Source organism: Rhizobium sp. PL01, from assembly GCF_033447125.1.
Lineage (GTDB): Bacteria > Pseudomonadota > Alphaproteobacteria > Rhizobiales > Rhizobiaceae > Pararhizobium.
The window spans coordinates 1-230,686 of record NZ_JAWQUM010000004.1 but is presented as its reverse complement, the minus strand read 5'-3'; the positions used below and the strand labels follow the sequence as shown (position 1 = coordinate 230,686).

Below are 230,686 nucleotides of genomic sequence, written 5' to 3'. Positions count from 1 at the left end.
GCGGAATAGCCCTCTGTCCGTGACCCAACCACCCAGCTACTTACGCGCGGACACCAAGAGGAACATCGGCCGCTCGCGCTCCTCCGCCCATTCCGGATGGGCAGCCACCTGCTCAAGCGACGGCCCCCATTCCTCGACGTGCAGCAAGGTAAAGCCAAGACCAATCAGGATATTGATCAACGTGCCCATCGTCCGGTGCTGCTTGACCACGCCCTTGGCCAGCCAATCCGTCGTACGCGGGCCTTCGTCGAGGTAGCCGTTCACCGGCCACGTCGCACGCCCGTCGATATCCTTCGCCCAGCCGGGATGGGCCGGTGCCATATAGATCGGATGCTCGATCGAAAAGACCAGCCGGCCGCCAGTCACGAGCGCCGCGTGGACACGCGCCAGCAGCGCGTTGAGGTCCTCGATATAGTGGAAGGCCAGCGAACTGTAGACAAGATCGAAGGACGCTCCCTGCAGTTCCAACACCTCCAGATCGGCCTTCGCATAGCCGATCGCCGGATCCGACGTCGCCCGCGCGCGGGCCAGCATATTTTCGGACACGTCGAAGCCGAGCACACTCGAAGCACCTTCGTCGCGGGCAAAGCGGCAGAACCAGCCAAAGCCGCAACCGAGATCGACAATCCGCTTGCCCTCCAAATCGGGCAACATCCCCCGGATCGATGCCCATTCTGCAGCCCCGTCCAGCCCTTCGACCGCTCGGCCAAGCTGGCTGTAGCCTTCAAAGAATTCGGGATTGTCGTAGACGTTCTGGGTCATGGTCCGCCATCGTGTATTTGCGCAGGGAGGCCAACTGTCTACACCTTTTGCCCGCTTACCGTCATCCCCTTGCGCAAACACCGAAAAAGGGCGCCAACCGAAGTGGACGCCCTTTTCGTAAAACGCTGCCTTACCGGAACATCATCAACCGGCCGCCTGCGGCTCCATATAGGCCAGTTCCCAGACATGACCATCGGGATCCTGAAAACTGCAGCCGTACATGAACCCGTAGTCCATGACCGGACGCCATGCCTTGCCACCCAACGACAATGCCTTGGCCAGCGTCTCATCGACCTCCTGGCGGCTACCGGCGGAGAGGGCGGTCAGCACTTCCGTCACCTTGCTGGTATCGCTGATCTCGTCGATAATGAATTCCTTGAAGCGCGCCTCGTGCATCAACATGACGAAGATATTCTCCTCAACGACCATGCAGAGCGTGTCTTCATTGGAATAATCGGGGTTGAAACTGAAGCCGAGCCCGCCGAAAAATACCTTGGAAAGCGAAACGTCCTTTACCGGCAGGTTCACAAAAATCATCCTCATTTACAGTCTCCTCTATGGTTATGGGATTGTTCTTCCCTCAATCGGGCAGGATGCTGGATATTCAGGCAAGCATCATGAGGTCAGATCGCAACCGGTCCGGACGCCCCTCGCCGAGCGCGTCATCGACGTCGGCATGCGTGCTTTTCCAGATCGGCACCGCCATTGACAGCAGCGCATGGCCCTCTGCGGTAAGCTTCATCCGCCGCAGGCGGCGATCCTTGTCATCGGTCATGGTGACCAGCAGTCCGCGCTTCTCCAGCGGCTTCAAAGCCGCCGTCAATGTGGTACGATCCATGGCGAGCAGATGAGCAACCGGCCCCATGCCCGCAGGCTCTGGGCGATTGAGCGCCATCAGCAAGGAAAACTGTCCATTGGTCAGGTCGAGCGGCCGCAATGCCTCGTCGAATTTTCGCGCCAAAGCCCGCGCCGCGCGCTGAACATGAAGACACAGGCATGTGTCACGAACAAGAAGGGTGGTTTCGTAGGGAATCACGATGGGCTTTGACATGCATTAATAATGTTGATATCAACCTATTTAGTCAAGCGGAACGAAACGCGATTTTCTGAGGAGGAATGAACGATGTTGAGAAATCCGGTTGTATCTCGCGAGGAATGGCTCGAAGCCCGCAAGGCGCTGCTCGCCACCGAAAAGGAAGAAACGAAACTGCGCGACAAGATCCGCGCCGAACGCCAGAACATGCCGTGGGTCAAGGTCGATAAGACCTACACATTCGATACGCCCGCCGGCAAAAAGACGCTGGCCGACCTGTTCGACGGCCGCAGCCAGCTGATGATCTATCATTTCATGTTCGGCCCCGACTGGGAGGCCGGCTGCCCGGGCTGCTCTTTCCTGTCCGATCATATCGACGGCACGCTTCCCCATCTCAACAATCACGATGTCAGCTATGTCACCGTCTCCCGCGCGCCGCTCGGCAAGATCGAAGCCTACAAGCAGCGCATGGGCTGGAAATTCCCCTGGGTGTCGTCCTTCGGCAGCGATTTCAATTTCGACTACCACGTTTCCTTCACCAAGGAGGAACTGGAGAGCGGCAAGGTCTTCTACAATTTCCGCGAAACATCCGGCGACGATGCCAATGATGAACTGCCCGGCATGAGCGCTTTCATCCGCGACGAAGCCGGCAATGTCTACCATACCTATTCGGACTACGCTCGCGGCGGCGAAGAAATCCTGACGACCCTGATGATCCTCGATCGGGCACCAAAAGGCCGCAATGAAACGTCAACGTTGAGCTTCGTGAAGCGGCATGACGAATATGACGCGGAACCCAAGGCCCATTCCTGCTGCGCCTGACATGACAGACTGGCAATCGCGCTTGGGCGAGGACACCCGCAATTTTTCGTCCCGCATCCGCAGTCCCGGCGGCACGTGGAAACCGATCGCGTGGTGTGACTGCTGCCATATTCGAGCACTGTGACGACCTACACTTCCCGCCAGATGTCCAAACTATATCAACCAAGCAACATCAAAGAGGAGGACTACAATGAGCGATAAACACGGCGCGTTCGTCTGGTACGAACTGATGACCACCGATACCAAGGCAGCCGAAGCTTTCTACGACGACGTGGTCGGCTGGACCTCTGTCGATTCCGGCATGCCCGATGCAAACTACACGCTGTTCAAGACCAATGACGTGCGCGTGGCCGGCCTGATGACAATGCCGGAAAGCGCCCTGAAGATGAACATTCCGCCCGCCTGGCTCGGCTATGTCGGCGTCGATGATGTCGATGCGGCAGCCAAAAAACTCGCCAAGCTCGGCGGCACGGTGCATCGCCAGCCGGAAGATATTCCCGGCGTTGGCCGCTTCGCTGTGGTCGCCGATCCGCACGGCGCGGTTTTTTCGCTCTTCCGCGGTGACGGTGACGTGCCTGAAATCTCGCAGATGGCCAACGGCAATGTTGGCTGGCACGAACTGATGGCCGGCGATCTCGCCACCGATCTCCCCTTCTATCAGGAGATGTTCGGCTGGAAGAAGGATGAGGGTATCGATATGGGCGATATGGGCACCTACCAGCTCTTCGCCCACAATGGCGCGCAGATCGGCGGCATGATGACCAAACCCGCCACCATCCCGGCGCCGCCCTATTGGGGCTTCTACTTCAACGTCGAAACCCTCGATGCCGCGATCGCGCGGTCAACTGCCAAGGGTGGCAAGGTCGTCAATGGGCCGATGGAAGTCCCCGGTGGCGCCTGGGTGGTCAATTGCGTTGACCCCCAGGGCGCCCATTTCAACCTTGTGGCAATGAAGCGGTAATCCACTCCTCTCTCGGCAAGGCACCGGCTTGGAACCGCCGGAGCCTTGTCCGGGCTATTCCTGGAAATCCCATGAAGCTTGACGCAATCGAAGTCATCACCCTGTTCGTCGACGATATCGACGAAACGCGGTCGTTCTACCAGACAGTCTTTACGCCCGAAGTCATCTACGAGGACGCGGTGTCCGCAGTGCTGAAATTCTCGGGCGTGATAGTCAATCTGCTCAAAGCAACCGAAGCCCCCGAGTTGGTAACACCTCTGGCTGTTGCCGGGCCATCATCCGGATCCCGCATCCTCCTGACGATCAAGGTCGATGACGCAGATGCCGTCTGCGCCGAGTTGCGCCGCCGCGGCGTAACGCTGCTCAACGGCCCGGTCGACCGCCCGTGGGGCCGCCGCACCGCAGCCTTCGCCGATCCTTCCGGCCATGTCTGGGAGATCGCCCAGGAGCTCAGCTGACGGCGCGGGTTCCGTTCGTTCGGCGGCAGATGCCGCCTGCCGCACCACCTCCAAACGGGGCATTTCTGCAACCTCTAAAATATGATAGGCATTGCCCACCAGTCGGGGGCAAGCCTCATGTCCAATTCACTGCTAGACGCACTGACCGCTGCTGAACTTCACTGTCCGGTGATCGTTGCGGGTCATCCGGACTACGATCGCTATCGCCGGATCTGGAACGGCATCGCCGACCGCCGGCCTCTCGCGATCGTTCGCCCGCAAGATGTCGAGGATGTTCAAAAAGCCGTCTGTGCGGCCGCCTTATGCGGTGCCTTGCTCGCAGTGCGCGGTGGCGGCCATAGTCTGCCTGGCTTGTCCACCTGCAATGACGGGCTGGTGATTGACCTGTCCTTGATCCGTTCCGTCGTCATCGACAACCACGCCCAAACCGTCGATGTCGGCGGCGGAGCTCTGCTTGGCGATCTTGATCGCGCAACGATTCCGAAAGGCTACATTGTCCCGGCGGGGGTGATTTCGCATACGGGGATCGGGGGGCTGACGCTGGGCGGCGGCATGGGCTGGGCAAGCCGGAAATATGGTCTGACGATCGACAGCCTGCTTGGAGCCGAGATCGTCCTCGCCTCCGGAGATGTCACCTGGACGAGCCCGACCTGGAACCCGGAGCTCTTCTGGGCCATCCGCGGTGGCGGCGGTAATTTCGGCGTCGTCACCCGCTTCAGGTTCCAGCTGCACCCGTTCAGCGGGATCGTCGCCGGCCAATGGATCTACCCGATGGAACAGGCCCGGAAGGTCCTGTCTGCATTGCGCGATCTGGCGCGAGGACAATCCCGCGATTTCACCGTTTCCTTCACAGCATCACAGTCCGGCATCAACGTCACAGCCGTCTGGTCTGGCGATACCGGGCTCGCCAGTGCTGCACTGTCACCCTTCGGAGCTCTGGCGGACGGCGCCAGGGGCGGCCTTGAAAACCTGTCCTATCTGACCCTGCAGAGCCGCAATGACGTGGCGTTCGCGTGGTCGCGCCGTTATTATGCCAAGGGCGGTTTCTGGTCCGATATCAGCGACCAGGCAATCGAACACATTATCGGGGCGATGGCCCACGCACCAACGTTTGACTGCGAAATCTATGCCATCCAGCTCGGCGGAGCCGTCGGCGACATGGCGGACGATGCAACGGCCTATACCGGAAGAGACGCAGGTTTTTACTGGTTGTCCGAGCCCATTTGGGACGATATCGCCGATGATGACAGATGCATCGAATGGGGTCGCACGACTGGTCGGCTGCTGTCCGACCCTTCGATCGCCGGCAACTATGTCAACGAGCAGGGCGACACCGGCTCAAACATCGCCCGCGATGCCTATGGTCCCGAAAAATACCAGCGCCTTGCACGGCTGAAGGCACGGCTTGACCCGGCCAACCTCTTCCGCCTCAATCAGAATATCGAGCCGCAGGAATAGCACTTATCAAGCATGTGCTGATCTTCCTCACGGGAAATGAATCTTCCCGCCGGGAATTGCGCCTTGCAATCTCTCTTCGCATTGCACAAAATCCCTTCAATGGCGGCATAGACCTGTCATCAAGGGGATAAAAATCCGCATGGCGATCAAAGCAAGCATCTATCACCTGACGCATTACAAGTATGACAAGCCAGTACGGCTCGGCCCGCAGATTATCCGGTTGAAGCCAGCGGCCCACTCCAAGACCAAGGTCATCAGTCACTCGCTCAAGGTCACGCCGGAAAACCACTTCGTCACACTGCAACAGGATCCCTACGGCAACTACCTCTCGCGCTATGTTTTTCCCGACCCCGTCACCGAGTTCAAGATCGAGGTCGATCTCGTCGCCGACATGACGGTCTACAATCCGTTCGACTTCTTCATCGAGGAAGAGGCCGAGACTTTCCCCTTCGCCTATCCGGAAGACATCCGCGACGACCTGAAAATCTACATGCAGCCGGAGCCGATGAGCCCGGCGCTTGAAACCTATATCGACGGCATCGATCTCACTCCGATGCGCACCATCGATTTCATCGTCGGCCTCAACGCCCGCCTGCAGCAGAAGGTCAACTACGTCATCCGTATGGAACCCGGCGTGCAGACGCCGGAAGAGACCCTGCAACTGGCGCTGGGATCCTGCCGCGATTCCAGCTGGCTTCTGGTGCAGATCCTGCGCAATCTCGGGCTGGCCGCCCGCTTCGTCTCCGGTTATCTGATCCAGCTCGCCCCGGACCTGAAGGCCCTTGATGGCCCCTCCGGTACCGAGGTCGATTTCACCGACCTGCATGCCTGGTGTGAAGTCTATATCCCCGGCGCCGGCTGGGTTGGGCTTGACCCGACCTCCGGACTCCTGACCGGCGAAAGCCATATTCCGCTCGCCGCGACACCGCACTACCGCAACGCCGCCCCCATCTCAGGCGGCCTCTATGGCGATGCCAACACCACTTTCGATTTTGCCATGACGGTTAGCCGCGTCGCCGAACATCCGCGCATTACCAAGCCGTTTTCCGAGGAAAGCTGGCAGGCGCTGAATGCGCTCGGTGAACATGTCGATACAGTGCTGAACGGCGCCGATGTGCGCCTGACCATGGGCGGCGAGCCGACCTTCGTCTCCATCGACGATTTCGAATCCGAGGAATGGAACACCGGCGCCGTCGGCCCGACCAAGCGCGACAAGGCCGACGAACTGATCCGCCGCCTGCGCGAGCGTTTCGCGCCGGGTGGCTTCCTGCACTATGGCCAAGGCAAGTGGTACCCCGGCGAAAGCCTGCCGCGCTGGACCTTCTCGCTCTACTGGCGCAAGGACGGATTGCCGATCTGGCACAATCCCGATCTGATCGCCGCCGAAGGCAAGGATACCAAGGTCACCGCCAGGGAAGCGGAAGCGCTGATCACAGGCATCGCCGCAGCACTTGATATCGAGCAGGAGATGGTGATTCCGGCCTTTGAGGATCCTGCCGAATGGATCATCAAGGAAGGCAGCCTGCCGGAAAACGTCGATCCGGAGAACTCAAAGCTGGAAAGTCCGGAAGAGCGCGCCCGCATCGCCAAGGTTTTCGAACGTGGTCTGACGACGCCGACGGGCTACATCCTGCCAGTGCAGGCATGGAACTCTAAAGCCGAGGGTCAAAAATGGATTTCCGAGAAATGGCGCACCCGCCGCGGCAAGATTTTCCTGATGCCGGGCGATTCACCGATCGGCTTTCGCATGCCGCTCGGCACCCTGCCCTATGTGCCGCCGTCACAATATCCGTATATCCACCCGGAAGATCCGTCGATCGATCGCCAGCCTCTTCCAGATTACGGAACGCCGGCCAGAGCATTGGCCGAAGCCTCCCGTAAGGCTGCCACAGACGCCAGGCAGAAGCGCATCGAACAGGTGCTGGAAGTGGCAAATGCCGATATCCGGGGTGCGGTGCGCACCGCCATGAGCGTCGAGCCGCGCGATGGCCGTCTCTGTGTCTTCATGCCGCCGGTCGAACGCATCGAGGATTACCTGGAATTGATTGCAGCGGCTGAAAAAGCTGCATCCGATCTCGGCCTGCCGATCCATATCGAGGGCTATTCACCGCCGCAGGACGAGCGCATCAATGTCATGCGCGTCGCGCCCGATCCCGGTGTCATCGAGGTCAACATCCACCCGGCCTCAAACTGGGCAGATTGCGTGGCGATCACCACAGCGATCTACGAGGAAGCCCGCCTTACACGTTTGGGTGCTGACAAGTTCATGATCGACGGCCGCCACACCGGCACCGGCGGCGGCAACCATGTGGTCGTGGGCGGCAACAACCCCAACAACAGCCCCTTCCTGCGCCGCCCGGACCTCCTGAAAAGCCTCGTGCTGCACTGGCAGCGTCATCCGTCGATGTCCTACCTGTTTTCCGGCATGTTCATCGGCCCGACCAGCCAGGCGCCGCGTGTCGATGAGGCCCGGCACGACACGCTGTACGAGCTGGAAATCGCCATGGCGCAGGTGCCCTTGCCCGGCATGGCGCAACAACCCTTGCCCTGGGTAGTCGACCGCCTGTTCCGCAATCTCCTGACCGATGTCACCGGCAACACCCATCGCGCCGAAATCTGCATCGACAAAATGTTCTCTCCGGATGGCCCGACCGGCCGACTGGGCCTCGTCGAGTTCCGCGGCTTCGAAATGCCGCCGAATGCCCGCATGAGCCTTGCCCAGCAATTGATGGTGCGATCGCTGATCGCGCGCTACTGGCAAAACCCGGCCGAAGGCAAGCTGGTACGCTGGGGCACGACCCTGCACGACCGCTTCATGCTGCCGCATTATGTCTGGCAGGATTTCCTCGATGTCCTCAATGACCTGCGGGCCAACGGTTTCAACATCCGTCCGGAATGGTTCGAAGCCCAGCTTGAGTTCCGCTTCCCGTTCTGTGGCGAGGTCGAATATGAAGGCGCAAAGCTGGAATTGCGCCAGGCGTTGGAACCCTGGCATGTGATGGGCGAGGAAGGTGCGCCCGGCGGCACCGTGCGCTACGTCGACAGCTCCGTCGAACGCCTGCAGGTAAAACTCGAAACCGCCAATCCCGAACGCTACACCGTTGCCTGCAACGGCCGTGCGCTGCCGCTGACCAAGACCGGTTTCAATGGCGTCTCTGTTGCCGGGGTACGTTACAAGGCCTGGCAGCCATCGTCGGGTTTGCACCCGAACTTGCCGGTTAACACGCCACTTACATTCGATATTTATGATACATGGTCGAAGCGTTCGATCGGCGGCTGCATCTATCATGTTGCCCATCCGGGCGGGCGCAGTTACGACACGTTTCCGGTCAACGGCAACGAAGCTGAAGCCCGCAGGCTCGCCCGTTTCGAACCGTGGGGACATACCGCTGGTGCTTACGCGCTGGCCCCGGAAAGCCCATCGGCAGAATTTCCCCTGACGCTCGATTTGCGGCGTCCGGCAGGCATGTAGGACTTTGATGTCAAAGAAACAGACGGCAAATGCGACGCGCAACCAGGACCGGATCGGCAACGATCCGGTCTTCGGTTATCGTGCGCTCCCCGGCATTGCCGATGAAATGCTTGATACGCAGGGCAATGTTCGCCAGGTCTGGCAGCATTTTCTCGCCTCCATCGGCCGCATGGACGAGACCGAGCTTGCCAATCGCTTCGCCCGCGCCGACCGCTATCTGCGCGATGCCGGCGTGTTCTACCGCGCCTATGGCACGAAGGAGAATTCGGAGCGCAACTGGCCGCTCTCGCACGTACCCGTGCTGATCGACGACACCGAATGGCAGGCTGTTTCGAAAGGCCTCGTCCAGCGCGCCGAACTGCTGGAGCGGATCGCCGCCGATATCTACGGCCCGAACCGTCTCGTCGCCGAAGGTTTTCTGCCGCCGTCACTGGTAGCCGGAAACCCGGAATTCCTGCGCCCGATGGTCGGCGTACTTCCGGCCGACGGTCATTTCCTGCATTTCTGTTCCTTCGAAATCGGCCGCGGCCCGGATGGCAACTGGTGGGTCTTGTCTGATCGCACCGAAGCCCCGTCCGGCGCCGGTTTCGCGCTGGAAAACCGCGTCGCCACCACCCGCGCCTTCTCCGATCTCTATGCCGAAACCCATGTGCGCCGCCTCGCCGGCTTCTTCGGCGCCTTCCGCGACGAGTTGCAATCGCGCAAGAAACATCCCGACGACCGTATCGCGGTTTTGACACCGGGCGTCGCCAATGAAACCTATTTCGAACACGCCTATATCGCCCGCTATCTCGGCTTCATGCTGCTGGAAGGCGAAGACCTGACAGTCATCGACGGCCGCGTCATGGTTCGCACTGTGGCGGGCCTCAAGCCCGTCGGCGTGCTCTGGCGCCGCCTCGATGCCGCCTTTGCCGATCCGCTGGAACTGAACCAGAGTTCGCATATCGGTACCCCCGGCATCGTTGAGGCGCTACGCTCCGGCTCTGTGTCGATCGTCAATTCGCTCGGCTCCGGCATTCTCGAAACCCGTGCTTTCCTCGCTTTCATGCCGACCATCTGCCGTCATCTTCTCGGCGAAGACCCGGTCCTGCCGAGCATCGCCACCTGGTGGTGCGGCCAGCAGCCGGAACGCGATCAGGTGGCAGGCAATATCGAAAAAATGGTCATCGGCCCGGCCTATTCCACCCGGCCCTTCTTTGACGACAACGGCCAGTCCGTTCTCGGCTCGTCGCTGCGCGATACCGCAAAGACATCCGTCGCCGAATGGCTGCAAACGGACGGCCCGAAACTGGTCGGGCAGGAAGTCGTCACCCTCTCCACCACGCCCGCCTGGATCAACGGCAAGCTGACACCACGGCCGATGAGCCTGCGCGTCTATGTCGCCCGCACCCGCGATGGCTGGCAGGTCATGCCGGGCGGCTTTGCCCGGATCGGCTCCGGCGCCGATGCCGCCGCTATTGCCATGCAGGCAGGCGGCTCGGCCGCCGACGTCTGGATCGTCAGCCAGAAACCCGTCGAGCAGATGACGCTCCTACCTGCCGAGGAAAGCTTCATCCGCATCATGCCCGGCAGCCTGCCAAGCCGTGCGGCTGACAATCTCTTCTGGCTCGGCCGCTATATCGAGCGGGCCGAAGGTGCGCTGCGCATCCTGCGCGCCTGGCACGGCCGTTTTGCCGAAACCGCCAATACCGAAATGCCGCTGTTGAAGGATATCACCGACTATCTGGCCGGGCTCGATATCGATACCAAGCAGCCGGTTCCAGACAGCCTCATGGCCAATCTCAACAGCGCCCTTTTCAGCGCCAGCAATATCCGCGACCGTTTCTCCGCCGATGGTTGGCTGGCGCTCAACGATCTCGCCAAGACCGCCCGCAAATTCCAGTCGACGGTCCAAGCAGGTGATGACGCCACCCATGCAATGACTGTGCTCTTGCGCAAGCTTGCGGGCTTTGCCGGCCTGGTCCATGAAAACATGTACCGCTTCACCGGCTGGCGCTTCCTGTCGATCGGCCGCTATCTCGAACGCGGCCTGCACATGACCCGCCTGCTCGGCCACATGTCCGGCGAGGATGCCCCCGATGGCGCCTATGACATGCTGCTGGAAATCGGCGACAGCGTCATGACCCACCGCCGCCGCTACAACGTCAACACCGCAGCGCTGACCGTCACCGATCTTCTGGCACTCGACCCGCTCAACCCGCGCTCGATCCTCTACCAGCTGAACGAGATCAAGACTGAGGTCGAACAATTGCCGAACGCTTTCAGCAATGGCCAGATGTCCCCATTCTACCGCGAAGCCATGAAACTCCACGCAGGCCTAGCCGTCATGACGCCCGAAGCGATGAACACTGACGTCTACAACAATCTGGAACAGGAACTCGGCCGCTTCTCCAACATCCTCGCGCAAACCTATCTCGCATAGGATATGACAGACCTCTTGCGCAAGATTTGAGACCCCATGCTCTACGATATCAATCTGCGGATCACTTACACCTACGAAGTCCCGGTTTCCGGCGGACGGCATGTCGTACGCGTCCTTCCGCTGTCGCTTCCCGACCGCCAGCGCCTCGTCGCCGGCACCGTCACCTGCACGCCTCCACCGGAAGAGCGCAGGGACAGCATCGATTTCTTCGCCAATCCCTCGACCTCGATCCTGTTTCGCAAACAGCATGAAAAGCTGGTGATCCGCATGCAGGCCCGGGTCCAGCTTGAGCAGCAGCCCCTCGCTGCCGATTTTTCGCCCGACCTCTCGCGCTTCCCAGCCGAGATCGCCAATGTCTGGTCTCTCGACGCCAATTCACCGCATCATTTCTTGGGCGCCAGTCCGCGCCTACCCGAAGATGCAGCAATATCAGCCTATGCGCGCGGCATCGCCAAGCCCGGCATGACCATCCGCCAGATCGCCACGGCCATTTGCGCTGAGATCCACATGGACTTCGCCTACGATCCGAAGGCGACCACCGTCGATACGACACCGCGCGAAGCCTTCAAGCTGAAGCGCGGCGTCTGCCAGGATTTCACCCATGTGATGATCACGGCTCTACGCAGCCTCGGCATTCCCGCCGGCTATGTCAGCGGCTTCCTCAGAACCATCCCGCCACCGGGCAAGGAGCGCCTCGAAGGCGCCGATGCCATGCATGCCTGGGTGCGGGTCTGGTGCGGAACCACCACCGGCTGGCTCGAACTTGATCCGACCAACAATATTTTTGCCGGACTGGATCACATCGTCGTCGGCCATGGCCGCGATTACAGCGACGTCGCACCGGTCATCGGTGTCCTGAAAAGCTACGGATCGCACAAAACCGAACAGGCGGTCGACGTCATTCCCCTGCAATGACCCGAAACGGGAATCCCCGCCGTCTTGTTTTCGCACACCGTAGATGGGCTGAAACACCTGCATTCTAAGGACAATTAAAATTGTATTCAATTGCAACCCAGCAGTTGAACAGGATCGTAATACTTACGGGATAGAAGTCGTTTCATCAAAAGAGGCAACGTCTATTCCGAGTGGGGAAAATGGTAAAGCGATCGAAATTTCTTCAGTCCTGTTCAGCTCTCATCAGCGACCGTGGCGGTAATTTTGCCCTGATGGCCGCATTGATCATTCCGGTACTGTTCGCCGGGGGCGGCGTTGCCATGGATATGGCGAATATGATGATGGCCAAGAACCAGTTGCAAGATGCAGCCGACACGGCCGCCCTTGCCGCATCGTCCGCGCTCATCAATGAAGGAATGAGCATCCCAAACGCCAAGAAGCTCGCAAATGATTTCCTTATCGCTGGTATAAGCGCCCAGGAAGGCGTCGTTCTCGATGAGGCCTTTTCTAAAAACACCAAGATCAATATTGTTGAGCAGCTGGCGACGAATACCGTCGGCAACAGCAAGACATACACCGTGGACATATCCTCGAGTTACAATCTCCCCCTCAATCCCTTGACCCGGCTTCTCGGCAAGCAGACCGCCACAATCAGCGCGGCCAGCAAGTCCTTGAGTTCATCGGAAACGAAGAATGCCTTGTCGATGTTCCTGGTGCTCGACCGTTCCGGCTCCATGGCTGAAGATACGGCGACGATTAATAAAGACAACCCGAAGAAGGTCGAGAGCTACTCCTGCGGCACGAAAAACAACCCGAAGACCTGCAAGCGGGATGTTGACAACTTTATCACCAAGATCGAGGCCCTGAAAACGGCGACGGAAAACCTCACCACATATCTGAAAACCGCTGACCCGACCGGTTCTCTGGTTAGAACTGGAGCCGTATCCTACAACGCTTCCATGCAGAAGCAGACCGACTTGACCTGGGGTACCGATAGCGCTGTGGCCTATGTCAAAGCGCTATCAGCAACGGGCGGGACGGATTCCGGTGACGCATTCGCGACCGCTTATGGAAAGCTCATGCTGAAGAAAAACAACGTGTTGGTCGAAGACGACGCCCATTTTGTCAAGAACAAGCAGGCCCCGACAAAATACATCGTCTTCATGACCGACGGGGATAACAACTATACCTCGGCCGACACCGAGACGAAAAAATGGTGCGACAAGGCCAAGGCGGACAACATTCAGGTCTTCACGGTTGCTTTCATGGCCCCGACGCGCGGCCAAACACTGCTGAATTCCTGCGCAACCACCAGCGCCCACTATTTCAAAGCCGAGAATGCAGAACAGTTGAACGAGGCTTTCAAATATATCGGCGAAAAAGCCTCGGCGATGACCGTTCGCCTGACGCAATAACCGCTTTACCGCTGCAATTAAAAGCCCGTCCCGAAATAGTCGGGGCGGGCTTTTTCGCGTTATCCGTTAAATCGTAAGCCGTTTCGAACTGACCGTCTTCTACAATTTTCATCTTATTGAAAACGCTATTGCAAGCGCTTCGTATCGGTGCATAAATCGCTCATATGCCCCGTTGGTGTTCGCCTCCGGTCTCCCAAACCGCACGCAGAGGGTAACCCTTTTTCATGATCGATCGTTTGTCCAACGAGAAAATTCCGAGCGCCGCACCTCGCGCTTCAAGTTCCGAGGTCCTTGCCCAGGAAATCATCGAGCGCCTGACCTACCGTATCGGCAAGGACCCGAAGGTCGCCAAGCCACATGACTGGCTGACAGCCGCTATTCTGGTGGTGCGTGACCGGATCACCGACAACTGGATGGAATCGACGCGCAAGACCTACGCCACCGATGCCAAGCGCGTCTATTACATGTCGCTTGAATTCCTGATCGGCCGCCTGATGCGCGATGCCGTCACCAATATCGGCCTGATGGACGAGTTGCGCGAGGCGCTGGCCTCGTTCGGTGTCGACATCGACGTCATCGCTGCCCTTGAGCCCGACGCAGCGCTCGGCAATGGCGGTCTTGGCCGTCTGGCTGCCTGTTTCATGGAGAGCATGGCGACCGTCGATATTCCGGCCTATGGCTACGGCATCCGCTACGTCCACGGCCTGTTCCGCCAGCAGATGGCCGATGGTTGGCAGGTGGAACTGCCGGAAACCTGGCTTGCCCATGGCAATCCATGGGAATTCGAGCGCCGCGAAAGCTCCTACGAAATTGGCTTTGGCGGCTCGGTCGAAACCGTCAATGTCGACGAGGAAGTCACCCGCTACGTCTGGAAACCAGCCGAGCGCGTGATTGCTACGGCCTGCGATACGCCAGTCGTTGGCTGGCGCGCCAAGCGCGTCAACACGCTGCGCCTGTGGACCGCCCACCCGATCGACCCGATCCTGCTCGATGCCTTCAATGCCGGCGACCACATCGGCGCCCTCAGAGAAAGCAACAAGGCGGAAAGCCTTGCCCGCGTGCTTTATCCAGCCGATGCGACGCCTGCCGGTCAGGAGCTGCGCCTGCGCCAGGAGTTCTTCTTCTCGTCCGCCTCGCTACAAGACATCCTGCGCCGCCACCTGCAGCAATATCCGGATTTCACCTCCCTGCCCGACAAGGTGGCCATCCAGCTCAATGATACCCATCCAGCGGTCTCCGTCGCTGAACTCGTGCGTCTGTTGACGGACGTTCACGGCATGGATTTCGAGGCCGCCTGGGATATCGCCCGCCACACCTTCTCCTACACCAACCACACGCTTTTGCCGGAAGCGCTGGAAACATGGCCGGTGCCGCTGTTCGAGCGGCTTTTGCCGCGTCACATGCAGATCGTCTATGCGATCAATGCCAAGATCCTGCTCGAGGCCCGCAAGCAGAAGACCCATACCGATCAGGAGGTCCGCAATATCTCGCTGATCGACGAGAGCGGCGACCGGCGCGTGCGCATGGGCAACCTCGCCTTTGTCGGCTCGCACTCGATCAACGGCGTTTCCGCCCTCCATACCGAGTTGATGAAGGAAACGGTGTTTGCCGATCTGCACCGGCTCTATCCGGAACGCATCAACAACAAGACCAACGGCATCACACCGCGCCGCTGGCTGATGCAGTGCAATCCCGAGCTCGTCACACTGATACGCGATGCGATCGGCGATGAGTTCATGGACAATACCGAAGCCCTGCAGGCACTCGATCCCTTCGCCGACAAGCCGGATTTCCAGGAAAAGTTTGCGAAGATCAAGCGCGCCAACAAGGTCAAACTTGCCCAGTTGGTGCAGAGCCGCATGGGGATCCGCATTGATCCGTCGGCGATGTTCGACATCCAGATCAAGCGCATCCACGAATACAAGCGCCAGCTTCTGAACATTATCGAGGCGATTTCGCTTTACGACCAGATCCGCTCGCATCCCGAACTCGACTGGGTGCCGCGTGTCAAACTGTTCGCCGGCAAGGCGGCGCCGAGCTATCACAACGCCAAGCTGATCATCAAGCTGGCCAATGATGTGGCCAAAGTCATCAACAACGACCCGTCGGTGCGCGGCCTGCTCAAGATCGTCTTTATTCCCAATTACAACGTCTCGCTTGCCGAGATCATGGTGCCTTCGGCCGACCTGTCCGAACAAATATCGACCGCCGGCATGGAAGCCTCTGGAACCGGGAACATGAAGTTCGCGTTAAACGGTGCGCTGACCATTGGAACGCTGGATGGCGCCAATGTGGAAATGCGTGACTGGGTCGGTGAGGAAAACATCAAGATCTTCGGGATGACAGCAGATGAAGTCGCCAAGGTGCGCGCCGAGGGTCACAATCCCCGCGCCATCATCGAGCAATCGCGCGAGCTGTCACAGGCGCTGTTCGCGATCTCGTCCGGCGTCTTTTCCCCCGATGATCGCAATCGCTTCACTGGCCTGATCGACGGCATCTACAATCACGACTGGTTCATGGTGGCGGCCGATTTCGACGCCTACACCAAGGCGCAGCGCGAGGTGGACGCCATCTGGACGGATACGGCCAGCTGGTATTCCAAGACCATCCGCAACACTGCGCGCATGGGCTGGTTTTCCTCTGACCGCACAATCCGGCAATATGCCGGAGAAATTTGGAGAGCCGGATGACATCAGTGCCAAAAGACGCCACGCCTACCGTTCCGTCAGCCAGTCTGCCGGCGGAAGAGATTGCGGCGATCCTCGCTGGCACTCATACAAATCCGTTCGCTGCTCTCGGCGTCCATCCGGCAGGCCCGGCGGGCAAGGAGTTCATCGCTCGCTGTTTCATTCCCGGTGCCGAAACGGCGACCGCAGAAACACTGGCCGGCAAGGAGATCGGCACGTTGACACGGCGTGACGATGCGGGCTTCTTCGAGGGTATCATTGCTGTCAAAAAGGCTCAGCCGGTCCGCTACCGCGCCCGCAATGGCGGCGGCGAGTGGACTGTAACGGATCCCTACAGCTTCGGTCCGGTTCTCGGGCCGATGGATGATTATTACATCCGCGAGGGCTCGCATCTGCGGCTGTTCGACAAGATGGGCGCGCATCCGATCAAGCATGACGGCGCCGATGGTTTTCATTTCGCCGTCTGGGCGCCGAACGCCAGGCGCGTATCGGTCGTTGGCGATTTCAACGAGTGGGATGGCCGCCGCCACGTCATGCGGCTGCGCCAGGACACCGGCATCTGGGAAATCTTCATTCCCGACGTCCCGTCAGGCGCGATCTATAAATACGAGATCGTTGGCAAGAATGGCGAACTGCTGCCGTTGAAGGCCGATCCCTTCGCGCGTCGCTCGGAACTACGCCCGAACAATGCGTCGATGACCACAGGCGAGATCGAGCAGGTCTGGCAGGATGAGGCACACCGGGCGCATTGGGCCAATGTCGATGCCCGGCGTCAGCCGATTTCGATTTACGAGGTTCATGCGGCATCCTGGCAACGCCGCGACAATGGCGACATGCTGACCTGGGACGAGATGGCCGAGCGTCTGATCCCTTACTGTGTCGATATGGGCTTCACCCATATCGAATTCCTGCCGATCACCGAGTATCCCTATGATCCGTCCTGGGGGTATCAGACCACCGGCCTCTATTCGCCAACCGCCCGCTTCGGCGAACCGGAAGGTTTTGCCCGCTTCGTCAACGGCGCTCACAAGGTCGGCGTCGGCGTCATCCTCGACTGGGTCCCTGCGCATTTCCCGACCGATGCCCACGGCCTTCGCTGGTTCGACGGCACAGCACTTTACGAGCATGAGGACCCGCGTCAGGGCTATCACCCCGATTGGAACACCGCGATCTACAATTTCGGCCGCGCCGAAGTGTTCTCCTACCTGGTCAACAACGCGCTCTACTGGGCCGAAAAATTCCACCTGGACGGTTTGCGCGTCGATGCGGTCGCCTCGATGCTTTATCTCGACTATTCGCGCAAGCATGGCGAATGGGTGCCGAACGAATACGGCGGCAACGAGAACCTCGATACCGTTCGCTTCCTGCAGACCATGAACAAGGAAGTCTACGGCAGCCATCCCGGCATCATCACCATTGCCGAGGAATCCACCTCCTGGCCGAAGGTTTCCGCTCCGGTCCATGCTGGCGGCCTGGGCTTCGGCTTCAAGTGGAACATGGGCTTCATGCACGACACGCTGCAATATCTGCAGCGCGAGCCGATCCACCGCAAGCACCATCACAACGACCTGACCTTCGGTCTGCTTTATGCCTTCAGCGAAAATTTCGTGCTGCCGCTCAGCCATGACGAAGTGGTGCACGGCAAGGGCTCGCTGATCGCCAAGATGGCGGGCGACGACTGGCAGAAGTTCGCCAATCTCAGAGCTTATTACGGCTTCATGTGGGGCTATCCCGGCAAGAAGCTGCTGTTCATGGGCCAGGAATTCGCCCAATGGCAGGAATGGGCGGAAGATCGCGCGCTCGACTGGAACCTCCTTGAATACCCCTTGCACGAAGGTATGCGCCGGTTGGTCCGCGACCTGAACGGCACCTATCGCAACAAGGCGGCGCTGCATGCGCGCGACTGCGAAGGCGAAGGTTTCGAATGGCTGATTGCCGACGACCGCGAGAATTCGGTCTTTGCCTGGCTGCGCAAGGCGCCCGGTGAAAAGACCATCGCCGTGATCAGCAATTTCACCCCGGTCTACCGGGAGAATTATACGATACCGCTGCCTGTGGAGGGGCGGTGGAAGGAAATTCTCAACAGCGACGCCGAGATTTACGGCGGTAGCGGCAAAGGCAACGGAGGAGCCGTCCAGGCAACGAAAAACAGTGCAGGCGTCATGACGGCCACCATCACCTTGCCGCCCTTGGCGACATTGATGCTGGAGCAGGAATAGCGCGCGGCAAGATGGGCTCCCAAGACCCGTCGATGTCGTGGACGAGAATAATATTTGGAGAGGACGCAGTTCCAGGAGCGGCAAAGCCGCCCGGGAACCATACTATCGGGAGGAAATTCAATGGAAAAACGGATACAGCCCCTCGCCCGTGACGCAATGGCCTATGTCCTTGCCGGCGGCCGCGGAAGCCGCCTCAAGGAACTGACCGACCGTCGCGCCAAGCCGGCCGTCTATTTTGGCGGCAAGGCCCGCATTATTGACTTCGCGCTGTCGAACGCGATGAATTCCGGTATCCGCCGCATCGGCGTCGCGACGCAGTACAAGGCGCATTCGCTGATCCGACACTTGCAGAACGGCTGGAACTTCTTCCGCCCCGAGCGAAACGAAAGCTTCGACATCCTGCCCGCCTCCCAGCGCGTCTCCGAAACGCAATGGTACGAAGGCACGGCCGACGCCGTCTATCAAAACATCGACATCATCGAGGATCACGGTGTCGAGTACATGGTCATCCTGGCTGGCGACCATATCTACAAGATGGACTACGAGCTCATGCTGCAGCAGCATGTCGATTCCGGTGCTGATGTCACCATCGGCTGCCTGGAAGTGCCGCGTATGGAAGCAACCGGCTTCGGTGTCATGCATGTCGATGAAAAAGACCAGATCATCGACTTCGTCGAAAAGCCCGCCGATCCGCCGGGCATTCCCGGCAATCCGGAAATGGCGCTGGCCTCGATGGGCATCTATGTCTTCCACACCAAGTTCCTGATGGACGTGCTGCGCCGCGACGCCGCCGATCCATCGTCCAGCCGCGATTTCGGCAAGGACATCATCCCCTACATCGTCCAGCACGGCAAAGCCGTCGCCCACCGCTTCAACCAGTCCTGCGTCCGCTCCGATTTCGAACGCGAAGCCTATTGGCGCGATGTCGGCACGATCGATGCCTACTGGCAGGCCAATATCGACCTCACCCATGTCACCCCGGAACTCGACATCTACGACGGCACCTGGCCGATCTGGACATTCGCCGAGATCAAGCCGCCAGCAAAGTTCGTCCATGACGATGAAAACCGCCGTGGATCCGCGACCTCGTCGCTCGTCTCCGGCGACTGCATCATCTCCGGTGCCTCGCTCAACCGTTCCATGCTGTTTACCGGCGTCCGGGTGAACTCCTTCTCCCGCCTCGATGGGGCAGTCATCCTGCCGAACGTCAAGATCGGCCGGCATACGCAGCTCAGCAATGTCGTCATCGACAGCCGTGTCGTCATCCCGGAAGGTCTCGTCGTCGGCGAGGATCCGGAATTCGACGCCAAGCGTTTCCGCCGCTCGGAAAATGGCATCTGCCTGATCACCCAGGCGATGATCGACAAGCTGGATATGTGAGCATGGAAGTTCTGTCCGTCGCATCGGAAGTCTTTCCGCTGATCAAGACAGGGGGCCTCGCCGACGTGGCGGGCGCCCTGCCGGCGGCGATGAAACCGCACGGCGTGCGCATGCGCACGCTGATGCCCGGTTATCCGGTGGTGATGCAAAAAATCAAGAAGCCGCAAAAGATCGGCGGCTTCGACAACCTGTTCGGCAACCCGGCCTCGATCCTCGCAGTCGATCACGACGGTCTCGATCTCCTCGTGCTCGACGCACCGGAACTGTTCGACCGTGACGGCGGGCCTTATGTCGATACGGCCGGACGCGATTATGCCGACAACTTTCGCCGCTTCGCCGCTCTTTCGCTGACGGCAGCCGAGATCGCCGGCGGCCTTTTGCCGAGCTGGAAGCCGGACCTCGTCCATGTGCATGATTGGCAGGCGGCGTTGACACCGGTCTACATGCGTTTCGGACCTGCGCATGCGATGCCGGTGGTGCTGACGATCCACAACATCGCCTTCCAGGGCCAGTTCGGACCGGATGTCTTTGCCGAACTGGCATTGCCACCGGAAGCCTTTTCGATGAGTTACGTCGAATATTTCGGCGATGTCGGCTTCCTCAAGGGCGGCCTGCAGACGGCCAATGCCATCACGACCGTCAGCCCGTCCTATGCCCAGGAAATCCTGACGCCGGAATTCGGCATGGGCTTTGAAGGCCTGTTGACCGCCCGCCTGTCCAGCCTCTCCGGCATCGTCAACGGCATCGACACCAACGTCTGGGATCCGCAGACGGACAAGAATATCGCCGAGACCTACGGCCCAACCTCGCTGAAGAAGCGCGAGGCCAACCGCAAGGCGCTGTCGGCGCAGTTCGGTTTCGACAATGCCCCCGGCCCGATCTTCTGCGTCGTCAGCCGGTTGACCTGGCAGAAGGGCATGGACGTGCTCGCCGAAGTCATCGATGATATCGTCGACAATGGCGGCAAGCTTGCGGTGCTCGGCTCTGGCGACCCGGCGCTTGAAAGTGCCTTTATTTCTGCCGCAGCACGCCATCCCGGCCGCGTCGGCATGGTGATCGGCTACAACGAGCCACTGTCGCACTTGATGCAGGCTGGCAGCGACGCCATTCTCATCCCCTCGCGCTTCGAGCCCTGTGGCCTCACCCAGCTTTACGGGCTGCGCTACGGCTGCGTGCCGATCGTTGCCCATACCGGCGGCCTTGCGGATACGATCATCGACGCCAACGAAGCGGCGCTTGCCGCGAAAGTTGCGACCGGCTTCCAATTCTCGCCTGTTTCTGCTGCGAGTTTGCGACAGGCGATTCGGCGGGCGTTTACCGCCTACCGGCAACCGAAAGTCTGGGCTCGTCTCCAGGCTCAGGGTATGAAATCAGACGTATCCTGGGATATGAGCGCGCATCGGTATGCCGACCTCTATTCCAGTCTTCTTGCGAAAGGCTAAGACCATGATCAGAACCGTTCAGACCACACCTTATTTGGACCAGAAACCCGGGACCTCCGGCCTGCGCAAGAAGGTGCCGGTCTTCCAGCAGAAGAATTATGCCGAGAACTTCATCCAGTCGATTTTCAACAGCCTGGATGGGTTCAAGGGCGAAACGCTGGTGATCGGCGGCGACGGCCGCTATTACAACCGCGAAGTCATCCAGATCGCCATCAAGATGGCCGCTGCCAACGGTTTTGGCCGTATTCTCGTCGGCCGGGGCGGCATCCTGTCGACGCCGGCCGCCTCCAACGTCATCCGCAAATACAAGGCCTTCGGCGGCATCGTGCTGTCGGCCAGCCACAATCCCGGTGGCCCGACCGAGGATTTCGGCATCAAGTACAATATCGGCAATGGCGGCCCGGCCCCTGAAAAGGTCACCGACGCCATCTATGCCGGTACCCGCACGATCGAGACCTACAAGATTGCCGAGGCTGCCGACATCAACATCGACGCCGAAGGCAGCCAGGACGTCGCCGGCATGGAAGTCGTGGTCATCGACCCGGTCGCCGACTATGCCGAACTGATGGAAAAGCTGTTCGACTTCCCGGCTATCCGCAACATGATCGGTGGTGGCTTCCGCCTCCTCTTCGACGCTATGAGCGCCGTCACTGGTCCCTATGCCAAGGAAATCCTCGAAAACCGGCTGGGCGCCGCCAAGGGCTCGGTGCTGAATTTCATCCCGCTGCCCGATTTCGGCGGTCACCATCCAGACCCGAACCTCGTCCACGCCCGCGCCCTCTACGAGGAAATGATGAGCGAAGACGCGCCGGACTTCGGCGCCGCATCCGACGGCGACGGCGACCGTAACCTGATCATCGGCAAGGGCATTTTCATCACCCCATCCGATAGCCTTGCCATGCTCGCCGCCAATGCCAGCCTTGCGCCCGGCTACTCCAAAGGCCTTGCCGGTATCGCCCGCTCGATGCCGACCAGTGCAGCCGCCGACCGCGTCGCTGAAAAGCTCGGCATCGGCATGTTCGAGACCCCGACCGGCTGGAAATTCTTCGGCAACCTGATGGATGCCGGCCTTGTGACCATCTGCGGCGAGGAAAGTGCCGGCACCGGCTCCAGCCACGTCCGCGAAAAAGACGGCCTCTGGGCAGTGCTGCTCTGGCTCAATATTCTGGCCGTGCGTATGGAAAGCGTCCAGGATATCGCCCGCCAGCATTGGACCACCTACGGCCGTAACTACTATTCGCGCCACGATTACGAGGAAGTGGATTCGGATGCGGCCAACGGCCTGATGACGGCGTTGCGCGACCAGCTCGCCACCCTGCCCGGCAAGAGCTTCGGCAAGCTGAAAGTCGCCACTGCGGACGACTTTTCCTACAATGACCCGATCGACAAGTCGGTCAGCAACAACCAGGGTATCCGCATCCTGTTCGAAGGCGGCTCCCGCGTCGTCTTCCGCCTGTCGGGCACCGGCACCTCCGGCGCCACCTTGCGCGTCTATATTGAACGCTACGAGCCCGACGCCTCCAAGCACGATACCGAAACCCAGGAGGCCCTTGCCGACCTGATCACCGTCGCTGACGAGATTGCCGGTATCAAGACACGCACCGGCCGCACGGAACCGACTGTCATTACCTGACCGGATGGTCTAAGGGAGGGCGCAGCGCTCGCTGCGCCCTCCCGATCCGGCATAATCTTTGCCAGAGGCACACAAGGAATTGCGACAATGACCGACAACGATCTTGTCGCCCTCTACAAGGCCGGTAAATTCAAGGAAGCACTGGCCGCCGCCATCGGCGAAAACGGCAAGTCCAAATCCACACCGACGCGCCTCGTCATGGACAAGCAGGCCGGCAAGTTGCGCTGCTATCGCGGCAACAAGCGCGTCGAGAAGGACGCCAACGGCGAATGGCAGCTGGTGAAGCTGCTCTGAACCCAGCCGGGCATGCCCTCAGCTCTTCACGCTACCGGCCGGCCGCTCGCTACTTCCAGAACCTCAAACCAGTCCTGCAGATCAAGCTCAACCCCTGCGGCCCCTGCCAGCGCCTTCACCCGCGCCGGATCGGTCGAGCCGATGATCGGCAGCGGTTTCGACGGCAAGCGCAGCAGCCAGGCAAGTGCGACCGTGCCCGCACCCTGCACGCCATATTTGTCGGCAAGACCGGTCAGAAGATCGACAAGCTGCGGATTGCCTTTCTCCCGGTCGAACAGGCGGCCACCGCCCAGCGGTGACCACGCCATCGGCGCGATCCCCAGACGCTGGCAATCATCCAACGTACCATCATAAAGTGGCGTGGTATGGCTGACCGACAGTTCGATCTGGTTTGCCACCAGCGGAATGTTGAGTTTCGATTGCAGAAGCGCGATTTGCGACGGCGTATAGTTGGAAACACCCACTGCCCGCGTCTTGCCTTCCGCAACCAGCGCTTCCAGCACCTCAGCCACTTCGGTGGCATCCATCAGCGGGTCGGGCCTGTGCAACAGCAACAGATCGACATGATCGGTCTTCAGATTGCGCAGCGAGTTTTCCAGCGACCGGCGGATATGGTCCGCCGTGCTGTTATAATGCTTGACGCGATGCTCCGGCCGCGCCGGTCCCGTCAGCGCAATGCCGCATTTGGTCACCAGCTCGATCCGGTTGCGCAGCTCCGGGCGGGTGGCCAGCATCTCGCCAAACAGCGCCTCGACGCGGTAGCCGCCATAGATATCCGCATGGTCGATGGTGGTGATCCCGGCATCCAGGCACGTATCGACGGTACGGGCGATCGAGGCGATCCCGCTCGTCTCCGGATTGTCGGCAATACGAAAGGCGCCCCAGACCAGCCGCGAAAATTCCGGGCCGTCACGATGAAGCTTGATACGGGATGACATGATTGGGGGCGCTCACTCAGCGGTTTATGAAACGGGCGATCACCTGCTCGCGGCTACGGTCGCCAACATATAGAGGCCTGACAAACCGGGCACAACGATAGGCGCGGAACCGTCCGTCAAAAAAATTTCATCCCCGTTCATCCCCGCCCATAAAACCTGTGCCATCATCATTGCCGTCCTGTCATTGGCGAGACTGCTAGGCGTAGCGGTGAGACAGGGCCGGTGCCGGGTGGAGGACAGACGTAAGCCTTTGTCCGGTGGATGGTCAGAAAGTGGTTTCCCTCCCGTCTGCAAAATGGCGGGGCGTGCCTGTGAGGCACACATGAGGACCGGCGACGGGTATGTCGAAAGACAGGCCTTTCGCGGCGAGACGGCAAACAGCCGTAAACGCCGCCCCGTATCAAAAGGGCGCCGCCATCCCCGCAGAGAAACCGGAGTTGCCCATCGGCGAACACTGAACGGTGCGCTGGAAGGCGTCATATAAATAAACTTTGTCCCGGCACTTTCCAGCGCCCCGGCCAAGTCAGCATGAAGAAAACCCACGGCGGATTTTCCGGGCGTGGTTACAGGTGTTGAGGGGACCGCACACTTCTTCTTCTGCCCATCGGGAAGAAGAAGAAGTACCCCCAAGGGGAGGGTAAACTTACCGCTTGCAACATCCGCCAAAGCAGAGACAAATCACTGTCAAACCAGTCTGATACGAAACGGCCCAATCCTCCACATCATCCCAAGGTGCCCTCGATGCCGAACCTGCCAGCTTCCCTTCTCGGCGCCACCCTGAGCAGCAGCGGCACGGCCTTTGCGGTCCGCTCCAGCACCGCCTCCGGCATCGAGCTTTGCCTCTACGACACAACCGGCAACCACGAACTGCGCCGCCTGCCGATGCAGCGCGGCGCAGATGATGTTCACAGCCTGACCGTCCCGGATGCCCCCGCCGGCACCCGCTACGGTTTTCGCGCTTCAGGAACCTACGATCCGGACAACGGCCTCTGGTTCGATCCCGCCAAACTGTTGGTCGATCCCTATGCCCGCGAACTCGATCGCCCGTTCCGCTACGATCCCCGCCTGTCGGCCTTCGGCGACGACACCACCGATCTCGTGCCGAAGGCAATCGTGACGGAACCGCAGAGCGCGCCATGGCAGGCCCCGCTGTTCCAGACCGGCGGCCTGATCTACGAAGTCGCCGTCCGTCCCTTCACCATGCTGCATCCGGACGTGCCGGACCATCAGCGCGGCACCGTCGCAGCGCTTGCGCACCCTTCTATCATCGCCCATCTAAAGCGCATCGGCGTCTCGGCCATCGAGCTGATGCCCATTACTGCCTGGATCGACGAGCGCCACCTGCCGCCGCTCGGCCTTTCCAACGGTTGGGGTTACAACCCCATCGCCTTCATGGCGCTCGATCCGCGCCTCGTGCCGGGCGGAATGGCCGAACTGCGCGAGACCGTCGCAGCGCTTCATGCCGAAGGTATCGGCACCATTCTCGATCTGGTCTTCAACCATTCCGGCGAAAGTGACCGCTGGGGTGCGACGCTCTCCATGCGCGGCCTCGACAATCACATCTACTATCGCCACGCCACGGACCGGCCTGGTGAATTGATCAACGATACGGGCACGGGCAACACCATCGCCTGCGATCACCCCGTCGTGCGCGCGCTTATCCTCGATAGCTTGCGTCACTTCGTTCTTTCCGCCGGCATCGACGGCTTCCGCTTTGACCTGGGCTCAATCCTCGGCCGCGACATCAATGGTTTCAGCAGTGATGCCGCCCTCCTCGCTGACATGGCCGCCGATCCAGTGCTGAAAGATCGCGTACTGATCGCCGAACCCTGGGATATCGGCCCCGGCGGTTACCAGCTCGGCAACTTCCGCCCTCCGTTTCTGGAATGGAACGATCGGGCCCGCGACGACCTGCGCCGCACCTGGCGCGGCGACAGCCACACGATCGGCGATCTGGCGACGGCGCTTGCTGGTTCATCCAATATCTTTTCCCGCAATGGCGGCATGCAGACCCGCAGTGTCAATTTCATCGCCGCCCATGACGGCTTCACGTTGATGGATCTCGTCTCCTATGCCGGCAAGCACAATGAGGCCAATGGCGAAGACAACCGCGACGGCCACAACGACAACCAGTCCTGGAACAATGGCGTCGAAGGCGAAACGGCAGATCCCGAGATTCAGGCGTTCCGCCGCCGCGACGTCATGGCCCTGCTGTCTACCCTGTTTGCCACCCGCGGTGCGATCATGCTGACCGCCGGCGACGAGGGCGGCCGCACCCAGCACGGCAACAACAACGCCTATTGCCAGGACAACGCCATCACCTGGGTCGATTGGACAAGTCTCGACGACACACTGATCGCCCATACTGCAGCCTTGTCGCAAATCCGCGGCCGCTTCGATGTCTTCCACGACACCACGTTCTTCACCGGAAACGGTGATGTCGAATGGTTGCGGTTCGACGGCCAGCCGATGGCGACGGGCGATTGGGAAGGCGCCACGACCGACCATCTGGTCATGCTGCTGTCCACCGGCGATATGGTACAGAACAGACGCACCCGGCTTGCCGTCGTCATCAATCGCAGCCATGCGCCGCATCCGGTCCAGCTGCCGGTCCGGCAGGGGTCCGGCTGGCAAAGTCTTTTGCCTTCAGCCACTGCAGGCATCGGCATGGTCGCGGCGCGAAGTGTCGGTTTCCACGTCGAAATTTTATAGGCCCACACTGCTCCCCCCGATTGCCGTTTTTCGAAAGAGCGGCATATAGAGAAACGGGGGGATGTTTTTGATCGGAAAAGAGAATGCCTCAAGAAATTACGCTGTCTGACGTCAAGAACCTTGTGGGCACGGAAGTCGGCATCTCCGACTGGATCACGGTCACGCAAAACACCATCGACAGTTTTGCCAATGCCACCGACGATCACCAGTTCATCCATACGGACCCGGTTCGCGCCGCGGCGGAAACGCCCTTCGGCGGCACCATCGCGCACGGGTTCCTGTCGCTGTCACTGTTGTCGGCAATGAACTTCAATTGCCTGCCGCGCGTGCGCGAACAGACGATGGGCATCAATTACGGATTCGACAAGGTGCGCTTCATGACGCCGGTGAAAAGCGGCGCCAAGGTGCGCGGCCGCTTCACTATGGCCGAGGCCCGCTTTCGCGGCGCCGGCATGCTGATGGTCACCTATGACGTCACCGTCGATATCGAAGGCGAACGCAAGCCGGCACTGACCGCCAACTGGCTGACGATCATCCAGTTCGACCCGAAAGATCGGCCGGAGGATGCCTGACCCAAAAACGATAGAGGAGGCCGTCCGTCTCGCTTTCGTCAGGCAGGCGAGTGCCTGCAGCGATCTCGGTTCACCATTCACGGCAAGGCTTTGCACGCTCGCTTCCGCGCGGCTGACAGCCGATCATCCAGCCGGCGCGAAAATCCTGTCCTGGGAAGGCGACCCTTCGCCGGGCGGTGATTCCGTGCCGTTGCGGTTGGCTGGCGCGCTGCACGCGCTGGTGCTGTCCGGTATCGATCACGATCTGGCCGCCGTCTATCCGCCACATGCAATCGACCATGACAACAATTTCTGGAGCGCCGTCGAGAATGCCCTGCGTGTGCATTCCGATTTCATCCTCGACCGGCTGAAATCGGCGCCTCAGACCAATGAGGTGCGCCGGTCTGGCGCTCTGCTCCCCGGCTTCCTGACGATCTCCAGCCTGTTCAACAAACCGCTCATGCTGTCGGAAATCGGTGCCAGCGCCGGGCTCAACCTGCAATGGGACCGCTACGATTACAGGCTGGATGACATGATCTGGGCCTTGCAGCCCTCGCCGGTATTGATTGCACCGGAATGGCGTGGGGCAAAACCGCCCAGTGCGCCGATCCACGTTGCCAGCCGCGCCGGCTGTGATCTCAATCCGCTGAACCCGGCCAACGGGGACGACGCCCAACGTCTGCTCTCCTACCTCTGGGCCGACCAGCAGGACCGGCTGGAACGCACCCGCTTTGCGCTTGCCATCGCGGCAGCCAACCGCCAGACCGTCGATCGCGCCGATGCGGTGGATTGGCTAGAACAGCGCCTGCAAGAAGCTCATGACGATCAGGTACACGTGATCTACCACACCATCGCCTGGCAATACCTGCCCGCATCATCAAAGGAAAAAGGCGAAGCCCTGATCGCGGCGGCCGGAGCGCGCGCAACGCAGAAAGCGCCGCTAACCCGCCTGCAAATGGAGGCGGATGATCAGAAGAATAGCGGCGCGGCCCTGACCCTGCAAATCTGGCCATCCGCCGAAAAACACCTGATCGGCCGTGCCGATTTTCATGGCCGCTGGGTGGAATGGTTTGGATGGCCCGGCCTGCATTGAGCCTCGTTGACTTCGAATGCACGACAAAGCCCCTCACCCTAGCCCTCTCCCCGCAAGCAGGGAGAGGGGACGATCGAGTTTGCCGCCCGTTCCTTCTCCCCGTCACGACGGGGAGAAGGTGCCCGACAGGGCGGATGAGGGGCTACAAGCGCACGATCAGTTCCCCGCATCCTCGGCAGCTTCAGCCAGAAGCGTCGAGACATAAGGCGAAAACGAGCGCCAGCATTCGACCCGGAACGTATCCTCGGCAGTGCGCAACAGCACGATTTCCGCCTTGGCCAGAACCGTGCGCGAGCAGGCGCCGACCGGGAATGCGGCGAGCGACAGATCCTGCGGGCAGCCGCCATTGACCGCGACCGCAGCACCACGGCCCTTGACGAGGATGGCCGTGTTGCGATGGGAAATATCCGTCGCCGAATGCAGCACATTGCTTGATCCGGCAAGCGCCATCAGGTCAGCTTCGTTCTCGTCGATGACAAGCCACTCGTCCGGTCCGAGCGAGAGTGCATGGCGGCCATTCACCGAAACCGAAGTCTTGGCCCTGGTTGGCAGCGAAAGGCCGAGCGCGCCGGAGAGCGCCGAAACGGCATCAGACTTGGCCCGCAGCGACATCCGGGTTGCGGGTGCTGCAACGGAAAGTACCGCGGCAGCCGAGCCGCCATGAAAGCCGGAAAGCGGCAGAGTACGCGTAGCCAAATCAGCCCCAATCAAATCAGCCATTGATACGGCCTCCTTCCTTGTCAAAGAACACCATGTCGCTCACCTCGACGGCAATCGTCTTGTCGGGCATCGGGACATAGAGCGTCTGGCCGATCTTCGCCTTGCCGCCGGCAACCAGTGCCAGCGCAATCGAGCGGCCGCAATTTTCCGACCAGTAGGCCGAGGTCACATGGCCGATCATCGTCATCGGCAGCGGCTGGTTCGGATCGGCAACGATCTGCGCGCCCTCTTCCAGAACAACCTTCGGGTCCTTGGTCAAAAGCCCGACAAGCTGCTTGCGGCCATCGGCAATCAGATCAGGACGTCGCAGGCCGCGAATGCCGACGAAATCCGGTTTCTTCTTGCCGACAGCCCAGGTCAGCGACGCATCGTCCGGGGTCACGGTTCCATCCGTATCCTGACCGACGATGATGTAGCCCTTTTCGGCACGCAGGATGTGCATCGCCTCGGTGCCATAGGCGCAAGCACCCAACGCTTCCGCCCGCTCATGGAGCGCACCCCAGACGGCCGGGCCGAAGTCGGCGGGAACATTGACTTCGAAGCCGGTTTCGCCGGTGAACGACATGCGGAATAGCCGCGTCGGCACGCCGCAGATCTTGCCTTCGCGAACGCTCATATGCGGGAAGGCTTCGTTCGATAGATCGATGCCCTCGACCAGCGGCGCGATGATCTCGCGCGCCTTCGGACCCTGAACCGCGATGACGGCCCATTGTTCGGTGGCAGAGGTCAGCCAGACGTTCAGATGCGGGAACTCGGTCTGCAGATAGTCTTCCATGTGGTTCATGACACGGGCAGCGCCGCCCGTCGTCGTGGTCACGTGGAAACGGTCCTCCGCCATGCGGCCGACGACGCCGTCGTCATAGACGAAGCCATCCTCGCGCAGCATGATGCCATAGCGGCAGCGGCCGGGCTTCAGCGTATCCCAGCTGTTGGTGTAGATCAGGTTGAGGAACTGCGCCGCATCCGGGCCGACCACCTCGATCTTGCCGAGCGTCGAGGCATCGAAAATACCGGCGACATCGCGCACGGTCTTGCACTCGCGGTTGACAGCCTGATGCATGTCTTCGCCAGCGCGCGGATAGTACCAGGCGCGCTTCCACTGGCCGACGTCCTCAGACACCGCGCCTTGTGCTTCTTCAAGCGCATGCATTGGCGTCTTGCGGGTCGGGTCGAACAGCTCGCCGCGCGAATGGTTGATCAGTGTGCCGAACGTCACAGGCGTATACGGCGCACGGAACGTCGTCAGACCGACCTTAGGGATCTCGCGGCCAAGCGTTTCAGCAGCAATCGCCAGACCGTGGATGTTGGAGAGCTTGCCCTGATCGGTCGCCATGCCGTTGGTGGTAAAGCGCTTGATATGCTCGATAGAATGCATGCCCTCGCGCACCGCAAGGCGGATATCCTTGGCGCAGACGTCGTTCTGGAAGTCGATGAAGGCCTTCACCGTCGTATCCGGTCCGGCCCCCTCGGCAGCACCGGCCATCCCACCGGTCCAGTCAAAGGCATTGACGCCCTGAAGCGCCAGCTTTTCCGAAGCCGTAAACCCGGATGCGTTCGACATCAGCTCACCAGCCGCCAGCGATTCCTCGATGGTCGCCTGAAGGTCGTTGGTGCCATTGCAGGCGCCGACGGACAGGCAATCCTGCGCGTAGGTTCCGGGCAGGAAGCGCTGGCTGTCGAAGTCGTAGGCCACCTTGCCCCGCGACTGCGAAAACATGTGCACCGAGGGCGTCCATCCGGCCGACATCAACAGTGCATCGATAGCGATCTTGCGCGACGCACCACCGCCATTGCGGGCAACAGACATGGAAGAGACCCGCAACTTGCCGCCGGTATCGACGACGCCATGGCCAGCCAGAACCTCGATGCCGAGGGTACGGGCTTCTGCAAGCACACCCTCGCCCGGCTGTTCGCGGCTATCGACAATAGCTGCAATGGTGATACCGGCACGCTTCAAATCGAAGGCAGCCTCGTAGGCTGAATCGTTGGCGGTATAGACACCGACCTTCTTGCCGACGGCGACGCCGAAATGGTTGAGGAAGGTACGGGCCGCCGAGGCCAGCATGATCCCGGGGCGATCGTTATTGGCGAATACCATGTGGCGCTCGATGGCACCCGTGGCGATGATGACGCGCTTGGCGCGCACCTGCCAGAGGCGTTCGCGCGGCAGCTTCCTGTCGGGCTTGGCCAGATGTTCCGTCACGCGCTCGTTGAGACCGACGAAATTCTGGGCGTAGTAGCCGAACGCCGTGGTGCGCGGCAGGACGGTAACGTTCTCCATCTTCGCCAGGTTGGCTGCCGTCGCCTGCGCCCAGCTGAACCCGTCGAGACCGTCGATGGTGACGCTCCTGTCGTAATGCAGCGCGCCGCCGACTTCCGGCTGCTCATCGCAGATGATCACACGGGCACCGGTCTTGGCAGCGGCGAGCGCTGCCGAAAGACCGGCAACACCGGCGCCAATCACCAGCACGTCGCAATGGGCGTAACGGCTGGAATAGTGGTCGGTATCGTCCTCTGTCGGCGAAACGCCGAGACCGGCGGCCGCGCGGATCTGCGGCTCATAGACGTGCTTCCACGCCTGCTTCGGCCACATGAAGGTCTTGTAGTAGAAACCGGCGGCAAAGAATGGCGCCAGCAGGTTGTTGACCGCGCCGACGTCGAAGGCGAGCGACGGCCAGCGGTTCTGCGAGATCACCTTCATGCCGTCGAAGACATCCTGCACGGTGGCGCGGACGTTTGGCTGCTTGCGGGATGCATCGCGCTCGACGCCGATCAACGCATTCGGCTCTTCTACACCGGCCGAGACGATGCCGCGCGGGCGATGGTACTTGAACGACCGGCCGACAAGATGAACGCCGTTTGCCAGCAGCGCCGAGGCGACGGTATCGCCTTCAAGCGCGGCGTAGCTTTTGCCGTCGAAGAAGAAACGGGCGGTTTTTGCAGGGGTGAGACGGCCTGCACCGGGGATACGATTGGCGCCGCTCATTTCGCGTCCGACTCCGTGGCTTCATAGGTTTCAACAGGCGCCGAAGTGCCGGGGCGCAGCGTACTGACATCCGGGCGCGGCAAGCCGGCCTTGTAAGTCACCAGGAACTTGTCGCTGACAGTGTCGCGGGCCGCATTGAAGAAACGGCCGCAACCGTTCAGATGCCGCCAGCGCTCGAAGGTCAGACCCTTGACGTTGTCGCGTAGGAAGAAGAAGGCCTCGAATTCCTCGTCGGTCATCTCGGTCATGTTGGCCGGACGCGCAATATGCGCGTCGCCGGCCTGGCGGAATTCGAGCTCGGAACGCTCTTCCTCGCAATAGGGGCAATAGATCAGAAGCATGGTGTTTTCCCCTTAATGCGCGACAGCAGCCGCGGCCGCTTCGTCGATCAGGCGGCCCGAGCGGAAGCGTTCCAGCGTGAAGGGCGCGTTGATCTTGTGCGGCGCGTCGTTGGCGATGGTGTGGGCGAAGACATTGGCCGAACCCGGCGTTGCCTTGAAGCCACCGGTGCCCCAGCCACAGTTGACGTAAAGACCGGAAACCGGGGTCTTGGCCAGGATCGGCGAACGATCCGGCGTCACATCAACGATACCGCCCCAGGAGCGCATCATCTTCATGCGACGGAAGATCGGGAACAGTTCACAGATTGCGTCGAGCGTATGAGTGATGATCTGCAGGCCGCCGGTCTGCGAATAGGACGAATACTGGTCGGTGCCTGCGCCGATCACAAGCTCGCCCTTGTCCGACTGCGAGATATAGGCGTGAACGGTGTTCGACATGACAACGCAAGGGAAGATCGGCTTGATCGGCTCGGAAACCAACGCTTGCAGTGGATAGCTGACCAGCGGCATACGAACGCCGGCCATTTCCATTAACACAGACGTATGACCGGCAGCAACGACGCCAACCTTCTTGGCATTGATCTGGCCGCGATTGGTATCGACACCGGCGACGGAACCATCCGGATTGCGGCGGATGCCGGTGACTTCGCAGTTCTGGATGATATGGACGCCGCGATCGGCGGCCGCACGGGCATAGCCCCAGGCAACAGCGTCATGGCGCGCGGTTCCGCCGCGGCGCTGCAAGGCGGCACCGTTGATCGGATAGCGGGCGTTGCGGGAAATATCGAGCGGCGGGCAGAATTCCTGCGCCTGCTCCGGCGTCAGCCATTCATTGTCGATGCCGTTCAGCCTGTTGGCATGGATATGGCGCTTGAACACCTGCTGATCATGGACGTTGTGCGACAGCATCATCACGCCGCGCGCCGAATACATGACGTTGTAGTTGAGATCCTGGCTAAGGCCATCCCAGAGCTTCAGCGCGTGGTCGTAGATTCCGGCGCTTTCGTCATAGAGATAGTTGGAGCGGATGATCGTTGTGTTGCGGCCAGTATTGCCACCACCGAGCCAGCCCTTTTCGAGCACCGCGATATTGGTGATGCCGTGTTCCTTGGCGAGGTAATAGGCGGTGCCGAGGCCATGGCCGCCGGCGCCGATGATGATGACATCATATTCCTTACGCGACTCTGGTGAGGTCCACTGTGCCTCCCATCCCCTGTGGCCGCGCATCGCTTCGCGAGCGACAGCAAAAACCGAATATTTGCGCATCCGCCTTCACACTCCGTAGTCCTGCCAAAAGGCCGGTGAATTTCTTGTGGTCGATCCTAGAAATCGCAAATCCCGGCCTTCCGCAACGTTTCTTTTGCGACGCGAGACGGCGCTTGTTGCGCGAGTTGCGACATACCGCATCCCGGGCGCAATATAAGGCAGAACACATATGAGAGAGGAACATCCAACAGAGCTGATACAGCAATGTCTCATCGCAATTCCCGCAACCAAACCCTTGAAACCAAGGTTTTCCGGCACTTTCGGGCGTGAAAACCAACTCGAAGCTGGACTTTGAGCAACCGATCTGGTATCCGCTCTCTCAATCGTAAAGCTTTCGGGCTCCGCGAACCATATTTTTTTGCCTCGTTGACCTGACTTCATGAGGCGATCACTCCAAACTGAAGGAACGGGATTCACGTGCAGGTACTAGTCCGCGACAACAATGTCGATCAAGCGCTTCGCGCACTCAAGAAGAAGATGCAGCGCGAAGGCATTTTCCGCGAAATGAAGATGCGTGAGGCCTACGAAAAGCCATCCCAGAAGCGCGCCCGCGAAAAAGCTGAAGGCGTTCGTCGCATTCGCAAGCTGGCCCGCAAGCGTTTGCAGCGCGAAATGGGTATCGTTACACCCCGCCCTGCTGCGGCGGCTGCAGCACGCTGATTAGCGTTTACAGCGTATCTGACGCGTAAATCGGGCGGGGGCGATATGATCGCCACCGCTCTTTCTGTTTCAGTCGCATGCCGCCGGAGGTAAATCCGGACACAGACGACCAGCGCGCAGAGCGTGCTAACTGTCTTCGGGCACGGAACCGCATCCACGACGGTGCATCTGATGGGTCCAGGACTTTGAAATGTGCATGCTGGCCCGATCCGCCGCTTGAGGCTCGGGACATGCCGAGACGCTTCGCTTAATCGAGGGAATCAATCTTGACATCGACTGCCAGGACTGCGGATTTTTCCGACCATACCGGCCGTGCCGGGCGCTCTAATCGGCGCGGTTTCGCCCTCGCTTCCATGCTAGCTGTGACCGGAGTGCTGATGCTGTCAGGCTGCACGACCGCCGACACGTCGAACGATGTGATGCGCGTCGAGCGGGCTCAGGGAAGCAACGAAAACATTGCCTCTCTGTCTGCCGTGATCTCAGCCAACCCGAGCGATCCGGAAGGCTACAACGTCCGTGGCTCCGCATACGGCCGCGCCGGCGAATTTCGCCGGGCTCTCGCCGATTTCAACAAGGCGGTCGAACTCAACCCGCGCTTCTATCAGGCCTATGCCAACCGCGCCCTTGTCGAGCGCAACATGGGCGATCAGTCGGCGGCGCAGTCCGACTACAACATGGCCCTGCAGCTTAATCCACGTTATGACGTCGCGTTCATCGGCCGGGGCAATCTCTACCGCCAGGCAGGCAAGCTCGATCAGGCTTTCGCCGATTTCAACAAGGCGATCGAACTCGACACTACAGACCCCCGCGCCTACCACAATCGCGGCCTGATCTATCAGGCCCGCAAACAGCACGCGCAGGCGATCGAGGATTTCTCCACCGCCATATCGCTGTCGCCAAATTCGCCGGAGCCCTATAACGGCCGCGGTATTTCCTACGTCGCAACCAACGACGACGACAATGCGTTCGCAGATTTCAACACCGCGATCACGCTGAACGGCAAGATCGCGGAATCCTGGGCCAACCAGGCGCTGGTCTATGAGCGTCGCGGCGACAAGGCAAAGGCAGCGAAGTCCTATGGCCACGCTCTATCGCTCGACCCCAAGTACGAACCGGCGCGTGCCGGACTTGCCCGCGTGAAAACAGCCGGCTAACGAGAGAAGGGCGCGGCAGGTTTCCTCATGCCGGTCATGCGACAGCAGCCACGGGCAGCCGGCGCTCGACAGACGTGCGATTGCGCCCCTCCCGTTTGGCCTCGTAAAGCAACTGGTCCGCTCGATCGAGAGCGGACCATGCCGTTTCCTGCGGTTGCAACAGGACACCTCCGATACTGACGGTCACGAAAGCGCAGGTATCTGAAGGGGCATGATCGATACGGAGGGCCCGCACGTCCGCGCAAAGTTCATCCGCACGGTCCTTCAGCGACGCGGCTCCGCAATCGTACAGGACAAGCGCGAACTCCTCGCCGCCCATCCGGCAGGCCATATCGAGTGGACGGCGCGCAAAGGCGTCCAAACGCGCCGCCAGGCGCTGTAGTGCCAGATCGCCGGCCTGATGCCCGTAGCGATCGTTATAGCGCTTGAAAAAATCGACATCGAGCAACAGCAGGCCGACCGGTACATTTTCCCGCCGGGCTTGCTGGCGAACCGCCTCAAGCTGCTCGTCAAGGCCACGCCGATTGGCAAGCCCCGTCAGCGGATCGCGCGATGCCTGTTCCTTGAGAATACCACGCAAGAGAAATTGCTCTCGATGCGCACGCTCCCGGAGATACCCGCCGACGGCCGAGAAGATCAACGTCAAAAGCAGCATGGCGTTGAATTGCTGCCCGTGCAGCTCCGTCGGCAGCAGCCAGTATCGCAGCAAAAAAGTCGTGACGACAACGCCAGCCGCCAGCACAAGACTGTGACGGAAGCGGAGCCCCAGCGGGGAGAACGCCCCCATGATAAACAGAAGTTGGGCGAATTCGGCATCGCCGAGATGGTTGCGCTTGTAAAGGCAGACCGACACCGCCCCACACACCGTAAGGGTCATCACCACAGCTATGGACAAAGGCGCCGCCCGCGACGCCCCGCGCTGTCGATGGCAAATATACAGGCAGCCAAGCAGAAACAGGACTGCCACCCACCGGCTGGCCAGAATGCCCCACATATCGGCGGTAAGATTGGGAAAATGATCCACCAGCGGGAGCCGTACAAAATCGGACACCCCGAATAGAATGATGAAGACCAGAGAGAAAACCGCACTCACCATAGCAGGGCGACGCTCATCCCTGTCGATCTGCAGCGCATATTCGCGCTCCATCTCGCCTTGAAACCGTAACCGACCGATCCCCGCGTCAAGCTGCCGGGCGTAATGCCCTATCCGGGCGTAACCGAATTGCGAAGGTGAGCTCATGGTCCTCTTTCGTAACACCGGCGCCAATTGTTGCGGCTGGCAACCAACGATATGCGAGGACAGTTGAATTTCGATTAAATGCCGGGAGGAAGAATGCAAGGGGCCAAAGCAAAGCAATGCAGTGCCGCTTGGATCAGCGGCACTGCATGCTCAGGGGTTTATCGCTTTAGTGATTCATGGCCTTGACGATATCATCGGTCATCTTCTTGGCGTCGCCAAGCAGCATCATGGTGCCTTCCTTGTAGAACAGCGTGTTGTCGATACCGGCATAGCCGGAGCCGAGCGAGCGCTTGACGAACAGGCAGGTCTTGGCCTTGTCGACATCGAGGATCGGCATGCCGTAGATCGGCGATGTCTTGTCGTCGCGCGCTGCCGGGTTGGTGACGTCATTGGCCCCGATGACATAGGCAACGTCAGCCTGCGCGAACTCGGAGTTGATGTCCTCGAGCTCGAACACCTCGTCATAGGGAACATTGGCTTCGGCCAGCAGCACGTTCATGTGGCCGGGCATGCGGCCCGCAACCGGATGAATGGCATATTTCACCTCGACACCGTTCTTCTTCAGCGCATCCGCAAGCTCGCGCACCGCATGCTGGGCCTGGGCGACCGCCATGCCGTAGCCGGGCACGATGATCACCTTGGAGGCATTGGCCATCAGGAAGGCGGCATCGTCGGCCGAGCCCTGCTTGACCGTACGTTGCACCCCATCGTCGCTGGCAGCCGCTGCGGTATCACCGCCGAAACCGCCCAGAATGACCGAGATGAAGGAACGGTTCATGCCCTTGCACATGATGTAGGACAGGATTGCACCCGACGAACCAACCAGCGCGCCGGTGATGATCAGCGCCAGATTACCGAGCGTAAAGCCAATACCTGCGGCCGCCCAACCGGAATAGGAATTGAGCATCGAGACGACCACCGGCATGTCGGCGCCGCCGATCGGCACGATCAGGAGAACGCCGAGTGCCAGCGACAGAACGACGATCGCCCAGAAATCGAAATGGCTTTCGGATGCGGCAAGACTGATGATGAAGAAGACGATCAGCAGCAAAAGCACGCTGTTGATCACATGGCGGAACGGCAGCATGATCGGCTTGCCGGACATGCGGCCATCAAGCTTCAGGAAGGCGATGATCGAGCCGGTAAAGGTGATGGCGCCGATGGCAACGCCAAGCGCCATTTCAACCAGAGCCTGGGCATGGATCCCGCCGATTTCGCCGATACCGAAGGACGACGGCGTATAGAGCGCCGAGGCCGCGACCAGAACGGCGGCAAGACCGACCAGCGAATGGAAGCCGGCAACCAGTTGCGGCATCGAGGTCATCGGGATCGAGCGGGCGATATAAGCACCGGCACCACCGCCAATGGCGAGACCGAGCACGATCAGCACCAAACCACCAAAGGACGGGGTGGCGAGCAACAGCGTAGTGACGATGGCGATACCCATGCCGACCATGCCGAGGATATTGCCCCGGCGCGAGGTGGTCGGATGCGACAGGCCACGCAGCGCCATGATGAACAGGACGCCGGAAACCAGATAGAGGAAGGCTGCAATATTGGGTGACATCAGTGCGGCCTCACTTCTCTTTTTTCTTGTACATGGCCAGCATGCGCTGGGTGACGAGGAAGCCGCCGAAGATATTGACCGAGGCCAGCACCAGCGCCACGAAGCCGAAACCGGTGGCAAGCCCGGACGCCGAGATGCCGACCGCAAGCAGCGCACCGACGACGATGACGGAGGAAATCGCATTGGTGACCGCCATCAGCGGCGTATGCAGTGCCGGCGTGACCGACCAGACGACGTAATAGCCGACGAAGATCGACAGCACGAAAATCGCCAGCTGGAACACGAACGGATCGATGGCGCCGCCACTCAATCCATGAACAACATTGCCGGCGGCATCCGGCACATATTCGGCGGCGGTGCGCACCGCTTCGACCGCCCGGTCGAGGTCGCCGATCGCCTTGTCGAGCATCTCATTGGCCATACCATTTCTCCCTTGGGCAGCCGCACTTCTCCCCGAAGCACCAGTGCTGCCCTCTCCAGTTCTTAAGCAGTTGCTGAGGCAATCACAGGTGCTGCGGCGAAGTTCGGATGCACCACGGCACCGCCATGCGTCAGCATCGTCGCCTTGACGAGTTCGTCCTCGACATTGAGAGCCAGCGCCTTGGTTTCCTTGCCAACCATGGTCTCAAGGAAGGTCACCAGGTTCTTGGCATAGAGTGCCGAAGCCGAAGCCGCGATACGGCCCGGCATATTGGTATACCCGACGACCTTGACGCCCTCGACCTCGACCACCTGATCGGCAACCGCACCCTCGACATTGCCGCCGCGCTCGACAGCGAGGTCGATAGCGATCGAGCCGGGCTTCATGGCCTTCAGCATCTCGCGGGTGATCAGCCGTGGTGCCGGACGGCCGGGGATCAACGCCGTGGTGATGACGATATCCTGCTTGGCCAGATGCTCGGCGGTCAGCACCGCCTGCTTGGCCTTGTATTCCGCCGACATTTCCTTGGCATAGCCGCCGGATGTCTCGGCCGCCTTGAACTCGTCATCCTCGACCGCGATGAACTTGGCGCCGAGCGAGGCGACCTGTTCCTTTGAGGCGGGACGAACATCGGTAGCGGAGACCACAGCGCCGAGGCGCCGCGCTGTGGCGATCGCCTGCAGGCCGGCAACGCCGGCACCCATGACGAAAACCTTGGCCGCAGGAACTGTACCCGCAGCCGTCATCATCATCGGCATGGCCCGGTCATATTCGGACGCCGCCTCGATCACGGCCTGGTAACCGGCAAGATTGGCCTGCGACGACAGAACGTCCATAGACTGCGCCCGGGTGATGCGCGGCATCAGCTCCATCGCGAATGCCGAAACACCGGCCTTGGCCATATCCGCCAATGCCTGATCATTGCCATAGGGATCCATGATCGCCAGCACGATGGCACCGGACTTATAGCCGGAAACCTCGACCGCCGTCGGACGGCGCACTTTCAGCACCACATCAGCGCTCGCGGCATCTGCAGCCGAGCCGATCACAGCACCGGCCTTCTCGAACTCACTATCGGGAATGCGTGACAAAAGACCGGCACCGGCCTGAACGACAACCTCGAAACCGAGGGTCTTGAGCTTCTTCACACTTTCAGGTGACGCCGCAATACGGCCCTCGCCCGGAAATGTTTCCAACGGTATGAATACGATCTCTGCCACAGGTTCCTCCCTGAGACGGGCGGGAACACGGCGGGCCGCGATTTCCACTCTCCCGTTCACTCGATAATCGCGCCTTGGTCCACCCTGCGCGCATGTCTCTCCCGGCCCGGCAATCACCGGGCCATGGAAAAGCCGGCACCTCACTCCCAAGTGCCGATTTCGTCAAAACTTTGGAAAACCGGTCAGCGCAGAAGCACGAAGCCGGCGATATTGAGGAGAATGAACAGGACGAAAGCTGTGAAGAAACCGGCGCTGGTGAAGAAACCGGCAGCCATGGCGATCAGCAGCGCAACGCAGAAGATCGTGACGATTTTCGAGCCTTCGAGGAAGAATTTGTAGGTCTTCTCGTGTTCGGCATAATCCATCGGTGCGCCCAGTTCGGCCGGTCCGGAATGATGTTCAGCCATCGTCCATATCTCCCTGAAATTCAGCTGCGCCCTACCCTACCCTTGGCGGCGAGCGCGGCATCTCGTCTCTATTCCATTCTATACGCATCCAGAGTGCCCGAAAGCAACGATCACGCATAGGTGGCCTTACACAAAGCCACAGTCAAACGCAACGAAAACTGCAGGCGCAACATGCGGCATAACGGTTCGGCAAGCGGGCATTCCAGCCCTCTGAAAATCCGATCAGCCCTGGCTGCGCGCGCGGCTCTGCATCGTCAACGCCAGACGCGCGGTCGGCAGGACCGTCAGCGGCGCATATTGGGCCTCCCGATCGTCACCGAACATCATGCGCCGCTCGAATGGCTCTGAATCGAAGAATGGGAACCGGGTATAGAGCCAAGGGCGTATTTCGCGGACGCGGGCAGCGAGCAATGTCAGGTCGATGTTGTAGTTGCCGCAATTCTTCTGCGGAGAGACGATCGTGTCGGCATCGAATACCCGTTTATAGAAGGCGGCATGCTGCGGCTTGACCAGAGACAGACAGCGGTCGACGTCGAAATGCTCGGACGCCATCGTCGCAACACGCAAGGTGAGATAGGGGATGGCCGGCATTTCCCGCAGGATTTCCGGATCGGCGGCGAGGCGGACGGGATCGATCAACGTCAGGCCGGCATCCAGAAAACTGTCGATCTCCGCTCCGAAGACGGAACCGGACGAGCTGATCCGATGCTCGGGCGTTACATGATGCACCCGCACGGTGCTGATCAGCCGCTCTTCGAAATAGATCCCGAAAACATAGGCGTGGCTGTCGAAATCGATGTCATCGATGAGCATCGTGCCGGACAAGGGCAATATGTCGGCCATCTTGTAGGCTTTGAAACGGATGCGGGCGACATCTTCCATGTCCTCCCCCGACAAGACCCGGCGATACTCGACACGATCCAACAGGTCCAGCAGTCGCTCTGAAAACCTGTTCTGCTGCTCCGCTTTCATTTCATCAAACGCCCCCGTTGAAGGGGGCATTCATCTTCTAAACGGAGGCACCTCACAATATTTTAATAGATTATTAAGCATAAACCATTTGTTAAGGTTAACAGACAGTTAATGCTAAATTACTAATGCGCTTTTTGATCGCTTAACATCGTGAAACAGGCGGTAAATCCGGTGTCCCGAACCTTCGCAGGATTGGGTCACGAACAAACACGGAGAAAGGCTGGAAATCTACGCGGTGCGCCGATTGCGCCGTTTTGGCACGGAAAGCTTCTTCAGCAGTGTATCCGACAGGCTTTCGATCGCCAGCGACGGCATGGGGGCAGCAAAGACATACCCCTGGATCAGGTCGGCACATTTGTACTGATTGATCAGCGCCAGCTGGTCGTTGGTCTCGACCCCTTCGATGACGATTTTCAATCCAAGCTCGCGCGACAGGTTGACCATGCCGCGCAGAAGTTTGAAGCGACGCGCGTCCTCGCGGATATTGCGCACGAAGGAGCGATCGATCTTGATGATATCCAGCGGCAGCGCATCGAGATAACTGAGGCTCGAATATCCGGTCCCAAAATCATCGATGGCGATGGTAATGCCGCGGGCGCGCAATTCCTGGAGGATTGTCTGCACCTTGGCCGCCTCTTCCATCAGGCAACTCTCCGTCACCTCAAGGTGAAGCCGGGATGGATCCAGTCCGGTTTCGGATAGAATATCCGTGACGATCGGGATGATTTCGCCATTGCGCAGATCAAGAACGGAGAGATTGACGGAAACGGCAATGTGGCTGGGCCATTTCAGGCAATCGAGACAGGCCTGGCGCAGCATGAATTTGGTAATACTGGAAACGACGCCGATTTCTTCGGCCAACTGAATGAAGACGTCCGGTGGAACCGGACCGCGCTCGGGATGGATCCAGCGCGCGAGCGCCTCGCAGCATTCGATACGCGATCCGTCGGCGAGGAACATCGGCTGATAGGCAACCGATAGCCCTCCCGTGTCAATTGCCTCGCGAAGATCGGTCTTCAGTTTCTGCCGGTCGAGATAGTTCGCATCCATTTCCGCTTCGAATGCGGTACAGCTTCCTTTCTCGCGGTTCTTGCTCTCGAACAGCGCAAGGTCGGCCTTGATCTGCATGTCTTCGAGACGGAAGTCGGAACTATCGGCAATCACATAGCCGGCGCTCATCGAAATATTGAAGGTAAAGCCGCTGGCGAGATAGGCACCGCGCATCTGCGCGTGCACCGCCCGCATACGCTCTTCCAGAAGACGCCGGTTGCTTTCGCCCGAAAAGAACAAGACGAATTCGTCGCCCATCAGGCGTGCAGCAATTGCCTTGTCTCCCGTTACCTTCTTCAATCTTTCGGAGATCGCACACAACAGTCTGTCGCCGACTACATGGCCGCGCGTGTCGTTGACATGCTTGAACTCGGCGACATCGAGAACCATGAAACCGGTCAGCCCAGTGCGGTTTTGATCGGCAAGCGCATTGCTGACCAGTTCGGCGAAGTAGTCGCGATTGGGCAGGCCCGTCAGCGTATCGAACCGCACCATTTGCAGGATCTTCTTCTCCGCCCGCACACGCGCTGTCACGTCTTCGAAGATCAGCACGACACCGCCACTGGCTCGCCGGCTCGCAGAAAATTCGAGGAACAGATCATCAGAAAAAGGGATGAGCGCGCGCGACTGCATGCCCTGCATCAACTGGTCCAGCTGCTTCAGGACCTGCTTGGCCTGATCCTGCTCCAGGAATGTATGACGGACACCATAGCGCAGCACCGCATCGAGATGGCAATCCTTGAGGCGTTCCCGGTCGCCGAGATTGAGAAGCTCGCAGGCCCGCCGGTTGGCGACCAGGATACGGTTGTCGGCATCAAGCATGAACAGGCCATGCGGCATATTGTTCAGGGCGAGGTCGAACCGCCCGGCAATCGTCGATATTTCACGGGCAGCCAGCACATTCCTGTGCAAGGTTTCGCGCACGCCGCGCGCCATCGACCAGGTCGTGAGAATGAACGGCACGATCAAGACGGCAAGCAGCGCCATGAACCCGTCCATCAGGCCAAGCAGGCCGAGGATGATCGGACCGCAAGCCGACAGGGACATGACGACGACCGCACGGGCAGAACCGTAATTGCGGCCGACGAGGGAAACCATGGTGGCGAGCGTCACGGAAATGCAGGCGAGCTCTGCAAATGGGTCGCGGCTGACAAGAATGGCATAGCCGCAGGCCGTGCCGAGCGTAATAGTGGCGCAGACACCACCGGCATTATAGCGGTTTTCCCAGAGGCGAATGCCTTCAAAATCCAGCGACGCGAGATTCGCGCGGTCGAACCGGCGCATGTCAATGCCGCGCACGAACCAGATCAGCACAATCGCGATTGCACAGCCGATGAAAAAGGGGTCGTAGGTTTTTGCAAAAACCAGCAGAAATGTCACGACATGCGACAGCATGCCGATCAACAATGTCTGACGGTAATCGTAGAGCGAGCTTACGAACGAAAGGTACACATCGGTCGGAAGAGCGCTCTGTTCATTTGACTTCATGAACCCCCTGCTCCGGTTTGGCGAAGTGTTATTCCCGAGGGTTTAACGAAAGATTTCGCACGCTTACCGGAAAAAATCTTCCCATATATTACAGGCCATGGTCCAGATGCTGCGTTATTGAAATATTTCAACCCAGTATTGCAGCCACACCTAAAGACTATCGATTTTTCGCAACCCTGCATGGATTCGGCCGCCAGCGGGTTACCCGGCGTCCTCCGCCCGGAAATTTCTTGAGGCTGGGTTCGCTCTTTTATCTGCAGGAATGGTTACTCCAGTTCTAAAGGATATGGCCAAATCTTGCCCGTTCAACCAACGTCAACAGCGGTTGGCAATTTTCTTCAACGGAGTTGACTTTATTGCGTGGCTGACCGCAATGGCTTGACTGGACAGATACACAGGTGGAGACCCGCAATGCCTAAACCCGTTGTTGCCATACCCGCTGATTTCAGATCCTTCGATGGCAACGTCTGGCATGCCACGCCGCATCAATATGTGCGCGCTGCCGTCGAAGGCTCCGGCGTGATGACATTCCTCGTTCCGGCCCTCGAGACCGGCAATGATGCCGACGAAATCCTCGACCGGGTGGATGGCGTTCTTGTCAGTGGATCGCGTACCAATGTGCATCCCTCACTGTATGGACAGGATGCGACAGAAGCCGACGGCCCCTTCGATCCGGGCCGCGACGCGACGAGCCTGCCGCTGATCCGCCGCGCGCTGGAACGCGGCGTCCCGTTGCTCGCCATCTGCCGTGGCATACAGGAATTGAACGTTGCGCTGGGCGGCACGCTGGCAAATGAAATTCAGGACATGCCGGGCATTTCAGATCACCGCAAGCCAGACGTACCCGAACTCGACGTCGCCTACGGCATTCGCCAGTCCGTCATCGTCAAGGAAGGCAGCTGTCTTGCCTCGGTGCTCGGCGCCGGCGAAGTTCAGGTGAACTCGCTGCACCGGCAGGCAATCTCGAAGGCCGCGCCGCGCCTTGCCGTTGAAGCCGTTGCCGAGGATGGCACGATCGAGGCCGTCTCCGTCATCGATGCCAAAGCCTTTGCCGTTGGCGTACAATGGCATCCGGAATACTGGGTCGGCAAGGACGCTCCGTCCTCGACCCTGTTTCAGGCATTCGGCGACGCGGTTCGCGCCTATGCGGCGGCGAAGAAAAAAGCCTGACGGCCTTTAGGCCGTCTTCCGCTTGAATGGTGTCTCTGCAACCGGCGTCAATGCGGCTCCGGTCTCGAACCACGCAACGAGATTGTCCACGACCAGATCGGCCATGGCATTGCGCGTAGCCTGCGATGCGGAGCCGACATGCGGCAGCAGCGAGGCATTCGGCAGCGCCAGAAGAGCCTCGGGGACATGCGGTTCGTTCTCAAAGACATCCAGACCGGCAGCAGCGATCACGCCGCGCTGGAGGGCATCGGCGAGGGCCGCCTCGTCCACAGTCGTGCCGCGCCCGACATTGATCAGCACACCTTGCGGCCCCAAGGCTTGCAGAACCTCAGCATTGACTGTCTTGCGCGTGCTATCTGTTCCGGGCACGATCACGATGATCGTATCGACCGCTTCCGCCATGCCTTTGAGCGTCGGATAATGGGTGTAGGCTAGGCCTTCGCGCGGCGTGCGGGTGTGATAGGCGATGGAGACGCCAAAAGCTTCCAGACGCTTGGCGATCGCCAGTCCGATACGGCCGAGGCCGTAAAGGCCGACCGTGCGGCCGCGCAGCGTCAAAGGCGAAAGCGCAAAGGCGCCATCCTTGGCCCAACGTCCCTGCCGCAGCCATTGTTCGGCCGCCGGAAAACGCCGCAACGTATTGAGCAGCAAACCGATTGCCGTATCGGCCACCTCTTCCGTCAGCACGTCAGGCGTGTTGGTGACAACGACTCCACGCTTGGCCGCATGTCCGGCATCAACACCATCGTAGCCGACGCCAAAGTTGGCGATGATTTCGAGGTTGGGAAATGCGTCGATGAAACCGGCTGGAATTTTGCCCTGGACGGCGATACCGGAGATACCGGACGCAAGGTCAGCCGTCACCAATTCGGGATCAGCGGCTGCAACGAAGACAGGGTCGAACGTCTTCGGCAAACGATCGAGCACACGCTGGCTCATCTTTCCGGGCACGAGAATACGCGGGCGGCCATTGGACATGGTTTGCTCCTTGCGGAATGGGATCGGATTACTCGGTGGGATTGGGGCGAAGCGGCCCGGTCGACTGGCGGATCCGCATTTCGGGCTTGATCAGATGAATACCGTCCGGCTCGTGGCTGCCGTTCAGCTTGTCGAGCAGCGCGCGGGCCGCACTGCGGCCGACATCGGACTGGCCATTCCAGACAGTCGTCAGCGCCGGTGTCGAGATCGACGCTTCTTCAAGATCGTCGTAACCGGTGACCGACACATCGCGGCCGGGAACGAGACCGGCGCGGGCAATGCCGTTCATCATGCCGATGGCGACAAGATCGTTCCAGCAGACGACGGCCGTCGGCTTTTGCGGCAGGGAAAGCAGATGAACAGCGGCCTCGAAGCCGCCTTGCATCGAGCGGGGACCGGGAATGCGCAGGTCCGGATCGACATCGATATTGGCCTTGCGCAACGCGTTGACGTAACCCTGATACCGGTCACGGCCTGTCGAGGTCTGGTCCGTACCGCCAACCATGGCAATGACGCGGTGACCGAGGCTGATCAGGTGGTTGGTGGCAAGCGAGATGCCATAGGCGTCGTCGCCCCTGAAGATCGGTACATCGAGGCCCTCGATCGAGCGGGCAATCAGGATCGCCGGCATGCCATTGTCTTCGGCAAGCTGGATATCCTCCGGCGGCGTACCGATAGCCGGCGACATGATGACACCGTCGCCACCGAGCTGCAGCAGGGTTTCGATAAAGGCGCGTTGCTTTTCGACGGAATCATAATGGTTGGACAGAATGAAAGTCTGCCGGTCGCGGTCGAGTTCGGCCTCGATGGCTTTCAGAATCTCGCCGTAGAACGGGTTCATGATGTCGTGCACGACGACACCGATAATGCCGGAGCGGGAGGTTCGAAGGCTGGCGGCGCGGCGATTGTAGATATAGCCGAGCGCGCGGGCCTGTTCCTTGATCTTGTCGCGGGTCATGGCGGCGACGAGAGGACTGTCGCGCAATGCCAGGGAAACGGTCGCCGTGGACACACCAAGCGTTTCCGCAATGGTGGAGAGCTTGATCTTCTGCGCCACGTTTCCCCCTCAAGTGTACCGGCTCAATACCGCTATTTTTAAATCCTCTTTAAACTGTTTAAATTGCCGCCGCAATCGCCAATTAAGGCAGGATTAGGAGAAGGCGTTAGTCGGCCGCAGCCGTACCCTGAAGATTGCCATCGACCGCGCGCAACAATTTCATCAGGGTCTTGATCTGTTTTTCGCTCAGGCCCTTGGTTGCCGTCTCCTCGGACGTCTTGCCCGCTTCAGCAATGGTCTGGAGACGATCACGGCCGTTGGTGGTGAGATAGACCTTGGTCAGCCGGGCATCCTCGTCGTCGGCCCTGCGCTCCAGAAACCCTTGGGCTTCCATGCGGCCAACGGTACGGGTCATGGTCGGCGCCTTGACGCCGAGCTTCATCGCCAGAACCCCGGCGGTCAGCCCGTCGGTTTCGGCCAGCGCCAGCATGACGCCGTCCTGTCCGGCATAGAGGCCGCTTTCGAGGAGATTGCGTGACAGCACAGTGCGCATCGAGCGCGCCGCCTGCACCAGCACCGATGCGAGGTCCTGCGCGTGGACTTCGACGTCGTGATGTTTTTTCTTGCCGCCCTTGGCTTTCTTTTCGGCCTTGCTCTTCTTTCCCATCGGTCCTCCACCAAATTTCTTGCACGGCCATCCGTCACCTGTATGACTCGAATGACCGCCATACCGCAAGTACAACCGAAAGGCTCTCAGGAGCATGACAGTCCCCGCACCGCGTTGGAAAGACAATGATTCCGATCTTCCGCCTGCAGCGAGAGCAGACTGGATTGCCGTGCTGCCGCTCGGCGCCCATGAACAGCACGGACCGCACCTGCCATTCGAAACCGATGCGCTGATCGCCGAGGGTTTTGCTGAACGGATCATCGCCCGTCTGCCGCCTGCCCTGCCCGTCACGTTTCTGCCGACCGAACCATTTGGGTATTCGATCGAACATCTGGATATCGAAGGCACGCGTTCGCTGGGATATGAAGAGGCGGTGACACGCTGGCTTGGCATCGCGCAGGACCTGAACGGCAAGGGCATCGGCAAATTCGTCATGCTGAACGCACACGGCGGCAATTCTCCGCTCATGACCATTGTCGCGACGGAAGCGCGGGTCCGGTTCAATATGCTGGCGGTGGCGACGAGTTGGACACGGTTCGGGCAGCCGGACGGCTGGATAAGGCCGGAAGACAAGGCGATCGATATCCATGGCGGTGATATCGAGACGTCGGTAATGCTGGCGATGTATCCGGACAGGGTGGATATGTCGAAGGCGCAGCGCTTCACGTCTCACCAGTCCGATTTCACCCATCGTTTCAAGCATCTGCGCGCCTATGGCCCGCACGCTTTCGGCTGGAAGATGTCGGACCTGAACGAGCAAGGCGTTGCCGGTAACGCGTCGGCGGCAACAGCCGAGCGCGGCGAACAGTTGATTGCCCATGCCGCGAGCGGCATTGTCGAATTGCTGGAGGACGTTGCAGCGTTCGATCTGACGACCCTCCGCTAGAAGCGGGTAACGTCGGAAGCAACCCGCTCAGTACGCATAAAAACGGCGCGAAGATTGCGCCTGCATTTGCGCTGGCGCTTTCCATCTCCTATATCAGCGATAACCCCATGCCCGAAGGCATCCCGATTTTTCCGAGGTTCCCATGACCGAAGCAACCACAGCTGCCGCCAAGCCCATTCCCGTCACCGTGCTCACCGGATATCTCGGCGCCGGCAAGACGACGCTCTTGAACCGCATCCTGACGGAAGCCCACGGCAAGAAATACGCCGTCATCGTCAACGAATTCGGCGAGATCGGCATCGACAACGATTTGATCGTCGAATCCGACGAAGAGATCTACGAAATGAACAATGGCTGCGTCTGCTGCACGGTGCGCGGCGACCTGATCCGCGTCGTCGAGGGCCTGATGCGCCGTCCGGGCCGTTTCGACGGCATCATCGTCGAGACCACTGGCCTTGCCGATCCAGTGCCGGTCGCCCAGACTTTCTTCATGGATGACGACGTGCGCGCCAAGACCGAGCTCGATGCCGTCATTGCGCTTGTCGATGCCAAGCACCTGCCGCTACGCCTGAAGGATTCGCGCGAGGCCGAAGACCAGATCGCCTTCGCTGACGTCGTCCTCTTGAACAAGACGGATCTCGTCACGCCGGAAGAGCTGGCAAAGATCGAAGCGACCGTACGCGCCATCAACCCGTCGGCCCGCATCCATCGCACAGAGCGCTCCAATATCGACCTGACCAAGGTGCTCGATCAGGGCGCCTTCAGCCTGGAACGGGCACTGGAAAACGAACCGCATTTCCTCGACCACGATGATCATCATGACCACGATCATGCCTGCGGCCCGGATTGTGGCCACGATCACCACCATCATGATCACGACCACCATCACCACGATCATGAGCATCACGGCCATGACCACCACGATCACGCCCCATCGCCAATCCACGACGTGACCGTACAATCGGTTTCCCTGCGTGGCGGCGAGATGAACGCAGACCGGTTCTTCCCCTGGATCCAGAAGATCACCCAGACGGAAGGCCCCAACATCCTGCGCCTCAAGGGCATCATCGCCTTCAAGGACGATCCGGAGCGTTACGTGGTTCAGGGCGTTCACATGATCATCGAAGGTGACCACCAGCGCGCCTGGAAGGATGGCGAAAAGCACGAGAGCCGTCTGGTCTTCATCGGCCGCGAACTGGACCGTGAAAAGCTCGAACGCACGTTCAAGGCTTGCGAGGCCGTTCCCGCTGAGGCCGCAGCTCACTGATGCCGACAGTTGCTCCTCTCGACCTTCAAGGTCACGTCGCCGGCGTGGCCTTTCTCGGCGACACCCCGTTCTTTGCCGAATCCTCCGGCCTCATCCACAGCCTCGATCACGGCCACAAAACCGTCGAAGCGCATGAGGGTCTGCTCTCGTGCATTCGCGACGAAGCCACTGACACACTGCTGACCGGCGGCGAGGATGGCAAGGTGCTGCGGATCAAGGCGGATGGCACTACGAGCGAACTCGCCAACGTCCCGCGCAAATGGATTTCGCAGGTTGCCGCCGGACCTCAAGGCGCGGTCGCCTATTCCTACGGCAAGACGGCCCATGTCCGGCTGGCCGATGGTACCGTCAAGGATTTTACCGAGGAGCGGACCGTTGAAGGCATCGCTTTCGCGCCAAAAGGCTTGCGCATTGCGCTTGCCCGCTACAATGGCGTCTCGCTGCATTGGGTGGCAATAGCAGGCCAGCCGGTCGATCTGGAATGGAAGGGTGCCCATACCGGCGTCACCTTCTCGCCGGATGGCCGTTTCGTCGTCACCTCGATGCAGGAAAACGCCCTGCACGGCTGGAAGCTCGACACCAAGCCAGGTGCCGAAACCCGCCATATGCGAATGACCGGCTATCCGGCCAAGATCAAATCCGTCTCCTGGTCCGCAAAGGGAAAATGGCTCGCCTCCTCCGGCGCACCGGCCGCCATCGTCTGGCCTTTCCAGGCCAAGGACGGCCCGATGGGCAAGGCACCGCTGGAACTCGGCACCCGCGCCAACATCATGGTGACGCAGGTCTGCTGCCATCCCGTCGAGGAAATCGCGGCGATCGGCTATGCCGATGGCATGATCATGGTGGTGCGCTTCACCGACAGCAAGGAAGTGCTGCTGCGCCGCCCCGGCAAGGGCGCGATATCAGCCATGGCCTGGAACAAGAACGGCCGGCAGCTTGCCTTCGGTTCGGAAGCGGGCGATTGCGGCGTGGTCGATATCGCCGGGTGACACCCGGCCTGGAACTTCGGCGGCAGGCTTGACGATCAGGACCTGCCGCGCGAAAATCGCTCATGCTCTTCAAGAATGATGTGCTCGCGGGGATCGCGAGAGGTGGCGTCACGCTGGCGTTTCGGCGCTGGCAGAAGCCGACCGTGCGGACCGGCGGCACTTTGCGCACGGCAGTCGGCGTGCTCGCCATCGATGCGATCGACGTCGTGGATGCGAGCGACGTCACCAATGAGGATGCCGCTCGGTCCGGCCATTCGTCGCTGGACAGGCTGCTTGCCGATATCGAGGGCCAACGCGCGGGTACCCTTTATCGGATCGCTTTTCATCTGGCAGGCACCGACCCGCGGCTGGAATTGCGGAACCTTACCGAGCTTGGGCCAACCGAACGCGAAGATCTTCGACGCCGCTTGACCGCACTCGATCGCGATGTTGCCTGGACATTGCAAACGCTTCGGCTGATCACTTCACACGAAGGCATCACTGCCGCAGAGCTTGCTGGAAATACCGGCTTTGAAAAAGCTGCGCTCAAGCAGAAAATCCGCAAGCTGAAAGAACTCGGCCTGACGGAAAGTCTGCAGAGCGGCTATCGCATCTCGCCGCGAGGGCGCGCATTCCTCGACAAAGTCTGAATGGCCGTCACCACGCCAATTCCACCTGCGGCCGACCGTTCGAGGTTTTCTCCACCGTTCTCCCGGTTTCATCGATCGTGCAGTGGACGCGCTTTCGAAACGCCGAGAAGCTGTCGAAAGTGACGACATCGACCGGTTCGTCGAAATCCAGCGTCAGCCGGTAGCGGCCGGGCTGGGCTGTTACCGCCTGCACGCCAAGGATTGTCGCTTCGAACGGCTGGCCGAGATAATGGCCCTTGACCCGCGAACCGAGCATCCACGGATTGAGTGGCGGCCGGTTTCCGGCCACGGCATGCAGCGTGTTCCAATCGCGAAAGCCGTATTGCGCGGCCAGAAGCTCCAGCGATTTCGAGTGAGTGATGTCCTGACCATCGGCGGCAAGACTGGCGCGCAGCCGTTTCGCCTGGTCTTTCAGGGCATCCAGTGAGGGAAGCGGGATCGATCCACGCATCGTTCAGTCTCCAACATGGAGCGTGCAGTCATTCGGAGGGAGCCCGCCTTGCCACCGTTCGCACGCCACAATCATGGACGACCGAAGAGGAACGAGAGACTTCACCAAAAGCTTTGAGCTTGCGGACGGCCGGGGCTCTCACCCGTTGGCGCGGCATGTAATCCATTGCGCAGATCCTGTCAAATACGGGCTCAACGAAAAACGGCGGACGTTACCATCAGGTATCGACCACCGTTGTCATGCAAGCCCGACCGGCCGCAGGGAGAGGAGGGGCTGGTGCCTCTCCCTGCGTCTCAAGTGTTAGCGGCGCTTTTTACCGCCATCACCAGAGAGAACACCGATGCCAAGAATACCGGTGTTGTTGCCGGAGAGGACGCCACTAAGAATGCCGTTTCCGCTGCCATTCAAGACGTTGTTGAGAACGTTGTTGCCGGAAAGGACGTCACCAACGTCCACAGCTGGCGCGATAACGATGCCGCCATTGGCGACGCCATTGCCCTTGCCATTGAACAGGCCAAGCGAGAGGCCACCGGCCGAAGCAGGAGAAACCGTCGCTGCAACAGCTGCGAGAGAGGCGAATGCGATGAATGCGGATTTGAAGTTCATGGTCGTTACCTCCGTTGTTCGTGCATCCCTTATGCACAACCCAGAGGATATGCTTGAAATTGGGACACTCAAGCAGATAAGGAATTCATAATAAATTGTTAAGCATAATAAATACAACTTTAACATTCATTACTAAATCATAACTTTCTCATATTTTTCTACCCGCAACAGCATTCGACGCCCTGCCCGCAGTCAACCATAGGAGTTATTTAACCATCTAACCCCAGAGTGTACTTAAGAAACCTTGCGTTGAGGAAATCACGATGCGCGCCTTGCTTATACCCGTGATGGCCACAGCATACCTGCTGTTGGCAACGGTGGCGCGGAGTGAGACAACTGTCGAATATTGGACCAGACAGGGTTATTCAAGCAACCTTTTGGAAAGCCCGGAGCCACTTTCTGGACCATTCTGGCAAGGCTCCCTCAGGCTGAGGGGAACAATCGGCCAGGATGACGCAAAGCTCAGCTACACGATCTATCAGGAAGAACTGCGCACAGGTGCCTACCGGTTTGGTGACACGCATGAAACAGGATTCAACCTTGGATATGCACAACAGCTCGGCAAGGAAACCATTGTCGAGCTTGAGGGTTCCTACATTCGCAACAGCTCCGGAGACGTCTTCCTGCAACTTCCGGAAAACATCATCGGATATAGGGCCGTGGATCGCGCGATTCAGATCGGCGGAAAAATTACAACCACTGCGTTTGGCGACAAATCGGCTTTCACAGCCAAGATAAGCCAATTGCTCAAAGGTGACGCGCACTTCACGACCAACTTGCTGAGACCGGCCAAGCTGGATCCCGATGTCGGGCTTCTGACCCTTGGCGCCAGCCGTTTCATCGCGGCCAAAGGCGGGGAACTCTGTCTCTGCCTCGAGTATAATCAATCGATGATCGACAGGGACGAGCAGGCCGTCTACGCCCGCTTCCCAGCCTCGACCTTGCGCGGCTCCCTCGCCTACGGCAAGGAGTTCACAAGCAGCCTCTCATTGATCGCGGAAGCCGGTATCATCGTGCTGTCCAGCGATGACCTCAGCCATGGAGGACGACAGAGCCGGCCCTATCTGCGCGGCGAGGCGAAATGGAAAGCTCCGGCCGGGCTCGAATTCGCTGCCGCCTACAAGCATGACGTCGCCATTGGCGACATTGACGACGCGCTGGCGGAAATTGTTGACAGCTACAAGATTTCGGTCTCACGCCAACTCAACCCATGGGCAAAGCTTACGCTCGCCTACGATCGCAGCGAAAGTGAATATGTCTATTATATCTATGACAGAACGACACGGAACGTCTCGGTCAAGCTGACGCTCGGGGAGGAGAAGAAGCCGAAGCTCGAACTCGGCTATGCCTATGTCAGGCAGACAGAGGCGGACCCCGCCAACAATTACAAGGGCAGCGAGGTCACGGCGCGTGTCAGTGGCTCCTTCTAGAGAAGGATTCCGCTGGCAAGTGCCACCGTACCCAAGAGCACGGTATCTGCTTGCATCAAGCCGCCCGGCGCATCCGCGGCATGGCAAGCTTGCGGCCACTGGCGACCAGCATGCCGGCAGCGCCCTCCAGCCAGCCATCTTTCAGTTCGATCGCCAGAAAACGGCTGCGCTCGAACGGACCGGGCATGACGAGGTGCTGCGCCTTTTCGGCGAAAAAGCCGAAGCGCTCGTAATATGGCGCATCGCCAACCAGCAGGATGGCACCGTGACCACGGGACTTCGCCTCGCCGATCGCCGCACGCATCAGCGCGCCGCCGATGCCTTTGCCCTCATGGGCACAATCAACAGCCAGCGGACCAAGCATGAGCGCATCAACGGGCATGCCTTCATGGCTAACGCCGGCTTCAACATTCCACAGGCGAACAGTACCGATGACATGACCATCCGGGTCGCGGGCAACCAGCGCCAAGCCTTCGGCCGGCACGCGGCCGCGGCGCAGCGTCTCGGACGACTTGCGGCGGCGGTTCGGACCCATGGTCAGGTCAAGCAGGTTTTCGCGCGCGACGACGTCGCCCGGATTTTCCATGTCGATGGTGAAGGCATTCTGCGCAAAGAAAGCGCGGACAGAATCAAGAACAGCGGCCATCTGGGCCTCCCGTACTCAAAACCGATTCAAACGGTATCGAAAACTAATTGTGAAGGTGCTGCCCCGGCTTGACCCGGAGCAGGCTTTTTAGAGGACGCCAATCAGATGACGTAGGACTTCAGCGGATCGAAACCGTTGAACGCCACGGCAGAATAGGTCGTCGTGTAGGCACCGGTGCCTTCGATCAGAACCTCGTCACCGATCGAAAGCGTGATCGGCAGCGGATACATGTTCTTCTCGTACAGCACGTCGGCCGAATCGCAGGTCGGGCCAGCCAGGACGCAAGGCTCCATTTCGTCGGCATCATGGATGGTGCGGATCGGGTAACGGATCGCTTCGTCCATGGTTTCGGCGAGACCGCCGAACTTGCCGATGTCGAGGAACACCCAGCGGTGGTTGTCATTATCCGACTTCTTCGAGATCAGGACGACTTCCGCCTTGATCACGCCGGCATTGCCAACCATGCCGCGGCCCGGCTCGATGATGGTTTCCGGGATGTTGTTGCCGAAGTGCTTGCGCAGCGAACCGAAGATCGCCTGGCCGTAGGCTTCAGCCGACGGCACGTCGCGCAGGTACTTGGTCGGAAAGCCGCCGCCCATGTTGACCATCTTGAGCTCGATGCCCTGCTTTGCCAGCTGCACGAAGACGCGCTTGGCGTCGGCGAGTGCCGAATCCCAGGCATCGACCTTGGTCATCTGCGAACCGACATGGAACGAGACGCCATGCGAGACGAGGCCCAGCTGATGAGCGTAGACGAGAACGTCGACAGCCATCTGCGGAACGCACCCAAACTTGCGCGACAACGGCCATTCGGCACCTTCGCCATCCGTGAGGACGCGGCAGAATACGCGGGCGCCGGGAGCGGCACGGGAGATCTTTTCGACTTCCTCATGGCTATCGACAGCAAACAGCGAAACGCCGAGCGCATGCGCCTTGGCGACATCGCGTTCCTTCTTGATGGTGTTGCCGAAGGAAACACGCGACGCAGTCGCACCGGCATCGAGCGCCATTTCGATTTCAGCGACGGACGCGCAATCGAAGTTGGAGCCCATGGAAGCGAGCAGGCGCAGGATTTCCGGCGACGGGTTTGCCTTGACGGCATAGTAGATCGAGCTATCCGGCAGAGCGTGACGGAAAGCCTTGAAATTGTCGCGCACGACATCGAGGTCAACCACAAGGCAAGGACCTTCGGGACGTCGGGTGTTCAGGAAGTCGATGATACGTGCAGTGGTCATAATTCTATCCAATCAGATACGCTCCACGAAGACGTGGAGGACAAAGGACATACGTGAACACGCCCCGGAACCAGCCGGTGGAGACCCCGGATCCAGACATGCGCACGATGCGCGAATGATGGAACAACGCCCTGCCAAGAGCTTTGATCCGCTTTGTCTGCCATTGATTGGAAGGATGACCCTACCGCACTTCCGGCAATGAAGGTGTGCCTCTTCAGTAACCCCCGCTGATGGAAAGCAGGGAGAGAACAAAAAGGCCCGCACCGTCGTTGCTTCAGATGTCCTCGCATTTTCCGGTTGGCCGGAGGAGCGACTGGAGGGGTTAATTCCAGGTACCTTACCGATTTCCTCACCAAATTCGAGGGTCGGCGGACACCCATGGGCACGTGCGACTTTGGGCTGAAACGGAGATAAGAAAAAACCTTGTCGTAATCAAGACTTTTTTCAAATTGGCTGTTGATTTTTTATGCGCGACAAAAGCCGTTAAGATGTTCACATTTCCTGAACAATCTCCGTGACGCCATCGCGAAAACCAAAGCCTTGTTTTAAGATCACTTTTAGGACGCTGCACCGAGGCTTGGCAAAATGCCAAACGTTAACATACGCAGCAGTCCTTCGACTTTCAGTGACGCCGGTCTATCGTCGCAATGACCCAAAAAAGCGAATCACGAATGGGGCATCAGCCCGAACAGGCAGGAAAAGCAGCCCGATGGATACATTGACCCGCATTCGCGCCTTCATCGATGTCGTCGATGCCGAGGGGTTTTCGGCAGCCGCAAGGCGCGTCGGGCGCTCGAAGGCGCTTTTGTCGAAATACGTGCGCGAACTGGAGGACGAGCTCGGCGCCCTGTTGCTCAACCGCACGACCCGGCAATTCTCCCTTACCGAGGCCGGCCATACCTATTACCGGACAGCATCGGAAATCCTGAAGGAAATCGACAACCTTGCCGATCTCGTCCGCGCCAGCAATTCCGACCTCAAGGGCCGCCTGCGTATTTCCGCGCCGCGCACGTTCGTCGATGCGGAAATCGGCCAGTCGCTGATCGATTTCGGCAAGGCGCATCCGGAACTGTCGTTGGAGATCATCTCCGACGACCGTTTCGTCGATCTGGTCGAGGAAGGTTTTGACGTGGCGATCCGTATCACCAAGCTGGAGGATTCGACGCTGATCGCCCGCAAGCTTGATGATTTCCAGGTTCTGTACTGCGCGACACCGGCCTTCCTTGAAGAATTCGGCCCGATCAACCACCCGTCCGAACTGTCGCGGCAGCCCTGCATCATCGACACCAACGGCAGATCCTACAGCAATTGGCGTTTCGTCGAGCCCGACGGCACCGGGTTCAGCGTTCCGGTTGGCGGCCCGATCGAGGTCAACAGCCCGCTCGCCGCCGTCCGCGCGGCTGAGTCCGGCATGGGTATTGCCGGCGTTCCCGATTTCATCGCCCGGCCAAAGGTCGTAGCCGGCACGCTGGTTTCCATTTTCGAAGATTACATCCCGAAGGACCGCGGCATCTACGCGATCTATCCGCACCGGCGCTATCTGCCGACCAAAGTGCGCACCTTCGTCGACTTCCTGCACGCCTGGTTTCGCCAGAACACGGGAAATTGACGGGTTCGCAACGGACCAAAAGTCCCAATTCCGTCCCATTTAACATACATTGCATGGAAGTTGGCTTTGCGCCGAAACAGCCAAAGGAATCATGACAGCATGAAACGATCGTTCCTGCTCCTCACGGCAGCGGCAGTGCTTGCTCCCTGCGCAGCCCTCGCCCACCCCCATATTTTCGCAGAAGCCCGGCTAGAGATCGTTGCCGACAGCACGAACCAGATTACCGAGCTGCGCAATGTCTGGCGCTTCGACGAGCTGTTTTCTGCCAGTGTCGTGATGGATTTCGACAAGAATTCCAATGCGCAGCTCGATCCCGACGAGTTGCAGGAGGTCGGCCAGACCGTTCTCGATTCTCTGCAAGAATACAATTATTACACGACGATCACCGACAACGGCAAAACCATCAAGGTCAACAAGCCGAGCGAAATTACCGCCGACTACAAGGACGGCCAGCTGCTTTTGATGTTTGCTGTCAAGCCGGCCGAGGCGATCCCACTGAAGGGCAACATGTCGTTCGGTGTCTATGACCCCACCATGTACACGGCGATGGATTTTCCAACGGACGGTGACCTCGTTGCGGTCGGCGACCAGCTGAACGCCTGCGAACACAAGGTGGTTCGCCCGGACCCGGATGAAGTGCTTTCGCAGAATCAGGCCAGCCTGACCGACGCCTTCTTCAACGACCCGACCGGAACCGACATGTCGAAGATGTTTGCCACACGAATCGAGTTCAAATGCTGATGGCGCGTCGTCCTGCGCGCCTGATCGGTCTGGCGCTGATCCTTGCAGCCGCTTCCATCAGTATTGCTCACGCGCAGTCGCCGCTTGGCATCGGCACTGCCGAACCATCCTTCAACACCAGTGGTATTTTCGGCGGTTTCTTCGCCTGGATAAACATGGAGCAGCAGCGCTTCTACCATACGCTGACCGAAGCCATCAAAGCCATGCGGGACGACCCTTGGCACCTCTGGTCGCTGATCGGGCTGTCCTTTGCCTATGGCGTCTTCCATGCGGCTGGTCCCGGCCATGGCAAGGCGGTCATTTCCTCCTACATGATCGCCAACGAGACCGAACTGAAGCGCGGCGTGCTCCTGTCGTTCCTGTCATCGATGATGCAAGGCGGCGTTGCCATTCTTCTCGTCGGCGCCGCCTATCTGGTCTTGCGCGGTTCATCAATCTCGATGACACAGGCGACCCATTTCCTCGAAGTGGTCAGCTACGCATTGATCGCGGCTTTTGGCGGATGGCTGCTGTTTCGCAAGCTGCGGGGCATGAGGCAGCGCAGTCTCGCGCCCGCAATGGCGCACGCCAGTCATCACGATCATGGTCATCATACCCACGACCATTCCCATCATCATGGCCATAGCCATGGACCAGGTGAGGTCTGCGACAGCTGCGGCCATGCACATGCTCCCGATCCCTCAATGCTCAAGGGCGACCGGTTCGCGCTCCGCGAGGCTTGGTCAGCGATTATTGCAGTGGGTCTGCGGCCCTGCTCCGGTGCGCTGATCGTGCTCAGCTTCGCGCTTCTGAACGGGCTCTATCTCGGCGGCGTGCTTTCCGTGTTTGCCATGTCGATCGGCACGGCGATCACCGTCTCGGCACTGGCGACACTCGCCGTCACCGCCAAGGACCTCGCCTTGCGTTACGCCTCCAGCGGATCATCCGCCATGCGCATCAGCAATGGCATCGAAATCTCCGGCGCATTGCTGGTGCTGGTGCTGGGCATTCTCCTGCTCGGCGCGTCGCTTCAGGGCTGAGCGCTCAGAGCCCGCGACCACGCTGGTAGCGGGCCCGCAGCCAGAAGATCAGGAAGAAGGCGAGCACGAACACCGCGCCAAAGGCTGCAGCCAGCCAGGGCGAGAACGTGCCGAGCCAGAGCATGATTTTCGGCAGGAAGAAGAAGCCCACCCCGACGACAAGCAGGATGACTGCTGCGGCGATTGCCGGCGAGCGGTCCTTCTTTTCCGGGGTGTTCATGCAGTCTCCTTTTGCGCCAGTTCAGCGCGAATATCTTCAAGCTTGCGCTTCTGTGTGCCGTCTCCAGCGAAATTCTCCGGCGACAGCCAGGCTTCGAAAGAAGCGTTGAGCAGAGGCCATTCGCCGTCAATAATCGAGAACCATGCGGTATCGCGATTGGCGCGCTTCGACAACATATGCTGGCGAAAAACACCTTCGAAGCTGAACCCGAGACGGTTTGCCGTCTTCTTGCTGGCTTCGTTGCGGTTGTCGCATTTCCACTCGTAACGCCGATAGCCCAGGTCTTCGAAGGCGTGCTTGGCCATCAGGTAGTGGACCTCGGTCGAGAGCGGCGAGCGAGCCATCGAGAAAGAGTGGGCAACACCGCCAACCTCGACCACGCCATTGGCCGGATCAGGGCGCATGTAATTGGCCATGCCAACAACATCACCACTTGCCTTGTCATAAAACACTTCGGTGATCCATCCGCCCTTCTGCACGGCCGTCAGCCAGGCATCGAAATCCTCAATGCTGCCGAAATTATCCTGCGCGAAATACTGCAGCCGGGCATTGATCTCCAGCTCGCCAAAAGCCTGCCACAGTGCCTCCAGATGCGCTGCGCGATCATAGGGCACAATGCGGACGTAACGGCCTTCCAGAGTCACCGGCTTTGGAGCCGGGCAACCAGTCCAATTGGTCAAATCACGCATCTGCACACTCCACCAGCGACCACACCATCAACCTTTGAGACCGGCACGGGCAAACCGCGCCGGTCATGACAAAGGCTTTGACGCTGGCATAGGACAGCTCAGGCATCCGCACAAATGCAAAGTGATGATGGATCGATCACCAAGGCGACTTGATCGGCGGCACCGAGGTCTGCGGCGGGTTTGCCTGCGCCTCGATAACCGGGGTTTTGGCCGAAGAGACTGTCGCCTCGATATGATCGATCAGCGCATCGGCAAGACCAAGACGCCCGGCGAGTTGGTCAAGATAACCGCGCTCAGCCCGGCTGTCGGCATCGATAGCAAGACGTGAAGCGGTGTAGAGTTCGACACGTTCTTCCTCGGTCACGGCTGCAGCAACCATGGCATCGAGATCGACGGGCTTGCTCAGCTCTTCGTGCAGGAACTGTTCGGCTTCGGAATCCAGACCGGAGACCTTGACCTTGTCCATGATGCGGGCACGCTCGACATCGTCGATATGGCCGTCGGCACGGGCAGCGGCAATCATGGCGCGGACCAGAACAAGCACGAAATCGTTGCGGATGGTGGCAGGTTCGGTGCTGAACCCGGAATCGGATGGAGGCGGCAGCAGTTCAGGCTGGGCCTGTGCTTCCGGCTGCGCGGCAGGCTCCTTGCCGGCCTGGTAATTCTTGTAGGCCTGATAGCCAAGACCGGCGATGGCGGCGAGACCACCAAGCTTCAGCGCCGAGCCGGCCACCTGACGGCCGGTACCGGTGCCGAGCAGGACAGCAGCAATGGCGCCGGCGGCCAACGGGTTGTCCTTGGCCATCTGCGTCGCCTGTCCGGCGCGATCGCGCACCGTTCCACCGGCACCGGGGATCTGCGAACCCAACAACTGATCCAGCAATTTCTTCGCATCAAACATTCGGTCCACTCCCTTGAGGCCGGTTTCGGTCGGATAGAGACATAGGAATGCAACGAGAGGAATACAAATGAAAGACGGCCGAAATGAAAAAAGCCGGAGACGAGCCCCAGCACCAGCTGACATGTGGTTTGTGGCAAAACTCAGGAGCTTTGCGGCAAACGACCACTTACATCGCGGCTATCGTAAAGTTTCCCGAAAAGCATTCCGAGCACAAATCCCGCCACGTGCCCCGGTTTAGGGTAGCCCCCGTAGATCAGATCGAGCATGACACCGGGAAGGACTACAAGAGAAATCAAGGCCCACGCCTGCTTGCGCTTGAGCGTGCTAGAAAGCGCAAGCACCGTCGCGCATCCAGCAAAAGCAAAGGTTGCTTGTGACGCGCCCGTTCCTACGTTCCACGGTGCTTCAATCAGGATCGGACTTATGGCGGTGGCTATGCCGCCGGCAATAAACCAAACCAGAAATGTCCGCCAACCTCCGACCCTGCTCTCTACCAAACTACCAAGCAGAAACAGGCAGAACGCATTGAGCAGCATATGGGCCTGTTTCGCATGAACGAGCTGAGCGGTGATGAGACGCCAAAGCTCCAGATTCCTTATATCCTCAAAGGTTGTGCCACCGTAGGCTCTGAGGATCGGCATCTTTACAGTGCTGAAAATCTGACCATTGGCAAAATAAGAAACCGATAACGAAACGACTATCGTCAATACTGCCAAGGCCATCGAGACATTCAATCGGCCTGGCCGAAAATTACGCTCCATCAGGGTACTTTCTGCAATCTGGGGCAGTTCCAATCATCTCGAAAATCCTGATTAAAGCGGCGGTTCTGCGACAGGTGAGTGCGCAGACTGCTTCACGACGATATTTCGAACAACACAAGCCGCCCGAAACGCCCATGCCACAAGGCGATTCGATAACAGTATTTATTTTGATCGCACATTTAAGTTAGGGGCTGGGGAGACAAGCCCCGGCCCCTGGAACAATCGAGGCGATCAGCCCCGCAGTGCGAACGCTTCGGCTGCAAGCCTGGTAATGCCAGCCCAGTCGCCCTTGGCAATCAGTTCCTTTGGCGCGACCCAGGAGCCGCCTACGCAGACGACGTTGGGCAGCGACAGATAATCCTTGGCATTCGACAGAGAAATGCCACCGGTCGGGCAGAACAGCGTTCCGGCAAGCGGCGAAGACAGCGACTTCAGATAAGCAGCACCACCCGCCTGTTCGGCCGGGAAGAACTTCATCACCTTGTAGCCTTCTTCGCGCAGACCCATGACTTCGCTGGCCGTGGCAGCGCCCGGCAGAAGCGGAATTTCCGAATCGTTGGCAGCGTCGATCAGTTCCTGCGTCGTGCCGGGGCTGACGATGAATTTTGAGCCCGCCTCGACAGCCGCCTCGTATTGCGCCGCATTGAGGACGGTTCCGGCGCCGGCAACGGCACCTTCGACTTCGTTGGCAACGGCCCGGATGGCTTCAAGAGCCGCCGTCGTGCGCAGGGTAATCTCGATCGCCTTCAATCCACCGGCAACGAGAGCGCGCGCCAGAGGCACGGCGATCGCGAGGTCATCGATGATCAGCACCGGAACAACCGGCTGCAATTTCAGGACGGAAAGAAGTCTATCGGTTTTCTCGCTCATGCCGGACAGCCCTTTTAAAACGATTGAAGTGAGGTTCGAATACTCTTCCCATCCGCTTTTGTCGATACCAAACGGGACCGTCCGAGCCTATTCGGACATGGTGACGCACGGTTAACACCCGAACCCGCGCCGCGCGTTGAGAAAGCGGTAAACTAGCCCGAAGTGCTCGCTTGTTCCAATGTCACAATCCTGTAGTGTTCATTTTATGGGCGGCAAAAACAGCAGGCTTATCAATGGCCAAGGAAATTGAACGCAAGTTTCTGGTGGCATCGGACAGCTGGCGCGACACCGCGGATAGCGGAACGCGCTTTCTGCAAGCCTATATCGTCACCATGGACGACCGATCCGTGCGCATCCGGCTGATGGACGACACGCGGGCCAAGCTGACAATCAAGATCGGTAGCGGCTCGATGACCCGCGACGAATTCGAATATGAGATCTCCGTTGCCGAGGCAAAGGACATGATGTCGATGGCTGTTGGCCTCATCATCGAAAAGACCCGCTATGAAGTCCAGCATCACGGCTTTCTCTGGGAGGTCGATGTCTACAGTGGCGCGCATGAAGGTCTTGTCGTTGCCGAAGTGGAACTCGACGCCGAAGGCGACACACCGGCCCTGCCCGACTGGCTGGGTGCCGAGGTGACCGGGGACCCGCACTACTCGAACCAGTATCTCTCAACCAGCCCGTTGGTATCCAAGGCAGATCATGAGCTATCATATTCGCCCTTCTGAACATTTCACGGCGGAGTTCAAGGCAGTTGGAACAGAGCAGTTGACGCTGGCCGTCACAGCGTTGACGGACCGCCCACAAGGTCTGCCGGAGGCCGTCCACGAGGCGCGAAAGAATTTCAAGAGACTGCGCTCCCTCTATCGCCTCGCCGCCGCCGACATCCCGGCTTTCCGGCGATCGGAAAATGCGCGCATCCGCAACATGGCACGGACGCTCTCGACCTCCCGTGACGCGACCGCGCTTGTCGAGGTCAGCCGGCATCTGCTTGACCACGCCGAGAACAACGACGAACGCGCTGCGTTGAAACGGATCGGCAAGGTGTTGACCGCCCGGCGCGACGAGCGGGCGGCGGAGGGCAGCCAACTGGAAGAATGCGTGGCGGCGGCGATCTCGACCTGCGGCCGGGCACTGGACGCGCTTTCCCGTATCACCTTTCAGGATGGCGGAAAAAAGGGCGCGAGGCGCATCGCCAAGGGTTGGCGCAAGGCACTGGAGAGAGCCGCAGCGGCGCTGCAGGCCTGCGCAGATACCACCGATGCACACCTGTTTCATGAACTGCGCAAACGCAGCCAGGACTACCGTTTTTATCTGGATATTTTGCAACGTCTGTGGCCCTCGGCAATGCATGCAAAGCGGGTCGAGGTCACGAAGATCGTCGATCTGCTTGGCCATCACAACGACCTTGCATTGCTTGCCTCCCTCGTCGATGAACAGCCGCATCTCCTCGGTAAGAGCGAGGACGTCGCCTACCTTCTCTCAGCCGTGATCACCCGCCAGAAAATCCTGCGGGAACAGGCGCTGACCGTTGCCGCTTCGGCTTTTCGCGATGATCCGAAGGCGGAAAGCCGCAAGATCAGGCTCTTGTGGCAGGACGCGGTCTGACGCTGCTCTGCCGGCATTGATACTGCCAATCTCTGGCAGTATGGTCGGGTATGTCCCGCTCCACCCGTCTTCTCGATCTCATCCAGCTTCTACGCACCTACCGGCGGCCGGTCAGTGGCAGCGCGCTCGCGCAGCGCATGGGTATCAGCATCCGCACGCTCTACCGCGATATCGCCACCTTGCAGGCGCAAGGTGCCGACATTCAGGGCGCGCCCGGCTTCGGCTACGTTCTCAAACCCGGCTTCCTGATGCCGCCAATGATGCTGAGTGAACAGGAGATAGAGGCACTGGTGCTCGGCGCGCGCTGGGTGGCAGCGCGGACCGACGACGAGTTGAAGGACGCCGCTGGCAACGCTTTGACAAAGATCGCTGCCGTGCTGCCCGACGATCTGCGCCATGAACTGGAGACGAATTCTCTGCTCGTCTACAATACGCGCGATCTGCGTCTCGGCACCACCGACTTCCCTGCCATTCGCGAGGCCATCCGGCTGGGTATGAAGATCGACATCGACTATGCCGACGTCAACAGCCAGCCGACCACGCGGCGAATCTGGCCTTTTGCGCTTGCCTATTTCGAGGAAACCCGCGTGCTTGCGGCCTGGTGCGAGTTGCGCAACGACTTTCGTCATTTTCGCACCGACCGGTTCACCACCATGACCGTCACCGGCATCCGAATTCCACGCCGGCGCGACCGGCTGCTGGCGGAATGGCGGCGCACGCACAAAGTCCCTCATGACATGTGATCCTACTGCCATAAATTGACAGCATGCCAGAATAGAAAAGTCTCCGAACCCACGAAGAGGAGACTGCCATGAAAACCGATTTTGTTCTGCCTGTCGAAAGCCCGGCCGAGAGCGCCGTTTTCTACATGGCGATGTTCGGTGCACTGCCGTTGGAACTGTCGCCGAGCTATGCAGTCGTCCTGATGAATGACGCACTGAAACTTGGCCTGGCAAGGAAGAGGCTACCGGCGAATGTGAATGCCAGCGACACCGAGTTGCCGATCTTCGTCGCCGGGCGTGAAGGTGTCGATGCCCTTCACGATGAATGGCGCAGGAAAGGTGTGACGATCCTGCAGGAGCCCATCTCGTCGGACAGTGACTATACCTTCACTTGCACCGATCCGGACGGCCATCGCCTGCGTGTGTTCACGCCGCAAGCCGCCTGAGCGATCATACCGGCCGCACACCCGATTGCGTGCGCGGCCGGAAAGCTGTATTTCACGCCGCATGACAGACATTCTTCAAACCCCTCGCCCGCAAGACAGCGGCCAGTTTCTGGTGGCTGCGCTTTATCATTTTGCCGCGTTTGGACGCTTCGCCGACTTTCGCGAACCGCTGCAGACCATCTGCGATGACAATGGCGTCAAGGGCACGTTGCTGCTGGCGCACGAGGGTATCAACGGCACGATTGCCGGGCCGGAAGACGGCATTAGAGCCGTCCTGACGTTCCTGCGCGCCCAGCCGGAATTCGCAGGTCTCGAGCACAAGGAAAGCTGGGCATCGTCCATGCCGTTCCTGCGCATGAAGGCGCGATTGAAGAAAGAGATCGTCACCATGGGCGTCGAGGATATCGACCCCAACAAGATCGTCGGCACCTATGTGGCGCCGAAGGACTGGAACGCGCTGATCTCCGATCCGGATACGCTGGTGATCGATACCCGCAACGATTACGAGACGGCCATCGGCATGTTCCGCGGCGCGGTTGATCCCCACACCAAGAGTTTTCGTGAATTCCCCGATTGGGTGAAGAACAATGCCGATCTCGCCGCCAAGCCGAAGATCGCCATGTACTGCACCGGCGGCATCCGCTGCGAGAAGGCGACAGCCTTCATGAAGGAGCAAGGCTTTGACGAGGTCTATCACCTCAAGGGCGGTATCCTGAAATATCTGGAGGACATGCCGGAAGAGGAAAGCCTCTGGGACGGCGCCTGCTTCGTCTTCGACGACCGCGTCTCGGTCACACACGGCCTGAAGGAAGGCGAGCATACACTCTGCCACGCTTGCCGCCAGCCGCTAACACCGCAGGACCTTCTGTCACCGCATCACGAACATGGCGTGACCTGCGTCCATTGCCATGACACCCGCACTGAAGACGACCGCCAGCGCTACCGCCAGCGGCAGCAGCAGATGGACCTGGCAAAGAAACGCGGTGAACGGCATCTGGGTAGTTGAGAACAGCCCCGGATGCAGGGCGGCCTTTTGGCCGATTAGCCGGCGGCGTTTAAAGCGCCCTCACCCGGCCTTGTGATTGCCTTTCGGAAACTGTTCGGCCAGCTCCTTGTACCAGTGACCGCTCTTCTTGATGGTACGGACCTGGGTATCATAGTCGACATGGACAATGCCGAAACGCATCTTGTAGCCTTCCGCCCACTCGAAATTGTCCATCAGGCTCCAGGCGAAATAACCCTTCATCGGATAGCCTTCGGTGATCAGGTCCGCCGTGACGGCAAGGTGAGCGGCGACGTAATCCAACCGTGGTTGGTCATCGACCACGCCATTTTCGAGGCCCATATTGTAGGCGGCACCATTTTCGGTGATGTAGCAATCCGGTAGCGCGTAACGGTCGTTGACCGTGCGGATGAGATCGCCCAGCGCCTGCGGAAACACTTCCCAGCCAATATCGGTCTTCACATCGCTGACCGGCTTGGCATTGATCGTCGCCGGGAATTCGGCGCCTTCAGCCGGATCATGGGACACACGCATTGGCGTATAATAGTTGACGCCCCACCAGTCGGTCTTCTGGCTGATCGTCGCCATATCACCATCCTCGATGGCCGGCATGCGATGGCCGAGGGCGGAGAGGAAGCTCTCCGGGTATTCGCCCTTGAAGATCGGGCCGAAAAAGACGCCGTTGTGGAAGTCGAAGGCGCGTTCGGCCGCTGCCTTGTCTTCAGCGCTCGCGCTTCCGGCATAGACATGCATCGGGTTGATGACGATGCCGACCGGCAGGTTCGGCTGCAGGTCGCGAACAGTGGCAACGCCGAGGCCATGGGCAAGATTGGTGAAATGCAGCGCATGAAGGGCTGCATCCATGTTGCGCTCACCCGGCGCGTGGATGCCGTAGAGATGGCTGAGCCAGACGGAGCACCACGGCTCATTGAAAGTCGCCACCGCATCCAGCCGGTCGCCGAGACGGGCAATGACGGTTTTCGCATAGCGTTGGTAGGCGTAGGCCGTTGTCCGGGCCGTCCAGCCTCCATCACCCATCAGCGAAAGCGGAAGATCCCAATGGTAGAGCGTGGCGAAGGCCTTGATGTTGCGCTGCTTCAGGCCATCGACGAGACGATCGTAGAAATCCAGCCCTTTCTCATTGATCGGTCCAGTGCCTTCCGGGATGATGCGCGGCCAGGCAATCGAGAAACGGTAGGCCTCGACGCCGAGGCTCTGGATCAGGTCGAGGTCTTCATCCAGCCGGTTGTAATGATCGCAGGCGATATCGCCGTTGTGGCCCTGATAGACGCGACCGGGCATGTTGGAAAAGGCATCCCAGATAGAAGGCTTGCGGCCATCTGCCTTGGTGGCGCCTTCGATCTGGAAGGAGGCGGTCGCGACACCGAAAATGAAGTCGCCGGGGAAACGCTCAGCCAGTTTGTTTGCTTCGATCATCTCGTTCTCATCGGATTTGCGCGGCAGCAAACAGCCTTCGCTCCGCGTCAGTCAGGAAATCTGAAACGTTGCAGTAATCTGGAACGGTCAAAAGTCAACCGTAGAATCGCCGAGAACCGGTCGCCCCACCCATTTGGGGGTGGAGCGATTGACAGCAGAGAATGCCTTTTGATCAGACCTTGATCCAAGCCCCATTGCGCTTGGACGATTGGACGCAGGCATCGACGAAGACCATGCCCTTCATGCCATCGTCGATTGTCGGATAGATGACAGCCGGATCGACGGCCACGCCCTTGCGCTTGGCAAAGATGGCGCGGGCGGCTTCGGTGTAGATATTGGCGAAGCCTTCGAGATAGCCTTCCGGATGTCCGGACGGGATGCGAGACACGCGGGCAGCGGCCGGGCCGGAGCCTGCACCAGCGCGGGTGATCAGCCGCTTCGGCTCGCCGAATGGCGTGTACCAGAGGTAGTTCGGGTCCTTCTGTGTCCATTCGAGGCCGCCCTTGGTGCCATAGACCCGGACCATCAGGCCGTTCTCATGACCTGGGGCCACTTGGCTGCACCAGAGCATGCCCTTGGCGCGCTGGCCGCCCTTTGCCTTGAAGCGCATCATCACATGGGCGTTGTCATCAAGGGCCCGCCCTTCGACGAAACTGTCGAGATCGGCGGCAAGCTCTTCCAACTCAAGGCCGGAAACGAAAGCGCCGAGATTATAGGCATGCGTGCCGATATCGCCGGTAGAACCACCTGCTCCGGACTTCGAAGGGTCGGTGCGCCATGCGGCCTGCTTCTGGCCAGACTGTTCAATATTCTCCGTCAGCCAATCCTGCGGATATTCCATCTGGACGAGCCGAACAGCACCGATATCGCCATTGGCAATCATCTCGCGGGCCTGACGGACCATCGGATAACCGGTGTAATTGTGGGTGAGCACGAACAGCGCATCGCTCTCGTCGGCCAGCTTCTTCAGCTTCTTGGCATCTGCAAGCGTCGAGGTCAGCGGCTTGTCGCAGATCACATGGATGCCGCGCTTCAGGAACTCACGTGCCGCCTCGTAGTGCACATGGTTCGGCGTGACGATGGCAACGGCTTCGATGCCGTTTTTCAGCTTGGCCTCGCGGATCGCCATTTCCTTGAAATCGGAATAGCTGCGCAACGGATCAAGACCAAGCTCGGCGCCCGAAATCTTAGCCTTTTCCGGGGTCGATGAAAGCGCGCCGGCAACCAGCTCGAAATGATCGTCAAGCCGCGCGGCCATGCGGTGGACGGCGCCAATGAATGCGCCCGAACCGCCGCCGACCATGCCGAGGCGAATGCGCTTTTCCCGAACCTCAGTGGTTCCTTCGATTGCCATGGAGTTCTCCCTTTGGATTTTTGAATTTGCGGAGACCGCGATTACCCCCTCTCCCCGTTTACGGGGAGAGGGTTGGGGTGAGGGGCATGGCTCGAGCTCTAAGTCTGATTGCCAGCAATATTCGGCGGCCCCTCATCCGACCCTTCGGGCCACCTTCTCCCCGCGAGCAGGGAGAAGGAAAGTGCTAAAGTCCGAGCATACGTCGGTTAGCCGCGTCGTCCGTACCGCTGTCAGCGAAATCGTCGAAGGCTTTTTCGGTGACGCGGATGATGTGGTGCTTGACGAACTCGGCGCCTTCGCGGGCACCGTCTTCCGGATGCTTCAGCGCGCATTCCCATTCGACCACGGCCCAGCCATCGAAATTATTGGCCGTCAGCTTCGAGAACACCGCGCCGAAATCGACCTGACCGTCGCCCGGCGAGCGGAAGCGCCCTGCACGATTGACCCAGCCCTGATAGCCACCATAGACGCCCTGGCGCCCTGTCGGATTGAACTCGGCGTCCTTGACGTGGAACATCTTGATGCGCTCGTGATAGATGTCGATGTTGTCGAGATAATCCAGGCACTGAAGAATATAGTGTGAGGGATCGTAAAGCATGTTGGCACGGGGATGGTTGCCGACGCGATCGAGGAACATCTCGAAGGTAACGCCGTCATGCAGATCCTCGCCCGGATGGATCTCGTAGGCGATATCGACACCGCAGTCTTCGGCATGATCGAGGATCGGCGTCCAGCGGCGGGCGAGTTCGTCGAAAGCGGTTTCGACCAGACCGGCCGGGCGCTGCGGCCACGGATACATGAACGGCCAAGCCAGAGCCCCGGAGAAGGTCGCGTGCGCCTTGATGCCCAGATGCTTGGAGGCCGTCAGCGCCATCTTGACCTGTTCGACGGCCCATTCCTGACGCGCCTTGGGATTGCCGCGCACCTCAGGCGCTGCAAAACCATCAAAGGCCTCGTCATAGACCGGATTGACGGCGACCAGCTGGCCCTGGAGATGGGTTGAAAGCTCTGTGACCTCAATGCCATTTTCGCGGGCCTTGCCGGCGAATTCGTCGCAATAATCCTTGGACGACGCGGCCTTTTTCAGATCGATCAGCTGACTGGCCCAAGTCGGAACCTGAACGCCGATATAGCCGCAATCAGCAGCCCATTTGGTGATCGAATCCCACGAATTGAAGGGAGCGGCATCACCCGCAAATTGTCCGAGAAAGAGCGCGGGGCCTTTGATGGTTTTCATATCAGATTCCTCCCTGACTATCGACCGTAAACGTTTCCGTTGTGTTTCAGAAGGTCATTCGCCGTAGACAGGGCGCCTTCCTGCGACAATTGCCATCCCGTTGGGACGGCTAGAATTCCAGTGCGCGGGAACCTAATCATGGTCTTCCATCTGCGGCAAGAGGTACGTGCAGCAAAAACTGAAAAGGGCTGACAGATCCGGTCCGGACAAGAAAAAGGCGCCCGCTTTCGACGGGCGCCCGGTCATTAGCTTGGCCGATCAGAACGGTGAATCGGGGAAGTAGAAATCCTTGGCATTGTCCTTGGTCACGAGCGTTGCGTCGATCGTGTAGACGCCACGAACCGGAACCTGGCCGTAGAAGTTGGCAACGGTCATTTCGAGCGCGGTACCAACCATTGCCGGCGGATAGAGCACGTCGACCGGGATCATCTTGTCGCCGTCCATGACCTTCTTGATCATGTCCTTCGAACCGGCACCGGCTACGACATACTGAATGTCGGTGCGCTTGGCCTGGTCGATCGCCTGCAGTACGCCAACAGCCATGTCGTCGTCCTGGCACCATACGACGTCGATCTTCGGGTATTTGGTCAGGTAGTCCTGCATGACCTTGAAGGCATCGTCGCGGTTCCAGTTGCCGAACTGGCGGTCGAGAACCTTGACATTGGAACCTGCGATACCCTTGTCGAAGCCGTCCTGACGCTGCTGGTCGATCGGGATCGGCAGGCCGCGGATGATGACGACTTCGGCGTCTGGTGTCGTTGCCTTGATATATTCGCCGGCCGTCTGGCCAAGCGCCGGGTTGTTGCCGGCAACATAGAGGTCACGCACGGTATTGTCGTTGACCGACGGTGCGCGATCGACGATGGCGACGAACGTACCCTTGCTCTTGACTTCCTTGATGGCGTTGACCAGCGGATCCGGGTCGGACGGCAGGATGACCAGCGCGTCGATGCCCTGAGTCTCAAGGTCCTGCACAGCATTGGCCTGGCTCGCCGGATCCGGCGACGTCTTGACGATGACGTTGAGGCCCGGATGCTGCGACATCAACAGCTTGGCGACACGTTCAGCATGGAACACGACACCCGAGGTCCAGCCATGGTCGGCGGCCGGGATCGAAACGCCGATCGTGACCTTCTTTTCCTCCTGCGCGTGGGCAACGCTGGTCAGCGCCATGACGGCGACGGCGGCTGCGCCCAATAGTCCTTTACGCATGTTTCTCTCTCCCTAGTGAATGCGGGTCTAACAGTCCTTACCGGGCGACCCCCTGAACCCGGTTATTCACGATTTCCGCACCAGCGAGCGCTGGACGAGCATCGCAACGATGATGATCGTGCCCTGAATGGCGCCGATCAGATATTCGCTGATGAAATTGGACAGCAGCATGATGTTACCGACAAGCTCCAGAATGAAGGCGCCGCAGATCGTCCCCCAGACCCGGCCGGCTCCGCCCTTCAACGCAGTGCCGCCGACGACGACAGCCGTGATTGCCTGGAGTTCCCACAGGATGCCGGTGGTGGCCGAGGTTGAGCCGAGACGTGGCACATAGAGAAGAACCGCAATCGCCACGCACAACCCCTGAATGACGAAGGCGATAGTACGTACCCGGTTGACCGGAATGCCGGAATAACGGGCAACATCGGCATTCGAACCGACGGCGACGACGTGCCGGCCATAGCGGGTGCGGTAGAGAATGAAGGCCGCAACGCAGGTGACCGCCAGGATCACCGCAATCGGCACGGGCAAACCGAGGATGGAACCGAAATAGGCCGGCCGGTACATTTCCTGCAGCGCCGGGTCCTTCAGCGTAATCGCCCCGCCCTGAGACAGCCATGTCGTCAGGCCGCGATAGATACCCATGGTGCCGAGCGTGGCGATGAACGGCTCGATCCTGCCGACTGTGGTAATCAGGCCGTTTGCCAGACCACAGAGGGATCCTGCGACGACGGCGAAAAGCACCGCCGCCGTCAGCATCAGGGCCGGATCGGCGATGACGCCGGAGTTCATGAACAGGATCATCAGGCTGGCGACGAAGGCAACCATAGCACCGACCGACAGATCAAGATCGCCGGAGGAAATGACAAACGTCGCGCCAATCGCAATGATAGCGATGAAGGCGCTGCGGGTTGCCACGTTGGCAAGATTGTTCAGCCCGATGAAGTTCGGATTGACGATTGCCCCGAGGATGAGAAGCAGCACCAATGCCGCAAACGGCGCAACGGCCCGAAGGTCGACGTCCCGCCAGCTCCGGCGCCGCACGTCCCGGGTTTCCTCATTCACGCTCGTGTCCACTCCAACCTCCCGTCCCATTATCCCTGGGGTTTGTTTTTCAGTGCGCCGCTTGTGCCTGCACAGTTCAGGCCGCAGCCTTTTTCTTCAGTCCGGCCGCATAGCGCATGATCTCCTGTTCGGATATTTCATCGCCTTCCAGCATGCCGACAATCCGCCCCTCGCGCATCACCGCGACGCGGGTGCAAAGGCCGATCACCTCCGGCATTTCGGAGGAGACGACGATGATCGAGCGTCCGTCACGCGCCAGTGCCGAGATGAAATGATAGATTTGCTGCTTGGTGCCGACATCGATGCCGCGGGTGGGTTCATCGATGATGATGATCTCGGGCTCTGTCTCCATGACCTTGGCGAGCAGCAGCTTCTGCTGGTTGCCGCCGGACATGCGGCCAGCCACGACATTGCCATCGCGCACCCGGATATCGAAGCGGCGACGGGCGCGCTCCAATGCCTGCGCCTCGCTGGCGGGGCTGAGATAGCCAAGCTTGCCGTGATTTTCGAGCGATTGCAGCGTCAGGTTTGCAGTCATGCGCGAATTGAGCAGCAGTCCCTTCGACTTGCGGTCCTTGGTCATATAGGCAAGCCCGCGCCGGTTGGCGGCATGCACATCGCCGGATGGCACCGTTTCACCGCGGATGATAACTTCGCCGGAGGCGCGCGACCTCAACCCGGCAATCGCTTCCATCAGCTCCGTACGACCGGAGCCGATCATGCCGGAAAACCCGAGGATTTCACCCTTGCGGACCTCGAACGTCGCGTCCTTGACATAGCCGGTCGATAGCGCATCGATGCTGAGCACAATCTCTTCGTCGACATTGGGTTCGCGTTTGGCCGGATAGAGCTTTGACAGTTCGCGCCCGACCATCAACTGGGCGATCGACTCGCCGTCGAGGATCGATGTCGGCGAGGTCTTGATCCATTGACCATCGCGCAGCACCGTCACCCGGTCGGTCAGTTCCATGACCTCATCGAGCTTGTGCGACACGAAGACGAAGCTCGTGCCCTGGTCGCGCAGCTTGCGCACCTGCTTGAACAGGAAATTGGTTTCTTCGCGGGAAAGCACCGCGGTCGGCTCGTCCATGAAGACCACGCGCGCATCGCGGCTGATGGCCTTGGCGATCTCGACCATCTGCTTGTCGGCGATGGACAGCGAACTGATCATTGCATTTTCATCGACATGCGATCCGAGCAGATCGAGGACGCGCCGCGTTTCGACCCGCATGTACTTGCGGTCGAGTACGCCAAAGCGGGTGACTTCGCGTCCGAGAAACAGGCTCTCAGAGACGGTCAGGTGTTCGGCAAGATTGAATTCCTGGTGAATGATGACGATGCCGAGCGCTTCGGCCGCGCCATTCGGCGGCAGCTTGACTGCATGTCCATCGAGGATGATTTCGCCGGAGGTTGGCTGCTCGAAACCAGAGAGAATCTTGACGAGCGTGGACTTGCCGGCGCCGTTTTCGCCCATCAAAGCGTGGATTTCGCCGGCACGGAGTTCGAAGTCGACGCCGAACAAGACCTGCACGCCGTTGAACGACTTGCTGATGCGCCGTGCGGACAGCACGACCGCGCCGTCACCGGCGCCACTGGTCTGCGAACTCATGAATTCCTCCCTGCGGCTCCCGTCCGCTTTATGCTATGTAAACCTTTACATAGACCATGTAAAGGTTTACATCAGGGCATAACTGAGAAATTCTTCGAGCAGGCTTTGACCTCCGGGTAAGTCTGTGTAGTGTCCCGCCGAGACTAAAACCAAGGCAGAGCGCAGTGTCGAATTCCACGCCGGCAACCATTGAAGACGTCGCCCGGATCGCGGAAGTGTCGATCGCGACAGTGTCGCGCGCCATCCATATGCCGGAAAAAGTCGCCAACTCGACGCGGCTCAAGGTTAGCCAGGCGATTGCCATCACCGGCTACACGACCAACGCCATGGCGCGCAGCCTGAGGCTCGGCCGTTCCAACATGATTCTGGTGGTCGCACCCGATATCGGCGACCCCAATTTTTCCAACATTCTCGTCGGCCTCGAAAACGAGGCGCGCTCCCATGGTTACGGCGTGCTGATCGGCCATACGCAGAACGATGCCCAGCGCGGGCTGGAATATCTCAAATTCCTCAATTCAAACCAGGCCGCTGGATTGATCCTGTTTACCGGCATCCTGCCCTTCGGCCATCAGTCGATGACCGCACGGCTGCCGCCCTGCGTCGGCGTGTTCGAGCCGGTTTTCAATGGCGGCATTCCCTATGTCGGCGTCGATGACACCGAGGGCGCCCGCAAGGTCATCGACCTGCTTCTCGCCGAGGGCCATCGCAAGATCGCCTTCATCGGCGATTCCCGCACCCGGCTTGCCTATAGCCGCCGCCGTATCGGCTATGACACCGGACTGGACGCGGCCAATGTCAGTGCAGATCAGCGCATTGTCTTCGAAGGCGACGGCACGATCGAGAGCGGACGGTTGGCAGTCGAGCAACTGTTCATGCGCGACACGCTGCCGACGGCCTTCATGTGCGTCAACGACCAGACGGCGATCGGCGTGATGATCGGGCTTGGCGCCCGTGGCTACGACATTCCGCGTGATTTTTCCGTGACGGGTTTCGACGATGTTCCGCAGGCAAGCTTCATGTCGCCTGCGCTGACCACCATACGCCAGCCGCGAACGGCGATCGGCAAACATGCGATGGCGCTGCTGCTGGAACTGTTGTCCGACGGCCAGCCGCCGGAAACGGAAATCCTCCTTCGGCCGGATCTGGTGGTCCGCAACTCTGTTGCCGCCCCCTCTCTCAAATGGACGAAGCGCTGAACCTTTCGGCCCAGCGCTCCATCGTTCAATCCAGCGATTTGACCCGTTAGGCGTAGCGACGTTCAGGCGCACGGCGCGACACGACTTCGATATGCCGCCGGTTTGAAACCGTGAACTGGTTGGCCAGATCCTTGAGCGTCGTGCTGACGCGCATCAGATTGTGGGTCGCCGCATTGGTCTGCTCGACCATGGCCGCATTCTGCTGGGTCATCTGGTCCATGCCGGTGACCGCCGTGTTGATCTCGGTGATGCCGATCGCCTGCTCACGTGCCGAACCGGCAATGGCATCGATATGGCCGTTGATATGCATCACCTGCTCGCCGATGGTGCGGAGCGCCTCGCCGGTCCGGTTGACAAGCGAAACGCCGGTGAGCACATCCTGAAACGACTTGTCGATCAGGCCCTTGATCTGCTTGGCAGCGTCCGTGGATTTCTGCGCGAGTTCACGCACTTCCTGCGCCACGACGGCAAACCCCTTGCCCGCATCACCCGCGCGCGCGGCTTCGACGCCAGCGTTCAGGGCAAGCAGGTTGGTCTGAAAGGATATCTGGTCGATGACGCCGATGATCTGGGTGATCTTCTGCGACGATTCTTCGATGGCGCTCATGGCGGCGACCGCTTGCTGAACCACTTCACCGGATTTGCGCGCTTCCTCGGTTGCATGACCGACAACACGCCGGGCTTCCTCGGTACGAAGTGCCGCTTCCTTGGAAATCGTGGTGATTTCTTCCAGCGCTGCCGCCGTCTGTTCCAGCGACGCGGCCTGCTGCTCGGTGCGGCGCGCCATGTCATCGACGGCGGTTACCAGTTCACCAGCATTGCCGGAGGTTTCGTCGGCGGCCAGAACGATCGAGCAGAGAGCCTTGTCGAGCGTACCAAGTGCGGAATTGAAGTTGGACTTCAGACCGTCGAACTGCGGCGCAAGCGCTGCGCCGAGCTTGGCGGTCAGGTCGCCGTTGGCAAGTCCAGTCAACGAGCGGTCGAGTGCCGACAGGGCTTCGTCCTGCTCCACCGCGTGCGTTTTCCGCTCGGCATCACCGATGGCCCGCTGCTCCTGCAACGCGTCCAGATAAACTGAGATGGCATAGTCCATGTCGACAAAGGCCGCCTTCATGATAGCAGTCACTTCGATGGTGACATCCTTTGCCTTCTTCTTATAGAGAAAGCCATCAAGGTGCTTTTCGACAACTGCCTTGATGATCGATTCCATGATCAGCGCATAACCGCCGATATACCAGCGCGGTTCCAGTCCGAGGCGTGCATGGGTCTTGCCGATCGTTGTGACGGCCTCGACGTATTTGTCATCGAATTCACCCGAAGCAATCTGGTCCCAATGGCGAACCTGCCGCGACTTGGCGCTTTTGACATGCGCGTCGCTGGCAAAAAACTTCGCGGTTTCGGGGACTGCCGTCGCCTTCGCGTAAAACTTGTCGAGCGCGCCATCAAGGGAAGCCGAGATGGTTGGCCTTGCCCGCACCAGAGCGGCACGCTCTTCGCCAATAAGCCCGACGAAATCGAGACGTTCATTAAGGTGTTTGGTCTTGGAAACGGGCGCAGACATGCTGGAGCATCCTAAATCGAAATGGGGAAAGGCATGCGCGCTGCGCGATCGGCGTCATGCCGGCAGGTGGTCCAAAGCGTAAGTTCAGAACTAGGCCCGCATAGTTAAGAATGTCTTGCGAAGAGAACAGACTGCGTCGCTAAATATAGCGATAAAACACTGTTTTAGTGTCGTTTTTCTCAAAGTTGCGACAAACTGACCGAGGTAGCTTCGAACGCCAAAGCCACCCTTTCACGCGAAAGGGGCGCCACCGGCGCCCCTTTGATTGACAATCGATCTGCCTTGCAACTGCAATCAGACGTAGCGGTTGACGACGTTTTCCAGCAGTTCCTGCTTGCCGGATTTCGGCTGCGGGTTGAGATCGGTCTTTTCGACGTAAGCCGTGATCTCTTCCAGCGACATGCTGGTCAAGCGCTTCTGGCCTTCGGCCGATTTCCAGCCGGCATAGCGCGCGTCAAGCGGACCCGATAGTGCCTTGTCCTCGACCATCTTGGCTGCGGCACGCAGACCGCGGGCGCAGCAATCCATGCCGCCGATATGACCGATCAGCAGGTCTTCCGGATCGATCGACTGACGGCGCAGCTTCGAATCGAAGTTGGTACCGCCGGTCTTGAAGCCGCCGCCGGACAGGACCTGATAATAGGCCAGCGCCATTTCCGGAACGTTGTTGGGGAACTGGTCGGTATCCCAGCCGGACTGGTAATCGTTACGGTTCATATCGATCGAGCCGAAGATGCCGAAGGCGTTGGCAAGCGCCAGTTCGTGCTCGAACGAATGTCCGGCCAGAATGGCATGGCCTTGCTCGATATTGACCTTGACCTCGTTTTCCAGGCCGTAGGTCTTGAGGAAGCCGTAGACCGTCGCGACATCGTAATCGTACTGATGTTTGGTCGGCTCCTGCGGCTTAGGCTCGATCAGGATGGCGCCCTTGAAACCGATCTTGTGCTTGTACTCGACAACCATGTTGACGAAGCGGCCGAGTTGATCGAGTTCCTGCTTCACATTGGTGTTGAGGAGAGTCTCGTAGCCCTCGCGACCGCCCCACAGGACATAATTGTCGCCGCCGAGCTTCAGTGTCGCATCCATGCAGGTCTTCACAGTTGCCGCAGCAAAGGCAAAGACGTCCGGATCTGGATTGGTAGCGGCACCCGACATATAGCGGCGGTTGGAGAACAGGTTGGCCGTACCCCAGAGAAGTTTGACGCCGGTATCGGACTGCTTCTTCGCGAAGTAATCGACGATCTCGTTGAGGTTCTTGGTGTTCTCGGCAAAATTCTTGCCTTCTGGACGCACATCGGCGTCGTGGAAGCAGTAGAAGGGTGTGCCAAGCAAAGTGAAGAATTCGAAGGCCACATCGGCCTTCAACTTGGCTGCCTTCATGCTGTCTTCGAACCACGGACGGTCGAACGTCTGGCCACCGAAGGGGTCGCCGCCCGGCCAGACGAAGGTGTGCCAATAGGCAACCGCAAAGCGCAGGTGATCTTCCATTCGCTTGCCCATGACGATCTCATCCGGGTTGTAGTGGCGGAAGGCCAGTGGATTGGTGCTGTCTGGGCCTTCATATTTGATCTTGGCAATATCGCCGAAAAAACCTGTGCTCATGAGTGTTTCCTCTTGGTGTTCGAAGCGTCGATTGAAATCAGTAGGCAGCCCGGATCGCCGGATAGAGGCGGCGATACCGCTGGTATGCATCTTCATAGGCGCCGCGCAGAGCGGCTTCCGGATGAATGGTTTCGGCTGTCGCAGGCGCCGTGAACACCGACAGCGGTGCAGCCTTTGTCGCAGCTACGAGGCCGAGGCGGGCAGCGCCGAAAGCAGCACCGAAGTCACCATCGGCGGGCACATCGACCGGCAGGTTCAGGGCCGTTGCGATCGACTTCAGCCAGTAGCGCGAGCGCGACCCGCCACCGATAGCAGTGACCCGGGAAAGAGTGGTGCCGGCAACGCGCAGAGCCTCAAGACTATCGCGCAGCGCGAACGAAACGCCTTCGAGCACCGCCTGGGTCAACACCACACGGCTGCTTTCATGACCAAGACCCGCGAAGACACCGCGGATGGCGGCATCATTATGCGGAGTGCGTTCGCCGGAGAGATACGGCAGGAAGGTGACTCCAGATGGTGCGTTGAGGTTGTCGCCAAGCTCAGCCGTCAGATCGGCGGCGCTCTTGCCAGTGATCCCGGAATGCCAGTTGAGCGCATCGGTGGCGGACAGGATGACGCCCATCTGGTGCCAGGTGTTGGGCAGCGCATGGCAGAAGGTGTGCACGGCGCTGGCCGGATTGGGCAGATAGCTGGCATTGGCGGCAAACAGCACGCCGGACGTGCCGAGCGACACAAAAGCATGGCCTTCGCCAACCGTACCCATGCCGCAGGCAGATGCGGCGTTATCCCCTGCCCCGCCGGCAACCACGACGCCAGCACCCATTCCCCACTTGGCAGCGAGATCGGCCTTCAGCGTGCCGCCCTGCTCCGTGCCTTCGATCAACGACGGCATTTGGCTTTCCGTCAGCCCGGTTGCATCAAGCAGGCTTTCCGACCAGGCGCGCTTACCGGTATCCAGCCAGGACGTGCCGGCCGAATCCGACATTTCGGAAATATGCTCACCTGTCAGCCACAGACGCAGATAATCCTTCGGCAGCAGAACCCAATCGACCTTCTCGAAAATGTCGGGTTCGTTCTCCGCCACCCAGGCAAGTTTTGGCGCCGTAAATCCCGGAAAGACGATATTGCCGGTCAGCGCCCGGAACTGCGGATCGGCGTCGAGTGCCAGCGCCTGCTTGTGGCTGCGGGTATCGTTCCAGAGAATACAGGGGCGCAGCACCTTGTCATTGTCATCCAAAAGCGTCGCGCCGTGCATGTGCCCGGAAAGCCCGATGCCTTTGACGGCGGCGAGTTCCTTGGGATGAGCTGCCTTCAATCCGGCAATAGCTTCTTCCGTCGCGCGAATCCAATGGGCCGGGTCCTGTTCCGACCAGCCTGGATGCGGCCGCGACACGTCCATGGCACCCGAGGCAGAGCCAATGATCCGCTGGCCGTCGTCGATCAGCAGTGCCTTCACCCCGGATGTGCCGAGGTCGATACCGAGATACATGGTGGTCTCCCTAATCTGCCGCGCCTTGTTCAGGCTCTTGGTTCCTGCCCTGCTCTAAGGGCGTGTCTGTTCCGCTGTCCTCCTCGAAGGGCAGGTTGTCCTTGAGGAAAATGTCGAGGCGGATACGCTCCTGCGCGCCAATAACCGCAACGCCATCAGCCTTGGCCTTCAACACGCGGATGGCGCTGCGCACTTCATGCCCGGCATCCTGATTGAGGACCACATCGATCAACCCGTCGTTCAATGCCGCCCGCGTATGACGGGTCAGTTCATGCGCGATAACACAGACGGGCGTACCGCCTGCTCGCCGCTTCAACGCAGCAATCAGGCCGCGATTACCGGCGCCAAGGCTGTAGATGCCGGCAATTTCTGGCGATGACGCAAGCACCTGGCCGACAAGCCTTTCGACCATGGCAGGATCGTCCTGCCCTTCAATAACTGGCAACAGGACATGCCCAGGGAAGTTTTCTGTCATCACGGCCTGAAAGCCATCAAGGCGTTCGCGGTGGTCGCGGACCAGCATGGAGCCGGCCAGCACCGCAACCGGTCCGGAACGGCCGCCGAGAAAGCGGCCCATCAGGCTTGCCGCCGTGCGCCCCGCGGCAATGTTGTCAACACCGGCAAAATGGTCGCGCTTCGAGCCGGCTAGATCGGAGACCAGGGTAACGACAGGAATGCGATCGGCACGCAACCGATCGACGGCGGCGATGACATCGGGAGAATCGATGGCCACGACGGCCACGCCAGCCGGTGATTTTGCGCGCGCCTCGTCCAACGCGGCGACCAAGGCTTCGGCATTGAATGCCGGAACTGTGACGACTGAGATGCTTGTGCGCTCGGCGGCCGAACGGCTCATTGCAGCACGCACCTGCGCCTCAAGCCCGCGCATGAAGGAATTGTCGCCAGCTGGCAGAATGAAAACGAAGGGGTAAACGCGGCTCTTGGCAAGGTTGGCGGCGGCGACGTCGCGGACATAGCCGATGCGCTCGATGGCCTGCTCGACCCTTTCGCGCGTGACGGTGCGGACGCCGGCGCGCTGGTTCAACACGCGGTCGACGGTCGCAAGGCTGACCCCTGCCGCAGCGGCAATATCATGAACTGTCGGGCGCATATTTCCTCCGGGAAAGAGCCTTAGAGGAAAATTTGATGTACGTAAATCAGAAAATTACGACCGATGCCGGCACCGGCTGTGTCAGCGCAATCGAGGCCAGCGCGGATCAGCCAAAACGCTTGCTGAAAGCCTTGAGAAAAGTCACCTCGCCGTCGGTTCCCTGCGCCTGCGCGAGCACGACATCCATATATTGATTGGTCACATGGGCGACGGCAAAGCCACCTTTGAAGGTTGCGATCGGCTTGAACAGGTCGAGGCCGTTTTGGTTGTATATCATCGGCGTATCGTGTTCGTGGCCATGAAACAAGCCGACGACATTGTAGCCTTTCAAGGTCTCCAGTAATGCCGCGCGGTCGTCATCACTCCACCAGTGGGCGTGGCCAGAGCCCTCGTCGTCGAAGGTCGTCTTGGCCGGGTCCCATTTTTCCAGCGAGAAGGCATCCCAGCCATAGTGCTGGAACACCACCACCGGCCGGCCATCCGCGGCCGAGTTGGCAAGATCCTGTTTCAACCAATCCAACCCGCTGATCGCACCCTTGTTGGTATCGCCGCCAAAACGCTGCAGCTGCACCAGATGCAGCCCGCCCCAATCCCAGGAGTAGTTGTCGGAATCGATATCGTAATCGGGAACCGCCACCGGCGGCTTGTAGAACACCGTCGGGCGATGATTGAGCTCGACATAGTCGCGCAATTCGCGGCGATACCAGTCGATGTGCGGCGGCGCTCCATCCTGATCGAGATCATGATTACCAAGGCCGTTATAGACGGGAAAATGCACCCGGTCGGGGCCAGCGCCCTCCTGATAACGGCTGGAGAATTGCAGCAGCTGATGGCCTTCGCCGGGAACCTTGACCTGACCGCCGCCGTCATCGGTCATGTCGCCGCCGATGACGAGACCGAGCGGCTTGGCGATGCGCTTGCCTGCCCCTGCAAGCCCGGTCGCCGCGCCGCCGATCTCCATTGGCCAATCGAACTCTGCGATGCGGTTAACGGCCGCCACATGTCGCAGAAGATTGGCGTCGGTCTTACCCTCCTGCGCGCAATTGGGACTGAGCGTCCCACCGGAGATAAGGCAAGTGTGAATATCGGCGGCGAACAGGAATGTCGCATCGATGAGAGGCCACGCTTTGCTTACGGGCGTCGCCGCCAACGCGGGACCAACCGACGAGACGACCCCGAGGCTCAGGAGATTGGCGAGAAACGAACGCCTGTGAAGCAGAGGAAACGAATGACCGGTCATGCAAAATGCCCTGAAGTTTTGTCTTCAGGGCATTCTGGCGGATGAAAGCCGCGACGTACAGATCAGATGTTCAGCGGCCTTAACGGCTAGTGTCCGCCGCCGCCGGCTCCTGTCGGAACAGGCGCCGGCTTCTTGATCAGGAAAGCGCAGAAGACCAGCGTTCCGAACAGGCCGGTGAGGATCAGGAACACGTCGATGAACGACATGACCATTGCCTGCTGGGTGACGATCCCGGACAGCTTCTGGATGGCGATGGTTGCACCGTCGAGACCGTGCGAATTGTACTTGGCGATCATGTTGTTCAGCTGATCCATGGCCTCGGGGTTGCCCCATTGCACATGCTCCTGCAGGCGGGCGTAATGCTCCTCCTGACGCTGCGTCAGGATCGTGTTGATCGCAGCAAGACCAACGGCACCGCCGAGGTTACGCGTCAGATTGAACAATCCCGATGCGCCACGGACACGCTCCGGCGACAGCGTGCCAAGCGCCACATTGTTGATCGGCACCATGCACATCATCAGCCCGAAACCGCGCAGGATCTGTGGCACGAGAAGCTCATAGAAATCCCAATCGGCCGTCAGCGAACTCATCAGCCAGGTACCTCCAGCAAAGCTGGCAAAGCCGATCGCCATCATCACGCGTGGATCGAGCTTTGTGGAGAGCTTGCCCGCAATCGGTGCCGTGCAGAACATCGCCAGACCTGACACGAACATCGTCTCGCCGATCATCAACGAATCGTAACCGCGGATCCGGCCGAGATAAAGCGGATAGATGTATGTGAGACCATAGAGTCCGATGCCCATGACGAAGGAGAACAGCGAGCCGAAGGCAAAGTTTCGGTTGGAGAACGCCCTTAAATCGACGATCGGAAAATCGACATTGAACGCACGGTAGAAGAAGACCAGAGCACCGATCGCGGATGCGATAGCACCCAGGAAAATGTATTGGTCGCTGAACCAGTCGTTCTTGTTGCCTTCTTCCAGCACATATTCCAGTGCGCCGAGGAAAACCGCCATCGACAGCAGCCCCCACCAGTCGAATTTCTTGAACAGGCTCCATTCCGGCTTGTCGAAATCGATGAAATTCCAGGTCACGATGGTGACGATGATGCCTGGGATGATGTTGACGAGAAACAACCAGTGCCAGGAAAAGGCATGGCTGAGATAGCCGCCAACGGTCGGGCCGATGGTTGGCGCCAGCGTCGCGACCAGACCGATGATCGGCGAGACGATGCTGCGCTTGGACGGTGGAAAGATCGTGAATGCGGCGGCAAACACCGACGGGATCATGCCACCGCCGATAAAGCCCTGCAGCACCCGATAAACAATCATCTGGTCGATATTGGTTGCTGTTGCCGCAAGCGCGCTGGCAATTGTAAAGCCTGCAGCCGACACCGAAAACAGCACACGCGTCGAGACGATGCGGGCCAAAGTGCCCGACAGCGGGATCATGATAACTTCGGCGATCAAATACGCCGTCTGCACCCAGGCGACTTCATCAGAACCGGCTGACAGGCCGGCTTGAATTTCAGCCAGCGAAGCCGAGACAATCTGAATGTCGAGGATCGACATGAACATGCCGAAGACCATCGCAAAAAAGGCGATCAGCCGCTTCGGATCCATCTTCTCTTCCGCACGGGCGGCGGGAAGCGGCATCGTACCCGCTGTTGCAGTGGCAGCCATCGGCGTTGCTCCTGGCACGGTCCACGCTCAGAAGAACGGAACGGCCATCATGATCATGAAAACTGGTGCATCACAGGGTCCCGGCACATCGGCCTGGGACGTTTCACTCAACCGTTGAAGCCGCGCCTTGACGGCGCGGCATACGGATCACTTGGCCGCAGCAGCTTCCTGCTTCGGTGCAGTGCGGGTATCGACATCGACAACGACGCTCAGACCGGCGCGAAGACGGCCGCTGTCCAGCTCGTCCTTCGGAAAGACGATGCGAACCGGAACGCGCTGGATCACCTTGGTGAAGTTGCCGGTGGCGTTTTCAGCCGGCAGCAGCGAGAACACCGAACCGGAAGCTGGCGAAATCGACTGCACGGTACCGACGATCGGCGCCTCGTCGAAGGCATCCACGTGGATGTTGACCTTCGAGCCCGGGACCATGTGGGCGATCTGCGTTTCCTTGAAGTTGGCGTCGATATAGAGCTGATCGGTCGGCACCAGGGCCGCCAGACGCTGACCGGCCGAAACAAGGTCACCATCCTGAACAGCCAGATTGCCGATGACACCATCGTAAGGAGCCTTCAAGACCGTAAAGCCCAAATCGCGCTGCGCCTTGTCACGGGCCAGTTCCAGCGACCGGATGGTGCTTTCGGCCTCGGCGCGTTGCGCAGCCAGCACAGCGACGTTGGCATTCGCCGTGGCAATCTGCGCATCGCCGCCGATCAGGTTTGCCTTGGCCTGATCAACAGCAACCGTGGCATCATCGAGGGAGGCGACCGTACCGACTGCCTTTGACTGGAGGTCGCTGGCACGCTTGAGCGTGGTTTCGGCACCCCGGACGGTCGCCTCAAGGGCGGTTTTCTGCGCTTCCGCCTGCTGCACGCTGGCCTTGGCGCCGGCGATCTGCGCGTCGAAACGCTGCAGCGACAGTTTTTCCGTATCGATCTGCGCCTGCGCCTGGTCGGCGGCAATGCGGTAGTCTTCCTTATCGAGCGTAATCAACGCATCGCCAGCCTTGACGTGCTGGTTGGCAACCACATTGACCTTCTCGATATAGCCGGAAACCTTCGGCGAAATCGACGCGATGTCACCTTCGATATAGGCGTCATCGGTCGAGATCATGAAGCGGCCGTTGGTCCACCATTCGTAACCGTACCAGCCACCGGCTGCCAGCGCGGCGATCACAATGATCGGAAACACCATTTTGCGGCGCTTCGGGGCGGGCTTTTCGGCGACGGCAGCAACCTGCGGAGCCACCTGCTCTTCGGCAGCGGGCTCCGTCACATTCTTGGCTTCAGGAGCCTCGATCTGCTCCACGGGCGCCTTGAAATCGTCGCCGACGGGGCGGACATGGGCAGCACCGGATTTGTTTGAAACTGACATATTGCACTACCAGCCCTGATGTGAGAAATTCGAACCGAACCGTTCAGTTCGATTGACATAGTGCGTAATCGCTCACATATCAAGTCAAATCGAACCGTTCGGTTCGAAAAGTTAACAATGAGACAAAAATGTCCGAAGGTAACGAAAAATTGGCAGAAACAACGGGTATCTCAGACTGTCCCGGCGAAGCCTATTCCCTGTCCGGCCGCCGTGCTGCCGGAGAGGATCCGGCAAAGCGCGAGCAGATTATCGAGGGCGCAAAACGCGTTTTCATGAGCGTCGGTTTCGACGCCGCCAGCATGAACGACATCACCCGGGAAGCCGGCGTCTCAAAGGGCACGATCTACGTCTACTTCCAGAACAAGGAAGACCTATTTTCGGCGATGATCGAAAAGGAACGGGCTCTTTTCCTTGCAGCAGTTCGCACAGTTCTAGCTGCCAATGAGGATGCCGAAACCGGCCTTTACAAATTCGGCGTCAGCTTCGTGTCGCATATGACCGACGAAAAGGTGATCAGCGCAATGCGCACCGTTCTCGGTGTCCGCGATCGCATGCCCGATCTGTGCCAGCGCTTCTTCAAGGGCCCGGAAAACCTGCGAACGTTGATGTGTGAATTCCTGGCGCACCAGGTCGATATCGGCAGCCTGAAGATCGATGATCTCGATCTGGCGGCAGGCCAGTTTCTCGATCTCTCCAGTGGCGGGTTTTTCAAGTATCGCCTCTTCGGAACCATGGAGGCCGCCCCTCCGCCGGAGGAAATCGACCGGGTCATCACCGGCGCCGTTCGCGTCTTCATGGCCGCTTACGGAACACGGCAGACCACAAAGGCCTGAAAGCCACCGGCGTGTTGACATGCCATATCAATCGCGCAACCGCGATCAAGTGAAGCTGGCCGATCGGCACTAAGATCATATCCGGGATCATATCCGGTTTGCTGCGGGAGGTTGGATGAATGCGATCGGCAAGGCGCTCTGGTTTATCGAAAGCCATTACGCCCGGGACATTTCACTGGAGGACATTGCGGAGACGGCGGGGCTTTCCCGCTATCACCTGTCGCGTGTCTTCGGCCTGACGACGGGCTTTTCGATCAGTGGTTACATCAGGGCGCGGCGCCTGAGCAGCGCAGCTCTTTCCCTTGCCGGGGGCGCATCCAGCATTCTCGCAGTCGCCCTTGATGCGGGCTACAGCTCGCATGAAGCTTTCACCCGTGCCTTCCGCGATCATTTCGGCGTAACGCCGGAAGAGGTTCGCAACAGACGGCATATTGGCGATCTCGATCTTATGGAGCCTCTCCGGATGACCACCGCACCCCTTCCAAGACTGGACGAACCACGATTTGAAACCACGCCTGCGATGCTGATGGCGGGCCTGCAGCAGACCTATGATTACGGCGGCAATGCCGGAATTCCATCGCAATGGCAGCGGTTCAACGCCCATGACGGCAGCATTGCCGGCCAGATCGGATATGCCGCCTATGGCATCTGCACGCAGGAAGAAGGACAGGACCGCAGCTTTCAATACATGACCGCTGTGCAGGTTCGCGACACCGACGAACTGCCCGAAGGCTTTGAAAGCCTGAAACTTCCCGCTCAGACCTATGCGATCTTTGCCCATCGCGGCCATATCTCCGGCATCCAGGCGACCTGCAATGCGATCTTTACGGAATGGCTGCCATCATCCGGCTACAGTCATGGCGGCACTCCCGACCTGATGGAACGCTACGACGAGCGGTTTGATCCGAGAACAGGCATGGGGCTGACGGAAATCTGGCTTCCGGTGAAGAGTTAACGGTATCGCGGCCCATTTGAACGCCCTTGAGCGCTTGCCTTGCCGCCATTTCCGCATACATAAGAAACATCAATTACACCCGCGTTGCCAACCGGCGGCGCGGGTTCCCGTATATGCACCTTGATATCGAGGAAGGAACCACCCCCGATGCAGGATTATTTGCTTCTAATGCAAGATCCGACTGCCTGGATTGCCCTGATTACCCTGATCGTGATGGAGGTCGTGCTCGGTATCGACAATCTCATCTTCATTTCTATCCTGACCAACAAACTTCCGCCGGAACACCGCGAAAAGGCACGCAAGATCGGCATCGGCCTGGCTCTGGTCATGCGCCTCGCGCTGCTCGGCACGATCGCCTGGATCGTCCAGCTGACGACGCCTGTGTTCGAGGCGTTCGGTCACGGCTTCTCCTGGAAGGACATGATCCTGATCGCCGGCGGCCTGTTCCTTGTCTGGAAGGCCACCAAGGAAATCCATCACAATGTCGATCCGACCGACCATGATCAGGATTTCATTGCAAGCTCCGTAACAACCGGCTTTGGCGCCGCCATCGGCCAGATCCTGCTGCTCGATCTCGTGTTCTCCGTCGACAGCATCATCACCGCCGTCGGCATGACGCCGCACCTGCCGATCATGGTCATCGCCGTCGTTTTCGCCGTCACCGTCATGCTGGTCGCGTCCGGCCCGCTGGCCCGCTTCATCGAGAACAACCCGACCATCGTCATGCTGGCGCTGGCATTCCTCCTGATGATCGGCACGACGCTGATCGCCGAAGGCATGGGCATTCATGTACCGAAGGGTTACGTCTACGCCGCCATGGCCTTCTCGGCGCTTGTCGAAGTGCTCAACATGCTGTCGCGCAACAAGCGGCAGCGGGACAAGGCCGCCAAACATTAATTGGATGCTCATCTGATTGTCGATTGAAAGGGAGTGCATCCGGTTGGATGCGCTCCTTTTTTGTTCGTCGATCAAGAGCCAACATAAAAAAAGCCCCGGGACGACGATCCCGGGGCAATTCGATTTGGGCTTATGATGAGGAACGAGGCCGAAGGGGTAAGAAGCTCGACTGCCGTTTCGTTGGCCGCGAAGAGAAACCGGAAAAATCTCCGCGTTCTCCATCTCCCTCGAGTCCGGTTGTCACAGCCCGCACTCCTCAGGAGAAGAACGGGCCAGACTGCAAATCGTTCCCATCAATGACGCTTTTTACTTCTCGGCGATGGCCTTGAGGTTTTCCAACCCCTGGGCAAAATCGCCACCGATCATTTTATCCATGTTGAAGAACAGACCCATGACCTTGGCAATAAGAGGGCTCGGTCCATCCATCGCCCAGCTGACGGCCGTGCCTTGAGCTGCCGGAGCGAGCGTGAACGTAGCAACGTTGTGCCCTTCGAACGGGCGGCTGAAATCGAGCTTGATTTCAACCTTCGAGGACGGCGTCGCTTCGGTGATTTCCATGCGTCCAGCGCCGACATCCTTGTTGCCGTCCCAGTTGTAGACGGCGCCCTGGCCGCTGGTCGTGCCATCGAACGTACGTTTCATGGCCGGATCCTTCATTTCGTAAGGCGACCATGCCTGCCACTGCTTGAAGTCATTGATCAGTGGGAAGATCTTTTCCGGCGGCGCATTGATGGTGACGCTGCGCTCCACATGGAACGTATCGGGTTTTGTGGATGCGAACATGACGACGGCGAGCAAAAGCACGACGATGACGGCAAGGATAACGAGCAGAATTTTCAGCATATTCGGGTTCCTGTTGAGCATTGGAGTTTGGTCCCCTGAAGAGGCCTGCGACGCGCTTCAGGGGAATGTCGGGTAGAAAGAATGTCAGGCGGCAGTGATGGAGGCGATGACGGCCGCGAGCTTTTCGAGGCTCTGGCTCCAGCCTTCTTCCATGCCATCGAGCGCGGGCAGTACGGCTTCGGTTGCCCTCAATACCTGTGCATGCAGTGTCACCTCGGTCTTGCCGTTCTTCTCGGTGAAGGTCACCGTATTCAGCGCTTCCAGCATGGTGACGCCGTCTTCGCTGTCATAGGTGCTCGTAAAGACCAGCCGCTCGTTCTCGACGATTTCCTTGAAGGTGCCGTTTGACGGATACATCTGGCCGTCTGGCCCCTTCATGTGGATACGGATGACACCTCCGGGCCTGAGGTCGACCTCGCAGACCGGGTTGGTAAAGTGATGCGGTCCCCACCACTGAGCCAGATGATACGGGTCAGTCCAGACCTTGTAGACCAGCGCCGCCGGGGCATTGAATGTCCGGGCCAGGACAAGGTTGGCCTTGTCGGCGGGGACAATTTCAGCTCTTGCGTTCATTTTCATCTCCCTCTTGAAGTCTTTGCAGGTAGAGATCGAGCTTGTCGAAACTCTCCTCCCAAAATTGCCGGTAGTTATCGAGCCAGGCGTTGAGGTCCTTCAACGGTCCCGCCTCCAGTTTGCAGGGACGCCACTGCGCCTCGCGGCCACGGCTGATCAGTCCAGCCTTTTCCAGCACCTTCAGATGCTTTGAAACGGCCGGCAGGCTCATCGCAAACGGCTCCGCCAGCTCGTTGACAGACGCCTCCCCCAAAGCCAGCCGCGCCAAGATCGCCCGCCGCGTCGGATCGGCCAGCGCCGACAGAGTGCTGCTGAGTTGATCCTGTGTCATTCTTATTAAACCGCCAAGTTAATTAACTTATGGGTTAATTAAACCCGGTTGTAGCCTTTGTCAACTGGCTTTTTACAAAGCAGCAGCCGACGGCCGGAGCGCAGTTTTCCTTGACGCGCCCTTTTGAATATGGTCTCACGCCAGCTATATGGAATTTCCGGTATTTTCCGCCGTTTCAGGCATCGATCGGGCACTTCCTTCCCTTAAAAGCATGCGCCTTCATGATCCGGACGTCTTCTTCCGGCAGGAAGGCCGAAAGCACGTAAAGCACGGGCCAGGATCATGACAGACAGACCAGTCCGGGTGCGCATCGCACCTTCCCCTACCGGCGAACCGCATGTCGGCACTGCCTATATCGCGTTGTTCAACTACCTCTTCGCACAGAAGATGGGTGGTGAGTTCATCCTGCGCATCGAAGATACCGATGCGACGCGCTCGACACCTGAATTCGAGACCAAGGTTCTGGATGCGCTGAAATGGTGCGGCCTGACATGGTCGGAAGGCCCGGATGTCGGCGGACCCTACGGCCCCTATCGCCAGAGCGACCGCAAGGACACCTATCTTCCCTTCGTCGAGAAGATCGTTTCCAATGGCCATGGCTTCCGCTGCTTCTGCTCGCCCGAACGATTGGCCGAAATGCGCGAAGCGCAGCGTGCCGCCGGCAAGCCGCCGAAATATGACGGTCGTTGCCTGACGCTTTCGGCGGAAGAAGTGACGACACGCATGGCTGCTGGCGAGCAGACGGTCGTGCGGATGAAAATCCCGACCGAAGGCTCCTGCAAGTTCGTTGATGGCGTCTATGGCGAAGTCGATATCCCGTGGGATGCCGTCGACATGCAGGTTCTGCTCAAGGCCGATGGCATGCCGACCTATCACATGGCCAACGTCGTCGACGACCACCTTATGAAGATCAGCCATGTGGCGCGCGGCGAGGAATGGCTGTCCTCGGTGCCCAAGCACATCCTGATCTATCAGTATCTCGGGCTTGAGCCGCCGGTGTTCATGCATCTCTCGCTGATGCGCAATCACGACAAGTCAAAACTGTCGAAGCGCAAGAACCCGACCTCGATCTCCTATTACTCGGCACTCGGCTATCTGCCGGAAGCGCTGATGAACTTCCTCGGCCTGTTCTTCGTGCAGATTGCCGAAGGCGAAGAAATGCTGACCATGGATCAGCTCGCCGAAAAATTCGATCCGGCCAACCTCTCCAAGGCTGGGGCGATCTTCGATATCCAGAAGCTCGACTGGCTGAACGGCCGCTGGCTGCGCGAAGGTTTGACCGAGGACGAGTTCGCCGCCCGCGTCCTGTCATGGGCCATGGAGAACGACCGCATCAAGCAGGGCCTCAAGCTCTCGCAGTCGCGCATTTCCAAGCTCGGCGAGCTGCCGGATCTGGCGGGCTTCCTGTTCAAGTCCGATCTCGCGCTTGACGCCGCCTCGTTCGCCAAGGTCAAATCGACACCGGAAGAACTGGTCGAGATCTTCAACACGGTCCAGCCGGATCTGGAAAAGATCCTCGAATGGAACGTCGAGTCGATCGAAGCCGAACTGCGGGCGATTGCCGACCGCATGGGCAAGAAGCTCAAGGTCATCGTCGCGCCGCTGTTCGTCGCCGTCTCCGGCTCGACCCGCTCGCTGCCACTGTTCGACTCGATGGCTATCCTCGGCCGCTCGGTCGTGCGCCAGCGCCTGAAGGTGGCTGGCCAGGTTGCGGCCTCGATGGCAGGTAGCGGAAAATAACACAGGCGCGGTAACCTCCCTCCCCCTCGTGGGGAGGGTTAGACCGAGCGAGCCGCACCGGCCGCGAATGAACCCATTTCAAGTATGCCGAATTGATAAGGCGAAACCTATGACCGACAAGACCGAAACCGCCCTCTCCTCCGACGTCACCGAAGTGCGCGCCCAGAAACTGGCGCTGCTGCGCGAAAAGATCGGCGACGTCTATCCGGCGCATTTCCACCGTACGATCACCAATGCGGAACTGGCTGAGAAATACGAGAGCCTGGAAGCGGACGTCGTCACTGAAGACGTCGTGACGGTTGCTGGCCGCGTCTACTCCTCGCGCAACTCTGGCATGTTCATGGACATCCATGATGCCGGCGGCAAGATCCAGATCTTCTCCCACAAGGATGCCACTCCGGAAGAAGCGCGCTCCCTGCTGCCGCTGATCGATATCGGCGATATCATCGGCGTCACCGGCGTGGTTCGCCGCACCAAGCGCGGCGAACTGTCGATCAACGCGCAAGACATCATCATGCTCACCAAGTCGCTGCTGCCGATGCCCGAGAAGTGGCATGGCCTGTCCGACATCGAGCAGCGCTACCGCAAGCGTCACCTCGACATCATGACCAACGAGGAATCCAAGCTCCGCTTCCAGCAGCGCTCGAAGATCGTCTCGGGCATCCGCCGCTTCATGGAAGACGACGGCTTCATGGAAGTCGAGACGCCGATGCTGCATTCGGTCTACGGTGGCGCCACTGCAGAGCCCTTCAAGACACATCACAACACGCTGAAGCTCGACATGTACCTGCGCATCGCGCCGGAACTGTTCCTGAAGCGCACGCTGGTTTCGGGCCTCACCGACAAGGTGTTCGAGATCAACCGCAACTTCCGCAACGAAGGCGTGTCCACCCGGCACAATCCAGAATTCACCATGATGGAATGCTACTGGGCCTATTCCGACTATGAGGACATCATGGATCTCGTCGAGCGGTTGTTCTCGACGCTCGCAATGTCGATCCACGGCACCACCGAGTTCACGTTCGGCGACAAGGAAATTTCCTTCAAGGGTCCGTTCAAGCGCGTGCCCATGCCGGACGCCGTCAAGGAGGCGACCGGCATCGACTTCCTGGCGATGAAGACCGATGAAGAAGCACGCGCTGCCGCCAAGGCCGGCGGTTTCGAAGTCGAGAAGGATGCGACCTGGGGCGAGTGCCTGGCCTTCATCTTTGAAGAAAAGGTCGAGGGCACGCTGATCCAGCCGAGCCACGTGACGCATTTCCCGAAGGACATCTCCCCCTTCGCCAAGGAAGTGCCGGGCGAACCACGCCTGGTCGAGCGTTTCGAGACCTATTGCAACGCCTGGGAACTGGGCAACGCCTTCTCCGAGCTGAACGATCCGGAAGAGCAGCGCAAGCGCATGGTCGAACAGCTGGAACAGGCCCATGCACGCGGCGAAAAGGACAAGCAGCTGGACGACGAATTCCTCGATGCGATCGACCAGGGCATGCCGCCCGCCGGTGGCCTCGGCATCGGCGTCGATCGCCTGATCATGCTCTTGACCAACGCACCGTCGATCCGCGACATCATCCTCTTCCCGGCCCGCCGCAACAAGGCGGACTGATCCGGCTTCAAGACGAGCGCGCCATTCTGTGAAACGGATGGCGCGTTTCCATCAGCCAATGGAACTTTTCCCGATCCTGCGCGTCAATATCCGCAGAATCTGAAAGGAACCCTTCCATGCTGAAATGGGCGCTCATCTTCCTGGTTATCTCGCTGATTACCGGCTTTCTCGGTTTCTCCGGCGTTTCGGCCGCGACCGCGACAATCGCGCGCGTGTTGTTCGCCATCGCCGTGATCATCTTCCTGATCTTCGTGGTTCTCGCCGTCATCGCCGGCAACGCCGTCGTCTGATCTGGATGATTAGCCGTCACATGATCCCGTCAGTGTCCCGCTGGTTTTTCCAGAGGGTTCTCGACGGGGTTTTGCGTTGTGGATTCGGCGGAGGGGCTCGAAGGTTTTTCGGTGTCGCTGCCGAGAACCATGGCGAGCATGGAGCCGAAGAAACCCTTTCCTTCAGGCTTTGCAGCGCTCTCTTCAGCCGAAGCCTCAGCGCCGTGGTCTGGCGCAGCAGCCTCCTCGCCATGACCGGCCGGTGCCTCGCCACTCTCCGCCTCTTCTCCATGCGCGGCGGCGGCCGGTGCTTCACCATGGCCGCCGCTCTTTGATCCAGCGGCGCCCGGTTCTGCTGCGGCAGCAGCGGCAACCGGGTCGAAACAATCCGACTTGTCGTCCATCGCCGTCAGCGTGGTCTTGACATCCTCAGTCGAGAGAACGACTTCGCGGCCATAGAAGAGACCGACGGTATTCGCCTTGGCGTCCGTGTACCGGGCAGTGAACGGCGTGCTCATTCCCGGCAGCTTTGACGGATCTGGGGCAAACAGGACCTGTGCACCGATGGCAGCGCCGCGACGGTCGGCACGATCCGACGGTCCAGCGGCATCGAGCACGACAACCTGATAGAGATCGGCTTGTTCTTCCTTGGCCAGCAGGCCGGCTACGCGCAACGCAGTGCGGACGCGATCGACGCCTCCGGCAGAATCCGTACTCACATATTTGCGAATCCAGCGCTGGCCATTGCGGCGCATTTTGAGCGTCTCGAGCGTGGTACAGGCGAGACCGGAGAGTGAGGGCTTTTCCGGACCGGCCATGCCGAGGAAGGTTTCCTTGCCCGAATAGACGGCAAAAGCGCCGGACGCTCCGGACAGCACAAGAATACCGGTAATGAGGAACATCACCTTGCGGGGGAGACGTATTTTCTTAAAGACCGACTTCACGTGCGCTGTTCCGTCATCAGCTTCAACTCCCGGCCCACCGCCGCACATGCAGGACGAGCCCGCCTTTTGATTGGGCTTCCACCTTAGCTTGACCATGTTTCGGAAAGTTTAAGCCCGCCGTCGCTTTTGCGCGGCGTTCAAACAGATTTGCCCCGTTTTGGCACCTTGCCCGCAACAGCGCCGGAAAATGGGTTGCTCTTGGCTCTAGCGCCGCTAAAAGTGGCGCAACACTGGACGTTGCTCACGTCAGCGAACTGCCGCACGCTTTTAAAACAAAGAAAAGAAGACATCATGCACAAGGTAATTTTTGATACCGATCCCGGCGTCGATGACGCGATGGCCCTACTGTTCCTGCACAATCATCCAGATATCGACCTGATCGGCATCACCACCGTTTTCGGCAATGCCTCGATCGAGACCACGACCCGCAATGCGCTCTATCTGAAGCAGCAATGGGATATTGCGGCCCCGGTCGCCAAGGGCCTTGGCGAGACGCTCGACCCGTCGCGTCCGCATGTCGGCTGGCCAACCTTCATCCACGGCGATGACGGCCTCGGCAATATCGGCGTTCCGGAAACAGTCGATCTCGCCTGCGATCCACGGCCAGCCCATCGCTTCATCATCGATACCGTCCGTGCAAATCCCGGCGAAGTCACCATCGTCGCCGTCGGCCGCATGACCAATCTGGCGCTTGCCCTTCGCGATGATCCGGACATTGCGGTTCTCGTCAAGGATGTCGTCATCATGGGCGGCGCCTTCGATATGCGCGGCAATATCACGCCAGCGGCAGAGGCCAATATCCATGGCGATCCGGAAGCCGCAGATGTGGTGATGACGGCACCGTGGCCGGTCGTTGTCGTCGGTCTCGACGTCACCGAAAAGACAGTGATGACCCGCAGCAGGCTGGCCGCCATTGCGGCGAGCGGTGGCAAGCGGGCCAAACTTCTCTCCGACATCTCGCAATTCTACATCGAGTTTTACGAGCAGCATGTCGATGACGGCATGGTCGTGCATGACAGCTGCGCCTGCGTCTACGTCGTGGCCCCGGAACTCTTCACGCTGCGCAGCGGCGCGATCCGCGTCGTCTGCGGCGGCATTGCCGATGGCCAGACCATCCAGAAAGCCGACGATCATATCTTCCCGCCGAACGCATGGGATAACCTGCCAAGCCAAAATGTCGCAATCGGCGTCGATGCCGAAGGTGTGCTCGATCTGATCTCGAAGACGCTGGGTCAGAGCCCGGCGGCCTGAGCCCGTAAAAATTCACCCCGATAGCTGGCAGTTGTCCAATTGCCAGCTATCTTCGTTTCCATGAAACCGGAAACGCTACTCTACCCGACGCCCAGGGGTCTCTTTTGCGAGAAGGGCGGCTTCTACATCGATCCCGTCCAGCCCGTCGAACGGGCATTGATTACGCATGGCCACGCCGATCACGCCCGCGCCGGCCACACGCATGTGATGGCGACGCGCGAGACGCTCGATATCATGCGTATCCGTTATGGCGATGCCTTCTGCACCAGCACGCAGGAGGCCATACTGGGTGCCCGCACCTCGATCGGCGATGTCACCGTCAGCTTTCATCCGGCCGGCCATGTTCTGGGCTCGGCGCAGATCGCCGTCGAAGCCAACGGCATCCGCATCGTCGTCTCCGGCGATTACAAACGCCGCCGTGATCCCACCTGCCGCCCCTTCGAGCCGGTGCCCTGCGATGTCTTCATTACCGAGGCAACATTCGGCCTGCCGGTGTTTCACCATCCCGATGATCGCGGCGAGGTTGCCAAGCTGCTGACCTCGCTCGGTCAGTTTCCCGAACGCGCCCATCTGGTCGGCGCCTATGCTCTTGGCAAGGCTCAGCGGATCATCGCCTTGATGCGCGAAGCCGGTTACGACGCGCCGATCTTCATTCACGGCGCCTTGTCAAGGCTCTGCGACTATTATGAAAGCGAAGGCATCGAACTGGGTGATCTTCGCCCCGCCACGATTGATGCGAAAGACAAGCAATCCTTCGCTGGTGCCGTTGTCGTCGGTCCACCGTCCGCCTTTGCCGACAAATGGGCCAGGCGTTTTCCCGATCCCATTCCGATCTTTGCCTCCGGCTGGATGCTGGTACGCCAGCGCGCCAAGCAGCGCGGCGTCGAACTGCCGATGATCATCTCGGATCATTGCGACTGGCCGGAACTGATCCAGACGATCAACGAGATCAAGCCCGGCGAGGTCTGGGTGACCCATGGTCGCGAAGAAGCTCTGGTGCGCTGGTGTGAGCTGCAAGGGATCGCGGCACGGCCGCTGCATCTGGTCGGCTACGACGACGAAGGAGAATAACCGATGCGCCCCTTCGCCGAACTGCTCGACCGGTTGGTCCTCACACCGCAACGCAACGCCAAGATCAAGCTGATGACGGATTACTTCCGCGACGCCCCCGACCCGGATCGCGGCTACGCTCTGGCCGCCATTGCCGGCACGCTGACGCTCAAGGCCGTAAAACCGAACGTGCTGAGGCAACTGGTGCTGGAGCGGATGGACGAGGTCCTGTTCCGCTATTCCTACGATTACGTCGGCGACCTCGCCGAAACGATCTCGCTTGTCTGGGAGCCGCCGGCAGAGCGCCAAACAACGACCGGCGACCTGTCGCTCGGGGCCGTCATGCAGCAGTTGGAAACCGCTGGGCGGTCCAATGTCCATGGCCTGGTGCGCGACCTGCTTGATCAGCTCGAAGGGTCAAGCCGGTTTGCCTTCCTGAAGCTGATCACCGGCGGCTTACGCATCGGCGTCTCGGCGCGGCTGGTGAAACAGGCGCTTGCCGATATGGGCAGTGCCGATATCACCGAGATCGAAACGCTCTGGCATGGCCTGTCGCCACCCTATGTTTCCCTGTTCCAATGGCTCGATGGAAAGGCTGACAAGCCCAAGCTGGACATGCCGGCCGTTTTTCACGCGGTGATGCTGGCGACGCCGGTGGGCGATAATGATCTCGCCTCGCTCGATCCAAAGGATTTTGCCGCCGAATGGAAATGGGACGGCATTCGCGTCCAGCTTGCCAATCTTGACGGGACGCGGCGGCTTTACTCCCGCAGCGGCGACGACATTTCCGGTACCTTTCCGGATATCCTCGAAGCGGCCGATTTCGAAGGCGTCATCGACGGCGAGCTTCTGGTCGGCGGCACCATGCGTACCAACCGCGCGACGCGGACATTTTCCGATCTGCAGCAACGGCTGAACCGCAAGACCGTGACACGCAAAATGCTGGAAGAATATCCAGCCTTCATCCGTGGCTACGACCTGTTGTTTTCGGGCGGGCGCGACATGCGTCCTGAAACCTTCCTGACCCGGCGCAATGCGCTTACCGCGCTGATCGAAAAGGCAGCCCCCGCGCATTTCGATCTCTCGCCGCTCGTGCCATTCTCAAGCTGGGAAGAACTCGACCGCCTGCGGAAAGAGCCGCCGGATCCGGTGATCGAGGGCATCATGCTGAAGCGCCTCGATTCGCCCTACACATCCGGGCGCTCGAAGGGCCCCTGGTTCAAGTGGAAACGCGAACCCTACAATGTCGATGCGGTGCTGATGTATGCCCAGCGCGGCCACGGCAAACGATCAAGCTACTATTCCGACTTCACCTTTGGGGTCTGGGCCCAAAACGATGGCAAGGACGTTCTGGTGCCCGTCGGCAAGGCCTATTTCGGCTTTACCGACGCGGAGCTTGAAGTGCTGGATCGCTACGTGCGAAACAATACCATCGAACGGTTCGGCCCAGTGCGCTCGATCCGGGCCGAAGCCGATCATGGTTTTGTGGTCGAAGTGGCATTCGAGGGCATCAATTTCTCCAGCCGCCACAAATCCGGTGTTGCCATGCGCTTTCCGCGCATATCGCGGCTGCGAACCGACAAGCTGCCGCGCGATGTCGATCGGCTGGAGACCTTGCTGGCAATGATAGCTACGGCCGATGGCAATTTGGCCAGCGGTGCGGAACCAATCTAACCAACAATTGTTAAATGGCATCCGACCAAGGAGAAAGACGATGCCCGCAAAATCCCAGGCCCAGCAAAAGGCGGCTGGCGCTGCCCTGTCCGCCAAACGCGGCGACACGAAAAAATCGGCACTCAAAGGCGCTTCCAAAAACATGGAGAAATCCATGTCCGAAAAAGAGCTGAAGGAGCTTGCGGAAACCGACGGCAAACAACTGCCGAAGAAGAAGGAATCCGAATAAAGCACTAGAATTGACGGGGCTCTAAAGCACATCTTGTTAAGACGCCCTTGCGACAATCCGGCCCAATTGCTGTCGAATAGTGAACAGCTTTGGAGATTCCGTGTTTTCCGAACTGTCGAATGCGCTCAGAAAATCAACAATAGTTCGGTTTCTCAAGCCGAACTACCTTCCTACCTATGTTGCGCTGTTGGTGGTGATCGCAGCTGGCTTGTTTGCAGAGCAACAGAACCGCGCGGTGCACGCGGCAAGAATGCGGGCGGCGGTTATCGCGGAGCTCAATCCGATCCGCTCGAAGCTTGAGGCCAACATCAACGGCGACATTCAGTTGGTGCGCGGACTGATCGCTGCAATTTCCACGGAACCGGGCATGGATCAGAAGCGGTTCTCCGATCTGGCCCGCAACATCTTCAATGAGCGTTCGCGTTTGCGCAATATTGCGGCCGCCCCCAACCTGATCGTCTCCCTCGTCTACCCGCTCGAGGGCAACGAGAAGGTTCTGGGCCTCGACTATCGCAAGAACGACAATCAGCGCGCAGCAGCACTCAAGGTTCGCGAACTCGGCAAGATGATCCTGGCTGGCCCCCTTGATCTCATTCAGGGCGGCCAGGGCCTTATCGGCCGCTTTCCAGTAACGATCCCCCATGGCGGCGAATCGAACCGGTATTGGGGTGTCGTCTCCGCAGTCATCGACGTTGAGCGGCTATATCAGGACAGCGGACTTTTCTCGCCCGGACTTGATATAGACGTGGCGATTTCCGGCCGTGATGGCTTGGGCGAGGACGGCGCATTGTTTTATGGCGATAGAGACATCAAGGCAGCTGATCCTGTCGAGGTCAGCCTCTTTTTGCCGGGCGGATCTTGGGTGATAAGCGCCGTGCCGAAAGGCGGCTGGGCCGATACGCCTCCAAACGCCTGGCAGATCCGTACCCTCATCCTCATCGGCGCTCTTTTCATCCTCGTGCCGATGTTCATCAGCGGGCGGCTGATCGAGGAACGCAGACGCAATATTCAAGTTCTTGAGAACAACAAGGACCAGCTTCAGGAACTGTCCCATCGGTTGAGGATAGCGCTCGATGCCTCGCAGATCGGCATTTGGGAACTCGACATCTCCTCGGGCAAGCTCCTTTGGGACAACCGCATGAAAGAATTGTACGGCCTGCCGAAGAATGCGATCGAGGCCTACGAGGATTGGCGCGACGCGCTGCACCCGGAGGACCTGCAGCAAGCCGAACAGCAATTCAGCAACGCTCTGCGGCCCGGGGCTAGCTATGTCTCACAATTTCGCATTCGTCTTCCCGGTGGCCGCATCCGGCACGTTCGCGCGGTCGGCTCGACCTATATCGGCGCCAGCGGCACCGAGAAAATCGTCGGCGTCAACTGGGATGTAACCGCCGATGTTGAAAAGAACGAGCGGCTCGAAGCCGCCAAAGGGCAAGCCGAGGCTCACAATGCCGAACTGGAAGCAGCCCGTCACCGAATGGAATTCAATGCCCTGCACGATCCATTGACCGCGCTGCCGAACCGGCGATACCTCGACGAGATTCTTGCAAAAAAACACGCCAGCGGCTTAAAGCCCGGCCTTGCCAGCATTTTCCACATCGACCTCGACCGGTTCAAGGAAATCAACGACACGCTCGGCCATGCGGCCGGCGACGAAATCCTTAGGCATGCCGCCCAGATCCTTCGCGCCAATACCAGCGCCGACGATTTCGTTGGCCGCATCGGCGGAGATGAATTCGTCATCATTTCCCGCAAGGGCGAGAATGAGAGCCATGAAACTGCACTCGCGCAACGTATCATCGACGCCATGAGCATACCGGTCCGCTACAAGGGGCAGGAGTGCCGCATAGGCGTCAGTATCGGCATTGCCCATCAGGAATCGCAGGAGGAAGAACTCAGCCAGGTCCTGATCAACTCCGATATAGCGCTTTATGAAGCCAAGCGCCGTGGACGCAATCGCTACGAATTCTTCACCCATTCCCTGAAGACAGCGGTTTTCAAGACGAAACAGACGGCGGACGAAATCCTGCGCGGGCTCGAACAGAACGAGTTCATCGCCCATTTCCAGCCGCAGTTCTGCCCCCGCACGCTCGATATCATCGGCGTCGAAGCCCTGGCCCGCTGGGATCATCCGACCAAGGGGCTGCTGGCACCCTACGCGTTTCTAAAGACCGCCGAAGACATCAACGTCCTCTCCGAGATCGACCAACGGATCCTTGAACAATCGCTGTTTCAGTCGATGCGTTGGGAGGCAAGCGGCATCGACATTCCAAAAGTATCGGTCAATCTTTCCTATCATCGCCTGCACGATGAAAAGCTGATCGACCGCCTCAATCAATTGGCTATTCCGCGCGGAAAAATCTCCTTTGAGCTGCTGGAGTCGATCTCGTTTGACGAAAGCGACATGACTGTGCTTTCCAATATCGAACAGATCAAAAACCTCGGCATCGACATAGAAATCGACGACTTCGGCACCGGATACGCCTCCATTGTCAGCCTCTTGAAGCTGACCCCGCGCCGCCTCAAGATCGACAGACAGTTGGTGATCCCGATCCTGACCTCGACCAAACAGCGCCACCTGGTTGCCTCCATCATCGACATCGGCATTTCGCTCGGCATCGAAGTCATCGCGGAGGGTGTCGAGACCATGGAACACGCCCGAATCCTCAAGGATCTGGGTTGTCACGGGCTGCAAGGCTATGCTTTCGCCAGGCCAATGAGCGGTACAGACCTAGCAAACTTTGCCCGCGAACGCCGGTGGCTCGCAGCCTGATATCGGAACTCAGAATTTTCCGTCCGAGTGAGACACTGCGCAACATCCCCGCACAAGGATGTTCGTGCCTACTATGCCGGGGCTTTTCGGTTTTAGGAAACAATTCGACATCTCGCCGACAAACGCCGGACACGTGCATTCGTTAATGGGTTGAGATGGTTGCTGATCTCAGGCTCGTGCAGCGGAAGAACGAAATAAATCGCAGCGCAGAATTTTCCAACGCACCCTTGAAATTGCCGCCAAAACGTCCAAGCCGTGGCACTTGGGGAACACCAAAGCTGGGGATAGTCCATTTCGGACACAACTTTGCAATTGTTCCCTCGCAACCGGCGCGGAAAATGTTAAAGACGAAAAAAGTGAATCGTTTGTTACCGACCCACTCGGGCCGGATGGGGACCCAGATGAAAATTGCTAAAGTGCTCTTTCCCTTGAGCCTCGTTCTTCTTTCGGGCTGCGTTGTCGGTCCTAACTATCAATCTCCGAACGCGGCGGTGCCGGCGAAATTCTCGGATGGAGGCAAGGCGGAAGCGGAAGACGTGACGCTTAAGCCGTGGTGGGAAGCCTTCCGCGACAAGAAACTGAATAGCCTCATCGCCCAGGGCATGGGTGAAAACCTTAACGTTCAGCAGTCGATCGAACGTATCATTGAAGCCCGCGCCAATGTCATCGTCGCAGCATCCGGCGGCTTGCCGCAGATCAATGCAAGCGGCTTAGCAACCGCCGCTGGCCAGGATGGCTCCTATTTACGCAAAAACTCCGGCAGCGATCACAACGAAACAAAGACGATCCAGGGCGGCGGCGATGCTTCCTGGCTGATCGATCTGTTCGGCCAATACGCACGTGCCAAGGAATCGGCCAACGCTTCCCTTGATGCCGCCTATGCCGACGTCAACGTTGCACGCCTTGCTTACCTGTCCGACCTGTCCATCTCCTACATCGAGGCGCGCTACAATCAGGAAGCCTATGCGCTGCAGCAGAAGAGCTTGACCTCACGGCGCGAAACGCTGAAGCTCACCAATGACATCAAGGCGGCGGGCGCAGCGTCCAGTCTCGACGTCGTTCAGGCCGAAGGCTTGGTCAACACCACGCTTGCCGAATTGCCAGGGTACCAGACCGGCTTCAATCAGGCGGCAAACCACATCGCCACGCTGCTCGGACTGCCGGCAACCACTGTCACAGCGGGCCTGAGAAACGGCGCTTCCCAGCCCACACCGCGCTATAACACCAAGATCGGCATTCCCGCCGATCTCGTGCGTAACCGCCCCGATATCCGTAAAGCGGAACGTCTGCTGGCCGCTGCCACCGCCCAAATTGGCGTTGCCGAAGCGCAACTCTATCCGAGCCTGAGCCTGAGTGGTTCGATCAATGGTTCACGCCTGATTGCGTCCTCAGTCGGCGGCCTCGGCGCATGGTCGTTTGGCCCAACCCTGAACATTCCGATCTTCAGTGGCGGACGCTTGAAGGCCAATGTCGACATCGCCAAGTCCGGCGCGCAGCAACAATATCTCGCCTGGAAACAGACCGTTCTGAACGGGATCGAGGAAGTCGAAAATGCGCTGGTCGGACTGCGCAACAATTACCAGACCGTGGCAGCGCTGCGTAAGGTCGTGGATTCCTATGAGCAGGCCCTGAGCCTGGCGCGTGAAAGCTACAAGGGTGGTGCGACATCGTTGCTCGACGTTCTCGACGCCGAACGCAACCTTTCGAACTCACGCATCGCGCTTGCAGCCAGCATTCGTAACCTGTCCAACAACTACGTAGGCTTGAACGTCGCCATTGGTGGTGGCGCTGGCATCCAGGCTATCGGACAATAGGACAAACGTAACCTGCCCGCCCATTGACCAACGGGCCGGGTCGTCAAAACCAATCAAGCGCGACCGATCTCAATCGGTCGCGCTTTTTTGATTCCCGCAGCGGCGACGAGCAAGGAGAGTAAAAGCCGGTGTTAACCTGGTGGCGGAATTCGCTGGGGCGGTCCAAGAATAAAGGCACATGCCTGCGCCTATCGGCGGCATCAACGCCAATGCCCGAGGCAATCCATCAGCCTGTTTGGCTTTATGCATCGACGGGAAACGCAGCTTATTCAATTATCCCTGCTCCGCCCTGCACAACGGCAGGCGCACGGTCTGCAGCAAGCCTCCCTCACGGCGGTTGACAATGGTGATTGTACCGCCATGGTTTTCGATGATTTCCTGCGAAATGGCCAGACCAAGGCCGGCACCGGGCACAAGCTGCCGCCGGGCCTGATCGACGCGAAAGAACGGCTCGAACACACGGCCAAGCAGGTCTTGCGGGATACCGGGGCCGCTGTCCATAACCGTCAGGACAGCCTCATCGCCATAGCTGGAAAGCGAAACGCGGGCACCGAGACCATGGGTCGCGGCATTCACCACCAGATTGCGCAACGCACGCTTCAGCGCAAACGGCGCACCCTTGACCAGCGCCGGCGTAATCTTCCCCTGCTCGACGGGTAAATCTGTCTCGCGAACCTCCTCTGCAACGGACCGCAAAACCACGTCCAGCGACACTTTCTCCTGTGCCGCAGGGCTGATTTCCTCGCGCACCAACCGGATCGCGCTGTCGGCGATATGGTCGAGTTCATCGAGATCTTTTAGCCAGGACTCCCGGTCGTCGCCATCACCGACAAATTCAGCGCGCAGGCGCATTCGGGTCATCGGCGTGCGCATGTCGTGACCCGCAGCCGCAATCATGCGCATGCGGCTGGAGACCGCTGCATTGAGTCGCGTTGCCAGCCGGTTGATGGTCTTGGCGGTGGTGCGAACCTCCATCGGTCCGGTCTCTGGCAGCTCGGGGATAATGCCATCGGGACGGATCTTGGCGATCGTTTCGTCCAGAATGCGCAATGGCCGCATCATCACGTTGCTAACATAGATCGAAATACCGGTCATGCCGATCGCAACCAATGCCAGATAGGCCGCCAGCGGCAGATAGGGAAAAGGGGTCGGGTCGGGGAAATCGAGGTAAGCCCAGCGGCCATCGTCCAGCCGTATGGCGATATCCCAGCGATGCGGATTAAAGCTCTTCAACACAACGACATCAGCCGTGTAACCTTGGCGGCGGCCCTCCGCAAGGATACTCTCCGTCCGCTCCTGATCGATACGATCGTCAGCGGGTCTGGCTTGAATTCCAATATGCAGTTTCTGCGCGGCCAAGGGATCGGCGCGAAGCAGAAGCAGCGCAAATTCGGCCTTTTCGGCAAGAACACGGTCATACATGACTTCCGGCGGCTTTCGCAGAAGCCAGGCGGTGATCACAGCAGCGATCACCAGCACCAGAACGACTGATATGATCAGCAGTGCCGTGAACCGCGTGCGAAGCGACAGCATCTAGTTGCTCCGCTCGACGGGAACCGCGAGTTGATAGCCCTTGTTGCGAACGGTCTTCAGCATGGCAAAGACGCTGGCGTCGCCGAGCTTGCGGCGCAGGCGGCTGACCAGGATATCGATCGACCGATCGAAGGGATCAGCTGTCCGCCCCTGTGTCAGATCAAGCAACGAATCACGTGACAGGACACGCCCCGGACGCTGGAGGAAAACCACCAGCAGTTCGAACTCGCCGCCGGTCAGATCGACAGCGCTGCCATCGGGCGCAAGCAAGGTGCGGCTTTCAATATCGGCGACATAGCTGGCGAAAACATATTGCCGGCTGCCGGCGGGCGGCGGTTCGGCGCGCCCACGGCGCAGCACGGCGCGGATACGGGCAGAGAGTTCGCGCGGATTGAACGGTTTTCCAAGGTAATCGTCGGCGCCGAATTCAAGCCCGATGATCCTGTCGACATCCTCCTTCAGCGCCGTCAAGAGGATGATCGACAGTTGTGGCATCCTGCCCCGCAATGAGCGGCAGAGATCAAGCCCGGAACCATCCGGCAGCATGACATCGAGAACGACAAGGTCGATCTTCAGCTCAGCCAGCTTGGCCTCGCATTCGCCCTTGCTTCCGGCCAGGCTGATGCGGAAGCCCTGGCCGTCAAGGTATTTTCCAAGCAGCCGGCGAATCTCGGGATCATCATCGACGACAAGAATGTGCGGTATTGTATCCATGCCGTGTTTATATCAGCAGCAGGGTAAAACGCACGCGCCGCAACTCCAGCCATCAGCCGTTTTCAGTGTCGAAATATTTCCCGCCACATCGATCCTACATTTCGTTACAAAAATCACGCCCTGATGTTTCCAAACACAGATTGACCGGCGCGCCTGGTGATCAGCCATCACACTGTGGTTTCGCAGCACACCGGGCAACGAATTGCCGCAGGCGGTCGATTTTATTGCCGTTGCGGGTTGGCACGGCAACCGAAAGCAGACATAAAAACAATGTGCTCTTGCACCGTTTTGCGGTGCGCTTCGAGCACCGCCGTGGCGCACAAATGCTGCAGCAATCACGGACCCCTTGCGGTCCTGTCATTTCGGAAAGATTGAGGGAAACGGGCACATAGAGATCGCAGCGACATTGCTTCTGATTCTGGTTCTTGCGCCTTTCGCGGGGAGCCTTGTTGCAATCTGTATTCCGGCGCACAAGGGCACAGCCAGCGCCTGGCTTTCAGGCTCGATCGCGCTGTTTTGCCTCGCCACATCCGCCGGCCTCTACCCGATCGTCGCCGCAAACAAGGTTCTTCGCTACGACGTCAACTGGCTTCCTGAGCTGGGACTGAATTTCACGCTGCGCATGGACGGGTTCGCCTGGATGTTTGCAAGCCTGGTCACCGCGATCGGCCTGCTCGTCGTCATCTACGCCCGATATTACATGTCGGCCAATGACCCAGTGCCGCGCTTCTTCGCGCTGTTTCTCGCCTTCATGGGCGCCATGCTCGGCGTGGTGCTCTCCGGCAACCTGATTCTGCTGGCGATCTTCTGGGAGCTGACCAGCATCATCTCCTTCCTTCTGATCGGCTATTGGCACCACAATGCCAATGCCCGCGACGGTGCCCGTATGGCCTTGACGGTGACCGGCACTGGCGGCCTGTGCATGTTCGTCGGTTTGATGCTGATCGGTCACATCGTCGGCAGCTACGATCTCGATGTCGTGCTCGCCTCCGGCAACCTGATCCGCAACGACCCACTCTATACGACTGTGCTGATCCTCATCCTGCTCGGTGCGCTGACCAAGAGCGCGCAGTTTCCGTTCCATTTCTGGCTTCCGCACGCCATGGCGGCGCCGACACCAGTATCGGCCTATCTGCACTCCGCTACCCTCGTCAAAGCCGGCGTGTTTCTGTTGATTCGGCTCTGGCCTGTCATGGCGGGTACCGACCAATGGTTCTGGATCGTCGGCCTGGCCGGCCTCAGCACTCTTTTGCTCGGCGCTTATTTCGCGATCTTCCAGCAGGACCTGAAGGGGCTGCTTGCCTACTCAACAATCAGCCATCTCGGCCTGATTACGGTTCTTTTGAGCCTTGGAAGCCCGCTGGCGGCGGTCGCTGCGATCTTCCACACCATGAACCACGCGACCTTCAAGGCTTCGCTGTTCATGGCGGCCGGGATCATCGACCATGAAACCGGTACCCGCGACATGCGCAAGCTGAGCGGGCTGTTCAAATACATGCCGATCACCGCGACGCTGGCGATGGTTGCCAGCGCCTCGATGGCCGGCGTGCCGCTGTTGAATGGCTTCCTATCGAAGGAAATGTTCTTCGCTGAAGCAATAGAAACCCACAAATACAATCTGCTCGACACGATCACGCCTTATGTCGCGACGCTCGCCAGCATGTTTGCGGTTACCTATTCGCTGCGCTTCATCTACAGCGTCTTTTTCGGACCGCCGCCGCAGGACCTGCCCAAGACACCGCATGAACCGCCGCACTGGATGCTGGCGCCTATCTATTTTCTGGTCTTCTCGTGCCTCGTCGTCGGCGTCATACCGGCCCTGACCATCGGCCCTTTCCTGCACACGGCTGTGCAATCGGTGCTGGGCGACGCGACACCGGTCTATAGCCTTGCCGTCTGGCACGGCTGGAACCTGCCGCTGTTCATGAGCCTGATCGCGTTGATCGGCGGTATCGGGCTGTTTTTCATCATGCGCCCCTATCTCGCCACCAGCGTCGAGGGGCCGCCCTTCTTCCGCCGCCTGGAGGGCCAACGCATCTTCGAGCGCGTGCTGGTGACCCTGTCCTGGAAATGGGCGCGGTCGATCGAGATGCGCGCTGGCACAAGGCGCCTGCAGCCGCAAATGCGGGTCCTCGTCGCTGTCGCCCTCCTCGCAGGTGCCGTCACGCTGCTCTCGCAGGGTTTCAAACCGGCCAATATCGTGCTGCGCAACATCGATCCGGCCTTTGCGCTGCTCTGGCTGATCGGCATGGTCTGTGCCGTCGGCGCCGCCTATCAGGCGAAATTCCACCGACTCGCGGCGCTCGTGTTGCTCGGTGGCGCCGGCCTTGTCACCTGCGTCACCTTTGTCTGGCTTTCAGCACCGGATCTCGCGGCGACGCAATTGCTCGTCGAGATTGTTACGACGGTTCTTATCCTGCTCGGCCTGCGCTGGCTGCCGAAGCGGATCGAGGACCCAAACGATCCGGAGATGATGACCATCTCCACACGCCTGCGCCGCCTGCGCGATCTCGCCTTTGCCGTGTTCGCAGGCCTTGGCATGATGCTCATCTCCTACACGGTGATGACGCGGGAAATGCCCGAGACAATTTCGAGCTATTTCCTTGAGCGCGCCTATAGCCAAGGCGGCGGCACCAATGTCGTCAACGTCATCCTCGTCGATTTCCGCGGCTTTGATACGCTGGGCGAGATCGCCGTTCTCTGCATCGTCGCATTGACCGTGTTCGCGCTGCTCCTGCGTTTCCGCCCCGCCACAGAAAGCCTTGAGGCGCCGGAACAGCAGCGGGTCCAGAACGCCTTCGACGACGATCATCCGGATCGCAAGAAGGGCGACAGCATTGCCGAATATCTACTGGTTCCCTCGGTGATCATGCGGTGGATGTTCCCCGTCATCGGTATGCTGGCGGCCTTCCTGTTCTTCCGCGGCCATGACCTGCCGGGCGGCGGCTTCGCAGCCGGCATCGCCATGTCTATCGCCTTCATCCTGCAATACATGGCAGGTGGCACACGCTGGGTCGAGGAACGGCTGCGGATCCATCCACTGCGCTGGATGTCGATCGGCCTGTTGGTTGCCACGGCGACCGGGGCTGGGTCCTGGGTCTTTGGCTATCCATTCCTGACCTCGCATGCGCAATACGTATCGCTGCCGATCCTCGGCAAGATCCCGCTGGCAAGCGCGATCCTGTTTGATCTTGGCGTGTTCTCGCTGGTTCTCGGCGCCACCGTGCTGATCCTGATCGCACTCGCCCACCAGTCAGTGCGCGCCCCCCGCGCCCAGATCAGGGCCGCGAAGCTGGCTGCGAAGGAGAACGCATAATGGAACTGGTTCTCTCCGCAGGCATCGGCGTCCTCACTGCCTCCGGCGTCTGGCTTTTGTTCCGGCCGCGCACCTATCAGGTCATCATTGGCCTGTCGCTGCTCTCCTATGCCGTCAATCTGTTCATCTTCGGCATGGGGCGGCTCAGGGTCAACGCGCCGCCGGTTCTGGAACCAGGTGGTGTGGGCGGGCTTTTGACCCATACGGATCCCATTCCCCAGGCACTGGTTCTCACGGCCATCGTCATCGGCTTTGCCATGACGGCGCTGTTTCTCGTCGTTCTCCTCGCCTCTCGCGGCTTCACCGGCACCGACCATGTGGACGGCAGGGAGTAGCGCGGCATGAATTGGCTTCACCATCTGATCATCCTGCCGATCCTGCTGCCGATTATCACGGCAGCTGCCCTCATTCCCGTCGACGAACGAAATCGGACGCTGAAGGGCGTGATCGCCTTCTCGTCGACTGTCGTGGTTTTCATCATCAGCATTTTGTTGATGCAGATGGCAGCCTCCTCGGGAGAGGGCGAATCGGGTGCCAGCGTCTATCTGCTTGGAAACTGGCCGGCCCCCTTCGGCATCGTTCTCGTGCTTGACCGCTTGTCAGCCCTGATGCTGGTGCTAACGGGGCTTTTGGCGATGGCGACGCAGGTGTTCTCGATGGCGAAATGGCATCGGTCCGGCTACCATTTTCACTCGCTGTTCCTGATGATGCTGGCGGGGCTGAACGGCGCCTTCCTGACCGGCGACCTGTTCAATCTGTTCGTCTTCTTTGAAATGATGCTGGCGGCGTCTTACGGGCTGCTGCTGCACGGCTCAGGACCGATGAGGGTCAAGGCAGGCCTGCATTATATCGCCGTCAACCTGGCGGCTTCGTCACTGTTCCTGATCGGCGTCAGCCTGATCTATGGCGCGACCGGCACGCTGAACATGGCAGATCTCGCGATGCGGATCACGACGATCGGGCCGGAGAGCCGCATGCTCATGGAAGCGGGTGCTGCCCTTCTCGGCATCGCCTTTCTGGTCAAGGCCGGCATGTGGCCACTCGGCTTCTGGCTGCCCGCCACCTATTCCGCTGCGACCCCGCCGGTCGCTGCCATGTTTGCCATCCTCACCAAGGTCGGCGTCTATATTCTTCTTCGCCTGTCGATGCTGATGTTTGGCAGCGATGCAGGAGCATCCTCCGGCTTCGGACAATCGGTTCTGCTTTACGGCGGCCTTCTCACAATCGGCTTCGGCGCGATCGGCGTGTTGGCCTCGCAGGCGATGGGCCGGCTGGCCGGCTATTGCGTACTGGTCTCCTCCGGCACGCTGATGGCCGCAATCGGCCTTGGTAATGGCGCCGTCATCGGCGGCGCGCTGTTTTATCTCGTCAGCTCGACGCTGACGATCTGCGCCTTCTTCCTGCTGATCGAACTGGTGGAACGCGCCCGCGATGCCGGCGCTGACGTTCTGGCCGTGACGATGGAAGCCTATGGCGATGTCGACGAGAACGAGGCGGAAAAGGAAGGCGGGGTCGCCGTGCCCGGCACCATGGCAGTGCTCGGCCTGTGCTTCTGCGCCTGCGCCATCCTGCTCTCCGGCCTGCCGCCCCTCTCAGGGTTCCTCGCCAAATTCGCCATGCTGCACGGGTTGTTCAATCCCAGCAGCTTTGGCGGCGATGCTCCGGTCTCCGGCGCCGAATGGACCTACACCGCCCTGCTGATCCTCTCCGGCCTTGCAGCCATGATCGCCATGAACCGTGTCGGCATCCGCACCTTCTGGACATCAATCGAAGGTACAATCCCGCGCGTGTTCCTGATCGAGATCACACCCGTTTTGCTGCTTCTGGCAGCGTGCGTCTTCCTGAGCTTTCAGGCCGGACCCGTCATGCGCTACATGGACGCGACGGCAAAAGCGCTGGGTGAACCGCAGAACTATATCGGGCGCGTGATGTCAGCTCCGCGCGGCGGCCCGGCGGCGGGAGAATAGACCATGCGCTACTGGTTCCCCTATCCGCTGCTGTCGCTGGCCCTTTTGATGCTGTGGCTGTTGATCAACCAGTCGCTGTCGCCCGGCCAGATCGTGCTCGGTTCAATGCTTAGCATCGCGTTTGCCTGGGCCATGGTCAATCTCCAGCCCGACAAGACGCGGCTGAAGAACGTCGGGCGCATCGCCGTGCTGGCCGGACATGTGGCCGTCGATGTGGTTCGCTCCAACATCGCCGTGATGGGCGTGATCCTGCGCGCCGGAAAACGGCCAGCGAATTCCGGCTTCGTGGCAATCGACATCAGCCTGCGCGACGAGAATGCGCTGGCGCTGCTCGCCTGTATTCTGACGGCGACGCCCGGCACCGCCTGGCTCGAATTCGATCGTCAGACAGGCGTCCTGCTCATCCACGTTCTGGATCTGGAAAACGGCGCTGCTTGGTCAGACTTGATCAAACGCCGCTACGAGACCCCGTTGAAGGAGATATTCGAATGAACGAGCTCTTCATCATCTGGTCGATCCTGGCATCCCAGATTCTTTTGGGACTGGCCATGGGGTGCGCACTGTTCCGGATGGCCCGGGGGCCACGCGCTCAGGACCGCATCCTCGGTCTCGACGCGCTCTATATCAACGCCATGCTGCTTTTGCTGACATTCGGGATCCGTACCGCCAATTCGATCTATTTCGAAGCGGCGCTGATCATTGCCCTGCTTGGCTTCGTGTCGTCGATCGCCTTTGCCAAGTTCCTGATGCGCGGCGAGGTAATCGAATGAGCCACCTGACCGACCTTCCAATCTGGGCGGCGATCCCGGTCTGCATTCTTCTTCTGCTCGGGTCGGCTATCACCCTGATCGGCTCGATGGGGCTGATCCGGTTGAAGAGCTTCTATGGCCGCCTGCATGCACCGACGCTCGGCGCCAGTGCCGGCACGATCCTGATCTCCATCGCCTCGATGATTACTTTTGCCGTGCTGCAGAACCGCTGGATCTTCCATGAGATCCTGATCATCGTCTTCGTGATCCTGACGACACCGGTAACCTTGATGCTGCTTGGCCAATCCACGCTTTACCGCGACAGGATCGAAGGCAAGAATGACGTTCCGCGCAAGACAACCGGCGATCAACCGGACACATCCGGCATGGACATCTGACGCTTCCTAAAGCCCGTCGCGACCGCGGAACCGCCGTTGATAGGCCGCGTCATAAAGCGAACTCTCCCGAAAATCGGTGGCGCCCAGTCCGCGCCCAACAAAGATCAACGCCGTCCGCTCGATCGGATCGGCCGCCACCTGCGCCTCGATATCCGCAAGCGTGCCCCGGAGCACCCGCTCATCCGGCCAGGATGCCTTGACGACGATGGCAACCGGGCAATCCGCGCCGTAAAGCGGCGTCAGTTCCTCGACCACCTGTCCCAGGGCATGGATTGCCAAATGGATAGCCAATGTCGCACCGGTAGCACCAAACCCGGCCAGCGTTTCCGAATTCGGCATGGGCGATGCCCGGCCGGAAACACGTGTCAGAACCAGGCTTTGGGCAACCGCAGGAATGGTGAGCTCCCGGCCGAGCGTGGCGGCCGCGGCCGCAAACGCCGGCACACCGGGCGTCATGGTATAATCGAGCCCATGCGTCTCCAGCCGGCGGATCTGCTCGGCAACGGCGCTCCAGACCGAAAGATCGCCTGAATGCAGCCGCGCCACATCATGGCCAGCAGCGGCAGCTTTCACATATTCGGCTTCGATCTCATCCAGCGACATCGGTGCCGTATCGACGATGCGCGCACCTTCCGGGCAATATTGCAGCAATTCCGGTGAGACGATCGACCCCGCATACAGGCACACCGGGCAGCGGGCGATGAGATCGCGGCCGCGCACGGTGATCAGGTCTGCAGCACCGGGGCCTGCTCCGATGAAATGAACGGTCATGCTGTTTCCTTCTGAAATTCCGGCGTCATGGCTTGATCCATGACCATTGCGTCACCGGCATCGCGGGGCGCCAGCCGGTCATGGCGCCAACGGGAGATGCGCGGGCGATATCGATGCGAATCAACGATCCGCCGAGCCTTGCCTGATGCTCCAGAAGCACTGCCTCCATCTGCGTCGTGACGGCATTGGCGACCAGCCGGCCATCGGATTTCAAGGCGGCGATCGCCGCCGCCATCACGCCCTCTTCGCTGCCACCGCCACCGACAAAGACAGCATCCGGAGAGGGCAACCCGACAAGCGCTCCGGGCGCAGTGCCAAGCACGACTGTCAGACCCGGCACACCAAAATTTGCCGCGTTCCGCTTGATGCGCTCCGCACGCTCCGCAGAACCTTCGATGGCAATTGCCCGCATCGCCGGATCGGACAGCATCCACTCGATACCGATCGAGCCGGATCCGGCGCCGATGTCCCACAGCAGCTCGCCGCGTCGTGGCGCCAGCGCCGAGAGCGTCAGCGCGCGAACCTCGCGTTTGGTGATCTGCCCATCATGCTCGAACAGCCCATCGTCAAGTCCGGATGCCAGCGGCAGAACCCGCGCACCAGCGTCAGCCACGACCTCGACAGCGCAGATATTGAGCGAATGGATATTCGTCCCGGAAAATTCCGCGGCGACGTGCGACGTCACACGCTCCTGCGCGCCACCGAGCGCCTCAAGCACCGCCAACCGGGACTGCCCGAACCCGTTTGCGGCGAGCAATTTTGCAAGCTCGGCAGGCCCATGCCCATCGGATGTCAACGCCAGAATACGCGACCCCGGCTGCAGATGCGGCCGGATCAGATCGAGCGGACGCCCATGCAGGGAAACGATTGCCGTATCTTGCAACGCCCAGCCAAGCCGGGATGCGGCCAGGCTAAACGAGGACGGGGAAGGAACAACCCGCATCTCCGAACGATCAATCTGCCGCGCCAGCGTCACTCCGACACCGAAAAAAAACGGATCGCCGGAGGCAAGCACCACCACAGGCGTTCCGCGCAACGCAACAACGGCCTCGACGGAGCGCTCGAACGGGCTCAGCCAACTCTGTTGCTCACCGGCAATCAGTGGCGCAGCAAGCTCAAGATGGCGTACCCCGCCAAAAACCACCGAGGCGCTCGCAATGCTGCGCTTGGCCTCGTCACCGAGACCGGTTAAACCGTCTTCGCCAAGGCCGATAATCGTCAGCCACGGCGCTGTGTCACCACGAAATGAGGCCTGATTGTCACCCATGGGCAAACACCGCATCCTGATCCTCGGCGGCACGACCGAAGCGCGGCAACTGGCCGCCGCCCTGGCGCAGCGCGGAAATTACGACAGCCTGCTGTCCCTGGCCGGACGAACGGCAGAGCCCATGGCGCAGCCGGTTCCCACCCGCAGCGGCGGTTTCGGTGGCAGCGACGGACTTGCCGAATTTCTCAAGATCGAAAATTTCGACCTGTTGATCGATGCCACGCATCCCTTTGCGGCGCGTATCTCGCACAACGCTGCCATCGCGGCGGATCAGACCGGGATTCCATTGTTTGCTTTGCGCCGTTCTGCGTGGCAGCGGGAGCCCACTGATAGCTGGACCAGCGTTCACTCCGTCGCGGACGCGGTCGCGGCACTCGGTACGACCCCAAGTCGCGTCTTCCTCGCGATCGGCAGGCAGGAAGCCTTCCATTTCGAGAGCGCTCCACAGCACAGCTATCTGATCCGCAGCGTCGACCCCGTCACGCCCCGGCTCGATATTCCCTATGCGCATTACCTTCTCGCGACCGGCCCCTTCGAGGAAGCGGCAGAACGCGGCCTCCTGATCGAGAACCGGATCGAGGTGATCGTCGCCAAGAACAGCGGTGGTGGCGCCACCTACGGCAAGATTGCCGCTGCCCGTGCGCTTGGCCTTGCGGTGATCATGGTCGAGCGCCAGCAACCGGCCGATGTCCGCACGGTTGAGACTGTCAAAGACGCGCTCGGCCTTGTCGATCACCTTTTCTCCCCAGAGATGAAACGCGGTGTGTAAACCAGATCGGATTTGCCCGGACGGGGAATGATCCGCGTTTCCGGCGAACCGATGATGACGCAGGTCGCCATATCCGCCTTCTGGGCATCTGCTTGTCCGAGCGGCATGACCAGCATACGCTCATCCGGACGGCCGGCAGCACGGCCAAAGATAACCGGTGTTTCGGCCGGCAGTACGGTGCGCAGAATATCGAAGGCTTCGCCTAGCTGCCAAGGCCGCGCCTTGCTGATCGGATTGTAGAGCGCGATCACCAGACCGGCCTCTGCCACCAGCTTCAAACGGCGGGTAATCACATCCCAGGGCTTCAGATTGTCCGACAGCGAGATGGCACAGAAATCATGGCCGAGCGGCGCACCGATACGGGCAGCAACCGCGAGCATGGCGGTGACCCCTGGCACGACGACCAGATCGATACCGCGCCACTCGTGCGGCCCGTTATCGATCGCCTCGCAGACGGCGGCCGCCATAGCAAAAACACCGGGATCGCCGCCGGAGACGACGCAGACATTGGTGCCGGAAACGGCGCGGAGGATTGCAGCCTGCGCCCGGTCGAGTTCTTCCCGGTTGTCCGAAGCAATCCGGTTCTGGTCAGGACGCAGCGACAGCCTATCGAGATAAGGACCGTAACCGAGAAAGTCGGTGGACTTCGAGACCGCATCAAGCGCCTCTGGCGTCATCTGCTGTGGACCGCCCGGGCCTGTACCGATCACATAAAGTGTGCCGCTCATGGTCTACCGCTCCAGCCGGGGACCAGCACCAGCGAGAAATAGGGGGCGATATCGTCTGTCTTTTCCGCCAGCGGGATCATCGCGGAATTCGCCATCGTACCGCGCTCAACATAAACCGCCTGGCTAAGCTTGCCGGCGACAGTCAGCGCCCGCCGGATCTTCGGCAGATTGCGGCCGACTTTCATGATCACGGCGGCTTCGGTATCACTGAGACGGCGGATGAGTTGATCTTCGCCCATCGTACCTGGAAGCACAGAGAGGACATCGTCACCCTGCACGATCGGCAGTCCCGCCAGCGACCAGCAGCCCGACATGGCCGTGATCCCCGGAATGACCTCGACCGGAAAACGACCGGCTAACCGCACATGCAGATGCATATAGGAGCCGTAGAACATCGGGTCGCCCTCGCTGAGGATTGCGACGGTCCGGCCTGCATCCAGATGTTCGGCAACAGCGGCAGCCGATGCATCGTAGAAGCCGGTGATCTGGCTCTTGTAGTCGTCGTGGTCCTTGTCGATCTCGACCGTCACCGGATAGTAAAGCGGCAATTCAAGCAGGCCCGGTTTCAGCAGCCCATCGACAACAGCGCGTCCGTTGCCGCGCCGCCCTTCCTTGGCGAAATAGGCAAGCACATCAGCCGCCTCCAACGCCTTGATGGCCTTGAGGGTCAGAAGCTCCGGATCGCCCGGACCCGTCCCGACGCCGATCAGCCGGCCTGCGCTAGCCGCGCTCACAGGCCCGGCCTCGCCAGCGAATTGACTGCGGCAGCCGTCATCGCGCTGCCGCCGAGACGGCCACGCACGATGGCATAGGGCACGCCATAGGAATTTTCGGCCAGAGCGTCTTTCGATTCCGCAGCACCAACGAAGCCGACCGGCATGCCGATGATCGCCGCCGGCTTCGGTGCTCCGTCGCGCAACATTTCCAGAAGAAAGAACAGCGCAGTCGGCGCATTGCCGATGGCAACCACGGAACCGGCGAGACGCTCGACCCAAAGCCTCAACGCAGCAGCAGAACGGGTATTTCCGATCTCGCGGGCGATCTCCACCGTCTTCGGCTCGCGCAAGGTGCAGATGACGTCATTGTCTGCCGGTAAGCGGGCGCGGGTAATGCCGTGAGAGACCATGAAGGCGTCGCAGAAGACCGGCGCGCCATTCTTCAGGGCCTGCCGGGCAGCCGGAACGAAGCCAGGCGAGAACTCGAAATACTGCGCGGCCTCCACCAGTCCGCAGGCATGCACCATACGGACGGCAAGATCGGCTTCCTCTTCGGAAAAGCGGGACAGATCGGTTTCGCTGCGAATGATGGCAAACGAGCGCTCGTAGATGGCATCGCCATCCCGGATATAATCGTAATCAGGCATCTCTATCCCTGTTGAACCGCGGCTATGATCCCGTCCGCTCCAAGCCGTGTAAGGCAGGACCGGGCCGATTCGCCACCCTGTTTCCGCTCAGACACCAGCTTGTCGAGATGTTCAAGCGCGGTTCTTATGTTGTTTTCTTCGATATAAGCGGTTGGCACCGCCGATGCTGGGCCATTTACGACAAGCCCATAGCCTGTTGGCGCAGCCGTGATCGTCAGCGCCGAGGCCGATGGCTTGGCACATCCCTTGGCGCAACCGGAAACATGGACCATCAGTGATCCGTCCAGCAGTCCCGGTGCCGTGTCGACAACCATCTGCGCGACGGCTCTCGTATCGATCCGCGCCGAGCCACAGGCGCCAACACCGGCACAGGCGGCGATGTGATTGCGCGGATCGCGGGGAAAAGCCCGTAAACCGTGGCCGAGAGCCAGGGCCTGCGCCGCACCGATCCTGTCAGGTGCAATGCCCAGCACCATCAGCGCTTGGCCGGGCGCCAGCCGGATTTCCGTCGCTCCCAATATTTCCAGCGCTTCGAGCAATGCGCCCAGCCCCTGCGCGTGGATTTGCCCGAATGGCAGGCCGATACCCAGAACGGAGCGCTTCTCGCCAAGACCATGAATGCCAGCAGCGTTCGGTGCCGGCGCCAAAGCTGCGATCAGATCAAGATCGGCCGCCGCCGCCCAGCGGGTTGAAACAGCGCCGACGATATCGCGGGCGCGGGCATCCCTGCCAATCGCAGCAAGGTTCTTGAGAATGTCCATCACGGCCGACACAACGGCCGCCGCCTCTAGCAAGGCAATCCGCCTTGCTGTCTTTTCCGTTCCTGCAAGAGCGAGCAGCCAGAATACCTGGCCGTTGGTCTGAACCGCGCGCAACCTGATATCGGCCGTGACAGCACCCAGATGAAGCTGGCCGCCGCCGTCAACGACGATCGACAGTTTCGGCGCCAAGATCAATGGCGGCTGATGCGCAGCCACGGCCAGACGAAGCTGTTGGGCAACGGAAACAGCATCGGCAATTTCAGTTGGATCCAGCCCGGCAAGAGGCGGCGTCTCAATCGCCAGCCCTTGCGCAATCGCTATGCCGGCATCGGCGATTTTCTGAGACAGGAGTGGTACGGTCTGTGTCGTCAGACCACGGATTTGCAGATTGCCACGCGCCGTGATTTCGAGGATGCCGTTGCCGCACACCGCGGCCGCCTCCGCTATCGCCATCAGTTCGGGAAGCGTAAACCCCGGTTTTTCAGGCCGCAGGCGCACCAAAAGACCATCGCCCGTCATCATCGGCGTTGACAGCGACGGACAGGCGCCGCGGCGCATCGGTGATCGCTGCGTGGTTTCCATTGATCCATCGGATGGTGCAGCACAAAACGTCATAACAGGCAGCGAGCCATCTCCAGTCTTCAAACAAGTCTGATCCCAAGCTCCGGGCCTTGGCTTGCCCGTCAAGACTGCACTCTACAACACAGACAAACCGGCCGCCATGCCGTGTTACACGTCAAAACGAAGCACCGCTTCCGCCACTACTCTTCGAAATCCGCCCCCTTCTGCAGCAGATAGATATCCATGATCCAGCCATGCTGCGCACGCGCCGCCGCTCTGGTTTTGAGGATATCGTCCTTCACGTCTGCAAGGCGGCCTGAGATAATGATCTCCTGCTCCGTGCCGAGATAGGCCCCCCAATAGATCCGCGCCTCGGGATCGTCGATCTTCATAAAGGCCTGCTCACCGTCGAGCATGACGACGGCCGTCTCGCATTTCTGCGGAAAACTCTCGGTAAGGCGCCGCCCGGTGGTGATTTCGACCGGCTTGCCGACGAGATTGAGCGGAATCCTGTGGCTGGCGGCGAGCGCCTGAATGCTGGTAATGCCGGGCACGACCGAATAGTCGAACGCCACCGTGCCCAGAGCGCGGACACGCTCGATGATCCGGATCGTGCTGTCATAGAGCATCGGATCGCCCCAGACGAGAAAGGCGCCGGTCTGATTTTCATCGAGTTCCTCGATCAGCAACCGTTCGTAAGCGGCTGCGATTGCCGCATGCCAGTCGTCGACGCTGCGATGATAGGACCGATCCGCCATCTGGCGCACCGGAACCTCGAATTCCACGACCCGGCTGTGCGGATTGGTGACATAGCGCGACACGATATCACGGCGGATGTCGGCAAGCTGCACCTTTGCATCGCCCTTGGTGGGGATGAACAGGACATTGGCTTTATTCAATGCATTGATCGCCTGCACCGTCATGTGTTCAGGGTTCCCAGCGCCGATCCCCACCACCAGAACATTTTTCATTTTCTAACCTTTTTCAACACATCGGAGGGTTTGGCTGATTGATTAAAAGAGCGCAAGGCAGAGACACCCGCCATCAAGTCTAAGCATCTGGAAAAACAAGCTAAATACTTTGCTGAAACACTACAACCGTCGTGGCAATAGTCCGGTACTCCCACTATAAAACGGACAAATTCGTTTACATTAGCGAGAAATCATTTACATAGACGCGCTAATCCGGCAACCGGCGATGAGATACGCCGTTGCAGTTCGCGCGCTTCCTGGGCAACAGAATCCCACGTAATGCGGCTTAGAGAAATTGTGGCACATTGTGCACTCCATTTGAGACGGCGAACGTCTCGTGAGGACCTCAACAGTGATGAATCCATCGAAGAACAAAGTCAGCGCATCCGATCCTGCTGAAGCTTTGTGGAACTGCAAGGCGGGCTTCATCGGCATCTTTGTTGCCAGTGCGCTTGTCAACATCCTCTATCTGACCGGCTCCTTCTTCATGCTGGAAGTCTATGACCGGGTTCTGCCGAGTCGAAGCATCCCGACGCTGATTGCGCTCTGCCTGCTTGCGCTGCTGCTCTATGCATTCCAGGGCGCTTTCGAGATGGTGCGCGGCCGTATGCTCGTACGCGTTGCCGGGGCTTTGGACGAAGCCATGAGCGCGCGGATTTATCGTGCCGTGGTTCAGGCTCCGTTGAAACTGCGCACCCAGGGCGACGGCCTGCAGGCCTTGCGCGATTTCGATCAGGTTCGTTCCTTCCTGTCCGGCACTGGCCCCGCAGCCTTCTTCGACTTGCCCTGGCTACCGTTCTATATCGGCATCTGCTTCCTCTTCCATCCGATGATCGGCATCGTTACCATCATCGGATCTATCATCCTCATCGCCCTGACATTCCTGACCAACCGCGGTACGCAAGGGCCATCGAGAAAGGCCTCGGAAGCGGGCAACCTTCGCAGCGCTTTCGCCCAGTCCTCCCAGCGCAATGCCGAGGTCATGCAGGCCATGGGTATGATGGGACGCATGTCGCAACTCTGGGAACAGCGCAACGACACCTACCGTGAACACAACCGCGAGACATCCGACGTCGGAAACGGTTTTGGTGCTCTGTCCAAGGTGTTCCGCATGGCGCTGCAATCCGCCGTTCTCGCAACCGGCGCGGTTCTCGTCATTGAGGGCATGGCGTCGCCGGGCGTCATCATCGCCGGTTCGATCCTCACAGCGCGGGCCTTGGCACCGGTGGAATTGGCGATCGGCAACTGGCGCGGCTATGTTTCCTGCCGCCAGAGCTGGCAGCGCCTGAAGGAGCTGCTCACTGCGCTGCCGGAACGCGAGGCGCCACTAGAACTGCCGATACCGAAGGAGAAGCTGAGCGCGGAAAGCCTTGCGGGCGGGCCTCCCGGCGCGCAACGCCTGACCTTCGCTGAAGTGAACTTCACCATGAGAGCTGGCAGTGCGCTCGGCATCATCGGCCCCAGCGCCTCCGGCAAGTCCTCGCTTGCGCGCGCCCTCATCGGCATCTGGCCCGCCTTTCGCGGCGCTGTACGCCTCGACGGTGCAGCGCTCGATCAATGGGACACCGACAGGCTGGGCCAGCACATCGGCTATCTGCCCCAGGATGTCGAACTTTTCGCCGGCACCGTGGCGCAGAATATTGCCCGCCTGACCGAAAACCCCTCGCCGGACGCTATCGTTTCCGCCGCCAGGGCCGCCCGCGTCCATGACCTTATTCTCAAGCTGCCTAACGGCTATGAGACCGAGATTGGCGAAGGTGGCGCAGCACTTTCCGCCGGCCAGCGCCAGCGCGTCGCTCTCGCCCGCGCGTTGTATGGTGAGCCCTTCCTCGTTGTGCTCGACGAACCCAACTCCAATCTGGATGCTGAGGGCGAACAGGCGCTCAGCGAAGCGATCATGAGTGTACGGGCACGCCGCGGTATCGTCGTGGTGATTGCCCACAGACCAAGTGCGCTCTCCGCCGTCGACATGGTTCTGATGATGAACGAGGGACGGATGCAGGCCTTTGGACCGAAAGACGAAATCCTTGCGCAGATTCTTCGCAAGGATAACCGCAAGCCGCAAATTGCAAGCCACGGATCGCTGAAAGTCGTGGGTGAAGGACAGGAGTCCGCATCATGACCGATATAGCAAAACCATCAAGCTCGCACCGGTCGCTCGGCCGGCATATCACCGCAGTAACGGTCCTCGGCCTCGCACTCGTCGTCGGCGTCGGCGGCTGGGCGATGACCACCGAGCTGTCGAGCGCGATTGTCGCGAGCGGTACCGTCGTCGTCGAGAACAACGTCAAGAAGATCCAGCACTTGACCGGCGGCATCGTTGAAGACGTGCTGGTCAAGGAAGGCGATAGCGTCAAGGCCGGCCAGATCCTCATCAAGCTCGACGGCACGACCGTGCGCGCCAACTTGTCGATCGTACAGAACACGTTGGCACAGCTTTATGCGCGCAGGGCCCGCCTGCTTGCCGAACAGCTCGGATCAGACGATTTCACCATCCCGGAAGATCTCAGCCAGCTGATATCCGGGACCAGTACGCCCGGCGAGGTTCTGGAACAAAGCGAACGCAAGCTGTTTATCAGCCGCAAGAATGCACTCGTCGGCATGAAAAGCCAGCTCGCATCGCGCAAGGACCAGCTCGTGGATGAGACCAAGGGCCTGACGGTTCAGCTGACTGGCATCGAAGATGCGCTAAAGCTGATCGGTGAAGAACTGACGGGTCTCGACAAGCTGTACGGCAAGGGCCTCGTCTCCATGCAGCGGCTGACCGAGCTGAAACGCGACCGCGCCCAGCTTGAAGGCGACCGCGGCGCCCGCATTGCGGCCCGTGCACAGGCTGCCGGCAAGTCGAGCGAGATCGACCTGCAGATCCTGCAGCTCGACGAAGACCGCCGCACCGAGAATGCCAAGGAACTGACGGACGTCGAAGGCAAGATCGCCGAATACGAAGACCGCCGCGTCGCCGCCATGGACCAACTGAAGCGCACTGACATTCGTGCGCCGCTGGACGGCCGAATCTATCAGTTGGCAGTCCACACGGTGAACGGCGTCATCAACCCTGGCGAAGTCTTGATGCTCGTCGTCCCCGGCGCCGATGGCCTGACAATCGAAGCGAAGATTGCCACGCATGATATCGACCAGATCCGCGTGGGCCAGCCGGTTGAAGTTCGCTTCAGTGCCTTCAACCAGCGCACCACGCCGATTGTCGAGGCGGAGGTTGTCACCGTTGCGCCCGACCTCGTGACCGACCAGCGCACCGGCATGACCTACTATCCGCTGCGCATCAAGCCGAAGCCCGAGAGCCTGAAGGGCCTGAAGGGGTTGACCCTGTACCCCGGCATGCCGGCCGAGGTCTTCGTCAAGATCGCCGATCGCACCGTGATTTCGTATCTCGCAAAACCGCTGACAGAACAGATACAGCATACGTTCCGCGAGGACTGATCCAGACAAGCAACACGGCCTTGCTCTGCAGGGCCGTGTTGCCGGAAAACGCCGGTTTGAAACAAACATTGCCGCGTCGCAAAAATCGCGTGGCCGCTTCCGGTAGAGCCGGTGTATGACCGATGTCATGACCTCGAAGCGCACCGGCTATATCTTCGTCCTGCTTGCCCTTGTCATCTTCTCGATACAGGACGCGATTTCCAAGCATCTGGGCAGCCTCTACCCGCCAGTCTTCATCACCATGATCCGGTACTGGGCCTTTGCCGCGTTCGCCATCGCGCTAGCAGCCCGTTCGCGCGGTGGCCTGGCGATCACAGCAAGAACGAAACGTCCGGTCCTGCAGATCCTGCGCGGCATCCTGCTCGTGGTGCAGATCGTCATCGTCATCTTCTCGTTCTCGCGGGTGGGCCTTGCCCATTCGCAGGCGATCTTTTCTTCGGGACCACTTTTCGTGGCGCTTCTCTCCATGCCATTACTCGGCGAGCGTGTCGGCTGGCGGCGCTGGTCGGCGATCATGGTCGGGTTGCTCGGCGTACTGTTGATCCTGAAGCCGGATGACAGCAGCTTCGACATCAATTTCCTGATCCCGATTTCATCGGCGCTGATCTTTGCAATCTACGTGATCTCGACGCGGTTGGTGAGCCGCGACGACAACGCGATCACGAGTTTTTTCTACACCGGCGTTGCCGGTGCCATTGCGATCACTCTTGTCGGGCCATTCTACTGGACAGCGCTTGCACCGCAGGACTGGGCCTGGATGCTGCTTTTGTGCATCACCGGAACGACCAGCCATTTCTTTCTGATCAAGGCTTACGAACTGCTCGACGCATCGGAAGTCCAACCGCTGACCTATCTGCAACTGGTCTTCGCCTCGATCATCGGCGTCTCCGTCTTCGGGGAAACGCTGAACCTCAACATGATCCTGGGATCAGTGATCGTTGTCTGCGCGGGCATTTTCACCGTCTGGCGTGAAAGCGTCGTTGCCCGGCGCAATGCCAAGAAACCCGAACCGCCATCATCCCAGACGCTGACTTAAGCCGGCATTTCCGGATTGGCAGGCAACGCCCAGTCGATAGGCTCGCGCCCCTTCGAAACGAGAAAGTCGTTTGCCTTGGAAAAGGGTTTGGTACCGAAAAAGCCGTTATGGGCAGAAAGCGGCGACGGATGCGGTGACCGGATCACCAGATGGCGTGACTGGTCTACAAAAGCCGCCTTCTTCTGCGCATAGGCGCCCCAGAGGATGAAGACGACGGGATGCTCCTGATCGTTCACGGCACGGATAATCGCGTCGGTAAACTTCTCCCAGCCTTTGCCCTGATGCGATGCCGCCATCGCCCGCTCCACGGTCAGCACGCTGTTCAGCAGCAGGACCCCTTGCTGCGCCCAGCTTTCAAGAAAACCGTGGCGGGCCGGAGGAATGCCGAGGTCGCCTTGCAACTCCTTATAGATGTTCACCAAGGACGGCGGCGAGCGCACGCCCGGCTTGACGCTGAACGACAGCCCATGCGCCTGTCCCTCGCCATGATAAGGGTCCTGTCCGAGAATGACGACGCGCACCTTGTCGAGCGGCGTGAGATCCAATGCGCGAAAATACTCAGGCCCCTTGGGGAAAATCTGCTTTCCGCTGTTTCTCTCCTCCAGCAGGAACGTCTTCAGATCGGCCATATAGGGGCTGGAAAATTCCGCGGTCAAAGCTGCTTTCCAGCTCTCCTCGATCTTCACCGTCGATTCCATCCCGTTTCCTGCCCTGTCCATTCCAGTCAATCTTGCGCCGACGAATTTAACGTCACGCCCGTCGATGACAAGCGGCAAGCCGCAGGCGGGCGCGAATGAGTTTCAATATATTTTGATCAATATAACGCTGGCCAATTTTTTCTACGCCGTTATATCTAAAGGGATATCTCGAAACCGAATGGGGGAACCGCATGCGCACTGAACGTCGAACCTTGCTGAAATTTTTCGGAACTGCCGCCGTCGCACTCTGGATCGGCGGCGCATCGCTCGCCCAGCCGGCGCTCGCAGCCGAAAAGGTCACCGTCTTTGCTGCGGCAAGCCTCAAGAACGCGCTCGATGCCGTCAATGCCGAATGGCAGAAGGAAGCTGGCAAGGAAACCACCGTTTCCTATGCGGCGAGCTCGGCCCTTGCCAAGCAAATCGAGTCCGGCGCACCGGCCGACGTCTTCATCTCCGCTGACCTTGCCTGGATGGACTACGTTGCAGAAAAGAAGCTGATCAAGGACGACACCCGCGCCAACTTGCTCGGCAACCGCATCGTGCTGGTCACCGGCAAAAAGGATGCTGCTCCGGTCGATATCAAACAAGGGCTTGATCTGAAGGCATTGCTCGGCGACGAGAAGCTAGCGATGGGCGCCGTCGATTCCGTTCCGGCCGGCAAGTACGGCAAGGCTGCGCTTGAAAAGCTCGGGATCTGGTCGTCGGTCGAAAAGAATGTGGCTGGTGCTGAAAACGTCCGCGCAGCGCTTCTGCTCGTCTCCAAGGGCGAGGCTCCTTATGGCATCGTCTACCAGACGGATGCAGCCGCCGATAAGGGTGTGACGGTTGCCGGCACCTTCCCGGAAGACAGCCATCCGCCGATCGTCTACCCGATCGCGATCACTGCCGACAGCAAGAACCCGGACGCAGCCGCCTATGTCGACTTCGTCAAATCTGCCAAGGCGGCCGCTCTGTTCGAAGCTCAGGGTTTCACCATCCTGAAGTAGGGTGGGCCTGAAGTAAGATCGGCCTGAACTAGGATTACCCTGAAATATGACGGCCATGCGCTCTATCCGCAGATGGATGGAGCGCATATCGTCTGGTCATCGGGGACGGAGCATACACATTTGGACTGGTTGGCTTTAAGCGACGCGGAATGGACGGCAATCCGCCTCAGCCTGCGCATATCCTTCGTCGCGATGATCGTCAGCCTGCCCTTCGCCATCGCCATCGCCATGCTTTTGGCGCGCGGCCGCTTCTGGGGAAAATCCATCCTCAACGGCGTGGTTCACCTTCCCCTGATCCTGCCACCGGTCGTCACCGGCTTTCTCCTTCTGATCCTCTTTGGCAAACGCGGCCCGATCGGTGCATTTCTGGCCGAATATACCGGCATCGTCTTATCCTTCCGCTGGACCGGTGCTGCTCTTGCCTGCGCAGTGATGGCTTTCCCGTTGATGGTCCGCAGCATCCGCCTGTCGATCGAAGCCGTGGACCGCCGGCTGGAACAGGCGGCATCGACACTGGGCGCCGGGCCGATCTGGGTCTTCCTCACTGTCACACTGCCGCTGGTTCTGCCGGGCGTCATCGCCGGCATGGTGCTTGCCTTTGCAAAGGCGATGGGCGAATTCGGCGCGACGATTACGTTCGTTTCCAACATTCCCGGCGAAACCCAGACGCTGTCTGCGGCGATCTACACCTTTACTCAGGTTCCCGGAGGCGACGCCGGTGCGTTTCGCCTGACCCTGATTTCCATCGTCATTTCCATGGCCGCGCTGATCGTGTCGGAGATCCTCGCAAACCTTGCTGCGAAGAAAATGGATGCCACATGAGTCTTGAGGTCGATATCCGCCATCGGCTTGGCGCATTTTCCGTTGACGCGGCATTCTCCGCAGACAAGGGCGTAACCGCTCTCTTCGGCCGCTCGGGCTCCGGCAAGACATCGCTGATCAATATCATTGCCGGGCTGATGCGGCCCGCGAGCGGGCGGCTAGCCTTCAATGGCGATGTGCTTTTCGACGGTGACACCAGCGTTTTCGTGCCCGCGCACAGACGCCGTTTCGGCTATGTCTTTCAGGAAGCGCGGCTCTTCCCGCATCTAAGTGTGCGGCGAAATCTCGGCTATGGCCAATGGTTTGCCCGCCGCCGCCATGGCGGAGCGGATTTCAATCGGATCGTCGATCTGCTCGGCGTCGGTGCATTGCTGGACCGTGCACCGGCCAATCTTTCCGGCGGCGAAAAGCAGCGCATCGCCATCGGCAGGGCGCTGCTGTCCAACCCGCGCCTTCTGCTGATGGACGAGCCCATGGCCGCGCTCGACGAGGAGCGCAAGGCAGAAATCCTGCCCTATCTGGAGCGGTTGCGTGACGAGGCGGACATCCCGATCATCTATGTCAGTCACTCGGTCGCTGAAGTCGCCCGGCTGGCGACAAAGGTCATCATTCTGGAAAATGGCCGCATCAGCGCATCCGGAGACGCTGCCACCATCCTCAGCCAACCCTCTTCGACGATCAGCCGACGGGAAGCCGGGGCAGTCATCGATGGCATCGTCGAGGCGACGGACACAGAGCATCAGATCACGGTCATCCGTGCCGGCAAAGCCGAGATCCGCGTGGCGAACCTGAATGCGCCCATCGGCAAGAGCGTCAGGTTGCAGATCGCCGCGCGCGACGTGATGCTGGCGACCAGCCGCCCAGAGGGACTGAGTGCACTCAACATTCTGCCCGCAACGATCATCGAGATCGGCGAGCCGGCGCAGGGTATGGTGGATGTCCGCCTCGATTGCGGCGGCGTGACGATCGTTTCGCGGGTGACGTCCCTGTCGCGCGGCATGCTCGGGCTGCATGCCGGAAAGACTGTTCACGCAATCATCAAGAGTGTGGCTCTGGATCTGTGATCGCCGGAGCGCTTGCACTGAGATTGCCCTGCAGCCAGGCCAGTTCCGATGCCAGCGCAACCTGTGCCTTTTCCTCCATCGCGCGAAATTGACGGATCAGCTCCTCGCCGAACGGTGTCAAAACCGCGCCTCCGCCCTGTTTTCCACCGCGCTGCGATTCAACCACCTCCTGCCTGAACATGCTGTTGAGCGCACTGACCAGAAGCCAGGCTCGACGGTAGGACATGTCCATGGCACGGCCCGCAGCCGAGATTGATCCGGTTTCGCGGATATGTTCGAGCAGCTCGATCTTGCCGCGGCCCAATCGTTCCGCATGGGGGAAATCGACCCGCAAAACGGGATGGAGGTTGTTGGATTCGGTCTGTGTCATGCGGTTCTGCGCGCCCTGGCTGGATCGATAGAAGACTATCGCGCCCGCCCGCCGATGTATAGCGCAGCCGTCATTCCAGAGTGACCGCCCTCAAATTCTCAATCCGCTTTCACTATCAAAAACATGCACATCAGCCGGACGGATCGACACATCAATGATATCGCCCGTTCTGACCGCCCTGCGCGACGTTTCAACGATCGTCACCTCCGCGGCTGTAGACGTGGTGATGTAGGTCGCCGAGCCGGTGCTTTCGACGACACCGACAGGCAGGCGGAAAACGCCTTGCCCGGGATCGACGAAATGCAGGTGTTCGGGCCTCAGACCCGCCGTCACCTTGCGCCCGGGCTGCAGCTGACGGTCGAGAATGATGGTCTGCTTTTCGCCGACATCGACCGTCAGCGACCGGCCATCCTCGCCGACCACCGCAGGCACGAAATTCATCGCCGGTGAGCCAATGAAACCGGCAACGAACCTGTTAGCCGGCCGATCGTAGAGCTCCAGCGGCGCGCCCTGCTGCTCGATGACGCCATCCTTCATGACCACGACATGATCGGCCATGGTCATCGCCTCGATCTGGTCATGCGTCACATAGACGGATGTCGCGCCCAGCCGGTCATGCAGCGTGCGGATTTCCTTGCGCATATGGACACGTAGCGCCGCATCAAGATTGGACAACGGTTCGTCGAACAGGAACGCTTTCGGATGACGGATGATCGCCCGGCTCATGGCGACACGCTGGCGCTGGCCGCCGGAGAGTTCGCGCGGATAGCGGCCGAGCAACTGCGAGAGGCCTGTGGTCGCTGCCACCTCCTCCGCCGCCTTCTTTGCTTCGGCCTTTGGAACACCGCGAATGCGCAGGCTGTAGGTAAGATTCTGCTCCACCGTCATATGCGGATAGAGCGCATAGGACTGAAACACCATGGCGATATCGCGCTTGCGCGGCGGCACGTTGTTCATCAACTCGCCGGCGATCTTCAGGTCGCCGGTCGAGATGCTTTCAAGCCCGGCCAGCGATCGCAGCAGCGTGGACTTGCCGCAGCCGGACGGGCCGACGAGAGCGACGAAACTGCCTTTCTCGATGCTGAGCTCGATGTTCTTCAACGCGTGGAATGCGCCGTAGTATTTATTGACGCCCGAGAGCTCGATCTGCTTGGTCATTTGATGGCTCCCGAAGTAAGGCCGGAGACGATGCGCCGCTGCAGCAGCACGAAGATGGCGAGAATGGGGGTCACGTAAATCGTGGCATAGGCCATGATGTTGTTCCATTCGTTGGTGTTCGGCCCCATGAACGAATTGAGGCCAACGCTGGCGGGCTGCAGCTCCACCGCCTGGATGATCGACTTCGAATAGACGAACTCTCCGAAGGCCTGCATGAAGATGAGGATGGCGCTGACGAGGATACCGTTGCGGGCGAGCGGCAGCACGATGTTGAAGAAGGCGCCGACGCGCGAATTGCCATCAACCAAAGCCGCCTCCTCCAGCTCTTGCGGTACGGCCATGAAGGTGGCGCGCACAAGCACAACGAAGAACGGCATGCTTTTCGCGGCGATGGCGATGATCACTGCCAGACGCGGATAGTTCAGCATGCCGAGTTGCGAGAAGCCGACGAAGATCGGCGTGATCATCAGCGAAGCCGGCAGGACCTGCAGCATCAGGATCAGGAACAGCCCGATATCCACCCAGACATTGCGATAGCGCGCCAGAACATAGGCGCAGCCGACGCCGAGCACGGTGATCAGCGTGACCGAGCCGAAGGCAATGATCAGCGAGTTCCAGAGGTAGCGGCCCATGCCCCGGCTTTCCCAGACAAAGGTATAGGTTCCCCATTGCGGTTCCGACGGCCAGAAGCTCGGCGGCGTCGCGAACATCTCCGAGCCGCTTTTCAGCGCGGTGATAAACATCCAGTACAGCGGAAACAGATAGATCGCCGCCATGAGGATGGCGATCACCAGCATCAGGCGATTGCGGTTGGTGTCGGTCATCCGCGCACCTCATGGCGTGTGGAGCGGACATAAACGACCGAGGCGAACATCACGAAGACAATCATGATGACCGAGATCGTCGCGCCCTTGGCAAAATCATATTGCCGGAAGGACAGGTCCCAGGCCCAGTATTGCGTGACATTGGACGAATTGTTCGGCCCGCCAGAGGTGATCGCGGCAAAGAGGTCGAACTGCTGCAGCGTGAAGATCAGGCCGAGTGAAATGATGGCGCCGATGGTCGAGCGCATCATCGGCAGTGTGATCGTCCAGAAGCGCTGCCAGGCGTTGGCGCCATCGAGTTCGGCAGCCTCATAGAGATCGCCGGGAATGCTCGCCAGACCAACCGACAGCAAGATCATGTTGAAGGCCGTGCCCAGCCAGACATTGGCCATGATGACGGCATAGAGCGAATAGTTCGGATCGGAGCGCCAGAAGATATTGCCGCTGATAATGCCGGTTTCCCGCAGCATGAAATTCAGCACACCGAAGTCGCCCGACAGGATCCAATTCCAGATCGCGCCGACAACGAGACCAGGCATCACCCAAGAGACGAGAAACAGGCCGCGCAACCACGAGGCACCGGGAAAATTCACCCAGAAAAACAGCGCCAGTCCGAAGCCGATCAGGAACTGCCCGGCGATCGAGCCGATGACGAAGATCGCCGTATTGCCAAGGATCGGCCATGTCTCGGGTTGAGCGAACAGGTCCTGATAATTCTTGAAGCCGACGAAGGGCCGCAGCAACGTGCCGAGGCTAAACATGTCGACTTCCTGAAAGCTCATCAGGATATTGTAGAGCAGCGGCAGACCCGCCATCAGGAACAGAAAACCGAGCGGAAAAGCGACGAGTACGATATCGAAACCGTTGCCATCCCTGATACTGGAAAGCAGCCTCTTCATGGGGCCTCCGATGCTCCGAACGGGGCTGCCTAACGCATTGATGCGGGAGACAACCCCTTCCGGGAGGAAATGATGGAGGGCCGATCAACAGCCATCCGGTGGAGGAGAGGTTCAGCCCAATACAGCCTTGATCTTCTCGGCCGCCTGATCAAGCGCGTCCTTCGGGCTCGACTGGCCGGTTAGCGCGGCCTGGATCGCATCCTGGATCGCCTTGGAGATCTTCGGCCATTCCGGATGCGGGCCGCGTGGTTTGGCGTATTTCAGCTGCTCGAGGAATACCTTGAGCCCGGCATCCTTGAGCGCCTGACCGGTTTCCGGGATCGCGATGTCGGAACGGGCCGGAAGCTGACCGTAGTTCTTGAACATCTTGTCGTCCTGCGAGGCAAAATATTCGAGCGCCTTGAAGGCTTCTTCCGGGTGCTTGGTCGAGGCGAAGATCGCCCAGTTGAAATCGCCCATGGCAGAGGAGCGTTCAGCACCTTCCTGTGGAACCGGCAGCAGCGTCACGCCCCAGTCGAATTTGGCTTCCTGCGACATGCGGTCGAGTTCCCACGGACCGGAAATCACCATGGCGGCATTGCCGGAATTGAACGTGCCGGTCGAATCCCACTGGCCGCGGGTCAGCGTATCTGGCGAGGCCAGCTTCTCGTCCATGATCGTCTTCCAGACCGTCAGCGCCTTCACAGCCCCTTCGGAATTGATGTTCTCATAGCTGCCACCACCCATCTGCGCCCAGGGCAGGAACTGGAAAGTGCCTTCCTCGTTAGCCTTGGCAGAAAAAGCGAGACCATAGACGTTGGCAACCGGATCGGTCAGCTTGCGCGCGTCCTCGACCAGCTCGTCCCAGGTCTGCGGCGGCTTGTTCGGATCGAGACCCTTCGCCTTGAACATGTCCTTGTTGTAGTAAAGCGCAATGGTATTTGTCGCTTTCGGCACGCCATAATATTTGCCGTCCCACTCGACCGATTTCAGCGGGCCGGGGAAATAGTTATCCGGCTTGATCACCGTGGATTTCGAAATCATGTCGGTGAGATCGAGGAAGGCGCCGCGCGATGAAAACAGCGCATGTTCGGGATTGTCGATGGCGATGATATCCGGCGCCTGGCCGGTCGAATAGGCGCGCATCGCCTCGCTGACCACATCGTCGAACTGGATCTGGCGATACTCGATCTGGATGCCGTTGTTGAGCTTGTTGAAATCGGCCACCAGATGCGGTGCCGGCTGAATGTCGCGGTCGAGCGACCAGACGGTGAGCTTCACATCTTCCGCCTTGGCGGAAAGACCGAACATCGAAACGCCTGCAAGCGCCAGCGCACCAATGACTGCATAGTTGCGGATACCCATAATTTTCCTCCTTGTGGTTATCCTGTCGGCCGTCATCCTCCATGCCGGCCTTCTTCAGTCCATTCCAGTCTGTCGCGCCGGTCCGACTGATCGGGCCGGCCCGGTCAATCAGGCGGGATCGACGACGAAATCGCCGCCCCGGCAAGCCTTCAGGTAATTCAAACCATGAACCTGTCCGGTCATCTCCAGCGCATCGCGATAGACCGGATCATGCCAGCCTTCGATGTCGATCGAGCCGGACCATCCGGCCAGACGCAGTTCGGAGATCACATCGGTCCAGTTGGTATCGCCAAAGCCCGGCGTACGCATGAACACGAACTTTTCCTTGCCGAAAATCCCGTGCTCGCGGATGACGTCCCAGCGGATCGTCGCGTCCTTGCCGTGTACGTGGAAGATCTTTTTCGCCCATTTGCGGATCTGCGGCAGCGGGTCGATGAGATAGACCATCTGGTGGCACGGCTCCCATTCGAGCCCGATATTGTCATCCGGTGTCTCGTTGAACATCAGCTCCCAGGCATCCGGATTATGGGCAATATTCCAATCACCAGTCGCCCAGTTGCCATCCATGGCACAGTTTTCAAACGCAATCTTCACGCCCTTATCGGCCGCCCGCTTGGCAAGTTCGCTCCAGATCTCCTTGTAACGCGGCAAGCTGTCGGTCAGCGGTTTGTTGCGGATACGGCCGGTAAAGCCAGCAACGCAGGTGGCGCCGAAATGGTGCGCGTTGTCGATGCAGTCCTTCCAGCCCTGCAGCGTATCGCGGTCGATGTCGGTCGTCTCCAGCGGGTTGCCGAACATGCCGAGCGTCGAAATCGTGATGTCGCGGTCACCAATTGCCTCGACGCAGCGTTTGCCGAGTTCCTTGAGGTTTTGCCCGTTGGTCGTCTGCCAGAAGAAGGGTTCGAAGCTCTCGAAGCCCATGTCTGCCACTTTGCCGATACGCTCTGCAGCCTTGCCTGCGGATGCGCTAATCATGGTGCCGATGCGAATGGCTTTTGCCGGGTTGCTCATGAGACTGTCCTGTTCATAGAGTCACGCGTTGCTTGGTGCGGGCGCTCTCGATCGCCGCAAACACCATGGCAAGGCTGCTGATATTGTCGTTGCTGACCGTCTCCGGCTTGGTGCCAGTTTGAATGGCCTTCAGAAAATCGGCGATGACGCTGGCATGACCATGGGTCTGCGCCTCGTTTGCCGGCTGCGGGACATCGATGGTTTCGATCGGGCGGAAAAAGCCTTCCGAACCGGCAACCACGCCGGTCTGGAAACTGTCGGCACCATCCCAGAGCAGCGTGCCCTTGGTGCCAATGATCCGCCACTGGCTTTCCCAGCTGGTATTGGCCCCCTCCGCGCACCACGAGCCGCGGTAGGTGAAGGTCACATCGCCGGAAAATTCGAAGATCGCATTGGCGGCTGCGCCATGGGCATACCAGGAGCCACGCGGATTGCTTTGGTGGCAATAGACGGCGACCGGCACCTCGCCCGCGACGAAGCGGGCAGCGTCGAATGTGTGGATGGCCATGTCGAGCAACAGCACATTGTCCATCTCTTCACGGAATCCACCGAAATGCGCGCCGATGAAGAAATCGCAATGGATCGCTGTCAATTCGCCAAGCACCCCGCTTTCGACAAGACGCCGGATCCGCCGGATGCCGGAGATGAACCTGCGGTTCTGGACGATGGCATGGATTTTTCCGGCGGCTTCAGCCTGCGCAATCAGCGAACGGCCTTCTTCGATGGAAGATGCCATCGGCTTTTCGCTGAGCACATGGCATCCACGCGCCAGGGCGGTTGCAACAACGCTGTGACGCGCCGATGGAATGACCACGTCGAAGACGATCTCGGCCGAGGCCTTTTCCAGCACCTCATCGAGGTCCGAACCGATAATGGCATCCCCCAAACCGAACTCGTCGGCAAGGGCCTTCGCTGCCGCCGGATTAACGTCAACCAGCCCGACGACCTCGACGGATGACCGTATTTCAGGGGTATTCGCGATCGCCTTGAGCCAGCCCTTGGCCATAGCTCCGCACCCGCACAAAACTGCACGCAAAATGGAATCTCCTCCTCCAAATCTACGGTTTTCGCTCCTTTTCGATCACCGTAAACGTTTACGGTACTATGATCGATTTTTGAAACGTGTCAAGAGATGGACATCGGGAGACCGAAATCACACCTTGGAAGCGGCTGGAATGACAGGCATACGCAGGCTTGCGCAACATCTGGATATCTCCATCGGAACCGTGTCGCGGGCGCTGAACGGCCGTCCCGACGTCAACGAGGAAACCCGTAAACGGGTACTCGAGGCCGCTGCCGAACTCGGCTACGTGCCCAACCAGTCCGGCCGAAGCCTGCGCCAGGGCACTACCAACATCATCGGCTTCATGATGCAGACCGGCACCGAGATCACCGGCCAGGGCGATACTTTCTTTATGAGCGTTTTCGATGGCGTCCAGACGGTGTTTGCCCGCCATCATCTCGATCTGGTCGCGCTCCTTTGCTCATCCGAAGAGGACCCGGACGACTACCTCCGGCGCGTGGTCGCTCGCGGGTTTGCCGACGCGTTGATCCTGTCATCAACCCAACGCCACGACCCGCGCTTCGAATTCCTCGCCAAGCGCAAGATCCCCTTCGCCACGCTGGGGCGCAGCCTGACAGATGTCGGCCAACCCTGGCTCGACCTCGATTTCGAAGGCATGGCGCAGACCTCGATCGACAGGCTTGTCGCCAAAGGCCACCGGCGGATCGCCGTGACGCGGCCGCATGACGACGTCAACCTTGGCCATCTCTTCGTTGATCAAAGTGCGGAGGCATTGGCCGCACATGGATTGTCTCTCGACCTGGATCTTGTGTTCAGATCGACGCCGAACGAGGCAGGCGGCTACCAGATCGCACAGCAATTGCTCGCCAAGAAAGATCGGCCAACGGCGATCCTGCTGGTCAACGAGACCATAGCCATCGGCCTTTATCGCGGTCTCAACGAAGCCGGTGTGAAGCCGGGACGCGACATTGCTATTATCGGCCGCCACAGCCCGCAATCGCATTTTCTCTCGCCAAGCCTCACCGGCTTTGCGCTGTCGCGGCGTGATCTCGGTATCGCGCTTGCGGAAGCGCTTCTCGCGACCATGCCGGCCTTTCGTCATTTTTATCCGGATGCCGAACTTCGCAAAGTCTGGCGGGAAGACCTGATCGAAGGTGAAAGCGACGCCTTCTCCCTACCGGCCTGACGGCGCGTACGAAACCGGCGCCCCGGCCAGTCTTTGCGACTTGAACAGCAGCGATTTACCGTGCAAACCGAAGACATATTTCTTTGATGCTCGGAACTGATTGCCCATGCCCGGCCCCACTCTCGACCACACCGAAACCGACCACACCCTTCCCAAGAAAGCCGACGTCGTTGTCATCGGCGGCGGCATTATCGGCGTGAGCACGGCGCTGTTTCTGGCCGAACGCGGCGTCGATGTCGTGCTCTGCGAAAAGGGCGTGCTCGGCGGCGAGCAATCCAGCCGTAACTGGGGCTGGGTCCGCGTCATGGGCCGCGACCGGCGCGAAATTCCGCTGGCAATTGAAGCTCTGAAAATCTGGGACGGGCTGGATACACGCGTCGGCGGCAGGACCGGCTTTCGCCGCTCCGGCATTTTCTATATTTCAGAAAACGAAACGGACATCGCCAATAGGGATCGATGGCTGAAACTTGCTCAGGCACACGGCCTCGACACACGCCAGATCGGTCCAGACGAAACGGCAACGCTCATGCCGGGTGCAGCAGTGCGCTACAAGGGCGCGCTCTACACGCCAAGCGATGCCCGCGCCGAGCCGCAAAAGGCGGTACCGGCCATCGCAGCTGGAGCCCGCCGGGCCGGCGCCCGCATCGTGACGGCTTGCGCCGTACGCGGCATCGAGAAAAGTGGCGGCCGCATCAGCGCTGTCATCACCGAAAAAGGCCGCATCGAAACATCCGCTGTCGTGCTTGCTGGCGGCGCATGGTCGCGTCTGTTCTGCAAGGGGCTCGATATCCGGTTACCGCAGCTGAAAGTCCGCAACTCGGTCCTGCGGACCGGCCCACTGCCCGGAGGTCCTGAAGGCGCCGGTGCCACAGGAAGTTATGCCTATCGGAAGTGCCTCGACGGCGGTTACACTATCGCCAATGGCGGCATCAATATGCACCCGCTGGTGCCGGACAGTTTTGCTTTTTTCCGGGATTTTCAGCCCGCGCGAAAGGCCGAGGGCGAAGCGGTCCAGCTGGGTCTGAGTGCGCAAAGCTGGAATGAACTGTTCGAAATATTCGCGGTACCGCTCGACCGTGCGGGCGCATTCGAAAGGCACCGGGTTCTCGATCCGAAACCCGATGCAAAATCTGCACTCATGGCACTTCAGGCGGCGGCCGAAGCCCTGCCTGCCCTGCGGGCGGCGAAAGTCGAGCAGATCTGGGCCGGCATGATCGACGTGACACCGGACGCAGTGCCGATCATTTCAACACTTGACGATAACCCCGGCCTGGTCATCGCCACAGGATTTTCCGGTCATGGTTTCGGCATTGGCCCAGGCGCCGGGCATCTTGCCGCCGATCTGATTACCGGCGACACCCCGATCGTCGATCCCACGCCCTTCCGCTTCAGCCGCTTCTCCGACGGCTCACCGCTCGAAATCGCGCCGCCGGTTTGAACCGCTGCGCCCATAACGGGCACCTCGCACATACAAAACATCCCCGAACGCACAGGGCTTTCGGGGATGTGAAAACGTGCGATGGAAAAGCTGAGGATTAGCCCATGCGCTCGGAGGCATAGCTTCCCGGGCTTGCCGGAAACACCACGGTGCGGTTGCCGTTGATGAAGGTGCGGTGGTGGATATGGGCATGCACGGCGCGCGCCAGAACCTGGCTTTCGACATCGCGGCCAATCGAGACATAGTCCTCGGCCGACTGCGCATGGGTGATACGGGCAATGTCCTGCTCGATGATCGGGCCTTCGTCGAGATCGGCGGTGACATAATGCGCCGTCGCACCGATCAGCTTAACCCCACGCTCATAGGCCTGCTTGTACGGGTTTGCACCCTTGAACGATGGCAGGAACGAGTGGTGGATGTTGATGATCTTGCCCGACATTTTCTGGCACATCTGGTCCGACAGGATCTGCATGTAACGGGCCAGCACGATCAGTTCGGTGCCGGTCTGTTCGACCACGTCCATGATCCGGGCTTCGGCTTGAGGCTTGTTGGCCTTGGTCACCGGGATATGGTGGAACGGGATGTCGTGATTGACGACCACCTTCTGGTATTCGAAATGGTTGGAAACGACGCCGACGATCTCGATCGGCAGCGCGCCGATCTTCCAGCGGTAGAGCAGATCGTTCAGGCAATGACCAAAGCGCGACACCATCAGAAGCACCTTCATGCGGTGCTCTGAATCGAGGATATCGGCGACCATGCCGAAGCGGGTCTTGACCGGCTCGAAACCGGCCGTCAGCTTGTCGAGCGAGGCCCCTTCCTGGCTGATGAACGTCAGCCGCATGAAGAACAGACCGGTCTCCATGTCGTCGAACTGCGAGCTGTCGGTGATGTAACAGCCCTCGTCCGCCAGATAACCGGTGATCGCCGCAACGATGCCACGGGTGGATTTGCACGATACGGTCAGAACGTAGCTCTTCATCGGTCTCAGTCTCTCGGTTTGGGTCTTGGCTGGCCCTCCCGGCCCAGCATCGTGGAACGGAAGCTAGCGCGGCGCTGGCCTGCCCGTCCATCCGTTTCGCGACATCGGATAGCAGGAACAGGCCATGCCGTCTCTTCTGATCTTGGAACTTGGCCTGACGCTTAGATATCGAGCGTCGTCTGCCGTTCCCAGTCGGTGAAATGCGAAGCGTAGGCATTCCACTCCTGATGCTTGAGTTTCAGGTAAGCACTGGAGAAACTCTTGCCGAGCGTCGCCTTAAGTTCCTCATCCTTGTCGTATTCCCTAAGCGCATCAAGCAGGTTCAAGGGCAGGAGCGGTGCGCCGGTAACGGTGTGGCCTTCCTTGTACATGTCGATGTCCCAGTGACGGCCCGGATCGGCGTTTTTCCGGATGCCGTTCAGGCCCGCCGCGATGATGATCGCCTGCAGCAGGTACGGATTGACCGCACCATCCGGCAAACGCAACTCGAACCGGCCGGGACCTGGAACGCGGACCATGTGTGTGCGGTTGTTGCCCGTCCACGTCACCGTATTCGGCGCCCATGTCGCGCCGGAAATGGTGCGCGGTGCGTTGATGCGCTTATAGGAATTGACCGTCGGATTGGTCACCGCGGCGAGTGCCGACGCGTGCTTCATGATACCGCCGAGGAAGGTCCTGCCCTGGGCCGAAAGACCGAATGGCATTTCCTTGTCGGCGAAGGCATTGGTCCTGCCTTCCAGATCCCACACGGAGATATGAGCATGGCAGCCGTTGCCGGTCAGGCCCTTGAAGGGCTTTGGCATGAAGGTGGCGCGAAGGCCGTGCTTCTCGGCAACCGTCTTCACCATGAACTTGAAGAACGAGTGCTTGTCGGCCGTCTGCAGCGCGTCGTCATATTCCCAGTTCATTTCGAACTGGCCGTTCGCATCCTCATGGTCGTTCTGGTAGGGTTTCCAACCGAGTTCGAGCATGTAATCGCAGATTTCGGCGATCACGTCATAGCGGCGCATGACAGCCTGCTGGTCGTAACAGGGCTTTTCGGCGGTATCGAACTCGTCGGAAATCTTGTCTCCATCCGGCGAAATCAGGAAGAATTCCGGCTCAACGCCGGTCTTGACGCGAAGGCCTTCCTTGGCCGCTTCTGCGATCAAACGTTTCAGCATGACGCGCGGCGCCTGATCGACCGGCTGGTCCTCCATGACGCAATCGGCAGCAACCCAGGCGACATCCTTTTTCCACGGAAGCTGGATGACGGAGGAGGCATCCGGAAGTGCGAACAGATCTGGATGGGCAGGCGTAAGGTCGAGCCATGTCGCAAACCCGGCAAAACCCGCACCGTTCTTCTGCATGTCGGCAATCGCTTCAGCCGGAACGAGCTTTGCCCGCTGGCCACCGAACAGGTCGGTGAAGCTGATCATGAAATATTTGACGCCTTTTTCCTTGGCGAAAGTCGCAAGATCGAGTGTCACTGTGTTCCCCTTTTGGATTATTCAGACACTTTTTCGTAAAAAGGCCGCTGCCTATCTTTTAAGATCGTGCAACGGCCGAAGGTATGTTTGGGTCAGAAGCCTCCCTTGCCTGGGATCCAGCTGGTGCCGGCGAGCGGCACCTGCGCCATGGCGGAAGCCTCCAGCGTCAGTGCGACAAGGTCTTCCGGTTCCAGATTGTGCAGATGATTCTTGCCGCAAGCCCGGGCGATGGTCTGGGCTTCAAGCGTCATCACCTTGAGATAGTTGGCAAGGCGGCGTCCGGCAGTGACGGGATCGAGACGCTTGGAAAGCTCCGGGTCCTGCGTGGTAATGCCGGCTGGATCCTTGCCTTCGTGCCAGTCGTCGTAAGCACCAGCCGTCGTGCCGAGGTTCTGGTATTCCTCTTCCCAGTGCGGATCGTTATCGCCGATGGCAACCAGCGCTGCCGTTCCGATGGCAACCGCGTCGGCACCGAGCGCCAAAGCCTTGGCAACATCTGCTCCCGAACGGATGCCACCCGAAACGATCAACTGAACCTTGCGGTGCATGCCGAGATCCTGCAACGCCTGAACGGCCGGACGGATGCAGGCGAGGATCGGCATGCCGACATTCTCGATGAAGACGTCCTGCGTTGCCGCCGTGCCGCCCTGCATGCCGTCGAGCACGACCACATCGGCTCCGGCCTTCACCGCAAGTGCGGTATCGTAATAGGGCCGCGCGCCACCAATCTTCACATAGATCGGTTTTTCCCAATCGGTGATTTCGCGCAGTTCCATGATCTTGATTTCCAGATCGTCCGGGCCGGTCCAGTCGGGGTGGCGGCAGGCCGAGCGCTGGTCGATGCCCTTGGGCAGGTTGCGCATATTGGCGACGCGATCAGAAATCTTCTGACCGAGCAGCATGCCGCCGCCGCCGGGCTTGGCACCCTGGCCGACGACGATCTCGATCGCATCGGCACGGCGCAGATCCTTCGGGTTCATGCCGTAGCGCGACGGCAGATACTGATAGACCAGCGTTTGGCTGTGGCCGCGTTCCTCGTCCGTCATGCCACCGTCACCGGTAGTGGTCGATGTTCCGGCAATCGTCGCACCACGTCCCAGCGCTTCCTTGGCATTGCCCGAAAGAGCGCCGAAGCTCATGCCCGCAATGGTGATCGGGGTCTTCAAAACGATCGGCTTCTTGGCATGGCGCGCACCAAGCACGACGGATGTGTCGCATTTCTCGCGATAGCCTTCGAGCGGGTAACGCGAAATCGAGGCGCCGAGGAACAGGAGATCGTCGAAATGCGGAACCTTGCGCTTGGCGCCAGCGCCGCGAATATCATAGATCCCGGTCGCCGCCGCACGGCGGATTTCTGCCAGTGTGTAATCGTCGAAAGTCGCTGACTTGCGCGGCGGGGTATAGGGGTTGTGATAGCTCATGTGCGGTTCCCTGCCTTAGTACGCATCAGCGTTATCGATGTTGAAATTGTAGAGGGTGCGGGCCGAGCCGTAGCGTTTGAACTCCTGCGGCTTGACGTCGGTAATGCCTGCCTTGTCCAGCAACTCGGCGAGCTTTTCGATATGCTCGGCGCGGAGTTCCTTCTGTATGCAATCGGCGCCGAGGCTCTTCACCTCACCGCGCACGAACAGCTTGGCCTCATAGAGCGAATCCCCAAGCGCATCGCCGGCATTGCCGAGCACCACCAGATGACCCGACTGGCCCATGAAGGCGGACATGTGGCCGATATTGCCCTGAACGACGATATCGATACCCTTCATAGAGATGCCGCAGCGCGAGGCGGCATTGCCCTTGATGACCAGCAGGCCACCACGGCCCGTCGCCCCGGCATACTGGCTGGCATCACCCTCGATGACAACCGTTCCCGACATCATGTTCTCGGCGACACCGGGTCCAGCCGAGCCATGCACGGTGACGGCGCCACCGTCGTTCATGCCGGCACAATAATAGCCGACGCTGCCGCGCACTTCGACGGTCACCGGCTGATCGATACCGACGGCGACCGCATGACTGCCGCGCGGATTGACGACCTCGAAATTGGTATCATTGGCACCGGGGGCAATGGTGTGAAGCGCGCTGTTCAGTTCGCGCAGCGGCATTGTGGCAAGATCGAATACGCGCATCGCTTCCAGACTTTCTCGTTTGACGCTGACATCCACGGTTAGGCCGCCTTCTCATGATCCCAGAAATAGACCGTCGCCGGCTCCGGCTCCCAGACACGCGCATTCTCGATGCCCGGCAGGTTGACGAGCGCGCGGTATTCAGAGCCGAAGGCGATGTACTGATCGGTTTCGGCCATCACGGCCGGCTTGCAGGCGATCGGATCGCGCACGACGCCGAAGCCCGACTTGGTGCCGACGACGAAGGTGAAGAACCCGTCGAGATCATCGAGCGCGCTGGTCAGCGCCTGCCCAAGATCCTTGCCCTTGGCCATCTCGGCCGTGAGATAGGCGGCGGCAACTTCGCTGTCGTTCTGGGTCTCGAAGGTCATGCCTTCGCGCACCAGTTCGCGGCGCAGGTTGTTGTGGTTGGAGAGCGAACCATTGTGCACCAGGCACTGATCGGCACCGGTCGAAAACGGATGTGCACCAAGCGTGGTGACGGCCGATTCCGTCGCCATGCGGGTGTGGCCTATGCCGTGTGTTCCGCCCATGGCACGAATGCCGAAACGGGAGACGACATCCTTCGGCAGCCCGACTTCCTTATAAATCTCGACGCTGTCGCCCGAGCCCATGACCCGGATGCCGCTCCGCTCCTGGGCGAGCAGATCGCGTACGGCGGTAGCCTTATTAGCATCAGTCTCGATGACCGCGTGCGTGCTTTTCAGCTCTACAGTCACGCTAGAGTCGACGGGCTTCAGCAGCACTTCAAGACTGGCAAAATCGTGCTTCGGGTCGGCCGATTGAACAGTCAGTTTCGCGCGGCCTTCCGAGGGCGCACCATAGATGGCGATGCCTGCGCTATCAGGGCCGCGGTCGGTCATGATAACAAGCATATCGGACAGCATGGCACCCAATTGCGGCTCCAGGCTCTTGTCCTTCAAAAACAATCCGACAATTCCGCACATGGGGACAATCCTTCGTTTCGTTGATGAAAAGATGGATATCAGCTGCCGTTTTGGATTTCAACTGTGAAGAAAGTTATTTTCTTATCAGGCAATATTTTTGAGTCGAGAAAACGGCCGATCGATGTTGTTTCGTTGCAAACAATTCGACCGAATGCTATATGACCAACTAAATGGTCAGGAGACAACAATGAATACTGTTAACCTCGCCGACGCCAAAACTCATCTCAGCGAACTTGTCAGTCAGGCAGAGGCCGGAGAAACCGTGCAAATTCTTCGCCGTGGGAAACCCGTCGCACAACTGACGGCCATCTCTTCACCGCGAAAATCCATTGATCTCGACTGGCTGAATTCCGTGACGGAAGGCGCACCATATCAGGAAGTCAGTGCCGGCGACTTTATCCGTGCGATGCGAGACAGTGATCGCTATTGAAAATAGGCAGGCTTGGTCACTGATGTTGTATATCGACACCTCTGTTTTTGTGGCAGCCTTGACGTCGGAGGACAATACTTCCCGAATGAGGCAATGGCTTGCTGCGCAGCAATCGGAGCAACTCGCAACAAGTGACTGGACGATCACCGAATTTTCGTCCGCCCTGTCAATCAAGATGCGAACAGGCCAAATTGGTCTCGATCAACGCAACCGATCGCTGGCCGCCTTTAACCAGCTTATTTCGGAAGCCTTTGTCATTTTTGACATTTCGGCATTTCATTTTCGTGCGGCGGCGAGGTTGGCCGATCGTTTTTCGCTGAATCTGCGGTCGGGAGACGCATTGCATTTGGCCGTAGCCATGGAGCATGGGGCGACCCTATGCACATTGGATCAGCGATTGGCAGCCGCAGGCCCGGATTTGGGCGCTGCAACCATCCTTCTCTGAAAGAAGTGAGCTTTAGATTCCGCCGCGCGTTTGCGGATACGAAATGATCGACAGATATCGGATCGGCAGCTTGACCAGCTCTTCCGGGCCATGGCGCGCATCGGCGTCGAAGAACAGGCTGTCGCCGGGCTGCATGGTGAAGAGCCGGTCGCTGTGGCGATAGACCACTTCGCCCTCCAGCATATAGAGAAACTCCATGCCTTCGTGCTGGAAAGCGGGGAACGTATCGGAATCCGCCGTCAGCGTAATCAGATAGGGCTCGACGACCACGCCAGCCGTGTTGTTGTCGATATGACCGAGCAAATTGTACTGGTGGCCGGCGCGGGTGCCCCGCCGCTCCAGTTCGACACCTTCGCCCGCCTTGACGAACACGGCGTTGCGCGGCTCCTCATAGCGGCGAAAGAACGCGGTGACCGGCACGCCTAATGCACGCGAGAGAGATTGCAGCGTGGTCAGAGACGGCGAGATATTGCCGTTCTCGATTTTCGATAGCATTCCGAGCGAAATCCCGGTGGCGGTGGCAAGATCGGTGACGGTGATGCCGAGCCTCTTGCGGAACGCCCGAACCTCATGTCCGATCGCGATTTCGAGATTGTTTTCCTTCGGTTCCCGCAGCGCATGCGGATCCTGCAGGAAGGCAGCTTTCAGCGCCGGCTTCTCGTCATCCGTCACGCGGCCGATATCGATGATTGGCTGCTTCTTCGCCATATGGCGCTACCCCCGATTGCAAGGTATTCAATCTATCCTGAGAGTGAAATTTTCTCAACCGGGAAGAATATCGGTCAGCGTGGCCCTGCACTGCCATTTTGTCGCTGCAAACGCGGCGCCTCTCCGAATGCGGCACGATAGCTGCGGGAGAAATGACCGGCGCTGGAAAAGCCGGTGGCAAAGGCGATTTCCGAAATGGAGAGCGGGCTTTGCTGCAGAAGGCGGCGGGCGTGATCGAGCCGGAGCTTGCGGTATTCCAGAAGAAAGGACGACCCCATCAGGCTCGCAAACAACCGGTCGAGATGACGCGGCGACAGGCCCGCCAACGCCGCCATGGTCTGGCGATCGAGCGGCGCCTCGATTGTCGCCTCCATCTTCTCAAGCACGGTAAGCAGGCCCGGATGGTTGACGCCGTAACGTTCGGCCAGCGATGCGCGCTGGGGAGCGCCGGAGCTTTCCACATGGGTATGGAGATACCAGTCGCTGACCCGGCGGGCGAAATCAGAGCCCATGCGCTCCGATATCAACGCGTGCATCATGTCGAGCGGCGCCACGCCACCGCCACACGTAATGCGATTGCCGTCGAGGACATAGCGCGCCTGACGCGGAAGAAGACCGGGAAAGGCCTCCATCAGCGCAGGAGCATGCTCCCAGTGTATGGTAAAGTCGCGATCCGCCAGCAATCCGGCCGCCGCCATCAGGTAAGGACCACCGGAAATGCCGCCGATGCGCACGCCGTCGCGGGCAAGCTGGCGCAGGCAGGTCAGAACGCCCGGAACATTCCAGTCGACCGGCGTACCGCCCGCGCAGACGAAGACCGTGTGGAACCCTGAGCCTCTGCCCGGAAGCGGCGTGGCGGGGACCGGAATGCCCGAAGACGTCATCCCGGCAGCCCCGTCGACAACATGCGCCGACAAGGCATAAATATCCCGGCCCGCGAGAAGATTGGCAGCGCGCAACGGCTCCACCGCCGAGGCATAGGACATCAACGCGAATCCCGGGATGAGGATAAAGCCGATCTTCTGGACGTTTTTCAGGTCATCTGACACCATGTCCCAATCATGACTTAAAACGTCTCTTTCCTGCAAGTGCAGAAATGCAATCCTGTCATGATCACAGCTGTTCACCGGGATCCCATTGCCATGCGCTATTCTGCCTTTTCCGTTTTTCTGAATGCCCTGCGCGGCAACAAGGACTGGAAGCCCGCATGGCGCAGCCCGGCTCCCAAAAACCACTACGACGTCATCATCATCGGCGGCGGCGGCCATGGCCTTGCCACGGCCTATTACCTTGCCAAGGAATTCGGCGTCACCAATGTGGCGGTGCTGGAAAAGAGTTACATTGGCTCCGGTAATGTCGGTCGCAACACAACGATCATCCGCTCCAACTACCTGCTGCAGGGCAACAACCCGTTCTACGAACTGTCGATGAAGCTCTGGGAAGGGCTGGAGCAGGATTTCAACTTCAACGCCATGGTCTCGCAGCGCGGCGTACTCAACCTCTTTCACTCCGACGCACAACGCGATGCCTATACGCGGCGCGGGAATGCCATGCGGCTGCACGGCGTCGATGCCGACCTGCTGGACCGCAACACGGTGCGCCAGATGCTGCCCTTCCTCGATTTCGACAATGCCCGCTTCCCGATCCAGGGCGCTTTGATGCAGAAGCGCGGCGGCACCGTGCGCCATGACGCCGTAGCCTGGGGCTTTGCCCGTGGTGCGGATATGCGCGGCGTCGATATCATCCAGAATTGTGAGGTCACCGGCATCCGCCGCGAAAGCGGCCGTGTCGTGGGCGTCGAAACCAGCCAGGGCTTCATCGGTTGCGGCAAGCTGGCGCTGGCAGCAGCGGGTAACTCCACCACAGTCGCCGATATGGTCGACATGAAACTGCCGATCGAAAGCCATGTGCTCCAGGCCTTTGTTTCCGAGGGCCTCAAACCCTTCATCGACAATGTCGTCACCTTTGGCGCTGGACATTTCTACGTCTCGCAGTCGGACAAGGGCGGCCTCGTCTTCGGCGGCGATATCGACGGCTACAATTCCTATGCCCAACGCGGCAATCTGGCGACCGTCGAACATGTTGCCGAGGCTGGCGTCGCGATGATCCCGGCTCTGTCGCGCGTCCGGGTGCTGCGCTCCTGGGGCGGGGTGATGGACATGAGTATGGATGGCTCGCCGATCATCGACCGCACCCATATCGACAATCTCTACCTGAACGCCGGCTGGTGTTACGGCGGCTTCAAGGCCACGCCCGCTTCCGGCTTCTGCTACGCTCATCTGATCGCCAAAAACGAACCGCATGAAACGGGTCGCGCCTTCCGGCTCGACCGCTTCGCACGCGGCCGGATGATCGATGAAAAGGGCGTCGGCTCGCAACCCAATCTGCATTGAGGACTTTACATGGCCAGCCTGATCGCCTGCCCCCATTGCGGGCCGCGCCCCAAGGAAGAATTCACCGTTCGCGGCGATGCCGGTATAACCCGCCCGGCACCAGATGCCGGGGAGGACGCCTGGTGCGCTTACGTCTACCTGCGCGACAACCCGCGCGGGCGCCATAAGGAACATTGGCACCACACATCCGGCTGCCGCCGCTGGCTGGTGGTCGAGCGCGATACGATGACCCACGCGATCTACGCTGTCACAGATGCCAGCGCTGAAGGAGAGACCGCATGAGTTCCTATCGTCTTTCCAAAGGCGGCCGCATCGACCGCGCCAGGCCGCTCGACTTCACCTTCGACGGCAAGCCAATGCAGGGTTTTGCCGGCGACACGCTGGCCTCCGCCCTTCTGGCCAACGGCCGTCAGCTTGTCGGCCGCAGCTTCAAGTATCACCGCCCGCGCGGCATCCTGACGGCGGGTGCAGCCGAACCCAATGCGCTGGTAACGATCGGCGAAGGCGGCCGCACCGAAGCCAATACCCGCGCCACGCTGGTCGAACTCTACAGTGGCCTCACAGCAAAAAGCCAGAACCGTTGGCCCTCGGTCGATTTCGACCTCGGCGCCGTCAACAGCCTGCTCTCGCCCTTTCTCAGCGCCGGCTTCTACTACAAGACCTTCATGTGGCCGGCGGCCTTCTGGGAAAAGGTCTATGAGCCGATCATCCGCAAGGCGGCGGGCCTTGGCCGCGCAACCTATGAGCCCGATCCCGATAGCTACGAAAAATGCTGGGCGCATTGCGACCTACTGGTGATTGGTGCTGGCCCCACCGGTCTTGCAGCAGCCCTGACCGCGGGCCGCGGCGGTGCGCGCGTCATTCTTGCCGACGAGGGTTTTGAACCGGGCGGTTCGCTTCTCTCCGAAACGGCAGCCATCGACGGCAAATCCGCAACGGATCTTCTGGCACAGACGCTGGCTGAGTTGGCAGATATGCCGAATGTCCAGATCCTCTCCCGGACGACTGTGTTTGGCTGGTACGACGGCAATGTCTTCGGCGCCGTCGAGAGCGTGCAGAAGAACACTGCGACGGTGAACCCGAACCGGCCCGTCGAGCGCATCTGGCGCATCGCAGCCAAACAGGCGATCCTCGCCTCGGGCGCCGAAGAGCGGCCGCTGGTTTTTGGCGGCAACGATATTCCTGGCGTGATGATGGCAGGGGCGATGCGCTCCTATCTCAACCGGCAGGCTATAGCCCCCGGAAAAAGTACGGTCATTTTCACCAACGATGCTTCAGGCTATGCGACTGCCGCCGATCTGGAAGCGGCCGGTCTTGACGTCACAGCCATTATCGACAGCCGCCCTGACGCGGCCCGCACATGGTCCGGCAAGGCGCGCATCCTCGCGGGTGCCGTCGTTGTCGATGCCAATGGCAGCAAGAGCATCAAGGGTGTGACTGTCCTTAACAACGGCCGCCCGGAAACCATCGCGGCGGATGCGCTCGGCATGTCCGGCGGCTGGAGCCCGATCATTCATCTCGCCTGCCATCGCGGCGCAAAACCGGTCTGGTCGGATGCCAAAGCCGCTTTCCTCGCTCCGGAAACCCAGGAGGGGCTGACCATTGCCGGTGCCGCCGCCGGGATTGGCAGCATCGAAGCCAGCCTTGCAGACGGCGCCGGAAAAGCCGCGTCGATCCTTACGGCGCTCGGTTACTCCAACGCAGCCGCTGCTTTTGCCCCGACGGCCGACACAGCAACCGTTTCCAAGCCGCTCTGGCGGATCCACGGATCGAAGGGCAAGGCTTTCGTCGATTATCAGAACGACGTGCACCTCAAGGATCTCGGCCTCGCAGTCAGCGAAGGTTATGGCCATGTCGAACTTGCCAAGCGCTACACCACCAACGGCATGGCGACCGATCAGGGCAAGCTGTCGAACATCAACGCCATCGGCATTCTGGCCGAAGCGCGAAAAGTCTCGCCTGCCGATGTTGGCACCACCACCTTCCGCCCGTTCTACACGCCGCTCTCCTTCGGTGCGCTGACTGGCGCCTCCAAAGGCAAACACTTCCAGCCGGTGCGCAAGTCGCCACTGCATGACTGGGCCAGGACGAACGGCGCCGTCTTCGTCGAAACCGGCCTCTGGTATCGCTCCTCCTGGTTCCCAAAACAGGGCGAAACCACCTGGCGTGAAAGCGTCGATCGCGAAGTGCTCAATGTTCGCAAGAATGCCGGTATCTGCGATGTCTCCACGCTCGGCAAGATCGAGATTTTTGGCAAGGATGCCGCCGAATTTCTCAACCGGATCTATTGCAACGCCTTCCTGAAGCTGCCGGTCGGCAAGGCGCGCTACGGCCTGATGCTGCGCGAAGACGGGATGATCTACGATGACGGCACGACGAGCCGCCTGGGCGAGACCCATTTCTTCATGACGACGACCACGGCCTATGCCGCAGGCGTCATGAACCATCTGGAATTCTGCGCGCAGGCGCTGTGGCCCGATCTCGACGTGCAGTTCTCCTCCTCGACCGATCAATGGGCACAGATTGCCGTTGCCGGGCCGAAATCCCGGATGATCCTGCAGACGCTGGTGGATGAAGATATGTCCGACGCGGCATTCCCGTTCCTCGGCGCCAAGGAAGTGTCGCTCTGCGGCGGCACGTTAACCGGCCGGCTGTTCCGCATCTCGTTTTCCGGTGAACTGGCCTACGAACTGGCGGTGCCAGCGGGTTATGGCGAAGCGATCGCCGATGCGATCATGGAAGCCGGAAAGCCGCATGGCATCTGCCCCTATGGCGTCGAGGCGCTCGGCGTCATGCGCATTGAGAAGGGCCATGTCACCCATTCCGAGATAAACGGCACGGTCATTCCGTCGGACCTCGGCTTTGCCAAGATGGTCTCAACAGCCAAGCCGGATTTCATCGGCAAGGCGATGCTGTCCCGGGAAGGTTTGGTTGCGGAGGACCGGCTTTCGCTGGTCGGCGTCAAACCTCTCGATCCGGCGACAACCTTCAAGACGGGGTCGCATATCCTTGCGGACGGCGCCGTTCCGTCACTCGACAACGACCAAGGCTACGTCTCCTCCAGCTGCTACTCCCCGAATCTCGGTTCGACCATCGGCCTGGCTCTCGTCAAGCATGGCCCGAAGCGCCATGGCGAACATGTTACCGTCTGGAACGACCTGAAAAACGAATACACCAAGGCCGTGCTCTGCAGCCCGGTCTTCTTCGATCCGGAAAACGGAAAGCTCCATGGTTGATTTTGCACTCCTCCACCGCCCTGCCCTCGCCAACGCCAAGTCCGTTTCGTTCGGAGCACCATCGGCCACCGGGCGGATCACGCTAACGGCCCTGCCGGAAGGTCACGTGCTGCATGTCCTCGCTGCACGCGGAAGTGGAGATCTGAAAGGTCTGATCCCGCAGATTGGCGATGGCGCGCCTCATGCCGTGCGGCCCTATGGCCCGGGACAATGGTTCGTCATCGGCGATGCCCCTCTCTCGGCAGTAGCGATTTTCGGCAAAACGCCGCTGCTGGATGGCAAGGCCTCCATTTCCGATCAAGGCCATGGCCGTGTCCGGATCGGCATCAGCGGTGCATCCGTCGAAGCGGTCCTCGCCAAGGGTACGGCGGTCGATCTCGCTCTGTCGAATTTCCCGGTTGGCCATTCGGCCATGACCTTGATCGGCCATATCTCGGCGCTGATTTCCCGCACTGGAACGGAAAGCTTCGAGCTGCTGGTGCTGCGCGGTTTTGCCGAAAGCCTCTGGGACGAACTCATCCAGATGAGCCTTGAATTCGGCGTCGATGCCCGCGCGGGCAAATGATCAACGAGGATGGTGGCGAGCCTCAATTAAACCTCAATTGACACTACGCTGGACCGCAATCGTTCTTTGGCCAAAGCTTGGCTGCTCGCGGTGCTGGAATAATCCGGCCCGCCAATCTCAATCCAAATTTTCGATTGTCCACCCCTGGTATCGCCATGGGGATCGGGCACGTCTATTATACGCGATATGAACGTTTCCGGCCGGCACTCGGCAGGAATTGACCACGGATGGACTGGCAGCTCCCGACCCGGCAGACGCTCCTTGCAAAAAGCGGACATGACCAAACCGGGGCCAGGCTCCGCTTTCTTCATTTCCATTTTTGACGTCAAGGAGAACGGCCATGCCTACCAACTCCGCCCCGCCCAGAGGACAGCCCAACTCGCGGCTTCACCGCTTTTCCATCGGACAAAAGGTCCGGATGAAAAGTACCGTCGGTTTGTCATTGCGCGACGAAACGATTTTTCGCATTCTCGCAACATTGCCCATCCGGGATGGTTCGCCGCAATATCGGATTCGCACCGAAGGCGAGACCTACGAACGGGTAACGACGGAAGATAATCTGGAAGATGCCAAAGGGTAGAGCCGCAAGTGCTCACCCGTCATACGTTAAACGAGGAAGGACAACACATGGCCAAGGGACAAGCAAAGAGCAACAAGGAAGTCAGGAAGCCGAAAAAGGACAAGGAAGCTGCCAAGACGGCAACCCCTTTCGCTGCGACGACCCAGAAGGAAGTTCCCAAGCTTTCCGGCGCCAAGCCGAAGAAGTAAGGTACGAATAGAAGAAGCAGCGCTGGGTATCCCGGCGCTGCTTCTTCTATTTCATCTATTTGGGTTGCGACGGGGTGAAATTGGCGATGAGCGCATGCCGTTCGCCCGGATAGATCAGGCGAACATACGTGACATAGGAGCCGTTGCTCGACGTCCGCCGCTCGACCGTCAGGCACGGCGTTCCGCTTGGGACCGCCAGAGCTGCTGCAATCACCTCATCGGCAGCGATGGCCCGGATCGTGTGTTCGGCTGCACTCCACGGCACGCGGTTCAAAAGCCAGGGACCCGGAGCTTCAACCTCAAAGGTCTCCGCTGCCGCATCCGGCACAGCCGTCAGATTGATCAGACGCTGCTCGAAGCAGAACGGCCGTGTGCCGCCTAAATGCGTACAATTCACCTCAAGAACGGAATCTGCAGCGCTGAGACCGAGCCTGTGTTTGTCATCGGCCGTGCTACGGCGCCGGGTTTTGCTCTGCAGCCGGTAATCATAGGCAAGGCCGAGCGACTGGACTTCCAGCTTGATATCGCGGATTTCCAGCACGGCCGATTGCGCCCGTGGTTGCGTCACATAGCTGCCGGACTTGCGCCGCCGCTCGATCAGCCCGGTTTTCGCCAGCTGCGTCAGCGCCTTGTTCACCGTCATCCGTGAACACTTGTATTGCTCGGCCAGATCGACTTCGAACGGAATGCGGAACCCAGGTTGCCACTCGCCGGACAGAATGCGGTCCTCGATATCGCCGAGGATGCGCTGATGCAGCGACAGGTCGCCAGCACTTTCAGCCAGCGGCGCATCAACGGCCTGATCGGCATCCTGCAATTTCACCACACACTCACCTTCAACAAATCCGTTCGGTCCTAGCAGACATTATTCAGCGGTGCTTGTCCGGAAAAGATGTGCGCGTCAAATTGAGCCGCTCAGGCTAACAGTTCGCGCATAACGCCGCGGAATCGGGCCGATATCTCATCCCGCCTGCGATGCCTTCCGCCTTCGACCTGCTTGCGGCCCGCCACCCAGACACTGTCGGGCTTCGTGCCATTGGCAAACAGCCAGGAATCCAGAACCACATCATCTGCGAGATCGCCGTCCGGCGTCCGCAGGCTGACGAAATCAGCCGGATTGCCAACAGCAATCCCCGTCTTGGCCGCCATGGCGATGCCACCACCATCCACCGCGCCGTCGAACAGGGCACGGCCGGTCGATTGGCCGGGTGCGGCCAGCACGTTGCGGGAGCGATGCGCCAGACGCTGCGAATATTCAAGCTGGCGCAGCTCGTCTGGCAGACCGATCAGGACGTTGGAATCCGAGCCGATACCGAATTTTCCACCCGCTTCGCCGAAAACGACAGCATTGAACGTGCCATCGCCAAGATTGGCTTCAGTGATCGGGCAGAGACCGGCAATCGCCTTGCTCTCAGCCATCCGGCGCGTTTCGTCATCGGTCATATGCGTTGCGTGGATCAGGCACCAGCGGCCATCGAGCCCCGCATTGTCGAGCAGCCATTCGACCGGCCGCGCACCGGACCAGGCGACGCAATCCTCGACTTCCTTGACCTGTTCGGCCACATGAATGTGGATCGGCCCATCCTTTGCCATGGCAACGACGGCCGCAAGCTCACCCGGCGTCACCGCCCGCAGCGAGTGCGGCGCAACGCCGACGCGGCCTTCCGGCAAGTTCTTGACTGCAGACCGGCAGCCATCGAGCAGCCGCTCGAAACTCTCGGCGGTATTGATGAACCGTCGTTGGCCCTCGTTCGGTGCAGCCCCCCCGAAGCTCGAGTGGGCGTAGAATACGGGCAACAGCGTCAGGCCGATCCCCGCCTGGGACGCCGCCGAAGCGATCCGCTGCGCCATTTCGGAAATATCAGTATAAGCCCGACCATCGATATCGTGGTGCAGGTAATGGAACTCGCCGACGCGTGAAAAACCCGCTTCCAGCATTTCCATATAGAGCTGGCTGGCAACGGCCTCGGCATGATCCGGCGTCATCGTCAGGGCGAACCGATACATGACATTGCGCCAGCTCCAGAAGCTGTCAGCACCGGGGCCGCGTGTTTCGGCAAGACCAGCCATGCCGCGCTGGAATGCGTGGCTGTGCAGGTTCGGCATGCCCGGAACGAGGATATCGTGGCGTTCGTCGCCAGCCTGTGCTGCCACTCCCGCCTCGATGGAGGCGATCCGGCCACCCTCGACCGTCAGCCGCACATCCTTCTGCCATCCTGCCGGCGTCAGAGCCGATTTCACATGAATGCTGGTCAAGGCCTCATCCCTTCCTGACTGCGTCGCTCAAAAAAAATCACTTGCGCTCATTTTCTTTATGTCTATACATAATAGCACGAAAAGGAAAGGCTAGAAAACGATGTCTTCCATAAAATCGGCACCTGACAGCACCCCGCCAACCGCTTGCGATCGCCTTTGGCGAAACGCCCGGCTTGCGACCCTGAACCCCGCTCTGCCGGGTCTTGGCCTTGTCGAAAACGGTGTGATTGCCGTTCAGGACGGACGCATCCTTTACGCTGGCGATGAAGCCGGCCTGCCCTTCCCGATCGAAAATGCTGCCGAGGTCATCGATTGCGGCGGCCGCTGGATCACCCCCGGCCTGATCGACTGCCACACGCATCTGGTCCATGCCGGCGACCGCGCCAATGAATTCGAGATGCGTCTTGCCGGCGCGACATACGAAGAAGTCGCCCGTGCTGGCGGCGGCATCGTTTCCTCCGTCCGGTCGCTGCGCGAAGCCAGCGAAGACGAGCTTGTCGCCCAGTCGCTTCCCCGTCTCGATGCTTTGATGGCTGAAGGCGTGACCACCGTCGAAATCAAATCCGGCTACGGCCTCGATCTCGACAACGAAGCGAAGGCACTCCGCGCCGCACGCCGTCTTGGCGAAGAGCGCGATGTCGCGGTTCGCACCACCTTCCTCGGCGCCCATGCGCTGCCGCCGGAATTCAAGGGCGATCAGGCCGGTTACGTCGCCAAGGTCGTCAACGAAATGCTGCCCGCCATCGCCGCCGAAGGGCTGGCCGATGCGGTCGACGGTTTCTGCGAAGGCATTGCCTTTTCGACCGACGAAATGCGGCTGGTGTTCGATGCCGCCAAGGCCCATGGCCTGCCGGTCAAGCTGCATGCCGACCAGCTCTCCAATCTCCACGGTGCTGCCCTTGCCGCCGAATACGGCGCGCTATCAGCTGACCATCTGGAATATACGGATGAAGACGGAGCGCAGGCGATGGCAAAAAGCGGCACCGTCGCTGTCATTCTGCCCGGCGCGTTCTATTTCATACGCGAAACGAAGAAGCCGCCGATCGAGCTGTTCCGCAACGCCAGCGTCGCAATGGCCATCGCCACCGACAACAATCCGGGCACATCGCCGCTAACCTCGCTGCTCCTGACCATGAACATGGCCGCAACCCTATTCGGCATGACGGTCACCGAATGCATCGCAGGCGTGACCCGCGAAGCGGCACGCGCGCTTGGCCTCGTCGATGAGGTGGGGACGCTCGAACCCGGGAAATGGGCCGATTTCGCTATCTGGAATATCGAGCGGCCGGCCGAACTTGTTTACCGCATGGGCTTCAACCCGCTGCATGCGCGCGTCCGCAACGGACATTGATTTGAAGCACGCGGTTGGGAGACCCCGTGCATAGGTGAGGACTTCACATGACCCTGATACTTCAGCCGGGCTCCGTCCCGCTATCGACACTCGAAACCATCTACTGGACCGGCGAGCCCGCACGGCTTGATCCGTCCTTCGACAAGGGCATCGAGAAAGCCGCTGCCCGCATCGCCGAAATCGCCGCCGGCAACGCGCCGGTCTACGGCATCAACACCGGCTTCGGCAAACTCGCATCCATCAAGATCGATGCCGCCGATGTCGCCACCCTGCAGCGCAATCTGATCCTGTCGCATTGCTGCGGCGTCGGCCAGCCGCTGGCTGAAAACATCGTTCGCCTGATCATGGCGCTGAAGCTCGTCTCGCTCGGCCGCGGTGCATCCGGCGTCCGGCTCGCACTCGTCCGCCTGATTGAAGGCATGCTCGAAAAGGGCGTCATCCCGGTCATTCCGGAAAAAGGCTCCGTCGGCGCCTCCGGCGACCTCGCCCCGCTCGCCCATATGGCAGCGGTGATGATGGGCGAAGGCGAAGCCTTCTTCAACGGCGAACAGCTGGACGGCCGCGCAGCCCTTGAGCGTGCCGGACTGACCCCGGTCGTTCTCGCCGCCAAGGAAGGCCTGGCGCTGATCAACGGCACGCAGGTCTCGACGGCGCTGGCGCTCGCCGGCCTGTTCCGCGCCCACCGCGCCGCAAAGTCGGCGCTCATCACCGGCGCGCTTTCGACCGACGCCGCCATGGGTTCCTCGGCACCGTTCCATCCTGATATCCATACGCTGCGCGGCCACAAGGGCCAAATCGACGCAGCCGCGGCCCTGCGTGGCCTGCTCAAGGGCTCGGTCATCCGCGAAAGCCACATCGAAGGCGATGAGCGCGTGCAGGATCCCTATTGCATCCGCTGCCAGCCGCAGGTTGATGGCGCTTGCCTCGATCTCCTGCGCTCCGTTGCCCGCACGCTCGAAATCGAAGCCAACGCTGTCACCGACAACCCGCTGGTCCTCTCTGACAATTCCGTCGTTTCCGGCGGCAATTTCCACGCCGAACCGGTTGCCTTCGCCGCCGACCAGATCGCCCTTGCCATCTGCGAAATCGGCGCGATCTCGCAGCGCCGTATCGCGCTGCTGGTCGATCCGGCCCTCTCCTACGGCCTTCCGGCATTTCTCGCCAAGAAGCCGGGTCTCAACTCCGGCCTGATGATCGCCGAAGTCACCTCGGCAGCGCTGATGTCTGAAAACAAGCAGATGTCGCACCCGGCCTCGGTCGATTCGACGCCGACGTCCGCCAATCAGGAAGACCATGTCTCCATGGCCTGCCACGGCGCCCGCCGCCTGCTGCAGATGACCGACAACCTCTTTGCCATCATCGGCATCGAAGCGCTGACGGCAGCCCAGGGCATCGACTTCCGTGCGCCGCTGATCACCAGCTCGGAACTGACCAACGCCATCACCGCGATCCGCAAGGTCGTGCCGACGCTGGAAGTGGACCGCTACATGGCGACCGACCTCAAGGCAGCGAGCGACCTCATCGCCAACGGCACGCTGAACGCCGCTGTGTCCACCGGCATTCTCCCCGTTCTGGAGGCCTGATATGAGCGTTTTTGAAGTCAAACAGGGCACATCGCCCATCATTCTCGGTTTCCCGCATACCGGCACCGATGTACCGCCCGCCATCTGGGAGCGGCTCAACGATACCGGCCGGCTGCTGACCGATACCGACTGGCATATCCATCACCTCTATGATGGCCTGCTGCCGGAGGTGACGACAGTGCGTGCCACCTTCCATCGCTATGTCTTGGATGCCAATCGCGATCCGGAAGGCATCAGCCTCTACCCGGGCCAGAACACCACCGGGCTCATTCCGGAAACGGATTTCGACGGCGTTTCGATCTGGAAGGACGGCGAAGAGCCGACCGAAGCCGACACCGCTGCCCGTCTTGCCGAATTCCACGCGCCTTATCACGCGGCACTGCTCGCCGAAATCGAACGGGTGAAGGCCATCCACGGCATCGCCGTGCTCTATGATTGCCATTCGATCCGGTCGGATATCCCTTTCCTGTTCGAAGGCACATTGCCCGATTTCAACGTCGGCACCGATATGGGCAAGACCTGCGATCCAGCCATTCAAGACGCAACCGTCGATGTGGTTTTGAACGCAGAAGGCTATACCAGCATTCTCAACGGCCGCTTCAAGGGCGGCTGGACGACGCGCCATTACAGCGATCAGGAAAACGGCGTCCAAACGATCCAGATGGAACTGGCGCAAGCCACGCATCTGAGCACGGAAACCCCGCCCTTCGCCTATGACGAAGCCAAGGCCGCCAAACTTCGCATTCACTTGAAAGACATTCTCACGCGCATCGAAACGATTGCGCTGACACTGGCAAAGCAAACCCAGGCACCACACACAAGGGGAACCAAATGACCAATCCTCGTCACAATATCCGCGACGTCCGCGCCGCCCGCGGCACCGAACTGACGGCAAAGTCCTGGATGACCGAAGCACCGCTTCGCATGCTGATGAACAATCTCGACCCGGAAGTGGCCGAGAACCCGCATGAACTGGTCGTCTATGGCGGCATCGGCCGCGCCGCCCGCACCTGGGCCGACTTCGACAAGATCGTCGAAACGCTGCGCGATCTCAACGAAGACGAAACGCTAATGGTGCAGTCCGGCAAGCCGGTCGGCGTTTTCCGCACCCACAAGGATGCTCCGCGCGTCCTGATCGCCAACTCCAACCTGGTGCCGCATTGGGCGAACTGGGATCACTTCAACGAACTGGATAAGAAGGGTCTCGCCATGTACGGCCAGATGACCGCCGGTTCGTGGATTTACATCGGCACGCAAGGCATCGTTCAGGGCACCTACGAAACCTTCGTCGAGGCCGGCCGCCAGCATTACAACGGCGACCTCAAGGGCAAGTGGGTCCTCACCGGCGGCCTCGGCGGCATGGGCGGCGCCCAGCCACTGGCGGCCGTCATGGCCGGCGCCTGCTGCCTCGCCATCGAATGCAACCCTGATTCCATCGATTTCCGTCTGCGCACCCGCTACGTCGACGCCCGGGCCGAAACCCTCGATGAAGCCCTGGAGATGATCAACCGCTGGACCGCTGCCGGTGAAGCCAAGTCGGTGGGATTGCTCGGCAATACCGCCGAAATCCTGCCGGAAATGGTCCGCCGCGGCATCCGCCCTGACATGGTCACCGACCAGACCTCCGCCCACGACCCGATCAACGGCTACCTGCCAAAGGGCTGGACGATGGGAGAGTGGAAGGAAAAGCGCGAGAGCGATCCGAAGGCCGTCGAAAAGGCTGCCCGCGCCTCGATGCGCGAACATGTCGAAGCGATGATCGCTTTCCAGGACATGGGCATCCCGACCTTCGACTACGGCAACAACATCCGCCAGGTTGCCAAGGACGAAGGCCTCGAAAATGCCTTCGCCTTCCCGGGCTTCGTTCCGGCCTATATCCGCCCGCTGTTCTGCCGCGGCATCGGCCCGTTCCGCTGGGCCGCGCTCTCGGGCGATCCGGAAGATATCCGCAAGACCGACGCCAAGGTGAAGGAACTGCTGCCGGACAACAAGCACCTGCACAACTGGCTCGACATGGCCGCCGAACGCATCGCCTTCCAGGGCCTGCCGGCACGCATTTGCTGGGTTGGCCTCGGCGATCGTCACCGCCTCGGCCTCGCGTTCAACGAGATGGTCAGGACCGGCGAGCTTTCGGCCCCGGTCGTCATCGGCCGCGATCACCTCGATAGTGGCTCCGTCGCCTCGCCGAACCGCGAAACGGAAGCCATGAAGGACGGTTCGGACGCCGTGTCCGACTGGCCACTCTTGAACGCCCTGCTCAACACCGCATCGGGCGCCACCTGGGTGTCGCTGCATCACGGCGGCGGCGTCGGCATGGGCTTCTCGCAGCATTCGGGCGTCGTTATCTGCGCCGATGGTACCGATGACGCGGCCCGCCGCCTCGATCGCGTGCTCTGGAACGACCCGGCAACCGGGGTCATGCGCCACGCCGATGCGGGCTATGAGATCGCCATCGATTGCGCCAAGGAAAAGGGCCTGCGCCTGCCGGGCATCCTCGGCAACTGATTTCATACAAGGGGCGGCTCATCAGGCCGCCCCTTCTTGTTCTTACGTCATACGGGGGGAGAATCTCATGACAGATATCACTGCACAAAGCGGAGGCTCGCGCGGCAGCGCAGCTTTCAAACTCGTTTTCTTTAGCCTTATCGGCATCTTCCTGTTCTTCGTGCCCGTTACGATCGCAGAGAAATCCACCATCCTGCTCGACCATGCAGCAACCGCGATCGCCACACAGCTCCGCCCCGTAGCCGTGACCTTCGTCTGCCTGTTGATGGCCTATGGTGCGTTTGGTCCGTTCGTGCGCGGTACCTGGAACAAATCCATCACCGACATGATTTTCTCCGTCCTTCGAGTGCTCGGTCTTGCTCTGGCCGGCATGTATCTCGCAGGTATCGGCCCGGCGAACTTCTTCACGCCCGACATGCTGCCCTTCCTGTTCGACAAGCTCGTTCTTTCCGTCGGCCTGATCGTACCGATCGGCGCTTTGGCGCTGGCTTTCCTGATCGGTTACGGCCTGTTGGAATTCACCGGTGTTCTGGTGCAGCCGGTCATGCGTCCGATCTGGCGCACACCGGGCTGGTCGGCCATTGATGCTGTCGCCTCGTTCGTCGGCAGCTATTCGCTGGCGCTTCTGATTACCGACCGCGTCTTCAAGGAAGGCAAGTATACGGTTCGCGAAGCCGCGATCATTGCCACAGGCTTCTCGACGGTTTCGGCCACCTTCATGATCATCGTCGCCAAGACCCTGGGCCTGATGCCCGCCTGGAACCTCTATTTCTGGACGACCTTCTTCGTCACCTTCCTGGTCTCGGCAATCACCGCCCGCCTGTGGCCGATCGCCGGCATGGAACATCCTGCCAACCGCGACCTGCCGCTACCTGTGGGCAAGAGCCGGATTCAGACGGCCATCGACGTCGGTATCGAACAGGCACAGGCCGCAACGAACCTGCCGACTCTGCTGCGCGACACCTTCATCGACGGCCTGCGCATGGCGGCAATGATCCTGCCGAGCATCATGGCCGTTGGCCTTCTCGGCCTGCTGGCCGCCAAGTACACACCGCTGTTCGACATCCTCGGCCTGACGCTCTATCCGTTCACCTGGATTGCCCAGTTCGCCGACCCGATGCTCGCAGCCAAATCGATGGCTGCGGGCCTTGCCGAAATGTTCCTGCCGGCCATCCTGCTCAAGGAAGCCGATGTCGGATTGAAGTTCGTCGCAGCCGTCGTCTCCGTCAGTCAGGTCCTGTTCCTGTCGGCATCGATCCCTTGCGTGCTCGCAACCTCGATCCCGCTGTCATTCCGCAACCTGCTGGTGATCTGGTACATCCGCACGGCACTCAGCATCCTGTTCACGGCCCCCATCGCCTGGCTGGCCGTTTCCATGGGCTGGTTGAACTGATGACGCTCCGGCTTCTCAAAGCCGCCGACCATCGCCGCATGCCGTGGAAAAACGGCGGCGGCGAGACGGTCGAGATTGCGGTTTTTCCACCGGAGGCCGATCTTTCGGCCTTCGGCTGGCGCGTCAGCATGGCAACGGTCGCAACCGACGGTCCCTTCTCCACCTTCCCTGGCATCGACCGCACGCTGTCGATCCTGGAGGGCAACGGAATGGAACTGGACATCGCCGGGCGCTCCCCGGTGGTGCTGACAAAAACGTCGGAGCCGTTGGCCTTTCCGGCAGATGCAGCAACGACAGCCAAACTGGTATCGGGTACGATCCTCGATCTCAACGTCATGACCCGGCGCAGCCAGTGGGTACATCGCGCCGAACGGCACACATTCGAAGGCCAGCATCGCCTGGATTCCGAAGGCGGGGTCACCCTGCTTCTGTCGCTTGGCAATCTGCGGATTGACAGCGACGCCCATGCCGCCGAACTCGGACGATTGGACTGCGCCATCATCGAAGGGCTTTGCCTTGTGACATCCGACATGCCGACCGATGCCTATCTGATCCGGATCGTTGCGGCCTGATCTTTAAGCCCTGCGGGCGAGATGACCAAGCACATGGCAGATCAGGCGGCCGGCAACGGTCGCCGTCATGTCGTTGACATCCGCCTGCGGCCGGAACTCGACGATCGAAAATCCGGCAAGATCGCGGCCCGTCATTGCAGCCGCGATCAGGTCCGTGACTTCATCCAGACGCAAGCCACCCGGCGACAGCGCGTTGACGCCCGGGCAGATCGATGGATCGAGCGCATCGAGATCGATGTGAATCAAGAGCTTGCCGTCACGCGGAATGGCATTGGCGATTTCGGCCATGCCGATCGAGCGGGCCTGACGCACGGTCACCAGCCGCGAACCCCACGCACGCGCAATCTCGACCTCTTCGCGCCGCGCGCTGCCGACAGCACGAATACCGACCTGCGTCATGGAACGGACAGAGGCAAGTTCCGACGCGCGGCGCATCGTGGAGGAATAGCCAAGCGGTTCATCGCCGATCCGATCGCGCCAGTCGATATGCGCATCGATCTGCAGAATGTGCAGCGCCTCGGTGTCTGCAAGACCGCGCATGAACGGGATAGCAACAGAATCGTCACCACCGATCAGCACCGGCACCGCCCCAGCCGCGCAGATATAACGCGCGACGGCTTCGATGGCCGCGCGATTGCCGACATTATCGTCCGCGTTTGTCGCGATATTGCCGAGATCGAACGCCTCAAGAGCACCATTATTGAGCAGCGGACCGTCGAAATCGAAATCCCAATGGTCGATCTGCACGGAGGCCGCGGTGATCGCCCGGCGGACTGCATCGGGGCCTGAAGTGTCCGGCGTCTCGCCCGTGGCTGCACTGCCGTAAGCGGTACCGTGCTCCGCACCGAAGATCACGGCCGCTCCGGCTTGCGCCACCGTCGCCGAGGGAATGCCGAGGAATGTTTCGGATGCGGGAAGAAGAGTATAGGTCACGCTCAAGCCGCCCGTGCTGCAAGGAAGCGGTTCATCGCCGCAAATGAGAAGGCGCCGATTGGCAGGTCCGTGCCGCCGTCCAATGCCAGATCGGCGAGAATTTCGCCAACGACGCTGGTGAATTTGAACCCGTGACCCGAACAGGGCGATGCGACGACAATGCGCTCGTCACCCGGCAAAAGGTCGATCAGAAAATCCTCACTCGGCAGCATCGTATAGCGGCAGGTGGTGGAGCGTACCCGCACCCCGGCAGCGGCCGGAAGGCGGCGCCGAATGAAACTGTCGAGAAGATCCGTGTCCTTGTCATTCACAGGCGGATTGGGCTGGTTGGGATCGATCGGCTCGCGAAAATGCGCATGACGGCCGACCTTGACGCCGTCGACACCGATGGCCGGGAAGCCGAAGAAGGAGCCGTTCTCACCCTCGTCGCGAATGAACACCGGCATGCGTTGCTGCATGGTCACAAAACCGTCCGTTGGCTGGTACCAGGAGACGACTTGCTTGATCGGCACCGCATGATCGCGCAGATCAGGCACCAGTTCGCCGATCCACGAACCGGTCGCCACGATCACCTTGCTGGCGTGATAGCGGCCCGTATCCGAAACGATTGTCACACCGCCCTCGCCCGGCTCGATCGTCGTGACCTTCTCACCAAAATGCAGGGCCGCACCATCGGCGGCGGCAAGCTTGAGATGGCCCATCACAGCAGCTTCCGGCCGGAGGTAACCACCCTGCGGATCGAGCAACGCAACCTCGTCGCTATCCAGCGAAAACACCGGGAACCGGCGGCGCATCTCGTCGGGATCCAACGTTTCCAGCGGCAGATGGTGCAGCGCGCAGCTCTTCTTCGTTCCGCTGACAATCTTGCTGTCGGGTTTACCGATCTGCAGCACGCCGGTGATCGTCAGGATATCTTCGCGCAGCCGTGCTTCCAGCGCCCGCCAGTTGGCATAGGCACGCTGGAGCAACGGCACATAGGATGGGTCCTCGAAATAACCAAGCCGGATCAAACGGCTATCGCCATGCGACGAGCTCAGCGCATGAGCCGGATAGTAGGCATCAATGCCGATCGCTTTTACGCCACGGGCCGCCAGATGGGCGATGGCAGCGCTTCCCATGGCGCCAAGGCCGACAACGGCAACGTCGAAATGGGCGGTCATGGCGGTATCCTTTCGGGAATTTCAGATGTGTGGAGGCGGCGATCCACGGAGGAGATCACGGGCTTTTTCCAGATCCCAGCCGAGCGGCCGGTCGTCGGCATAGGTTGGCACAGCACCACGGAAAAGGCGATAGAGCACATCGGTACCAGCCGCGCGAGTTGCTACACTCGCCTTGAAATCCTGGGCCTGTGCCGCAGCCGCAAATTCGATACCGAAAATCTGCTCGGCATTGTCGATCACGGCAAGCAACTTATTGGCCGCCGCTGTCGGATGCCCAAGGAAATCCTCCTGCAGCGCCGAAGTGATACCGCCATCAAGGCTTGCCGGTGCCCCGAGGCGGCGGTTTTCCGCAGCAAGCGCTGCCGCCGTATATTGGGCGATCATGAAACCGGAGCCTGCACCCGGATCAACCGCCAGAAAAGCCGGAAGGCCGCTGACCAGCGGATTGACGAGACGGTCGATGCGGCGCTCGCTCATCATCGAGATCTGGGCGATTGCGATGGCGAGGCTATCCAGCGCCTGTCCGAGCCCAGGCGCCACGGCATGCGCCTCGGACGAGACCACCGGCGCTTCCGGCGTACCGGAAACCGCCGGATTGTCGGTCACGGAAGCCAGTTCCTGATTGACGATCTGGCTCACGAAATCGAACACATCCCATCCGGCGCCATGGGTATGCGGAACCGAACGCAGGCTCAGGGCATCCTGAGTCCGCGCGCCCTTTGCGGCTTCGATCAAGCCGCTTCCCGCAAGACGATCGCGCAAAATCTTGCCGACCTTCTCGATCCCCGCGGATTTACGAAGGGCGAGCACATCCGCATCGAAGGCGGTCATCTGGCAACCGAGTGCCTCGATCGTCAGCGACGCGATGGCGTCGGCCCAGCTCAGCAGCCGTTCCGCTCGCGCCAGGGCCACCGACCCAAGCCCCGTGGAGCAGGCTGTCCCGTTGACGAGGCTCAAGCCCTCCTTTGCCTGCAGAACCAGCGGCGCGACGCCGAGCGCCTTCAGAGCTTCGGCACCGGTCACGGGCTTGCCCTTTAGCCGCGCCCTGCCTTCGCCGATCAGCACCAACGCAATATGGGCATTGTGGCTGAGATAACCGGCCGAGCCCTTGGAAGGCACTTCGGGAATGCAGTCTTCGCGTAGAAACGTCTGCAGCAGTTCGACGATCACCGGGCGCACGCCGGAATGGCCATGGGAAAAATTGGCGATCTGCGCGGCGATGATGGCGCGGACTTCACGCGTTTCCAGAACCGGGCCGACACCGCAAGCATGACTGAGAATGATGTTGCGCGACAAGCGGCTTTGCGAGGGACGATCGACGACCGTATCGGCCAGCGCGCCGACGCCTGTGTTCACTCCGTAGGCACGCACGCCACTTTCGACAATTGACGAAACGATCCGACTGGCTGTTTCGATCCGCTCTTTGGCAGCGTCGGAAAGAGAAAGTCTAGCACCATCGGCAACCGCCGCCACGGTGCGCCAGTCGAGCGCCGTCTCAAGCACGATAGTCTGCACGATCAGCCTCCGAAATTGCCGATGAACTGGCGGAAGCTGGGCGAACCGCCGGAGCCAAACAATTCTTCCGGTGCACCATCGCTGTCGATCTCGCCGGATTTCATGAAGATCACGCGGTTGGAAACGTTGCGGGCGAAGCTCATTTCGTGGGTGACGACCAGCATGGTCATGCCCTCTTCGGCCAATGAGCGCATGACGCGCAGCACTTCGCCGACCAGTTCCGGATCGAGCGCCGAGGTCGGCTCGTCAAACAGCATCACCTTCGGCTTCATCGCCAGCGAGCGGGCGATTGCCGCGCGCTGCTGCTGGCCGCCTGAGAGATGCGCCGGATAGGCATGGCGCTTTTCGGCGATACCAACCTTTTCCAGGAGCGCTTCGGCTTCGGCGATACATTCGGCGCGTGGCCGCTTCAGCACATGAACCGGTCCCTCGATAACATTCTCGAGGATCGTCATGTGGGACCAGAGATTGAACGACTGGAACACCATGCCGAGTTCGGAACGGATCCTATCCACCTGGCGGCGGTTGGCCGGAACATTCTTTCCGCCACGCTGCTGCATCTGGATCAGCTCGCCATCGACGGAGATCTCGCCGTGATCGGCGATTTCGAGAAGATTGATACAGCGCAGGAAGGTCGATTTTCCCGAACCGCTGGCGCCGAGAAGCGAGATGACGTCACCGTCGCGCGCCTCAAGCGAAATGCCGCGCAGCACTTCATGCGTACCAAAACTCTTGCGGATATTGCGGACGGAAAGCCGGGTCGTGCCTGCCATGGTCGTTCCAGTCTGGTTGGGGGTCGCGGCGTTCATCGTTGCGGTACCGGGAAAAGCGGGGCTGAACGGCGATGCGGGGTCAGCTTGTATTCCAGCAGCGCCATGGCCTGCAGGATGATGAAGTTGAGAATGAGATAGATAGCTGCGGCACAAAGGAAGACTTCCATCGTGCGGTAGGTCTGCGAGATCAGCCGCTGGGCAACACCGGTCACTTCCCAGACCGTAACGAGGCTGGCGAGCGCCGTTGATTTCACCATCATCACCACCTCGGTCGAATAGGCGGGCAGCGCATGACGGAATGCGATCGGGGCGAGAATGCGCCGCGTCAAGAGAAAGCCGGACATGCCGATCGCGCGCGCCGCCTCGATTTCCTTGGACGGAATCGCCCGCAAACCGAAGCGGAAGATTTCCGCCGAATAGCCGGCCGTGCAGAGCGCCAGCGACAGCACAGCGCAGACGAACGGTTCGCGCAACGCCGGCCACAGGAAGCTGTAGCGAATGAAGCCGAATTGACCCAGACCATAAAAGATCAGGAACATCTGGATCAGAAGCGGCGAACCCCGAAAGATGAAAATGTAACCCTTGGCGAAGTTGCGCGCGGCGGCATTGCCGCTAACACGCATCCAGACGATCAGAAGCGCCAGGATTCCGCCGAACAGGACAGAAAGGGAAAACAGCGCCAGTGTCATCGGCAGAGCCGCCAGCAGCGTTTTCATGGTCTCGAACATGAAGGCGAAATCCATCACGCGTCTCCTCGATCAAGCCTGGCCGATGCCGGAAGGCATGCTGCGGCTGGCGCGCTTTTCAGCGCTGGTGAAAATGCGGTCCGAGATGCTGGTGAGGATCAGATAGAGACAGCCGCCGACAATGAAGAACAAGAAGTGCTGCCGCGTCGATCCGGCTGCGACCTGGCTGGTGCGCATCAGGTCGGCAAGACCTGTGACGGAGACAAGGGCGGAATCCTTGAGGCTGAGCTGCCAGACGTTGCCGATCCCCGGTATGGCGAAGCGAAACACCTGCGGGCCGATGATCCGGCGGAAGCGTAAACCACGGTTCATGCCGATCGCCTGCGCCGCCTCCAGTTCCCCCTTGGGAATGGCAAGATAAGCGCCGCGAAACACCTCGGCCTGATAGGCGCCGGAGATGATACCAACGGCGAGTGCACCGGCCGCAAAGGACGGAAGTCCGAGGAAACCCTCGTAGCCCATCGCCGTACCGATGGCGGTGATGGCACTCGATCCGCCAAAATAGACGAGATAGATGATCAACAGCTCGGGAACGCCCCGGAACACTGTGGTGTAGATCCCGCCGATCGTCCGGAAGAACCGGCTACCTGACAGTTTTGCCCAGGCAATCAGAGTGCCGAGGATGGCGCCGATCAATAGTGCCACGGCGGTGACGGCGAGCGTCATCAGGGCTGCTACCAAGAGCAGTCCGCCCCAGCCGGTGGGGCCAAATCCGATCATTTGAAGTAATGCCATGCCGCAGGCGTCCCGTCGTTCCCGGCAAAGCCGGCTTCCCGATCGTCAAGTGGATGTGGAAGGCCGCGCCGAAGGCGACCTGCCGCAGCAAGTGTGCCCGCCGCCAGCGAAATAGCAAGCGGCGGGAGAAGCTCAGATCACGGGGTAACGTCGGTCTTGAACCACTTCATCGACAGCGTCTTGATCGTGCCGTCGGCAAGTGCCGCCTCGATAGCCTTGTTGAACATGTCGCGCAGGTCGGTATCGGCCTGACGGATGCCAAGGCCTTCGCCGCTGCCGAAGATCGTGCCGCCGATTTCCGGACCGGTGAAGCCGAGCGTACCGTTGGACTTCTCAAAGGCGGAGATCAGATAGACGGCATCGTCGAACACCAGATCGATACGGCCGCTTTCGAGGTCGAGGTCGCGCTCTGCTCCGGTCTTGTACTCGCGAACAGTGGCGACATCACCGAAATTGTCATAGATGAACTTGGAATAGACTGTCGCGGCCTGGATGCCGATGGTCTTGCCGGCAAAGGCTGCCTTCATCGCATCGACTTCCTTGACGCCGGTTGCGCCTGGATCGAGCTTAATGACCGTACCGGTGCCAGCTGCATTTGCCAGCGGGCTATCCTTCAGCGTCGCAAAAGCGGCGTGGGTGTGGGCATAGGGGATGGTGAAGTCGATGATCTTCTTGCGCTCTTCGGTGATCGACAAAGCATCCATGATCACGTCGAACTTGCCGGCATTCAGCGCCGGGATCATGCCGTCCCAATCGGAAGCAACCAGCGTGCACTCAACCTTCATATGATCGCAGAGATACTTGGCCAGTTCAGGCTCGAAGCCGCCGAGCGTGCCGTCCGGATTGGTGATATTCCACGGCGCATAGGCGCCTTCAAGCGTGATGGTAACAGTCTTCCAGTCCTTGGCCTGAGCCATAGGAGCGGCAAGAGTTGCGAATGCGACGGCACCAGCCATCAGAAATTTTGACAGGTTCATGTTCACGTTCCTCTGAGGTTTATCTTCAACAACGTCCGCCGATCTGCGCCGGCTTCACAAATAAATCGATGAATAACGGGGAAAAAATGCCCCTGAACATCCATGTTGTATATGGTACCATATGCTAATTTTTATGGTATGCAAGTACGTGGCCGCATTTGAATGCAAAATTATTTCCGCCCAAGGAATGAGCATATGAAACGAAGCAACGACCAGAACGCTCCGTTAAAATGGGACTCCAGCGACAATGACGGGTCCCCACTTTACGCAGGCGTCAAGCAGATGATCCTCGACCGTATTCAAAGCGGCGAATGGCCACCGAAGCATAGGGTCCCATCGGAGAATGAACTGGTCGCCGAACTGGGCGTCAGCAAGATGACTGCCAACCGGGCACTACGGGAACTGGCGAGCGAAGGCGAGCTCGTCCGCATCCAGGGCGTCGGCTCCTTCGTTGCCGAGCGCAAGGGCTATTCCGAACTCTTCGAAGTCCGCAACATAGCCGAGGAAATCGACGAGCGAGGCCATACGCATCAGGCATCCGTGGTGGTTCTTGCGCAGGAGACGGCCGCACCGGACGTCGCCGATGCACTCGGACTGCCGATCGGCGCACCGGTGTTTCATTCGCTGATCGTCCACAGCGAAAATGGCGTTCCAGTTCAGATCGAAGACCGTTTCGTCAATCCGGAAGCAGCACCAGGCTACCTGGAACAGGACTTCACGGCACGGACACCGAATGCCTATCTGACGGCGGAAGCCCCCTTGAGCGGGTCTGAACATATCGTCGAAGCCGCCATGCCCCAGCCATGGGAATGTAAACTGCTGGTTATCCTTCGCACGGAGCCCTGCCTGCTCATTCGCCGCCGCACATGGTCGTCGAAACGCGTCGTCTCCTTTGCCCGGCTGGTCTACCCCGGCAACCGGTATCGGCTGGAATCACGCAGCGGAAAGATGACGGACGAGTGAGCGGAGCAGCAAAACACTGGCCATGTTGTATATGGAACTTCGGTAACCGCTTGATTCAATTCTGCGCGACGGTTTCGGGCCAGAACTGCAGCGCCATATCGATGACGCGGTAAAGCGCCGGCCGGTCCGCACCGGAAGCCGCCTGAATGGCGGTCCCCTGCGAAATCGTCATGACATACCGGGCAAGATCATAAGGCTCGTGCCCGGCAGGCAGATCGCCCTCTTTCGCCGCGCGCTCGAACCGCCTGCCCAGGTCACGCTCGCCGCGCTGCCGGTTCTCGATCAGGCATTTCTGGATTTCGGCGGCCGCTTCGCTACAGGCAAGCGCACCATTGATGCCTAGACAGCCGCTCGGACCGGTTTCCGCCGTTTGTGATTCGGCAAAACCTCTCAGGATCTTTTCGGCAACATCACGCGCCTTCGGCTCTTTCAAAGCTTCATGGAAGAAATTCATCTTGGTGCGCTCGTAGCGCTCCAAGGCCTTGAGAAACAGGCCCTCTTTATTGCCGAAGACGCCATAGAGGCTCGGCTTGGTAATGCCCATGCCTTCAGTCAGGTCTGTTAGAGACGTGCCCTCGTAGCCCTTTCGCCAGAACAGCTCCATCGCCGTTTCCAGGGCATCATCGACATCAAACTCTCTTGGCCGTCCCATAGGGTGGGGCCCTCCCGAATTTTTTTATACCGATCGGTACACAATTCGATTGACACAGATCGGTTTCAGAACTTATTTCTATACCGAACGGTATTGAACGTCAATGCAACCCTCGCCCAAATCCTTCGCCTCCCACGATGGACGCAAAGCAGCCCACCACCCGGGGCAGAAATTCAGGATAACCGCCATGTCATTCGGAACTTTCAAAACCAAGCTTCTCACCACTGGCCTCGTCCTTGCGGTCGCAACCATTTCGCCGACGATCTATTTCGATCTGCTGGGAAGCCCGGCCGGCAGCGGCAACGCGGCCGATGCCTCGACCGCAGCGCCCGTCGCCATCCCTGTCTCCGTCGCCGTCGTCGAAGCGAAGTCCGTGACACAATGGAGCGAGTTCTCAGGCCGCCTCGAAGCGGTCGATCATGTCGAGCTGCGCTCCCGTGTCGCCGGTGCCATCCAGTCGGTCCACTTCCAGGAAGGCGCGATCGTCGAGAAGGGCGACCTGCTCGTCGCCATCGACCCGGCCCCCTATCAGGCCGAGGTTGCCCGCGCCCAAGCCAGCGTTACCGCCGCCGAAGCACGCGCATCGCTGGCTCGCGTCGAGCTGAAGCGCGGCACGCAATTACTCGCATCCAACGCCGTGTCGCAAAGCGAAGTCGATCAACGCATGAACGGTCTGGCAAGTGCCGAAGCAGATCTGGGCGCCGCGCGTGCCGTGCTGCAGTCGGCAGCCCTCAATCTCGGCTATACCGAAATCCGCGCTCCGATCACCGGCCGCGTCGGCAAGATCGAGATCACCGCAGGCAACCTGATCGCCGCCGGACCCTCCTCGCCGATCCTTACCCGTCTGGTATCCCTGAGCCCAATTTATGCCAGCTTCGAGGCCGATGAGCGGATCGTCTCCAGCATCCTTGCCGAACTGCCCGAAGGCGTGAATGCCCGCAACTTCATCGATCGCGTGCCGGTCCGCATGGACGTTGCCGGATCGTCTGACGTCAGCGGCAAGCTTCAACTGGTCGATAACAGCGTTGATCCCCAGAGCGGCACGATCCGTGTCCGCGCTGTGTTCGACAATGCCAATGGCGCCTTGATGCCGGGGCAGTTTGCCCGTCTGAGCATGGGGCAAGCAAAGTCCGAAGACGCCGTGCTGGTTCATGAACGCGCCATCGGCACCGACCAGAACAAGAAATACGTCATGGTCGTCAAGCCGGACAACACCACGGAATACCGCGAGATCACCGTCGGCATGAAGTCCGACGGCCTGCGGGTGGTAACTGCCGGTTTGAAACCTCAGGAGCGCATCGTCGTCAACGGCCTGCAACGCATCCGCCCCGGCGCGCTCGTGGCACCAGAAATGGTTTCCATGAAGCCGGCGGCCGATCCGCAGCAACAGGCCTCCGCCACCAATTAAGCCTTTCTCCGGCACTTCAGCACAAGGGCGGATCACGCCATGAATATCTCCAGGTTCTTTATCGATCGCCCGGTTTTCGCGGGCGTTCTTTCCTTCATCATCTTCCTTGGCGGCCTGATCGCCATGACGATCCTACCGATCTCGGAATATCCCGATGTCGTGCCGCCGCAAATCGTCGTTCGCGCCAACTATCCGGGCGCGAACCCGAAAGTCATCGCCGAGACCGTGGCGACGCCGCTGGAGGAATCGATCAATGGCGTCGAGGACATGCTCTACATGAGCAGCCAGGCGACCACCGATGGCTTGATGACGCTGACCGTGACCTTCAAGCTCGGCACTGATCCCGATCAGGCACAGCAGCTTGTCCAGAACCGCGTCGGCCAGGCCGAGCCACGGTTGCCGGAAGAAGTGCGCCGCCTCGGTGTCACCACCATCAAAAGCTCCCCGGACCTGATGATGGTCGTGCACCTGACGTCGCCTGAAGGCCGTTATGACATGACCTATCTGCGCAACTACGCGCTGATCAACGTCAAGGACAGGCTTGCCCGCATCGATGGCGTCGGCCAGGTCCAGCTGTTCGGTTCCGGTGACTATTCAATGCGCATCTGGCTGGATCCGCAGAAGATGGCGCAGCTGGGCCTCTCCGCCTCCGATATCGTCAATGAAATCCGTGCCCAGAACGTACAGGCTGCTGCCGGCGTGATCGGCTCGTCACCAAATGCGCAGGGCGTTGACCTGCAGCTTTCCGTGAACGCACAGGGACGCCTGCAGAGCGAGGAGGAGTTCGGCGAAATCATCATCAAGACGAGCCCAACCGGCGCGATCACCCGCCTGCGCGATGTCTCCCGCATCGAGCTTGGCTCAGCCGAATATTCACTGCGCTCACTGCTCAACAACAAGCAGGCTGTCGCCATCCCCGTCTTCCAGGCACCCGGATCCAACGCGATCGAGATCGCCGACCAGGTTCGTGCGACCATGGAAGAAATCAAGGCATCGATGCCGCAGGATGTCGACTACGAGATCGTCTATGACACCACGCAGTTCGTGCGCGCCTCGATCGAGGCCGTCATCCACACACTGCTCGAAGCCATCGCTCTCGTCGTCATCGTCGTTATCATCTTCCTGCAGACTTGGCGCGCCTCGATCATCCCGCTCATTGCCGTTCCCGTCTCGATCATCGGCACATTCGCCGTGATGCAGATGCTCGGCTTCTCAATCAACGCGCTCAGTCTGTTCGGTCTGGTGCTGGCGATCGGTATCGTCGTCGATGACGCGATCGTCGTCGTCGAAAACGTTGAGCGCAATATCGAGGATGGTCTTTCTCCACGCGAGGCAACCTACAAGGCAATGACCGAAGTCTCCGGCCCGATCATCGCGATCGCGCTGGTGTTGGTCGCCGTCTTCGTGCCGCTGGCCTTCATCTCCGGCCTCACCGGCCAGTTCTACAAGCAGTTCGCCCTCACAATCGCGATTTCGACCGTCATTTCGGCCTTCAACTCGCTCACCCTGTCGCCGGCACTGGCCGCTCTGCTTCTGCGTGGCCACGATGCACCGAAGGATCGCCTGACCCGGGTCATGGACTTCCTGTTCGGCTGGTTTTTCCGTGGTTTCAACGCCGTCTTCTCCCGCGGATCGCGGGCCTACAGCTCCGGCGTCAAGGGCGTGATCTCGCGCAAGACCTTGATGATGGGCGTCTATCTGTTGCTCGTCGGTGCCACCGTGTTCTTCTTCAAGGCAGTCCCGCCCGGTTTCGTACCGCCGCAGGACAAGCAGTATCTGGTCGGCTTCACCCAACTGCCGGACGGTGCTTCGCTCGACCGCACCGAAGAAGTCATCCGCCGCATCAGCGACATTTCGCTCAAGGTTCCCGGCGTCGAAAGCGCCATCGCCTTCCCCGGCCTGTCGATCAACGGCTTCACCAACTCCTCCAATGCCGGCATCGTCTTCCTGTCGTTGAAGCCTTTCGAGGAACGCACAACGCCGGATCTTTCGGCCGGTGCGATCGCCGGACGGCTGAACCAGGAACTCAGCGTCATCAAGGAATCCTTCAGCGCCATCTTCCCGCCGCCGCCTGTCCAGGGGCTCGGTGCGATCGGCGGTTTCAAGCTGCAGCTGGAAGACAAGGCTGGCCTCGGCTACGAGGCGCTTGATGCAGCCGTGAAAGGCTTCATGGCCAAGGCCTATGCGACGCCTGAACTGGTCGGCATGTTCTCCAGCTACCAGGTCAATGTTCCACAGCTCTATGCCGACGTCGATAGGGCGAAGGCCCGCCAGCTGAATGTTCCGCTGACGGAGATCTTCAACACGCTGCAGATCTATCTCGGCTCGGTCTATGTCAACGACTTCAACAAGTTCGGACGAACCTATTCCGTGCGTGTGCAGGCCGATGCCAACTACCGCGCCCAGGCGGAAGACATCGGCAAGCTGGAAGTCCGCTCCAACTCCGGCGAAATGATCCCGCTGTCGGCGGTGCTCAATGTCACATCGAGTGCCGGTCCGGAACGCGCCATGCGCTACAACGGCTTCCTCTCGGCCGACATCAACGGCAACACGGCACCCGGCTATTCTTCCGGCCAGGCCCGCGCTGCCGTCGAACGGATCGCGGCCGAAACCCTGCCGGCCGGTGTCACGTTCGAATGGACAGAGCTGACCTACCAGGAGATCATTGCCGGCAATACCGGCCTGCTGATCTTCCCGCTGTCGATCCTGCTGGTCTTCCTGGTGCTGGCGGCCCAGTATGAAAGCCTGACGCTGCCGTTGTCGATCATCATGATCATCCCGATGGCGTTGCTGGCAGCGCTGGGCGGGGTCTGGCTGACCGGAGGCGACAACAACGTCTTCACCCAGATCGGTTTGATCGTGCTGGTGGGGCTATCGGCCAAGAACGCAATCCTGATCGTCGAGTTCGCCCGTGAACTTGAGTTCGAAGGGGAGACGCCGTTCAATGCCGTCATCAAGGCCAGCCGCCTGCGTCTGCGCCCGATCCTGATGACCTCGATGGCCTTCATCATGGGTGTCGTACCCTTGGTCATCTCGACCGGCGCCGGTGCGGAAATGCGCCACGCCATGGGGGTCGCGGTATTCTCTGGCATGATCGGCGTGACACTGTTCGGCCTGTTCCTGACCCCGGTCTTCTATACGCTCGTGCGTGCAATGACCGGAAACAGGCCACTGAAGAAAAGCGGGCATCAACCGGCTCCTGCCGAAACAGCGACGGTCACGCAGCTGCACCATGCACAGCCGCTGCTGCCCGGACTCGAGGCTGCCGAATAGGCATCTACGCACTGACCAAAAGAAAACGGCGCCGCAATCCAGCGGCGCCGTTTTCGTTTCAGAGACAGGCAACTGGCTTAGAATTCTTCCCAATTGTCCTGCGCCGGAGCGGCATTTCCGGAGAAGGCACGGATCACCTGTCCTGCTGCCCGGCGCGCAGGCGATGCCACGGCGCGGGGTTGATGATTATGATCCACGGCCCGGGGCGCGCTGGCCTGCTGCCCGACACGGAACTGGCCAAGCAGCGAGAACAGGGCTTCCGCCTCACGGGCCAGACCATGGCTGGCCGCGGTGGACTGTTCCACCATTGCTGCGTTCTGCTGCGTGCCCTGATCCATCGCATTGACAGCGTGGTTGATCTCTTTCAGGCCTGTTGCCTGCTCTCGAGCACCTTCGACGATGGCCACGACATTGCTGTTGATCTCCTGAACCTGCTTGACGATTTCTTCCAGCGCCTTGCCGGTTTCTCCGACCAGCGAGACACCGCTTTTGACCTGCTCGCCGGAAGTATTGATCAGCGCTTTGATCTCTTTTGCGGCCTTGGCAGAGCGCTGCGCAAGTTCACGCACTTCCTGGGCAACGACAGCGAAACCCTTGCCGGCATCCCCCGCTCGCGCAGCTTCCACACCCGCGTTCAGCGCCAGAAGGTTGGTCTGGAAAGCGATATCGTCGATAACGCCGATGATGTTGGAAATTTCGCGGGAGGAGTTCTCGATCTGCCCCATGGCTGTGATGGCATTACGCACCACGGCTCCGGACCGTTCCGCATTTGCACGCGTTGCGGCAACCAGATGACCGGCTTCCTCTGCCCTGCGGCTGGAGTCGGCAACGGTCGTGGTGATCTGCTCCAGCGCCGCCGCTGTTTCTTCAACGGAAGCCGCCTGCTGTTCGGTGCGTTTCGACAGGTCATCGGCAGCAGACCGGATTTCCGTTGAGCCGGCAGCAATCGCCTGGGCGTTGGTGCCAACCGAATGCATCGCCAATCGGAGCTTTTCCACCGCCTCATTGAAGTCGTGACGGACCTTTTCCATGGTGGGCACAAACGGCCGATCGAGATTTTGCATCAGGTCGCCATCGGCCAGCCCCTTCAGAGCCTTCGCCAGAGTGCCGACGGCCCCCATGCGCTCGGTCACATCCGTCGCAAACTTGACGACCTTGTAGACTTTTCCCTTGTCGTCAACGATCGGATTATAGGCCGCCTGGATCCAGATCTCCTTGCCGCCCTTACCGAAACGCAGGAACTCGTTGGCGGTGAATTCGCCGCGTCCGAGCCGCTCCCAGAACTGACGGTATTCCTCCGTCTGTACATACGCGGGATCGCAAAACATCCGGTGATGTCTGCCCTGAATTTCCTGCAGCTGGTAGCCCAGCGCGCCACAGAAATTCTCGTTGGCGGTGAGGATGTCGCCGGTTGGGGTGAATTCGATCACCGCCTGTGAACGCGACACGGCATTCAGCTTGCCGGCATCGTCCATGGCCTTTTGCCGGACCGCCGTGATGTCGGTTGCGAACTTCACCACCTTGTAAGGCTTGCCGCCACGGGACACCGGATTATAGGAGGCCTCGATCCAGATTTCCCGCCCGCTCTTGGTGAGGCGCTTGTACTGCTGCCGGTCGAACTCGCCGCGGCCAAGCCGGGCCCAGAATTCGCGGTATTCGATACTGTTGGCTTCAGCTGGATCAACGAAGATCCGGTGATGCTTGCCTTTGATTTCCGGGAGTTCGTAACCGAGTGCCGCGCAGAAATTGGGATTGGCATTGAGGATATTGCCGCTGAGATCGAACTCGATAATCGCTTGCGACTTATGCATCGCAGCCAGAACAGCTGCGGTATCGCCACCAAAACGTGGGAAAAGCCTGCTCATACAACGCCTCCTTCGGCATCTGCTCAATTTCCATGCGCCAGTTGGGCGCAACAATAGGCGCACGCATCGGCCGGCCAGAGCCGCGACGTCAGTGTATTTCCATATCTCTTATGGCCGTGGAGCCTGGCACTGGCGATCGCTGCGCATCCAAGGGAGGCCAGAGAGCCGGTCAGGTTTTTCTGAAAAAGAACATGCCGGTCTTCCCGGCTTGTGCATCCAGCGTCATGCTCGAACATTCTAATATTCGAATGCACAGTGCAACTATTGGTATAATTACTAAAATAAGAATTAATATTTCGAGCAATTTTTAAGCATGAAGTATCCTCAACACCATCATAAAGAGGCGACTTCCTTCTGTCTCATCTCTCGATCAGTGGGCTGTTTTATTTCGATTTTTTGAGGATTTTGAGAGGACCGCGCACACTTGGATATGTCTCTCTGCGTGCAATGCGGCGACATTAACGCCTCGCGGTGATATCGCCAAAAAGCACAATCTTTAATTGATTTCAGGATTCTTCATATTGAACCACACACCGCAGCGCGCACTCTGCAATCATGGGTAAAAGAGCGCGTGCAGGGCCTGCCGCGCTCCTGCCCTGATCAGCTTTCTGCGTAAATCCCGTAAAGGATCGGCATCAAACCGACCAGTGCCTCAAAGCGGGCAAAGGACTTTCGCTCCGGCAACGTCCAGCCGGTTTCGGCAAGCGCCGACAGGCGAGGAAAGACCAGCCGGTCGAATACGCCGCGATCGGTCATCGGCTCCGACCAGATGCAGCATTGCACACCGGACAAGTGCTTCTTCTGATCTTCACTCCAGCCTTCGATGGGATCGAACGTGTAGAGTTTTTCCGGATCAGACCAGCCGGCCCAGCTGGCGCCCGGTTCCGACCATGCCTGGCTGTTGGCCATGTCGAGATAATAGACCTGCCCGGGGCAAACGACCATGTCATAGCCCTCGCCTGCAAGTGCTGCCGATGCCTCGACCGTGCGCCAGCCGAACAGCAGCGACTGGCTCTTGTCGATGACATTGCCATGGGCCGCTTCCTGCCAACCTCCAGTGATGCAGCCCCGCGAGGAAAGGAAAGCCTGCACGCGCGCCAGGAATTCCGCCTGGAGAACCGCAGCACCCGATCCGTCGATTTCGTCGGCGCCATGTGTGTTGGTGATGACGTTGAGACGGGCGGCATGCGCCGTTGCCATCGCCTCGCCACTGACCTCGGTCAACCGCGCCAGCGCTTCCGGCGAGCCGGACCAAGCACCAAGCGGCACCTCATCGGCGCCGATATGAATGATCTTCGACGGGAACAGCTCGATCAGTTCGTCAAAGATCGTTTCGAGAACGCGATAAGTTTCCTCCCGGGCCGGGTTGATGCAATTGTCCGGGAAACCCTGAACGGAGAAATAGCTGCCCTGCTCCTGCGGATCGCGCAATTCGGGTATGGCCTGCAGCATCGCATAGCAATGGCCGGGCACGTCGATCTCCGGCACGACCTCTATGCCGATACCGCTGGCCAAGGCCACGATCTGGCGAATGGCCGTCTTGGTATAATAGCCGCCGGTGACCTGCGGGCCGGAGCCCAGAAGCGGCGGGATTTTCAGGCCATGCCCGCGCCAGGCGCCGATCTCGGTCAGGGCCGGATAGGCGTCGATCTCGACACGCCAGGCTTCATCGTCGGACAGGTGCCAATGGAAGCGGTTCAGCTTGTTCCAGGCCATGATCCGCAGGAACTGCTCGATTTCCGCCGTGCCGTAAAACTGCCGGGCGACATCGAGATGCACGCCGCGCCAGCCGAGTGCCGGCGCGTCGGTGATCTCGCCGGATGCAGGAAAGAGGAAAGTCTCGGGATGAAGCCGCGCTCCGCGCAGGATTTGCCCAAGCGTGATCAATCCGTAGAGAAAGCCGGCATGCGCACTGGCGGAAAGGATCACGCCAGAAACGGAAAACCGGATACGATAGGCTTCCGGCGCAAGATCGCCAGCCGATGCGAGCAAGACGGGAAATCCGCCCTCGGCCACGGGACGGACAATCCCTTCGACCGCGAACAGGGCCTCGGTCAGCGTTTCGAAAGCGTCTGCAGCCGCTTCGGCCTCATTTCCTTCAGCCTGAAGCGCGAGCCCGGCGGGAGGCGCCAACCGGCCGGAGACAGAGACCGCACTGGGCCACGGCACAACAGAAACCGTCACCGGCGCTACCTTCGGAACCGGATAAACAACGGCGCCGCGCGTCAGGGCCGCATTGTCGCCCTTCGCCCGCGTCGGGGCGACACTGACCGGCACCGTATTATTGTCGGCGAGTACAACATAACCGGCATTGGCGCCGTCGGTCCAATGCTTGGGATGATAGCTCATGCCATGCGCCTTGACGGTCCAGGTCTCGCCGGGCTTCAGCACGAAACCTTCCGGCGGTGCAAATTCCGAGTGGTTCGACAGCCGTTTCAACAGCCTTCCGCCTTCGACGGTCGCTTCCGGATCGATGCGCGCCGGGCCAGAAACGCAGAGCTTGAAACCCGCAAGCGGCTGGTCGGTATTGTTGGTCAATGTCAGTGTATAGACGGGATTTTCGTCTTGCCCCGCAGGCACCCAGAATGTTTCCAGCTGGTATTTGGTCTTGGTCGCAATCGTCATCTTTTCCTCCAGAAAACTCTCATTCGGCGCTAGTGAGCAAACCGGCGTAAACGCCGGGCGCTGAGTTCGGGATCGGCGTCGCGCCCACCGTCCGCTCGTAGAAGGCCGACGGGCCGACATCGCCGATAATCGCGTAGCCGTAACCCATCACTTTCAGATCCAGCAGGCTGGCAAGAAGCAGAGCGTGACCGATACCCTCGCCCCGCGCTGCCTCATCAACCCCCGTCGGCCCGAAAAATCCGCGTGCGATCGATTCATGGCAGGCAAAGCCGATCAACTTTTGCGCCCGCGTCGCCAGAAAGCAGGTTGGCGGCTGGCGGGCGAAAGTCACCGCCGTCTCGCTCGCCCAGCCGGATCCGAATTTCTCCCGAACCCAGCCGGTGACCAGTTCGAATTCTGGCGCAAGCGCCCGCCTGATGGCGACGCCGGCGCCTTCCATGCGCGCATTGAGTTCTGGAACCGGCTTAACCAGTGAAAGATTGACCAGATAATCCATGTGTTGAACCCTGTGTGATGACATTTGTGATGGCCGGGCGCGCAACGCATCTGGCGGGCATGGGAGAACGAACACCACACTATCCTGCGTGATCTAAAGCAAGGCAATATTGCCGGCCCGTTTGATTTTCGAGCCACGAGAATTCGCCAAGCTTGATCAACAAGCCCAGTTTCCCCGCTCCCTGTAAACAGTCAGCATCAACAGGCGCTCGCCGATGCGGAAAATTATTGCCGGCCGCAATTCTCTCGATCACAGTGTGACGAACACCTCCCAAGGCTTCGCGATCGACCATTAAGTCAATCTGCTTGACTTAACCTAAATTGAGAATTCGAACGCTGTCAACAGGCCGGTTTGGTGCGGTAAGTTGAAGAGCCAAGAACCTGCCGCGGTAAATGCTGCGCACATCGGCACGGGACAGACAAAAGGAATCGAAATTTACCTTAAGTTAAGAAATCACTAATTTCCCCTATTACGGCAGTGACTTGTCTTCAACTTTCGCGCAAATTGTAGAAGAGAGGAACATTCCGGCATTATCGAAGAGGAGCGCACCATCCATGTCAAATCTGCAAATTGCGGCGCTTGCTTATGGCGCAACCACCCTGGCTTATCTCGTTCCAACCTATATCGAGGGCGAGAGAACTGGCGGCCAGTGGTCGCCCCACCGCATAGCGGGCCTGATTTTCTGTCTCTTCTGGCCCTTGCTGACAGTCGTTGTCCTCCAGAAAGCCACAGCAGGTGCCTCCAAACCGAAATTCGTCTTTGTCCATTACGCGGTTACCGTTCAACCTATCGCCGCAAGCCAGGCTCGTGACTGAGCCTGCGGATGGCGGCGGCCATCAATTCAGGATGGGTTAACCATGACACATTGCGAAGGCGCCAAACGAAGGCTCTCCTGATTTTCTACCAAAATCGACCTAGGATTGCATGGACCTGCGTAAAACTTCGCCCATTCTATGATCGATAACGTTTTGAACAGCCGGGGCAAGGCGGGTGAGATACACATCCATAAGAGAAGAAAGCCAGATTTTTCGCTCTTTAAGACTCTTATAAAAAGTCGAAATTTTTCTTAAATCAATCTTTACCGTGAGACCAAATATCAGAATTCGCTCCCGAATCCTGATCCAGATTAACACATCACGGACGCTTTTCAGGCATTATGAGGCCTCCAAGGGCAAGTCAGGGATTTTGCTGCATGTGTGGATTTGGCGGGTACTTCGGAGATGACGTCGCACCCCAGGATGCGCATCCGCGGTTGCAGCGCATGGTTGCCGCAATCGCGCACCGCGGACCGGATGAGCAGGGTATTTTCACCGCTCCTGCCGTCGGCCTTGGCCATGCACGCCTGTCGATCGTCGGTCTGGGCGATGGCCAGCAGCCAATGACCCATTCCAGCGGCGCCTTCACCATCGCCTTCAATGGCGAGGTTTTCAACTATGTAGAGCTTCGGGATACGCTGAAGGCTCAAGGCCATGTGTTCCGCACCGGCAGCGATACCGAGGTAATCCTTCACCTTTACGAGCGCATGGGGCCGGATTGCGTCTCCCTGCTCAATGGCGACTTTGCCTTTGCGATCTGGGATGCACCCAGACAACGGATGGTGATTGCGCGCGACCGGATGGGTGTTCGTCCGCTCTTTTACACGACGGTCGGAAAAACCCTCTATTTCGCCTCTGAAGTAAAGGCACTCCTGCAGGTGCCGGGTGTGCAGGCGGAAATGGATCCGCAGGCGCTGGATCAGATTTTCACGCTCTGGGCGCCGATTGCGCCACGCACAGCCTTTCGCGACATTTTCGAACTCGAACCCGCGCATCTGTTGGTCGCCGGGAAGAGTGGAATGTCGATCAAACCGTATTGGCAGCTACAATATCCGGATAGGGGCGAGCCTGCCACCTATACGGACGAACGCGCCGCCGCGGAAGAACTGCGCGCCCTGCTGACCGATGCAACACGTATCCGGATGCGGGCTGATGTGCCGGTCGGCTCCTACCTTTCCGGCGGTCTGGATTCGTCGATTGTCTCGGCATTGGCAGCCCCCATGGCGGCCGGCGGCCTCTCGACGTTTTCGGTGACCTTTGGCAGCGCGGAACATGACGAAAGCGCTTTCCAGCAACAAATGGCGCAAGCGCTTGGCACGCATCATCACGCGGTTGCCTGTGGCGAAGGTGATATCGCCGCCGCATTTCCCGATGTGATCCGCTTCACCGAACGCCCGATCCTGCGCACAGCGCCGGCGCCGCTCTATCAGTTGTCCGGCCTCGTTCGTGAAAAAGGCCTGAAAGTGGTTCTGACCGGCGAAGGTGCCGATGAGGTATTCGCCGGCTACGATATCTTCAAGGAGGCTAGGGTGCGGCGTTTCTGCGCCCGCCAGCCCGGTTCGCGGATCAGGCCGCACCTGTTTCGCAAGCTCTATGCCTACCTGCCCGGCCTGAAGCAGCAATCGGCCGAATATCTCGCCGCCTTTTTCGGCGCCGGCGATGACAGTATGGACGATCCGCTGTTCTCGCACCGGCCACGCCTGCGCGGGACTGCGGCGGCCAAACTGTTCTTCTCCGGCGACCTGCGCCAGACGCTCAGCGGTTACGATGCAGCTGCAGAACTCGTTTCTTTGCTGCCGCAGGACTTTGGCCGCTGGCACCCGCTGCATCAGGCGCAGTATCTCGAAAGCCGCTTCCTTCTGCCGGGCTACATCCTGTCGAGCCAGGGCGATCGCATGGCCATGGCGCACGGCGTCGAAGGACGTTTCCCGTTCCTCGACCACCGTCTCGTCGAGTTCGCGACGCGCATGCCGCCCGAAATGAAGCTCAAGGGGCTCGTCGAAAAGCACATCCTGCGGGAAGCAACGAAGGACCTTCTTCCAGACTCCATCGGACGCCGGACCAAGCAGCCCTACCGGGCCCCGGACAGCCAGTCCTTCGTCGGCAACAACGAACGGGATTATGTCCGCGCTGCATTCAGTGAACACAGCATTGCAGAAACGGGTCTCTTCAATCCCAAGGCAGTTTCAAAACTTTACGAGAAATGCAGCGAGAAACCGGCCTCCGGCTATCGCGACAATGTCGCCTTCGTCGGCATCCTATCAACCCAGCTCTGGCAAAAGACTTTTTCAGCCACCAAGGCGCTGAGCACCAAGGCGGCTTGAGCTTTATCTGAGGAAAAACATATGACCCAGCCTATCAAAGACAGCATCAAGGCCTTCATCATCGAAAACTTCCTGTTCGGTGACACGTCCTACGACCTTCAGGACGAGGCATCGCTGATCGAAAACGAAGTCATCGATTCCACCGGCGTTCTCGAACTCGTCGCCTTCATCGAAGACCAGTTCGGTTTCGTCATGGCTGACGCGGATATCGTTCCCGCCAATCTCGATTCCGTCTCACGCATCACGGCCTTCGTTGCCAAGCATGCTGAGGAACCCACACTCAACAAGATGTCGGCCTGACACGAACAGGCTTCGGGAGACAGACGATGCGCGTCGAAGAGTTTCTGCAGAACAGCGCCCGCGTGAGCGGCGCAAAGACGGCCCTGGTGGCTGGCGAAAAGCGGTTCACCTATGCGGAGTTCGACACGGCAGCCGGACGGCTGGCAGCATCACTTGCGGCAGGCGGTATCGTCCGTGGCGATCGCGTCCTCGTTTTCATGAACAATTGCTGGGAAGCGGCGGTCTCGCTTTTCGCGGTCCTGAAGGCCGGCGCCACCGCCGTCCCGGTCAATCCATCGACCAAAGCCGACAAGCTGGCCTACATGATCGGAAATTGCGAGGCGGCGGGCATCCTGACCCAAGGCAAACTCCTGCCTGTCGTGTCCGAAGCACGGACAATCGAACCCCGCCCACTGTTCATCGCATCCACGAAATTCAGAGGTGCCGGTCCCGGTGAAGGTATCGCTGATTTCGAGACCTGCCTTGCAACTGCTGAAACCGGCGTTGATCACCACGGTATCGATGTCGATCTGGCGCTTCTGATCTATACGTCAGGTTCGACCGGCCGCCCGAAGGGCGTGATGATGACGCATCGCAATGTTGAGGCAGCGGCAACCTCGATCACCACCTATCTGGAAAACACGGCCGACGACATCATCCTGAATGTCCTGCCGCTGGCTTTCGACTATGGCCTCTATCAGTTGCTGATGGCAGTGAAACTCGGCGCGACCATCGTTCTCGAGGCCTCCTTCGCGTTCCCGCAGGCAATCTTCGATCGCATCCGCGAAGAGAATGTCACCGGTTTCCCGCTGGTACCGACTATGGCGGCGATGATCCTGCAGATGCGCGACCTTGAGCCGGGTTTTCTGCCAAGCCTGCGCTACATCACCAACACAGCCGCCGCCCTGCCCCCCGCCCATATCGCCCGCCTGCGCGAACTGTTTCCACGCGCCACGGTCTATTCGATGTACGGACTGACGGAATGCAAGCGCTGCACCTACCTGCCGCCCGCCGAGCTTGACCGCCGGCCGGGTTCAGTTGGCATCGCCATCCCCAATACCGAAGCCTTCGTTGTCGATGACGACGGCCAGCGCGTCGCACCCGGCATCTCCGGCGAACTGGTGATCCGCGGCCCGCATGTGATGCAGGGCTACTGGCGCAATGACGAGGCAACCAACAAGATGCTCCGTCCCGGCCCCAACCCCTGGGAAAAAGTGCTCTATACCGGCGATCTCTTCCGCACCGACGAAGAGGGCTTCCTCTATTTCGTCGGCCGCAAGGACGACATCATCAAGACCCGCGGCGAGAAAGTCGCGCCGAAGGAAGTCGAGACGGTATTGCACGCCCATCCCGGCATTGCCGAGGCCGTCGTCATCGGCCTGCCGGATCCTGTCCTCGGTCAGGCAATCGCTGCCATCGTCGTTCTCTCCGATCCGGCACTGACGGAACGCGAGATCATCAAACATTGCGCCGCCCATCTGGAAGACTTCATGGTTCCGCGTCTCATCGAGTTTCGCAACGAACTACCGAAGACAGATACCGGCAAGGTCAGCCGCAGGCTCGCCGCAGAAACACTGGAGGCTGCCGAATGAACATGCACAAAGCCGATACATCAGCCACATTCTCGGCAGCGACACTGACAATCGATCCGGTCAAGGAAACCGACAAGATCGTCGCAGCGCTGCGTGAGCAGCTGCGCGGTCCTTTGCGCAAACGTGGCCTCGTTCTTGGTCTTTCAGGCGGCATCGACAGCAGTGTCTGCGCAGCCCTTGCCGCCCGCGCGGCCGGAGCGAAGAATGTCTACGCGCTGTTCATGCCGGAAAACGATTCCGATCCGGAAAGCCTGCGCCTCGGCCGCACCATCGCCGAAACGTTTGGCATCGACAGTGTCGTCGAAGACATCGGCCCATCGTTGCAGGCCATGGGTTGCTATGATCGCCGCGATGCCTTCATCCGTGAACTGGTTCCGGACTATACCAGCGCCTGGGCTTCGAAGATCGTCATTTCCAACGCGCTGGAAGGCGATGGCTACAACATTTCCTACCTCGTCGTGCAGGACCCAGACGGCAAGCAGACGAAGCTGCGCATGACGCCATCCGTCTATCTTGGCATCGTCGCAGCAACCAACATGAAGCAGCGCACCCGCAAGCAGCTCGAATACTTCCATGCCGACCGGTTGAACTTTGCCGTCATCGGCACGCCGAACCGGCTGGAATATGACCAGGGCTTCTTCGTCAAGAACGGCGACGGCGCCGCCGACGTGAAGCCAATCGCCCATCTCTACAAGACCCAGGTCTATCAGCTCGCGGCCTATCTCGGCGTGCCGGAAGAAATCTGCAAGCGCCCGCCAACGACAGATACCTATTCGCTGCAGCAGACTCAGGAGGAGTTTTACTTCTCCCTGCCCTACGACCGGATGGATCTCTGCCTCTACGGACTTAACAACAGCCTGCCTGCAGAGACCGTCGCTGCCGCCGCCGGACTGACTGCCGATCAGATGACACGCGTTTGGGCCGATATCGCCGCCAAGCGCAAGGCGACGCGCTATCTGCACCTTGCGCCGCAGTTAGTCGAGCCGGTCGGCGAAATCGCCCCGAAATAAGTCATGACGGGGTGAACCGCGGCGGAGGGCGTGTCAGCCGATATTGCCCGCCGCAAGCCTGCTCCAGTGTTCCCCAGCCAGCCCATTGAAAAACCCATCGCCATTCTGAAAGGCCCGAAGGATCTCAGGATCCTTGGCATGGATGACGCTTGAGGCGAGGTGGGTGAAGGAGATGCGCCGGCCTAGCATGGCTTCGAGAAGAGCCGGCTGCGTGCGTCCGCGCAACGCCACGACACCCCGCTCCGCTGCATACGCGATCAAGCAATCGATGACCTGACGCTCCTGACCGGGGATCGACAGGATCTGAAGAACCCGGCCGATACGTCCAGCATCTCCGTGGTAAACGAATGCTCCGATGACCGCACCGGTGCGGGCCTCGACCTTGCAGAAGACGGCTTCGCCTTCCGGTCGCCGATGCGCGGCTTCTCTTATGACATAAGCGAGCTGTTCGCCGGAAAAATCCGGCCGAGGTGCATATCGCGCCGTCAGCCGGGCAAAAAGCTCGGAAAACCCCTCGACCGATACGTCGCTGGTCCTGAAACTTCCTTGCCCGTTCCACGCTCCCGGAATGCCGGACCATCGCAGATCATCGGCGCGCATGCGCCCTCGCAAAATATCGTCGGCTTTGCGGGCCACTGGTCTGAGAAGACGTGCAGCGCCGATACGGCTTGCGCCAAGTTCGGTAAAAAAGCCCGCCGGCCGGATGATGCGAAGCCAGTCGAGACTGTATTGCGGCAGAGCCAGCCCGCGCAGTTTCATCCACATCGAGGCGGACACTTCGCTTGCCGTTTCGCTGAAGGACAAATCCTGGGGGCCGGCGAGAAATGCCTTGAGGAGGCGCGCGCCTGCGAGTGGATCGGCATCCCGCCCCTCAACCATCAGCGAACCGCAAATTGCGGCACGCAATGGACCGCCCTGAAACGTCATCGGCAATCCGGTGGCGCCGACGAAGCCTGTCATCTTGCCACCGTCATTGAGATGAACGAGCGACGTAATACCGATATCCTGACCGGGCGCGTCGAGATAGAAATATCTCAGATAGTCCGCCAACTCTTTGCTCGCCGGAACCTTCGGATCGCGGAAGACGCGTTGAAACATCCCCGCCAGGGCCGGGATATCGGAGCTTTGCAACGGACGGATTTCACTCATCGGCTTTTTGGCTTCCGGCAGAGTTGGCGGGTAGACTGAGCACAGACGCGTTACACATCGGGCCGTTTCTGGACGAAGGCGACGCGTGGAAGGCCAGCCGCGTCCTCGGCGAATGCCGCAGGCTCATACCCCCGCGTCCGGGCAAGCAGCGCGGCGGCCTGCCGATGCTGCCCTTCGCCGAATTCGAAAGCAAGCCAGCCGCCGGGTTTCAAAAAAGCGAGCGCATCGCGAACGAGACGTTGATGGATGGAGATACCATAGGGGCCGCCGTCGAAGGCCTCGCGCGGCTCGTTGTCGAGAAGATGCGCGCTGTCACCTTCAAGGCGCTGTGTGGAGATGTAGGGAGGATTGCAAACGATCAGGTCGATCTTACTCTCGAGATCCTGATTAGAAAGTCCACCGAAGAGATCGCCTTGGATGACGCTCACACGATCGGAAACCTCGCAACGGGCGGCATTCCGCCTGGCAAGGCTCACTGTCTCGTCGGTGAGATCGCAGGCCCAGAGCCTGGCTTTGGGAAGGTGTGCGGCGAGTGCCAACGCAAGATTTCCGGAGCCACAGCACATGTCGATCACCAGCGGATTTTCGACCCGCCCTTCGATCAGGCCCAGCGACGTGCGGCCCAGAAGTTCGGTTTCCTCTCTCGGAACAAGCACGCCGGGAGCCAGTTCGAGGTCAACGCCCATGAAACGGTGCAGTGGCGCTCCGCTCCTGCCTTCAACACGTGCCTTGCCCATCACACCGCAACTCCAAACTGCAATCCCTAAAGTGCTCTGCAATCATTACAGTATCGAAGTAAACACAAACTGAAATCGATTCTGCAATGGCAAGCGTTAACCTCAATATGAATTCTCCAGCGCCGTAGGAGCGGATTCACGGTGAAATTAACGACCTCTGAGGCGAATGAAAGTATTGTTGGCGAAGTCGTCAAGTGAAACAGGCACGCCCGCAAGAGGAGAGAACCGGCGGTGACAGCGGACGCTTTTCATGCGCCCAAGCAGCGAACGCTAATGTCGATGGTCATGTCCTACATGGCCTCCGGCGGCAGCCTGATCATGAGTTCTGCTGCCCAACTGCTCACCTTCGCCATTCTGGCCCGGTCGCTTGGCGTCACCGAGTTCAGCGTCTTCGTCGCGGTTACGGCGGTTTGCAACATTGCCGTTCATCTCTGCGGGCTTGGCGGCATGGAATGCCTGGTCCGGCGTGTCGCCCGCGATCCTTCGATGTATCCGGTTATGCTCGGCCATAACATCATCCTGACCACCATCAGCGGCGTGGCGCTGGTTCTGCTCGGCCTGGCTGTCCTGCCGTTTTTCTTTGCCCTATCGCCCGATCCGTCGCTCAACCTTCTCGACATGACGCTGATGTTGATCACCAACATCATTTTCGTCCGCATCATTGTCCTGACCGAGCAGATCTTCATCGGTCATTCCAATTTCGTCTCGGCCAACCTGACCGTTGTCGGCTTTGCGGTTGCGCGCACGATCGTCGCAGCGCTTGCCTGTCTTGCGTTCGGAGTTTCAACGGTTGCCGAATGGGCGATCTGGCAGTTTGCCTGCCATGTTCTGGTCGTAGCCTTCTGCATCCGGGCGCTCGCCAAGCTGGGTCGGCCCAAATACGAGATCGTCAGGGAAGAACTGCCGCTCGGCATGTATTTCAGCATACCCTTCATTCTGCGCGCCATCCGCCAGAATGCCGACCTCCTGACATTGAGCCTTGTCACGACGGCTGAGATCGTCGCAAGTTACAGCGTCGCCCGCCGGATTCTCGAAAGCAGCTATCTCTCCGTCGAGGCTTTGAACCGGCTGATGTATCCGGGCTCGGCGCGGGCGGCGGCGAATGGCCTCCATAAGGCGATGGACCGCATCCGCAAGGTGCTCTTTGCCGCAACGGGCATCAGCCTGGCTGCGGCAACGACGGTGTTCGTCCTGGCGCCATTGCTTCCCTACCTGTTCGGCCACGAATATCTGACACTGGTGTCCTTCGTGCGAAGACTCTGCTGGGTCGTCGTGCCGCTTGGCATGTGGTCGATCGCCGTCGAAGCACTGGGCGCTGCCGGCTATCACGCAGCGCGCGCCAGTGTCATGGGTATTGGTAGCATTGTCGGCGCAGCGTTGGCAGCCTGGGCGACATGGTACGCCCCGCCGATGGGAACCGTCGTTTCATTCTACATAATCGAGATTGCAATGGTCGCTGTCGCCTGGGCGGTCTTCTTCCAGTACGCGAAGAAGGATGAGGCAAAAGATGCTGCGGGAGCAGCAGTTACATAAAGACGCTTTAGATTGCTGGCTGGATATCAACCGATACCTGGCAACAAACTGGCGTGACGGAGCCGAATATGAAGAGTGTGATATGACACCCGCTGCGGAAAGTGCACTGAGACAGCCCATCGAACTCTCCGGCACACCTGCCGAGGAGAGCCGAATGCGGCACAGTACAGGTACGGTCCGCGCAATGGAGCGGTCCGACCTGCCGGCTGTCGCCGATCTATTCACCCGCACCTTCCGCAAGAACAGCAAAAAGACGGACGGCCACCTGGCCGGCTACCTCGAAACGGTATTCTTCGGCAGCCCCCTTTACACGCCGGAGGTCGGCAGCCTTGTTCACCTCAACGAAAAATCAAGGATCGACAGCGCCATCCTGGCAATGCCGGTGGAATTCAGCGTTCATGGCCGGCCGGTAACCGCGCGCTTGCTCTGCGCCTTCATGGCCGACGGAAAGTCCGGCGCGGCGGGGGCGGCTCGTCTTGCCCGCATGCTGCGTGCGGCCCGCCAGGATTTCTGCTTCTCCGACAACGCATCACCGGTCAGTGCAGATCATTGGGTTGCCGCAGGCGGACTGGTCCTGCCTATTCAAAGTCTCGAATGGCATCGCACGTTCCGCCCGGCTGCAGCGGCGCTCGATATGGCCCGCCGCAGAGTGAAGCTGCTTACAAGCCTGCCCCTGCAAGGTCTTGCCCGAACAGCAGACCGCCTCGTGCGCCGCTCAAAAACGTCCTTCATCGCCAAGCAGCAAGACGGCGTTGCGAGCGCACCAATTTCGCTACAGCAGTTCATGGCACAGGCGCAGCAGATGATGACGCGCTTCTCCGTCCATCCGGTGTTCTCGAAGGCGGAGTTTGACTGGTTGACGACCGTGGCACAACTGAATGCGTCACTCGGCGAGCTTCAAACGCGGAGCGTCATGGATGCGCAGGGAAAAGTGATCGGCTGCTATCTGTATTTCGGTGCGGATGGCCGCAACGCCGTGGTTATGAACGTCTTCTGCCACGAGCGCCAGGAGGCCCTCGTCACCGCCCAGCTTTTCGCTGATCTCGACAACCTTGGATATGCGATCGCTCAGGGAATGGCGCAGCCTTTCCTGACACAGGCGGTACTGCGTCAGCGCCATCTGGTCCACAAGCATGCCGGCTATTTCTGCCTGGTGACACGCCATGCCGACCTGAAGGAAGCCGCCATCGGCAATGGGTTCTATGCAGGCGGTCTTGCCTCGGAAAACTGGAGCCGGCTGCTTCACGATTTCTAGTTTCGTATACCCCGTATGCGAGTGCTGGTACCGGCATTTTAACGTCCGGTTTACCATAAGCGGCTATTCATGATGTTCACCCGGAGCACGGCGATAGTCTGTACGGGCTTGACGCACGCTGCGGAGACAGAACGGATGTATACGCCGAAGGAGCCGGATCTGCGGCAAGCGATGAAGCGCCCGGAAACGGTTGCACGCTCGCGTCCGCGTCCCGGCTCTCTGCTGGATCTGGTCTCCGACGATAACGATGATTTCCACCCTGCCCACCACCCGTCTGCCGCTGCCGAAAGCGCACGCGCGACATTTTCGCCAAATAGGCAACAGGCGGCAATCGCCGAGCACATCAACGCGCCGTCCACGCCCGTCAAAGGGCAGATCATGGGATATGTCGCGGCCCTTCGCGTCATCGGTCCCGACGATATTTTCCTGTGGCTGAAGGACGGTCTTTTCTGGATCATCAGTGCAACGGTCCTGTGCGTGGCTGCAGCCTTCATCTATGCGATGGTCGCCCAGCCGCGTTACACCGTCTCCACCGACCTCGTCATCGATCCATCCAATCTTCAAGTGGTCAATGACGACGTGTTCGGCTCCAATCCACAGCGCGACTCCCAATTGCTCGAAGTCGAAAGCAAGCTACGGATACTCACGTCGCGCAATGTCCTGACGCGCGTCATCGACAGCATGGACCTGACGCAAGACCCGGAATTCGTGAAGCCCGGCATTTTCGGAGGCTTCAAGGAACTCTTTTCAAGCGCCTCGAAGGACGAGACCCAGCAAGCAAAAATGCTGGGCGCGACACGTGCTCTGGCCGAGCGTGTCGAAGCACGGCGCGAAGAGCGCTCATTCGTCGTGTCTCTCGGCGTCTACACCGACAATCCCGAGAAATCGGTGACACTGTCCGACGCGATCGTCGATGCCTTCGAAAAGGAAATCTTCGAATCCGCCGCCCAAAGCGCGGGCAGGGTTGCAACGACGCTCAACGATCGCCTGGAAGAGCTTCGCCGCAACGTCACCAATGCGGAAGCAAAGGTGGAGGAGTTCAAGCGCCAGAAGGGGCTGCAATCCTCCAACGGCGAACTGGTCAGCTCCCAGCTTGTTGCCGAATTGAACACGCAGGTCCTCACGGCACAACAGCGCTATATCGAGCTGGAAACACGATACAAACAGATGCAGGAGGCAATTTCCACGGGCCGCACTGGTACGGCATCGGTTTTCGCTTCTCCGGCGATGACAGGGCTACGGCAGGATTACGATCAGGCTCTGTTGCAGCTCAATTCCCTGAAATTGACATACGGCACCCGGCATCCGCGGATCACGGCAGCCAATTCCGACCTGTCGACCTTGAAGGCATCCATCAACAACGAAGCCCGGCGGATTGCCGATGCGGCGTTGGGAGACATGAACCAGGCAAAGTCGGCGCTTGCTGCCCTGCAGGGCAAGGCGAACGAACAGCAGACGACCGTGTATATGGACAACGACTCCCAGGTCGAGCTGCGGGATCTGGAGCGTGACGCGCGCGCCAAGGCAGCCCTTTATGAAACGCATCTGACCCGGGCCCAGCAGATTACCGAACAGCAGCAGATCAATACCTCCAATATAAGAGTGATTTCTCGCGCAATGCCGCCGCAATCGCGTAGCTGGCCGCCGCGAACCCTGATCCTCCTTGCTGTCGGTGCATTTGCCGGTATCGCAATCGGTATCGGGCTTGCCCTGTTGTTCGGCATTCTTCGGGCCTTGCGTCACCACCAACCACACGCGAATTGATATGAAGACCGCGTCGCCGGATAATTATGTACTGCCGGATGCGACCGTTATAGAAGCCGGCGGCATTCGCGCCGGTCCCGTCCTGTTCATGGCGATCTTTCTGTTCTTCTGGATTTCCATGACGCCGTTCGTCGATCTGACCGGCGAAGGCATTCTCGACCCGTCGGCCGGTAATTCGAACCGCCTGAACCAGATCGTATCGCTCAGTCTGTTTGCGGGCACGCTCTGCTATGGCTTGCTCCATCCGTTGCGCGCGACAATCCTGCAGCCACGTGTGCTCCTGCTGCCGATGTTCGGCTGGTTCCTGTTCGTGTCGCTGATATCCAACCATCCGATGCTGGGCATCAAAGCGGTCATTCTGACCGTCATGGCGACCATCAACGCTAGCATCTACCTGCTGATGCCGTCATCGGAGAAGCAATTTGCCAAGTTGCTGGCGATCGGTACGCTGATCACGCTGGCCACTGCCTATTATGGCATCGTCTTCAAACCGGAGCTGTCGATCCATCAGCTATCGGAATTGCGTGAGCCGATGAATGCCGGGTTATGGCGCGGTCATTTCCCGCACAAGAACAGCGCCGCCGCTGCCATGGTGGTCGCTACCTTCTTCGGACTTTTCGTCATGAATGCCTGGTCGCGGCTGGCCGGGATTGCCATCGTCGTGCTCTCCGTTGTCTTCCTCCTCCACACCGGTGGGAAAACCTCCAGCGCCATGTTGCCCGGCATCCTGGTCCTTGCCTTTATGTTCGAGCGCATCCGGTTTCTGCGCATTCCCATCGCCGTCGGCGGCGTCGCGCTGTTCAATCTGTTTGCCGTCGGCTCAGCAGTGTTCCGGCCACTCGGCGAGTTCATCACCTCGCTCGGCATCGACGCCACGTTCACCAACCGCGCGGATATCTGGCGTTTCGCCTTCACGGCACTGGCCGAAAATCCGATTACCGGCTACGGCGTCAAGGCATTCTGGCAGACGCCAGAACTGGTCTATGGCGGTGGCGACGTCGAAACCTGGGCGGTCGCTGCCGCAAACGGCCACAACGCCTATCTCGACATCGCTCTGATGACGGGCATCCCCGGCCTCTTCCTGACCGTACTTTGGGTTCTTTTCCTGCCGTTGCGCGACATTTCGCGCCTGCCTCCAGCCATCGAGCATTCGGACCTGACGCGGCTTTTCATCCGGGTCTGGCTCTATGTCATTTTTAATGCCGGTCTTGAAAGCCTATTCTTCGAGGGTGGCAATCTGCTCTGGTTCACCTTCCTCTATTGCCTGTACGGCCTGCGCTTCCAGTCGTCGGCGACGCTGAACGCGGGACGCTTTACACCTGCGGAAAGGCCAGCGGCTCATGCCTGACATTTTCAGTACAATCACCGATATCACCGACCGGCTGAACAACCGGCTGATCTGGCAATTCGCCACCACACGGCGACCGATCCCAACAAAGCGGCCAATTATTTCCTTCACCTTCGATGATGTTCCCGATACAGCCCTGACCAACGGCGCCGCCATTCTGGAGAAGTATGGCGTACGCGGGACGTTCTATATCGCCGGCGGACTGGAAGGGCGCGTAGAGCCCGACCGCCGCCTGATTTCGGCTGACGGCTGTCGTGAGCTGTTTGCACGCGGACACGAAATCGGCTGCCATACATTTTCTCACCGCAAGGTCAGCACCCTGAGCAGCCGGACATTTTCCGGTGATCTCGACCGTAATGAAGCCTTCCTGAGCGACGCCGGGATTTCGCGCAGACCCACCAATTTCGCCTTTCCGTACAATGCCGCATCACCGCGGCTTCGCCACGTTTTGAAAAAACGTTACACGACATGCCGGGCTGCGGGAGAAGCCATCAACCGGGGAACGGTCGATCCCTTCATGCTGAAAGCCGTAGAAATTCGTCAGCCGGAGGACCATGCTCTTGGCCTGACACGATGGATAGACGATGTCGCAGCTGATCCGGGTTGGCTGATTTTCTTCACCCACGATATCGCCGCCACCCCGACCCCCTATGGTTGCCGGCCGGAAACCCTCGAACATCTGGTCTCGCACGCCCGCGACCGTCAATGCGATATTCTCCCAGTCTGCGAGGCCCTGGATCACTTCGGCTGGAAGGAAGCTCACCCTTGACCATCGTCAGCCAGGCAACCGGCAAGCCGACATTGCTGAAGATCAACAACTACTTCTACCGCAGGGGTGGTGCCGAGGCCGTGTTTCTCGATCACATCGCCATGTTCGACAAGGCAGGCTGGAACGTTGTTCCCTTCGCCATGCAGCATGAGTTGAACCCACCGAGCCCATGGTCCGATTATTTCGTTTCGGAGATCGAATACGGCCATGAAACCGGCACGCTCAACAAGATCAAGCAAGTCGCGAAAATCATCTATTCCTTCGAGGCACAACGCAACATCAAGCGCCTGATCGAACGGGTCAATCCTGCGATCGCCCACGCGCACAATGTCTACCATCACCTTTCGCCGGCAATCTTCTCAACGCTGAAATCCGCTGGAATCCCGACGGTCATGACGGTTCACGACCTCAAGCTCGCCTGTCCCTCCTACAAGATGTTGCGCGACGCCAAGGTCTGCGAAGACTGCAAGGGCGGCCGCATCCACAACGTGTTGGTGCATCGCTGTATTAAGGGATCGACCGTGCTGAGCACCGTCGTTCTGGCGGAAACCGCACTGCATCGCAGCCTCGGTCTGTACCGCAACAATCTCGACCGCCTCGTCGTTCCCAGCCGCTTCTACATCGACAAGCTTGTCGAGTGGGGCTGGCCGCGCGAAAAGATGGTCTACATTCCGAATTTCGTAGATGCCGACGCCTTCGAAACGGAGTGGACCGAGGGCGACTATTTCGCTTTCGCCGGCCGTCTTGCACCTGAAAAAGGGATTGATACCCTGATCCGTGCCGCCGCCCTGTCGAAGCAGAAGCTGGTGATTGCGGGTACGGGGCCGGAGGAGGCTGCGCTGAAAGCGCTGGCGCAGACGCTCGAAGCAGATGTCGTGTTCGCCGGCTATCTGTCCGGGACAGCCCTCCATCGGCTGATCGGCGAAGCGAAAGCTCTCGTACTACCATCCGAGTGGTACGAGAACGCGCCGATCAGCGTGCTTGAAGCCTATGCGCTTGAAACGCCGGTCATCGGCGCCAGAATAGGCGGCATCCCCGAAATGATCCTTGAAGGCGAAAGCGGCTTGATGGCCATCCCCGGTAATGCACAGGATCTGGCAGCCGCACTCACTGCGATGGCTTCACGTTCGCCGCAAGAGCGGCGCCAGATGGGCCGGAAAGCGCGGGAATGGATCGCAGTGGAGTTCTCCTCTTCCGCCTATCTGCGGCGAACGTCAGAGCTTTATAGCAACCTCGGCGCGTCGCTGCCGATCCCGACGCGCTCGTCAGCACACTCAAATTGATACACTTTTCCGGCCTGCAACTCATAATTTCAGCCGATCTCTACAATTTTAACGGTTATCTTTCCGCGATTTCAGCCGTTCACAGCTAACCATATCCCAAGGAACCAGGGATGTGGAACTATGAGCAACGAGCCGCGTGCTTCCAGGACGGCAAACTCTCAGCCCGAACAAACAAGTGCCGAGAGCGGCCTGGGCAATATTAGCGACGGTGTGCGAAACGCGGCGGCGGACGCTCCTCCGGAGACGTCTCCAGACATCGCGCGCGCATCGCAAGCGGAGCGCATCACGGTTGTGCCCGTTCCTCCGTTGAGCGAAACCTCACTTTTTGAAACAGCTGAAACGTTCGAGAATGCCGATGCTCGCCCCTATGTCATCATGCTGGGCAGCAGGGGCATCCCCAATGTCCAGGGTGGTGTCGAGAAGCATATCGAGATGATCGGTACCGAACTTGTCCGGATGGGCTGGGACGTCGACGTTATCGGCCGGCGCCGGTATCTGCCAAACGCTTCGGAAAATATTTGGAACGGCATTCGGGTCATCCCCCTATGGGCCCCGAAAATGATGATCCTGGAGGCTATCGGACATAGTGTCGCCGGGGTTTTGTTTGCCGCGAGAAAAAGGCCTGATATTCTGCACATTCATGCCGTTGGCCCGGCACTGGTTGCGCCGCTGGCCCGTCTTTTCGGCCTCAAGGTCATCATCACCCACCATGGCTACGACTACGAGCGCCAGAAATGGGGCCGGTTTGCCAGGCGCATCCTCAAGATGGGTGAATCATTCGGGATGTACACCTCCAACGGGCGCATTGCGATCTCGCAAGAAATCGTTCGCGCCATGCGGCAAGAGTATGGTGTCGCCGTTGATTTCGTGCCGAACGGCGTTTCGGTGCAACCGAAGATTACGTCCAACGATACCCTCACGGCTTTCGGCCTGACACCCCGCCGATACATCGTCATGATGGCCCGCCTTGTTCCCGAAAAGCGCCAGCACGATCTGATTCTCGCCTTTGCTAAGGCCAACAGGCCCGAGAAACTGGTGATCGTCGGCGGCGCGGATCATGAAACCGAATACTCGGCCTATGTGAAGACATTGGCAGCCGAAACGCCTTCTGTGGTCATGACCGGTTTTCAAACCGGAGCCGCACTTGCCGAGCTTTACAGCAATGCGTCCCTGTTCGTGCTGCCGTCAAGCCATGAAGGAATGCCGATCGCGCTGCTGGAGGCTCTCAGCTACGGCCTGCCGGTCCTTGCCAGCGACATCGCCGCCAATCGTGAATTCAAGCTTGCCCCCACCGACTATTTTCCCGTCGGTGATGTCGATGCGCTGGCCGTCGCTCTCGGGCGCAAATTGTCCAGTCCATTCGACGAAGGCGGAACGGACGAGCTGATAAACCAGATCCAGACGGACTACAGCTGGACGAAAGTCACCGAGCGCACGCAGGACGTCTATCGCTCCGTGCTGCACCGTCCAAAAAAACACCAGCTTGATCGGCGCAATCAACCGAACTTAAAGCTGTTGAACGGCATCATGAGCGGACGCACCGCAGCCATGTCGAACACCACGCCAGCGACCCTTCGCTCCAACCAGGAGGTCATTTTGGGTGTATCCATCATCATAAAGACCTTGAACGAGGAAAAGCGTGTTGCCGCGACCATCGAAAGCGCGATGGCAGCACTTCCGGGCGGTATCGGTGAGGTCATCATCGCCGACAGCGGTTCCAAGGATCGCACTGTCGAGATCGCATCCCGCTACCCGGTCACCATCGTGCAGATCGCCCCACCGGCGCAGCCGAGCTGTGGGATCGGGCCGCAACTCGGCTTCCAGTATTCGGCCTTCGGCCACATCTGCCTGCTTGACGGCGACATGATCCTCGATCCGGAATTCCTGCCGGAAGCGCTCCGGTTTCTCGCGGACAACCCGCATGTCGGTGGCGTTACGGGACATGTGGAGGAAATGCAGACCGCCACCCTCGAATATGCGCGCCGCGTGCAGCGCAATGGCTCGGAGAAGCGTGTCGGCGATATCGACCGGATGAACGGCGGTGGCCTTTATCGGCGCAGCGCCATCGAGAAAGCCGGTTACATCTCCGATCGCAATCTGCATGGCCACGAAGAATTCGACCTTGGGGTCCGGCTGCGCAGTCTGAATTGGCGGCTCCATCGCCTGGACCGGCGCTTCGTCAGCCACTTCGGTCACACATCCAATTCCTTTCGACTTCTGCTCCGGCGTTGGAACAGCAAGTATCTGTTTGGCACCGGAGAGCTTTTGCGCGCCTCGGTCGGCAAACCCTATTTCGGATGCCTGCTCGCCGAACTGCCGGAGCTGAAACTCTGGGCCGCCGTCTATGGCTGGTGGGCACTCTCCATCGCGATGCTACTGTTCTTGCCCGACAAGGGACTGGCTCTCGGACTGGTCCTCGCGCTCCTTGCCGGTATCGTGGCGCTGATGAGCCTGCGCAAGGGCGGGCTGCGCATGGGGCTCTACACCGTCGTCAGCTGGTTTTTTCATGCTGCGGCGCTGCCCGTGGGGTTCCTGCGGCGGCGGCGGCCACCGACTGCGCCCATCGAAAGCCACATCCTCCATAAACCGACGAGAACGGTCGCCGAGCGGGCGTAACCGGGCACAAACACTCTCAGAAAGTTTGCCTCATGATCAACGACACTGTCGAGAAGAACGTTTCGTTCTGGGATCGGATCGTGCATTCCTCATCGGAATATTTCCGGAGAAAGCGCGGCGGCCTGTTCCGCGAGTCCGTACCCAATTTCACTTCGCTCAAGGTCTGCGATGTCGGCGGCTCGCGACACTTCTGGGAAAAACTCGATCCTGCCGATGTTCCTAAGGACCTGACGCTGGTCAATATCCGCGACGACGGCCAAGCGCGCTCCTTCACCGGCTCGTACGGCCATGTCAAGGTCATCGTCTATGACGGCGACCGCCTTCCTTTCGAGGACAAGTCGTTCGATGTGGCGGTGTGCAACTCGGTGATCGAGCACGTGCCGCCGGCCAAACGAGCCAATCTCGTGCGCGAGATCAACCGTGTCTCGAACTACTATTTCATCCAGACGCCAGCCTTCGTGTTCCCCATCGAGCCGCACTTTTTCTGCCCTGCTCTCCACTGGCTGCCGCGCCCCATCGCCCGCCACGCCGTCAGGCTGTCGCCGTGGCGTTTCCTCTCCAAGCCTTCCGAGGAGCATATCCGGGAGTATTTCGAGGAGATTCAGATACTGACGCTGAGGGAGTTCCGCGCTTACACCCCGGAGGCAAAGCTCATCCGCGAGAAGATAGCGGGCCTCACCAAATCCTACATCCTGCACGGCCCGTCGCAGCCCTGAAGCAGCTACAGGGTCATTCAGCGATCGCCGGAAAGGGCGGACCGGCATGAAGAGATTGCTTTCGTTAATAGCCACGGTTCTGGCGCTGGGCGCTGCGACCTCCTGCGCCACCGCCGCCGAAGAATGGCTGCCCGTGCGCGAGGTGTCGCTGGAAATCCAGACCGGCAGCCCGCTCGACTTTTCCGTTTTCCTGCCCAACCCGGCCATCGGGCCGGGGAGCACCAACGGCGCAAGCCAGCGGTTGGCGGTGCGGCAGGACGGCCGTCTCGCCTTTGCGGACACGCCTGATGAACCGGCGCGTCTGCTCTGCGCGTCTCTCGCATGGAGCCCTGCCTCGGGCGGCTTCCCTGATCACGCCGACGCCGACCGCTACGCGTTACAACTCGCGCGCCATGGCTACAACATCGCACGGCTAACCTTCGTTGACGCCTCGCTGATGTCCGGCCGCGGCAAGGATTTCGATTTCGATCCAGACGTCCTCGATCGCATCCACTATCTTCTCGCCGCGCTCAAGCGGAACGGCATTTACTGGATCGTTGACGGCATGACCTCCTGGCGTGGCGCCTATGGCGGCTATGACGACCGCTGGGAGCCCTCAAGCGACCTGAAACTTGCCCTTTATTTCGACGACAAGGCCTTCGACCATTGGCTGGAATTCCAGCGGCGGTTCCTGACGCAGGTCAATCCCTATACCGGCATCGCCCCGATCAACGACGCAGCGCTGACGTTGTTCATTCTCGTCAACGAGAACGGCATCGAATTCGACAGTATCGTGCGGGAGCGGGAAGGAGAGCCGCACTACGACGAGCAGCTGAAGCTGCCCTTCAATGCCTGGCTGAAACAGCGTTACAGATCCACGAACGCACTATCAAAAGTATGGCCGGACCTGAAGTCAGGCGAACAGCTTGAAGATGGCTCGATCGAACTGCCGAGATCGCGTTACGAGGATTCGCCGCGCCTCAAGGATCTGCAGGCCTTCTTCGTTTCCGTTGAGACCGCCTCCGCGGCGCGGATGACGAAGGCCCTGCGTAACCTTGGTTACAAGGGCGAGATCAGCAGTTTCAACAACTGGCCGACGATCCAGACGACGCTGAGCCGCGAGGATCTGCCTGTTATCACGATGAATACCTATCAGGACTGGGTCGGGAGCTATTCGCCCGGCGCGACCATGACGCAGAAAAGCGCGATCGATGATAACGCCGGTTACATGCGCCTGATCGCCGCCGCCCGCTGGCTCGGCAAGCCTTTCGTCGTCAGCGAATATGACCACCTCTTCTGGAACCGCTATCGCTACGAGGCCGGGCTGATGATGCCGGCCTATGCCGCGCAACAGGGTTGGGACGTGCTCTGCCGCCACGCGCATGGCCCGATCATCCTGAAATACAATGAGCCCTATCCCCACAAGAAAGCGATGCTTCCCTATGCCATCGCGCTGGATCCGGTGGCGCGCGCGGGTGAGACGCTCGCAGCACTTCTGTTCCGGCGCGGCGATGTGGCCACCTCGAAACTGACGATCCCTTTTCTTGTGCGGGGCACCGAAGATCTCAACGACGATATGCAGGCACGCGAACCCGAGCGGCTGACCGAACTCGGTCTTATCGGTGCAATCGGCATGACAAAAATGGCCGAGGGCAGCGTGAGTATCGGCCAGCCACGATCTTCCATCGATCCCCAAGCCATCCTCGATGCCGCCAAGGCAGCTGGGCTGTTGGCGAAAGATAACCAGACCGACCTGAAGACCGGCCTTTATGAAAGCGATACCGGCGAACTGCTGCTTGATCGGCTGCGCGGACAATTGCGCGTCTCCACACCGAAAACCGAAGCTATGGCTTTTTCTACGCTGCGAGAACCGGTCAATCTGGGCAGCGTCCGTGTCGAAGCCTCTGATGGCAACGGGCTGCTTGCCGTATCGGTGCTGGACGACGCTAAAAGCATTGCGCAGAGCCGCCGGTTACTGCTGATCTATGCCACCGACGCGCACAACACCGGCATGCAGTTCAGCGACGACGAGGAAAAGGTGATCGCCGATTTCGGCCGCCTCCCGGTTTTGATCCGCAAGGGCTATGTCGATCTGTCGCTGACGCTTGCTGAAGGGGAATGGCGGCTGACGCCGGTCACGCTGAACGGCATCGCCTCAAAGGCTGCCGGTCAGGTGATATCCCCAACCGGCTTCCGTCTTTCCAACGACGCAGCATCAGGGCCGACGACGTTCTTTCTTCTCGAAAGAGGCTGAGAGGGAACCAATCCAGCCGGCAATCGCCGCGCGGATTAGCTCCTCAGACCGGGCGCCTCATGACCGGTGCGCGCCACATATTCCGTGTAGCCGCCGCCATATTCGTGAATGCCGTCCGGGGTCAGTTCCAGAACCCGATTGGACAATGCGCCGAGGAAATGCCGGTCGTGAGAGACGAACAGCATGGTGCCTTCGTACTCAGACAGAGCCCGAATAAGCATTTCCTTGGTGTCCAGATCGAGATGGTTAGTCGGCTCGTCGAGCACCAGCAGGTTGGGCGGGTCGAACAGCATGATTGCCATGACCAGCCGCGCCTTCTCGCCGCCGGACAGAACGCGGCAGCGCTTTTCCACATCGTCACCGGAAAACCCGAAACAGCCGGCCAGCGCCCTGAGCGGGCCTTGCCCGGCGCGCGGAAACTCATGCTCCAGCGTTTCGAAGACAGTGCGCTCGCCGTCGAGCAGATCCATCGCGTGTTGGGCGAAATACCCCATCTTGACGCTGGCACCGAGCGCAACCGTTCCTTGGTCCGGTTCCGTCGATCCGGTCACCAATTTCAGCAACGTGGATTTTCCGGCACCGTTGATACCCATAATGCACCAGCGTTCCTTGCGGCGAACCATGAAGTCCAGTCCTTCATAAATGCTGCGGCTGCCGTAGCTTTTATGAACGTTCTTCAGGTTGATCACGTCTTCGCCTGAGCGCGGCGCCGGCAGGAATTCGAACGCGACGACCTGGCGGCGCTTCGGCGGCTCGACGCGTTCGATCTTGTCGAGCTTCTTCACCCGGCTCTGTACCTGGGCCGCATGCGAGGCGCGCGCCTTGAAGCGCTCGATGAACTTGATTTCCTTGGCGAGCATCGCCTGCTGCCGCTCGAACTGGGCAAGCTGGTGCTTTTCGTTCAATGCCCGCTGCTGCTCGTAGAATTCGTAGTCGCCGGAATAGGTGGTCAAGCCTCCGCCGTCGATCTCGATCAGCTTGGTGACGATCCGGTTCATGAACTCGCGGTCATGCGAGGTCATCAAAAGTGCACCCTCGTAATTCTTCAGAAACTCTTCGAGCCAGATCAGGCTTTCCAGATCCAGATGGTTGCTCGGTTCGTCAAGCAGCATGACGTCGGGACGCATCAAGAGGATGCGGGCAAGCGCCACACGCATCTTCCAGCCACCGGACAGTTTGCCGACATCGCCGTCCATCATTTCCTGCGTGAAGCTCAGGCCAGACAGTACTTCGCGGGCACGGCCGTCCAGTGCATAGCCATCCAGCTCTTCGTAGCGTGCCTGCACCTCGCCGTAGCGTTCGATGATGGCGTCCATCTCGTCCAGCCGGTCGGGATCGACCATGGCGCTTTCGAGTTCGTGCAGTTCGGCAGCAACGGTGCTGACCGGCCCGGCCCCATCCATCACCTCGGCAACGGCGCTACGGCCTTCCATCTCGCCAACATCCTGGTTGAAATAGCCGATGGTGACGCCCTTCTCGACGGCCACCTGGCCTTCGTCGGGCAGCTCCTCACCAGTGATCATCCGGAAGACGGTCGTCTTGCCGGCACCGTTCGGGCCAACGAGACCGACCTTCTCGCCCTTGTTGAGCGCAGCGGAAGCCTCGATGAAGAGAATGCGGTGACTCAGCTGCTTGCTGATATTTTCAATACGGATCATTTGTGCGGTGCCCAAGAAATGTTGCGGCGCCCTTATGCCACGTGTTTCAGGGAATGTCGCAGGTTTTCGACAGGACCGGCCGCGGGTTTTCGAATGGTCTTTTTCGCGGAAATGCCTTCACGATACAGCCGGTGAAGGCTACAGAAGACCAACTGACGCAGATGAAATGGAGTGAGCCATGACCGATACCGTTACCGACCGTTTCCTTCGCTACGTCGTGATCGACACCCAGTCGGATGCAAAATCGGCAACACAACCCTCCACCGAAAAGCAGAAGAACCTCGGCCGTCTGCTGGTCGAGGAGCTGCTGACGATCGGACTTCCGGACGCGCATCTCGACGAGCACGGCTATATCTACGCGACCATTCCGTCGAACGTCGACAAGCCGGTGCCGGTGATCTGCTTCTGCTCGCATATGGATACGGCTCCCGATTTCACCGGTACAAACGTCAAGCCGCAGCTGATCCGCGCCTATGCCGGCGGTGACATCCAGCTCCCGGGCGACCCGCAGCAGATCATCCGCGTTGCCGACCACCCGGCCCTGCGCGACCAGATCGGCAACGATATCATCACCACCGACGGTACGACGTTGCTCGGCGCCGACGACAAGGCCGGACTCGCCGAGATCATGACGGCGGCGCAATTCCTGATCGACAATCCGGATATCAAGCACGGCACCATCAAGCTCCTGTTCACGGTGGACGAGGAGATTGGTCGTGGAGTCGATAAGGTCGACCTGAAAAAACTGGGTGCCGCGTTCGCCTATACGATGGACGGCGAAACGGCTGGCCATATCGAAGACGAGACATTCTCCGCCGATGGCGTCGAGATCACCATCCAGGGTGTTGCCATCCATCCGGGCTTTGCCAAGGGCAAGATGGAAAACGCCATCAAGATCGCCGGCGCCATCATCGATCGCCTGCCGAAACACCTGGCCCCAGAAACGACCGAGGGCAAAGAGGGCTTCGTTCACCCGGTGAGCGTAACCGGCTCGATGGAAAAGGCGGCACTCAGCCTGATCGTCCGGGATTTCGATGACGCGGGTCTGGCGACCAAGGAAGCGATGATCGAGGCAATCATCAAGGATGTCATGCCGGATTATCCTGGCTCATCCTACACATTCGAAGTCAAGCACCAGTACCGCAACATGAAAGTCGTGCTCGATCGCCACCCGGAGATCATGGAAAACGCCGTCGAAGCGATCCGGCGGGCCGGTATGGAACCGGTGCGTGGCAGCATTCGTGGCGGCACCGACGGTTCGCGCCTGTCTTTCATGGGCCTGCCCTGCCCCAACATCTTCGCCGGCGGCCACGCTTTCCATTCGCCACTTGAATGGGTAAGCCGTCAGGACATGGAAAAGGCAGTCAAGACGATTGTCGAGCTGGCAAAGGTCTGGGAAGAGCGCAGCTGACCCTGGAGGGGCACAATCAGTGCTTCCATCCGGCTGCCGTTTTGGTATGACCCGCCTCTTGTCAAAGGAATGAAGATGGCTGCGCGAGATCGCTATTCACGGAAATTGGAATGTTCTCAATGCGGGAATACAGGCTTTGCCGAGGTTTCGGAGGACGATACGCCCAGCCGCAAGACACGGGGATTTGAAATCGACGCTTTGCCCGGCGGCTTCGAAACCGAGTTTGCCTCAAGCAACCCACGCAGGCACATGATCCGCTGCCGCTGCGGTCACAAGTTCAAATTCGAGCAGACGACAGCCTATGCCCCGGGTGGCGAACCAAGATATTGAACTCCGGCATGAGCCGCTTCTTGCAGACCGATTGTCGCCGTCCGGTGAAATAACTCGCTCACCCTGAACAGGCGATCAAACAAAAAGGGCAGGCCCAAGGCCCACCCTTTTCTAAATTACTTTGTCCGGCAACGGCCGGTCTTCGTCGTTTCCTTGTCGCCGTCGTCATAGGCGATGCCGATCTTTTCGCCGGCCAAGGACGCGATGGTTCCCGGATACCAGTCACCAGCGTTCTTGAAATTGCATTCGACCTTCATGCCGATCATCCAGTCGTAGGGGCGGACCTCGTTGAGGCCGACAGTTTCGCGATCACCATCGTCATAGCGGATCGTGATCTTTCCGCCGCCAACCTTTTCGGCAATACCTGGAAACCAGTAGCCTGCGCCCTTGTAGTTTCCGAGCACCCAATCGCCAGCCGTTTGCGCGCTGGCAGCTCCACCACCCAATACAATCATCCCGGCTGCAATAATCATGGAACTATACTTAATCAAAATTTCGTCTCCCGATAAACCGTCCCCAATTGGACCGAGTGACGCAGAATTATGACACGTACGGTGAATGCCAGATGAACCGTGGGACGTCGGGAAGATTGTTGTGTGCGCCATTTTTGGGCGCATAAAATATATGGTCTGAACAACAGCGCACCGTATTTCCGGTGATCGCGTTCCAGGCGTCATGCGTGACCTTAACCCGCTGCGTGGGCTGGTCCAGACCGGCGAGCCTTTTCAAAGCCTTGAGCAAATTGCATCAAGAAATTGACTGGATATTCGACCTTCTCAAACGACAGCTCCAACCACGAGTACCGAAGCTCTTCGTAAACCGCGTGAACCCGCTTTGCGGGCTCACCGGTATGCCGCCGCAAGGCGGCCAGCCCTTATCCGCGCAACGCAGTCAAGGTTATCGCCGGCGCCCATAGATCGGCCGTTCTTACTTGTTGGCCATCAGCCACATCTTGCCGGCCAATGTGATACCGCGCGGATCGACAGCGACGTCGAGGTCAAGATTGCTGCGTTCCAGAAAGCCGAGCTCTTCAAGTTCGTTGAGCGTCGTTGTCGTCAGGAAACGAATCTTCTGCGGACGCTCCTTGAAGCGGTCGGTCTTTGCATAGGTGACCGTGGCGTTTTCGTGCGTCCATTTTTTCGCCGGCTGCGGGAAGAGGTTTCCTTCCTTGGCGAGTTTCAGTCCCCGGATCTGAACCGGTGTCAATTCAAGCGAAATCATATTCTGTCCTTGGTAGAAATGGTGAAAAAGCCATCGGCACGCACCCCGGATTGAGTGGGAACGCCCGTTTGCGAATGTCGCCAATGCGAAATGAAAAGGGCCAAACTGGCCCGCATGCCCTTCCCTACCGCAAGTTTACGGCATTTCCCAGACAAAACTGAAGGGACCTGCACTGCAAAACGATTGGCACCATCTTGGTGCTTCTGTTATCAGCGTCTGAACTTGTTTTAAGAAAGGTCATCCATGAACGCGACACTGTGTCGGGGAACGACTGTGTGACGGAGCGTGAAGACGCGGCTTTTCTGGCGTCCCATGGCTGGTCCGACTTTTTTGCCTCTCAAATCGAGCGGTCTGAATCCGGCCTCATCCCGATGCGCATCGCCGAAGTTCATCGCGCCCGCCTAAGCGCGCTATCCGCCGAAGGCCCGATCAAACTTGTTCTTGCCCATAAAACCAATACCGCCGATTTCGCTGTCGGCGACTGGATACTCGCTGATCGGACGCATCTGCTGGTCCGCAGGCTCGAGCGCAGGACATTGCTGCAGCGCCGGACGGAAGGCAGACATCTCCAGCAGCTTGCCGCAGCCAATGTCGATACACTGTTCATCGTGACCTCCTGCAATGCCGACTTCAGCCCGGCACGGCTTGAACGCTATCTCGCGATGGCCAATCAAGCCGGAACGAACCCTGTGATCGTGCTGACCAAGACGGACATGATCGACGACGCCAGCCCATTCGAGCAGGAGGCAAGGGCACTGCAGCGCGACCTGGAGGTCGTTGCACTGAATGGCCGCTCCGCTGATGCAGCCAATTCGCTTGCGCCATGGTGCGGCGCGGGTCAGACCGTCGCGCTGGTCGGATCGTCCGGTGTCGGCAAATCGACGCTGGTCAACACATTGGCGGGCCTCAGCAAAGAAACTGCGCAGGAAACCGGCGATATCCGCGAAAGCGATGCAAAGGGGCGCCACACCACCACGGCACGATCACTGCACGCCATTGCCGGCGGTGGCTGGGTGATCGACACGCCCGGAATGCGTACTTTGCATGTCAGCGACGTATCCGGCGGCATCGAGACACTTTTTTCCGAAATCACCGATCTTGCCCCGTCCTGCAAGTTTCGCGACTGTACCCACGATCACGAACCCGGCTGCGCCGTTCAAGCTGCCATCAAGGCGGGCACACTGCCTGCGGAGCGGCTGGCCCGTTGGCGCAAACTGCTGGAAGAAAACGTCAGCAATACGCCGGTGCAGACAGGACCACGCGGCAACAAGGTCATTCAGAAGAAGAAATACTGAAGCCGGAAAAGGTACCGGCCTGTCCACGCGACCCCAGTGGTTCGCGATGTTTCGTATGCCAGAACGAATTTTCTACCTGTATCAGTGCACCAAGCCGTATCGACAACGCGGGAGCATTGCTGTATCAGAGTTGATTAATCGATTAATCATCCCTGTTGGATCACATGGCCAACCCGCGCACAGGATCGAACCTCAGCCAGATTGCCGCGACACTCGGCGTGTCTGCCGCAACGGTGTCCAATGCGCTGTCCGGCAAGGGACGTGTCTCGGCTGAGCTTGCAGAAAAGATCCGCGCCACCGCAGCCGAACTCGGCTACACACCGAGCCTGACCGGCCGGGCGCTGCGCACCGGGCGCACCGGCGTTCTTGGCCTGGTGCTCCCCAATATCGCCAATCCCCTGTTCCCGCAGATTGCGCAGGCCATCGAACATGCGGCAAGCCATGCCGGATATGGTGTGCTGATTGCCGACGCCCGCGGCGACGTTGCCTTGCAGACAGATGCTATCAACCGCCTGATCGAACGTGACGTCGATGGCATCGTCATTGTCCCCCGGCTCGGAACCCGCATCGCCGATATTGGCTGTCCGGTCGCCGTCATCGACAGCCCCTCCACTCCCGGCAACACGGTCTCGGCCGATCATTGGCAGGGTGGACAGACCGTCATCGAACATCTGGCCTCGCTTGGGCATCGCAAGTTTCTATTGATCGGCAACAATCCGGCCTCGAACGTTCAGAACGACCGCATAGGCGGCATGAAATCCCGCATTCCCGCAGGCGGTCATGCGGAGGTGTTCTGGATCGAAAAGCATGAGCAGACGCACGGCAAGGGAAGTCTTCTTGGCCTGAAGGAGCAGGTAGAGAGAGGATTTACCGCGTTTGCTGCTGTTTCTGATCTGCCGGCGCTTCGGGCGCTGACCGAATTGCAGCGCGCTGGTATCGGCGTACCCGAGCATGTCAGCGTCACCGGGTTTGACGATCTCGTCTGGTCTTCGGTCGTCACTCCGGGCTTGACTACGGTGCGGATGGACATGGTTGAGATCGCCGACATTGCCATCGCAGCGCTGGTCAGGGTCATCGAGGCCGATACCGCCTCCGGTTTTGATGTCGCCCGCACCGTGACGGGAACGGTCGCGGCAGAACGGTCGAGCGTGCCCATGCAACTGGTGATCCGGCAAACATCGGCACCACCGGCGAATGCCCACATCGCATGACCAAGACCATCGTAAGCCCAACAAACATGAGCCAAGAAACGAGAAGGAGAACGCAGATGAACAAAATGCTCTTTTCATCAGCCGCTGCGCTGATGCTCACCATGGGTGCCGCCCATGCCCAGGAGAAGACCCTGACAATTTCCGTCTATGCCTTCGCGCAGGACGAGTTCAAGGAGATCGTCTACGATCCCTTCGAAGCAAAGTGTGGCTGCAAGCTGGTGGTCGAAACCGGCAACAGCGTCGAGCGCCTTGCCAAGATCGAAGCCAACAAGGCCAATCCTGTCATCGACATGGCCGTGGTGTCCATGGCCGACGCGCTTTCGGCTGACCGCAATGGGCTGATCGAGAAGATCGACAACACCAAGCTCAGCAATTTCGGTAAGCTCTACGACATCGCCAAGGATCCGAATGGCGACGGCATGAGCGTCGGTTATACCTTCTATGCGACCTCCATCGTCTACCGTACCGACAAGATGAAGATCGACTCCTGGGCCGACCTGCTCAAGCCGGAATATTCCGGCCACGTCGCCTTCCCGAATGTCACGACCAACCAGGGACCGCCATCCCTCTATATGCTGGGCAAGGCGCTCGGCACCGACACGCCGGATCTCAAGGGCGCGATCGAAGCGCTTGGCGCCAAGAAGGATGATATCGTCACGTTCTACGTCAAATCCTCGCAACTGGTGCAGTTGATGCAGCAGGAAGAAATTTGGGCCGCACCGATCGGCCGCTTCTCCTGGGCACCGTTCACCAAGCTCGACCTGCCGGTCGGCTGGGCGACGCCGAAGGAAGGCCAGACTGGCGGCATGAACGTCATGGTCCTGACCAAGGGTTCGAAGAATCAAGATCTGGCGCTCGAATTCATGGATTTCTGGCTCTCGACCGACATCCAGACAAAGCTGGCCGAAAAGCTCGTCGACAGCCCGGCCAACAAGGAAGCCAAGGTTTCCGACGAGATCGCCGGCAACCTCACCTATGGCGAAGAAACAGCCAACAGCCTGAAGCTGATCCCGTCCGCCGTGGCGCTCGACAACCGCGATGCGTGGCTGTCCGAGTGGAACGCCAAGGTCGGCCAGTAATCGGCCAATACGAATGCCTCCCAAGGCAAGGGGCGCGGCCAGTGAACTCCGGTTCGCGAACTGCGCCCCGACTGAACCGGCCGTCACGTGGGATACTGCTGCCACAGCGTCTCACCCATTCCCTCTTCCCGTTCGCGGGGAGAGGGAATGGGGCCGGCTCACGAACAAGAGTTGCAGGGATCGCCGGCAATCGCGTTGATCCTATTTGAACTTGCTGGAGACGACGAACCATGTTCCAGAACCGGGCAGAAGCATTGGCGCTCGCCCTACCGGCCGCGATTTTCGCTGGCCTGGTCTTCCTCGTGCCGGTCATCCTGCTGTTGTCGGAAGGTTTCCGATCGGCGGATAGCTGGAGCCTGTCGGCCTATGCGGATTTCTTCTCGCAGCCGCTGAACCGGACGGTCTTTCTGCGCACGCTGAAGCTGGGCGCGCTTGTCACCGCAGCCGCAGCCGTGATCGGCTATGCCACGGCGTTTGCCATCGTCAGCCTGCCGCCGGGCGCCAAAGGCCGGATGATCGGGCTTGTCGTTCTGCCGCTGATGATTTCGCCGGTCGCCCGCACCTATGCCTGGATCGTCATTCTCGGCCGCACAGGCATCGTCAACCAGGCATTGATGGCCATTGGGCTCAGCGACGAACCGATCCGAATCCTTTTCAGCGAAACCGCCGTCTTCATCGGCCTGCTGCAGCTCTTCCTGCCGCTGATGGTGATTTCGCTGATCAGCGCGCTTGAAAACCTGCCGAAAGACGTGGTGCCCGCCGCCCGCGTGCTCGGCGCCAACTGGCTTCAGGTGTTCTGGAAGGTCATTCTGCCGCTCACCCGCGAGGGCCTTGTGGTCGGCGGAACGCTGGTCTTCACCGGTTCGATGACCGCCTATATCACGCCTGCCATTCTCGGCGGATCGAAGGTGCTGATGCTGGAGACGCTGCTCTACCAGCAGGTCACCGTCGCCAACAATTTCGTATCGGCGAGCGTCATCGCCTTCATCCTGATCGTCATGAGTTTTGCCGCCAATATTCTCCTCAAGCGGATCGCAACGGCGAGGAACAAACGATGACCCCGAGACTGTTTGCCCCGATCACGCTGCTTCTGGTGCTGATCTTCCTGATCGGTCCCTTCCTGATCATCGTCGCCGCCTCGTTTTCGGCAGGCGATACGCTGGCCTTTCCGCCGCAGGGCTTCTCGTTCAAGTGGATCCTCAAGGTCTTCACCGTCGAGAGTTTTCGCGACAGCTTCGTGATGTCGATGTTCCTGGCGATCGGCGGCACCTTTGCAGCGCTTCTGCTCGGCATTCCCGCCGCCTATGCGATGTCGCGTTACAAGTTGCCATTGGCCGAGACCGTGCGCACCATCGTCTCAGCCCCGATCATCGTCCCCGGCATCATCGTCGGTCTGGCGTTGCTGCGTTATTTCGTCGTGCCCATCGGTGTCTCGATCACGCTGGCGCTATTCCTCGCGCATACTGCACTGATCCTGCCCTATGCAGTGCGGGTCGTCTCCGCCAGCCTCAACAACCTGCGCTCGGATATGGAAGAGGCTGCCGTGCTGCTCGGGTCGTCACGGCTCGGCGCGTTCTTCCGCGTCGTGCTGCCGAACATTCGCGGCGGTATACTGTCGGCCTTCATCCTCGGCTTCGTCACCAGCTTCAATCAGGTCCCGGTTTCGCTGTTCCTTTCCGGACCGGGTGTCCGCACACTGCCGATCGATATGCTCGGTTACATGGAGATCGTCTTCGACCCGTCGATCGCCGCCCTGTCTTCGCTGCTCGCTTTCCTCTCCATCGGTATCGTCTTTGCCGCCGAACGTTTTCTGGGGTTCTCCCGCTATGTCTGACACATCCTTCCTCACCCTCGACAAGCTCTCCCTCGCCTACGGCAAAACGATTGCCGTCAAGGATCTCGATCTCGAGATTCGCAAAGGCGAACTTTTGGCGCTGCTCGGCCCTTCCGGCTGCGGCAAGACCACCACCATGCGTTCAATTGCAGGGCTGATGACCCCGGTTGGCGGCCGTATCAGTCTCGACGGCGCCGATATCACCCGGGTTGCCGCCAACAAGCGGGCGGTCGGGCTGGTCTTCCAGTCCTACGCGCTGTTCCCGCACCTGACGGTGTTCGAAAATGTCGCCTTTGGCCTCAAGCTGAAGGGCATGCGCGGCACCGAGCTGGAAACAAAGGTCACCGCCGGTCTCAAATCCGTCGGCCTTTCAGCCTTCGCCGACCGCAAGACCCCGGAACTGTCCGGCGGCCAGCAACAGCGCGTGGCGCTCGCCCGCTCAATGGTCATGGAACCGAAAGTGCTTCTGCTTGACGAGCCACTGTCCAATCTCGACGCGCGCCTGAGGCTCGAAATGCGCACGGAACTGCAGCGCGTGCAGAAGGAAAGCGGCGTGACGATGATCTTCGTCACCCACGATCAGGTCGAAGCCCTGGCGCTCGCCGACCGGATCGTCGTGATGAAGAACGGTGCCATCGAACAGATCGGCACCCCGGAAGAGATCTACAACCATCCGGTCTCCAGCTTCGTCGCCGATTTCGTCGGCTTCGAAAACATCTTCGCCATCCGCGACGGCAAACTCACCACAGCCAATGGCGCAGTCTCCCTCTCCAGGGCGCTGCCTGATGTTGCAGGCCTTGCCTGGCGCCCCCGCGCCGTTGCTCTCGGATCCGGCCCGTTAACCGGCACTGTACGCGGCGTCTCCTTTGCCGGCGGCACGCGCGAATACGTGCTGGAAACGCCGCTCGGCATCATCAAGACGGAGGTGGATGCGACCCTGCCTGCCCATGCACTCGGCGCCACCGTCGCCTTTGACCTGCCGGTCGAAGGCGCTGCCGTCCTCAAGCGTTTCGGGTAAGCCGTCATGGGTGTCTGGATCGATACGGATATGGGCTTTGACGACATCGCGGCCATTCTGGTCGTAATGCACGCGGACATCGTCATCGACGGCATATCGCTGGTGTTCGGTAATACGCCGATGGACCAGGTTCGGCGCAACACAGCAGGTGCGGCCAAGGCATTTGGCTGGACCATTCCCGTTCATGCAGGGCGCAGCCAACCGGTCCTGGGCGCACTCGAAACCGCGCAGGAAATTCTCGGCGAGACCGGTATTCCAACTGCCGGGCTGACATTGCCGGATGCCGATGATGCGGCAAGCGACAATGCCTTCTCCGCACTTTGCCGCTGGCTGGAAAACACACCCTCTCCACGCCGCATCCTGGCGCTCGGGCCGATTACCAATATCGCCGCGCTGGCGCTAGCGCGGCCCGATCTTGCAGCCCGGATCGACGAACTCACCTGGATGGGTGGCGGCCTGTCGCGCGGCAACCACACGGCATCAGCCGAATTCAATGCCCTTGCCGACCCGGAAGCTGTTGCCATCGTCTTGTCGCACAGCCTGCCGTTGCGGATGGTCGATCTCGACTTCTGCCGCAAGGTTCTGGCCGCACCCGCCGATATCGAACCGGTACGGCAGGCAGGCGGAGCCAACGCCGCACTGATCGCCGACATGCTCGCCGGTTATATCGATATCGGCGTCAGCCGTGGCCGACCCGCGATGGCGATCTACGATCCTGCAGCTGCCGCCGCCTTCGTGCGGCCTGATCTCGTCACCTTCCAGCCGGCACGGATCGGCATGGAGCTTTCCGGTTCGCTGACACGTGGCCGCACCGTGGTGGAAATCCGCGCCAGTCATGGCGCCTTCAATGCCGAATTCGCGGCCGATTGCGATGCGGCCACGATCAAGTCGATCGTGCTGGACGCGTTGCTTTGGGAGGCCGGCAAGTGACATATCCCACAGCAAGCGAACCCGCCGACCTCAACGGCGTCGGCCTGCGCACCCGCGCGGTTGCGGCCGCACGGGGCGACGCGCCTTTCGACATCCTGATCGTTAACGGCACATTGGTCGATATGGTGACGGGCGAACTGCGGGCAGCCGATATCGGCATCGTTGGACCGCTGATCGCCAGCGTCCACTTAAGCGGGTCGCGGACGGATGCAGTGGAGATCATCGATATCTCCGGCAGTTTCGTTTCACCGGGCCTGATCGACACGCATATGCATATCGAAAGCTCGATGGTGACGCCGGCGACCTATGCCGCCGCTGTTCTCCCGCGTGGCGTAACGACGATCGTCTGGGATCCCCATGAATTCGGCAATGTCCACGGCGTCGCCGGGGTGCGGTTTGCCGCTGATGCCGCCAAGGCGTCGCCGCTGCGCATGATCCTGTTGGCGCCATCCTGCGTTCCCTCTGCTCCGGGACTGGAGCTGAACGGCGCCGATTTCGATGCTGGTGTGATTGCCGATCTGCTGTCCTGGCCGGAAATCGGCGGTATCGCTGAGGTCATGAACATGCGCGGCGTGATTGACGGCGATCCCCGCATGAGCGCCATCGTTCAGGCGGGGTTGAATTCGGATAAGCTGATCTGCGGCCATGCGCGCGGCCTGAAGGGTGGCGATCTCGCCGCCTTCATGGCTGCTGGCGTCAGTTCCGACCATGAACTGGTGTCATCAGGCGATCTGATGGAAAAACTGCGCGCCGGCCTGACGATCGAGCTGCGCGGCTCCCACGATCATCTGCTGCCGGAATTTGTCGAAGCTCTGAACACACTCGGTCATCTACCGCAGACAGTCACCCTCTGCACCGACGATGTCTTTCCCGACGACCTCGCAACAGGGGGCGGTCTGGATGATGTGGTCCGACGGCTGGTGCGCTACGGGCTGAAGCCGGAATGGGCGCTGCAAGCAGCCACGCTCAATGCCGCGCAACGGCTGGGGCGCTCTGATCTCGGTCTCGTGGCTGCAGGCCGCCGTGCCGATATTGCCGTGTTCGATAACCTCAGCGACCTCAGGGCGTGCATTGTCATCGCCAATGGCGCTGTTGTCGCAACGGACGGCCGCATGCTCGCGGATATCGCATCGGCCGATACATCCGCACTTGAACATTCGATGAAAATTGCACCGTTGACGGCTGGCGATTTCCGCATTGCCTCCAGTGAGGACATGGTACGGATCGCGACCATCGACCAGCCACGTTTTACCCGATGGGGTGAAACCGAAGCGGATGTGCGGGATGGTTTCGTTGTGCCGCCCGAAGGCACGACCCTGATTGCCGTGGCGCATCGCCACGGACGCGGCGACAGCAGACCGCGTGTTGGCTTCCTGCGGGGTTGGGGAGAGTGGCGCGGCGCATTCGCCAATACCGTTTCCCACGATAGCCATAACCTCACGGTCTTTGGCAGCGACCCTGTAGATATGGCAGTTGCTGCAAATGCGGTGATCGCAGCCGGCGGCGGCATGGCGGTGGCCTCCAATGGAGTGATCAAGGCCATCCTGCCGTTGCCGTTGTCCGGCTTGGTCTCTGATGCTTCCCTGGACAACGTGGCTGGAGATTTTGCAGCTGTCCGCGCCGCCATGGACGATGTCGTCGACTGGCAACCGCCCTATCTGATCTTCAAGGCCTGTTTTGGAGCCACCCTTGCCTGCAACGCCGGCCCGCACCAAACGGACAGAGGCATTGCCGATGTCGAAACCGGTTTGCTCATTGAAAGCCCGGTCCTGACGAAGTGAACTCTCATGGTCGGCCATCGCCGATGACCGACCATATTGAGACATTTGCCGGAATTAGCTGACCAGCACGATATCCTGCCAGGCCGCATAGGCGGAGAGGACCAGTTCCATCTGCGCTGTGTGACCCGCGATAAAGTCATCGCCGTAAATGGTCTCGTCCGGATATTCGGTGATCAGGGTCATCGGCACCGTATGGCGATCATCCACCGAGGTCATGCAGGGGAAACCGTTGATGATGCGGAAACCGGTTTCACCGGCATGGATCTCGTAGAGTGCGATCTGCCTGTCATTATACGCCAGAAGACCGGGTATCTCGCCGAGATGCCGCGTCACACGGTCAAGCAACGTTTCCGACTGACTTTCCCAGCCAGAGTGATGGCGCATGATGAGAAAGAAACCCTTTGGCAGGGTCCAGGCGCCAAAACCGCGCGGCACATAACCCGACAACGGCCGCGTCCACTCGTGCGCGGGGTAGCCGTGCAGGTTCACATGCAACTGCGCGCCGCTCAGGTCTTGCGCCTTGAAGCGGATTTCCTTTTCGTTGACGTGCCCACCGGCGTTTTGATGCGTGCGGTATTCGAGATCGTCACCGAGCGCGGTATAACGGGCAGCGTGATGCATGTGGCGCGGATTGTCGCGGCGCAAGCGTTGATGGACCGCATAACCATCCGGATTTTCGAGCGGCGAAATGGTGAAATTTGCACCTGCCCGCTCAGTAAGCTTGGCCGCGGCGCGCAGGGAACCGACGATCCCGGTGGTTTCGTTCGGATGCTGCCCGCCGCTGATCATGACCGAAGCATCGCTGCCGGCGATATAGCGCGCCGAAACCGTGCGGCCCGACCGGGTACGGGCGATAAAACCTTCCCCGCCGATCATCTCCAACTGTGCCGCCACCTGGGCTGCAGCCAGCGGTTCTTGGGCCACATCGATCGCCTGCTCGGCACCATCAAGGAAAGCGGTCGATAAGGTGCGGGTCGTGATGGCGAGAGTAATAGTGCCTTCACCCTTCACGACTTCCGGGACGATCATGCCGGGCCGCAGACCACGATCGCCCAGCGGGCGGCCGGACTTCTTCTGGAAAAATTCGAGAAGCGAAAAATACAAGTCCTCATGAAGCGCTTCGCGCAGGCTGATCACTTCATCGCCAATCGCTAGCGGCTCGTCCTCGGCCGGATGGCCGATACGGATGTTCAATTCTTCGAAATAGGGCTCATCCTTGCCCCAGTCATAATCGGCGATCGCGGAGATCGCAGCCTCGAACACAGCCTCGTAGTCCGTTTCCAGCCGTTGGCCGGTCGTTTCACCTGCGCGGCGCAACCAGCCTGTTGGGGAGAGATTGGTTTGCCCTGTGCGGTCCTGATGAACCCGGTTTGGCGCAAGGACGGTAAAGGATTGCGGGGTGCCGGCGCCCGTCAGCGTTACATCATAAAAGAAGCCGTCGTCGGTGCGGGGGATAAAAGTGATCTTGGCGTCGCCAACCAGCGCAGCCAGCGGATAGGTCTCGAGGCGAAAGCGGTTCTCGGATGCTGCTGAATGAACCGGATAACGGATCTCGATGGCTTCGACGCCCTCAAGGTCCGCCTCTTCGAGAAAGAAGGAGAGCAACGGTTTGTAGGCACTGCGGATGCGGGCCGTAATGCCTTTTTCGGCCAACGTGCGTTCTGCCGCTGCACGGCTCTTGCGGTCGTCGAAGGTCCACGCCTCGAAACGTTCGCCCGGCGCAGCGCGCGCCGACAACTGGTCGAGCGTACGCTCAAAGAATTTCTCGAATATCGCGTTCATCGGATTACCTCGAAGTTCTGCCAGTCGGGTCAAGGCTGTCACGCAGCCAGTCGCCGAGAATGTTGAGACCAAGCACCGTCAGCAGGATCGCAAGACCCGGGAAGACGCTGACCCACCAGGCAGTCTGGAGGTAGGTGCGGCCATCGGCCAGCATGCCACCCCAGCTCGGGATGGTGGGATCGACGCCGAGCCCGAGGAAGGTCAGGCTGCTTTCCAAAAGAATGTTGTTGGCGACATTGAGCGTCATCAGAACGATGACCGGGCCGATCAGGTTCGGCAGCAGATGCTGAAAAATGATGCGCAGGTCGCGAACGCCGATTGCCCGGGCAGAGAGAATGAATTCCCGCTCGCGCAATGTCAGCACCGAACCGCGCACCACGCGCGCATATTGCACCCATTGGGAAACGATCAGCAGGATGATGGTATTGGTCAGGCTGCCGCCAACGATGGCGATGAAGGTAATAGCCAGCAGAATGAACGGCATGGCCAACTGCAGATCGGCAAAGCGCATCACCAGCATATCCCAGAAACCACGATAATAACCGGCGATGAGGCCCATCAGCACGCCGAAGATCACGGCGCCAATCACCGAGGTGAAGCCGACAAGCAACGAAATCTTGCCGCCAGCAACCACCCGCGCCAGCACATCCCGCCCAAGCGGGTCCGTGCCCAAGGGATGGGCCGCGCTGGCGAATGGCTTTGCGAGACGTGCCATCAGGTCGATCTTTTCAGCACCGCCGGGAAACAGCACATCAGACAACAGCACCGCAAGGCATATGATGAGCGTCAGTGATGCACCGAGAATGAATTCCAGGCTGTTGAACCGCGACAGGCGGGAGGTTTTGGTGGCCATTGCGGTTACTCCGTACGAATGCGCGGATCGACGAGCCCGTAGGCAATGTCGACCAGGAGATTGACGCCGACGATCATCAGCGACAGAACGGTGATGACGGCTTGCAGAACGGGGTAGTCGCGGCCCGAGACGGCGTCGAAGGCAAGCGTGCCCATGCCCGGCCAGTTGAAGACACGTTCAACGACGACAATACCGCCGAGAAGTCCGCCGAACTGCAGGCCGAAATAGGTGATGAGCGGAATGGCACAGTTGCGTAGCGCATGCTTGTAAAGCACCGTCGTTTCGCTCAGGCCCTTTGCGCGCGCGACCATGACATATTGCGATTGCAGGGTTTCCAGCATCGAGGTGCGTACCAGCCGGACATTGGTGGCCGTCAAGATAATGCCCATCGTCACCGCCGGCATGACATAGCTCGCCCATCCCGACATGCCGCTCGGCGGCAGCCATCCGAGCGTCACCGCAAACAGTAGAACCAGCATGGTGGCAAGCCAGAAATTCGGGAAGGAAAGACCGATGAGCGAGAGAATGCGGATCGCCTGATCGGCGCCCTTGCCCCTCGACGTCGCAGCCTTGATGCCAAGCGGTATGGACAGCGCAATCGACACGAACATGGAGATGAACGCGAGCAGCAGCGTCGCTGGCAGCGCATTGCCGATCAGCAGCGAGACAGGGGTTCCGCCGGTAAAGCTGCGCCCGAAATCAAGCGTCACCATGCCCTTGAGAAAGTTCAGATACTGCATGATGAACGGCTGGTCGGTGCCCAGCGATGCACGGATGCGCATCAGGTCCTCTTCGGTCATGCTGCCACCACCCTGGAACATCATCAGAGCGGGATCGCCGGTCAGGCGGATGGCGAAAGAGACGACAAGCGTAATGGCGAAGACGACGAGGATCGCCTGCAGCAATCGCTTGATAAGGAAACCGGCCACGTTCGTGATCCTTGAAGGTAAGGGAAAAAGTGCCGCCCACTGGTGGGGCGGCACAGGGGTCTTCAGATTACTCGACGGTCACGTCGGTCAGCTTCAGGCGGTTGTCCGAAGGGGCAACAAAGCCCTTCACCCGCTTGCTGATGCCGTAGATGGCATTGCTGTTGTAAAGCGGCAGTTCCAGCGCCCGGTCAGCGGCATAGCGGCCGACTTCCTTCAGGATCTTTTCCCGTTCTGCGCGGTCCGTGAGCGGACGCTGCGATTCCAGGAGCTTGTCCAGCGTGTCATCCTTGTCGTAAGGATTCCACTTCTCGCCGGAGTGATACATCGCATAGGCGGTGTTGTCGTAATCGAACGTCCAGCCACCCCATTTCTGCTGGAACATGGCGCCCGTCTTGCCCTGCGGAATAATGTCGTTGATCAGGACGTTGGTTTCGTAAGGCTTGATCGTCGCTGTTATCCCGACCATCTGCAGGTAGCTGGCAACAACCTGGGCAACTTCGTTCATCGTCGAGTCATTGCCGCGGATATCGATCTGCAGGGTGGCACCCGGCTTGACGCCGGCTTCCGCCAGAAGCTTCTTGGCACCTTCCGGATCATAGGCAACAGCTTTCAGGTCCGCATCGTAACCGAAAGAAAGTGCGCTCTGGAAGCTGACAATCTCCGAGGCCTGACCGGCCAGGATCGCCTGAACGATCGTTGCGCGGTCGACGGCCATGATGATCGCCTTGCGCACCTTGGGGTCGGCGGTGATGCCGTCGCGTGTGTTGAAGCGCAGCGCATCGACCGTCGGTCCCGGAACGCTGACGATAGCCAGGTTCGCATCGCCTTCGATCACCGGAATCATGCCGATCGGAATGGTCGGCGGGATCACCAGATCGACGCGGCCAGCCTGAAGCTCGGCAACAGCCGTCGCAGGCTCGGTGATGAAGCGGTATTCCACTTCGGAGAGTTTTGGCGCCCCGCCCCAGTAATCGGCATTGGCTTCCAGCTGGATGTTGACCTTGGGCTGATAGGCGGTGAACTTGAACGCACCGGTGCCGACCGGATGAATGTTGAAATTGTCCTCGCCCTTTTCCTGAATGTACTTCGGGGGAACGATCATCGCGCCATAACCGGCAAGCTTGGTCAGCAGCACCGGATCGGGTGTCTTCAGCTTCATGTCGACGGTGTAGTCGTCGATCACGTCGACACTTTCGATGCTGGTGTAATTGGAGCGTTGCGGCCCCTTGGCGCCCTCCTCGCCGAGCAGGCGTTCGAAGGTAAACTTCACCGCCTGGGCGTCGAAGGCTTCGCCGTTGTGGAACTTGACGTTCTGGCGCAGCTTGAAGCGAATACGTTTGCCCTCATCCAGCTCTTCCCACGATTCTGCAAGACCCGGTACGAGCTTGAGATCGGAACCACGGTAGGTCAGGCCGTCGAAAATATTGGTCGCGACTGCGGCCCACTGCACCAGAAAGGTGTCGATCGGGTCCCAGCTGCCGGGGTCCTGCGGGCTCGAAATCGTCATCTTGCCGGCGGCAAGGGCCGGTCCGGCATAAAAGGCTGTACCCGACAGGGCAAGTGCCATGAAGGCTGTTGTCAGTCCCCGTTTGATTGTTTGCATGTCGCTGTTCCTCTCCAGTTGCTTGCAATTTTTCGTCGGTATCAGGCCACCTTTGCGACGAAGTGGCCTGGATTAATTTCCTCGTGAACGAGAATGGCCGGTTCATCGCCGACGCGGTGAACAGGATTGGGTATGTCACCAACGATCAGGGTGCTTTTGCGCTCCCTGTTCGGATCTGCGACAGGAACGGCCGACAGAAGCCGGCGGGTATAATCGTGCTGCGGCGTTTCGAACACTTGCCGGCGGCTACCCATCTCCATGATCTGGCCCAGATAAAGAACGGCAACGCGATGGCTGATTTCCTCGACCACCGCCATGTCATGGCTGATGAAGAGATAAGCGAGGCCACGCTCGGCCTGCAAATCCATGAACAGATTGATGATCTGCGCCTGGATCGACACATCGAGCGCTGACAGCGCCTCGTCCGCGATGATCAGCTTCGGTTCGGAGGCAAGCGCACGCGCGATGCAGACACGTTGGCGCTGCCCACCGGAAAATTCGTGCGGATAACGATCCGCATGGGCCGATGTCAGACCGACGCGCTCAAGCAGTTCGTCAACACGCCGGCGCACGGCCTTTGAGCCTGCAATCAAGCCATGCGTATTGATCGGCTCGGCGATCGAGAAACCAACGGTCTTGCGCGGATCGAGCGAGGCGAAGGGATCCTGGAATATATACTGGACGTCCTGGCGCAGGCGAAAACGCTCGGCGGCTGACATGGACGATAAGGGCTTGCCGTTAAACGCGATGTCACCCGTCATCGTGGTCTGCAGCTGCTGGATCGTCCGGCCGATGGTGGACTTTCCGGAACCGGATTCGCCCACGAGCGCCAAAGTCTCGCCCGGATAGATATCGAAGCCGACCTTCGATACGGCGCTGAGGCGATGCGTTACCTTGCCAAAGAGAGACTTGCGGATATCGAAACTGACGGAAAGATCCTTGACCGAAAGCAGCGGCTTTTCATCATAACGGGCGGTGTCCTGCACCCGCTCTTCGCCGACAACTATCGGCGCTCCATCGCGGAGTACGGTAACCGGCATGCGCTTGGGGAACGCCTCCCCCGTCATGCTGCCCAAGCGTGGTACAGCCGCCAGAAGCGTACGGGTATAGGGATGCTGCGGATTGGCGAAAATCTCGCGAACGGGGCCTTCCTCGACCTTCTTACCCTTCCACATGACGACGACATCATCCGCCATCTCGGCCACGACGCCCATGTCATGCGTGATGAAGATCATACCCATGCCGAGTTCCTGCTGCAGGTCCCGCATGATGTGGAGGATCTGTGCCTGGATGGTCACGTCGAGCGCCGTTGTCGGCTCGTCGGCAATCAGCAGCTTCGGCCGGCAGGCCAATGCCATGGCAATCATCACGCGCTGGCGCATGCCGCCGGAAAGCTGATGCGGGTAACGCTTCAGAAGTTGCTCGGAATCCGGCAGGCGAACCATATCCAGAAGCCGCCTCGCCTCTGCCATCGCCGTGGATTTGCTCATCGCCTCGTGCAGTATAAGAACTTCGCAGATCTGCTCGCCGATCGTGAAGACAGGATTCAGCGAGGTCATCGGCTCCTGGAAGATCATGGCGATCTCCTTGCCGCGAATGCGCCGCATCGCCTTCTGAGAAGTTTGCAGCAGATCCTTTTCTCCAAACAGGATTCGGCCCGCGGAGAACGTCGCACCCATCATGTCTGCAAGGCGCATGACCGCGAGCGACGTGATGGATTTTCCGGACCCGGATTCGCCGACGACCGCCACGGTTTTGCCGGGCGCGACGGAGAAGGAAAGATTTTCCACCACACGGTTGACGCCAAAATTGACCGTAAGGTCTTCGACCGAAATCAGCGTTTTGCGGTCAGTCATGGACATGTCAGGGCCTCCGGCTGCTCTTGCGCCATTGGGGTGCGGGAAGCGGTAGGCTGTCGTGAATGAAACACGCATGAATCAGCACTCGAAATCCTCCATCCCAAAGACGTTTGGATAACGCTACCGATTGTAAACAATCATGTCCATAGTGTTGAGCAATAAATGCATATCGCCCTACAGTTAGCTGTCATTGTTGATTAATCGAAGCTTCCTTTGGAACGTCTTCGCACGTGATTTTCCTGCTGCGGCCAAGCATAGGCGCACCAGTTCAGCCGCAAAGAATGGCAAGACAAATGAAATGCGCCCTCGGCAAGCATCAAAAGAGCAGCATCAAGGGGGCGCTTCTGCTGAAGCGCGAGGCCCTCGCCGCACCGAGGGAATACGTAACGCCGTGTATTAGCCGTGCAATGCGCAGCCCGAACCAAAGCTTCAGGCGGGAGCCAGCTCCTGTTCGACCAGCGTCGTCCAGAACGCTACACCCGGGCCGATTGCATCATCATTGAAATCATAGGCGGTGTTGTGGTGCAGGGCGCCATCGACCGCCGGGCCGTTGCCGAGCCAAACATAACACCCTGGAGCCTCGCCCGCGAAATAGGCGAAATCGTCACCCGCCGTTGACGGAGGAAAGACGGTTCTGAGTTTGTCACCGAAGACCGTACCGGCCGCCTTCAACGCGCGCGCCGTCGCATCGGCGTCGTTGACAACGGGCGGGATGCGGCGCTCGAAGCCGTATTCGGCCGCAATGCCGTACATGGCTGCGGTGCCACTTGCCAGACGGCCGATTTCGGTTTCCAGCTGATCGCGCACCTCAGGCGAATAGGCCCGCGCAGTCCCGCCGATCTCGACAATATCCGGAATGACATTGAGCGCCTTCGGGTTGCCCGCCTGCACCGAACAGGCGCTGACCACGGCCGGCTGCAGCGGGTCAACGACCCGGCCGACGATCGTCTGGAGAGAGGCAAGAAAGGTTCCGGCAGCGGTGATCGGGTCCTTGCCCAGATGGGGCTTCGCCCCGTGCGTACCGGTGCCGCGAAACGTCACGCGCCAGCTATCGGAAGAAGCCAGCTGCGGCCCCACAACCACGGCCATTTCATTGGTATCAAGGCCGGGCATATTGTGCAGGCCGTAAACGGCATCACAGGGAAACCGCTTGAACAGCCCATCCTCCACCATGCGGCGAGCGCCGCCACGCCCTTCTTCCGCCGGCTGAAAGATAAAATGCACGGTGCCGGAGAAGTTTCGGGTCTCAGCCAGATAACGGGCTGCGCCAAGCAACAAGGCCGTGTGACCATCATGGCCACAGGCATGCATCTTGCCATCGACCGTTGACTTGTAGGGACGATCCGCCGTTTCCGGCATTGCCAATGCGTCCATGTCAGCGCGAAGGCCGATGCTGCGCGTGCCATTGCCGATCTGCAGTGTGCCAACTACGCCAGTGCCGCCCAATCCGCGTGTCACGGCTATCCCGGCCTTCTCCAATAAATCCGCGACGATAGCGCTGGTGCGCTCCTCCTCGAAGCCGAGTTCCGGGTGCGCATGCAGATCGCGGCGCAACGCAGTGAGGAAAGGCAGGTCAGCAGTCAGGATTTCAGGCAGGCGCATAAGCAGGCAATTCCTTGGATCGTGGGGTGGTCCGCTGTTTGTCGGGGCTCCACAGACTTCCCCTAGACGTTCTTCCGGTATAGAGCAAAACCTCAGAAAACCGAACACCTCCCTCACAGTTTGGCTTAAAGGAAGACGCCGTGCAGCCGCATGACTTCTGGCAGGAAATCCATCCAGCAAACACGTTCGATCCGGATAAAACCCATCGGGATTTTTATCCGGCCACCCTGACGGATGGGCGCCAGCTCCGCCTGCCAATCCGTCCGCTGTCCGATGGCACTCATGCTCTGGCGTCGTTGATCGTCAATCAGGCAAGCTTTGTTGTTCAGGATGCGCTGGCCGCCCAGCTTGCCGAGAAGCTGAAACCGTTCCAGCCCGACGTCATTGTTGGCTTGCCGACACTCGGCCTGACACTCGCCAGCGCCGTCGCACGGGTGCTCGGCCACAGCCGTTATGTCCCGCTCGGGACCTCGCCGAAATTCTGGTATCAGGCTGATCTGTCCGTACCGATGTCTTCGATCACCACACCGGACCAGACAAAACGGCTCTATATCGATCCGCGAATGCTCCCACTTCTGGAAAACCGCCGCGTTGTTCTCATCGACGACGTCATCTCCAGCGGCACATCCATCGCCGCCGGCCTGTCCCTTCTCGCCCTTGCCGGAGTCGAACCGGTGGCCATTGGCGCCGCCATGTTGCAATCCCGCCGCTGGGTAGACCGGCTGACGGCTTTGGACAGCCGCTGGCCGGAGAAAACTGCCGGAGTTTTCGCCACACCGTTATTGTTTAAAACCGCCGACGGGAGCTGGAGCGACCCGGGTGGCCCTGCCGGATAGTCACAATTTGGCCGAGCGAAAAAGCATCAATTCGCGTGTGGGCACAAATTTACTTCCCCAAAAGTTGTGAACATCAACGATGGCATGATGGTTGTCGGCACTATTGTGTTACGCTGGACGGGAAGATTTCGGAACGATCATCAAAGACGGTGATTCGGATCTGAGCGAGGTTGCGCGATTACCGGTGCGCCCTTCGACTAGGATCCAAGATCCGTCGGTTCCGCCCAGATGGGGTGGCCCTCTTCGTTGCCGGTTTCTCAGCAGTAACAATTATTTGAAGGAACTTTCGAGAGCAAGGAAACGTTCATCTCGTTGAGCGAGCCGACAGGCAGCGATCCCGTCTCAACGAACCGGCCGCGGGAGAGCATGATGCAAAATACCCAGTCCGATGTCTTCGATCTCTTTTCGGAGATTTATACCAGCACCGCGCGGGAGGAGATGAGTCTCCAGGAATACCTGCTCGCGTGCCGCGACGACAAAAGCATGTACGCCACCGCACAGGAGCGCATGGTCGATGCCATTGGCGAGCCCAACTTCGTTGAGACCAGCGCCGACGAGCGCCTTGGCCGCATTTTCTCCAATCGAACCATCAAGGTCTATCCGGCATTCGCCGATTTCTACGGAATGGAAGACACGATCGAGCGGATCGTCGGCTACTTCCGCTATGCCGCGCAGGGCCTCGAAGAGCGCAAGCAGATACTCTATCTGCTCGGCCCAGTCGGTGGCGGCAAATCCTCGCTGGCTGAACGCCTGAAGAAGCTGATGGAGCAGCGGCCGATCTACACATTGATGGTGGGCGGGCAGATCAGCCCGGTCTTTGAATCACCGCTCGGCCTTTTCCACCCAGAGCGCATGGCCGATCTTCTCGAAGACAAATACGGCATTGCCAGACGCCGTTTGACCGGCATGATCTCGCCCTGGGCGACCAAGCGCCTTGACGAAGTCGGTGGCGATATTTCGAAATTCAGCGTCGTCAAGATGATGCCCTCGCGCCTGCGCCAGATCGGCATCGCCAAGACCGAGCCGGGCGATGAAAACAACCAGGACGTCTCTTCGCTGGTCGGAAAAGTCGATATCCGCCAGCTCGAAAACTTCAGCCAGGCCGACCCCGACGCCTATTCCTACAGCGGCGGCCTGAACCGCACGACGCAGGGCCTGCTGGAATTCGTGGAAATGTTCAAGGCGCCGATCAAGGTGCTGCATCCGCTGCTGACGGCGACGCAGGAAGGCAATTACAACGGCACTGAGAATTTCGGCGCCTTCCCCTATCAGGGCATCGTCGTTGCCCATTCGAATGAATCCGAATGGCTGCAGTTCAAGAACAACCGCAACAACGAGGCCTTCCTTGACCGCATCCTCGTGGTCAAGGTGCCCTATTGCCTGCGGGTAACCGAAGAGCGGCAGATCTACGACAAGCTGCTGCGCGAAAGCGAGCTTGCCAAGAACCCCTGCGCGCCAGAAGTTCTGGAAAGCCTCAGCCGCTTCACCGTTTCGACGCGGCTGACCCCGCATGAAAACTCGCCGCTTTATACCAAGATGCGTGTCTATGACGGAGAGAATCTCAAGGACGTCGATCCCAAGGCGAAATCGGTGCAGGAATATCGCGACGCTGCCGGTGTCGATGAGGGCATGAACGGCGTCAGCACCCGCTTCGCCTTCAAGGTGCTGTCGGAGACCTTCAACTACGACAGCAAGGAGATCGCCGCCGATCCGGTACATCTGATGTATGTCATCGAACAGGCTATCAAACGCGAACAGTTCCCCAAGGAAACCGAGGCGGCCTATCTCAACTTCATCAAATCTGAGCTCGCCACCCGTTATGCCGAATTCATCGGCCACGAAATCCAGAAGGCCTATCTGGAATCCTACAGCGAATACGGCCAGAACCTGTTCGACCGCTATATCGCCTATGCCGACGCCTGGCTCGAGGATCAGGATTTCAAGGATCCCGACACGGGGCAAATACTCAACCGGACGATCCTCGACAATGAATTGTCGCAAATCGAAAAACCGGCCGGCATCGCCAATCCGAAGGATTTCCGCAACGAGGTTGTCAAGTTCACCCTGCGGGCCCGCGCCAAGAACAACGGCCGCAACCCGTCCTGGATGAGCTACGAAAAGCTGCGCGAAGTGATCGAAAAGCGGATGTTCGGCCAGGTGGAAGATTTGCTGCCGGTCATCAGCTTCGGCTCCAAGAAGGACAGCGCCAGCGAGAAACAGCATGCCGAATTCGTCCACCGCATGATCGAGCGGGGATATACCGAGCGGCAGGTGCGCAGGCTGGTGGAATGGTACATGCGCGTCAACAAAGCGGGGTGAGACATACCGATGTCTGGGGGTAGCCAATGCCGAATTTCATCGACCGCCGTCTCAACCCGAAGGACAAGAGTCTCGGAAACCGCCAACGCTTTCTGAAGCGGGCCCGGGAGGAGTTGAAACGCTTCATCAAGGATCGCGTCAAAACCGACCGGATCGCCGACGTCGATTCGGGACACGTGGTTCCCATGCCTGCGCGCGGTGCCAGCGAGCCAACCTTCCAGCCCGCGCGCGGGACTGGCGACCGGCAATATGTCCTTCCCGGCAACCGAGATTACATGCCGGGAGATCGCATCGACAAACCACAAGGCGGCGGTGGCTCCGGCTCTCAAGCCGGAAAAGGCGATGACGAGGACGATTTCCAGTTCCTGCTGTCGCGCGAGGAAGTGCTCGAACTATTTTTCGAGGATCTTGAACTGCCCGACATGATCAAGCTCAGCCTGAAGGAAGCCGTCGCCTTCAAACCGCGCCGCGCAGGCTTTGCCACCAGCGGCTCTCCGACCAATATCAATGTCAGCCGTACCATGCGCAACAGCTACGGGCGCCGCATCGCGTTGCAGCGTCCCAAGCGAAAGACACTGGAGGCATTGGCACAGGAAATCGAAGGGCTCGCAACGGAACCGGCGCTTGACGTCGCCCAGCGCCAGCATCTGGAAGCCTTGCGGGCGCAACTCGATATGCTGGAACGCCGGCGCCGGCGCATTCCCTATGTCGATCCCGTCGATATCCGTTTCAACCGGTTCGAGCGCCAACCACTGCCCAACGCCAATGCGGTGATGTTCTGCCTGATGGATGTCTCCAGTTCGATGGGCGAACGGGAGAAGGATCTCGCCAAGCGCTTCTTCGTGCTGCTGCATCTGTTCCTGAAACGCCGGTATGACCGGATCGACATCGTCTTCATCCGCCACACCGACGAGGCGGGTGAAGTCGACGAAGAGACATTCTTCTACAGCACCCAGAGCGGCGGCACGGTGGTCTCCACGGCGCTTGAGGAAATGCTGCGCATCATTCAGGAACGTTATCCGGCAAAGGAATGGAACATCTATGCCGCCCAGGCATCCGACGGCGACAATGCCTCCCGCGATTCGGAGCGCTGCGCCTCCCTTCTGACGTCCGAAGTGATGCGGCTTTGCCAGTATTACGCCTATGTCGAAATCATCGACGAACGCGAGAGCGAAATCTTCGGATCGACCGACAACGGCACCTCGCTCTGGCGTGCCTATCGCACAGTCGACGGCGAATGGCCAAATTTCCAGATGACCCGGATCGCCCGGCCGTCCGATATCTACCCTGTCTTCCGAAAGCTCTTCGCCAGGCAGCCAACCCTGCAATTTCGCAGCTGAACGGATCCCGGCATGGCAAAGAACGCAGGCTCAAAATTGCTGTTCCACAGCTCCGACTGGAACTTCAAGACGCTGTCGCGCACCTATGACGCGATCGAGAAGATCGCGATCGATGAACTCGGGCTCGACGTCTACCCCAACCAGCTCGAGATCATCTCGTCCGAGCAGATGCTCGACGCCTATTCGTCCGTCGGCATGCCGCTGATGTACCAGCACTGGTCGTTCGGCAAACGCTTCGTCTATGAGGAACACGGCTATCGCAAAGGCCATCATGGTCTTGCCTATGAGCTGGTAATCAACTCCAATCCCTGCATCAGCTATCTGATGGAAGAAAACACCATGGCCATGCAGACCCTGGTGACTGCCCATGCGGCCTTCGGCCACAATCACTTCTTCAAGAACAACTACCTGTTCCGCCAATGGACCGATGCCGGGGCCATCCTCGACTACATGGAGTTCTCAAAGAAATACATCGTCAAATGCGAAGAAAGACACGGGACGTCGGCCGTCGAGGCCATTCTCGATTCTGCCCATGCGCTGATGGACCAAGGCGTATTCCGCTACCGCCGCCCGCCCCGCCTGTCATCGAAGAAGGAACAGGAGCGTGCCCGGGAAAGACTGGAATACGAGGAGCAGACCTACAGCGATCTGTGGCGCACTCTTCCACGCGCCACCGGAAAACCCGACCCTGAAGATGAAGAACGCGACGCCCTGGAGCGCAAGAAGGTCCTCAATCTACCGGAAGAGAACCTGCTCTACTTCCTGGAAAAGAACAGCCTGATCCTGGAACCGTGGCAACGGGAGTTGTTGCGCATCGTCCGGGTGATCGCGCAATATTTCTATCCGCAGCGGCAGACCAAGGTGATGAACGAGGGCTGTGCCACCTTCGTACATTACACCATCATCAACAGGCTGTTCGATCAGGGCAAGATCAGCGAAGGCGTCATGCTGGAAATGCTCCACAGCCATTCCAGCGTGGTTTTTCAGCCGCATTTCGATGATCCCCGCTATTCCGGCATCAATCCCTATGCGCTCGGATTTGCCATGATGCAGGACATCGAGCGCATCTGTAACGTGCCGACATCGGAGGACCGCGATTGGTTCCCCGACATTGCCGGCAGCGGAAAATGGCGCGAGACCCTGCTCGACGCCTGGGCAAACCACCGCGACGAATCTTTCATCCTGCAATATCTAAGCCCGGCACTGATCCGCAAATTCAGACTGTTCCAACTGACCGATCAGGCGGACAACAAATATTGCGAGGTCGCATCGATCCACAATGAGCGCGGTTACGCTGATATCCGCAAGGCGTTGGCGCTCAACTACGATATCGGGGCCAACCAGCAGGATATCCAGGTTATCGATGTGGATCTGCTAGGGGACCGGCAGCTACGGCTGGAGCACCGGATCAAGAACGGGATTGTGCTGGAAGAAGCAAACCGTGACGCGACATTGCGTCATATCCGTCATTTATGGGGTTATGATGTGAGCCTGGCTGGTGTCGAGGCTGACAGCGGTAGGATACGTTATGAATGCTCGACGGCGTAGTCGCCGAAAAACATTGCTCTGGACAGAACGGCGCATGTACCTCGGCGCTGGCACGTGACACAGTTGCATCGGAAGACGCACCTATTGCGGCGGCGGCGCGCCTGAGAGACCAGCTTTCTTTTCCGCCTGCTCTTCCAACAAGCTGTAGGCGACGTAATATTTGAAGATATTGCTGACATATTGCACGGTTTCGCGACCCACGATCGCCGCCGCTGAATTCTCGACATTGCCGAACCATATATTCGGATCCAGCCCCATTTCGGTCGCCTTGTGGCGAAACTTCCGCAGGTTCCCCGGCCCGGCGTTGTAGGCGGCAAACGCCATCAACTGACGATCGCGCGCTGTCATGTTCGGCTCGTTGATATAGGTGTCCATCAGATGCCGCAGATATTTGGCGCCTGCCTCGACGTTCCGATCCTCGCTGGAGGCGATATCCTTGATGCCGATTTCCTTGCCGGCCGCAGTCGCTGGCAGAAGCTGCATGACGCCGACTGCGCCGCGCGGACTGTGCCGGGACTGGTCGAGCTGGGATTCCTGATATCCCTGCGCCATCAGCATCAGATAATCAAAGGAATATTCCCCGGCATGCTTTCGAAAGATGGCGACAAGCGTCTTGAACCTTTCGACATCATCGGGGGAATAGGCCCGCTTTAGCATCTTGCCGCTCTTGAAATAGCTGGCCTTCAGCATATTGCCGAACGTTGTGCCGATCTTGTGGGACCCGGCAAACGCATCAAGCATCGCCTTCAGCTGCGGACTGTTCTTGCGGATCGCCCAGGCGGTCTGGCCGTTGGTCGAAACGGCGATATCATCTCTGACCTTCAGATCGGTGAACACTTCCGCCCAGATGTTGGCCTTGTACTGATCGACGATCGTCCAGGGCAAAAGCCCCGCATTGACCATCTCCATCAGGTCCTCATCCTCAAGGTTTTCGTCGATCTGTCTGATCTGGATTTCCGCTTTGCCCTGCGCCTTCAACTGTTCATTGAGCGCCGCCAGATGCTCGTAGTAGCTGCTTGTCCGGCGCACGGAAATTTCCTGGCCGGATAGATCGTCCACACCGCCGATCGCCGGCGCTGATGGACCGGTCACAAGCACCTCGTTCGCCTTGTCATAGATCGGCGCACTGAAATCGACCTGCTCCAGCCGTTTCGGCGTTATGGTCAGGTTCGCCATCACGATGTCGCCCTTCCCCTCATTGAGGGCAGGCAGCAACCTGTCGCGGCTTGTCGGAATAAAGGCAACGCGAACGCGCTCGATCTCCTTCTTCTTCCCCTTGTTCAACTCGGCTTCGAGGGCCGTTCCAAACTCGACGGACGTCCCGAACTGCCGCCCCTTGTCGATGAAATAGATCGTCTTGCTAAATGGCACCAGGATACGGATCAACCGCCGCTTGGTCATGGCATCGAGATCGCCGGTATCTGCTTTCGGCATGATCGCGGTGAGTGCGGAAGGCTTGTCCGTTGCGTAGGCCCCCTGCAGACCGACAACCACAAAAACGACAGCAAGCACCAGCCTCACGAGCAATTCGCGCATCATTATCAGCCCCCAGATCGCGTCCGGAACAGTCTCCAGACGCATCACATTCACATAAAACGCCCTGAATGACACCACGGCATAAAGTTGGATCGAAGGCCAACGAAAGAGCCGCACTCGGCGGTAGTTCGGTCTCCGCTGAACAAACCGATACTCGATCCTGTCAGAATTTAAGGCACAACTCCAGCGTCGGTATTCGCACACAGGAGCAACCACCTGTGGGGCTATTCACTATGGTATCAGCCATCCGGGCATTTATGGCGGTCCTGCATCCGTTGGAGCAGTGAGCCTGCGCGAAGATTACCAGCCGAGTTCGACACTTCTGCCAAGCGCAACGAACTCCTCGGGCTTCCCCTCCCAAAAGAGCTTGCCCTTTTGAACGCAAAAAAGCCCCGGGGACATTTCTGTCTTCGGGGCTTTTGATTTGGTTGCGGGGGCAGGATTTGAACCTGCGGCCTTCAGGTTATGAGCCTGACGAGCTACCGGGCTGCTCCACCCCGCGCTATCCGTGCAAATCCCTACTGGGATTTGTCGCGTTTGTGCATTCGGCTTCGCCGAATGTTGGTTCTACCAGCGTAAATCCTGCGGATTTATCGCCTTTTCTACCAGCGCACGTTCTTAGGAACTTGTCGCTTGTGCACTTGGACATTGG

199 protein-coding genes, 1 tRNA gene and 2 pseudogenes (1 of these 202 cut by a window edge) are annotated in these 230,686 nt (G+C 59.7%); 108 read left to right on the top strand and 94 right to left on the bottom strand.

What is annotated here, in order from left to right; all coding sequences use genetic code 11:
• Window positions 1–9: the end of a cation diffusion facilitator family transporter gene (locus tag R6X40_RS11495; protein ID WP_318413683.1), read on the top strand. Its footprint begins 918 nt before the window's first position; the window shows 9 of its 927 coding nt (coding positions 919–927); its start codon lies off the left edge, out of view; it ends in the stop codon at window positions 7–9.
• Window positions 10–36: 27 nt separating this feature from the next.
• Here the strand turns inward: R6X40_RS11495 and R6X40_RS11490 are convergent, their stop codons facing one another.
• The 3 genes from R6X40_RS11490 to R6X40_RS11480 form a co-directional block, all read right to left on the bottom strand.
• Window positions 37–762, bottom strand: a complete 726-nt coding sequence (locus R6X40_RS11490) for a class I SAM-dependent methyltransferase (RefSeq protein ID WP_318413682.1) — start codon at window positions 760–762, stop codon at window positions 37–39.
• A 144-nt stretch (window positions 763–906) separates the two neighbouring features.
• A complete protein-coding gene (locus R6X40_RS11485; protein ID WP_318413680.1) occupies window positions 907–1,305 on the bottom strand; it encodes a VOC family protein in 399 nt (132 codons plus the stop codon).
• A gap of 61 nt (window positions 1,306–1,366) precedes the next feature.
• A complete protein-coding gene (locus tag R6X40_RS11480) occupies window positions 1,367–1,813 on the bottom strand; it encodes a MarR family winged helix-turn-helix transcriptional regulator (RefSeq protein ID WP_318413679.1) in 447 nt (148 codons plus the stop codon).
• Between the two features lie 75 nt (window positions 1,814–1,888).
• On the opposite strand from R6X40_RS11480, the gene R6X40_RS11475 reads away from it, so the two are divergent.
• The 14 genes from R6X40_RS11475 to R6X40_RS11410 all read left to right on the top strand — a co-directional run bounded on the left by R6X40_RS11475 (window position 1,889) and on the right by R6X40_RS11410 (window position 23,352).
• Window positions 1,889–2,617, top strand: a complete 729-nt coding sequence (locus R6X40_RS11475) for a thioredoxin family protein (protein ID WP_318414206.1) — start codon at window positions 1,889–1,891, stop codon at window positions 2,615–2,617.
• A gap of 190 nt (window positions 2,618–2,807) precedes the next feature.
• Window positions 2,808–3,578, top strand: a complete 771-nt coding sequence (locus R6X40_RS11470; protein WP_318413677.1) for a VOC family protein — start codon at window positions 2,808–2,810, stop codon at window positions 3,576–3,578.
• A 71-nt stretch (window positions 3,579–3,649) separates the two neighbouring features.
• On the top strand, window positions 3,650–4,036 hold the full coding sequence (locus R6X40_RS11465) for a VOC family protein (RefSeq protein WP_318413676.1): 387 nt from the start codon (window positions 3,650–3,652) through the stop codon (window positions 4,034–4,036).
• A 117-nt stretch (window positions 4,037–4,153) separates the two neighbouring features.
• Window positions 4,154–5,494 (top strand): FAD-binding oxidoreductase, encoded by a 1,341-nt coding sequence (locus R6X40_RS11460; protein WP_318413674.1) that lies wholly within the window; start codon window positions 4,154–4,156, stop codon window positions 5,492–5,494.
• A 139-nt stretch (window positions 5,495–5,633) separates the two neighbouring features.
• Window positions 5,634–8,966 (top strand): transglutaminase family protein, encoded by a 3,333-nt coding sequence (locus tag R6X40_RS11455; RefSeq protein ID WP_318413673.1) that lies wholly within the window; start codon window positions 5,634–5,636, stop codon window positions 8,964–8,966.
• Window positions 8,967–8,973: 7 nt separating this feature from the next.
• A complete protein-coding gene (locus R6X40_RS11450; RefSeq protein WP_318413671.1) occupies window positions 8,974–11,388 on the top strand; it encodes a circularly permuted type 2 ATP-grasp protein in 2,415 nt (804 codons plus the stop codon).
• Window positions 11,389–11,424: 36 nt separating this feature from the next.
• Complete coding sequence (locus R6X40_RS11445) at window positions 11,425–12,303, top strand: transglutaminase family protein (protein WP_318413669.1); 879 nt, start codon at window positions 11,425–11,427, stop codon at window positions 12,301–12,303.
• Window positions 12,304–12,482: 179 nt separating this feature from the next.
• Window positions 12,483–13,697 (top strand): vWA domain-containing protein, encoded by a 1,215-nt coding sequence (locus tag R6X40_RS11440; RefSeq protein WP_318413667.1) that lies wholly within the window; start codon window positions 12,483–12,485, stop codon window positions 13,695–13,697.
• 224 nt (window positions 13,698–13,921) lie between these two features.
• Window positions 13,922–16,387, top strand: a complete 2,466-nt coding sequence (locus tag R6X40_RS11435) for a glycogen/starch/alpha-glucan phosphorylase (RefSeq protein WP_412178366.1) — start codon at window positions 13,922–13,924, stop codon at window positions 16,385–16,387.
• Window positions 16,384–18,603 carry a 1,4-alpha-glucan branching protein GlgB gene (gene glgB, locus R6X40_RS11430; protein WP_318413666.1) on the top strand — a complete coding sequence of 740 codons (2,220 nt, stop codon included), beginning with the start codon at window positions 16,384–16,386 and terminating at the stop codon, window positions 18,601–18,603. The genes R6X40_RS11435 and glgB overlap by 4 nt, the downstream gene beginning before the upstream one ends.
• 120 nt (window positions 18,604–18,723) lie before the next feature.
• The gene (gene glgC, locus R6X40_RS11425) at window positions 18,724–19,983 is read left to right on the top strand and encodes a glucose-1-phosphate adenylyltransferase (protein ID WP_318413664.1); all 1,260 of its coding nucleotides are present in this window, start codon (window positions 18,724–18,726) and stop codon (window positions 19,981–19,983) included.
• A 2-nt stretch (window positions 19,984–19,985) separates the two neighbouring features.
• Window positions 19,986–21,425, top strand: a complete 1,440-nt coding sequence (gene glgA, locus R6X40_RS11420) for a glycogen synthase GlgA (protein ID WP_318413663.1) — start codon at window positions 19,986–19,988, stop codon at window positions 21,423–21,425.
• A 4-nt stretch (window positions 21,426–21,429) separates the two neighbouring features.
• On the top strand, window positions 21,430–23,058 hold the full coding sequence (locus R6X40_RS11415; protein ID WP_318413661.1) for an alpha-D-glucose phosphate-specific phosphoglucomutase: 1,629 nt from the start codon (window positions 21,430–21,432) through the stop codon (window positions 23,056–23,058).
• 87 nt (window positions 23,059–23,145) lie between these two features.
• Complete coding sequence (locus tag R6X40_RS11410; RefSeq protein WP_318413660.1) at window positions 23,146–23,352, top strand: hypothetical protein; 207 nt, start codon at window positions 23,146–23,148, stop codon at window positions 23,350–23,352.
• 26 nt (window positions 23,353–23,378) lie between these two features.
• On the opposite strand, the gene R6X40_RS11405 is transcribed toward R6X40_RS11410, so the two are convergent.
• Window positions 23,379–24,290 (bottom strand): aldo/keto reductase, encoded by a 912-nt coding sequence (locus R6X40_RS11405; RefSeq protein ID WP_318413659.1) that lies wholly within the window; start codon window positions 24,288–24,290, stop codon window positions 23,379–23,381.
• Window positions 24,291–25,031: 741 nt separating this feature from the next.
• Here R6X40_RS11405 and glgX point away from each other — a divergent pair.
• The 3 genes from glgX to R6X40_RS11390 all read left to right on the top strand — a co-directional run bounded on the left by glgX (window position 25,032) and on the right by R6X40_RS11390 (window position 28,646).
• Complete coding sequence (glgX, locus tag R6X40_RS11400) at window positions 25,032–27,002, top strand: glycogen debranching protein GlgX (RefSeq protein WP_318413658.1); 1,971 nt, start codon at window positions 25,032–25,034, stop codon at window positions 27,000–27,002.
• A gap of 83 nt (window positions 27,003–27,085) precedes the next feature.
• Window positions 27,086–27,574, top strand: coding sequence for a MaoC family dehydratase (locus R6X40_RS11395; protein WP_318413657.1), 489 nt, complete (start codon window positions 27,086–27,088; stop codon window positions 27,572–27,574).
• Entirely contained in the window at window positions 27,567–28,646 is a 1,080-nt protein-coding gene (locus R6X40_RS11390; protein ID WP_318413656.1) for a DUF2332 domain-containing protein, read from the top strand. Before R6X40_RS11395 ends, R6X40_RS11390 begins: the two co-directional genes overlap by 8 nt.
• Window positions 28,647–28,802: 156 nt before the next feature.
• Here the strand turns inward: R6X40_RS11390 and R6X40_RS11385 are convergent, their stop codons facing one another.
• From R6X40_RS11385 to R6X40_RS11370, 4 genes are read right to left on the bottom strand one after another with little or no spacing between them, the layout of a single operon-like run.
• Window positions 28,803–29,366 carry a sarcosine oxidase subunit gamma gene (locus tag R6X40_RS11385; RefSeq protein ID WP_318413655.1) on the bottom strand — a complete coding sequence of 188 codons (564 nt, stop codon included), beginning with the start codon at window positions 29,364–29,366 and terminating at the stop codon, window positions 28,803–28,805.
• Complete coding sequence (locus R6X40_RS11380; protein WP_318413654.1) at window positions 29,359–32,352, bottom strand: sarcosine oxidase subunit alpha; 2,994 nt, start codon at window positions 32,350–32,352, stop codon at window positions 29,359–29,361. Before R6X40_RS11380 ends, R6X40_RS11385 begins: the two co-directional genes overlap by 8 nt.
• Window positions 32,349–32,693, bottom strand: coding sequence for a sarcosine oxidase subunit delta (locus tag R6X40_RS11375; RefSeq protein WP_318413652.1), 345 nt, complete (start codon window positions 32,691–32,693; stop codon window positions 32,349–32,351). The genes R6X40_RS11380 and R6X40_RS11375 overlap by 4 nt, the downstream gene beginning before the upstream one ends.
• A 12-nt stretch (window positions 32,694–32,705) precedes the next feature.
• Complete coding sequence (locus R6X40_RS11370; RefSeq protein ID WP_318413651.1) at window positions 32,706–33,959, bottom strand: sarcosine oxidase subunit beta family protein; 1,254 nt, start codon at window positions 33,957–33,959, stop codon at window positions 32,706–32,708.
• Window positions 33,960–34,370: 411 nt separating this feature from the next.
• Between R6X40_RS11370 and rpsU the strand changes: the two genes are divergently transcribed.
• The gene (gene rpsU, locus R6X40_RS11365) at window positions 34,371–34,619 is read left to right on the top strand and encodes a 30S ribosomal protein S21 (protein ID WP_412178374.1); all 249 of its coding nucleotides are present in this window, start codon (window positions 34,371–34,373) and stop codon (window positions 34,617–34,619) included.
• A gap of 266 nt (window positions 34,620–34,885) precedes the next feature.
• On the top strand, window positions 34,886–35,773 hold the full coding sequence (locus R6X40_RS11360) for a tetratricopeptide repeat protein (protein ID WP_318413650.1): 888 nt from the start codon (window positions 34,886–34,888) through the stop codon (window positions 35,771–35,773).
• 34 nt (window positions 35,774–35,807) lie between these two features.
• Here the strand turns inward: R6X40_RS11360 and R6X40_RS11355 are convergent, their stop codons facing one another.
• From R6X40_RS11355 to R6X40_RS11325, 7 genes are all read right to left on the bottom strand, one after another.
• Window positions 35,808–36,920: a GGDEF domain-containing protein gene (locus tag R6X40_RS11355; RefSeq protein WP_318413648.1), complete on the bottom strand. Its 1,113-nt coding sequence runs from the start codon at window positions 36,918–36,920 to the stop codon at window positions 35,808–35,810.
• A 259-nt stretch (window positions 36,921–37,179) separates the two neighbouring features.
• Window positions 37,180–38,580 carry an NAD(P)(+) transhydrogenase (Re/Si-specific) subunit beta gene (locus R6X40_RS11350; RefSeq protein ID WP_318413646.1) on the bottom strand — a complete coding sequence of 467 codons (1,401 nt, stop codon included), beginning with the start codon at window positions 38,578–38,580 and terminating at the stop codon, window positions 37,180–37,182.
• Window positions 38,581–38,590: 10 nt separating this feature from the next.
• Window positions 38,591–39,001, bottom strand: a complete 411-nt coding sequence (locus tag R6X40_RS11345; RefSeq protein ID WP_113246605.1) for an NAD(P) transhydrogenase subunit alpha — start codon at window positions 38,999–39,001, stop codon at window positions 38,591–38,593.
• 62 nt (window positions 39,002–39,063) lie between these two features.
• Window positions 39,064–40,221, bottom strand: a complete 1,158-nt coding sequence (locus tag R6X40_RS11340) for a Re/Si-specific NAD(P)(+) transhydrogenase subunit alpha (protein WP_318413643.1) — start codon at window positions 40,219–40,221, stop codon at window positions 39,064–39,066.
• Window positions 40,222–40,403: 182 nt separating this feature from the next.
• Complete coding sequence (locus tag R6X40_RS11335; RefSeq protein ID WP_318413641.1) at window positions 40,404–40,628, bottom strand: aa3-type cytochrome c oxidase subunit IV; 225 nt, start codon at window positions 40,626–40,628, stop codon at window positions 40,404–40,406.
• A 222-nt stretch (window positions 40,629–40,850) separates the two neighbouring features.
• The gene (locus tag R6X40_RS11330; RefSeq protein ID WP_318413639.1) at window positions 40,851–41,600 is read right to left on the bottom strand and encodes an N-acyl amino acid synthase FeeM domain-containing protein; all 750 of its coding nucleotides are present in this window, start codon (window positions 41,598–41,600) and stop codon (window positions 40,851–40,853) included.
• Window positions 41,601–41,828: 228 nt separating this feature from the next.
• A complete protein-coding gene (locus R6X40_RS11325) occupies window positions 41,829–44,138 on the bottom strand; it encodes a putative bifunctional diguanylate cyclase/phosphodiesterase (RefSeq protein WP_318413638.1) in 2,310 nt (769 codons plus the stop codon).
• Window positions 44,139–44,549: 411 nt separating this feature from the next.
• On the opposite strand from R6X40_RS11325, the gene R6X40_RS11320 reads away from it, so the two are divergent.
• On the top strand, window positions 44,550–45,308 hold the full coding sequence (locus tag R6X40_RS11320; protein WP_318413636.1) for a gamma-glutamyl-gamma-aminobutyrate hydrolase family protein: 759 nt from the start codon (window positions 44,550–44,552) through the stop codon (window positions 45,306–45,308).
• A 6-nt stretch (window positions 45,309–45,314) separates the two neighbouring features.
• Here R6X40_RS11320 and R6X40_RS11315 read toward each other — a convergent pair whose 3' ends face one another.
• From R6X40_RS11315 to R6X40_RS11305, 3 genes are all read right to left on the bottom strand, one after another.
• Window positions 45,315–46,286, bottom strand: a complete 972-nt coding sequence (locus R6X40_RS11315) for a 2-hydroxyacid dehydrogenase (RefSeq protein WP_318413635.1) — start codon at window positions 46,284–46,286, stop codon at window positions 45,315–45,317.
• Between the two features lie 28 nt (window positions 46,287–46,314).
• Window positions 46,315–47,343: a LacI family DNA-binding transcriptional regulator gene (locus R6X40_RS11310; RefSeq protein ID WP_318413633.1), complete on the bottom strand. Its 1,029-nt coding sequence runs from the start codon at window positions 47,341–47,343 to the stop codon at window positions 46,315–46,317.
• A gap of 106 nt (window positions 47,344–47,449) precedes the next feature.
• Window positions 47,450–47,950, bottom strand: a complete 501-nt coding sequence (locus R6X40_RS11305; protein ID WP_318413631.1) for a MarR family winged helix-turn-helix transcriptional regulator — start codon at window positions 47,948–47,950, stop codon at window positions 47,450–47,452.
• Between the two features lie 94 nt (window positions 47,951–48,044).
• Here R6X40_RS11305 and R6X40_RS11300 point away from each other — a divergent pair, with 94 nt between their 5' ends.
• The 4 genes from R6X40_RS11300 to R6X40_RS11285 all read left to right on the top strand — a co-directional run bounded on the left by R6X40_RS11300 (window position 48,045) and on the right by R6X40_RS11285 (window position 51,721).
• Window positions 48,045–48,836: a creatininase family protein gene (locus R6X40_RS11300; protein ID WP_318413629.1), complete on the top strand. Its 792-nt coding sequence runs from the start codon at window positions 48,045–48,047 to the stop codon at window positions 48,834–48,836.
• A gap of 142 nt (window positions 48,837–48,978) precedes the next feature.
• The gene (locus tag R6X40_RS11295; RefSeq protein ID WP_318413628.1) at window positions 48,979–50,103 is read left to right on the top strand and encodes a GTP-binding protein; all 1,125 of its coding nucleotides are present in this window, start codon (window positions 48,979–48,981) and stop codon (window positions 50,101–50,103) included.
• Complete coding sequence (locus R6X40_RS11290) at window positions 50,103–51,092, top strand: WD40 repeat domain-containing protein (RefSeq protein WP_318413627.1); 990 nt, start codon at window positions 50,103–50,105, stop codon at window positions 51,090–51,092. Before R6X40_RS11295 ends, R6X40_RS11290 begins: the two co-directional genes overlap by 1 nt.
• A 62-nt stretch (window positions 51,093–51,154) precedes the next feature.
• A complete protein-coding gene (locus R6X40_RS11285) occupies window positions 51,155–51,721 on the top strand; it encodes a hypothetical protein (RefSeq protein WP_318413626.1) in 567 nt (188 codons plus the stop codon).
• A 7-nt stretch (window positions 51,722–51,728) separates the two neighbouring features.
• Here R6X40_RS11285 and R6X40_RS11280 read toward each other — a convergent pair whose 3' ends face one another.
• Both R6X40_RS11280 and R6X40_RS11275 read right to left on the bottom strand, forming a co-directional pair.
• Window positions 51,729–52,172: a glyoxalase superfamily protein gene (locus R6X40_RS11280; RefSeq protein WP_318413624.1), complete on the bottom strand. Its 444-nt coding sequence runs from the start codon at window positions 52,170–52,172 to the stop codon at window positions 51,729–51,731.
• Between the two features lie 300 nt (window positions 52,173–52,472).
• Complete coding sequence (locus R6X40_RS11275) at window positions 52,473–52,778, bottom strand: hypothetical protein (protein WP_318413621.1); 306 nt, start codon at window positions 52,776–52,778, stop codon at window positions 52,473–52,475.
• A gap of 263 nt (window positions 52,779–53,041) precedes the next feature.
• Between R6X40_RS11275 and R6X40_RS11270 the strand changes: the two genes are divergently transcribed.
• On the top strand, window positions 53,042–54,208 hold the full coding sequence (locus R6X40_RS11270) for a hypothetical protein (protein ID WP_318413618.1): 1,167 nt from the start codon (window positions 53,042–53,044) through the stop codon (window positions 54,206–54,208).
• A gap of 55 nt (window positions 54,209–54,263) precedes the next feature.
• On the opposite strand, the gene R6X40_RS11265 is transcribed toward R6X40_RS11270, so the two are convergent.
• On the bottom strand, window positions 54,264–54,854 hold the full coding sequence (locus tag R6X40_RS11265) for an N-acetyltransferase (RefSeq protein WP_318413615.1): 591 nt from the start codon (window positions 54,852–54,854) through the stop codon (window positions 54,264–54,266).
• A gap of 101 nt (window positions 54,855–54,955) precedes the next feature.
• A complete protein-coding gene (gene odc2 / locus R6X40_RS11260) occupies window positions 54,956–56,089 on the bottom strand; it encodes an ornithine/lysine decarboxylase (RefSeq protein WP_318413612.1) in 1,134 nt (377 codons plus the stop codon).
• A 709-nt stretch (window positions 56,090–56,798) separates the two neighbouring features.
• Here odc2 and R6X40_RS11255 point away from each other — a divergent pair.
• From R6X40_RS11255 to R6X40_RS11245, 3 genes are all read left to right on the top strand, one after another.
• On the top strand, window positions 56,799–57,698 hold the full coding sequence (locus tag R6X40_RS11255) for a LysR family transcriptional regulator (RefSeq protein WP_318413610.1): 900 nt from the start codon (window positions 56,799–56,801) through the stop codon (window positions 57,696–57,698).
• Between the two features lie 99 nt (window positions 57,699–57,797).
• Window positions 57,798–58,439: a DUF1007 family protein gene (locus tag R6X40_RS11250; protein WP_318413607.1), complete on the top strand. Its 642-nt coding sequence runs from the start codon at window positions 57,798–57,800 to the stop codon at window positions 58,437–58,439.
• Window positions 58,433–59,458, top strand: coding sequence for a nickel/cobalt transporter (locus R6X40_RS11245; protein ID WP_318413604.1), 1,026 nt, complete (start codon window positions 58,433–58,435; stop codon window positions 59,456–59,458). The genes R6X40_RS11250 and R6X40_RS11245 overlap by 7 nt, the downstream gene beginning before the upstream one ends.
• Window positions 59,459–59,462: 4 nt before the next feature.
• On the opposite strand, the gene R6X40_RS11240 is transcribed toward R6X40_RS11245, so the two are convergent.
• The 5 genes from R6X40_RS11240 to R6X40_RS11220 form a co-directional block, all read right to left on the bottom strand.
• On the bottom strand, window positions 59,463–59,678 hold the full coding sequence (locus R6X40_RS11240) for a hypothetical protein (protein WP_318413602.1): 216 nt from the start codon (window positions 59,676–59,678) through the stop codon (window positions 59,463–59,465).
• Entirely contained in the window at window positions 59,675–60,367 is a 693-nt protein-coding gene (locus R6X40_RS11235) for a GNAT family protein (RefSeq protein WP_318413599.1), read from the bottom strand. The genes R6X40_RS11240 and R6X40_RS11235 overlap by 4 nt, the downstream gene beginning before the upstream one ends.
• A gap of 136 nt (window positions 60,368–60,503) precedes the next feature.
• Window positions 60,504–61,268 carry a tellurite resistance TerB family protein gene (locus R6X40_RS11230; RefSeq protein ID WP_318413596.1) on the bottom strand — a complete coding sequence of 255 codons (765 nt, stop codon included), beginning with the start codon at window positions 61,266–61,268 and terminating at the stop codon, window positions 60,504–60,506.
• Between the two features lie 140 nt (window positions 61,269–61,408).
• Window positions 61,409–62,062, bottom strand: coding sequence for a rhomboid family intramembrane serine protease (locus R6X40_RS11225; RefSeq protein ID WP_318413593.1), 654 nt, complete (start codon window positions 62,060–62,062; stop codon window positions 61,409–61,411).
• Between the two features lie 198 nt (window positions 62,063–62,260).
• Window positions 62,261–62,899 carry a 2-dehydro-3-deoxy-phosphogluconate aldolase gene (locus R6X40_RS11220; RefSeq protein ID WP_318413590.1) on the bottom strand — a complete coding sequence of 213 codons (639 nt, stop codon included), beginning with the start codon at window positions 62,897–62,899 and terminating at the stop codon, window positions 62,261–62,263.
• A 233-nt stretch (window positions 62,900–63,132) separates the two neighbouring features.
• Between R6X40_RS11220 and R6X40_RS11215 the strand changes: the two genes are divergently transcribed.
• The 5 genes from R6X40_RS11215 (at window position 63,133) to R6X40_RS11195 (ending at window position 66,684) form a co-directional block, all read left to right on the top strand.
• Window positions 63,133–63,630, top strand: coding sequence for a CYTH domain-containing protein (locus R6X40_RS11215; protein WP_318413587.1), 498 nt, complete (start codon window positions 63,133–63,135; stop codon window positions 63,628–63,630).
• Window positions 63,605–64,510, top strand: coding sequence for a CHAD domain-containing protein (locus tag R6X40_RS11210; protein WP_318413584.1), 906 nt, complete (start codon window positions 63,605–63,607; stop codon window positions 64,508–64,510). The genes R6X40_RS11215 and R6X40_RS11210 overlap by 26 nt, the downstream gene beginning before the upstream one ends.
• 50 nt (window positions 64,511–64,560) lie before the next feature.
• A complete protein-coding gene (locus tag R6X40_RS11205; RefSeq protein WP_318413582.1) occupies window positions 64,561–65,253 on the top strand; it encodes a YafY family protein in 693 nt (230 codons plus the stop codon).
• Between the two features lie 68 nt (window positions 65,254–65,321).
• Window positions 65,322–65,678, top strand: coding sequence for a VOC family protein (locus R6X40_RS11200; RefSeq protein ID WP_318413580.1), 357 nt, complete (start codon window positions 65,322–65,324; stop codon window positions 65,676–65,678).
• Between the two features lie 61 nt (window positions 65,679–65,739).
• Entirely contained in the window at window positions 65,740–66,684 is a 945-nt protein-coding gene (locus tag R6X40_RS11195; RefSeq protein ID WP_318413577.1) for a rhodanese-related sulfurtransferase, read from the top strand.
• A 60-nt stretch (window positions 66,685–66,744) separates the two neighbouring features.
• Here R6X40_RS11195 and R6X40_RS11190 read toward each other — a convergent pair whose 3' ends face one another.
• The 6 genes from R6X40_RS11190 to R6X40_RS11165 form a co-directional block, all read right to left on the bottom strand.
• Complete coding sequence (locus R6X40_RS11190) at window positions 66,745–68,118, bottom strand: GH1 family beta-glucosidase (RefSeq protein ID WP_318413574.1); 1,374 nt, start codon at window positions 68,116–68,118, stop codon at window positions 66,745–66,747.
• 172 nt (window positions 68,119–68,290) lie between these two features.
• Complete coding sequence (locus R6X40_RS11185; protein WP_318413571.1) at window positions 68,291–69,472, bottom strand: Gfo/Idh/MocA family oxidoreductase; 1,182 nt, start codon at window positions 69,470–69,472, stop codon at window positions 68,291–68,293.
• A 184-nt stretch (window positions 69,473–69,656) separates the two neighbouring features.
• Window positions 69,657–70,709 carry a sugar phosphate isomerase/epimerase gene (locus R6X40_RS11180; protein WP_318413569.1) on the bottom strand — a complete coding sequence of 351 codons (1,053 nt, stop codon included), beginning with the start codon at window positions 70,707–70,709 and terminating at the stop codon, window positions 69,657–69,659.
• Between the two features lie 258 nt (window positions 70,710–70,967).
• Complete coding sequence (locus R6X40_RS11175) at window positions 70,968–71,921, bottom strand: substrate-binding domain-containing protein (protein WP_318413567.1); 954 nt, start codon at window positions 71,919–71,921, stop codon at window positions 70,968–70,970.
• A gap of 66 nt (window positions 71,922–71,987) precedes the next feature.
• A complete protein-coding gene (locus R6X40_RS11170; RefSeq protein ID WP_318413565.1) occupies window positions 71,988–73,016 on the bottom strand; it encodes an ABC transporter permease in 1,029 nt (342 codons plus the stop codon).
• 46 nt (window positions 73,017–73,062) lie between these two features.
• Complete coding sequence (locus R6X40_RS11165; protein ID WP_318413563.1) at window positions 73,063–74,595, bottom strand: sugar ABC transporter ATP-binding protein; 1,533 nt, start codon at window positions 74,593–74,595, stop codon at window positions 73,063–73,065.
• Between the two features lie 164 nt (window positions 74,596–74,759).
• Between R6X40_RS11165 and R6X40_RS11160 the strand changes: the two genes are divergently transcribed.
• On the top strand, window positions 74,760–75,791 hold the full coding sequence (locus R6X40_RS11160) for a LacI family DNA-binding transcriptional regulator (protein ID WP_318413560.1): 1,032 nt from the start codon (window positions 74,760–74,762) through the stop codon (window positions 75,789–75,791).
• Between the two features lie 46 nt (window positions 75,792–75,837).
• Here the strand turns inward: R6X40_RS11160 and R6X40_RS11155 are convergent, their stop codons facing one another.
• The 7 genes and pseudogenes from R6X40_RS11155 to R6X40_RS11125 all read right to left on the bottom strand — a co-directional run bounded on the left by R6X40_RS11155 (window position 75,838) and on the right by R6X40_RS11125 (window position 85,847).
• Complete coding sequence (locus tag R6X40_RS11155; protein ID WP_318413557.1) at window positions 75,838–77,352, bottom strand: globin-coupled sensor protein; 1,515 nt, start codon at window positions 77,350–77,352, stop codon at window positions 75,838–75,840.
• Window positions 77,353–77,646: 294 nt separating this feature from the next.
• Window positions 77,647–78,954 carry a xylose isomerase gene (xylA, locus tag R6X40_RS11150; protein ID WP_318413555.1) on the bottom strand — a complete coding sequence of 436 codons (1,308 nt, stop codon included), beginning with the start codon at window positions 78,952–78,954 and terminating at the stop codon, window positions 77,647–77,649.
• 37 nt (window positions 78,955–78,991) lie between these two features.
• Complete coding sequence (gene xylB, locus R6X40_RS11145; RefSeq protein WP_318413552.1) at window positions 78,992–80,443, bottom strand: xylulokinase; 1,452 nt, start codon at window positions 80,441–80,443, stop codon at window positions 78,992–78,994.
• An 88-nt stretch (window positions 80,444–80,531) separates the two neighbouring features.
• A pseudogene (locus tag R6X40_RS11140) lies at window positions 80,532–81,554 on the bottom strand (LacI family DNA-binding transcriptional regulator); the annotation flags it as partial.
• A gap of 106 nt (window positions 81,555–81,660) precedes the next feature.
• On the bottom strand, window positions 81,661–82,794 hold the full coding sequence (locus tag R6X40_RS11135; RefSeq protein ID WP_318413549.1) for a metallophosphoesterase: 1,134 nt from the start codon (window positions 82,792–82,794) through the stop codon (window positions 81,661–81,663).
• An 86-nt stretch (window positions 82,795–82,880) separates the two neighbouring features.
• Window positions 82,881–84,476 carry a DHA2 family efflux MFS transporter permease subunit gene (locus tag R6X40_RS11130; RefSeq protein WP_318413546.1) on the bottom strand — a complete coding sequence of 532 codons (1,596 nt, stop codon included), beginning with the start codon at window positions 84,474–84,476 and terminating at the stop codon, window positions 82,881–82,883.
• A 147-nt stretch (window positions 84,477–84,623) separates the two neighbouring features.
• Complete coding sequence (locus R6X40_RS11125) at window positions 84,624–85,847, bottom strand: HlyD family secretion protein (protein ID WP_318413544.1); 1,224 nt, start codon at window positions 85,845–85,847, stop codon at window positions 84,624–84,626.
• 128 nt (window positions 85,848–85,975) lie between these two features.
• Between R6X40_RS11125 and R6X40_RS11120 the strand changes: the two genes are divergently transcribed.
• The 3 genes from R6X40_RS11120 to R6X40_RS11110 all read left to right on the top strand — a co-directional run bounded on the left by R6X40_RS11120 (window position 85,976) and on the right by R6X40_RS11110 (window position 88,532).
• On the top strand, window positions 85,976–86,680 hold the full coding sequence (locus R6X40_RS11120) for a TetR/AcrR family transcriptional regulator (RefSeq protein ID WP_318413541.1): 705 nt from the start codon (window positions 85,976–85,978) through the stop codon (window positions 86,678–86,680).
• Between the two features lie 115 nt (window positions 86,681–86,795).
• Window positions 86,796–87,635 carry an AraC family transcriptional regulator gene (locus tag R6X40_RS11115; protein WP_318413539.1) on the top strand — a complete coding sequence of 280 codons (840 nt, stop codon included), beginning with the start codon at window positions 86,796–86,798 and terminating at the stop codon, window positions 87,633–87,635.
• A 147-nt stretch (window positions 87,636–87,782) separates the two neighbouring features.
• Complete coding sequence (locus R6X40_RS11110; protein WP_318413537.1) at window positions 87,783–88,532, top strand: TerC family protein; 750 nt, start codon at window positions 87,783–87,785, stop codon at window positions 88,530–88,532.
• A gap of 306 nt (window positions 88,533–88,838) precedes the next feature.
• Here R6X40_RS11110 and R6X40_RS11105 read toward each other — a convergent pair whose 3' ends face one another.
• The 3 genes from R6X40_RS11105 to R6X40_RS11095 form a co-directional block, all read right to left on the bottom strand.
• A complete protein-coding gene (locus tag R6X40_RS11105; RefSeq protein WP_318413535.1) occupies window positions 88,839–89,375 on the bottom strand; it encodes an SRPBCC family protein in 537 nt (178 codons plus the stop codon).
• A gap of 84 nt (window positions 89,376–89,459) precedes the next feature.
• Window positions 89,460–89,948: an SRPBCC domain-containing protein gene (locus R6X40_RS11100; RefSeq protein WP_318413531.1), complete on the bottom strand. Its 489-nt coding sequence runs from the start codon at window positions 89,946–89,948 to the stop codon at window positions 89,460–89,462.
• Window positions 89,932–90,279, bottom strand: coding sequence for a metalloregulator ArsR/SmtB family transcription factor (locus tag R6X40_RS11095; protein WP_318413528.1), 348 nt, complete (start codon window positions 90,277–90,279; stop codon window positions 89,932–89,934). Before R6X40_RS11095 ends, R6X40_RS11100 begins: the two co-directional genes overlap by 17 nt.
• 282 nt (window positions 90,280–90,561) lie before the next feature.
• Here R6X40_RS11095 and gltX point away from each other — a divergent pair, with 282 nt between their 5' ends.
• The 3 genes from gltX (at window position 90,562) to R6X40_RS11080 (ending at window position 93,912) form a co-directional block, all read left to right on the top strand.
• On the top strand, window positions 90,562–92,019 hold the full coding sequence (gltX, locus tag R6X40_RS11090; protein ID WP_318413525.1) for a glutamate--tRNA ligase: 1,458 nt from the start codon (window positions 90,562–90,564) through the stop codon (window positions 92,017–92,019).
• A gap of 109 nt (window positions 92,020–92,128) precedes the next feature.
• The gene (lysS, locus tag R6X40_RS11085; RefSeq protein WP_318413523.1) at window positions 92,129–93,622 is read left to right on the top strand and encodes a lysine--tRNA ligase; all 1,494 of its coding nucleotides are present in this window, start codon (window positions 92,129–92,131) and stop codon (window positions 93,620–93,622) included.
• Window positions 93,623–93,738: 116 nt separating this feature from the next.
• Window positions 93,739–93,912 (top strand): DUF1328 domain-containing protein, encoded by a 174-nt coding sequence (locus tag R6X40_RS11080; protein WP_318413520.1) that lies wholly within the window; start codon window positions 93,739–93,741, stop codon window positions 93,910–93,912.
• Window positions 93,913–93,941: 29 nt separating this feature from the next.
• Here the strand turns inward: R6X40_RS11080 and R6X40_RS11075 are convergent, their stop codons facing one another.
• A complete protein-coding gene (locus R6X40_RS11075) occupies window positions 93,942–94,835 on the bottom strand; it encodes a hypothetical protein (RefSeq protein WP_318413517.1) in 894 nt (297 codons plus the stop codon).
• Between the two features lie 291 nt (window positions 94,836–95,126).
• On the opposite strand from R6X40_RS11075, the gene R6X40_RS11070 reads away from it, so the two are divergent.
• From R6X40_RS11070 to R6X40_RS11045, 6 genes are all read left to right on the top strand, one after another.
• Window positions 95,127–96,086, top strand: coding sequence for a nucleoside hydrolase (locus tag R6X40_RS11070; RefSeq protein WP_318413514.1), 960 nt, complete (start codon window positions 95,127–95,129; stop codon window positions 96,084–96,086).
• Window positions 96,087–96,146: 60 nt separating this feature from the next.
• Window positions 96,147–97,157 carry a ligase-associated DNA damage response exonuclease gene (locus R6X40_RS11065; RefSeq protein ID WP_318414203.1) on the top strand — a complete coding sequence of 337 codons (1,011 nt, stop codon included), beginning with the start codon at window positions 96,147–96,149 and terminating at the stop codon, window positions 97,155–97,157.
• A 3-nt stretch (window positions 97,158–97,160) separates the two neighbouring features.
• Window positions 97,161–98,810 (top strand): cisplatin damage response ATP-dependent DNA ligase, encoded by a 1,650-nt coding sequence (locus R6X40_RS11060; RefSeq protein ID WP_318413511.1) that lies wholly within the window; start codon window positions 97,161–97,163, stop codon window positions 98,808–98,810.
• A gap of 40 nt (window positions 98,811–98,850) precedes the next feature.
• Complete coding sequence (locus R6X40_RS11055; protein WP_318413509.1) at window positions 98,851–99,039, top strand: DUF3008 family protein; 189 nt, start codon at window positions 98,851–98,853, stop codon at window positions 99,037–99,039.
• Window positions 99,040–99,139: 100 nt separating this feature from the next.
• Window positions 99,140–101,812: an EAL domain-containing protein gene (locus tag R6X40_RS11050; RefSeq protein ID WP_318413506.1), complete on the top strand. Its 2,673-nt coding sequence runs from the start codon at window positions 99,140–99,142 to the stop codon at window positions 101,810–101,812.
• A 401-nt stretch (window positions 101,813–102,213) separates the two neighbouring features.
• Entirely contained in the window at window positions 102,214–103,626 is a 1,413-nt protein-coding gene (locus tag R6X40_RS11045; protein ID WP_318413503.1) for an efflux transporter outer membrane subunit, read from the top strand.
• A 273-nt stretch (window positions 103,627–103,899) separates the two neighbouring features.
• Here the strand turns inward: R6X40_RS11045 and R6X40_RS11040 are convergent, their stop codons facing one another.
• Entirely contained in the window at window positions 103,900–105,159 is a 1,260-nt protein-coding gene (locus R6X40_RS11040) for an ATP-binding protein (protein WP_318413501.1), read from the bottom strand.
• Window positions 105,160–105,873 carry a response regulator gene (locus tag R6X40_RS11035; RefSeq protein WP_318413499.1) on the bottom strand — a complete coding sequence of 238 codons (714 nt, stop codon included), beginning with the start codon at window positions 105,871–105,873 and terminating at the stop codon, window positions 105,160–105,162.
• Window positions 105,874–106,261: 388 nt separating this feature from the next.
• Here R6X40_RS11035 and R6X40_RS11030 point away from each other — a divergent pair, with 388 nt between their 5' ends.
• Genes R6X40_RS11030 through mnhG form a run of 6 tightly spaced genes read left to right on the top strand, consistent with a single transcriptional unit; the run spans window position 106,262 to window position 112,303 of the window.
• Window positions 106,262–109,189 carry a monovalent cation/H+ antiporter subunit A gene (locus R6X40_RS11030; protein ID WP_412178373.1) on the top strand — a complete coding sequence of 976 codons (2,928 nt, stop codon included), beginning with the start codon at window positions 106,262–106,264 and terminating at the stop codon, window positions 109,187–109,189.
• Entirely contained in the window at window positions 109,189–109,524 is a 336-nt protein-coding gene (locus R6X40_RS11025) for a Na+/H+ antiporter subunit C (protein ID WP_060503055.1), read from the top strand. The genes R6X40_RS11030 and R6X40_RS11025 overlap by 1 nt, the downstream gene beginning before the upstream one ends.
• Before the next feature lie 6 nt (window positions 109,525–109,530).
• Window positions 109,531–111,156 (top strand): monovalent cation/H+ antiporter subunit D, encoded by a 1,626-nt coding sequence (locus R6X40_RS11020; RefSeq protein WP_318413485.1) that lies wholly within the window; start codon window positions 109,531–109,533, stop codon window positions 111,154–111,156.
• 3 nt (window positions 111,157–111,159) lie between these two features.
• Window positions 111,160–111,648: a Na+/H+ antiporter subunit E gene (locus R6X40_RS11015; protein WP_318413482.1), complete on the top strand. Its 489-nt coding sequence runs from the start codon at window positions 111,160–111,162 to the stop codon at window positions 111,646–111,648.
• Complete coding sequence (locus R6X40_RS11010) at window positions 111,645–111,926, top strand: K+/H+ antiporter subunit F (protein WP_318413479.1); 282 nt, start codon at window positions 111,645–111,647, stop codon at window positions 111,924–111,926. The genes R6X40_RS11015 and R6X40_RS11010 overlap by 4 nt, the downstream gene beginning before the upstream one ends.
• Window positions 111,923–112,303 (top strand): monovalent cation/H(+) antiporter subunit G, encoded by a 381-nt coding sequence (mnhG, locus tag R6X40_RS11005; RefSeq protein ID WP_318413476.1) that lies wholly within the window; start codon window positions 111,923–111,925, stop codon window positions 112,301–112,303. Before R6X40_RS11010 ends, mnhG begins: the two co-directional genes overlap by 4 nt.
• Before the next feature lie 6 nt (window positions 112,304–112,309).
• Here mnhG and cobM read toward each other — a convergent pair whose 3' ends face one another.
• Both cobM and cbiE read right to left on the bottom strand, forming a co-directional pair.
• The gene (cobM, locus tag R6X40_RS11000; protein WP_318413474.1) at window positions 112,310–113,074 is read right to left on the bottom strand and encodes a precorrin-4 C(11)-methyltransferase; all 765 of its coding nucleotides are present in this window, start codon (window positions 113,072–113,074) and stop codon (window positions 112,310–112,312) included.
• A 25-nt stretch (window positions 113,075–113,099) separates the two neighbouring features.
• Complete coding sequence (gene cbiE, locus R6X40_RS10995) at window positions 113,100–114,341, bottom strand: precorrin-6y C5,15-methyltransferase (decarboxylating) subunit CbiE (protein ID WP_318413471.1); 1,242 nt, start codon at window positions 114,339–114,341, stop codon at window positions 113,100–113,102.
• Between cbiE and R6X40_RS10990 the strand changes: the two genes are divergently transcribed.
• The gene (locus R6X40_RS10990) at window positions 114,340–115,110 is read left to right on the top strand and encodes a cobalt-precorrin-6A reductase (protein ID WP_318413469.1); all 771 of its coding nucleotides are present in this window, start codon (window positions 114,340–114,342) and stop codon (window positions 115,108–115,110) included. The two genes, cbiE and R6X40_RS10990, sit on opposite strands and share 2 nt — an antisense overlap.
• Here R6X40_RS10990 and R6X40_RS10985 read toward each other — a convergent pair.
• The 5 genes from R6X40_RS10985 to cobF form a co-directional block, all read right to left on the bottom strand.
• Window positions 115,074–115,838, bottom strand: a complete 765-nt coding sequence (locus tag R6X40_RS10985) for a precorrin-3B C(17)-methyltransferase (RefSeq protein ID WP_318413466.1) — start codon at window positions 115,836–115,838, stop codon at window positions 115,074–115,076. The genes R6X40_RS10990 and R6X40_RS10985 overlap by 37 nt on opposite strands.
• Window positions 115,835–116,572, bottom strand: a complete 738-nt coding sequence (locus tag R6X40_RS10980) for a precorrin-2 C(20)-methyltransferase (protein ID WP_318413464.1) — start codon at window positions 116,570–116,572, stop codon at window positions 115,835–115,837. The genes R6X40_RS10985 and R6X40_RS10980 overlap by 4 nt, the downstream gene beginning before the upstream one ends.
• The gene (locus R6X40_RS10975; RefSeq protein ID WP_318413461.1) at window positions 116,569–117,201 is read right to left on the bottom strand and encodes a precorrin-8X methylmutase; all 633 of its coding nucleotides are present in this window, start codon (window positions 117,199–117,201) and stop codon (window positions 116,569–116,571) included. Before R6X40_RS10975 ends, R6X40_RS10980 begins: the two co-directional genes overlap by 4 nt.
• Before the next feature lie 2 nt (window positions 117,202–117,203).
• Window positions 117,204–118,577: a precorrin-3B synthase gene (gene cobG / locus R6X40_RS10970; RefSeq protein ID WP_412178372.1), complete on the bottom strand. Its 1,374-nt coding sequence runs from the start codon at window positions 118,575–118,577 to the stop codon at window positions 117,204–117,206.
• 146 nt (window positions 118,578–118,723) lie between these two features.
• Window positions 118,724–119,494 carry a precorrin-6A synthase (deacetylating) gene (cobF, locus tag R6X40_RS10965; protein ID WP_318413457.1) on the bottom strand — a complete coding sequence of 257 codons (771 nt, stop codon included), beginning with the start codon at window positions 119,492–119,494 and terminating at the stop codon, window positions 118,724–118,726.
• A 355-nt stretch (window positions 119,495–119,849) separates the two neighbouring features.
• On the opposite strand from cobF, the gene R6X40_RS10960 reads away from it, so the two are divergent.
• From R6X40_RS10960 to R6X40_RS10950, 3 genes are all read left to right on the top strand, one after another.
• Entirely contained in the window at window positions 119,850–121,616 is a 1,767-nt protein-coding gene (locus tag R6X40_RS10960; protein ID WP_318414201.1) for a type I secretion system permease/ATPase, read from the top strand.
• The gene (locus R6X40_RS10955; RefSeq protein ID WP_318413454.1) at window positions 121,613–122,932 is read left to right on the top strand and encodes an HlyD family type I secretion periplasmic adaptor subunit; all 1,320 of its coding nucleotides are present in this window, start codon (window positions 121,613–121,615) and stop codon (window positions 122,930–122,932) included. The genes R6X40_RS10960 and R6X40_RS10955 overlap by 4 nt, the downstream gene beginning before the upstream one ends.
• 127 nt (window positions 122,933–123,059) lie before the next feature.
• Complete coding sequence (locus R6X40_RS10950; protein WP_318414199.1) at window positions 123,060–123,968, top strand: DMT family transporter; 909 nt, start codon at window positions 123,060–123,062, stop codon at window positions 123,966–123,968.
• Here R6X40_RS10950 and ung read toward each other — a convergent pair.
• Window positions 123,965–124,666 (bottom strand): uracil-DNA glycosylase, encoded by a 702-nt coding sequence (ung, locus tag R6X40_RS10945; RefSeq protein ID WP_318413451.1) that lies wholly within the window; start codon window positions 124,664–124,666, stop codon window positions 123,965–123,967. The genes R6X40_RS10950 and ung overlap by 4 nt on opposite strands.
• Before the next feature lie 191 nt (window positions 124,667–124,857).
• Between ung and modA the strand changes: the two genes are divergently transcribed.
• The 3 genes from modA to modC all read left to right on the top strand — a co-directional run bounded on the left by modA (window position 124,858) and on the right by modC (window position 127,538).
• Window positions 124,858–125,652, top strand: coding sequence for a molybdate ABC transporter substrate-binding protein (modA, locus tag R6X40_RS10940; protein ID WP_318413448.1), 795 nt, complete (start codon window positions 124,858–124,860; stop codon window positions 125,650–125,652).
• Between the two features lie 120 nt (window positions 125,653–125,772).
• On the top strand, window positions 125,773–126,474 hold the full coding sequence (gene modB, locus R6X40_RS10935; RefSeq protein ID WP_318413445.1) for a molybdate ABC transporter permease subunit: 702 nt from the start codon (window positions 125,773–125,775) through the stop codon (window positions 126,472–126,474).
• Window positions 126,471–127,538 (top strand): molybdenum ABC transporter ATP-binding protein, encoded by a 1,068-nt coding sequence (gene modC, locus R6X40_RS10930; protein WP_318413443.1) that lies wholly within the window; start codon window positions 126,471–126,473, stop codon window positions 127,536–127,538. The genes modB and modC overlap by 4 nt, the downstream gene beginning before the upstream one ends.
• On the opposite strand, the gene R6X40_RS10925 is transcribed toward modC, so the two are convergent.
• The 7 genes from R6X40_RS10925 to R6X40_RS10895 form a co-directional block, all read right to left on the bottom strand.
• The gene (locus tag R6X40_RS10925) at window positions 127,513–127,908 is read right to left on the bottom strand and encodes a winged helix-turn-helix domain-containing protein (protein ID WP_318413440.1); all 396 of its coding nucleotides are present in this window, start codon (window positions 127,906–127,908) and stop codon (window positions 127,513–127,515) included. The genes modC and R6X40_RS10925 overlap by 26 nt on opposite strands.
• A gap of 90 nt (window positions 127,909–127,998) precedes the next feature.
• Window positions 127,999–129,066 carry a sn-glycerol-3-phosphate ABC transporter ATP-binding protein UgpC gene (locus R6X40_RS10920; protein WP_318413438.1) on the bottom strand — a complete coding sequence of 356 codons (1,068 nt, stop codon included), beginning with the start codon at window positions 129,064–129,066 and terminating at the stop codon, window positions 127,999–128,001.
• On the bottom strand, window positions 129,063–129,890 hold the full coding sequence (locus R6X40_RS10915) for a carbohydrate ABC transporter permease (RefSeq protein WP_318413436.1): 828 nt from the start codon (window positions 129,888–129,890) through the stop codon (window positions 129,063–129,065). Before R6X40_RS10915 ends, R6X40_RS10920 begins: the two co-directional genes overlap by 4 nt.
• Window positions 129,887–130,789: a sugar ABC transporter permease gene (locus R6X40_RS10910; protein WP_318413434.1), complete on the bottom strand. Its 903-nt coding sequence runs from the start codon at window positions 130,787–130,789 to the stop codon at window positions 129,887–129,889. The genes R6X40_RS10915 and R6X40_RS10910 overlap by 4 nt, the downstream gene beginning before the upstream one ends.
• 111 nt (window positions 130,790–130,900) lie before the next feature.
• Window positions 130,901–132,133, bottom strand: a complete 1,233-nt coding sequence (locus R6X40_RS10905; RefSeq protein WP_318413431.1) for a sugar ABC transporter substrate-binding protein — start codon at window positions 132,131–132,133, stop codon at window positions 130,901–130,903.
• A 108-nt stretch (window positions 132,134–132,241) separates the two neighbouring features.
• The gene (locus R6X40_RS10900; protein WP_318413428.1) at window positions 132,242–133,144 is read right to left on the bottom strand and encodes a sugar phosphate isomerase/epimerase; all 903 of its coding nucleotides are present in this window, start codon (window positions 133,142–133,144) and stop codon (window positions 132,242–132,244) included.
• Between the two features lie 13 nt (window positions 133,145–133,157).
• Window positions 133,158–134,183 (bottom strand): Gfo/Idh/MocA family oxidoreductase, encoded by a 1,026-nt coding sequence (locus R6X40_RS10895; RefSeq protein ID WP_318414198.1) that lies wholly within the window; start codon window positions 134,181–134,183, stop codon window positions 133,158–133,160.
• A 136-nt stretch (window positions 134,184–134,319) separates the two neighbouring features.
• Between R6X40_RS10895 and R6X40_RS10890 the strand changes: the two genes are divergently transcribed.
• Together R6X40_RS10890 and R6X40_RS10885 are read left to right on the top strand one after the other, a co-directional pair.
• The gene (locus R6X40_RS10890) at window positions 134,320–135,354 is read left to right on the top strand and encodes a LacI family DNA-binding transcriptional regulator (RefSeq protein ID WP_318413425.1); all 1,035 of its coding nucleotides are present in this window, start codon (window positions 134,320–134,322) and stop codon (window positions 135,352–135,354) included.
• Between the two features lie 106 nt (window positions 135,355–135,460).
• Window positions 135,461–136,792, top strand: coding sequence for an FAD-binding oxidoreductase (locus R6X40_RS10885; RefSeq protein WP_318413422.1), 1,332 nt, complete (start codon window positions 135,461–135,463; stop codon window positions 136,790–136,792).
• A gap of 97 nt (window positions 136,793–136,889) precedes the next feature.
• On the opposite strand, the gene purU is transcribed toward R6X40_RS10885, so the two are convergent.
• From purU to R6X40_RS10860, 5 genes are all read right to left on the bottom strand, one after another.
• Entirely contained in the window at window positions 136,890–137,774 is an 885-nt protein-coding gene (gene purU / locus R6X40_RS10880; RefSeq protein WP_318413420.1) for a formyltetrahydrofolate deformylase, read from the bottom strand.
• A gap of 161 nt (window positions 137,775–137,935) precedes the next feature.
• Window positions 137,936–139,243 (bottom strand): type III glutamate--ammonia ligase, encoded by a 1,308-nt coding sequence (glnT, locus tag R6X40_RS10875; protein ID WP_318413418.1) that lies wholly within the window; start codon window positions 139,241–139,243, stop codon window positions 137,936–137,938.
• A 92-nt stretch (window positions 139,244–139,335) separates the two neighbouring features.
• Complete coding sequence (locus tag R6X40_RS10870; protein ID WP_318413416.1) at window positions 139,336–140,664, bottom strand: FMN-binding glutamate synthase family protein; 1,329 nt, start codon at window positions 140,662–140,664, stop codon at window positions 139,336–139,338.
• Window positions 140,665–140,679: 15 nt separating this feature from the next.
• A complete protein-coding gene (locus tag R6X40_RS10865; protein ID WP_318413413.1) occupies window positions 140,680–141,366 on the bottom strand; it encodes a GXGXG domain-containing protein in 687 nt (228 codons plus the stop codon).
• Window positions 141,367–141,404: 38 nt separating this feature from the next.
• The gene (locus tag R6X40_RS10860) at window positions 141,405–142,310 is read right to left on the bottom strand and encodes a glutamine amidotransferase family protein (RefSeq protein WP_318413411.1); all 906 of its coding nucleotides are present in this window, start codon (window positions 142,308–142,310) and stop codon (window positions 141,405–141,407) included.
• Between the two features lie 187 nt (window positions 142,311–142,497).
• Here R6X40_RS10860 and R6X40_RS10855 point away from each other — a divergent pair, with 187 nt between their 5' ends.
• Both R6X40_RS10855 and R6X40_RS10850 read left to right on the top strand, forming a co-directional pair.
• Window positions 142,498–142,740, top strand: a complete 243-nt coding sequence (locus R6X40_RS10855) for a type II toxin-antitoxin system prevent-host-death family antitoxin (RefSeq protein ID WP_318413408.1) — start codon at window positions 142,498–142,500, stop codon at window positions 142,738–142,740.
• A 22-nt stretch (window positions 142,741–142,762) separates the two neighbouring features.
• Entirely contained in the window at window positions 142,763–143,185 is a 423-nt protein-coding gene (locus R6X40_RS10850; protein ID WP_318413406.1) for a type II toxin-antitoxin system VapC family toxin, read from the top strand.
• Window positions 143,186–143,197: 12 nt separating this feature from the next.
• Here the strand turns inward: R6X40_RS10850 and R6X40_RS10845 are convergent, their stop codons facing one another.
• Window positions 143,198–143,893: a helix-turn-helix domain-containing protein gene (locus R6X40_RS10845; RefSeq protein WP_318413404.1), complete on the bottom strand. Its 696-nt coding sequence runs from the start codon at window positions 143,891–143,893 to the stop codon at window positions 143,198–143,200.
• Between the two features lie 74 nt (window positions 143,894–143,967).
• The gene (locus R6X40_RS10840; RefSeq protein ID WP_318413401.1) at window positions 143,968–144,945 is read right to left on the bottom strand and encodes a GlxA family transcriptional regulator; all 978 of its coding nucleotides are present in this window, start codon (window positions 144,943–144,945) and stop codon (window positions 143,968–143,970) included.
• A gap of 90 nt (window positions 144,946–145,035) precedes the next feature.
• On the opposite strand from R6X40_RS10840, the gene R6X40_RS10835 reads away from it, so the two are divergent.
• The 6 genes from R6X40_RS10835 (at window position 145,036) to R6X40_RS10810 (ending at window position 150,855) form a co-directional block, all read left to right on the top strand.
• Window positions 145,036–146,286: a sarcosine oxidase subunit beta family protein gene (locus R6X40_RS10835; protein WP_318414197.1), complete on the top strand. Its 1,251-nt coding sequence runs from the start codon at window positions 145,036–145,038 to the stop codon at window positions 146,284–146,286.
• 9 nt (window positions 146,287–146,295) lie between these two features.
• Complete coding sequence (locus R6X40_RS10830) at window positions 146,296–146,568, top strand: sarcosine oxidase subunit delta family protein (RefSeq protein ID WP_318413399.1); 273 nt, start codon at window positions 146,296–146,298, stop codon at window positions 146,566–146,568.
• Entirely contained in the window at window positions 146,565–149,522 is a 2,958-nt protein-coding gene (locus R6X40_RS10825) for a sarcosine oxidase subunit alpha (RefSeq protein WP_318413397.1), read from the top strand. The genes R6X40_RS10830 and R6X40_RS10825 overlap by 4 nt, the downstream gene beginning before the upstream one ends.
• Window positions 149,515–150,087, top strand: coding sequence for a sarcosine oxidase subunit gamma family protein (locus tag R6X40_RS10820; protein WP_318413395.1), 573 nt, complete (start codon window positions 149,515–149,517; stop codon window positions 150,085–150,087). The genes R6X40_RS10825 and R6X40_RS10820 overlap by 8 nt, the downstream gene beginning before the upstream one ends.
• Before the next feature lie 340 nt (window positions 150,088–150,427).
• The gene (locus tag R6X40_RS10815) at window positions 150,428–150,667 is read left to right on the top strand and encodes a hypothetical protein (RefSeq protein ID WP_318413393.1); all 240 of its coding nucleotides are present in this window, start codon (window positions 150,428–150,430) and stop codon (window positions 150,665–150,667) included.
• Between the two features lie 47 nt (window positions 150,668–150,714).
• Window positions 150,715–150,855 carry a hypothetical protein gene (locus R6X40_RS10810; RefSeq protein ID WP_318413391.1) on the top strand — a complete coding sequence of 47 codons (141 nt, stop codon included), beginning with the start codon at window positions 150,715–150,717 and terminating at the stop codon, window positions 150,853–150,855.
• 55 nt (window positions 150,856–150,910) lie between these two features.
• On the opposite strand, the gene hutC (R6X40_RS10805) is transcribed toward R6X40_RS10810, so the two are convergent.
• Both hutC (R6X40_RS10805) and R6X40_RS10800 read right to left on the bottom strand, forming a co-directional pair.
• Window positions 150,911–151,672 carry a histidine utilization repressor gene (gene hutC, locus R6X40_RS10805; RefSeq protein WP_318414196.1) on the bottom strand — a complete coding sequence of 254 codons (762 nt, stop codon included), beginning with the start codon at window positions 151,670–151,672 and terminating at the stop codon, window positions 150,911–150,913.
• A gap of 98 nt (window positions 151,673–151,770) precedes the next feature.
• Entirely contained in the window at window positions 151,771–153,111 is a 1,341-nt protein-coding gene (locus R6X40_RS10800) for a formimidoylglutamate deiminase (RefSeq protein ID WP_318413389.1), read from the bottom strand.
• Between the two features lie 100 nt (window positions 153,112–153,211).
• Between R6X40_RS10800 and hutI the strand changes: the two genes are divergently transcribed.
• From hutI to R6X40_RS10770, 6 genes are all read left to right on the top strand, one after another.
• Window positions 153,212–154,462 carry an imidazolonepropionase gene (hutI, locus tag R6X40_RS10795; RefSeq protein WP_318413387.1) on the top strand — a complete coding sequence of 417 codons (1,251 nt, stop codon included), beginning with the start codon at window positions 153,212–153,214 and terminating at the stop codon, window positions 154,460–154,462.
• 47 nt (window positions 154,463–154,509) lie between these two features.
• Complete coding sequence (hutH, locus tag R6X40_RS10790) at window positions 154,510–156,045, top strand: histidine ammonia-lyase (protein WP_318413386.1); 1,536 nt, start codon at window positions 154,510–154,512, stop codon at window positions 156,043–156,045.
• A 1-nt stretch (window position 156,046) separates the two neighbouring features.
• Window positions 156,047–156,880, top strand: a complete 834-nt coding sequence (gene hutG / locus R6X40_RS10785; protein ID WP_318413384.1) for an N-formylglutamate deformylase — start codon at window positions 156,047–156,049, stop codon at window positions 156,878–156,880.
• Window positions 156,877–158,550 (top strand): urocanate hydratase, encoded by a 1,674-nt coding sequence (gene hutU / locus R6X40_RS10780; RefSeq protein ID WP_318413382.1) that lies wholly within the window; start codon window positions 156,877–156,879, stop codon window positions 158,548–158,550. Before hutG ends, hutU begins: the two co-directional genes overlap by 4 nt.
• 67 nt (window positions 158,551–158,617) lie before the next feature.
• Window positions 158,618–159,943 (top strand): YjiH family protein, encoded by a 1,326-nt coding sequence (locus R6X40_RS10775; protein WP_318413380.1) that lies wholly within the window; start codon window positions 158,618–158,620, stop codon window positions 159,941–159,943.
• Window positions 159,943–160,515 carry a HutD family protein gene (locus R6X40_RS10770; RefSeq protein WP_318413378.1) on the top strand — a complete coding sequence of 191 codons (573 nt, stop codon included), beginning with the start codon at window positions 159,943–159,945 and terminating at the stop codon, window positions 160,513–160,515. The genes R6X40_RS10775 and R6X40_RS10770 overlap by 1 nt, the downstream gene beginning before the upstream one ends.
• Window positions 160,516–160,518: 3 nt before the next feature.
• Here the strand turns inward: R6X40_RS10770 and R6X40_RS10765 are convergent, their stop codons facing one another.
• The 7 genes from R6X40_RS10765 to R6X40_RS10735 all read right to left on the bottom strand — a co-directional run bounded on the left by R6X40_RS10765 (window position 160,519) and on the right by R6X40_RS10735 (window position 167,354).
• Window positions 160,519–161,448, bottom strand: a complete 930-nt coding sequence (locus R6X40_RS10765; protein WP_318413375.1) for an arginase family protein — start codon at window positions 161,446–161,448, stop codon at window positions 160,519–160,521.
• A gap of 2 nt (window positions 161,449–161,450) precedes the next feature.
• Window positions 161,451–162,608, bottom strand: coding sequence for an N-methyl-L-tryptophan oxidase (gene solA, locus R6X40_RS10760; RefSeq protein WP_318413373.1), 1,158 nt, complete (start codon window positions 162,606–162,608; stop codon window positions 161,451–161,453).
• A 21-nt stretch (window positions 162,609–162,629) separates the two neighbouring features.
• Window positions 162,630–164,123: a histidine ammonia-lyase gene (locus R6X40_RS10755; RefSeq protein WP_318413372.1), complete on the bottom strand. Its 1,494-nt coding sequence runs from the start codon at window positions 164,121–164,123 to the stop codon at window positions 162,630–162,632.
• A 2-nt stretch (window positions 164,124–164,125) separates the two neighbouring features.
• Window positions 164,126–164,896, bottom strand: a complete 771-nt coding sequence (locus R6X40_RS10750) for an ABC transporter ATP-binding protein (RefSeq protein ID WP_113247239.1) — start codon at window positions 164,894–164,896, stop codon at window positions 164,126–164,128.
• A 32-nt stretch (window positions 164,897–164,928) separates the two neighbouring features.
• Entirely contained in the window at window positions 164,929–165,639 is a 711-nt protein-coding gene (locus R6X40_RS10745; RefSeq protein ID WP_318413371.1) for an ABC transporter permease subunit, read from the bottom strand.
• A gap of 15 nt (window positions 165,640–165,654) precedes the next feature.
• Window positions 165,655–166,377, bottom strand: a complete 723-nt coding sequence (locus tag R6X40_RS10740; protein WP_318413369.1) for an ABC transporter permease subunit — start codon at window positions 166,375–166,377, stop codon at window positions 165,655–165,657.
• A 137-nt stretch (window positions 166,378–166,514) separates the two neighbouring features.
• Entirely contained in the window at window positions 166,515–167,354 is an 840-nt protein-coding gene (locus tag R6X40_RS10735; protein WP_318413368.1) for a transporter substrate-binding domain-containing protein, read from the bottom strand.
• A gap of 195 nt (window positions 167,355–167,549) precedes the next feature.
• On the opposite strand from R6X40_RS10735, the gene hutC (R6X40_RS10730) reads away from it, so the two are divergent.
• Window positions 167,550–168,317, top strand: a complete 768-nt coding sequence (gene hutC, locus R6X40_RS10730) for a histidine utilization repressor (protein WP_318413366.1) — start codon at window positions 167,550–167,552, stop codon at window positions 168,315–168,317.
• 55 nt (window positions 168,318–168,372) lie between these two features.
• Here the strand turns inward: hutC (R6X40_RS10730) and R6X40_RS10725 are convergent, their stop codons facing one another.
• Window positions 168,373–168,969: a TetR/AcrR family transcriptional regulator gene (locus R6X40_RS10725; RefSeq protein ID WP_318413363.1), complete on the bottom strand. Its 597-nt coding sequence runs from the start codon at window positions 168,967–168,969 to the stop codon at window positions 168,373–168,375.
• Window positions 168,970–169,156: 187 nt separating this feature from the next.
• Here R6X40_RS10725 and R6X40_RS10720 point away from each other — a divergent pair, with 187 nt between their 5' ends.
• Window positions 169,157–170,377, top strand: coding sequence for an efflux RND transporter periplasmic adaptor subunit (locus tag R6X40_RS10720; protein ID WP_318413362.1), 1,221 nt, complete (start codon window positions 169,157–169,159; stop codon window positions 170,375–170,377).
• 39 nt (window positions 170,378–170,416) lie between these two features.
• Window positions 170,417–173,650 carry an efflux RND transporter permease subunit gene (locus tag R6X40_RS10715; RefSeq protein ID WP_318413361.1) on the top strand — a complete coding sequence of 1,078 codons (3,234 nt, stop codon included), beginning with the start codon at window positions 170,417–170,419 and terminating at the stop codon, window positions 173,648–173,650.
• 77 nt (window positions 173,651–173,727) lie between these two features.
• Here the strand turns inward: R6X40_RS10715 and R6X40_RS10710 are convergent, their stop codons facing one another.
• The 3 genes from R6X40_RS10710 to R6X40_RS10700 all read right to left on the bottom strand — a co-directional run bounded on the left by R6X40_RS10710 (window position 173,728) and on the right by R6X40_RS10700 (window position 178,636).
• Window positions 173,728–175,515: a PAS domain-containing methyl-accepting chemotaxis protein gene (locus tag R6X40_RS10710; protein WP_318413359.1), complete on the bottom strand. Its 1,788-nt coding sequence runs from the start codon at window positions 175,513–175,515 to the stop codon at window positions 173,728–173,730.
• 600 nt (window positions 175,516–176,115) lie between these two features.
• The gene (locus R6X40_RS10705; protein WP_318413357.1) at window positions 176,116–178,140 is read right to left on the bottom strand and encodes a beta-N-acetylhexosaminidase; all 2,025 of its coding nucleotides are present in this window, start codon (window positions 178,138–178,140) and stop codon (window positions 176,116–176,118) included.
• Between the two features lie 19 nt (window positions 178,141–178,159).
• A complete protein-coding gene (locus R6X40_RS10700; protein ID WP_318413355.1) occupies window positions 178,160–178,636 on the bottom strand; it encodes a GNAT family N-acetyltransferase in 477 nt (158 codons plus the stop codon).
• A 554-nt stretch (window positions 178,637–179,190) separates the two neighbouring features.
• On the opposite strand from R6X40_RS10700, the gene R6X40_RS10695 reads away from it, so the two are divergent.
• The 5 genes from R6X40_RS10695 (at window position 179,191) to nadE (ending at window position 184,656) form a co-directional block, all read left to right on the top strand.
• The gene (locus R6X40_RS10695) at window positions 179,191–179,451 is read left to right on the top strand and encodes a hypothetical protein (protein WP_318413354.1); all 261 of its coding nucleotides are present in this window, start codon (window positions 179,191–179,193) and stop codon (window positions 179,449–179,451) included.
• A gap of 377 nt (window positions 179,452–179,828) precedes the next feature.
• The gene (gene asnB, locus R6X40_RS10690; protein ID WP_318413352.1) at window positions 179,829–181,775 is read left to right on the top strand and encodes an asparagine synthase (glutamine-hydrolyzing); all 1,947 of its coding nucleotides are present in this window, start codon (window positions 179,829–179,831) and stop codon (window positions 181,773–181,775) included.
• A gap of 21 nt (window positions 181,776–181,796) precedes the next feature.
• On the top strand, window positions 181,797–182,075 hold the full coding sequence (locus R6X40_RS10685) for an acyl carrier protein (protein ID WP_318413350.1): 279 nt from the start codon (window positions 181,797–181,799) through the stop codon (window positions 182,073–182,075).
• Between the two features lie 26 nt (window positions 182,076–182,101).
• Window positions 182,102–183,646 (top strand): class I adenylate-forming enzyme family protein, encoded by a 1,545-nt coding sequence (locus tag R6X40_RS10680; RefSeq protein WP_318413348.1) that lies wholly within the window; start codon window positions 182,102–182,104, stop codon window positions 183,644–183,646.
• Window positions 183,643–184,656, top strand: a complete 1,014-nt coding sequence (gene nadE, locus R6X40_RS10675) for an NAD(+) synthase (protein WP_318413345.1) — start codon at window positions 183,643–183,645, stop codon at window positions 184,654–184,656. The genes R6X40_RS10680 and nadE overlap by 4 nt, the downstream gene beginning before the upstream one ends.
• A 33-nt stretch (window positions 184,657–184,689) precedes the next feature.
• Here nadE and R6X40_RS10670 read toward each other — a convergent pair whose 3' ends face one another.
• Together R6X40_RS10670 and R6X40_RS10665 are read right to left on the bottom strand one after the other, a co-directional pair.
• A complete protein-coding gene (locus R6X40_RS10670; protein ID WP_318413343.1) occupies window positions 184,690–185,805 on the bottom strand; it encodes a hypothetical protein in 1,116 nt (371 codons plus the stop codon).
• Between the two features lie 50 nt (window positions 185,806–185,855).
• Window positions 185,856–186,542 carry a HemK/PrmC family methyltransferase gene (locus R6X40_RS10665; protein ID WP_318413340.1) on the bottom strand — a complete coding sequence of 229 codons (687 nt, stop codon included), beginning with the start codon at window positions 186,540–186,542 and terminating at the stop codon, window positions 185,856–185,858.
• Between the two features lie 279 nt (window positions 186,543–186,821).
• On the opposite strand from R6X40_RS10665, the gene R6X40_RS10660 reads away from it, so the two are divergent.
• From R6X40_RS10660 to R6X40_RS10615, 10 genes and pseudogenes are all read left to right on the top strand, one after another.
• The gene (locus R6X40_RS10660) at window positions 186,822–188,075 is read left to right on the top strand and encodes a lipopolysaccharide biosynthesis protein (protein ID WP_318414193.1); all 1,254 of its coding nucleotides are present in this window, start codon (window positions 186,822–186,824) and stop codon (window positions 188,073–188,075) included.
• 154 nt (window positions 188,076–188,229) lie between these two features.
• On the top strand, window positions 188,230–189,330 hold the full coding sequence (locus R6X40_RS10655; RefSeq protein ID WP_318413339.1) for a GNAT family N-acetyltransferase: 1,101 nt from the start codon (window positions 188,230–188,232) through the stop codon (window positions 189,328–189,330).
• A gap of 135 nt (window positions 189,331–189,465) precedes the next feature.
• A complete protein-coding gene (locus tag R6X40_RS10650; RefSeq protein WP_318413336.1) occupies window positions 189,466–191,094 on the top strand; it encodes a GumC family protein in 1,629 nt (542 codons plus the stop codon).
• Between the two features lie 88 nt (window positions 191,095–191,182).
• On the top strand, window positions 191,183–192,442 hold the full coding sequence (locus tag R6X40_RS10645; protein WP_318414192.1) for an O-antigen ligase: 1,260 nt from the start codon (window positions 191,183–191,185) through the stop codon (window positions 192,440–192,442).
• Complete coding sequence (locus R6X40_RS10640; protein WP_318413333.1) at window positions 192,435–193,211, top strand: polysaccharide deacetylase family protein; 777 nt, start codon at window positions 192,435–192,437, stop codon at window positions 193,209–193,211. Before R6X40_RS10645 ends, R6X40_RS10640 begins: the two co-directional genes overlap by 8 nt.
• A gap of 2 nt (window positions 193,212–193,213) precedes the next feature.
• The gene (locus R6X40_RS10635) at window positions 193,214–194,494 is read left to right on the top strand and encodes a glycosyltransferase family 4 protein (protein WP_412178371.1); all 1,281 of its coding nucleotides are present in this window, start codon (window positions 193,214–193,216) and stop codon (window positions 194,492–194,494) included.
• A gap of 375 nt (window positions 194,495–194,869) precedes the next feature.
• Window positions 194,870–195,952: pseudogene (locus R6X40_RS10630) on the top strand (glycosyltransferase family 4 protein); the annotation flags it as partial.
• Between the two features lie 138 nt (window positions 195,953–196,090).
• Window positions 196,091–197,110, top strand: a complete 1,020-nt coding sequence (locus R6X40_RS10625; RefSeq protein WP_318414190.1) for a glycosyltransferase family A protein — start codon at window positions 196,091–196,093, stop codon at window positions 197,108–197,110.
• Between the two features lie 32 nt (window positions 197,111–197,142).
• The gene (locus R6X40_RS10620) at window positions 197,143–197,826 is read left to right on the top strand and encodes a class I SAM-dependent methyltransferase (RefSeq protein WP_318413330.1); all 684 of its coding nucleotides are present in this window, start codon (window positions 197,143–197,145) and stop codon (window positions 197,824–197,826) included.
• Between the two features lie 46 nt (window positions 197,827–197,872).
• A complete protein-coding gene (locus R6X40_RS10615; protein WP_318413328.1) occupies window positions 197,873–200,059 on the top strand; it encodes a glycoside hydrolase in 2,187 nt (728 codons plus the stop codon).
• Between the two features lie 35 nt (window positions 200,060–200,094).
• Here R6X40_RS10615 and R6X40_RS10610 read toward each other — a convergent pair whose 3' ends face one another.
• Window positions 200,095–201,717: an ABC-F family ATP-binding cassette domain-containing protein gene (locus R6X40_RS10610; protein WP_318413327.1), complete on the bottom strand. Its 1,623-nt coding sequence runs from the start codon at window positions 201,715–201,717 to the stop codon at window positions 200,095–200,097.
• A 178-nt stretch (window positions 201,718–201,895) separates the two neighbouring features.
• Here R6X40_RS10610 and pepT point away from each other — a divergent pair, with 178 nt between their 5' ends.
• Both pepT and R6X40_RS10600 read left to right on the top strand, forming a co-directional pair.
• Window positions 201,896–203,128 carry a peptidase T gene (pepT, locus tag R6X40_RS10605; RefSeq protein WP_318413326.1) on the top strand — a complete coding sequence of 411 codons (1,233 nt, stop codon included), beginning with the start codon at window positions 201,896–201,898 and terminating at the stop codon, window positions 203,126–203,128.
• Between the two features lie 75 nt (window positions 203,129–203,203).
• Window positions 203,204–203,458, top strand: coding sequence for a hypothetical protein (locus tag R6X40_RS10600; RefSeq protein WP_318414188.1), 255 nt, complete (start codon window positions 203,204–203,206; stop codon window positions 203,456–203,458).
• 116 nt (window positions 203,459–203,574) lie between these two features.
• On the opposite strand, the gene R6X40_RS10595 is transcribed toward R6X40_RS10600, so the two are convergent.
• Window positions 203,575–203,931 carry a tudor domain-containing protein gene (locus tag R6X40_RS10595; RefSeq protein WP_318413324.1) on the bottom strand — a complete coding sequence of 119 codons (357 nt, stop codon included), beginning with the start codon at window positions 203,929–203,931 and terminating at the stop codon, window positions 203,575–203,577.
• Window positions 203,932–204,385: 454 nt separating this feature from the next.
• On the bottom strand, window positions 204,386–204,679 hold the full coding sequence (locus R6X40_RS10590; RefSeq protein ID WP_318413323.1) for a hypothetical protein: 294 nt from the start codon (window positions 204,677–204,679) through the stop codon (window positions 204,386–204,388).
• Window positions 204,680–204,954: 275 nt separating this feature from the next.
• Between R6X40_RS10590 and rsgA the strand changes: the two genes are divergently transcribed.
• The 8 genes from rsgA (at window position 204,955) to R6X40_RS10550 (ending at window position 213,827) form a co-directional block, all read left to right on the top strand.
• Window positions 204,955–205,974 carry a ribosome small subunit-dependent GTPase A gene (gene rsgA, locus R6X40_RS10585; RefSeq protein WP_318413321.1) on the top strand — a complete coding sequence of 340 codons (1,020 nt, stop codon included), beginning with the start codon at window positions 204,955–204,957 and terminating at the stop codon, window positions 205,972–205,974.
• 164 nt (window positions 205,975–206,138) lie between these two features.
• Complete coding sequence (locus R6X40_RS10580) at window positions 206,139–207,185, top strand: LacI family DNA-binding transcriptional regulator (protein ID WP_318413319.1); 1,047 nt, start codon at window positions 206,139–206,141, stop codon at window positions 207,183–207,185.
• 56 nt (window positions 207,186–207,241) lie between these two features.
• A complete protein-coding gene (locus R6X40_RS10575) occupies window positions 207,242–208,264 on the top strand; it encodes a polyamine ABC transporter substrate-binding protein (RefSeq protein ID WP_318413317.1) in 1,023 nt (340 codons plus the stop codon).
• A gap of 230 nt (window positions 208,265–208,494) precedes the next feature.
• Window positions 208,495–209,322, top strand: coding sequence for an ABC transporter permease (locus R6X40_RS10570; RefSeq protein ID WP_318413315.1), 828 nt, complete (start codon window positions 208,495–208,497; stop codon window positions 209,320–209,322).
• Window positions 209,319–210,098: an ABC transporter permease gene (locus R6X40_RS10565; RefSeq protein ID WP_318413314.1), complete on the top strand. Its 780-nt coding sequence runs from the start codon at window positions 209,319–209,321 to the stop codon at window positions 210,096–210,098. Before R6X40_RS10570 ends, R6X40_RS10565 begins: the two co-directional genes overlap by 4 nt.
• A complete protein-coding gene (locus R6X40_RS10560) occupies window positions 210,091–211,116 on the top strand; it encodes an ABC transporter ATP-binding protein (protein ID WP_318413312.1) in 1,026 nt (341 codons plus the stop codon). Before R6X40_RS10565 ends, R6X40_RS10560 begins: the two co-directional genes overlap by 8 nt.
• Window positions 211,117–211,122: 6 nt before the next feature.
• A complete protein-coding gene (locus tag R6X40_RS10555; RefSeq protein WP_318413309.1) occupies window positions 211,123–212,046 on the top strand; it encodes a nucleoside hydrolase in 924 nt (307 codons plus the stop codon).
• Window positions 212,043–213,827, top strand: a complete 1,785-nt coding sequence (locus R6X40_RS10550) for an adenine deaminase (protein WP_318413308.1) — start codon at window positions 212,043–212,045, stop codon at window positions 213,825–213,827. The genes R6X40_RS10555 and R6X40_RS10550 overlap by 4 nt, the downstream gene beginning before the upstream one ends.
• Window positions 213,828–213,881: 54 nt before the next feature.
• On the opposite strand, the gene R6X40_RS10545 is transcribed toward R6X40_RS10550, so the two are convergent.
• The 6 genes from R6X40_RS10545 to R6X40_RS10520 all read right to left on the bottom strand — a co-directional run bounded on the left by R6X40_RS10545 (window position 213,882) and on the right by R6X40_RS10520 (window position 222,455).
• Entirely contained in the window at window positions 213,882–215,609 is a 1,728-nt protein-coding gene (locus R6X40_RS10545) for a M14 family metallopeptidase (RefSeq protein ID WP_318413306.1), read from the bottom strand.
• 4 nt (window positions 215,610–215,613) lie between these two features.
• Window positions 215,614–216,462 carry an ABC transporter permease gene (locus R6X40_RS10540; RefSeq protein ID WP_318413305.1) on the bottom strand — a complete coding sequence of 283 codons (849 nt, stop codon included), beginning with the start codon at window positions 216,460–216,462 and terminating at the stop codon, window positions 215,614–215,616.
• Between the two features lie 5 nt (window positions 216,463–216,467).
• Complete coding sequence (locus R6X40_RS10535; protein WP_318413303.1) at window positions 216,468–217,391, bottom strand: ABC transporter permease; 924 nt, start codon at window positions 217,389–217,391, stop codon at window positions 216,468–216,470.
• Window positions 217,392–217,458: 67 nt separating this feature from the next.
• Window positions 217,459–218,994: an ABC transporter substrate-binding protein gene (locus R6X40_RS10530; protein WP_318413300.1), complete on the bottom strand. Its 1,536-nt coding sequence runs from the start codon at window positions 218,992–218,994 to the stop codon at window positions 217,459–217,461.
• A gap of 41 nt (window positions 218,995–219,035) precedes the next feature.
• On the bottom strand, window positions 219,036–220,856 hold the full coding sequence (locus R6X40_RS10525) for an ABC transporter ATP-binding protein (RefSeq protein ID WP_318413298.1): 1,821 nt from the start codon (window positions 220,854–220,856) through the stop codon (window positions 219,036–219,038).
• A gap of 426 nt (window positions 220,857–221,282) precedes the next feature.
• Window positions 221,283–222,455: a M20 aminoacylase family protein gene (locus tag R6X40_RS10520; protein ID WP_318413296.1), complete on the bottom strand. Its 1,173-nt coding sequence runs from the start codon at window positions 222,453–222,455 to the stop codon at window positions 221,283–221,285.
• Window positions 222,456–222,595: 140 nt separating this feature from the next.
• On the opposite strand from R6X40_RS10520, the gene R6X40_RS10515 reads away from it, so the two are divergent.
• The 4 genes from R6X40_RS10515 (at window position 222,596) to R6X40_RS10500 (ending at window position 228,498) form a co-directional block, all read left to right on the top strand.
• Window positions 222,596–223,291, top strand: a complete 696-nt coding sequence (locus tag R6X40_RS10515) for a phosphoribosyltransferase (RefSeq protein WP_318413294.1) — start codon at window positions 222,596–222,598, stop codon at window positions 223,289–223,291.
• 369 nt (window positions 223,292–223,660) lie between these two features.
• Entirely contained in the window at window positions 223,661–225,610 is a 1,950-nt protein-coding gene (locus R6X40_RS10510; RefSeq protein WP_318414186.1) for a PrkA family serine protein kinase, read from the top strand.
• Window positions 225,611–225,636: 26 nt separating this feature from the next.
• A complete protein-coding gene (locus tag R6X40_RS10505; protein WP_318413292.1) occupies window positions 225,637–226,950 on the top strand; it encodes a YeaH/YhbH family protein in 1,314 nt (437 codons plus the stop codon).
• A 12-nt stretch (window positions 226,951–226,962) separates the two neighbouring features.
• Window positions 226,963–228,498: a SpoVR family protein gene (locus R6X40_RS10500; RefSeq protein ID WP_318413290.1), complete on the top strand. Its 1,536-nt coding sequence runs from the start codon at window positions 226,963–226,965 to the stop codon at window positions 228,496–228,498.
• 81 nt (window positions 228,499–228,579) lie between these two features.
• Here R6X40_RS10500 and R6X40_RS10495 read toward each other — a convergent pair whose 3' ends face one another.
• Entirely contained in the window at window positions 228,580–230,079 is a 1,500-nt protein-coding gene (locus tag R6X40_RS10495) for a lytic transglycosylase F (RefSeq protein ID WP_318413287.1), read from the bottom strand.
• A 380-nt stretch (window positions 230,080–230,459) separates the two neighbouring features.
• Window positions 230,460–230,536: transfer RNA gene (locus R6X40_RS10490), tRNA-Met, on the bottom strand.
• Window positions 230,537–230,686: the final 150 nt, after the last annotated feature.

What these genes read in the sequence shown, in the direction of transcription:
- pepT (WP_318413326.1), top strand. Translation starts at nt 201,896, where the DNA reads ATGACCGATACCGTTACCGACCGTTTCCTTCGCTACGTCGTGATCGAC.
- R6X40_RS10740 (WP_318413369.1), bottom strand. Translation starts at nt 166,377, where the DNA reads ATGGCATTACTTCAAATGATCGGATTTGGCCCCACCGGCTGGGGCGGA.
- R6X40_RS10660 (WP_318414193.1), top strand. Translation starts at nt 186,822, where the DNA reads ATGGTCATGTCCTACATGGCCTCCGGCGGCAGCCTGATCATGAGTTCT.
- R6X40_RS11355 (WP_318413648.1), bottom strand. Translation starts at nt 36,920, where the DNA reads ATGGAGCGCGAATATGCGCTGCAGATCGACAGGGATGAGCGTCGCCCT.
- R6X40_RS11020 (WP_318413485.1), top strand. Translation starts at nt 109,531, where the DNA reads ATGAATTGGCTTCACCATCTGATCATCCTGCCGATCCTGCTGCCGATT.
- glgC (WP_318413664.1), top strand. Translation starts at nt 18,724, where the DNA reads ATGGAAAAACGGATACAGCCCCTCGCCCGTGACGCAATGGCCTATGTC.
- R6X40_RS11465 (WP_318413676.1), top strand. Translation starts at nt 3,650, where the DNA reads ATGAAGCTTGACGCAATCGAAGTCATCACCCTGTTCGTCGACGATATC.
- lysS (WP_318413523.1), top strand. Translation starts at nt 92,129, where the DNA reads ATGACCGACAAGACCGAAACCGCCCTCTCCTCCGACGTCACCGAAGTG.
- R6X40_RS11055 (WP_318413509.1), top strand. Translation starts at nt 98,851, where the DNA reads ATGCCCGCAAAATCCCAGGCCCAGCAAAAGGCGGCTGGCGCTGCCCTG.
- R6X40_RS11135 (WP_318413549.1), bottom strand. Translation starts at nt 82,794, where the DNA reads ATGACCGGTCATTCGTTTCCTCTGCTTCACAGGCGTTCGTTTCTCGCC.
- R6X40_RS11480 (WP_318413679.1), bottom strand. Translation starts at nt 1,813, where the DNA reads ATGTCAAAGCCCATCGTGATTCCCTACGAAACCACCCTTCTTGTTCGT.
- R6X40_RS10850 (WP_318413406.1), top strand. Translation starts at nt 142,763, where the DNA reads ATGTTGTATATCGACACCTCTGTTTTTGTGGCAGCCTTGACGTCGGAG.
- R6X40_RS10510 (WP_318414186.1), top strand. Translation starts at nt 223,661, where the DNA reads ATGCAAAATACCCAGTCCGATGTCTTCGATCTCTTTTCGGAGATTTAT.
- asnB (WP_318413352.1), top strand. Translation starts at nt 179,829, where the DNA reads ATGTGTGGATTTGGCGGGTACTTCGGAGATGACGTCGCACCCCAGGAT.
- R6X40_RS10950 (WP_318414199.1), top strand. Translation starts at nt 123,060, where the DNA reads ATGACCTCGAAGCGCACCGGCTATATCTTCGTCCTGCTTGCCCTTGTC.
- R6X40_RS10845 (WP_318413404.1), bottom strand. Translation starts at nt 143,893, where the DNA reads ATGGCGAAGAAGCAGCCAATCATCGATATCGGCCGCGTGACGGATGAC.
- R6X40_RS10720 (WP_318413362.1), top strand. Translation starts at nt 169,157, where the DNA reads ATGTCATTCGGAACTTTCAAAACCAAGCTTCTCACCACTGGCCTCGTC.
- R6X40_RS10590 (WP_318413323.1), bottom strand. Translation starts at nt 204,679, where the DNA reads ATGATTTCGCTTGAATTGACACCGGTTCAGATCCGGGGACTGAAACTC.
- R6X40_RS10645 (WP_318414192.1), top strand. Translation starts at nt 191,183, where the DNA reads ATGGCGATCTTTCTGTTCTTCTGGATTTCCATGACGCCGTTCGTCGAT.
- xylA (WP_318413555.1), bottom strand. Translation starts at nt 78,954, where the DNA reads ATGAGCACAGGTTTTTTCGGCGATATTGCCAAGATCAAATATGAAGGC.
- R6X40_RS11185 (WP_318413571.1), bottom strand. Translation starts at nt 69,472, where the DNA reads ATGGCAATCGAAGGAACCACTGAGGTTCGGGAAAAGCGCATTCGCCTC.
- R6X40_RS10715 (WP_318413361.1), top strand. Translation starts at nt 170,417, where the DNA reads ATGAATATCTCCAGGTTCTTTATCGATCGCCCGGTTTTCGCGGGCGTT.
- hutU (WP_318413382.1), top strand. Translation starts at nt 156,877, where the DNA reads ATGACCAATCCTCGTCACAATATCCGCGACGTCCGCGCCGCCCGCGGC.
- R6X40_RS11290 (WP_318413627.1), top strand. Translation starts at nt 50,103, where the DNA reads ATGCCGACAGTTGCTCCTCTCGACCTTCAAGGTCACGTCGCCGGCGTG.
- R6X40_RS11305 (WP_318413631.1), bottom strand. Translation starts at nt 47,950, where the DNA reads ATGGGAAAGAAGAGCAAGGCCGAAAAGAAAGCCAAGGGCGGCAAGAAA.
- R6X40_RS11370 (WP_318413651.1), bottom strand. Translation starts at nt 33,959, where the DNA reads ATGCGCAAATATTCGGTTTTTGCTGTCGCTCGCGAAGCGATGCGCGGC.
- gltX (WP_318413525.1), top strand. Translation starts at nt 90,562, where the DNA reads ATGACAGACAGACCAGTCCGGGTGCGCATCGCACCTTCCCCTACCGGC.
- R6X40_RS11250 (WP_318413607.1), top strand. Translation starts at nt 57,798, where the DNA reads ATGAAACGATCGTTCCTGCTCCTCACGGCAGCGGCAGTGCTTGCTCCC.
- R6X40_RS10685 (WP_318413350.1), top strand. Translation starts at nt 181,797, where the DNA reads ATGACCCAGCCTATCAAAGACAGCATCAAGGCCTTCATCATCGAAAAC.
- R6X40_RS11240 (WP_318413602.1), bottom strand. Translation starts at nt 59,678, where the DNA reads ATGAACACCCCGGAAAAGAAGGACCGCTCGCCGGCAATCGCCGCAGCA.
- R6X40_RS11230 (WP_318413596.1), bottom strand. Translation starts at nt 61,268, where the DNA reads ATGTTTGATGCGAAGAAATTGCTGGATCAGTTGTTGGGTTCGCAGATC.
- R6X40_RS10570 (WP_318413315.1), top strand. Translation starts at nt 208,495, where the DNA reads ATGTTCCAGAACCGGGCAGAAGCATTGGCGCTCGCCCTACCGGCCGCG.
- glgX (WP_318413658.1), top strand. Translation starts at nt 25,032, where the DNA reads ATGCCGAACCTGCCAGCTTCCCTTCTCGGCGCCACCCTGAGCAGCAGC.
- R6X40_RS11025 (WP_060503055.1), top strand. Translation starts at nt 109,189, where the DNA reads ATGGAACTGGTTCTCTCCGCAGGCATCGGCGTCCTCACTGCCTCCGGC.
- R6X40_RS10530 (WP_318413300.1), bottom strand. Translation starts at nt 218,994, where the DNA reads ATGCAAACAATCAAACGGGGACTGACAACAGCCTTCATGGCACTTGCC.
- R6X40_RS10495 (WP_318413287.1), bottom strand. Translation starts at nt 230,079, where the DNA reads ATGCGTCTGGAGACTGTTCCGGACGCGATCTGGGGGCTGATAATGATG.
- R6X40_RS11170 (WP_318413565.1), bottom strand. Translation starts at nt 73,016, where the DNA reads ATGGGACGGGAGGTTGGAGTGGACACGAGCGTGAATGAGGAAACCCGG.
- R6X40_RS11345 (WP_113246605.1), bottom strand. Translation starts at nt 39,001, where the DNA reads ATGGCCAATGAGATGCTCGACAAGGCGATCGGCGACCTCGACCGGGCG.
- R6X40_RS10710 (WP_318413359.1), bottom strand. Translation starts at nt 175,515, where the DNA reads ATGAGCAGGCTTTTCCCACGTTTTGGTGGCGATACCGCAGCTGTTCTG.
- R6X40_RS10860 (WP_318413411.1), bottom strand. Translation starts at nt 142,310, where the DNA reads ATGTGCGGAATTGTCGGATTGTTTTTGAAGGACAAGAGCCTGGAGCCG.
- nadE (WP_318413345.1), top strand. Translation starts at nt 183,643, where the DNA reads ATGAACATGCACAAAGCCGATACATCAGCCACATTCTCGGCAGCGACA.
- R6X40_RS10920 (WP_318413438.1), bottom strand. Translation starts at nt 129,066, where the DNA reads ATGACCAAGCAGATCGAGCTCTCGGGCGTCAATAAATACTACGGCGCA.
- R6X40_RS11350 (WP_318413646.1), bottom strand. Translation starts at nt 38,580, where the DNA reads ATGTCACCCAATATTGCAGCCTTCCTCTATCTGGTTTCCGGCGTCCTG.
- R6X40_RS10555 (WP_318413309.1), top strand. Translation starts at nt 211,123, where the DNA reads ATGGGTGTCTGGATCGATACGGATATGGGCTTTGACGACATCGCGGCC.
- R6X40_RS11165 (WP_318413563.1), bottom strand. Translation starts at nt 74,595, where the DNA reads ATGAGTTCGCAGACCAGTGGCGCCGGTGACGGCGCGGTCGTGCTGTCC.
- R6X40_RS10520 (WP_318413296.1), bottom strand. Translation starts at nt 222,455, where the DNA reads ATGCGCCTGCCTGAAATCCTGACTGCTGACCTGCCTTTCCTCACTGCG.
- R6X40_RS10915 (WP_318413436.1), bottom strand. Translation starts at nt 129,890, where the DNA reads ATGACCGACACCAACCGCAATCGCCTGATGCTGGTGATCGCCATCCTC.
- mnhG (WP_318413476.1), top strand. Translation starts at nt 111,923, where the DNA reads ATGAGCCACCTGACCGACCTTCCAATCTGGGCGGCGATCCCGGTCTGC.
- solA (WP_318413373.1), bottom strand. Translation starts at nt 162,608, where the DNA reads ATGACCGCCCATTTCGACGTTGCCGTTGTCGGCCTTGGCGCCATGGGA.
- R6X40_RS10975 (WP_318413461.1), bottom strand. Translation starts at nt 117,201, where the DNA reads ATGCCTGATTACGATTATATCCGGGATGGCGATGCCATCTACGAGCGC.
- R6X40_RS11265 (WP_318413615.1), bottom strand. Translation starts at nt 54,854, where the DNA reads ATGGCCGCTGTTCTTGATTCTGTCCGCGCTTTCTTTGCGCAGAATGCC.
- cobM (WP_318413474.1), bottom strand. Translation starts at nt 113,074, where the DNA reads ATGACCGTTCATTTCATCGGAGCAGGCCCCGGTGCTGCAGACCTGATC.
- R6X40_RS10815 (WP_318413393.1), top strand. Translation starts at nt 150,428, where the DNA reads ATGCCTACCAACTCCGCCCCGCCCAGAGGACAGCCCAACTCGCGGCTT.
- R6X40_RS11490 (WP_318413682.1), bottom strand. Translation starts at nt 762, where the DNA reads ATGACCCAGAACGTCTACGACAATCCCGAATTCTTTGAAGGCTACAGC.
- hutI (WP_318413387.1), top strand. Translation starts at nt 153,212, where the DNA reads ATGTCTTCCATAAAATCGGCACCTGACAGCACCCCGCCAACCGCTTGC.
- R6X40_RS10820 (WP_318413395.1), top strand. Translation starts at nt 149,515, where the DNA reads ATGGTTGATTTTGCACTCCTCCACCGCCCTGCCCTCGCCAACGCCAAG.
- R6X40_RS10655 (WP_318413339.1), top strand. Translation starts at nt 188,230, where the DNA reads ATGCGGCACAGTACAGGTACGGTCCGCGCAATGGAGCGGTCCGACCTG.
- R6X40_RS10955 (WP_318413454.1), top strand. Translation starts at nt 121,613, where the DNA reads ATGACCGATATAGCAAAACCATCAAGCTCGCACCGGTCGCTCGGCCGG.
- R6X40_RS10825 (WP_318413397.1), top strand. Translation starts at nt 146,565, where the DNA reads ATGAGTTCCTATCGTCTTTCCAAAGGCGGCCGCATCGACCGCGCCAGG.
- R6X40_RS11040 (WP_318413501.1), bottom strand. Translation starts at nt 105,159, where the DNA reads ATGCTGTCGCTTCGCACGCGGTTCACGGCACTGCTGATCATATCAGTC.
- R6X40_RS11295 (WP_318413628.1), top strand. Translation starts at nt 48,979, where the DNA reads ATGACCGAAGCAACCACAGCTGCCGCCAAGCCCATTCCCGTCACCGTG.
- hutG (WP_318413384.1), top strand. Translation starts at nt 156,047, where the DNA reads ATGAGCGTTTTTGAAGTCAAACAGGGCACATCGCCCATCATTCTCGGT.
- R6X40_RS10700 (WP_318413355.1), bottom strand. Translation starts at nt 178,636, where the DNA reads ATGGATTATCTGGTCAATCTTTCACTGGTTAAGCCGGTTCCAGAACTC.
- odc2 (WP_318413612.1), bottom strand. Translation starts at nt 56,089, where the DNA reads ATGACCACTGCACGTATCATCGACTTCCTGAACACCCGACGTCCCGAA.
- R6X40_RS10960 (WP_318414201.1), top strand. Translation starts at nt 119,850, where the DNA reads ATGAATCCATCGAAGAACAAAGTCAGCGCATCCGATCCTGCTGAAGCT.
- R6X40_RS10545 (WP_318413306.1), bottom strand. Translation starts at nt 215,609, where the DNA reads ATGAACGCGATATTCGAGAAATTCTTTGAGCGTACGCTCGACCAGTTG.
- ung (WP_318413451.1), bottom strand. Translation starts at nt 124,666, where the DNA reads ATGGAATCGACGGTGAAGATCGAGGAGAGCTGGAAAGCAGCTTTGACC.
- R6X40_RS10670 (WP_318413343.1), bottom strand. Translation starts at nt 185,805, where the DNA reads ATGAGTGAAATCCGTCCGTTGCAAAGCTCCGATATCCCGGCCCTGGCG.
- R6X40_RS10705 (WP_318413357.1), bottom strand. Translation starts at nt 178,140, where the DNA reads ATGACGATTGCGACCAAGACCAAATACCAGCTGGAAACATTCTGGGTG.
- cobG (WP_412178372.1), bottom strand. Translation starts at nt 118,577, where the DNA reads ATGACGTTTTGTGCTGCACCATCCGATGGATCAATGGAAACCACGCAG.
- R6X40_RS10770 (WP_318413378.1), top strand. Translation starts at nt 159,943, where the DNA reads ATGACGCTCCGGCTTCTCAAAGCCGCCGACCATCGCCGCATGCCGTGG.
- R6X40_RS10725 (WP_318413363.1), bottom strand. Translation starts at nt 168,969, where the DNA reads ATGGGACGGCCAAGAGAGTTTGATGTCGATGATGCCCTGGAAACGGCG.
- R6X40_RS10885 (WP_318413422.1), top strand. Translation starts at nt 135,461, where the DNA reads ATGCCCGGCCCCACTCTCGACCACACCGAAACCGACCACACCCTTCCC.
- R6X40_RS11325 (WP_318413638.1), bottom strand. Translation starts at nt 44,138, where the DNA reads ATGAAGTCAAATGAACAGAGCGCTCTTCCGACCGATGTGTACCTTTCG.
- R6X40_RS11215 (WP_318413587.1), top strand. Translation starts at nt 63,133, where the DNA reads ATGGCCAAGGAAATTGAACGCAAGTTTCTGGTGGCATCGGACAGCTGG.
- hutH (WP_318413386.1), top strand. Translation starts at nt 154,510, where the DNA reads ATGACCCTGATACTTCAGCCGGGCTCCGTCCCGCTATCGACACTCGAA.
- R6X40_RS11450 (WP_318413671.1), top strand. Translation starts at nt 8,974, where the DNA reads ATGTCAAAGAAACAGACGGCAAATGCGACGCGCAACCAGGACCGGATC.
- R6X40_RS11405 (WP_318413659.1), bottom strand. Translation starts at nt 24,290, where the DNA reads ATGTCATCCCGTATCAAGCTTCATCGTGACGGCCCGGAATTTTCGCGG.
- R6X40_RS10575 (WP_318413317.1), top strand. Translation starts at nt 207,242, where the DNA reads ATGAACAAAATGCTCTTTTCATCAGCCGCTGCGCTGATGCTCACCATG.
- R6X40_RS10835 (WP_318414197.1), top strand. Translation starts at nt 145,036, where the DNA reads ATGCGCTATTCTGCCTTTTCCGTTTTTCTGAATGCCCTGCGCGGCAAC.
- R6X40_RS10990 (WP_318413469.1), top strand. Translation starts at nt 114,340, where the DNA reads ATGGGCAAACACCGCATCCTGATCCTCGGCGGCACGACCGAAGCGCGG.
- R6X40_RS11105 (WP_318413535.1), bottom strand. Translation starts at nt 89,375, where the DNA reads ATGCTGAAAATTCTGCTCGTTATCCTTGCCGTCATCGTCGTGCTTTTG.
- R6X40_RS11270 (WP_318413618.1), top strand. Translation starts at nt 53,042, where the DNA reads ATGCGCGCCTTGCTTATACCCGTGATGGCCACAGCATACCTGCTGTTG.
- R6X40_RS11395 (WP_318413657.1), top strand. Translation starts at nt 27,086, where the DNA reads ATGCCTCAAGAAATTACGCTGTCTGACGTCAAGAACCTTGTGGGCACG.
- R6X40_RS11100 (WP_318413531.1), bottom strand. Translation starts at nt 89,948, where the DNA reads ATGAACGCAAGAGCTGAAATTGTCCCCGCCGACAAGGCCAACCTTGTC.
- cbiE (WP_318413471.1), bottom strand. Translation starts at nt 114,341, where the DNA reads ATGGGTGACAATCAGGCCTCATTTCGTGGTGACACAGCGCCGTGGCTG.
- R6X40_RS11470 (WP_318413677.1), top strand. Translation starts at nt 2,808, where the DNA reads ATGAGCGATAAACACGGCGCGTTCGTCTGGTACGAACTGATGACCACC.
- R6X40_RS10810 (WP_318413391.1), top strand. Translation starts at nt 150,715, where the DNA reads ATGGCCAAGGGACAAGCAAAGAGCAACAAGGAAGTCAGGAAGCCGAAA.
- R6X40_RS10640 (WP_318413333.1), top strand. Translation starts at nt 192,435, where the DNA reads ATGCCTGACATTTTCAGTACAATCACCGATATCACCGACCGGCTGAAC.
- R6X40_RS11385 (WP_318413655.1), bottom strand. Translation starts at nt 29,366, where the DNA reads ATGGCTGATTTGATTGGGGCTGATTTGGCTACGCGTACTCTGCCGCTT.
- R6X40_RS11115 (WP_318413539.1), top strand. Translation starts at nt 86,796, where the DNA reads ATGAATGCGATCGGCAAGGCGCTCTGGTTTATCGAAAGCCATTACGCC.
- R6X40_RS10855 (WP_318413408.1), top strand. Translation starts at nt 142,498, where the DNA reads ATGAATACTGTTAACCTCGCCGACGCCAAAACTCATCTCAGCGAACTT.
- R6X40_RS11435 (WP_412178366.1), top strand. Translation starts at nt 13,922, where the DNA reads ATGATCGATCGTTTGTCCAACGAGAAAATTCCGAGCGCCGCACCTCGC.
- R6X40_RS11210 (WP_318413584.1), top strand. Translation starts at nt 63,605, where the DNA reads ATGAGCTATCATATTCGCCCTTCTGAACATTTCACGGCGGAGTTCAAG.
- R6X40_RS10840 (WP_318413401.1), bottom strand. Translation starts at nt 144,945, where the DNA reads ATGGTGTCAGATGACCTGAAAAACGTCCAGAAGATCGGCTTTATCCTC.
- R6X40_RS11415 (WP_318413661.1), top strand. Translation starts at nt 21,430, where the DNA reads ATGATCAGAACCGTTCAGACCACACCTTATTTGGACCAGAAACCCGGG.
- R6X40_RS11065 (WP_318414203.1), top strand. Translation starts at nt 96,147, where the DNA reads ATGAAACCGGAAACGCTACTCTACCCGACGCCCAGGGGTCTCTTTTGC.
- R6X40_RS10695 (WP_318413354.1), top strand. Translation starts at nt 179,191, where the DNA reads ATGTCAAATCTGCAAATTGCGGCGCTTGCTTATGGCGCAACCACCCTG.
- R6X40_RS11175 (WP_318413567.1), bottom strand. Translation starts at nt 71,921, where the DNA reads ATGCGTAAAGGACTATTGGGCGCAGCCGCCGTCGCCGTCATGGCGCTG.
- R6X40_RS10565 (WP_318413314.1), top strand. Translation starts at nt 209,319, where the DNA reads ATGACCCCGAGACTGTTTGCCCCGATCACGCTGCTTCTGGTGCTGATC.
- R6X40_RS11120 (WP_318413541.1), top strand. Translation starts at nt 85,976, where the DNA reads ATGTCCGAAGGTAACGAAAAATTGGCAGAAACAACGGGTATCTCAGAC.
- R6X40_RS10610 (WP_318413327.1), bottom strand. Translation starts at nt 201,717, where the DNA reads ATGATCCGTATTGAAAATATCAGCAAGCAGCTGAGTCACCGCATTCTC.
- R6X40_RS10890 (WP_318413425.1), top strand. Translation starts at nt 134,320, where the DNA reads ATGACAGGCATACGCAGGCTTGCGCAACATCTGGATATCTCCATCGGA.
- R6X40_RS11460 (WP_318413674.1), top strand. Translation starts at nt 4,154, where the DNA reads ATGTCCAATTCACTGCTAGACGCACTGACCGCTGCTGAACTTCACTGT.
- R6X40_RS11330 (WP_318413639.1), bottom strand. Translation starts at nt 41,600, where the DNA reads ATGAAAGCGGAGCAGCAGAACAGGTTTTCAGAGCGACTGCTGGACCTG.
- R6X40_RS10620 (WP_318413330.1), top strand. Translation starts at nt 197,143, where the DNA reads ATGATCAACGACACTGTCGAGAAGAACGTTTCGTTCTGGGATCGGATC.
- glgA (WP_318413663.1), top strand. Translation starts at nt 19,986, where the DNA reads ATGGAAGTTCTGTCCGTCGCATCGGAAGTCTTTCCGCTGATCAAGACA.
- R6X40_RS11015 (WP_318413482.1), top strand. Translation starts at nt 111,160, where the DNA reads ATGCGCTACTGGTTCCCCTATCCGCTGCTGTCGCTGGCCCTTTTGATG.
- R6X40_RS11440 (WP_318413667.1), top strand. Translation starts at nt 12,483, where the DNA reads ATGGTAAAGCGATCGAAATTTCTTCAGTCCTGTTCAGCTCTCATCAGC.
- R6X40_RS11060 (WP_318413511.1), top strand. Translation starts at nt 97,161, where the DNA reads ATGCGCCCCTTCGCCGAACTGCTCGACCGGTTGGTCCTCACACCGCAA.
- R6X40_RS11110 (WP_318413537.1), top strand. Translation starts at nt 87,783, where the DNA reads ATGCAGGATTATTTGCTTCTAATGCAAGATCCGACTGCCTGGATTGCC.
- R6X40_RS10500 (WP_318413290.1), top strand. Translation starts at nt 226,963, where the DNA reads ATGGCAAAGAACGCAGGCTCAAAATTGCTGTTCCACAGCTCCGACTGG.
- R6X40_RS11410 (WP_318413660.1), top strand. Translation starts at nt 23,146, where the DNA reads ATGACCGACAACGATCTTGTCGCCCTCTACAAGGCCGGTAAATTCAAG.
- R6X40_RS10525 (WP_318413298.1), bottom strand. Translation starts at nt 220,856, where the DNA reads ATGTCCATGACTGACCGCAAAACGCTGATTTCGGTCGAAGACCTTACG.
- R6X40_RS11155 (WP_318413557.1), bottom strand. Translation starts at nt 77,352, where the DNA reads ATGTCTGCGCCCGTTTCCAAGACCAAACACCTTAATGAACGTCTCGAT.
- R6X40_RS10750 (WP_113247239.1), bottom strand. Translation starts at nt 164,896, where the DNA reads ATGGCAGGCACGACCCGGCTTTCCGTCCGCAATATCCGCAAGAGTTTT.
- R6X40_RS11200 (WP_318413580.1), top strand. Translation starts at nt 65,322, where the DNA reads ATGAAAACCGATTTTGTTCTGCCTGTCGAAAGCCCGGCCGAGAGCGCC.
- cobF (WP_318413457.1), bottom strand. Translation starts at nt 119,494, where the DNA reads ATGAAAAATGTTCTGGTGGTGGGGATCGGCGCTGGGAACCCTGAACAC.
- R6X40_RS10910 (WP_318413434.1), bottom strand. Translation starts at nt 130,789, where the DNA reads ATGAAGAGGCTGCTTTCCAGTATCAGGGATGGCAACGGTTTCGATATC.
- R6X40_RS11455 (WP_318413673.1), top strand. Translation starts at nt 5,634, where the DNA reads ATGGCGATCAAAGCAAGCATCTATCACCTGACGCATTACAAGTATGAC.
- R6X40_RS10985 (WP_318413466.1), bottom strand. Translation starts at nt 115,838, where the DNA reads ATGAGCGGCACACTTTATGTGATCGGTACAGGCCCGGGCGGTCCACAG.
- modA (WP_318413448.1), top strand. Translation starts at nt 124,858, where the DNA reads ATGCGCACTGAACGTCGAACCTTGCTGAAATTTTTCGGAACTGCCGCC.
- R6X40_RS11080 (WP_318413520.1), top strand. Translation starts at nt 93,739, where the DNA reads ATGCTGAAATGGGCGCTCATCTTCCTGGTTATCTCGCTGATTACCGGC.
- R6X40_RS10560 (WP_318413312.1), top strand. Translation starts at nt 210,091, where the DNA reads ATGTCTGACACATCCTTCCTCACCCTCGACAAGCTCTCCCTCGCCTAC.
- R6X40_RS10665 (WP_318413340.1), bottom strand. Translation starts at nt 186,542, where the DNA reads ATGGGCAAGGCACGTGTTGAAGGCAGGAGCGGAGCGCCACTGCACCGT.
- hutC (WP_318413366.1), top strand. Translation starts at nt 167,550, where the DNA reads ATGAAACGAAGCAACGACCAGAACGCTCCGTTAAAATGGGACTCCAGC.
- R6X40_RS11280 (WP_318413624.1), bottom strand. Translation starts at nt 52,172, where the DNA reads ATGCGTGGATCGATCCCGCTTCCCTCACTGGATGCCCTGAAAGACCAG.
- R6X40_RS11315 (WP_318413635.1), bottom strand. Translation starts at nt 46,286, where the DNA reads ATGTCCAATGGCCGCCCGCGTATTCTCGTGCCCGGAAAGATGAGCCAG.
- xylB (WP_318413552.1), bottom strand. Translation starts at nt 80,443, where the DNA reads ATGTATCTCGGTATCGACCTCGGCACATCCGGGGTGAAGGCACTGCTG.
- R6X40_RS10745 (WP_318413371.1), bottom strand. Translation starts at nt 165,639, where the DNA reads ATGGATTTCGCCTTCATGTTCGAGACCATGAAAACGCTGCTGGCGGCT.
- R6X40_RS10600 (WP_318414188.1), top strand. Translation starts at nt 203,204, where the DNA reads ATGGCTGCGCGAGATCGCTATTCACGGAAATTGGAATGTTCTCAATGC.
- R6X40_RS11380 (WP_318413654.1), bottom strand. Translation starts at nt 32,352, where the DNA reads ATGAGCGGCGCCAATCGTATCCCCGGTGCAGGCCGTCTCACCCCTGCA.
- modC (WP_318413443.1), top strand. Translation starts at nt 126,471, where the DNA reads ATGAGTCTTGAGGTCGATATCCGCCATCGGCTTGGCGCATTTTCCGTT.
- R6X40_RS10680 (WP_318413348.1), top strand. Translation starts at nt 182,102, where the DNA reads ATGCGCGTCGAAGAGTTTCTGCAGAACAGCGCCCGCGTGAGCGGCGCA.
- R6X40_RS11010 (WP_318413479.1), top strand. Translation starts at nt 111,645, where the DNA reads ATGAACGAGCTCTTCATCATCTGGTCGATCCTGGCATCCCAGATTCTT.
- R6X40_RS11095 (WP_318413528.1), bottom strand. Translation starts at nt 90,279, where the DNA reads ATGACACAGGATCAACTCAGCAGCACTCTGTCGGCGCTGGCCGATCCG.
- R6X40_RS11245 (WP_318413604.1), top strand. Translation starts at nt 58,433, where the DNA reads ATGCTGATGGCGCGTCGTCCTGCGCGCCTGATCGGTCTGGCGCTGATC.
- R6X40_RS11255 (WP_318413610.1), top strand. Translation starts at nt 56,799, where the DNA reads ATGGATACATTGACCCGCATTCGCGCCTTCATCGATGTCGTCGATGCC.
- R6X40_RS11180 (WP_318413569.1), bottom strand. Translation starts at nt 70,709, where the DNA reads ATGAAAACCATCAAAGGCCCCGCGCTCTTTCTCGGACAATTTGCGGGT.
- R6X40_RS10925 (WP_318413440.1), bottom strand. Translation starts at nt 127,908, where the DNA reads ATGACACAGACCGAATCCAACAACCTCCATCCCGTTTTGCGGGTCGAT.
- R6X40_RS10650 (WP_318413336.1), top strand. Translation starts at nt 189,466, where the DNA reads ATGTATACGCCGAAGGAGCCGGATCTGCGGCAAGCGATGAAGCGCCCG.
- R6X40_RS11320 (WP_318413636.1), top strand. Translation starts at nt 44,550, where the DNA reads ATGCCTAAACCCGTTGTTGCCATACCCGCTGATTTCAGATCCTTCGAT.
- R6X40_RS10580 (WP_318413319.1), top strand. Translation starts at nt 206,139, where the DNA reads ATGGCCAACCCGCGCACAGGATCGAACCTCAGCCAGATTGCCGCGACA.
- R6X40_RS11070 (WP_318413514.1), top strand. Translation starts at nt 95,127, where the DNA reads ATGCACAAGGTAATTTTTGATACCGATCCCGGCGTCGATGACGCGATG.
- R6X40_RS11195 (WP_318413577.1), top strand. Translation starts at nt 65,740, where the DNA reads ATGACAGACATTCTTCAAACCCCTCGCCCGCAAGACAGCGGCCAGTTT.
- R6X40_RS11130 (WP_318413546.1), bottom strand. Translation starts at nt 84,476, where the DNA reads ATGGCTGCCACTGCAACAGCGGGTACGATGCCGCTTCCCGCCGCCCGT.
- R6X40_RS11445 (WP_318413669.1), top strand. Translation starts at nt 11,425, where the DNA reads ATGCTCTACGATATCAATCTGCGGATCACTTACACCTACGAAGTCCCG.
- glgB (WP_318413666.1), top strand. Translation starts at nt 16,384, where the DNA reads ATGACATCAGTGCCAAAAGACGCCACGCCTACCGTTCCGTCAGCCAGT.
- R6X40_RS10775 (WP_318413380.1), top strand. Translation starts at nt 158,618, where the DNA reads ATGACAGATATCACTGCACAAAGCGGAGGCTCGCGCGGCAGCGCAGCT.
- R6X40_RS11390 (WP_318413656.1), top strand. Translation starts at nt 27,567, where the DNA reads ATGCCTGACCCAAAAACGATAGAGGAGGCCGTCCGTCTCGCTTTCGTC.
- purU (WP_318413420.1), bottom strand. Translation starts at nt 137,774, where the DNA reads ATGAAGAGCTACGTTCTGACCGTATCGTGCAAATCCACCCGTGGCATC.
- R6X40_RS11190 (WP_318413574.1), bottom strand. Translation starts at nt 68,118, where the DNA reads ATGATCGAAGCAAACAAACTGGCTGAGCGTTTCCCCGGCGACTTCATT.
- R6X40_RS11285 (WP_318413626.1), top strand. Translation starts at nt 51,155, where the DNA reads ATGCTCTTCAAGAATGATGTGCTCGCGGGGATCGCGAGAGGTGGCGTC.
- R6X40_RS10870 (WP_318413416.1), bottom strand. Translation starts at nt 140,664, where the DNA reads ATGAGCTATCACAACCCCTATACCCCGCCGCGCAAGTCAGCGACTTTC.
- R6X40_RS10905 (WP_318413431.1), bottom strand. Translation starts at nt 132,133, where the DNA reads ATGGGTATCCGCAACTATGCAGTCATTGGTGCGCTGGCGCTTGCAGGC.
- R6X40_RS11300 (WP_318413629.1), top strand. Translation starts at nt 48,045, where the DNA reads ATGACAGTCCCCGCACCGCGTTGGAAAGACAATGATTCCGATCTTCCG.
- R6X40_RS10505 (WP_318413292.1), top strand. Translation starts at nt 225,637, where the DNA reads ATGCCGAATTTCATCGACCGCCGTCTCAACCCGAAGGACAAGAGTCTC.
- R6X40_RS10830 (WP_318413399.1), top strand. Translation starts at nt 146,296, where the DNA reads ATGGCCAGCCTGATCGCCTGCCCCCATTGCGGGCCGCGCCCCAAGGAA.
- R6X40_RS11335 (WP_318413641.1), bottom strand. Translation starts at nt 40,628, where the DNA reads ATGGCTGAACATCATTCCGGACCGGCCGAACTGGGCGCACCGATGGAT.
- R6X40_RS11035 (WP_318413499.1), bottom strand. Translation starts at nt 105,873, where the DNA reads ATGGATACAATACCGCACATTCTTGTCGTCGATGATGATCCCGAGATT.
- R6X40_RS10735 (WP_318413368.1), bottom strand. Translation starts at nt 167,354, where the DNA reads ATGAACCTGTCAAAATTTCTGATGGCTGGTGCCGTCGCATTCGCAACT.
- R6X40_RS11220 (WP_318413590.1), bottom strand. Translation starts at nt 62,899, where the DNA reads ATGAGCGAGAAAACCGATAGACTTCTTTCCGTCCTGAAATTGCAGCCG.
- R6X40_RS10595 (WP_318413324.1), bottom strand. Translation starts at nt 203,931, where the DNA reads ATGATTATTGCAGCCGGGATGATTGTATTGGGTGGTGGAGCTGCCAGC.
- R6X40_RS11235 (WP_318413599.1), bottom strand. Translation starts at nt 60,367, where the DNA reads ATGCGTGATTTGACCAATTGGACTGGTTGCCCGGCTCCAAAGCCGGTG.
- R6X40_RS10900 (WP_318413428.1), bottom strand. Translation starts at nt 133,144, where the DNA reads ATGAGCAACCCGGCAAAAGCCATTCGCATCGGCACCATGATTAGCGCA.
- R6X40_RS11125 (WP_318413544.1), bottom strand. Translation starts at nt 85,847, where the DNA reads ATGTCAGTTTCAAACAAATCCGGTGCTGCCCATGTCCGCCCCGTCGGC.
- R6X40_RS10615 (WP_318413328.1), top strand. Translation starts at nt 197,873, where the DNA reads ATGAAGAGATTGCTTTCGTTAATAGCCACGGTTCTGGCGCTGGGCGCT.
- R6X40_RS11375 (WP_318413652.1), bottom strand. Translation starts at nt 32,693, where the DNA reads ATGCTTCTGATCTATTGCCCCTATTGCGAGGAAGAGCGTTCCGAGCTC.
- R6X40_RS11275 (WP_318413621.1), bottom strand. Translation starts at nt 52,778, where the DNA reads ATGAACTTCAAATCCGCATTCATCGCATTCGCCTCTCTCGCAGCTGTT.
- R6X40_RS10540 (WP_318413305.1), bottom strand. Translation starts at nt 216,462, where the DNA reads ATGGCCACCAAAACCTCCCGCCTGTCGCGGTTCAACAGCCTGGAATTC.
- R6X40_RS10865 (WP_318413413.1), bottom strand. Translation starts at nt 141,366, where the DNA reads ATGCGCGTATTCGATCTTGCCACAATGCCGCTGCGCGAACTGAACAGC.
- R6X40_RS11045 (WP_318413503.1), top strand. Translation starts at nt 102,214, where the DNA reads ATGAAAATTGCTAAAGTGCTCTTTCCCTTGAGCCTCGTTCTTCTTTCG.
- R6X40_RS11205 (WP_318413582.1), top strand. Translation starts at nt 64,561, where the DNA reads ATGTCCCGCTCCACCCGTCTTCTCGATCTCATCCAGCTTCTACGCACC.
- R6X40_RS11485 (WP_318413680.1), bottom strand. Translation starts at nt 1,305, where the DNA reads ATGAGGATGATTTTTGTGAACCTGCCGGTAAAGGACGTTTCGCTTTCC.